Origin of the sequence: Burkholderia sp. KJ006, assembly GCF_000262695.1 — a bacterium.
In the GTDB taxonomy this organism is placed as follows: domain Bacteria; phylum Pseudomonadota; class Gammaproteobacteria; order Burkholderiales; family Burkholderiaceae; genus Burkholderia; species Burkholderia vietnamiensis.
The window spans coordinates 1,317,626-1,548,311 of the sequence record NC_017921.1 but is presented as its reverse complement, the minus strand read 5'-3'; the positions used below and the strand labels follow the sequence as shown (position 1 = coordinate 1,548,311).

The following is a 230,686-nucleotide window of genomic DNA, read 5'->3' as shown; positions in this document are numbered from 1 at the left end:
CCGGTATCGGGCGATCGCGACCAGCGTTCTGAATGCGCGTAGTGACATGGATTCGGTGACGTAGACGGCCCGCGCCGGCACGCGGATTGCTCAGGATGCCGGTCGCGTGCGGCGACAACCGCTGCGCGTTCAGCCGGCACGCTGGCCCACATCATGCCCGCGCGCCCGCGACCCGGCAATCGCGGCGGCGCGGGCCTGCGGCCTTGCTGCCGCATGATGTCTGCCCGATGCTTTCGGGGCGACGCACGGCCGTTGCGTTCGCCCCGGCTTTCTTCGGAGGTAACGACGATGCCCGACGACCCCGGTGAGGTTGCACGCGCGAGCTACCGCGCGTACGTCGACAAGGACCGCGACGCGATCGAAGCGCTGATTGCGCCGGATTTCCATTTCACCAGCCCGCTCGACAACCGGCTCGACCGCGACGCGTATCTGGCCCGTTGCTGGCCGAACAGCGCGCTGCTCGCCGGTTTCCGGTTCGTCGACGTCGCCGTGCACGGCGAGTACGTGTTCGTCGTCTATGAAGCCGACACGACGAGCGGCAAGCGCTTCCGGAACGCGGAGCGATTACGCGTGTGCGACGGCCGGATCGTGGAGGCTGAAGTGTATTTCGGCTGGTACGTGCCGCATCCTGCGCCCGACGGCGGGTTCATCGCGTCGGCAGGGTGACGGTGTGGCGGGACGGCTGCTGGATGCGGTGCGCGAGGTGAGGCGGGGCGACGTGGCGCCCAGGGCGGCGGGCCTGAAACGACCACGCCGCTTCAATCGAAGCGGCGTGACGGGCAATGCGGTTGCAGCGATCGGCCGGCTCGTCGGGCCCGCGCGCAGGCAATGCGGACGATGCGCGCGCGGCGGGCCGGGCCATGACGACGCGGCGTCATGCTCAGCTGCCGAAGTAGACGTTGCAGAAGCTGACGGGGCCCACGCAGGCGTTCGGATCTTCCTGCTTCGATTGCGTACGATCGACACGGCCTGCGGCCTCGACGGTTTCGGCGCGGTTCGCCGGTTGCTGTGCACCGTCGGCCGGGGCGGGCTGGGCGTGCGCGACGGCAGCGGTGAGCGACAGGGCAACGACGGCGAGATACAGCGGCTTCATTTGGGGCTCTCCTGGGTCAGTACCGGCGTCGCCGGCAGTGACCAAACTATAGGCTCGCGGTGCCTAAAGATTAATCACTGCGGGTGTAGAGCTTATTTCCAATCGCAACAAGGGTGAGGTTGCGTGTGCATCGATCGCCGTCGCAGCCGACACGGTTTCCGCCGCCTTCAACCGTAGTGACGATTGAACGGCGCATCCTTGTCCAGCAGCGCGCTGCGGAGGAAGTGCAGGCAGCCGATGATGCGCTGCATGCGGTGGCGCTCGTCGGGCACCGCGTACCACGCATGCAGCGTATGCTGCGCGGCGCGGATCGCCAGATTCACCGATTTCAGCGTGCGGGCGTGGTGGCTTGGCGTCGGATCGTCGAAGAAGCGCGGCAGCTCGTGCAGCACCGCGTCGACCGATGCGGTCCAGTGCAGCGTCTGCGGCGGCTTCGTTGCGCAGAACTCGTTCATCTCGTCGCGCAGGTCGATGACCGCGTGGCCGACCTCGAGCGTCGACAGCATCCAGCGCAATGCAATCCGATGCTGGCGCGTGCGCTTCACGAGCAGCGTGCGCAGCTGCGCCATCAGGTCATGCGTGCTCGACTGGAACCGCGCGGCGAGACCTTCGCGCGTGTCTTCGCAGGCGAGCGTGACCTGGCGGCGCAGATCGTGCGCGATGCGCGACGTGAGCCACGGCATGTGCGTCGGAAACACGACCGCGAACATGATCGAGCAGGCGAGCAGCGCGACGACGACCGCGACGCCGTTGTTGATCAGCAACTCGGGCGTATACGAAATCGCGTTGTCCGGCCCGGCCAGCAGACAGAAGAACACCGCAAAGCCGATCCCGTAGCCGGACAGGCCCGGTCGCATCGCGAGAAATGCGCCGAGGCCGAGCACCGGCGTGAGCGCCGCGCACAGCAGCGGAAAGCCGTCGATGTTCGGATAGACGTAGCACAGGCACACGTAGCCCACGGCCGTCGCGAACGCCGCGCCGACGCTCATCTGTGCGACGAATTTCGGCGCGCGCGGCGACGTCGAGCTCAACGCGCACGCGATGGCCGTGGAGATCACGGCCAGCGAACCGCTCGGCCACTCCGACGCGATCCAGAACGCGCTCATCGCGCCCACGGCGACGAGCGTGCGCAGGAACGCGAAGCCGACGAAGAACGAATTCGTCTTCACCGCATAGTGCGTGACCGAGCGCTCGAACGCGTGATCGTCGCGGTCGAGCGACGCGTTGGTGTCGGCATAGCCGAGATACTCGCCGATGAAGCGATACATCAGCTCGATCGCGGTATCGAAATCGAGCAGGCCGCCGGCCGCATGATCCTCGATCGCGCGGCGCGACGCGCGTGCGGCCTTCGGCAGCGCCGCGTGGAAGCGGCGCAGTTCCAGCAGCGCGCCGGTCGTCGTCGTGATGCCGCGCTGCCGCTCGTCGCGCAAGGCGGCGATCCGCTGCGCGAGGCCGTCGAGGTGCGGCGCGATCGCACCGAGCACGGCGTCCGACTGGTTCACGCGCAGGCGCTTGATGAGCTGGTGCAGCGCGTGCAGCCGCGTGCAGGCGTTCATGAACTCGCTGTTCAGCCGCGCGAGCCGGCGGCTGCGTGCGCGAATGTGCGGGTCTTCGAACGATGCGAACGCACGGTTCGCCTCGAAGCCGACGATCTCGTCGACGAAGTCGGCGAAGCGCCGTTCGAAGTCGCCGCGCGCCAGCTCGCCGGACAGCGCGCTGGCCGCGAACGAGGCGAACTTCACGCGACGCGCGGCCAGCGAGCGCATCAACGCCTTCGCGGAACTGAGCGGCAGGATCAGCGCGCTGACCGCACCCGAGCAGGCGATCCCGAGCGCGACTTCGGCGGCGCGCGTGAGCGCCGACTGGAACAGCGTCTGCGGCGTCATCACCGCGGGCAGGCCGATCAGCGCGGCCGTGTAGCCGGCGAGCACGAAGCCGTACCAGCGAAAGTGACGGTTGCGCACCGCGAGCGCGATGCAGCTGCCGATCCACAGCGTGATGCCGGCCATGTACAGCTCGGGCTGCTGCGCGAACAGGCCGCCGAGCGCCAACGCGGCCACCAGGCCGGCCGCCGTGCCGAGCACGCGGTAGAAGCTCTTCGCGAACACCATCCCCGACAACGGCTGCATCAGCACGAACACGGTGGTCATTGCGGTGCGCGGCTGCGACATCTCGAGCCGCATCGCGATGCCCATCGCGAGCAGCGCGGCGAGCACGGTCTTGGCGAGGTGCAGCCAGATCAGCCCGTCGCTCGTCGCCCAGTCGCGTGCGGCTTTGCCGAGCGGATCGAGCCAGGTGCTCCATCGTGGCGGTTCGATGGGAGGTTGCTCGATCGCAGGTTGTGGCTTCATGAAAAGGCAGGGGTCCGTGCGGTGCCGTCGTGCGGCCGAACAGGACCAGTCGACTGATGAGGCACCGATTGTAGGAGCGCCGCGCGTGTGCATTAACGCAGTTGCAGGGAAACGATAGTTGCTGGCGTGGCAACAATCTGTCGCACCCGCTGGAGGAAAATGACGGCTCTGCTACAGGTGGCTTACAGGAATGGATACGCTACAAAACATGCGCGTGTTTACGCGCGTGGTCGAGACAGGCAGTTTCACTGCCGCCGCACAATCGCTGAACTCGACGACGGGCGCGATGTCGCGCGCGGTGTCCGAGCTCGAAGCGCGGCTGCGCACTCGTCTGATGAATCGCTCGACCCGCCGCCTTGCGCTGACCTCGGCCGGCGAAAACTATTTACGGCGCTGTCGCCAGATTCTCGCCGACGTCGATCGCGCGGAGGAGGAGGCGAGCTGCGCGCACGAGCGCCCGGCGGGCGTGCTGCGCATGCACAGCTTCGCGAGCGTCGGCCATCACTACGTGATGCCCACGCTCACGCGCTATCACGCGCAGTATCCGGACGTGTCGATCGAACTGTCGCTGTCGCAGCGGATGCCCGACCTGTTCGACGGCACGAGCGACATGGCGGTCGTGACCGCGTCGTCGCTGCCCGATTCGGAACTCGTGTCGCACCTGCTCGGCTCGACCTTCAGCATCCTGTGCGCGTCGCCCGAATACGTGACGCGCCACGGCGCGCCGGAGCATCCGACCGATCTCGGCGCGCACGCGTGCCTGACGCTCTGCACGCCGGCGTTCCCGACGCACGAGTGGGTGCTCGAAGGCGCCGACGGCGTCGAGCAGATCCATGTCGCCGGGCCGGTGCAAACCAACACGGCCGAGTCGCTCGCGCTCGCGATCCGCGACGGCCTCGGCATCGGCATGCTGCCGCTGTATTCGGCGATCGACGCGTTGCAGGACGGCACGCTCGTGCGCGTGTTGCCGAGCCACATCCTGCAGAAGATGAACGTGTATGCGCTGTATCCGTCGCGCCGTTTCGTCGACGCGAAGGTGCGTACCTGGGTCGAGATGCTGCGCGCGCAGGTGCCGGGGATGATCGCGCACGACGTCGAGATGCTGCAGGCGATCGCGCGCGAGAGCGAGCCGCAGGAAGCCTGAGCGTACTGCACGAGCGGCGAACGCCTGCCCTGTGTGGGTTGCGCGGTTCGCATCGCTTGCGGGGCGTCGTGTAGAAGCCGTGCGCCGTGCCGCGCCCGCATGATGCGTATCGTGCGGGCGCGGCGTCGTTCGATGCGCGTTACAGCGAAGGCTTCGCCGCCACGCCCGATTCGGTCGCGCCGCCTTCGGCCGGGCCGTACGCGCGTTGCGCCGCATCGCGCGCGGCGAGCCGCTTGGCCGCGAGGCGCTGCTGGGCGGCCATGAGATCGTCCGGGTAGTTGCCGGCGTCGCCGAGTGCCGGGTTGTAGCCGACCGATTCGAGATCGTAGAGCTCCTGAAGCACCTGCGCGCGCGTGACGGGCGCCTTGGCCGACTGGGCAAACGACAGGGCCGGAGCGACGAGCAGCACGGCAGCAGCGGCGGTGACGACGAGCGATTTCACGAGATTCTCCTGTACACGGGGTGAGGCCGGTTCGACGATCGCGATGCATGATCGCAATGCGATTCGATCCATGGATGCCAGTCTATTCAGCGCACGCAGGCGCAAAAACCCCGATTCCAGGCAGGCAGCTTCTCAGATGGAACAACATTCTCGGATGCAGCATGAATGAACGCCGCCCGCGTCGGATGAACCGGCCGGTCAGGGCAGGTTCATCGTTGCGGGCGGCGTTCAGATCAGACGAATCGACGCTCAGAAGCGCGTGCGCATGCCGATCGTGCCGACGATCTGGTTGGCGGTGGTCGATGCGCCGCCCGACGTGTTGATGAACGCCTGGTAGCCGCGGCCCGATGCGTGCTGATACATCGCTTCCGCGTACAGGTCGGTGCGGCGCGACAGCTTGTAGACGGCCTGCAGGTCGACCTGGTGCCACTTCGGATCGGTGCCGTGCTTGCTGTCCGGATTCGACACGCTCGCGTCCGTGTAGACGTAGGCTGCGCCCAGGCTCACGGCCGGCGTCACCGCATAGCGCACGTTCAAGTCGTAGTTGTTGAACGCGACCTGGCCGGTCGAGCCGAACGAACCCGAGTTGTCATACTGCGAGCGCGTATAGACGAAGCCGACGGTCGCCGGGCCGAACACGTAGCTGAGGCCGCCGCCGTACGAACGCATGCGGTCCGCGCCGACCGACCAGCCGCCCTGGCTCAGGCTCTTCGCTTCCGCGACGTCGGTCGCGCCCGGGCTCGCGCTGGTCGAGCCCTTGGTGCCGTTCATCTGCAGGTACGCGCCGGCGACCTTCAGCGGGCCGTTCGTGTAGCTCGCCGCGAAGCTGTAGGCGCGGTTGCTGCCGAAGTTCGTCGCGTTCGAGAAGCCGTACAGCGCGCCGACCTTGAACCCGGCGATCGTGTCGCTCGTGTACTTGACCGCGTTGTTGATACGCACCGAGTGGTTCAGGTTGTCGTTGTCGAACGGATGCGCGAAGCCCGTGTCACCGAAGTCGCCGGACGTCGCCGACAGCGGCGCGACGAAGTCGACCATCGTGTCGTACTGGCGGCCGAGCGTCAGCGTGCCGTAGCCGGCTTCGCTCAGGCCCACGTATGCGTGCCGGCCGAACAGCTTGCTGTCCTGGCCGAGCGCGCCGTTGTTCACGTTGAAGCCGTTCTCGAGCACGAACAGCGCCTTCAGGCCACCGCCGAGATCTTCGGAGCCCTTCAGGCCGAAGCGGCTGCCGTTGATCGTGCCGCTCGTCATGCGCCAAAGCGATGCGCCGCCCGCGTTGTTGGTATAGGCGATGCCGGCGTCGATCAGGCCGTACAGCGTGACCGAGCTTTGTGCATGGGCGAGCGGCGCGAACAGCGCGGTCGTGCATGCGGCGGCAACGAGGGTTTTCTTCATCTGACAGCTCCTGCGTGTGGATGGATGACCAAAGTTCGGCGCAAGTTTAGGGGCGCGCGCGCCCGATTCGCGCGACGGCCGTCCGGAGACACTGTTGCGAGTTACGCAAAAGTGTGTCACACGGAGTTCACAAATCGCTGCAGCCGCGGAACCATACGCGTTTTCGTCGCCGATGCGCTCCGCAAGACGCCGGCTGGGTGTGCGGCGTGTCGCAAATCGACAACATGCAGGCTCGCCGGTGCGAGCAGTTGATCGGCGCGCGGTGCGCATGGACAATGCACAGGCCCATACCGAGATCCGGAGATTCCGATGGTCACGCCCCGCCGACCTTCCCTCAGCAGCGCGCTGTGCTATCGCGACCCGAAAGGCGCGCTGGACTGGCTGGAGCACGCGTTCGGCTTCGAGCGCGCGATCGTCGTCATGACGCCGGCCGGCGACATCGCGCACGCGGAAATGACGTTCGGCGACGGTCTCGTCATGGTCGGTGGCGCCTGGGCCGACTGCATCGCGTCGCCGGAGGACACCGGCGGCCGCAATACCCAGCACGTCCACGTGCATCTTCCGGACGACGCCGACATCGACGCGCACTGCGAGCGCGCGCGTGCGGCCGGCGCCGAGATCCTGCAGCCGCCGGCCGATCAGTTCTACGGCGACCGCACGTATCGCGCGCGCGATCCCGGCCGGCACGTATGGACCTTCGGCAAGCACGTGCGCGACGTGACGAACGACGAAATGCGCGCGGCGACCGGCCTGACGATCCACACGTTCCATTGAGCGCGACGCGGCATCTCGCTCACCCGTTCCCACCCGCGGCCCGCTGCGGCCGCTTCACGCCTGGACCCACATGAACGTCATCAATGCGCGCCTGCGCGGCCGCGACGGCCTGTTCACGATCGGCATCGACGCCGACACGATTACCCGCATCGACGCGCAGCATGCGCCGCTCGCGCCCGGCCACGCCGACGACGTCGACGCGGGCGGCCGGCTCGCGATCGCGCCGCTCGTCGAGCCGCACATTCATCTCGATGCGGTGCTCACGGCCGGCGAGCCGGCCTGGAACATGAGCGGCACGCTGTTCGAGGGGATCGAGCGCTGGTCCGAGCGCAAGGCGACCATCACGCACGACGACACCAAGGCGCGCGCGCATGCGGCGATCGGCATGTTGCGCGATCACGGCATTCAGCACGTGCGCACCCACGTCGACGTTACCGACCCGACGCTCGCCGCGCTGAAGGCGATGCTCGAAGTGAAGGAGGAGGCGCGCGGGCTGATCGATCTGCAGATCGTCGCGTTTCCGCAGGAGGGCATCGAGTCGTTCGACGGCGGCCGCGCGCTGATGGAGCAGGCGATCGACCTCGGCGCGGACGTGGTCGGCGGGATTCCCCATTTCGAGAACACGCGCGAGCAGGGCGTCAGCTCGATCCGCTTCCTGATGGAGCTGGCCGAGCGCACCGGCTGTCTCGTCGACGTCCACTGCGACGAGACCGACGATCCGCAGTCGCGCTTTCTGGAAGTGCTCGCGGAAGAGACGCGCGTGCGCGGGATGGGCGCGCGCGTGACGGCCAGCCACACCACCGCGATGGGCTCCTACGACAACGCGTACTGCTCGAAGCTGTTCCGGCTGCTCAAGCGCGCGGGGCTGAACTTCGTGTCGTGCCCGACCGAGAGCATCCATCTGCAGGGCCGCTTCGACACGTTTCCGAAGCGGCGCGGCGTCACGCGCGTCGCCGAACTCGATCGCGCCGGGCTGAACGTGTGCTTCGGACAGGATTCGATCAAGGATCCGTGGTATCCGCTCGGCAACGGCAATATCCTGCGCGTGCTCGACGCCGGCCTGCACATCTGCCACATGATGGGCTACCAGGACCTGCAGCGCTGCCTCGACTTCGTCACCGACCACGGCGCGACGACGATGCATCTCGGCGAGCGCTACGGGATCGAGGTCGGGCGGCCGGCCAGCCTCGTCGTGCTCGACGCCGACAGCGACTACGAAGCGGTGCGGCGGCAGGCGAAGGCGACGCTGTCGGTTCGCCACGGGAAAATCATCATGCGGCGGGAGCCCGAGCGCATCACGTATCCGGCGTGACGCGTTCGGCGCGGCGCACCGCGCCGCGGCTTCGTTTCCCCGATATAGTCATGAAGCGCATGAGTTGATTCGAAAAAGACGTTTGCCTCATGATCGGCCGGCCCCTACGATGCGTTCCTGACAGCGGCGCGCATGGTGCGCGCCGCGGCGTCGATCCTGACTCGCCTGCCCATGCGCCCCGATCTGCCGTCCGCCCCCACGCCTGTTTCGCCGCCCGCCAGCCCGTTCGCGCGGATCGCCATCGTCACGGTCCTGACCGGTATCGGAGCCGGCTTCGGCGGGATGCTGCTCGCGCTGCTGCTGCATGCGATCCAGCACGTCGCGTACGGCTACGACCTCGCGCATGTGATCGGCGCCGAGAGCTTTCTGACCGGCGTGACGCGCGCCGAGCCGCTGCGGCGGGCCGGCGTGCTGATCGTGTGCGGGCTCGTCGCCGGCGGCGGCTGGTGGGCGCTGTACCGTTACGGCCGGCCGCTCGTCAGCATCCGGCGCGCCGTGCGCGCGGCCGATCCGCGCATGCCGTTGGTCAGCACCACGGTTCATGCGCTGTTGCAGATCGTGACCGTCGCGCTCGGCTCGCCGCTCGGCCGCGAGGTCGCGCCGCGCGAAATCGGCGCGCTGCTCGCCGGGCGGCTCGCGCAGCGCGCGGGGCTCACGCCCGCCGACTGTCGGCTGATGGTCGCGTGCGGGGCCGGCGCCGGCCTCGCGGCCGTCTACAACGTGCCGCTCGGCGGCGCCGTGTTCGTGCTCGAAGTGCTCGTCGGCACGTTCGAGCTGCGCGCGCTGGTGGTGGCGCTCGTCACGTCGGCGCTCGCCGCGGCCGTCGCGTGGCTCGGCCTCGGCAACGAACATCAGTACACGGTGCCGCCGTTCGTGCTGAGCACGCCGCTGGTGGCGTGGTCGATCGTCTGCGGGCCGCTGTTCGGCTTCGCCGCGTACGGCTTCGTGCGGCTCACGACCCGCGCGCGCGCCGATGCGCCGAAGGGCGCGTGGCTGCCGGTGCTCGCGCTCGTCAACTTCGCGGTGATCGGCTTGCTCGCGATGCGCTTCCCGCAACTGCTCGGCAACGGCAAGGGGCCGGCGTCGCTCGGTTTCGACGGCACGCTGACGGTCGGCCTCGCGGCCACGCTGCTCGTGCTGAAGGTGCTGATCGAAGCGGGCAGCCTGCGCGCGGGCGCAGAGGGCGGGCTGCTGACGCCGGGGCTCGCGAACGGCGCGCTGCTCGGCGTCGTGCTGGGCGGGTTGTGGAGCGCCGTGTGGCCGGGCGCGTCTATCGGCGGCTGCGCGCTGGTCGGCGCGACCGCGTTTCTCGCCGCGTCGATGCAAATGCCGATCACGGCCGTCGTCCTGCTGCTCGAATTCACGCGCGCGAATCACGACAGCCTCGTGCCGATGCTGCTGGCCGTGGCCGGCTCGCTCACCGCATACCGGTTCGCGCAGCAGCTCGCGCAACGCCGGGCGAATGCGGTCGCGGCGGTGGGCGTCGGCGCGACGGCGGCTCGCTAGGGGGCGTACGCAGCGCATCGCCGCGCATGCGCCGGCCGCGCGCCGTTCAGGCAGAATCGGCATTCCGTTTCCTGCCGATGGACTCCGCATGACCGATCCGAATCAGCCGTGCGCGCGCGACGCATACGCGAGCTTCGCGCAACGCTACGCGGACATCGCGCCGACCAAGGCGCACAACGCGCTGTACGAACGCCCGGCGTCGCTGGCGCTGCTCGGCGACGTCGCCGGCCTCGCGGTGCTGGACGCCGGCTGCGGCCCCGGCATCTGCAGCGAGCACCTCGCGCGCCACGGCGCGACCGTCCACGCGTTCGACATCACGCCCGAGATGGTCGCGCTCGCGCGAGCGCGCTGCGCCGGGCTCGCGGTCGAGGTGGCGCAGGGCGATCTCGCGGCGCCGCTCGACTGGCTGCCCGAGCGCGCCTTCGACAAGATCCTGTGCTCGCTCGCCTTCGACTACGTGCGCGATCTCGCCGTGCCGCTGCGGGAATTTGTGCGCGTCGCGCGGCCGGGCGCGACGCTGGTGTTCTCGATGGCGCATCCGATGCGCGACTGGATGGACGAGCGTACGCGCGGCGACGGCACGTACTTCGAAACGAGCCGGTTCGGCTTCCACTGGTCGGGTTTCGGCGAACCGAAACCCTATGTCGAAGCGTGGCGCCGGCCGCTGGCCGAGATACTGAACCCGCTCGCCGACGCCGGCTGGCGGCTCGACCGCTTCGTCGAACCGACGCCGCTGCCGCAGATGAAGGCCGTGTCGGAACGGCTCCATGCGGAGCTGTCGCGCTCGCCCGCATTCCTCTGCATCCGCGCGCGCCGCTGACGCCGCCGACGCCACATGTGCGGCCGGCGTCGTGCGCGGGCTACTTCTGCGGCGCGTCGGTCAGCGTGCCGAGGAACGCCTCGATGTCCTTGATGTCCTGCTCGGTCATCGCGGGCCGGTCGCCGGGCTTGCGGTCGAACGGCGCATCGGTCACGTCGACGTTCGCGCGGTATTGCGGCGGAATGTCGTCGTATTCGTCGACCTTGCCGTCCGCGCCGCGCGGATAGAACTTCTGCGGCGCGATGCTGCGCTCGTTGTAGAACGCCATCACCTGATCGAGCGTGTGGAACACGCCGTTGTGGAAGAACACCTGGCGCGTCGCCGCGTTGCGCAGCGTCGGCGTGAGGAACATCCCGCAGTACTGCGTCTGGTCCTTCAGGTCGTCGCGGAACGGCCCGCACACGCCGAGATCGTGGAACGCCGGGTTGCGGTTCGCCGCGAGCGCGCGGTTGCGCGGCACGCCGAGCGCCTCGTACTGGTAGTCGGTGAACATCGGCGGCAGGCCGTCCTTGCCCGGCTGCGACAGATGGCAGCCGGCACAGTTGGCCTTGGCCGGATCGTTGAAGAGCCGCAGCCCGCGCAGCTCGGTCTGCGTGAGGCGCGCGCGGCCTTCCAGCCAGCGATCGTACTTGCTGTCGTACGGATGGAACGACCGGTCCTCGACCTGGTATCGCGCAATCGCGAACATCGCCTCCGATACGACGAGCTGCGAGCTCGCGAACACGCGCGGGCCGAACAACTGCTCGAAGCGCGCGCGATGCGGCGACTGCGCGAGCTTGCGCGCGACGTCGTCGATGCTCGCGTTGGCCATCTCGACCGGGTTCAGCAGCGGCCCGAACGCCTGCTGCTGCAGCGTGTCGGCGCGGCCGTCCCAGAACATGCCGCCTTGCGGCACGAGTTGCGGCGCGGCCGCCGTGCCGGCCACCTTCTGCGCCTTGACCACGCCGGCAGCCGACGCCGCCTGCTGCGCGACGCTCGGCGCCGCGTCGTTTTCGCCCGCATCGGGGCCGATGCTGAAATTCGGCTGCCGGTACAGATACATCAGCGACGGCGGCGGGCGGTAGCCCTGCTGCGTCATCGTGAGGCCGCCGGGCTGCACGTCGAGCGCGTTCGGCGGCCCGTAAGCGCGGTCGGGGCTGTGGCACGACGCGCACGACTGCTTGCCCGATGCCGACAGCGACGGATCGAAGAACAGCGCGCGCCCGAGCTGCGCGACCGCGGACAGCGGCTGCACGGGCGGCCGCTGCAGCACCACGGGATGCGGATTGGCGCCGGTCCAGTTCGCGACGACCTCGCCGATCGCGGCCGGCGTGCGCGCCGGAAACGCGACCGCGAAGGCGCCGTAGCCGAGCACGGCCGCGGCGAGCACGAAGGCCGCGCGGCGCAGCACGCGGGTGGGGGAGCGCGGCGCGGCGGCGCCGGGCGTGTCGGGGGACGGGTACGCGGGACGAGCTGTCATGCTGTGGGTCGAGGCGGTCGGGCGCCGCACGCGGCGGCGCTTGAAATGGAAACGGCCGGCGCGCGATGCGCCGGCCGACAGAGGCCGGTCAGGCGGTACCGGTCAGTTCGCCGGCGCCGCGCTCAGCACGGTGCCCTGGGTCGGATCGAGATACAGCGGCGCCGTGTTCGGCTTCGACGAGAAGTCGAACAGCCCGCGCAGGTCGCCTGCGACCGCATCGAACGAGCCGCCGCCGATGCGCTGGCCGCCGAGCCAGTTGTCCTCGATGAAGCGCAGGACCGATGCCTGGTCGATCAGCGTGTGGTCGACGTAGTTCTGCTTCGCGTACGGCGAGATCACGACCAGCGGGATGCGCACACCGGGGCCGCAGCGGCCGTTCACGGTGCTGCCGTTCACGCCGGTGGTGCCGCCGGAGCCGCACTTGCCGTTGCCGTTGAGCTGGTCGACCGCGTCGGACGACGCATGGGTCGGCGGCGTGTACACGTGGTCGTACCAGCCGTCCGAGTCGTCATACGTGACGATCACGGCCGTGTTCTGCCAGTCCGGCTGCTGCTGCAGGAAGTTGACCACCTTCGTCACGAACGCCTGCTCGTCGAGCGGGTCCGAGTAGCCGGCGTGCGCGTCCTGTGCAGCCGGCGCCTTCAGGAAGCTGACCGACGGGAAGTTGCCTGCCTTCACGGCCGCGAAGAAGTCGTCGCTGTCGTACTGGTGGTTCGCCGGCTCCGCCGTCTTGCCGTCCGTCTGGACGCTCGAGCCGATCGCCGCGATCGAGCTCGGCCGCGTGTGCTGCGGGTTCGACGTCGACGCGTAGTACTGGAACCAGTTGTGATGCGGGATGTAGTCGGCCGTCGCCGCGTTCACCGCCGTCGCGACCGTGCTGCGCGCGCAGCCCGTCGTGCCGTTGCCGTTGGTCGTCGACAGGTTGAAGCCGCCCATGAAGCCGCCCCAGGTGATCTTCGCGGCGTTCAGCAGGTCGCCGATGTTCTTGCCGCTCATCATCGCCTGGTCGGTCGTGCTCGAGCACACGTCGTAGCCGGGGTCGACGTCGTTGATCATCGTGAGGCCGCCCTGGCCGTCGTTGATGTAGTACGACGTGGCCGCGAGCGTCGACGGCTGCTTCGACGTCTTGACGATCTGCATCCCGTTGGTCTGGCCCGCGATCAGGTTCAGCGCGCCCGGCGTCGACGGGCCGTAGACCGTCGTGTACGCGTTGTCGCTCATCGAGAAGCGCTGCGCGTAGTTCCACAGTGCCGTGACGGTGTTGCCGTCGAAGTAGCCCATCACCTGGCCCTTCGTGCCGAACGCGCCGGCGCCGCCCGCCGACGCCTTGCCGGTGTATTTCGGGAACAGGTCGGCGAGGCCGTTGTCCGCGGCCAGCTGTTCGGCCGTGTACGCGTGGTTCTGGTCGGCCGTGGCGGCCTGCGTGCGATCGAGGCGGAACGGATTGGCCGCGTCGGTGCCGTTGGCGGTGTTCGTGAAGTTCGGGTTCGCGGTGAGCAGCGTGCCCGTCAGCCCGTTGATCGACGGCGTGCCGGCCTTCGCGGTGAACGCCGGCTCGCCGGCCGGGTTCGTCGCGTTCGGGTAAGTGCCGAAATAGTGGTCGAACGACACGTTTTCGCCGTAGATCACGACGACGTGCTTGATCGGCGTGGCGGTCTGCAGCGCATCCTGCGACGACACCGCGGGCGTCGACGAGGGACCGTCGCTGCCGCCGCAGGCGAACAGCGCCAGTGTGGCGCCGGCGCAGGCGGTGACGAGCAAGGCTTGACGAAACATCGGGAAACTCCAGGTAGGTTGTTCGACGAAGGAGCGCCGCTGCGTCACCGGGTCGGTTCGGCGCGGCGCTCGTGGTAGAGCCCCGGCATTGAAACAGCTTGGTATGAAGATATGGGGGCGGAGCGGTTTCGCGATCATTGCGTGCCGGTATCGATTCCATTACGCCGCGCGCCGATGCGAAAGACAGTGGAAAGGAACGGCGCGCGTTCAGGCGCGTGCGATGACGGCGGCGGCATGTGTCGGCATCGCCGAGGCCCGCCTCGTGCGCCTCCTGCGTCGCGCGGCCGGTCGCTCATTCGGCGAAGCCGGTCCGCAAGCCTTTTTTGACAAGCACGGGACGGATTCTTGCGATGATCGGCCTGCGGCGACCCATTCCGCGTCGCTGCCGTCAGCGAGTGTCCAACGTGCCGATTCCCGTCCTGTTCGCCGTCCTGTGTGCCGCCTTCCTGCATGCGTCGTGGAATGCGCTGGTGCGCAGCAGCGGCGACCGGCTGCGCTCGGCCACCGTCCTGCAGATCGCGATCGGGTTGTTCGCGCTGCTGTTCCTGCCGGCCGCCGCGCCGATCGCGGCCGCGAGCTGGGCGTGCGTCGTCGCGTCCGCGGCGATTCACGTGGTCTACACGCTGCTGCTGGTGCGCGCGTACGAGCACGGCGACCTGAGCGTTGCGTATCCGGTCGCGCGCGGCACCGCGCCGCTGCTCGTCACGCTCGGGGCCGCGGCGTTCGCGGGCGAGCGCCTGAGCGCCGGCGCTCAATGCGGACTCGTCCTGATCTGCGCGGGCATCATGGCGATCGGCCTCGAGCGGCGCGCGGGCGCGGCGCACCGGATGAAGCAGGTGCTGCCGATCGCGTTCGCGACCGGCGTTTCGATCGCCGCGTACAGCGTCGTCGACGGAATCGGCGTGCGGGAAAGCGGCAGCACGATCGGCTATGCGGCGTGGACGTTCGTGCTGACCGGGGCGCTGATGGCCGCGTACTACCGGCTGCGGGCGGGGCCGCTGCGGCTCGCGCAGAATCTCGCCGACACCGCGAAGGCCGCGTGCGGCGGCGTGTTCGCGGCGCTCGCCTACGCGATCGTGATCTGGGCCATGGCGCGTGCGCCGATGGGGCCGGTGTCCGCCTTGCGCGAAACGAGCGTGGTGTTCGCGGCGCTGATCGCGCGCGTGTATCTCGGCGAGCGGCTGACGCCGCGTCGCGCGGCCGGATGTGCGGTGATCGCCGGCGGCGCGCTGCTGATCAGCGCGTTCGAAGCCGTGCGCTGAGCAAGGCGGCCCGCGCTGCGCGGCAGAGCATCAGGTTTCGACCGGCATCGCGCTCGTGCATTTGATTTCATCGAGACAGACGCTCGAATGCACGCCGCTCACGCCGGGAATCCGCATCAGCGTCTCGAGCAGGAACGTCGACAAGCCTTTCAGATCGCGCGCGACCACCTTCAGCACGTAGTCGATATCGCCGGTCACCGAAAAGCATTCCTGGATCTGCGCGAGATCGGACACGAGCTTCTGGAATTTCGACAGGTCGCGGATATGCCCGCGCTCCATCGTGACGTGCACGAACGCGGTGACGCCGAAGCCGAGCGTGTCCGGGCACAGGCGGGTTTCGTAACGGCGGATCGCGCCGATCTCCTCGAGGCGCCGATGGCGCCTGAGCGTCTGCGCGGGCGACAGGCCGACCGCCTTCGCGAGATCGAGGTTCGACGCACGGCCGTTCTCCTGCAGCACCGCCAGCAAGTGGCGATCGACGCGATCGAGAACCGGTTCAGGCATTTTTGTTTCCTCATCTGTCTCCCGCGTGCAATCTTATCTCATAATGTAGGGTTTGCATGAGCGGGTTACGCAACCCGATTTCGCGGTCGCGACGCTAAACTGACGCCGGATTTTCGCGTACGGCCGCGACCATGCGGGCGATGGCGGCCCTCCGCGGCAGGTCCGGCGGGCCTGCGGACGAAGGGGCGCCGCCGCGCGAAGATCGCAGTCCCCAACCCGGCGCCTCCACGAACGGTGGCCGGCACAGTAAAACAGCGCCCGGCACACCGAGGCGCGCCGCACCGCTTCGGGCGGAGGCGGACAGAACGGAGAAGACATGGTTTCTGGAAACGAGAAGGACGGCCTGAAGCGGGGGCTGAAGAACCGGCACATCCAGCTGATCGCGCTCGGCGGCGCGCTCGGCACGGGGCTGTTCCTCGGCATCGCGCAGACGATCAAGATGGCCGGCCCGTCCGTGCTGCTCGGCTATGCGGTCGCAGGTGTCGTGGCGTTCTTCATCATGCGCCAGCTCGGCGAGATGGTCGTCGACGAGCCGGTCGCTGGTTCGTTCAGCTACTTCGCCGACAAATACGTCGGCCATTTCACCGGCTTCCTGTCCGGCTGGAACTACTGGGTGCTGTACATCCTCGTCAGCATGGCCGAGCTGTCGGCCGTCGGGATCTACGTGCAGTACTGGTGGCCGGGCGTGCCGACCTGGGTGTCGGCGCTCGTGTTCTACGTCGCGATCAACCTGCTGAATCTGGCGAGCGTGAAGTCGTACGGCGAGACGGAATTCTGGTTCTCGATCATCAAGGTCGCGGCGATCGTCGGCATGATCGGCTTCGGCGGCTGGCTGCTGGTGAGCGGCCACGCGGGGCCGGAAGCGAGCATCGCGAACCTGTGGCAGCACGGCGGCTTCTTCCCGAACGGCGTGTCGGGCCTCGTGATGTCGATGGCGGCGATCATGTTCTCGTTCGGCGGGCTGGAGCTGATCGGCATCACCGCGGCCGAGGCCGACGATCCGAAGCACAGCATTCCGCGCGCGACCAACCAGGTGATCTATCGCATCCTGATTTTCTACATCGGCGCGCTGGCCGTGCTGCTGTCGCTGTATCCGTGGGAGAAGGTCGTCACCGGCGGCAGCCCGTTCGTGCTGATCTTCCATGCGCTGAGCAGCAACCTCGTCGCCAACGTGCTGAACGTGGTCGTGCTGACGGCCGCGCTGTCGGTCTACAACAGCGGCGTGTACAGCAACAGCCGGATGCTGTTCGGGCTGGCGACGCAGGGCAACGCGCCTAAGGTGCTGTGCTCGGTGAACCGGCGCGGCATCCCGCTCGCCGCGCTCGGCGCGTCGGCGCTCGCCACCGGCGTCTGCGTGCTGGTCAACTACTTCATGCCCGGCAAGGCGTTCGAGGTGCTGATGGGGCTGGTCGTGTCGGCGCTCATCATCAACTGGGCGATGATCACGCTGATCCACCTGAAATTCCGTCAGGCCAAGCGCATCGCTGGGGAGCAGACTTCGTTCCGCAGTCTCGGCTATCCTTTCACGAATTATCTGTGCCTGGCGTTCATGGCCGGCATTCTCGTCGTGATGTACCTGACGCCGGATCTGCGCCTGTCGGTGTACCTGATCCCGGTCTGGCTCGCGGTGCTCGCGATCGGGTATCGCTTCCGCCAGAAGAATGCCCGCTATGCGCTCGGCGACGGCGCATCGGCGCGCTGACGCAGGCCCGCACCCGATCACTCCTACGAACCAGACCGACATAGCCATGTTCGAACACATCGACGCGTACCCGGGCGACCCGATCCTGACGCTCAACGAGAACTTCCAGAAGGATCCGCGCGACCAGAAGGTCAACCTGAGCATCGGCATCTATTTCGACGCCGACGGCCGGATTCCGGTAATGGCCGCCGTGCGCGAGGCCGAAACCGCGCTGCAGCGCGACGTCGGCCCGAAGCCGTATCTGCCGATGGTCGGCCTCGCCGCGTACCGCGACGCGGTGCAGGCGCTGGTGTTCGGCGCCGATCACCCGGCGCGGGCGGCCGGCCGCATCGCGACCGTGCAGACGCTCGGCGGCTCGGGCGCGCTGAAAGTCGGCGCCGATTTCCTGAAGCGCTACTTCCCGGACGCGCAGGTGTGGCTCAGCGATCCGAGCTGGGAAAACCACCGTTTCATCTTCGAGCGCGCCGGCTTCACGGTGAACACCTACCCGTACTACGACGCGGCGACGGGCGGCCTGAAGTTCGACGCGATGCTCGCGGCGATCGACGCGCTGCCGGCGCGCAGCATCGTGCTGCTGCATGCGTGCTGCCACAACCCGACCGGCGTCGATCTCGACGAAGGCCAGTGGGAGAAGCTGATCGACGTGATCGAGGCGCGCGAGCTGCTGCCGTTCGTCGACATGGCGTATCAGGGCTTCGGCGCGGGCCTCGACGCCGATGCGTTCGCGGTGCGCGAGCTGGCCCGCCGCGGCGTGCCGGCGCTCGTCGCGAATTCGTTCTCGAAGAACTTTTCGCTGTACGGCGAGCGCGTCGGCGCGCTGAGCGTCGTGTGCGAGGATGCGGACGCGGCCGAGCGCGTGCTCGGCCAGCTGGCCGGCGCGGTGCGCTCCAACTACAGCAACCCGCAGACGTATGGCGCGAAGCTCGTCGCGACCGTGCTGAACACGCCGGCGCTGCGCAAGCAGTGGGAGGAGGAGCTTGCCGCGATGTGCCGCCGGATTGCGCGGATGCGCCAGGCGATCCACGACGGCCTGCGCGACCACGTGAGCGGCGAAGCGCTGACGCGCTACGTGAAGCAGCGCGGGATGTTCACGTACACCGGGCTGACCGAGACGCAGGTCGACGCGCTGCGCGACGTGCACGGCGTCTACATTCTGCGTTCGGGCCGCATGTGCGTGGCCGGCCTGAACGATTCGAACGTCGGCATCGTCGCCGATGCGATCGGCAAGGTGCTGAAGAGCGGCGTCTGAGGGGCGTCTGAGGGGCGTCCGAGCGGCGTCCGGGCACGCCCGATCGTCCTGAGGAAACCGGCTGTCTCCCGCGCGGAGGCAGCCGGTTTTTTGTTGTGCGGCGCGGGTGCGGCAGTACGATACGGAATCGAATCCGTAGCAAAGGAGCGGCATGGCAATTCGAATCGTACGGCTCGGCACGCCGCGGGCGGCCGGCGAGGGCACACGGATCGGCACGGTGCGGCGGCCGCCGCGCGGCGTGCCGAAGGCGGAATTCGCGTCGCGCGACTACTATGACGTGTGGCTGCCGACGCTGTCGCCGAGCGCGGAGCTCGTGGCCGACGCGCAGGCCGCCGAGACCGACGCGCAGTGGCACGCATTCGCGCGCCGGTTCCGCGCCGAGATGGCGCACGGCGACGCTTCCAAGGTGCTCGACCTGCTCGCCGCGTTGTCGGCGACGAGCGCATTTTCGATCGGCTGCTACTGCGAGGACGAGCGCCGCTGCCATCGCAGCGTGCTGCGCGAACTGCTCGAGGCGCGCGGCGCGACGATCGCTTCGGACGCCGACTGAGCCCATGCGGCGGCGCGATCGGGCACGGCGGCGGCGCGCGCTGCGGCCCGGTTGACGTGGGTCAATCGGACGGTGGCGCGGGCCGTTATGCTCATGGCTTGAATCGTCCCGACGATGACAGGCGCACAAATGCAGATAGCCTTTCCACCGGAACCGCCCGAGTATCGCGGGCGTGACCTGGTCGTCGCGTTTTCGGCGCGGGTCGACGGCCACGGCGTGCCGTGCGCGATCACGGCGGAAGCACTGGAAGACCATTTCGGTGCGCGCTCGCTGCTCGAGCGCGACTTGCTGGTTGCATTCGAAGCACACCGGCCGGCGATCGAGGCGATGGCGGCCCGGATGCTCGCCGAAATCGGCGGCCGGCCGGTGTTGCTGCACAGCGGCCACTTCCGGATGGCCGACTGACACTGCAGGAGGGCGCATGACACTGCAAGGCACGATTCATGAACGCGACTGGTCCGTCGAGATCGAGACGCGGCAATGCGAATCCGGCGGATTCCGCTGCCGCGTGACGGTCGAGCACGGTGCCGGGCCGACGCACTTTCATCATACGTTCGAGCACAGTCATGCATATCCGACCGAGCACGAGGCGGCGATCGAAGGGCTGCGGGCCGGGATGACGTGGATCGAAATGAAGGCGGCGCAGACATTCAGCGTGTGAACCTCGCGCGCCGATCGTGTGTGGATCGATTGCCGGATTCGGCAACAGGCGGACTTGTAGGACAGGCAACGTGGTCGACCAGCGTGTGACCCGTCAGGAGGGAGCAACATGGGCGTGGGCATGCAGATCGTCTGCGTCGGATTCGCGGGTTCGGCCGCGCTCGAAGCTGAAGCGGGCGCGCAACTGGTGCGGCTCGAGCGCTTCCACGCGCGGGTCGACGAATGTCGCCTGGCGATCGAATCGCGCGCGACGAGTGACGACGACGCGCTGTACGACGTACGGCTCGAATTGCTGATGAACGGCCGTGCGGTGGCGCCGGTGCCCGCCTGCAGCGGCGTCGACGTGAACGAAGCGATGGGGCGTGCGTTCGCCGCGGCCGAGCGGGTGTTGTCCGCGGGGCACGCGGACGATCCGCTGTCGCCCGCATTGTCGGCGGCCGAGACGGGCACCGCCGCGCACTGACGTGCGACCCGCACCGGCACGCGCTGGAGCGCGCCGGCGCCGCACGCGCGACCGGTTACACCTGCGCGAGCGCCGGCGCGTCGATGATCCGCACGCGCTTGCCGCGCGTTTCGATGAGCGCGTCGCGATGGAAGCGCGAGAACATCCGGCTGACGGTTTCGAGCTTCATCCCGAGATAGCAGCCGATTTCCTCGCGCGTCATCCGGAGGTTGAACTCCGACGCCGAGTAGCCGCGCGCCTCGAAGCGTGCAGACAGATCGAGCAGGAAATGCGCAACGCGCTGTTCCGCCGACATCGTGCCGAGCAGCAGCATCTGGCTCGATCCGCGCACGATCTCGCTGCTCAGCATCTGGTAGATGAAATGCTGCATCGACCTCAGCTCGCGGCACGCGGCCTCGAGCGCGGCGAACGGGATCACGCACACGACGCTGTCCTCGAGCGCGATCGCGTCACAGCAATGGTGTCCATGGCCGACGCCCTCCATGCCGAGCGTTTCCCCTGCGATCTGAAAACCCGTCACGTGTTCGCGGCCGTCGCGATGCATCATCACCGTCTTGAACGAGCCTGCGCGCACCGCGTACAGACTGTGGAACGGATCGTCGGTGCGAAACAGGGTGTCGCCCTGGCGCACCTGTCGCGTCGCGCAGATGATCGCGTCGAGCCGGCTGTACTCGGCGGCGGTCAGTTGCGGCGGCAGGCACATCGAGCGCATCACGCAGGCCGAACAGCGGACTGCGCAATGCTTCGCGCCGTCGTGACGCGTGGACGCGGGAAGCGGAACGTTCGGCCGGGGCGCGATGGCGGGATCGGCGGCGCAGGCGGTGGCTTGATGCATGAGTCACTCCGGCTCGGTCAGGGCTGGTGCGCGCGAGCGTGCACCAGCGATTCGATCACGTGGCACGCGGCGTCGAATTCGACGGTCTTGTCGAAGAAGTAGTCGGCTCCGGCCGTCGCGCATGCCTTTCTGAATGCGGGCGCCGAATGATTCGTCAGCACAATCGTGACGATGCGCGGCACGGCCTTCGACAGCGCGCCGATCAGATCGAGGCCGCTGCCGTCCGCGAGGCGCAGATCGACGAGCACGACGTCCGCGTGCGTGCCGCGGATGTGCGTCAGCGCATCCTGGCCGTCCTCCGCCTCGCCGACGACCACGACGCCGCGAATCGCGCCGACGAGCAACGCGATCCGTTGCCGGACGGCATTCGCGTGGTCGACAAGAAACACCCTGAGCGCGGCGGCGGGTGGCAGGCTGGCATTCATCCGGCCAGTATCGTGTTGCGCCGCCGAAAAGGAAATCGGCCGAACTGGAAGTTTTTGTAGGGGAGTTCGGCGCGTTGTAGGGCGTTTCCTACAACGCCGTCGGGGAATCGGCAGTGCGGCGGGGCGTGCAGCTGGTCGTCCAGCTGGTCGTGCGGTCGGCGGCGCGGCGCTGCCGGGAGCGTCGCGCCGCCGTCGAATCAGCCGCGCTGGCGCGCGTCCAGCGCGTCGCGCGCCGTGCGGCACGCGGCCAGATCCCACGCGGCGCAGCCCACGGTCTTGAACAGCAGCGGCCCGCTGCGCTCGAACGCGCCGCGCAGCACGTCGGCGAGCGACGCGACGCGCTGCCAGTCGACCTGCGCGACGATCAGGTCGCCGGCCTCGTGGCGCGCGCCCGCCGGATCGTCGACCACGAGCCGGCTCGCGCGCACCGTTTCGGCGTCGATTTCGGCGGCGTCCGCGGTAAATGCGCCGACCCCCACCACGAGCCGGCCTTCGCGCGCCGCTTCGCGGTAGACGGGCGTGCGGCTCGTCGTCAGCGTGACGACGACGTCGATCGCATCGGGAATCGAGTCGCCGTCGAGCGGCGCGAGCTGCGGCGCCTGTGCGCGATGCGCGGCGCAGAACGCCGCGGCGCTGCCCGCGCGCGAACCGCGCACGTGCAGACGCGCAGCGGGGAAGATCGCCGCGAGCGCCTCGGCATGATTGGCCGCCTGCTTGCCGGTGCCGATCAGCAGGATGTCGCGCGGTGCCGCGCCGTGCAGCGCCTGGATGCCGAGCGCGGTGACGGCCGCCGTACGGCGGCCGGTGACGGTCGGGCCGTCGAGCACGAAGCGCAGCGCGCCGGTCGTCGCGTCGTACGCGCTCACCTGGCCGAGGATCGTCGGCAGCCCGCGCGCGGCGTTGCCCGGGCATACGTTCACGAGCTTGTGGCTTGCCAGATCGCGCGCGCTGGACGGCATCGACAGCATCACGCCGCCTGCCTGCAGCGGCACGACCAGGCGTTCGGGGCTGACGATTTCGCCCGCCGCGTAGTCGGCGACGGTCTGCGCGAGCGTGGCGAGCAGCGCCGGGTAGTCGAGCAGGGCGGCCGTTTCGGTGGCGTCGAACGAGGGGATCGGGCTGGCAGCGGTCATGGTGTGGGTCGGTACGGTGGTGAAGTCGGTGGGTGCATGCTGCGCGTGCTGCAGTCGGCGGCCCGTGCGGCGAGCGGCAATCGCCATTGTGGATCGAATCTATACCAATTTGGCGGCATCCGGCAAGCTGGAAGGTCGGCATTTCGCTGAATTTGGTTCTAATATCCGTCCAGATGGGGCGTTGCACCTGTCGGCGCCGATGCCGCTCCGGTATAGTGCGAACCCGTTCCAGACCACGCCCGGCCCAGGGCAGGAGCCGCAGATGATGTCCGCACGTCCCGAATCGCCCGAAGCCGGTTTCCGGCCGTTGCAGATCTACGAACAGGTCGCGGAGAAGATCCGCGACGAGATTCGCGCGGGGCGTTACGCGGCCGATTCGCGGCTGCCGTCGGAGCGCGAGCTCGCGGCGCTGTTCCAGGTCGGCCGCCCGGCCGTGCGCGAAGCGCTCGGCGCATTGCAGAACGAAGGGCTGGTCGTCACGAAGCGCAATTCGGGCACCTACGTGGTGGCGGCGCCGCTCGACGTGCTCGCGCAGCGCGGCGATGCGCGCGACGCGGCCGATGCCGACTTCAGCCCGACGTCGACGCTCGACGTGCGGCTGATCCTCGAGCCGGCGATCGCGCGTCTCGCGGCGGCCCAGGGCCGCGCCGATCCCGTCGCCGAAGGCTATCTCGCGCAAATGGAAACCATCGCGGACATCGACGACCCGCACCAGCGCGCGCTGTGGAACGACAGCGACCGGCTGTTCCACCGGCAGCTCGCGTTGATGACCGGCGACCCGTTGATCGTGAAGATCGCCGACGAAGTCGCGAAGACGATGGATCAGCCGTTGTGGAAGCGGCTGAAGGACGACGGCATCTACGATGCCGGCCGGATCCGGCTGTACGTGTCGGAACATCGGCTGATCTACGAGGCGATCGTGTCGGGCGACGCCGATGCGGCTGCGTTCTACGTCGAGCAGCACATTCGCCGCGTGCGGCGCGACATCGCGCCGAAGTAGGGCGGCGGTGGCGGTTTGGTTCTGAGCGCGACCAAAGGCGACGCACATCGGGCGAGGCTGGTCGGAGGTTGACCGGGTTTATGGTGGATTGGCTCGATACATAACCAATCGCCGGGCCACCTTATCGGCGGCCCGGCGTTTGGCCCATCCGAGCCACGGCCGTCGCGCGCGGCATCGACGCAGCAATTCGCCGTGACGGCGCCGCCGATCGGCGCGGCACGCGCGCTGAATGCGGCGAACGGGCTAAACCAGCTAAACCCGCCGAAAGCGCCGAAAGCGCCGAAAGCGCCGAAAGCGCCGAAAGCGCCGAAAGCGCCGAAAGCGCCGAATCCGCCGAATCCGCAGGCAGCACCGACCGCGCCCGCTTGCCGTCTCCCCGACGCATAGCGCAGCTTCCCACTGCGCACACCCGCCTTTTTCGACAAGAAATCACCCGCGGAACCCCGCCAAACGGGCGCCGCCCGGAATTGCGCCCGACTTTTGGTACGATGCAGCCTTTCCAGCAGATCCCCCACCCGCGTGAATCGCCGAAACGTGTCGTCAGTGCGTGAGCTCCTTGCCAAATGGGCCGCGCGCGCCCAACCCGTCGCGGCCGCTGCCGCCGTGCCCGTCAAGCGCGTACTGGCCAGCGCCTGGCGCCATCTCCGCCATCCGACGCGACGCGGCGCGTTGCGCGCCGCCGCCGCCGTGCCCGTGCTGTTCCTGCTCTACGTGCTCGCGCTGATACCGTTTACGCCGGGCATCGGCGACATCCGCAAGGCGCGCGTCGATCAGCCCGCGCAGGTGCTGTCCGCCGACGGCAAGGTGCTCGCGGAATTCAAGCCGTCGAACCGCGAATGGGTGTCGCTCAAGCAGATCTCGCCGCACATGGTCGACGCGCTGATCGCGACCGAGGACCATCGCTTCTACGAGCACCACGGCCTCGACTGGAAGCGCACCGCGTCGGCGGCGCTCCATACGTTCTCGGGCGATCGCCAGGGCGGCTCGACGATCACGCAGCAGCTCGCGCGCAACCTCTATCCGGACGAGATCGGCCGCGCGCCGACGCTCACGCGCAAGGTAAAGGAAGCGATCACCGCGCTGAAGATCGAGGCCGTGTACAGCAAGGAGCAGATCCTCGAGACCTACCTGAACACGGTGCCGTTCCTGTACAACGCGTACGGCGTCGAGATGGCCGCGCGCACCTATTTCGACAAGTCGGCCGACGAGCTCGACGTGCTCGACGCCGCGACGCTGGTCGGGATGCTCAAGGGCAACAGCTACTACAACCCGGTGCTCAATCCGGAGCGCGCGCTGCAGCGTCGCAACACGGTGCTCGCGCAGATGGTGAAGTACGGCAAGCTGTCGGCGGCGCAGTTCGCGCAGTTGCAGCGGCGGCCGTTGCGCATCGACTTCGAGCGTCAGAAGGAGCCGCCGGGGCCGGCGCCGCACTTCGCGCAGCAGCTGCGCAAATGGCTGATCGGCTGGGCCGACCGCAACGATTACAACATCTATTCGGATGGGCTGATCGTGCGCACGACGATCGATTCGCGGCTTCAGCAGATCGCGACGCAGGCGCTGACGCAGCAGGCGAACCAGCTGCAGGGCATCGCGAACAATGCGTGGAGCGGCAGCGACGGTTGCGGCACGGACAACGAGGTGTTTCGCACCTTCATGCGCGAGTCGCCCGAATACAAGGCGGCGCAGGACGCCGGCAAGAACGACGCGGCCGCGATGAAGCAGCTCGCGGCCGACCGCGGCTTCATGCGCGCGCTGTGCAAGGCCAAGACCGACGTGCAGGCCGGTTTCGTCGCCATCGATCCGCGCGACGGGCAGATTCGCGCGTGGGTCGGCAGTCGCGATTTCACGAGCGAGCCGTTCGATCACGTCGCACAGGCGCGGCGTCAGCCCGGCTCGACGTTCAAGCCGTTCGTATATGGCGCCGCGTTCGCGAGCGGGATGACGCCCGACGACACCTTCATCGACCAGCCGGTCGAGATTCCGCTGAAGGGCGGCGAGATCTGGCGGCCCAACGACGATGTGCCACCGTCGGGCAAGCCGATGACGTTGCGCGATGCGCTCGCGCTGTCGCGCAACCGGATCACCGCCCAGGTGATGGAGAAGGTCGGCCCGGCGGCCGTCGCGCGGCTCGCACGCGACATGGGCGTGCGCGAAAGCCCGCTCGAGCGCGTGCCGTCGCTTGCGCTCGGCACGAGCCCGGTGACGCTGAAAGAGATGGTCGCGTCGTACGCGACGATCGCGAACGGCGGGCTGTACACCGAGCCGCAGATGGTGACGCGCATCGAAAACCGGCAGGGCGACGTGCTGGCCGAATACGCGCCGGCGCCGCCCGAACGCGCGCTCGACGGCGAAACCGACAAGACGCTGCTCGACGTGATGCGCGACGTCGTCACGCGCGGCACCGGCAGCAGCATCCGCACGCGTTTCGGCGTGCGCGGCGACGTGGCCGGCAAGACCGGCACCACGCAGGACAACGCGGACGGCTGGTTCATCCTGATGCAGCCGGGACTGGTGGCCGGCGCCTGGGTCGGCTTCGACGACGGTCGCGTGACGCTGCGCAGCGACTATTGGGGGCAGGGCGCGCACAGCGCGCTGCCGATCGTCGGCGAGTTCTTCCAGCGGGCGCAGCGCGCGCGGATCGTCGATGCGAAGCTGAAATTCGATACCGAGCCGTCGCCGGGGTGGTTCGCGTCGGTGCGGGAGCGCGTAACCGACCTGTTCGACGGCTGGTTCGGACCCGAGCCGAAGAAGGCGCCGACGCGCATCAGGACGCAGCGTATCGAGCGGCAACCCGACGCCGACGCCGATGCGGCCGCGGCTTCGGCGGCCTCTGCAGCATCGGCGCCGGAGGCTGCGTCCGGCGGCATCGTCGAGCAATGGATTCCGGCATCCGAGGTGGCCGCATCGGCGGCTGCGATATCGGGCGGCGCGTCGCAAGCACCGGTCTTGCCGCCGCCGGCAGCCGGCAGCGCGGGGAACGCGGGCGGCGCCGGGCCGGGTGCGGCATCGGGCGTCGCGCCTGGGTCGGCGCCGGCGCCTGCGTCGCCGGAGAGCGCCAGCAGTTCGCAATGAGCTTGCGATCGGCTGTCGCGCCTGGGGCGATGCCTGGGTCGGTATCACCGGCAATCCGCAGTAACCGGACGTTCGGTTTTCGCGCTATGCTGCCGTAATCACGTTGTCACGACATTTCGCGCGGCCACGCCGCGCCTTTCCGGTGCGGCCCCATCACCGATCACGTCGCGCTCGCGCGCGACGAGGTGCCGCTTCGTTTCGATATATACGGATGCAGACGACGCTGCGTGATCCCGCGCAGCAGCAGTCCTGTTCGATCGCTTCCGGTCCGTGCGCCAGCGCGATGACGAAGCGCCCGTCGCAACCGAGCACGGCGCCATGTCGGCAGCGACGCGCACGAGGTCTGACGAACGCGCTTACCGACCGCGATTGCGCGCGAATGTGCGGGTAATCATCTGAAGATTCCGCTGAAACGCCCGAGATTGTACAGATGCCGTCAACAGTGAATTTGCGATTTAAGTATTTACCCTGATAGTCGCGCCTCCTAGACTTCCACTCATGCGCAACGACTACCGAGTCCGAAGCGCCCGACAAAACAATCTGGAGGTAACGCATCATGAAATCGCTGATCCAAGCAGTTGCATTGGCCGCGCTGGTCGCCGCACCGGTCGTGTCGTTCGCTCAATCGAACCAGCAGCCGCTGACGCGTGCGCAAGTGCGTGCGGAACTGGTCCAGCTCGAAAAGGCCGGCTACAACCCGAACGACTGGATGAACTATCCGGACAACATCCAGGCTGCGCAGGCGAAGATCGCCGCTGCTCGCGACACCGGCGCACAGGCTGACGTCAGTGGTTACGGTGCCAACCCGGTCGCGACGTCGCAGTCCGGTCGTCGCGCAGTCGTGCCGGTCGCGACCGATCGCTCGTCGGTCTACTTCGGCCACTGAGCCGTTCGTCGCCACGCGGCCGCCGGCCGCCGCGCCGGCTGCATCGACAAACCCGCACTCGCCCTGAGTGCGGGTTTTTTCATTTGCGCGGCCGCGGCGTGCGCTGACAACCGGTCGCGCGTGCGCTAGGATCGCGGTCGGTATCGACGCGGCGGTCGGCGGCGCAACGCGCTTGTCGCCGGCCGATTCGCGACGCCGCGCGCCGAGGCGCGGCGGGCACCAGCAACACGCCCGGCACCACGTTCCACGACTTCAACGAAAACAAACAGGAGCATCCATGCGTGTCCCGACCGGTCTGCTGTGCGCGCTCGCGCTGACGGCGAACCTTGCCCATGCCCAGACGAACTGCGCCGATGCGGCGGATCAGGCCGCGATGACGGCGTGTGCCGACCGCGCGTACAAGAAATCCGACGCGGAACTGAACCGCACGTATCAGGCCGTCACGGCGCGCCTGCGGGATGCCCGGCCGCTCGCCGACAAGCTCGTGAGCGCGCAACGCGCGTGGATCGCCTACCGCGACGCCGAGTGCAGCTTCTCGAGTGCGAACGCCGAAGGCGGCAGTGTGTACTCGATGGTCGTGTCGACCTGCCTAGACGATCTGACGAAGACGCGCACCGAAACGCTGAAGGGCTATCTGTCCTGCGAGGAAGGCGATCTCGCGTGCCCGGTGCCGGCGCGCTGAAAGCGCGCTCTAGACGTCGTCCGCTTCGTCGAGCAGCTTGTGCCGCATCGCGTAGCGGACCAGCGCCGCCTCGTGCGGCATCTGCATCTTTTCGAGGATCCGCGTCTTGTAGGTGCTGACCGTCTTCGCGCTCACGCATAGCGACTGTGCGATCTCGGTCAGCGTCTGGCCGGCCGCGATCCGGCGGAACACGTCGAACTCGCGATCCGACAGCCGCTGATGCGGCAGCGTCTCGGCCGGCTCGTTCAGGCTCTGCGCGAACTGCTCGGCCATCGTGAGGCTGACGTAGACGCCGCCCGTCGCGACCTTGGTCACCGCGCCGACCAGCTCGGCGCTCGCGCTTTCCTTGGTCAGATAGCCCGACGCTCCCGCACGAAACGCGCGCACCGCGTATTGCTGCTCCGCGTGCATCGTCAGCACGAGCACGCGCAGCGCGGGTTTTTCGTCCTTGATCTGCTTGATCAGCTCGACGCCGTTGCGGCCCGGCATCGACAGGTCGAGCACCAGAACCTGCGCGGGCGTCGAACGGACCAGCGCAATCGTCGACGGGCCGTCGCACGCTTCGCCGGCCACTTCGAATCCGGTGGCGTTCTGCAGAATGTGCCGCAGACCGTCGCGCACGAGCGTATGGTCGTCGGCGATGAGCACCTTGATCATGTGAGGGTGTTTTCCTGTTGAACAGCGCCGAGCGGGAACGCGACCGTGATCGAGAAGCCGCGCGCGAGCGCGGTGTCGATCGTCACGCTGCCGCCGAGCATGTGCGCGCGTTCGCGGATGCCGATCAGCCCGAACGATTTGTCGTGCGCGGGGCCGCCCGGCGGCGCGCCGCGGCCGTTGTCCGCAACGCGCAGCACGCAAAAGCCTTCTTCGATGTCGAGCCGCAGCGCCACGCGTGTCGCATCCGCATGGCGCGCGACGTTCGTCAGCGCTTCCTGCACGATCCGGAACAGCGTGGTCGCGCCCGTGCTCGTGAACGCGATGCCGCCCGTTTCGATGGTGCGCTCGACGTCGATCCCGTAGCGGTTGGTGAAATCGTTCGCGAGCCACTCGATCGCCGGCACGAGGCCGAGGTCGTCGAGCATCACGGGACGCAGGTCGGCGGCGATGCGCCGAACCGACGCGACGGTCGCGTCGATCAGCCGGCGCATCCCGTGCAGGTGCGACAGTACGCCGTCGTCGGGCTGCGTGTGGCCCTGCGCGCGCAACTGCTGCTCGACGACCGACAGATCCATCTTCAATGCGGTGAGCTGCTGGCCGAGGTCGTCGTGCAGCTCGCGCGCGATGCGCGTCTTTTCTTCTTCGCGCACGTTCTGCAGGTTCGCCGACAGTTCGCGCAGCTCCTCGCGCGATTGCTTCACCGCGTTCTCCGCGCGCAGCCGTTCGGTGATGTCGCGCAGCATCACCGTATAGAGCTTGCCCGACGCGTCGCGAATCTGCGAGATCGACGCCTCGATCGGGAATTCCTCGCCGTTGCCGCGCAGCCCGAACAGCACGCGCTGACGACCCATCTGCCGTTCCGAGACGCCCGTCACGCCGAACTGGTCGACGTGCTTCGCATGCGCGGCGCGGAACCGCTCGGGGATGAAGCGCGACAGCGGCGCGCCGATCGCCTCCATTGCCGACACGCCGAATACCTGCTCGGCCATCGGGTTGAAGATCACGATCGTCTGCTTCTCGTCGATCGTGATGATCGCTTCCATCGACGAACGGATGATGCCCATCATCCGCGCCTCGTTCAGGATGCCGCGGCTGTTCGCGCCAGCATCCGCGCCGCCCGCGCGGCCGCGCAGCAGCGCATGGACCAGCGCCGCGAACGCGATCGACGCGATCAGCCCGGCTGTGAGCACGATGCCCGCCGCGCGCTGCGCGCCGGTCGCGCTCGGACGGCCGTCCGCGGAATAGGCCAGCGTGAGCAGCGTGCCGCCGAAATTCAGCTGGTCGGTGCGCTGCATCAGGTCGGGGGACGCCATGGCCTCGTCGGTCGTCGTTTCCGCGCTCGCGATCGGATGCGGATTGTCGCCCGCGCTGATGCGCAGATCGAGCCCGCGCTCCGCGTCGAGCGCGCGCTCGACCAGCCGATTCGGGTTCAGTTCGGCGAACAGCACGCCGTCGGCGTCGGCTGGCGTGGCGGCCGTCCGGGACGCGGCCGCGGCGCGCAGAAACAAGGTGAGGGTGCGCGCATCGCGGGACGTATCGCTGTCGGCGGGATGAATGCCGAGCGCGACGTCGCCGTTGCGCAGCGCGCGGGCGAGCGGCGCCTGATCGAACGAGCCGAAATGCACGTCGGGCGCGTTGGACGCCGGGGCGCTGAGTGCGGCGACCGCGAGCGGACCGTCCGGCATCGGCGCATGGCCGGCGAGGGCGCCGAGTGCTGCCGGCGACAGCGGCGCGTAGCCGATCAGCCGGACCGGCGAGCGGCCGCTGTCGAGATCGAGCGTGTCGACGTACCGGCGCCATTGCTCGGGCGTCATCTGCGGCGCGAGCGCGAACGCGCCACGCGCGCCTTCGAGCACGGCGACGCTTGATTGCAACTCGTGACGCAGCATCGCGCTCACGTGCGAGGTGCGACGCTCGAAGCGTGTATGGACGGCGCCTTGCCACTGCTCGCGAACGAGCAGCGCGACGCCGAGCGACAGCGCCGCGCCGGCGAAGAGTGCAACGACACCGGCCGCGAGCGGCTGGCGTAAAAAGCTTGGCGAACGCGTCGGGCCTCGGGCGTCACGCGGCGGGGTTCCACTGGCGGTCATTCGATAGCCATTCAGATGTCGGGGTTGCCCGTGGCACGGGGCAATGCGGCAAATCCGGAAAAAACTCGCACCGGCCGCGGACGGCGTCTATTTTGAAGGTGAAATTGTGCGCGTTTTGCACGTATTTTGTAATAGGGGCCAGCCAAAAAACCGACGCGAGGCGTCGCGACGGGCGTCGCGGCGGCGTTTGACGCGGGTCAAGCGGAGGCTCGGGCCCACACGGCAGACTGTTCGGCAGGCGAGCCGGCATCGGGCCGGCCCGCGATGACGGGCGCGCTACGCGCGTGCCTGCTCGGAGGAAAAAACCATGTACAAACGGATTTTCGTCGGGCTCGACGGCAGCCCGAGCGCGCGTCTCGCGCTGAACGAGGCGATCCGGATCGCGGCGGCATCGGGCGGCAACGTGACGTGTGCGTACGTCGTCGAACATCGGCCGCAACTCGTCGACGTCGATGCGGGCTTCGCGGCCGAACACGACGGCGATGCGGCGGCGGCCGACGCGGCGACGCAGGTGCTCGACGACGCGAAAGCGGTACTCGCGCAGCATCGCGTGCCGGGCACCGTGCGCGCGCTCGACGCGTACGGCGACGACATCGCCGCGGTGCTGATGCGCACGGCGGCCGAAGCCGACGCCGATCTGATCGTGATGGGCACGAGCGGGCGGCATGGCCTGCGCCGGCTGTTGCTCGGCAGTGTCGCGGAATCGCTGCTGCGGGCGGCCGATCGTCCGGTGCTGCTGGTGCGGCAGCAGAGCGCCGCTCCGGGCGCCTGACGCGGCGATGCGGGCCGCGCAGGGTCGCTCGTGGAGGGCGGGCGAGCGTGTGCTGCGTTGCACGAGCGGCCCCGTGAGGCGCTGCGGTGGGCGGCGGACCGACGGCATGCTCGTCCGCGGGCCGCCTGCGCTCGTTGCCGATCAGCGGCGTTGGCGCAGCGGTTGCGTGTCCGCGGGAATTTCTGGCAGGATCGGCACGGGTTCGCCCGGGCTTCGTCGGCAGGCGGCGTCCCGCGCGCTCGCGTCGCCGTTTGCATGGCGGCGGCAGGTGGCGCGGCGGTGGCCCATTGCCATCCTGCGTTGCCAGCCCGATTCCATCCTTCATCGACTTCATCCACCATGCCGATCAGCGCCGCCGACTTGATTCGCCAGTTCAATCTGCAACCGCATCCCGAGGGCGGCTATTTCCGCGAAACCTACCGCGCCGCCGATGCGGTCACGCGTGCCCCCGACGGCGCGCCGCGCGCGGCGTCGACGGCGATCTACTACCTGCTGTGCGATGGTGCGTATTCATCGTGGCACCGGATCCGTTCGGACGAGGTCTGGCATTTCTACGCAGGCGACCCGCTCGAGGTGTGGGTGCTTGACGAGCACGACGGGCTGACGATACACCGGCTCGGCAACCCGCTCACGCATCCGGGCACCGTGTTCCAGGCCGTCGTGCCGGCCGGGCGCTGGTTCGGTGCGCGGTGCGCCGCGCCGGAGCACGTCGCGCTGGTCGGCTGCACGGTCGCGCCGGGGTTCGAGTTCTCCGAGTTCGAGCTGGCGGACGCGACCGCGCTGGCCGCCGCGTTCCCGCAGTACGCGGAACACGTCGCGGCGCTCGCGCAGCGCCGCGACGCCTGACGGCGCCCGGTACGTTCCCGGCGGCGCTCGGCAAACCCGTTTAGAATGCTCGGTGGTGCAGGATCGGCCGCGGACGTGCCGCGGCGATCGCTGCCTGCCGTATCGACGGCCGCCCCGTCGCACGGTCCGCATGTCTTCCAGGAGCGCCGCCGTGTGGCACTTTCCCGTTGCGATTCCCTCGTCACTCGGCCCGTGGGCCGTGTTTGCGAGCGTACTGATCACGCAGCTCGGCGTGCCGGTTCCGGCCGTGCCGATGCTCATCCTCGGCGGCACCATGGCGGCGATGGGGCAGGCGTCGTGGGCGAGCATGTTCGCGGCGGCGATCGGTGCAACGATGCTCGCCGATTCGCTGTGGTTCTTCATGGGCCGCACGCGCGGCCGGCGCCTGCTGAACGGGCTCGTGCGTTTCTCGCTGTCGCTCGACACGACGCTGCGGTTCGCGCGTAACGTATTCGAACGCTACGGCGCGCCGCTGCTCGTGCTGTCGAAGTTCCTGCCGGGCCTCGGGCTGGTTTCGGCGCCGCTGCTCGGCACGACGGCGATCGGCATCGGCGTGTTTCTGTTCTGGGATCTTGCCGGCGCGTCGTTGTGGGCCGCGTTCTGGCTCATCGGCGGTGCAGCGGTACACGACCAGATCGTCCAGTTCGTGCTGTGGGTGCGCGCGAGCGGCGGCACGATCCTCGATGCGTTTCTCGCGATCTTCATCACGTTCCTGCTGTACCGCTGGGTGCGGCGCGTGCAGTTCCGCCGCTACCTCGCGCAGGTGCGCATCTCGCCGCCGCAACTCGTCGAGATGATGACGTCGAACGAGCCGCCGCTGATCTTCGACGCGCGCCCGCGCGCGATTCGCGAGCGCGAGCCGTACCGGATCGCCGGCGCGGTGCCGGTCGATCTCGATTCGCCGGATCTGCTCGATCCGGAATTGCTGAAGCGGCCGATCGTCGTCTATTGCGTGTGCCCGAACGAGGCGACCGCGAAGCGGCTGATCGCGAAGATGCAGCGCAAGAAGATGATCCACAACGTCCGCGCGCTGAAGGGTGGCCTCGATGCGTGGGAAAAGCACGGCTATCCGGTCGAACCGCTACCGGCGGATGCGGATGCGTCGCGGTATTTCGTGCAGCCGGACCACCATGGCGCCGCGCTCGCCGGCGAATACACGGTGCGGGCGACGTTGTCGAAGTGAGGCGGCGGCGCTCGCTTCGTCTTTCGTCGCACGTATGTCGGTGACTTCGGGCGCGATTCTTCATATTCGGATTGCGTTTTACCCGGCAAGCAAGAACGTCGATTATTTCTTATCAGAAGTATTTCCCGGCAAGTCGCAGCGACAAACGTTGATCGCCGAAGCTGTTTGATCATCTCTGACACTGTGGTTTGCCTGCTTTCTGTTACGCTCACGCACCGTGAATAACACCATATCAATTGCGGATGCGCTGGGCCGATGAAACATTGCGACGCACGCGGAAAAACCATCAACGAAACACGATGGCGAACTCCCGAATCTGCGTAATCCCGAGACAATTCCAGAATGATCGATTCAAATCGGCACGCGCCCAGATACGGGAATCCCGCCTGGCGTCGCAACAGCGCATCGGCCGGGCGCGCATTGACAGATCGCCACTATTTCGGCGACTTGCGATTCGAGCACTCGCTCGTCCACCGCACCGTGTAGCCGCGCCTGGAGCACACGGTGACCGATCGGCCGCCCGCCGTAGCCCGATGTACCGCTACGCAGCCGGTGCGATCGATGCGAACCTCCCGGCACCGTTGATGATCGCTACACCGGCTCGTTCGCTACGCAGCGATCACGCGCGGTCGGTTTATCGGCGGCACGCGATACGAAATCGATAATGCGATCACCGAAGGCCGCCACCCGGACCGGTTTCGACCGCGTAACGATACGGCGGTGGTGCGACGTTTCAGCGGACTAAACGAAGCACAAATACCAGTCGATCAATGCGGCAGTCCGCAACCCATCTTTACCAAAAAAGTCCCGACAACTACGGGAATACATGAGGCCAATACCATGAAAACATCCATTCGTTTGCCGGCCCTGTTGGCAACTGCACTCGTCTCGGCGGCACTGTCTGCGTGTGGCGGCGACGGCGTGAATCCGATGAGCGCCGGCGTTGCCGGTGCGGCGTCGTCTCCGGCGCCCGTAGCGCCGCAACCTGTGCCACCAGCTGCCCAGGCGGCGTGTCGGCCGGCCGGCAAGTTTACGTACACGGGTTCCGCGTCGCAAATCGCGGCGAATAACGGGCAGTTCGCCGTCGTGACCGTGCCCACGCTGCCGCCCGCATATGCGAACAACCGCAACTTCACCGCGCCGAATGCGCCGGCGTCGAGTCTGGTTCAGCAGGCAAGCGGCGCGTTCACCACGCTCGCGTCGTCCGCTGCGGCGACCGACTGTCTCGGTCTCGATCACGGCGCCGTGACCGAGATCCAGAGCAGCGGCACCGACGTTGCGATCGGCCGGTGGAACCAGGCGATGGACACCGACGGCAACACCTATACCAGCACGCAAGGCGTTCATTACGCCGTCGGTACGCCGCTGGCGTTGACGGCGACGAGCGGTACGCTCGCCTGCACGCAACTGCTCGCGGATACGGTCGCGAGCGACAACGGCGGCGCGTCCGGCACGCTCGGCGCGACTACGGCTACGCTGGATCTCGGCGCACGCACGCTCGACAACCTGCGCCTGTCGCTCAACGTCGCAAACACCGCGTACACGCTGACGTACGCACAAGCACCGTTGAACGGGACGTCGAAAACGGGGCAGCTGTCGATTCAGTCGGTCGTCGTCGGCCACGATGCGACGCAGCCGCTGGTCGCCGTCGGCTACGCGGGCTCGGTGCCGAATGCCGGCGGTATCGGCGGCGTGGTCGTGCTGGCGTGCAAGTGAAGTGACGGGCGCTGCGCGCCGATAGTGCGGATTCCGGCCGCGCTCGCGATCGGCCCGGTGAGGGGCGTGCCGCTCGGCATCGCGTATGCGATGTTCTACGCGAACCGCGCGAGCGCATCCGCGCCGACGAAGCCGTAAGCGGACCGGTGCGCACCGGCGACGGCCCGCGGCCGCATTGATCACGATCATGCGTGCGCGGGCCGGACGTCATATGCTGTCGAAATCGCTTGTCCGCGCTTCGCGTGCGCAGCCGTCGATTCGTGCGACCGCGCCGGCGGTCCGGCCGACGTGCACCGCCGCCGCGCGAAGCATCCGTCGTCGCTCCCGACGACGTGCCCGCGAGGAGACCGCCGCCATGCCATCCACCCCATCCATTCCGACGCTCGCCAGAATCGCATTGGCCGTCGATCCGACGCCCGAGGCGCTGTCGGCCGCCCGCTACACGCGCACGCTGCTGCGTCCCGGCATGCAGTTGCGCATCATCTGCGCGATCGACAATCCGCGCCTCGTGCTGCCCGACATCCCGCGCGTCGACGCGCTGCTGACATCGGCGCGCGAAGAGATGACGCGTGAAGCGCAGGCGACGCTCGCGCGCATTGCCGCGTTGTTCGAAGACAGCGGCGTGGCCGTCGAGCAGGCGATCGTCGATACGTCGGTCACCGGCGGTACGGTGGCCGATGCGCTCGCGAGCGACACGTCGGCATGGCAGGCCGATGTGCTCGTGGTCGGCGCGAACCCGCACCACGGCCTGCTGAGGCTGTTCGAAGGCGCGGTGTCCGATACGCTCACGGCGCGCGCGCAGTGCGCGCTGCTGATCGTGCCGGCCGGCTATGCGCGGCCGTCGGACGGGCCGCTGCAGCGGCTGATGTTCGCGGTCGACGGCAGCGAGCCGTCGCTGCACGCGGTACGCGTCGGGCTCGGCTTCGCGGCGCCGACGACGTTGCTGTACGCAGCCTATGTCGTCGACCGCGCGATTCGTCTGACGGACATCGTGCCGGTGCGCGCGCTCGAGGACGCGTATCGCGCGGAAGGCGAGGACGCACTCGCGCGGGTCGGCCCGCTGTTGCATGCCGCGGGAAATCCGACCAAGCGCGGCATCGTCGAAACGCGCCCGACCAGCGACGACGTCGCGCACGCGCTGATGCGGGATGCCGTGCACTGGCGCGCGGAGCTGCTCGTCGTCGGTACGCATGGCCGCCGCGGCATCGCGGCGTGGCTGATCGGCAGCGTCGCGCGGCGCATTGCTCATGTCGCGCAGGTGCCGGTGTTGCTGGTGCGAGGCGCGGCGTAAAGGATTGGCCGCGCCGCGTGCAAGGGCGATGCTTTCGTCGACCTGCGGTAGAAACGACGCGTGCTTTCTGTAAGATATTCGGAATAGTTGCGCACGCGGCGTGCGTCGTGTCGTGCGCTCGTCACGCCGCGATTCGACGCGTCGGATGCGGCGCGCACGATCCGGCGAGCATCTGGGGCCGGTTCGATTCGTCCGCTTTCCGGGGTGCGGCCATGCAGCGCGTAGCGCGCGATCCCGTCAGGGACTCTCTGGCACGAGGGTAGGCAGCCTGCGGCTGCCTTGGATAACGGACGGGGTGGAGTTCACCCCGTCCGCTTTCCTGGCCGCGTGCCAACGGCTTTTCTCGCAGGTATGGTCTGGTTCGATGTCGCGGTGTGCAACGGCGGATGATGGTGCGACGTGGAGCGATGCATCTGCGGCCGCGGCTCGGTCATGCGACGCCGCCGACGTCGGCGCTCAGTCGCTCATGCGGCACGTAGCGTTCGCTGATCGCGCGCGCGGCGCGTACGCCGGCATGCACGCATGCACCGATGCATCGCATGCAGGTGCGCACGCGAGCCCGGCCGGCGATCGCGCAGATGCGGCCAGCCGGGGCGCGGCTTGCGGCGCGGCATCGTGACGATCGGCGCGGGCGCGGCGGTCCGCACGCACAGCGCCGCCGCAAAGCGCTGCAACGCGCGCACCGAACCGGCAATGCTCTGGTACTTTTCGCGGCCGATCTGCGCATCGAGCGTGACGAGCAAGCCCGCTTCACGGGCGAGCGCGAGCAGCGCGTCGAGATCCTCGTACGGACGATTCCCGGCCGACCCCGCGGGGCCGGGCAGCGCGCGCGGGCGCCGCAGTGCGTCGCGGGCCCGGATCGTGCGATATGTCATGGTTGGTCTCCTGCGCCGGACCCCGCGTGCCGGCTCGATGGCCGGCTGCGCGATGAACGGTATGAACGCTTGGTTCATGACGTCAGTATCTTCCGCCTGCACGGCGTTGCCAATCGGTGCGTGCTGAAGTCGCTGTAGGCCGATGCGCGCCGGCTATCGGAATCCACTGACAAGTGCGGCCGATGCACGGCCGCCGATACCGCTCGAACCTGCATCTCGCGGCCGTGACGGGCACGGGTCGTGCGGCCTCGTCGTGCGGCCTGTCTTGCCCGTTCGAACTGACGAATGGCGGTCTGCACGCGTTGCTTGACGCGGCATTTCGGCCCGTCTAACTTGCTCGGTGTATCGCTGTCATCGCGACGGTTCATCGTCGGCGCGATCGCACGATATCGCGTCCTCGGGGGGACGTGGTCATGCTTCCGGTTGCTCGCGGCCAGTTGCGCCGCGAATCTGCGCGCGTATCGATCCTTCGAACGGTCGGCACGGCGGCACGCAAGGTGCCGTTGACCGCGCGCAAACCCGCATCGGCGCATCGCACGCCGGGCGCGCGTCCAGTCGTTAATCTTCAGGTAGTGCCCTTGATCTTCGTTCCTCGACCCGCCAGGAGCCGTCGATGTCACCCGACAATTTGCTTGATTCGCTGAAGGCCGCCGCCGCGCAGCGCGCGATCGACGCCGACCAGCTGCGCACGATGCTCGACGACGAAGTGCGCGCGCTGTCCTCCGATGCGCGCGTGCACGATTACATCCACGTGTTCGCGATCCGCCATCTGCGCGAACGCATGCGCAGGCAGGACGAACTCGAGCGCGACGCGTCGTCCGGCACGCGACGCAACGAGTCGGACAGGAGCAGCAGCCGGCATCCGTGACGCCGATGCGCCGCCGGATGCCGGCGGCCCGCTCGCGCATGGGCGAGCGCTCGCGCGATTCGCCACACGTTTGCGAATCATCACGACAACCTCAAGTAAACCGCGCAATTGCCGTATACCAGGTGAACTGGTCCACTGCGCGTTCGCGCTTCCTTACTGAGTCGTTGCTGCCATGCTCTCGTCCATCCGCACCCGCATTCTTGCCGCGTGCGTCGCAATCGTCGTATTTGCACTCGTCGCCACCACGCTCATCAACTACTTCATCGCGCGCTCGTACAACGACGATGCGATCGATCGCAACCTGACATCCGTCGCGAGCGGCCACGTGGTCGGCATCGGCGACTGGGTCGCGACCAAAAGCCGGATGATCGCGTCGCTGCAGGATGCGGCGCTGTCGCCCGATCCGCTGCCGGTGTTCAAGCAGATGGCCGCAGCCGGCGGCTTCACTAACGTGTACGCCGGCTATGCGGACAAGGTGTACCACTTCGCCGACCCGACCGGCATTCCGTCCGACTACGATCCGACCGTGCGGCCGTGGTACAAGCAGGCCGCGCAGGCCGGCAAGCCCGTCGTCACGCCGCCTTACGTCGACGCGGGCACCGGCAAGCTGGTGGTCTCGTTCGCGGTGCCGATCCTGCGTGACGGCGTGCTGAAGGGCGTCGTCGGCGCCGACGTCGGCATGGACAGCGTGATCGCCAACGTGAAGTCGATCCACCCGACGCCCGCGAGCTTCGGGATGCTGGTCGACAGCAGCGGCCACGTCGTCGCGCATCCGGACACGAAGCTCACGCTGAAGCCGGTCGCCGACGTGTCGTCCGAACTCGGCGGCATGAGCGCCGCGTCGATCGCGACCGCCACCGCGCCGGTCGAAGTGCATGTCGGCGACGACGCGAAGCTGGTGCGCGCGCAGGCGGTGCCCGGCACCGACTGGTATGCGCTCGTGCTGCTCGACAAAGCGGAAGCGACGGCCGGCATGCGATCGCTGCTGACCGCGTCGCTGATTACGCTGGTGGTGATCGTCGGCATCGCGTCGGTGATCATCGGTGCGATCACGACGACCGCGTTTCGCCGGCTCTCGCAGGTCCGTCAGGCAATGGCCTCGATCGGTTCCGGCACCGGCGACCTGACGCAGCGCCTGCCGGCCGAAGGCCGCGACGAGGTGTCCGACATCGCGCGCTCGTTCAACAGCTTCGTCGACAAGCTCAACGACGTGATGCGACAGATCCGCGACGCGAGCGAATCGGTGCGCACGGCCGCGAACGAAATCGCTGCGGGCAATCAGGATCTGTCGTCGCGCACCGAATCCGCCGCGGCGAGCCTCGAGGAAACCGCCGCGTCGATGGAGGAAATCACCGCGACGGTCGGCCAGTCGGCGGCTGCGGCCACGCAGGCGGACGAACGCGCGGCATCGGCGTCGCGGATCGCGTCGCACGGCGGCGTCGTGGTGTCGGACGTCGTCGCGACGATGGGCAAGATCGAGGAGGCCTCGGGACGGATCGGCGACATTATCGGCGTGATCGACGGCATCGCGTTCCAGACCAACATCCTCGCGTTGAACGCGGCCGTCGAAGCCGCGCGTGCGGGCGAGCAGGGCCGCGGCTTCGCCGTGGTCGCGCAGGAAGTGCGCAGCCTCGCACAACGCAGCGCGCAGGCCGCGCGTGAAGTGAAGGTGCTGGTCGAATCGACGGTCGCGAGCGTGTCGGCCGGGTCGGGACAGGTGCGGCAGGCCGGCGACACGATGCGCGAGATCGTCGCGAACGTCGCCAACGTGACGACCATCATCTCGGAGATCACCCATGCGGCCAACGAGCAGACGCGCGGGATCCAGGAAGTGAACCGCGCGGTCACGCAGCTCGACGAAATGGTCCAGCAGAACGCGGCGCTCGTCGAGCAGTCGACCGCGGCCGCCACCGCGCTGCAGACGCAGGCGAACGCGCTCGCCACGACGGTCGGGCAGTTCAAGATCGCCTGACCTTCCTCCGGTACGCGGTGCGGCCCGCCGCGCGCGGCCGCGCTCACGCGTGGCCGTCGTCGCGCATCAGCGCCAGCCGGTTGTAGAGCGTTTTCAGGCTGATGCCGAGCGCCTTCGCGGCGCGCGGCTTGTTGCCGTCGAAGTGATGCAGCGTTGCGGCGATGAAGCGCTGCTGCGCATGGTGCAGCGTCGCACCGATCGGCAGCGCGATGCGGTCGTTCGACGTGTGCTCGGGCGGCATCGCCAGCTTCGGCAGCGCGAGATCGATCCCGTCGTCCGCGAGGATGTACGCGCGCTCGATCATGTTGTGCAGTTCGCGCACGTTGCCGGGCCACGAATACGCGCGCAGCGCCGCGATCGCCGCATCGGTCAGCTGCTTGTGCGCGCGGTTGCGCGCGTTCAGCGCCGCGACGAATTCATGCGCGATCGCCTCGGCGTCGCCGCTGCGCTGCCGCAGCGGCGGCACATACAGCGCGAAGGCGGCGAGGCGGTAGAACAGATCCTCGCGCAAGCGGCCGGTGCGCACGGCTTCCGCCGGATTGTGACGCGTCGACGACAGCACGCGCACGTTCAGTGCGATCGGCTCGCTGCCGCCGACCCGCATGATCGTGTTCGACTCGAGCGCGCGCAGCAGCTTCACCTGCAACGCCGCAGGCATTTCGGCGATTTCGTCGAGCAGCAACGTGCCGCCGCACGCCGCTTCGAAAAAGCCTTCGCGCCGCGCGACCGCGCCGGTGAAACTCCCTTTCTCGTGGCCGAACATCTGCGCGTCGGCGATGTCGGCCGGAATGGCGCCGCAGTTGACCGGCACGAACGGTCCGTCCCGGTGCGCGCTGAGCGCGTGCAGACACCGCGCGACGATATCCTTGCCGACCCCGCTTTCGCCCGCGATCATCACGCTGGCGCCGGTCGGGGCGATCCGCTCGATGCGGTCCTGCAATACGCGTACGGCAGTCGAGCGGCCGGACAGCCGCGATGCATCGCCGCGTTGCTTTGGATGGACATTGAATTCAACCATGACTGTCAGAGCGCGCGCCGTTTTGAAAATCGGCGTCGCGCATTCCGTCGGTTGCAATATCTACATCGACAACGGAATGGCCGTCGCAGTGCCGCGATATAGAAAATTTCAATGTGCGGCGTGTGGCCTCTAGAAATATCCGATCGCATTACGGCGATCGGGATCGTTGCTTTTTTACAGTCGACGAATGCAAATTCGTCAGACATTTGTAGGGCCGGAGGCCTGCGCGCACCGCGGCGGGCCATCCGACATGCGCCGCTGCGACATGCGGGGCGGTCCGCGGCCTACGCCCGAGATCCCGCGCAGGTACGCTGGTTGCTGCGCCGTCGAGGCTCGCCCGGCATGCTTTGCGGCTAGTCCTCCGCCGGGGCGGCAGCCGCGAAATGACGGTCGCCGGCGCGATGCAAGGTAAAGATGAGGACCTTAACCCGTGAGCTCTTTCGGCAGGGCGCGTGGGTGCTGCTTGCTGTCGGGGTGGCGTCCGCGCTGCAGGCGTGGGCGATTCGCGTCGTCGGCGTGCATGAGCCCTTCGCACCGCTGCCGTTCTATGCCGGCGTCGCGGCCGCCGCCTGGCTGACTTCGCTGGCCGGCGGGCTCGCTGCGACCGCCGTCAGTCTCGCCGTGATCGGCGCGCTGTGGTGGCGCCCGGCGGCGCCTTCCGAATTGCTGGCCCAGGCCGTCGCGTTCGTCGCGATCAGTTTCGTCGAGTGCGCACTGGTCGTGGCCGTCAAGCCGCTGTTTGCGAACGACCGCTTGCGCGGCGCCGACAGCGACGACGAAGCGCCCAGCCCGACGCGTCGCGAGCCCGCAGCCGCGCCGCTCGAGCATGCGCCTTCCGACGACTTGGCGTTGTTGCACAGCGTGGTCGACGCGTCGCCCGACGCCATCGTCGGCGTCGACGCGGGACGGCGGATCGTCAGCTGGAACCGGGCCGCGCGTCGGATCTTCGGCGTCGATGCGACGGCGGCAATCGGTCGCGACGTCACGACGTTGATCGCACCGCGCTGGCTCCGGCTGCAGCCGCTTCCGGCGTCGTTCGAGCACCCGCGCGCGGCCGTCGGCCCGTTCGACGTGCTGTGCGTGCGCGGCGACGGCGGCCGTTTCCGCGCGAGCTTCGCGGCCGCACCGATCGTCGATGCCGGCGGCCACTGCACGGGCCTGTCGATCACGCTGCGCGAGGCCGACCAACGGCGGCGCGACGAGCGCGGCCACCTGCGGGCGTTGCGCGGCGCACGCGTGCAGGCGGACCAGTCGAACCGGCTGAAGGACGAATTGCTGTCCACCGTATCGCACGAACTACGCACGCCGCTGAACGTGATCTACGGCTGGGTCGAGGTGTTGCGCAGCGTCGACGGTCAGGCATTCGCGCAGCAGGCGATCGATGCGATCGATCGCAGCGCGCGGTCGTTGTCGCGGATGGTCGGCGACCTGCTCGACGCATCGTCGCTCGCGACCGGGCGTACGCGGCTCGAGCGCGCGCCGGTCGATCTGGTGCGCATCGTGCGCGACGCGGTGCGCGAACTCGGCGGGAGCGCGGACGCGAACGGCATCGCGCTGTCGACCGACTGCGCATTGACGAACTGCGTCATTTCCGCGGACGGGGAGCGCTTGCGCCAGGTGCTGTCCAACTTGCTGTCGAACGCGATCAAGTTCACACCGTCGGGCGGTCGCATCACCGTGTCGCTGGCCCGCGCCGGCGCGCGCGTGCGCATGGCGGTCACCGATACGGGCCACGGCATTTCCGCCGAGCGTTTGCCGCATCTGTTCGATACGTTCAACCGGCCGGAAGGCGCCGCGGCCTCGCCGAAACGCGGGTTGGGGCTCGGCCTGTCGATCGTGCGCAATATCGTGCGGCTGCACGGCGGCGACGTGGCGGCGAGCAGCCCTGGCGCCGGCCTCGGCACGACCGTGACGGTGACGTTGCCGGTGGACTGGGACGCCGACGATCCGGCCGCTGATCCGGCGCGCCCGGCCACGGCGTTGAAGGCGGTCGCGCTCGACGGCTACCGCGTGCTGGTCGTCGACGACGACGCCACGTCGCGCGCGAGTCTCGCGGCCGCGCTCGAAACGTTCGGCGCGCAGGTCGCACTGGCGCATTCAGGGCGCGACGCGCTGAACGCGCTGTCGCGCCAGCGGCCTGGCGTCGTGCTGTCCGATCTCGCCATGCCCGACGGCGACGGCTTCTGGCTGCTCGATCACATCCGTCATCTGCCGGGCGACGACGCACGCATGCCCGTGGTTGCCGTGACCGCGCATACCGGCGCGGAAGACCGCAAGCGCGTGATGGCGGCCGGCTTCGACGCGTATCTGCCCAAGCCGGTCGATATGCCGACGCTCGCGAGCGTGATCGTCGACGTGTCGTCCGAAGGCGACGGAGCGGCGGCGGCCGGCCGGGGACAGCACTGAATTGCGGCGGCATGCACCCATCCCGAGGAGCGGACGATGAAGCGATCGAACTACACGCAACGCGACGGCACCGGCGGCCGACCGGCGCATCGCATGCGGATGCGGATGCGGATGCGGATGCGGCCGGCCGCGCAGATCATCGGCGCGTGGCTGCTGTCCTGCGCGTGCGTCGCGACGCCGCGCGCGGCAGCGGCCGACGAAAGCGTGGGGCACAAGCTCGCGAGCGAAGCATCGGCGGTGGGCGGCCAGCTGCGCGATGCGACGCTCGCATCGCGTATCCGCGCGGCGCTCGTGGCCGAGCGCGGCCTCGCGTCCGACGACATCGATGTCCAGGTCCACGGCCGCGTGGCCGAGTTGACGGGCAGCGTGCCGGACGAGCCGCAGCATGCGGCGGCGATCCGCGTCGTGCGTGACGTCAGCGGCGTGAGCGGTGTGCAGGATCGGCTGAAGGTGGGCCGGAAGTAGCGCGACGCAGCGGGGTGGTCGAGTTGACGGCGCGGCGTGGGTGCTGGAACGGCATAAAGATGCATTGGAAGTGACGCGCCCCGAGCGCGTAGGCGAGTCGACACGCAGCGGCAACGTGCGGCGGCGTTTCGCGTCGTAAATGCGACAGGCGGGCCGGCGGGGGCGCACGAGCCGCTGAACGTACGCTGGGGAGTAGCACGCTGCACCAGCGTGGTGATGCGGCAGCACGTCACGGCGCGCTTTACATCGTGCGTGACACGGAGGGCGTGTGCGACAGACGTGTCGACGGTGCGCTGAAAGTAGCACGACGGACGAGCGCGTCTGACGGTTGCAAGTGTTCGGAATGTGCGCTGCGCCGCCGCGACGCATACGCCCGCAGCCGTCGCGATTTTCGCGCGCCGATCGACCGACGAATACGGAGACGCCGATGAAGACGAGCACGAACCATCACGGCAACAGAGGCCACCGCAGGGCGTCCCCTCGCATCCCGCTGCTGCTGTCGATACCGACGGCGCTTGCACTGGCCGCCACCTCGGCGCTCCCGCAGCCGCCCCCGGCATCCTCGGTGCGCGTTGCCCCTGGCGTCGTGCGCCCGGGCGAGACGCCCGACGAGGCGGACATGACACGGCGGCCCACCGGTTTCGATGCGGAGTTCGTCGACAAGGCCGGCATCGTCGGCAAGACGGCGGTGCAGGCGAGCCAGCTCGCGCTCGAGCGCTCGTCGAATCCGCAATTGAAGGCGTTCGCGCGCAGAATCGTCGACGACTACGGCCGCATGACGGCCGAACTGCGCCGGCTCGGCGCACGTAAAGGCGTGCCCGTGCAGACGCGCATGCTGGTCGACCCGGCGCTCACTGCGCTGCGCACCGAAACGGGCGTGGCGTTCGACAAAGGCTATCTGTCGGTCGCCGGGCCGACGGCGCAGGCGGCGGCGGTGAAGCTCTACGAAGCCGAACGTCGCGACGGCCGCGACGCGCAGCTTCGCGCGTTCGCGGCCGATGCGCTGCCCACCCTCAACGAACACCTTCGCGCGGCGCGCGAGCTTGCACGGTCCGTTGCGGCGCGTTAGGCCGCCATCTCCATCTCATTGCCGCCCGGTCGTCGCGTCATTCTCCGGGCCGCCGGGCGACGCCTCGTAAGGCGGCGAATCGAGCGCCGTTTCGCCTTCCTCGATCAGCCAGTAGGGCGACGCGCCGTAGTACGCATGCAGCGCCTCGGCCCACGCCGGATCGGCCATCGCTGGCCAGCGATCCTTGTCGAAGCCCGGCGCCTCGCGCACGCGCTCGGTCGGCACCGGCAACACGAAGCAGCGACGCTCCGCATCGAGCGTCAGCACGTTCCACGGCAGCGCGAGCAGCTTGTCGCCGATGCCGAGAAAGCCGCCCGACGACACCACCGCATACGCGATCCGGCCGGCGCGCACATCGAGCATGATGTGCGTGACCTTGCCGATGTCGTCGCCGTCGATGGTCAGCACGCGATCGTCTTCCAGCGTGCCGGCGGCCATCACGTCCGGCCCCGGCCCGCCCGTCGAGCGGCCGTCATCGCCGACGATCCCTGCATGCGCGCGTGGCGCCCGGTCGGTTGTCATCGCTGTTCTCCTGGTCGAAACGATAGGGGGTGCCTGGGTAGCCGCCATCACCGCCGGCGCGGCAGCGACACGTCCTCGAGCGTGTTGGCCAGCTCGTCGCGCGCCGGGCCGCCGGCGCGCGTCGCGATGTCGCCGAGCGACACGATGCCGACCACGCGGCGCTGGCCGTCGAGGACCGGCATCCGGTGCAACTGCACGTCGGCCATGCGCTGCTGGACGTCGCCGACGCCGTCGTCCTCGATGCACCATTGCACCGGCGCCGACGCGACGGCCTTCACCGGCGTGTCGGGCGAATGGCCATGCGACAGCGCGCGTATGGCGAGGTCGCGGTCGGTCACGATCGCGACCAGTTCGCCGCCTTCGCATACGGGCAGCACGCCGATGTCGAAGCGCTGCATCAGTTCGGCCGCATGGCGGATCGTGTCGTTCGGCGCGACGCAGACGACGTCGCGCGACATGATCTCGTTGACGCGATACATGGACGCCTCCTTTTTCAGAGCAAGATGAGCGCGGAGCAGGATGCGTGCCGCGCGCGGTTCACTCGCGGCCGGCGAACGGGTCGCGCGGTGCGACAAATTTGCCAGCGCGCTTGTACATCTTCCACGGCTTCCGCCGCGGCCGGCTCGACGAGCAGTGCGTCAGTGTCCGACGCCCGTCATCACGACGATGGCGAACACCAGCGCGCTCTCGACGGCCGCGAGCGCCGCGACGCCCGCGGCGCCGCTGACCTCGTGCCATGCACGTTCCATGCGTTTCATCTGTCTGCTCCGGTCGGTCCGGCCCGGCGCAGCGTGGCCGCGCAGCCTGGGCCGGGTGCCGCCGTCAGCCGTGATCGCGGCGGCGGTGTCAGGACATCCGGCGCGCGTGGTTCGCGCGGAGCCGGAAGGGTGTCGCGGCGTCGATCGCGCTCGCACCGCCGAGGGCGGGTTGGGCGCTGTCAGGGAGCCTTGCATCGATCGGTTCGTCGATATGGACTTCCCGGCACGGCCGTCGCAACACGCTGATGCGGAGACGGAAAGGAGCGGCGGCCGCTGACACGGCATCGCGGCCGCCAGCCCGAGTGATCGAACCTCCGGGATCGAAGGGCGCAACGACCGTACCTGTATACGGCGCGCGGGATGTCGCTTATCGCGACGTCACGCATGCGGACGCGGCAATACATCGCGATCCGCCAAGGGACAAAGAAAGGAAAACGCCGACGAATAAGCCGCTGCGAGGCGACGGTACGCGGTGATTTCTGCACGTGGCGCGAGCGTTTCGACGCATGGAAGCTCGCCCCGCGCATCTATCGAGTTCAATGGAACGTACGAGCGCTGCGTGGGACGGCACCTTCTGCGCGAAGCCGCGCTGCGCGCGCTCATCGCTTGTCGCCGCGAACGCGCGCAGCGCACGGCCCACGTCGCAAGCCCTGCGCTCCGCAGCAACCCGCCGCAGCGGCTCACCACCCCATACCGCCTCGCGTCGCCCGCCGCAAAAAACCCGGCCACCCAGACCCCGCAGGCACGCTGTTTGCGCACGCTCGCCGCGCCAATCGACACGCGTGACCCGCCGCGCAGGAGCCACATGAACAGCCGATCCTTGCTGCACCGTCCGGAACCCACGCCCGACCTCGATCCCGATCCGGCGCTGCCGGAGCACGACGATCCGGTGGACCCGCCCGTGCCGGCCGGCCCGCCGCAAGGCGACCCGCCGTCGCGGCCGCCGCCGGTACGGATGCGGGCGGGGGCGGCGCACCGCAGCCGGCCGCGCGCTCACTGAGAGGAGGACCATCATGGACATTCACGTGCAATCGCCGGACAAGCGCGCGATCGCCCAGGTGCTGGGCCGCTATTTCGAGTCGCGTTCGCTGCGCTATCACATCGAGGAACTGCCGGGCGGTGTGCTGCAGATCGGCTTTCGCGCAAGCGGCCGGCCGGCTGCCGTCACGGTGTCGTTCGACGAGTCGGCTTACGACACGTATACGCACTGGGACGCCAGCCAGAAGCAGCTCGCGCTCGGCCGGCTCGCCGACGGCTTCTCGCGCATGATGTCCAAGCGCAGCACGGCCGCGCTCGCCGGCGACTATCACGTCGAGCGTTTCTGATTCAGCCATTCAGCCCCGGCTTGCGCCGGATCCCGGCAAAGCGCCCCGGCTCAACGGGCGCTTTGCGACTTTGCGCGCGTCGCGTAGGATATTTGCTGTTAAGCGCACGCTACGTTCGCACGGCCCGCTGCCGGCGGCCTTGGCCGGCAGCGCGCGACGCGCTTTGATCAGAGTTCATCTTGATTCGAGTTCGATACGCATACCCGACGGAGATTGCCCCGATGACCGTTGCCCGCCCGTTGCTGTCACCCGGCATGCGCCGGCTGGTGTTCGGCCTGTCCGCCTTCACTGCGCTGACCGCGGTCGGCGCGCGCGACGCGGCGGCCCAGACGCCTTCGCCGCTCGGCGAATGGCAATATTCGGCGGGCGTTCCGCTGCGGAAGATCTTCAGCCCCACGATCCCGACGTGGCAGGTGAGCGTCGGCGCCGCCATGACGCTGCAGCCGCGCTATGAGGGCTCCGATCGCTATCGGGTGATGGGCGGCCCGAACGTCGACATCCGCTATCGCGACCTGTTCTTCCTGTCGACGGGCGAGGGGCTCGGCGCGAACGTGCTGCGCGGGCCGAACTGGCGCGTGAGCATGTCGGTCGGTTATGACCTCGGGCGCCGCTCGGCCGACGACCTCGCCCATCTGAACGGCCTCGACAACATCAACGCGGCGCCGGTGATGAAGCTGGCCGCCGACTACGTGATCTCGAAGGACTTCCCGCTCGTGCTGCGCGCCGACGTGCGGCGCAGCATCGGCGGCTCGAACGGCTGGGTCGGCGACTTCTCCGCGTACATGCCGATGCCCGGCAGCAACGAGCACTTCTTCTGGTTTGCCGGACCGACCGTATCGTTCGCCGATTCGCGCTACATGAACAGCTGGTTCGGCGTGAACCAGGGCGCAGCCGCGCGTTCGGGGCTGCCGGCCTATTCGTCGGGCGCGGGGATGAAGTCGTTCGGCGCCGGCGTGACGATGGTCTGGTTCGTCAACAAGAACTGGTTCGTGACGATGGACGGCGCGATCGAGCAGCTGGTGGGACGCGCAAGACGCAGCCCGATCACGCAGCAGTCGACCAACGGCGTGTTCGACATGTCGGTCAACTACCAGTTCTGACTGCCTCGGCACGCCGCGGCGCGCATGTGACGCACCCGCGCGCGCCTGCGGCATCCGGCGTCACGGTGATATGATTCCGACCTGTACAAACGTACAGTGATCGATCCCCGTGACGCCTGCATCGCCGCCGCCTCCGGCGTTTTACTACCTGACCAATTTCGAACGTGCGCTCGCGTGGCTCGGCGAGCGCTACGACGACCTGCTCGACGCCGCCGAGCGCGCGTTCGTCGCCGAGTTCGCGCGGCTGCCGCAGGCATCGCGCGCATTGCTCGTGCGGATGCTGATGCGCAACGGCTCCGACTTCCGCGCGAGCAAGCTCGCGTATGACGAGATCGGCTGCCCGCTCGACGCGGCCGCGCCGCTCGCCGCGCTCGGCTGGGTCGATCCGGCGCCCGCGCTGACGCTCGACGCGCTGTTCGCGCTGTCGACGCGCGCCGATCTGCTGAAGATGTTTCCGTCGCTCGGTGCGCATGCGGGCGAGCGCAAGCCGGAATGGCTCGAACGCCTGCGCCCGGCTTACGGCGACGTCGCGCAACCGCTCGACGCATGGTGCGCCCAGGCCGACGATCGCGTGCTGCGGGTGACGGTCGGCGCGCTGTGCGAACGGCTGCGGCTGATGTTCTTCGGCAATCTTCATCAGGACTGGACCGAATTCGTGCTCGCCGATCTCGGCGTGTTCCAGTACGAAAGCGTGCCGTTCGCGCCGTCGTCGCGCGCGTTCCAGCAGCGTGCCGACGTCGATGCGTATCTCGCGCTGCACGCGTGCCGCGCGGCGCTCGACGCCTGGCCGGACGAGCTGCCGTTCGACGAGCTGCTCGACGCGATCGACGTGGTCGAATGCGCGCAGCCGTGGCTGGCGACGCGCCGCGCGAAACTGCTGTTCACGCTCGGCCAGACCTGCGAGCGCCGCGCCGACTGGGAAGCCGCGCTCGACGCGTATGCGCGCAGCGCGTGGCCGGGCAGCCGGCATCGACGCATTCGCGTGCTGGAACGCTGCGAACGCATCGCCGATGCACTCGCGCTCGCGCTCGACGCGCGCGAGCGCTTCGAAAGCGACGAGGAACGCCAGCGGGTCGAGCGGATGCTGCCGCGCTTGCAGCGCCGCCTGGGGCAGCCGGTCGAACGCGCGCGCGGCGCGCCGGCCGTGCCGCGCGAGACGCTCGTGCTGGCGCGCCCGGACGCGTCCGTCAGCGTCGAATACGCGGTGCGCGACCATCTTGCGCAGCCGGGCGCGCCGGTCCATTACGTCGAGAACACGCTGATCAATTCGCTGTTCGGACTGCTGTGCTGGGAGCCCGTGTTCGCGGCCGTGCCCGGCGCCTTCTTCCATCCGTTCCAGCGCGGCCCGGCCGACCTGCACGCGCCCGATTTCGCGGTGCGCCGTGCGGACGCGTTCGCCGCCTGTTTCGCACAGCTCGAGTCGGGCGCATACCAGGACACGATCCGTCGGCACTATGCGACCAAGACGGGGCTGCAGTCGCCGTTCGTGTTCTGGGGCGTGCTGACCGACGAACTGCTCGACGACGCGCTCGCGTGCTTGCCGCCCGAGCATTTGCGGCTGTGGTTCACGCGCCTGCTCGCGGATATCCGCAGCAATCGCTCGGGGCTGCCCGATCTGGTGCGCTTCTGGCCCGGCGAGCGGCGCTACGAGCTGATCGAGGTGAAGGGCCCCGGCGACCGGCTGCAGGACAACCAGACGCGCTGGCTCGCGTACTGCGTGGCGCACGGCATCCCGGTGCGCGTCGTCGATGTCGAATGGGCGGGCGCCGGCGTCGAACACGCCGAAGCGGCGGGGCTGTCCGCATGAGCTACGTCGTCGCGGTGCGGGCGATGTGCGAGTTCACCGCGCGGCGCGGCGATCTCGACCTGCGCTTCACGCCCGCGCCGACCGCGCTCGAAGGCATCGCCGGCCACGGCGCCGTCACGTCGGCGCGCGGCGCACGCTACGAAACCGAAATCGCGCTCGCCGGCACGTGGGGCACGCTGACCGTGCGCGGGCGTGCGGACGGCTACGACCCGGTCGCGAACCGCCTCGAGGAGATCAAGACTTACCGCGGCAGCCTCGACGCGATGCCGGCCAACCATCGCGCGCTGCACTGGGCGCAGGCGAAGGTCTATGCGCATCTGATGTGCGCGACGCGCGGCCTCGCCGAAATCGACGTCGCGCTCGTCTATTTCGACATCGTGTCCGAGCGCGAAACGGTGCTGACGGAAACGCTGAGCGCCGAGGCGCTCGCCGCATTCTTCGCCGAACAGTGCGCGTGCTTCGTCGGCTGGGCCGAGCGCGAGGCCGCGCATCGTGCGGCCCGCGATGAGGCGCTGCGCGCGCTGACGTTCCCGCACGGGCAGTTCCGCAGCGGGCAGCGCGAGCTGGCCGTGTCCGTCTATCGCGCGGCGCGCGACGAAGGCTGCCTGATCGCCCAGGCGCCGACCGGGATCGGCAAGACGCTCGGCACCGTGTTTCCGATGCTGAAGGCGTGCGGCGAAGGCAAGCTCGATCACGTGTTCTTCCTGACCGCCAAGACGCCCGGCCGCGCGCTCGCGCTCGACGCGGCCAGGACGCTCGGTGCCGGCACGCCGGCGCTGCCGCTGCGCGTGCTCGAACTCGTCGCGCGCGACAAGGCATGCGAGCATCCCGATCGCGCGTGTCACGGCGAGTCGTGCCCGCTGGCGCAGGGCTTCTACGACCGGCTGCCGGCCGCGCGCGACGCCGCGATCGGCGCGGGGCTGCTCGATCGCGAGACCGTGCGCGCCGCCGCGCTCGCGCACGACGTGTGTCCGTATTACCTCGCGCAGGAGCTGGCGCGCTGGTCCGACATGGCGATCGGCGACTACAACTACTACTACGACGGCAGCGCGATGCTGCATGCGCTCGCGCAGCAGAACCAGTGGCGCGTCGGCGTGCTCGTCGACGAGGCGCACAACCTGCTCGACCGCGCCCGGCGGATGTACAGCGCGTCGCTCGACCCGTTCGCGTTTGCCGCCGCGCGCGAAGCGGCGCCGCCGACGCTGCGCAAGGCGTTCGACCGGCTCGCGCGCGCGTGGGGCGCGCTCAATCGTGCGCAGGCCGAGCGCTATGCGGCGTACCCGGCGATTCCGGCAGGGCTCGTGTCCGCGGTGCAGAACCTCGTGGCGACGATCGGCGAGCACCTGACCGATGCGCCGCGCGCGAACGACGACGCGCTGTTGCGCTTCCATTTCGACGCGATCCAGTTCGGCGTGCTCGCCGATGCATTCGACAGCGCGTCGATCTTCGACGCGACCTTGCACGGCGAGCCGCTGCCGCGTCAGGCGGCACTCGACACGGTCGATGCGCTCGTGCCGGCTGCGCGCCGCCGTCGCATCCAGTCGACGCTGTGCGTGCGCAACGTGATACCGGCCGGTTTTCTCGCGCCGCGCTACGAGGCCGCCCGCGCCACCGTGCTGTTTTCCGGCACGTTGAGCCCGTTCCGGTTCTATCGCGACACGCTCGGCTTGCCGGCCGACACGGGCTGGCTCGACGTCGAAGGGCCGTTTCGCGCCGAGCAGCTGACGGTGCACGTGGCGAGCCACGTGTCGACGCGCTGGCGCGATCGCGACCGCTCGCTCGAGCCGATCGTCGATCTGATCGCCGCGCAATATGCGACACGTCCCGGCAACTACCTCGGCTTTCTGAGCAGCTTCGACTATCTCGCGCGCGTCGTCGCGCTGATGCAGGCGCGCCATCCCGACGTGCCCGTCTGGGCGCAGTCGCCCGGCATGGCCGAAAGCGAGCGCGACGCGTTCCTGGCGCGCTTCGACGCCGGCGGACGCGGCGTCGGCTTCGCGGTGCTGGGCGGGGCGTTCTCGGAAGGCGTCGATCTGGTGGGCGAGCGGCTGATCGGTGCGTTCATCGCGACGCTCGGCCTGCCGCAGATCAACGACGTCAATGAACAGATGCGGCGCGCGATGGACGCGCGTTTCGGCAACGGCTACGACTACATCTATCTGTATCCGGGCCTGCAGAAGGTCGTGCAGGCGGCCGGGCGCGTGATCCGCACCGAACGCGACGAAGGCGTCGTGCATCTGATCGACGATCGCTACCGGCGCCGCGAGGTGCGCGATCTGTTGCCGCGCTGGTGGCGCATCGGTTGAACGCGAGGGCTGTGCGGCGCGCCGCTACAGCACGTTGAGCATCGCGAGCGCCGTTTCCTGCAGATGCGGAAGCACGCGCCGCACCGCCGCGTCGGTCGATTCGCCGGCGATCGGCATGTTGGTGCTCAATGCGGCGACCACTTCGCCGTGACGATTCTTCAGCGGCACCGCGATGCCGCGCACGCCCACCTGCAATTGCTGCTCGATCACCGCGAAGCCCGCGTCGCGCGCGTGGTCGACCTGTTCGAGCAGGCGCGCCTTGTTCGTGATCGTGTGCGGCGTGAACGGCGCCAGTTCGGTGCCGTCGAGCCACGCGCGCACGGCCTCGCGGTCGGGATGATGGGCGAGCAGCACGACGCCCGGCGACGTCAGCGGCGCCGGCACGCGCGCGCCGAGCACGAAGCCGGTCGTCATCACGCGCGACACGCCGTTGCGGGCGATGAACACGAGTTCCCAGCCGTCGAGCACGCTCACGTACGCCGATTCGTTCAGCGACGCGCTCAGTTGCTGCAGATACGGCTGCACCATGCGCGGCAGGCGTGCCGAGTCGAAGTACGACCAGCCGACCCGCAGCACGCGCGGCGTCAGCCCGTAGAGCTTGCCGTCGGTGTACACGTAGCCGAGCGATTCGAGCGTCAGCAGGTAGCGGCGCGCGGCCGTACGCGTGAGGCCGGTGCGCGCGGCGGCCTGGGTGGGCGTCATCCGTGCATGCTGACTGTCGAACGCCTCCAGGATCATCAGGCCTTTTTCCAGGCCGGCAATCCAGTCGCGTCGGTCGAGTTCGGGCTTTTTCATCGTCGAGGGCGGAGTGGGGCGCGTGCGGTCGCCGCGCCTGGACGGGCGATCATCGTGCGAATGCGCGGCTGGGAGGCGAGGCGGTCGATGCGGTCGACGGCTTGCGATGGAGGACGCCGCAGCGACGCGGCGGGATGGGCACGAAGCATCGGATGCGGCGTGCGCCGCATCCGGGATGCCGTTACTCGCTGCTCGTCCACTCGACGTTCGCGCCGACCGAACGCAGGTTTTCGACGAAGTGCGGATGGGCACGACGGATCGGCAGCGCGTTCATGATTTCCGAACGGCCTTCGATGCTCGCGGCCACCATCAGCAGCGCGATCGCGACGCGGATGATGTACGGGCTTTCGACGCGCGCCGGCGTCAGCGCCAGCCCACCGAACGTGATGAGCCGGTGCGGGTCCGACAGCAGCACGTGCGCGCCGAACTTCGACAGCTCGCCGGACCAGCCGAGCGCGCCGTCGTAGACCTTGTTCCAGAACATCGCGCTGCCTTCGGCGCGCACGCCGAGCGCGATGAAGATCGGCAGCAGGTCGACCGGCAGGTACGGCCACGGCGCGGCTTCGACCTTCGTGAGGATGTTCTGCGTAAACGGACGCCGCACGCGCAGCGGGCCGTCGCGTTCCGCGCGCGACCAGCCGTCGCGGTGCGTGACGGTCACGCCGAACTTCGCGAAGGTGCGGTCGATCAGCGGGAAATGCTCGGGCGACGAATTGCGCACCGTGATGTCGCCGCCGGTGATCGCGCCGAGCGCGAGGAACGTCGCGATCTCGTGGAAGTCCTCGGCGAAACGGAACTCGCCGCCGCCGAGCTTGCCGCCGCCCGTCACGCACAGCCGCGAGGTGCCGAGCCCGTCGATCGCGACGCCGATCATCGCGAGGAACTGGCAGAACTCCTGCACGTGCGGCTCCGACGCCGCGTTCATCAGCGTGGAGGTGCCGCTGGCCGCCGTCGCGCACAGCGCGAAGTTTTCGGTGGTCGTCACCGATGCGTAGTCGAGCCAATGATCGTTGGCCGTCAACGGGCCGTCGGCGCGGACGATCAGCGAATCGGGCGTGCGCTCGATGTGCGCGCCGAAGCGCTCGAACACCTCGACGTGCGGGTCGATTTCGCGCACGCCGAGCGTGCAGCCCTTCACGTCGTTTTCGAGCCGCGCGACGCCGAAGCGCGCAAGCAGCGGCGGAATCAGCATGATCGACGAGCGCATCGCCTCCGGCAGCCGGTGGACGGCCGGATCGAACGTCGTGTTGCGGTGGTGCAGCTCGAGGATGCCCGTCGCGAAGTCGACCGACACGTCGCTGCCGAGCGTGCGGAAGATGTCGAGGATCTTGCGCACGTCGGTGATGTCCGGCACACCGACGAGACGCAGCGGCTGATCGGTCAACAGGGTGGCGCACAGGATCGGAAGGACGGCGTTCTTGTTCGCGGACGGCTTGATGTCCCCGCGCAGCGGGGTGCCGCCGTGGACGATGAGATTCGACATGATATGGGGGCGTATCGGTGACTGACGTAGGCCCATATGATGCCATTGGTCGGCGACCGGCGTGGAATGTTCGGCACGGAAAAGGGGCGTGCGCGTGGGGGGCTTGACCGTGTTTGACGTTGGCTGCAGGCGCGACGCGCGGCTGCAGGTCGGCCGGGCGCCGCGCCGCGCATGGCCGGGCCCATATGGCCGGCCGATGCCGGGCCGGCCATGACGCTCATGGCGTCATTGGGCGACCCGCATCCGCGCGGCGACGACCAGCGAGATCAGGCAACCCACGGCGAGATAGCCGGCCACGAGATGCCACGCGCCGCCCGCGAAGCTGACCAGCGCCACCGCGATGAACGGCGTGAAGCCGCCGCCGACGACGCTCGCGAACTGGTAGCCGACGCCCGCGCCGCTGTAGCGGTACTCGGCGCCGAACAGCTCGGTGAAGAGCGGCTGCTGGACGCTGACCACCATGTCGTGCGCGGCATTGGCGAGCAGGATCGAGAACACGACGATCCACGCGACCGAGCGCGACTCCAGCGCGACGAAGAACGGCACCGCCGATGCGAGCCCGATCAGCGCGCCGGTCAGATAGATGCGGCGCAGGCCGAAGCGATCGGCGAGCCACGCGAAGCTCGGGATCGTCACGCAGCTCACCGTGCCGACCAGCAGGCCGATGTTCAGGAACAGGTCGCGCGACATGCCGAGGTTCGACGTCGAATAGCTGAGCGCGAACGCGGTGACGATGTACATCGTGAACAGCTCGGCCAGCCGCAGCGCGACGATCAGCAGGAACGCCTTCGGATGGCGCGTCAGCGCTTCGAGCACCGGCAGACGCAGCTTGCGGTTGCCGTGCTCGACCTTCTCGACGAACTCCTGCGACTCGTCCATGCTCTTGCGCACCCACAGTCCGACCAGCACCAGCACGATGCTGAACAGGAACGGCAGCCGCCAGCCCCACGACTTGAACGCGGCGTCGCCGAGCGTGTGGCTCAGGATCGACACGATGCCCGTGGCCAGCACCAGCCCGACGCCGTAGCCGACCTGCACGCCGCTGCTGTAGAACGCCTTCTTCTGCTTCGGCGCGCTTTCGACGGCCATCAGCGCCGCGCCGCCCCATTCGCCGCCGACCGCGAAGCCCTGGATCGCGCGCATCGTCACGAGCAGCACCGGCGCCCACCAGCCGATCGTCGCGAAGCCGGGCAGCAGGCCGATCGCGACGGTCGACAGCCCCATCAGCATCACGGTGAGCACCAGCATCCGCTTGCGGCCGAGCCGGTCGCCGTAATGGCCGAACACGACGCCGCCGAGCGGGCGGAACAGGAAGCCGACGCCGAAGGTCGCGAACGCCGCGAGCGTGCCCATCGTCGGGCTGACCTTCGGGAAGAACGCGGAATTGAAGACCAGCGCGGCGACGATTCCATACAGCAGGAAGTCGTACCAGTCGACGACGGCGCCGACAAAGCTGCCGATCGCCGCCTTGCGGGCCTGGCTGCGGGCGCGCTCGCCGGCAGCGGTGTCGAGGGTGTCGAAAGTTGGGGTCACGACGGTGTCTCCTGGCATCGCGCATCGTGATTCGCGGCGGCGCCGCGTCCGATGCTGCATTGAGATGATTGGGTGAACCGAGAATAGGGCGCGCGCCGCACGACGGCAATTGGCCGATCGGGAGATTTGCGCGATTATCGTTCTTCGATGTGCGATTATCGGACGCTTTGCGGGTTTGCACTAGACGCGCCACCGGCTGGCCGAACGGCCGGGGTGTGCCGCCGTGAACGATCTGGTTAAAATCTCGACCATCGAAACCTTGCCCGACTCGGGCGGACCTCGGCCGTCGCATCGGCCGGCGGGCGCCGCGCAGGTCGGGCGTACTCACCGACCGCATGCCTCCGGAGACTGGAATGCCCGGCAATTCTCACCCACTGTCCAGCGATACGCCGCCCGTTGCCGATCCGGCCGCCAATCCGCTCGGGATGGCCGGACTCGAATTCGTCGAGTTCGCGGCGCCGGTGCCGGACGCGCTCGCGCAGCGCTTCGAGCAACTCGGGTTCAAGGCTGTCGCGCGCCATGTCAGCAAGAACGTCACACTGTACCGGCAAGGACAGATGCAGTTCCTGATCAATGCGGAGCCCGATTCATTCGCCGCTCGCTATGCGGAGGAGTACGGGATGGGCGTGTGCGCGATCGGGCTGCGCGTGGCAAGCGCCCGGCGTGCGTTCGAGCGGGCGATCGAGCTGGGGGCGTGGGCGTTCGAGGGCGAGCGGGTCGGCGTCGGCGAACTGAAGATTCCGGCGATCCAGGGCATCGGCGATTCGCACCTGTACTTCGTCGATCGCTGGCGCGGGCGCGACGGTCAGCGCGGCGGCGTGGGCGATATCTCGATCTTCGACATCGATTTCCGGCCGATCGACATCGCGACCGCGCACGCCGATCTCCACTGCGAGGGCACCGGGCTGCAACAGGTCGACCACTTCACGCAGACGGTCGGCGCGGGGCGCATGCGCGAGTGGCTCGACTTCTACCACGACCTGCTGCACTTCCGCGAAATCCACGAGATCGACGCGCACTGGCACGTGTCGGAGGAATCGCGCGTGATGGTGTCGCCCTGCGGCGCGGTGCGGATTCCGGTCTACGAGGAGGGCACGCGCCGCACCGAGCTGATGCACGCGTATCTGCCCGATCATCCCGGTGAGGGCGTGCAGCACATCGCGCTCGCGACCGACGATATCGTCGCGAGCGTCGATGCGCTGCGCGCGAACGGCGTCGAATTCGTCGAGCCGCCGGCGCGCTATTACGACGAAGTCGATGCGCGACTGCCGGGGCACGGCGTCGATCTCGACGCGTTGCGCCGCTGCGCGGTGCTGGTCGACGGCGAAATCGGCGCCGACGGCGTGCCGCGCCTGTTCTTCCAGACCTTCGTCAAACGCCGGCCCGGCGAGATCTTCTTCGAGATCGTGCAGCGTCAGGGGCATCACGGGTTCGGCGAAGGAAACCTCGCCGCGCTGGCGCGCGCCCGCGACGCCGGCTGAGCGGTACGGCGGATTGCTTAAGCGCGGCCGCCGCAAGCAGGGCGGCAGCCGCGGCGGTGCTTTCAGCGAGTGCCGGACGCGAGTACGCGGCGGCATGCCGCTTCGAGCCGTTCGCGCATTGCATTGGTCGGGCGCCGGTCGTGCGGTTGCGCAGTGGCGGCCGTGGTCCCGATCGCCGCTCGGCGGAGCGCAGGATCGAGTACGACGGGCTCCGTGCCGGGCACGCAGCTGCATGAGCACGGCGGCGACTATCGTGCGGACCACGGGTGCGGCCGCATTCTGCGCACGCTGCGTGGTGTGCAGGCGGCCTAGTCGGCCGCCTGCAGCTTGCGCGCCTGAGCGCGCATCCCGTCGAAGATCGCGTCGGCCACATCCATCGGGAAATCCGCCGGAATGTGCGACGCGACGTCGGTGATCACCGCTTCCGTGCGTGCCGCCACGTCGGCCATGGCTGCGCGCACGTCGTCCTCGGTCAGCCCGACGCGGCTGCCTTGCGCGATCCAGTGACGCGGCCGGATGTCGCCGATCACGTAATGGCGATTCTTCCCGCACACGGCCATCGCGAGCCGTGCGCGCCGCGGCGACAGCTGGTTGCGGCGCGTCCCGATGATCGGATGCGCGGACAACACGTCGTACAGCGGCGTGCTGCGATACGTGTTCCCCGGCAAGTGCGCGATGCTGAAGTTCTTCGCGTGGCCGTCGATGGCCGCGAGTACCCAGAACACCAGCTGCGTGACGAAGAAGTTCATCCGGTCCTGCGCGGCGGCGGAATTCGCGAGGATGCCCATGATCGCCGCGATGCCCGGACCGCCGTCGGATTCGTATTTCATGCCCGACGGCGTGCCGGTAGCCTGGCACATGTCCTCTTGCGGCAGCCGCAGGATCCATGTGCGGTTGCGGGACGGTCTGCGATCGAAGCGCTCGACCACCAGCGCCTTCTGATCGTCGAACCGGCCGATGTCGCAGGCGGCCACCGGCAAGCCGTAAGCGGCGACGATCTTCGAGCACAGCCATTCATTTTCGACCGACGTCCGCATGTCGGCCTGCATGTTGCCGACGCGGCCCAGCGGCAGCTTGAAGATATGAGTGGTGGGCGTGCTGCCCGACGGCAGCATCCAGCGGTTGCCGTGACGCAGCAGCGCGGTTTTTTCCTGCGCGCCGGCGATCGACAGGCGCAGTTCGTCGCCCGATTCGGCATGGCCCGGCAGCGGCGCGGCGGTCGCGTCGCGCAGCACGCCGGCCACGGCCGCTTCGTCGAGCACCGTGCCGTCGATCGATTCGAGGTCCAGCGGCGTCTCGTCGGGCGGCAGCAATTGCAGCGCGCCGACGCAGTCACGGCCGATCGACGCGAGCAGTTCGAACGGCGCCGTGGACGCCAGCCGATAACGCTGCGCGATGCGGCGGCGGATCGGCTGGCTGTCGGGCAGCAGGTTGTCGAAGTAGTCGGCGACGGTCGCGCCCTGATGCGGCTGGTTGCCCGGCGTGAATGGCAGCGACAGGGACAACGGCCGGCCCTGCGGATCGTCGATCCAGGTGGGCAGGTAGACGAGGCGTTCGACGCCGCGTCGAATTTCCCAATAACCGACCGGAATGCCGTTCATCCACAGGTCGAGACGGTCGTGGCGGGGGCGGCGAACCATCGTCACCAGTCCTCGCGGCCGGCGTCACGCGCTTTGCGCGGTGCGGCCGCGGCAGGCTGCTTGCGCGTGGCCGCACGCGTGGCTTTCGCGGCGGCCGGCGCCGGGGCGGGCTGAGCGGACCGGTTTGACGAGCCGGACGAGCTACGCCGAGACGGCGGCGATGTCTGCTCGGGCGCGGACGCGGAAGGTGCGGGCGCCGCAGCGTCGCCGGGCTCGAGCGTCACGCGCACGCCGAGCACATTCAGCACCTTGAAAAGCCGTTCCATACTGACTGCCGAGGGATTGGCCTCGAGCTGCGCGTACGACTGCTGCGTGACGCCGAGGCGGGCCGCGAGTTGCGCCTGCGTGAGCCCAGCTGCCTTTCGGAAGCCGACGAGGATCGGGCGCAATTGGGGCAAGGTCTGGACAGGGAATGCCATGGGCTCTCCGCGGAATGACAGGCGATCGCTTGTAATGGGTAAATACAGTCTATCGAATGTATTTGCAAGATACAAATCGTAGCCTGTATTCGGCGAAAACAAGCGATAGGCTGTTGGGGAGTCGCTGGGGCGGAGCGTGGAACGGGGCTGCTGCGCGCCTTATGGGCGGTGGTTGCAGTCGCGGTGCGACAGGTTGTTGGTGCCGCGCCGCGACTGAGCCGCTTCATGACATGACCTGCTGGTCCAAGTGGCACGGTTTTGTGGGCTAGGGTTGCGATCGCGCTACGCGGCACGTCGTGCATCGGCAAGATTCGCGATCAGATTGTCGACCACGACGCGCTTCAGACTGACGAGCGCCGCCGACGCGTCGAGATCGCCCGAGTGGATGCACAGCTCGACCGACGGCAGCGGCGGCAGGCCGTCCCGTTCGCCCAGCCGGCGTAGCGTCGGCGGGACGCCGGCCATCGTCCTCAGCGTGATCCCCAGCCCGCCCGCGACGCCCGCCCACAGGCTTTGCAGGCTGCCTGTCGTATAGGCAAGTCGCCACGGGATACCTGCGTTGTCCAGCGCGCTCGTGCCGGCCTTGCGGAACATGCAGGGCGACTTGTACAGCGCAAGATCGAGCGGCTTGCCGGATGGCGGACGGATGTCGAGGCCGGCCGGCCCGATCCACGCCATCGGCAGGGTGATTAGGTGCTCGGCGTCGGCACGGCTTTCGGCACCCATCGCGAGCACGACGTCAAGTTCGCCTGCGTCGAGCCGCTCGAGCAATTGTCCGTTGCGTTCGACCACGATTTCCACGCGCACCGCAGGATGTGTGCGTTTGAACTGGCCGAGCGCGGTGGGCAGCCACGATTCGGCGAAGTCTCCGGGCAGACCAAAGCGAACCGCGCCTTCGATCGCCGAGCCGCGGATCGCTTGCACGGCCTCGTCATTCAATTCCAGGATGCGGCGTGCATACGACAACATCAGATCACCCGCCTCCGTCGGGACGAGGCCGCGCCCCTGGCGACGAAATAGCGGCTGGCCGATCTGCGTTTCGAGCTTGCGCATCTGCTGGCTGACCGCGGATTGCGAGCGGCCGATCCGGTCCGCGGCGCGATTGAGGCTGCCGAGCCGGTCGGCAGCGAGCAGTGTGCGCAGCGCGTCCATGTCGAGATTAGGAACGGTCATGATGTCGTTTCTCTTATGGGTCCGTTTCGAATTATCGTATTTATCGCACATTTTCGCAGCTACCATCAACTCGACCATCTCCCCCGACGGGGATGGATGCGGATTCCGTTGCCGATATAGGCGGTGTGTCTTTCAAATCTTTCATCTAAGGAGTGACCATGAACATCGGTTCGATATTCAGACAAGGTATCCCTGGCTTGCTACTGGCCGCATCGATCATTCCGGCCGGCGCGTCCGCTGCGCCGTCGCTCGCAGGTACCTGGACACTCGTCGCCGCCGACGTTCAACATCCCGATGGGACGCGTGGCCGCGACTATGGTGCCGATCCGAAGGGCTTGCTGTTGATCGACACGAGCGGAAATTATTCGCTGCAGATCTTCAAATCGGAACGGCCGCGCTTTTCGTCGAATGACAAAAGCAAGGGCACGCCCGACGAGTATCGAGATGCAGTGCTGGGATCAAGCACGCATTACGGTTCAATCACGATCGATCCGGCAGAGGGCACGCTGACGTTTCACATCAAAAACTCGTCGTTCCCGAATTGGGTAGGACAGGAACAGAAAAGGAATTACGAATTGAAAGGGAATGAATTGAGTTATCGCGTAACGCCGCGACCGAATGGCGATGTGCCGATTTCCGTCTGGCGGCGCGTGGATTGAGCATTGTTTCCAATTAAAGCGGAAATCGGTTGTCGTGCGATTGAAACATCTTCATTCTGGATATAACCTGCTTTGGCATTAGCCTTCGAGCGAGCTGTTAAAACTGCCAGTGAATACGATTTTTAAAAAGACGTAAGATGGGCTCCGTGACTTGAAATTATGCAGGTTACTCATCAAATAAATATTCTTAATCCCATTTGAGGTTGGCTTACCGCCTCCTTGTCGAATCGCCGGAGATCGTCCTCGGTAAACGGAAAGTCCGCTGGATTAATCCCCGGCATGACGGGTCGTCGTGCCGCATCGCGGCGAAACGGCAAGTGCGCGGTGCTCAACCCCTCTTCGTGCGCGATACGAGAGGGCAATCCTTCGTCCCGCGCGCGCTGTTGAGCGGACGGATCACTTGCTTGAAGTTTGGTAGGGGATTTCAGTGCTAGATCGACAACAACTCGAAGCTTTTGCCGTCGTCGTCGAAACGAGGAGTTTCGAGCGTGCGGCGGAACGGCTGAATATTACGAGGGCCGCCATCTCGCAACGCATCAAGGCGCTGGAGGATGCATTGGCGGCGGCCCTGCTGGTCCGCAGCAAGCCGCTGGCACTGACGCCGGTGGGCGAAGTTCTGTTCAAGCACACCACGGCGGTGCGTCTGCTCGAAGCCGATACGTTCAGCCAGATCGACCGTCGCGGCAATCGGGGCGGCATGCAACTCGCGGTCGGCGTCGATGCGTATTCAATCGATGCATGGTTCGGCCGGGTCGCGCACCGGATTATCGAGCGCAACGTGCTCGAACTGGAAGTCGTTGTCGACGATGCGGACCCGGCCTTTCCGGCGCTGGCGCGTGGTGAAATCATCGGCAGCGTGTCGACGGTGTCGAGGCCAGTCCAGGGCTGCATTGCCGTACCGCTCGGCGCAATGATCTATCGATGTGTCGCGAGTTCGGCCTTCATCGAGCGCCATTTCGAGAAAGGCTTCAATCTCCACGCTGCATCGTTGGCTCCGGCGGTCGAGGTCGGCAGACGCACGGCGCTGCTCGAACGGTATTTCGAGGCGGCATTCGGCGTGAGCGTCGGCCGCTATCGAAGAAACTTGCTGCCGTCGATCGCGTCGCAGCTCAAGACGATCCAGTCCGGCCTGGGATACGGCATGCTGCCGGAGCAGACGGTGCTGCCGTTTCTCGAAGACGGCCGGCTCGTCGACGTGCGACACGACATGCCGCTTCCTGTGCCGTTGTACTGGCATCGATGGCGCGCGGCCCCCCCGGTCTGCGAGACGCTGTCCGAGGAACTGGTCAATCGCGCGCGCGAGGTTCTGGCCGCGGACGACCGCGAGCGAGTCGGGATGAGCGAGCACGTGCATGAAGCGGTAACACCGGCTCGCATGTGCGAATCCGTCGACTGCGCCGCTACGGGTTGACGGCTATCTCCGTTCGTTCGCTCGCCGCGAGAGTGCCGAGACGGGTAAGCGCCGCACGTTCGTCGAGCACGTGCATCAGCGATTCCACCGCGCCGTGCAAGCGCTGCGCGAGCGGCGCTGCGATCCGGTATTCGCCGTCGACGCGCGCGATGTCGGCTTCGGTGGCGAACACGTTGTCGAGCACGTGCCGCGCGCCGAGCGCGGTGAGCACCGGTTTGAGTGCATAGTCGAGTGCAAGCAGATGGGCGAGACTGCCGCCGGTCGCGAACGGCAGCACCGGCTTGTTTGCGAAAGCCGCCTGCGGCAGCAGGTCGAGGAAGGCCTTGAATAAACCGGAATAGGACGCTTTGTAGAGCGGCGTCGCGACGATGACGGCGGCCGCGTGCTGCACGGCCTCGAGCGCCGCCTGAATGGCGGGATCGTTCCAGTCGGCATGAAGCAGAGCACCAGCCGGCAGATGCCGGATGTCGATGCACTGCACCCGGTGGCCGCGCGCAGTCAGCCGCTCCGACGCAATGCGGAGGAGGTGCCGACTGCGCGACGGCTCGGTGGGACTGCCCGACAGCATCACGATATCGAACATGGCGATCAAGACCTCAACACTGACGAATCGTTACGTCGCCGCGCAGCCGGCACTGGCATGCAAGACGCTTGTCGCCGTGGTCGTGACCGAGCCATTCGAGAAACGTGCTTTCCTTGTCTTCGGGATGCGAAAGATTGTCCATGCCCGCCAGTACCTCGATCACGCAAATGCCGCACATTCCCGCGCGGCATCCGAAGGTCAGTCCGCCCAGTTGAAGCTCCGCCGCGTCCGACAGATACGCGTCGTGCGGCAGCGCGAACGATTCGCCGGTCGTGCTGATGATGACTGTATGCATGTCCGCTCCGTCGAAAGTGGCTCAGGCTGCCGCGCGGTGGCCGACTGTGGCCTCGAAGAGCTCGCGGAAATACAGCGCGAGAATGGTCTGGATGTCGTCGAAATAGCGCAGCACTTTGTCGACGTCCGCCTCCTCGCGAATCAGGTAGCGCAGGATGCGCCACATCTCGCCCGCGTGATCGTCTCCGACGTCCGTATTGATGTGCGCGAGTTGCCCCTTGATCTTGTCCTCACCGAGCGTCTCCTTCATCGACTTGATCTGGCGGGGCGTGAGCTTCGCGGTCGTGTATTCGACCAGGTAGCTGGACGCGACCACGCCGATCGGATGCTCGTGTTCGGCGATGAAGTAGAAAAACCCCTGCAGCAGCCTCGTCGCGAGGAATGGCTCGGTCGCGTACAACTCCTCGTCGGTTACGCCGAGTGCCTTGCAGTCTTGCCTGAACAGCGTGTCGTGATTCATTTCCTCGGCCTGGTATTCCGCATACAGCTGCGCGGCCTCGGGAGAGATCTTCGTGATCGCGTGGAGAGCCTTGGCGTGCGCGGAGCGGCTGAGACGAATGCGCCAGACGTGCTCGATGGTATGACGGCGATACCACTGGCTATCGAGCTTGCTGCCTTCGAGATGGCTCGCGTAGGGGACGGTTGCCGCCCATTCGGCCATTTTCTTGTCGAGATAGCGATCGAGTCGATTACGGACAGCTTCGCCGTCTGCGAGCGAGTAGAAGGGAATCGGATGGTCGATGCCGCAATGCTGGACGCGATTCATGATTTCTCCTGGGGTGTGGGTTCTGCATCGGTAACTGCTGAGTCGGAATAGCGAACGACGAGCTGCGCGTCGAGCATCGCCGAGAGCGCGCGCACCTGGGTCGCGATGTCGGACACGGGCACCTTCCAAAGCGCGTTCAGGATGAAGATGCCGCGTTCGGAATCGGGTAGACGGGTGTGAGGCCGGACCGGCATGTCGACGATGTCCGGCGCGGGCGTCAGCCGGTCGATCGACAGCACTTCGAGCGTGCGATTGCGTTCGCCGTATCGGCTGAAGAACACGGTGCCGTCGCTGAGCGTGCCCGCCCGCCGCCGCGTGCTTTCGCGCAGCGCGTCCAGGCGCCGGTGCCACGCGCCGGCGGCGGTTCGTTCGGTACAGAGTGCTTGCACCCAAAGCTCCAGCATCGAGATGCCGCCGGTGAACACGCCGACGCTCTGATTGATCAGGGCGCCGCCCATGCGAGCGTTGATCTCGATGATGTCCCACCGGCCGGCTCGCCCGTCGAAGCGGGTCTCGATGTGGTAGCACCCGTCGCTGAGGCGCAGTGCGGCGAGGCATTGCTCGATGAACTGCTCGCCTTCGCGCTGCTGCGCGTCGGACAGGGCGGGTGCTGGCAGCGAGTTGCCCATCTCGAGCGTCGTGCCGGTGGCGTCGTCGAGGTATTTCGCGTGTACGCCGATGACGTAGCTGCGGGCATCGGCCGCGATGACTTCGAAGCTATACTCGTCGCCGCGGATGTAATCCTCGGCGATGAAATCGAACTGCCCGTCGAAGATCGCCCGAAACGCAAGGTCGGCACGCATCTGCTCGCGCAGCGCGTCGAGGCGGGCAAGCGTCAAGCCGGCATCGAGCCGGAAGCAGGCGAACGAACCGGCGCCGCGACGTGGTTTGATGAACAATGATCGACCGCTCGCAAGCAGCGCGGGGAGCGTCTCATGGTCGAGCAGCGTGGTGCGTGCGCCGCTCAGGCCGAGCTCGTTGAGTTGCGTGCGGCACTGCAATTTGTCCATACAGACGCGCAGCGCGTCGGGATCGGCATCCGTGGCGCCCAGCAGGCGATTGGCGCGCGCCATCAGTAATCGGTAGCCTTCGAATGTGGCGAGCGTCGCGACGATCGCGAAGCCCTCGGCCCGTGCCTCCGCCATCGTCTCCTCGACGTGCACATCGTTCAGATAATCGTCGTCGACGTGCCAGAGCCGGGCGGCACCCACGGCGGAAATCTGTTCGAGGTCGCGCGAATCGCGAGCGCGCGAACTGAGGATGACGAGCGCGATGCCCAGGCGCTCCGTATATGTGCGAACCAGCGCTGCGTAAGAGCGGGCCTGATGCGCGAAAAGAAGCAGGGCGGGCGTACTCATGATCCGGAGCTCACGGTTGGGTGGTTTCGATGCGGAAGGCTTCCAGCACGTGCGCGACATCGCGCGCGACCTGCGTACCGGAGGGCGAGTCGAACAGAAAGCGGCCGGACTGGAGCGAGCAATAGCCATCCTCGTGCTCGATCAGCTGTCCGTCGTTCGGTACCAGCTGCCGATACAGACTGTCGAGCCGTCCGTCGAACCGCGTGACGGATCGCACGCGCTGCGGCAGGCAGGTCGGCCGCGGGAACATCAGCCACGCCCCCACCGACCCGGTCGGTGCATACAGCTGTGCGGGTTGGTCGAGACTCATGTTGACCCACTCGCGAAACAGGTTGATGCCGGTCGCGCGGTGAATCATCGACGGCACGTCGGCACCGCCGACGCGGGCACCGACCTCCAGAAAAACCAGCTCGTCGTCGGTGGTATGGAAGAGTTCCAGGTGAAACGGGCACGCGCGCAGTCCGATCGCCGTCACGCATTGAGTCGCAAACTTCGATACGTAGGCGTGCAGCGCGGTGCCTGGCTCCAGCATGATCGCGCCGAGCGGTGCTCCGGCCGTGAAATCGAGGCAGGTGTTGACGTAGCGAGACGGTACGACGAGCGTTACGTTACCGTTTCGATCGACGAGTCCGTCGACGTGCATCAACGTACCGGCCACGAACTCCTCAAGATCCCACTCGCCGCCGGACGGCAGGTTGGCGATCGCGGTGCGCAGTTGCACCGCATCGCAGATTTTCTGCACACCGTGGCTCGACTGGCCGTCGATCGGCTTCAGGATCAGCGGGTAGCCCGTATGTTCGGCAAACGTGAGTGCGCTGCTCACCTCCGTCGACGTCACGGACCGGTAGCGCGGCGTGCGCAGCCCGGCTTCCTGAACCTTCTGCTTCATCAATAGCTTGTCGCGTCCCAGCCGGTTCTCATCCGGCTTCTTGCCTGGAATATCGAACTCGGCGCGCAATTGCGCGGCCAGATCCTGAAGCGACTCCGAAAAGACGATGAGTCGGTCGATCGGGCCGCTCGCGCCGACGATTTCGGCGATGACCGTGCGGTAGGCGGCGATGTCGTCCAGCCGGTCGAGCTCATAGAGCCGGTAGCTGTCGGCAGAGGCGGTCACGGCGGAGCGGCCGCGACGGTTGACGAGATAGCTGACCCGATGCTGCCTGTGATCGACGAATTCGTCGTAGCGCACCAGGTCGAAATCCCACCGCCCGGTGCCCGGGAATTGCGCGAGATTGTTGATGATGAGAATGTTCATGCGAGTACTCCATTGGCGTCCGATCCGGTCCGTGCCCCGACGAGTCGACGCACGAGATCGACCAACCGGTCGATCTCGTCCGGCGTGCCGATCGCGATGCGCAGATGCGTCGGCAGTCGATAGGCAGACATCTGCCGCGTGATGAAGCCGTGCGACAGCAGCGCATCGTAGATATGCGCCGCGTGCGGACCGAAGTCGGCGAGCACGAAATTGGCGGAACTGTCGACGACCGTCGCGCCGAGCGTGCGCAGGTCAGCAGCGAGACGTGCCCGGCCTCGCGCGGTCGTCTCGACCACACGGGCCAGATGCGCTTCGTCGTCGAGCGCCGCCGTGGCGCCCGCCAACGCGACGCGGCTGACCGGAAAGGGCGGTCGGATCCGCGACAGTGCGTCGATCAGGCCCGCAGCGGCGATTGCGTATCCGATGCGCAACCCCGCGAGACCGTATGCTTTCGAGAATGTGCGCGTGACGACGACGTTCGGATGCGATAGCGGCAACTGCCCGGTATCGCGCGGCGCGTCGTCGTCCGCGAATTCCGCGTAGGCCTCGTCGAGCACGAGCAGCACGTTGGACGGGAGCTGTGCGATCAGATGCTCAAGTTGCGCGGCCGTGAGCGAGCGGCCGGATAGGTTAGTCGGACTGTCAACGATCAGCATGCGCGTGTTCGAGTCGACCTGTTCGAGTAGTCGATCGACGTCGTGACCGAAATCCGGCCCGCTTGCCGCGATGCGCAGCGCAGCGCTCTGGGTGGTGACGAACGGCGGATACGCACAGTAGCCGTACTCGGACAGCACGACGTTGCGGTCGGCCGGAACGAACGCCTGGACCAGCGATGCGATGACGTCGATCGAGCCGTTTCCGAGCGCCAGCATGTCGGCCGGAACCCGCTGGTGCCGGGCAAGCTTGTCGAGCAGCGCGCCGCTGTCCGGATAGCGGTTCGATTGATCGAGCGCGCGTTGCATCGCGGCGAGCACTCCGGGCGGCGGCGGGAACGGCGACTCGTTGCTCGAGAACTTGTGGATATCGTGCAAGCCTCGCTCTGCTCGCAGTTTTTCCTCGGTGATGCCCGGCCGGTACGGAGCAAGCCCGCGCAGCGCCGGAACCAAAAAGGCGTTCCAGTCCATCGGATCTCCCGTGTTCAGCGTCCCGAGGCTGCCGTCACTGCGTAGCCGGACGTTTTCATGGTCGTCAGTGCCTTGCGCAGGTGAGAACCTTCCTGCACCTCGTACAGGGACCCGAATTCGCGTTCGGCGAGCGGCAGCAGATGCGTGCCCTGGTCGACCCGCGCGACTTTCGAACGTTGTCCACGCAACAGTTCGACACCCGGTTCGTTGTGTGCGGCGTGCGGTCCGAAGTAAATCGGGAATGCATCGGCCGCCCGATAGGCGGGCAGGAACGTGCGGCGCGGCAGCTGCGATACGTTGCGCGCCGATGCATGGAGCGTCAGGCAGTGCAGGAACAGGACGCTGCCGGCTGGCACCTCGATGCTGACCGCCCGAGCTTCATCGACGTCGTGGACCTTGCCGCGGAAGAATCCATCGACCTCGTGTGACAGCAGGCCGCGCCGGTGCGACCCGGGTACGACGCGCAGGCAGCCGTTCGCTTCGCTTGCATCGTCGAGAAAGATCAGCGCGGTGACGAGATCGGCGTTGGTGTGCGGATAGTAGGAGAAGTCCTGGTGCCATTCGACGACACTGCCGACTTTCGGTCCCTTCATGTTGAGCTTGCTGTAGTGGAACAGCACGTTCTTGCCAATCAGCCCTTCGATGCAGTCGAGCAGGCGCGGGGCAGTCGCCATGTCCTTGAATGCGGGATGCTTTTGCGTCGGCGACCAGATCCGGCGCACGGTTGCGCCGTCCTCGGGTTCGAATTCATACGGCTTCTCGGGATTGGCGGGCGACAGCAGCGTGTCGATCGCGGCGAGCGAGCGAACAACCTCGTCGGTATCGAAGAGTTTTTCGATCACGAGATAACCATGTTCCGCATAGAACGCCAGTTGCTGGTTGGTAAGCATGACAATTCTCCGTTGGGATCAGACCGCCTGCAGTAGCGAACGCTCGTCGTCGTGCGACGCGCCGGTCCCGACTTCGCGATAGGCGGCACCGAGATGCTCGAACTGCGTGAAGAAGTCGGGGAACGAGCAGTTCACGTCGCGGTAACCCTCGAGCCGGTTCGGCTGGCGCGCACGCAGCGATGCGATGAACAGCGACATGAAGATCCGGTGGTCGCCCCAGCTCGACAGGTCGACGCCGCCCGGATACGGCTCGCCGGTGCCGCGGATCTCGAAGCCGTCGTAGACGCCGTCCTTGAAGAGGCCCTTGATGTCGACGCCCATCTTGCCCAGCTCGCTAACCATCGCCTTGATGCGAGGCGACTTGTGCAGCCGCGTGATCGAGCCGCCGACCACGCGGAACGTTCCTTTCACGTAGGCGCCGATCGCGGCGAGCGTCGGTACGATGTTCGGGAAATCGCTGGCGTCGAATTCGTAGTCGCCGGTGAGCTGGGAGTGGGAATTGACGAGCGTCAGCTCATTGCGCGTGTCGTCGAAATGGACGGAGAAGCCGAGCGCCTGTACGACATCGATGATTGCGCGCTCGCCCTGCAGGCTCTCGCTGCCGAGGTTGCCCAGCACGAAGGTGCCGGGGAACAGCGCGGCGGCGCCGATCAGGTACGACGACGATGTGTAGTCCCCGCCGATCCGGTACTCCGCGGCTTGATAGTTGCCCGGCTGGACGCGGATCAGCGAGAAGTCGTCGGTGACGTCGACCTGGATTCCCGAATGGCGCAACGTCGCGATCGTCTGGCGGATGTAGGAAATCGACAGCAATTCGCCTTCGATCGCGATTTCGACCGGCTGGTCGGCGAGCGGCGCGGCGAACAGGATTGCGGTGATGAACTGCGAACTTACGTTGCCAGGGACCGTGCAGCGTCCGCCGCGCAACCCGCCTCCCCAGTTGACGACCGGCGCCTTGCCGGCTTCGCCGATGCATTCGATACGCGCGCCGAGTTCCTCGAGTGCGTCGAACAACGGCTTCATCACCCGCGTGCGCAGAATGGCGTCGCCGGTGATGATGGCAGGCGAGTCGGCGAAACTCGTCAACGCGGTGAACGTGCGAAACACGAGCCCCGAGCCGATCGCGTCGACGACGCGCTGGCCCAGATGCAGCGCGCGGCCGACACCGCGGATCTCGAGGTATCCGTCGTGTTCGTCGATACGCGCGCCGAGTGAGCGGCATGCTTGCTTCATCGCGCTCGTCTCGACACAGCGCAGATCGTTGTGGACGATCGACGTACCGTCGGCGAGCGTCGCGGCGAGTATCGCGCGCTGGGTCTCGGGCTTGGACGAAGGGGTGACGGCGTAACCCTTGAGCGAGCGGATGGGGTCGACATGGAGCAGGCTGGACTGTTCGGTCATTTGAATCGCTTCCTGTGTTTGACGATGACGCGACGATGCAGGCGGGACGACGAAAGCCGGCGGCCGGTCAGGCCGCCAGGCGTTGAAGGGTCCGGTCGTGGACGCTCAGTGCGTCCACGAGTCGGTCAGCACCCGAGCGGATGACGTCGACGGCAGGCAGGCCCGTTTCCCATTCGATCTCCTCGATGGCGCGCGCGGCTTGCTCGGCCGGAAGCGCACCTGTATGGACGCTGACGCCGACCACCTTCGCCGGTCGCAGAAACGAGCCAAGCTGTTCATACAGCGTGACGAGTTCGGGTAGCGGACGCAGCGGCGCATGCGCCCAGCCCTTGTGATGTGCAAGGCCCGCCTCGTGGCACAGCACGAGGGCCTGCGGCATGGCACCGTGAAGCAGGCCCAGCGTGACGCCGCTGTAGGCGGGATGGGAAATCGATCCCTGTCCCTCGACGACGATCCAGTCGTGGTGACGCGCCGATTCGAGTACGAGCGATTCGGTGACACCCGCGACGAAGTCGGACGGGACGGCATCGATCGCGACACCGGCGCCGCTAATATAGATACCGCTCTGGCCGGTAGCGACGAAACCTGCGTTGATGCCTCGTCGTCGTGCAGCTTCCGCGATCTCGATGGCGGTGGTTTTCTTGCCAACCCGGCAATCGGTGCCGACGGTATGGACGATGAAGCGATCGAGCGCGTCGAGCTTGCCTTCACTGGTCGCGAGCGTATCGGGCGGCTCTTTCGTATCCCAGATCCGTGCGCCGGATTCCGACGCAAGTGCGGCGAAATCAGGATCGGTCGCAATTCGGAAATGCAGACCGCTGACGACGTCGAGCCCGCGGGCGAGTGCGAGCGCTATCTGCGCGCGCCATGCATCGGGCAATGCGTTGGAGAACAGGCCCACACCGATCAGGAAAATGTCCGGATCGAACTGCAATGCCGATTCCAGCGAGTCGAGCACCGGGATGCCGTGGCCGTATCCGAGTACCTCGCCCACGTCCTTTCCGGCACAACGGCTGTCGACGACGGCGACGCATTCGCTGTGGCGATAGCGCAGGTAAGAGGTCGCCACCTTGCTTGTCACAGGGCCGAAGCAGCCCTCGGCGAAGACGACGACGCGTTTGTTTCTCAGGTTCAACATCAGCGTGGCTCCATTTTCTTCGATGAACATTCGTGACCGTCGCCGGCCGCGTCGTGTCGCGCCGGAGGGCGGTGATGCGAGAACGGATGCAACAGCAATGACACACGGGAATGTCGGCCGGCGCATATTCGTGCGGAATCGCGATACGTCTTCGATATCGGCCTCGACGTGTTGACGAGAGTAGGCGAGCGCGACGGATCGCAGCGCATTCGTGAGAACTTATTGCGGCCGGTAAATGTCAGCGATGGATCAAAAAATTGGTGTGCCGTCAAAGTTTCTTCGTCGGCGCGGTGCGGGCTTGCTCGATTCGTTGCTCGACTCCTAAGCTGAAGGTCACTACGGCAACAGGCCGGATTCGACTATCGGGAGAGGCGACGATGCGGGTATTTCAACCCCTGAAGATTCATTGGTGCGCGCCGCGCGGAGCGGGCAATACTAAGGCGTCCGAGCGGGACCTCGCGAATGAACTCGATCTCGACGGTCTGGTGGACTTTGCGCAGGAAGCGGAGGACATGCAGATCGATACGCTGCTGATGGGAATCGGTTTTCATCTGCCGGAGCCGTTGCCGCTGATCGGCGCACTCGCGCGCGAGACGCGCAGACTGTCGTTCATGCTGGCCTATCGCCCGGGACTGCTGCCGCCGACGCTATTCGCGCAGGCAGTCAATACGCTGTCGTGGATGTCGAACAAACGGATCTCGCTGAACATCGTCGCCGGCATTTCTCCGGAGGAACAGGCGTACTACGGCGACTATCTGGCGCACGACGCGCGCTACGAGCGCACGTCCGAATATCTCGGTGTGCTGCATCGGTTCTGGCGCGGCGAGACGCCGGTGTCGCATGAAGGCACCCACTACCGGTTCGACGGCGCGCGCCTCGGCCTGCCATTCAAGGACGGCGAGCGACCGCGAATCTATCTGAGCGGCGCGTCCGCGTTGGCCAAGCGCATCACCATCGAATCGGGGGACTGCTGGCTGCGTTACGGCGACACGCCGGAGGGCATCGCGGTCGCTGCTCGTGAGCTCCTGGAGGCCGGGCGCAGCGTCGGCATCCGCATGCACGTGCTGGCTCGCGAAACGCGGGAAGAGGCACATGCAGAAGTGGCCGCCATGATGGCGAACTCGGATGAAGCCCATCGTCAGCAGGTTCAGGCATTCGTGAAGACGTGCGATTCGGAGGCGGTGAAAAAGTCGTTCGATCTTGCCGAGCAGGCGTCCGGTGGCTGGTTGTCACCGATGCTGTGGACGGGCGCCGTCGCCTATCGCGGAGGCCCGGCCCTGTGTGTGGTGGGCAGCTACGACGAGGTCGCACGGTATCTGCTCGAATACAAGCAGGCCGGTGTCAGCGAATTCATCCTGTCCGGCTGGCCGACGCGTGGAGAGATGCGGCGATTCTGTCACCACGTGCTGCCCCTGATTCGCCAGTATGAAGCGCGGACCGCCGGGAGCGAAGACAAGGCAGCGCTCGTCATCTGATGATCACACGATGTTGCGCGACTGGCGCGGCTCGGCCGCACCAGATCGGAAAGCCGGTCAGGAATCTAAAATCAAGGATATAGATAAGTGATACGAAATGATGGATCAGAGGCGAGTGAAACGTGTGGTGTTCATCGGTCAGGACGGCGGCCAGGGTTCCGTCGCGACGTGAGCGCCTCGAGCATGGAGGTGGCGATTGATCGGTGAATCGCGCTCCGCTTCGCTGCGCTGGTTCGCGTCGGGACTGATGCTTGGATTGATCGCCGAGCAGACGGTGCTGTTTGCGGTGCCGCTTCTCATTTATCAGCGGACCGGAAGCCTCGCGTATTCGGGCATTGCATATGCAGTCGAATGGGTGCCGGCGTTGATCGCTTATCCGTTCGCCGGCTTGTTCGCGGACCGACTCGGCGGCCGCCGGTTGTTCCGGTATGCAAATCGCGTCCGGATGACCTGCCTGACGATTGCCGTGGCAGCCTGCTTCGCGATGCCGTCGGCCACGATCATTGCGCTGATGGTCAACAGCGTCTTCCTGTCGCTGCTGATCGCGCCGGTGCGGATGTCGGTGGAAAAGACGGTGCCGATGCTAGCGGACGGCGGCAAGCTGTCGGATTTGCAGTCGTTGGTGCAGAACGTCGAATTGCTCGCGATGGCCCTCGGTCCAGCCCTTGCGGCGGGGCTGGCGCAATGGCTGGGTAAGCTCCCGCTCCTGCTCGTCGCGGCGGCCGGATTCGCGCTGGCCGCGTGGTGCTGGCGCGAACTTCCGGCGAGCCCGCGCGGCACCGCTCACGGTCGGGTCCGGCACGACCTGGTTCTGGGATGGCGATTGCTGATCGCGAACCGGCCGGTTGTGTTGCTTGCGTTGGTGAACTTCGCCATCAACCTCGCGTTTGCGATCGCGGCGAGCGCGAACGCATATCTCGTCACGGGCGTGTTCCGCGCATCCGACAGTGTATTCGGCTTGATGAACACTGGCGCGGGCGTGCTCGGGCTGCTGAACCTGTTGCTGATTCCGAAGCTGACCCGCAGTTGGAGCATCTATCGGCTCGGTGCAGGCGGCTTCGCGCTGATGTGCACCGGGCTCGTATGCATGGGATTGGCGCAGGGTGTCTGGGTTTATGTGATCGCGTTTCTCGGCGCGATGGCGGGGGCTGCTTGGTACAACGTGTTCAACCGGACATTGCGCGTACGTGCGATCGAGCGCGAGCACCTCGGCAAAGTGATCGGGCCGTTCTATCTGATCAACGGGCTCTCGTATCCGCTCGCGGGCGTGTTGACCGCGAGCGTGGGGCCGGTGCTAGGCATCCAGCACATCCTGTTGTTCATGGCCGTGATGCTCAGCGGTCCGGGCGCGTGGGTGCTGTGGGTGACGTCCCGATTGTTTCGCAAGCGGGTCGATGCGCCGCAGCCTGCGGACGAGGTGTGCGAGGGCGCGGAACCGCTGCCCGAGGCCGCCGATCGCGCGTGAGCGAGGTCGCGCGACGATACGATTGCCGATGTACGGAGGATGTCATGACTTCGAAAATCAGAATGGCCCGGCGGCGGCCGGATTTGCCGATCGAGACGGCGTCTCCGCACGCGGAATTCCATGAGTGCGGCGGGGTGCCTCTGCTCGACGAGACCGAACCTCGCCGGATGCGCGACGAATCCGGCGACGGTGGGGTAGTCTTCACGCCGGAGGATCAGGATACCGCCTCGAGCGTGTTGTTCTGAGCGTCGTGCCGGAAAGCTGCGAGGGAGCGATACCGTTCCGGTACGTGCGGGACGTTCGATTCGGGTGCGGGAAGCCGCGACATGCACCATCGGCGCTGCCGGCCCGTCGTCGCGAATGGTTTTATTTCCGGCCATGAGCAACGCGCTCCCGTCCGCCTGACTGCCATCAACCAGCTTCGTACATGGGCCGCGACGCGAATCGGCCCTACGTCAGCTATCTTCGCTCATCGTCAGGATGATCTTTCCTACGTTCACAGCAGACTCCATCCGTCGATGGGCGGCCGCGGCGTCTGCGAGCGGAAACACGCTGTCGACGACCGGCTCCAGACCCGCGCCTCCCGCAAAGCGGTCCAGCCAATGTTCGCGAAACCGCCGAACCATCGCGTGTTTCTCGCTCTGGTCGCGCGACTTCATCACCGTGCCGATGATTTGCAGATGACGGTACAGGATCTGTTCGAGGCTCACGCTGACGTCACCGCCGCCGCCGAGTATCCCGACCTGCACCAGCCGGCCGCCGTTTGCCAATGACGCGACGTTCCGGGAAAAATACGGTGCGCCCACGAAGTCGATGACCACATCGACACCACGTTTGCCCGTCCTGCTTGCGACGACTTCCGAAAAGTCCTGCGTCTTGTAGTCGATCGCATGGTCCACACCCAGTTGAACGATCCGTTCCAGCTTCGAGGCTTCGGCCGTTGCGAAAATCGTCGCGCCGGTTGCATAGGCCAGCTGGACCGCTGCGGAACCCACCCCGCCCGCCGCTGCGTGGATCAGCACCGCATCGCCGCGCTGCAAGCGGCCCAGATGCAACAACGCTTCGTGCGCAGTGACGAACACTTCCGGTATGGCGGCCGCATGCACATAGTCGAGCGTTGCCGGAATGGGCATCGCCATTCTCCAGTCAATGCGCGCCCGTTCTGCGTAGGCCCCGCCGCCCACGACGCCCATGACACGATCACCGACCTTGTAACCCTGCACGGAAGATCCGGTCTCGATCACCTCGCCGGCGATTTCGAGACCCATGATCGTCGAGTCGCCGAAGTTCGGCCGGCCGTATCCGCCACGCCGATGGGTCAGATCGGCGCGATTCACACCCGCGGCATGGACGCGTACCAGTAGATCGTCGGGCCGAACTTCAGGAGCCGCGACCTCGGCCAGTTGGAGCACCTCGGCATCGCCGAATTCCTTGAATGTGATGGCTTTCATTTCAAACCTTCCTGCGTCGTAGATGCATTGCCGGCGAGATCGTCGGGCTGAGGATGGGCGCCGAGCGTTGCCTGCGCCGTGGCGGATGCGGAGATTGCGGCGGGAAACCCGGCATAGAACGCGAGGTGAGTGATTGCCGCTGACAACTCTTCACGGGTTACGCCGTTCGTCAACGCGCGGCGCAGGTGCGCCGGCAACTCGTCGAGATGGCCTCCCGCGATCAGCGCGGCAACAGTCACGAGGCTGCGGTCGCGCGGCGAGAGCGTCGGATCGCTCCAGATCCGCGGATAGAGCGTGTCGTCGACGAATGCCGAAAGCGTCGGCGTGAACGCACGCGCGGCTTCGCGCGGACTATCGAAATGCGTATCGGACATGGCGATCTCCTTTCAAGCCTGGCTGATGAACTTGTGTGTGAGGTAGTACTCGATGCCCTCGGTGCCGCCTTCCGAGCCGTGGCCGCTTTCCTTCATGCCGCCGAACGGCAGTTCGGTCGAGACGATGCGGTACTGGTTGATGCCGATCATGCCGGCTTCGAGGCCGTCCGCTGCATCGATGGCCGTACGCGCACTGCTTGTGAACGCATAGGCAGAGAGCCCGTACGGCAACCGGTTCGCTTCGGCGAGGCCGTCGGCAAGGGCATCGAAGCGCATCAGCACCGCGATCGGGCCGAACGGTTCTTCGTGCATCACACGCGCGTCCTTCGGTACGTCTGCGAGGACCGTTGGCTCGAAGAAATATCCCTCGCCTTCGATGCGCTTTCCGCCGGCCAGAATCGTTGCGCCACGCTCCACCGCGTCGGCGATGAGTTCCTCCATCTTGGCAAGCTGGCGCGGGTTCGCCAGCGGCCCGACCTGCGTGCCGGCATCCATGCCGTTCCCGACCTTGAGCGCGCTCGTCGCACGTACGAAGTGACCGACGAACTCGTCGTAGACTTCGCGTTGGATCAGGAAGCGCGTCGACGAGATGCAGACCTGGCCGGTGCCGCGAAAGCGATTCGCCGCGCCTTCGACCGCAGCCTTTTCGACGTCGGCATCGTTGAATACGAGGACGGGCCCGTGGCCGCCCAGCTCAAGCGTGATGGGTTTGACGCCTTCGGCTGCGCGCGCCGACAACAGACGGCCGATCGGCACCGAGCCCGTGAACGTGACCTTCCGGATTACCGGGGAAGCGATCAGTTGCGTAGACACCTGGTCGGGCACGCCGAACACGACTTGAAGCACGCCCTTCGGCAAGCCGGCGTCGTCCAGTGCGCGTGCCAACGCGAGCGCCGTTGCGGGGCTTTCCTCGCCGGGTTTGATGATGACACTGCATCCGGCGGCGAGTGCGGCGGAGAGCTTGCGCGCCGGGGTGATCGCCGGAAAATTCCACGGCGTGAATGCGGCGACGGGCCCGATCGCCTGTTTCTTCACGAGCTGTTGCACGCCCGGACGGTTGGATGGCACCACGCGGCCGTCGATGCGACGCGCCTCTTCGGCGAACCATTCGAAATAGTCGGCGGCGCGCAGGACTTCGTCGCGGCTTTCTGCCAGCGGTTTCCCTTCCTCCAGCGTCATCACGGTAGCAATGTGCTCGGCGCGCTCGCGCATTAGTTCCGCCGCGCGCTTCAGAATGCGCGCACGTTCGGCCGGCACGGTGTTGCGCCAGACATCGAACGCCGGTACCGCAGCCTGGAGGGCGCGATCGAGGTCGGCTGCCGTCGCCAGTGGAACGCGCCCGATCTGGATTTGCGTGGCGGGATTGATCACGGGCGCCGTTTCGCGTTCGCTCGCGCCGATCCATTCGCCATCGATGAAGAGATGAAGCGCGTCGTATGTGATGTCCATGGTTTAGCCTTTATGGTTAGGATTGCGATTTGATGCGGGTTCGTCTAGAGCCGGATAGGGAGCCTGCGCTACGCCGTGTCTGGATCATCGACCATGGCGGACGGAGCTCAGGATTGAAACGTCTACGTTCCGACTGCCTGACTTCGGGACCAAGTCTAGGCGTGAAGCAGGCGGCAACTTAGATGGCCCGGCAAGAATGAATCTTGTCTCTGGAGGGAAAATCCGCCGCCGAAATGAAAGATAAGTGAAAGGATGCAAAAAAACGACACGATGCCGCTCGCTGACTGCACGAAACAGGTGCGGAACCTATGATCACAGACTCGCGCGGGCCGAAACGCAGCGATTCGACGAAAAATTCAAAGCGAGGGTGACTAATGGACAAGGTGCACACCATGTCGGTGTTTGTGAAAGTGGTCGAGATGGGCAGTTTCACGGCTGTCGCAAACCACCTCGATACGACGGTCGGCAACATTTCTCGAGCGGTATCTGTCCTCGAAGACAATCTCAACACGCGGTTGCTACAGCGCTCGACGCGACGGCTCGTCGTTACCGACGCGGGGCGACGTTTTTACGAACGCAGTGTTGCGATCCTCTCGGACATCGAACGGGCGGAAGCGGAAGCACGCGATGCGCTGCTGGAGCCGCGTGGTCTATTACGCGTGCATGCGGTGCCGGGATTGGGGCGCCAACTCGTTTCGCAAGCCGTGCTTGCCTATCGGAGCGCATATCCGGAAGTATCGGTCGATCTCATGCTGTCGCAGCGGATGCCGAATCTGCTCGAAGAGCAACTCGACGTGGCGATCGTGATCGCGCGCACGCTGCCCGACTCGGCGTACGTGAGCCAGAAGATCGGAACCAGTCATTGCATTCTCGCGGCGTCGCCCGACTATCTGGCACGGCATCCGGCTCCCGAGTGTGTGGAAGACCTCGTCGGTCACACATGTGTGCTTCTGAGCACGGTCGATTACGCGCCGGACGAATGGCATCTGCAAGGCAGAGCAGGCGAGGCGGTGTATCGTCCAACGGGATCGCACTTCAGTGTGAATGACATGGATGCGATGTCCACGGTACTGCGGGAGGGCGCGGGAATTGGATTGATCGCTGCCTTCTCGGCAATCGACGATCTGCGCAAAGGATCGCTCGTTCGCGTCCTGCCGGAATTTCACACCGCGCAGCGCAACGTATATGCGGTGTACTCGTCCCGTCAATTCGTCGACGCGAAAATCAAACGGTTCATCGATGTCCTGAAGGTGCAGGTAGGGGATCGGTTGAATGCGTATGCGGATGAGCTCGCGATCATGGTCGCATGATCCCCGTTGCGCTCGGCACGGTCGAGCGGGTATCCGATTGCTCACATCGCCTCGCTCAACCTCACGATCCTGATGACGCGCTTGGGGACGTGTATGCCCGTACGTGCATGTACATTTCTGTCGCGCCGCGGCAACGCCTGAGTGTGTGGAAGTGAATCGCACCCATCGGGTGTTTGCGTGCGCCGAACCCGTGTTCGACTGTGCATCGTCGTCATGGCACCGAACTGGCGGTCCGGTCTCTGCGGCATCGCCTCGAGCACCGCTTGGTGCTTCCCCCGCCGGATTTGTCCGTAATCGCTTGTTCCAGGATTGGGACGTGAGCAGCGACGCCGAATGCGCGTTGATGGAGCGTTCACATCGCTCCGTGAAGTAAGAGACGCCCGTACGCGCAGACAGTCGGCCAACGAGTTCTCGTAGACGCAGTCGTGCCCGGAATCAGAAAATAGATTCGGCATGCAGATCATCGTGCATATTTGATAGGCATCTTGAATGTCACTATTTTGATTTGTAGTCGATTACGAATAAGTTAATTGGATTCGTCCGAGTATTGTTTTGAAAATCCGTAGCCCCGCATAACAACGGTCGATAGGCTTCCATCCATGCAGGAGACAATGAGACGTATCCGATAACGCTTCATTAAATCCGCGTCGATTCGGTGCATCGCACTAAATTGGTGATTATTGGCCATAAGCACCGAATGAGTGCGATAACCATACAAATTAATTACAGAATCAATAAAAAATGTTTCGTGAAGCCTCCTGACTCGTTATTCGAGCAAGTCCTCCAAACTTTGTATTCGGGCATCAAAAAAAGTTTGACGGCCAGATTTTTTCCTTGCTATCGTCTGCACCCAAGACGCACGGCCACGCTGCCATCGGGGTGTAGCGACGGTCCGATCGTCATGCGCGAACGTGCCTGTGTCGACGCAGCTGACAATTGCCTGAACGCTGGTGCGGGGTGGATGCCGGATAAGGCGGCTATCCCGTGGCGGTTGAAACGATTCCTTGAAATTGAATGAATTCGGATCCGAAATCGATGCTTTCGATTCGGATTGCAAATTGCATTAAAAATTAGATTTCGCGTTGAGGCGGCGACGGAACCGACCCGGTTCCGGGGCCGGCCATCATCGTGAAACTGGGCGATTCGCTTGGGGGATGGATAGTGGGCATGAAAGTCGAAAAGCATCTGATTGCTTCGAACAGCGGGCTTGCCACGCTCGGGCGTCCGCGGGAATTCGGCAAGAAGCAGCAGAATCCGGTGCGCCGTTTCGGCGGCATCGCAGTCGTTCTCCTGTTGCACGCAGTGCTGATCTACGCATTGCTCAACGGCCTCGCGACGAAAGTCGTGCAGGTGATCCAGCATCCGATCGAAACCCGCATCATCGAGCCGGTGAAACCGCCGCCGCCCCCGCCGATGCCGGTCGTCAAGCTTCCGCCGCCGAAGTTCGCGCCCCCGCCGCCGCCGTTCGTGCCGCCGCCTGAAGTGCCGGTGCAAGCGCCGCCGCAGGCGACGATCACGCATCAGTCGGCACCAGTGCAGTCCGCGCCGGCCGTGCAAGCGCCCGTCATCGCACCGCCCGCACCTGCCAAGCCGGTCAGTCACGAAGTGGGCGTCGTCTGCCCGAATTCGGACACGATCCGCGCATCGATGCAGTACCCGAAGGAAGCGCAGGAAAACAACATCACCGGTGACGTGACGATCGAGTTCGTCGTGGATGCGGAAGGGAACATCACGAACGAACGCGTGGCCCAGTCGGCCGACCCCGTGCTCGATCGTGCCGCCTACAACACCGTGAAGCGGTTCAAATGCGTGGCGCAAGGCCAGGCAGTACGGGTGCAGGTGCCGTTCTCGTTCAACCTGAATTGATGCAGTGGGCGGTCCGGCGGGAGCCGGACCGGAGAAAACCGGCCTGAAATTTAATCATAAGTTATACGAAAGAATCGGAGTGGGTTATGACCAAGCGTTCTCTGGCCGCGCTGGCGGCAAGCCTGTTGATGTCCGTCGCCGCGATCGACGGGCTCGTTGCACCGCAATTCGCTTACGCGCAAGCGAGCGGATCCGCGGCGGCATCCGATGCGTCGACACAGGCTGCGGCGCCTGCGCAGGCGCCTGCCGCCGCCGAGCCGGCACCGCCGCCGGCGCCTGCCGCCACTGAAGCGGTCGAGAATCCGTACGGGCTCGGCGCGCTATGGAAGAACGGCGACTTCGTCGCGCGCTTCGTGCTGATCCTGCTCGTGATCATGTCGATGGGCAGCTGGTACATCATGGTCACGAAGTTCGTCGAGCAGTTGCGGGCGAACCGCCGCGCGAAGCTCGCCGACGCGCAACTCTGGAGCGCGCCGTCCCTGGCCGAGGGCGCGAAGCTGCTCGACGAGGCATCGCCGTTCCGCTTCATCGCCGAAACGGCGATCGAGGCGGGCGAGCATCACGAGGAGGCATTGCTCGAAGCCGTGGACCGCAACACGTGGATCGACGTGTCCGTCGAGCGGTCGATCACGAACGTGTCGAACCGCATGCAGGACGGGCTCGCGTTCCTGGCGACGGTCGGTTCGACCGCGCCGTTCGTCGGGCTGTTCGGGACTGTCTGGGGCATCTATCACGCGCTGACGGCGATCGGGATCGCGGGCCAGGCGTCGATCGACAAGGTCGCGGGCCCGGTGGGCGAGGCGCTGATCATGACGGCGATCGGCCTGGCAGTCGCGGTGCCTGCCGTACTCGGCTACAACTTCCTCGTCCGGCGCAACAAGTCGGTGATGGAGCGGGTCCGCAACTTCGGCGCCCAGCTGCATACCGTGCTGCTGGCCGGCGGCAAGCGTGCCGCTCGCGCACCGTCGCGTGCCGCGTCGCTCGTGAACTGACCGGCTGACGGAGGCGCGCGATGGGCATGAACGTCGGGCAGGACGAAAGCGACGAGGTGATCGCGAACATCAACACGACGCCGCTCGTCGACGTGATGCTGGTGCTGCTGATCATCTTCCTGATCACGATTCCGGTCGTCACGCACACGATCCAGCTGCAGTTGCCGAAGGAGGTCGTGCAGCCGCTGCAGACGACGCCGAAAAGCGTCGAGATCGCGGTGAACCGCGACGGCGATTTCTTCTGGGGCGAGCAACTGGTGGATGCGTCGACGTTGCTCGCGAAGCTGAAGGGGGTGTCTCAGCAGCAACCGCAGCCGAGCGTGCACGTGCGGGGCGACCAGAACACGCGCTACGAGTTCATCGGCCGGGTCGTCACGATGTGCGAGCGGGCCGGTATCGCGAAGGTGTCGTTCATTACGGAACCGCCGGCGCGGGGTGGTTAGCCTTGCGGGGGAACAGCATGCGCGCCGATTCCGATTGACGGCGACGCATGGGATCGGAGCGAGCATCGACAGGAGCAGACGATGGGAATGAACGTGCCTTCGGGCGGGGGCGGCAGCGAGCCGGACGTGATGGTCGACATCAACACCACGCCGCTGATCGACGTGATGCTGGTGCTGTTGATCATGCTGATCATCACGATCCCGATTCAGATGCATTCGGTGAAGATGGATCTGCCGGTGGGCAACCCGCCGCCGCCCGCTACGCCGCCGGAGGTCGTGCAGATCGACATCGACTTCGACGGCACGACCACGTGGAACGGCGCGCCGGTGCCGGATCGCGCGGCACTCGAGGCGAAGCTGACGACGGTCGCGCACGAGCCCGTGCAGGCGGAGATCCATCTGCGGGCGAACAAGCTGGCGCCGTACAAGGACGTGGCGGCCGTACTGGCGTCCGCGCAGCGTGTGGGCGCGACGAAGATCGGCTTGATCGGAAACGAGCAGTTCATGCAATGACGGAACAGGCCGACCGATGAACCAGCGACGATGGAAACGGATGATGGCGCTGACGGCGCTCGGGGCGGCCTGCGTGCTCGGCCGGCCGGCGTGGGCGGCCGACACGTTGCGGCCCGATGTGGCGAAGCCGCTGGCGGCGGCGCAGGACCTGTATCGCGCGCACAAGTATCGCGACGCGCTCGGCAAGATCGCGCAGGCGGCCGCCGTGCCGAATCGCACGCCGTATGAAACCTACATGGTGGAAGCGACGCGCGGCGCGGCGGCGATGGCGGCCGGCGATACCGGCGTGGCCGCGCAGGCCTACGAAACCGTCGTGAACTCGGGGCGCCTGTCGGGCGCGGATGAGCAGCGGACCACGGCGGCGCTCGCCGGGATCTACTTCCAGCAGAAGAACTATCCGCAGGCGATCCGCGTCGCGCAGCGCTACCTGAAGGCGGGCGGCACGGATCCGGACATGCGCACGCTGCTCACACAGTCGTATTACCTGTCGAACGATTGCAGCCAGGTCGTGAGCCAGTTGAAGGCGAGCACGGAGGCGCAGGCGCAGGCCGGCCATGCGCCCGACGAAGGGCAGTTGCAGATGCTGGCGACCTGTGCGCAAAAGAGCAAGGATGCCGGTGCCTATCGCAGCGCGCTCGGCATGCTGGTCGCTTATCATCCGAGTCCCGCGTACTGGGCGGACATGATCTCGGCCATTCGCGGCAGCCCCGGCTACCTGTCGTCGCTCGACCTCGACATCTACCGGTTGCGCAGGGCGACGGGCTCGCTGACGACGGCCGACGCCTACATGGAGATGACGCAGCTCGCGCTGGCGGCAGGAACGCCAGCCGAAGGCAGGCAGGTGATCGACCAGGGATTCGCGTCCGGCGTGCTCGGCAAGGATGGGCAGGCCGACCGCGAGAAACGGCTGCAGGCGCTGGCTGCCAAGCGTGCGCAGGCGGGTGCGGACCCAGCCAATCCGGTGGCGCCGCTCGATGTGGGCATGAATCTGGTGTTTGCGGGCCACGCGGCGCAGGGGCTGTCGATGATGGAGCAGGTGATCGCGAAGGGCGGGCTCGAGCACCCCGATGCGGCGCGGCTGCGGCTTGGCGAGGCGTACTACGTGGCGGGCCAGAAGGCGCATGCGGTCCAGGTGCTGCGCACGGTGAAGGGTAACGACGGTTCGGCCGATCTGGCGAAGCTGTGGATCGCGGTGGCATCCCGGTAGCGCGACGTAAGGGCACGACGGCGTGCGACACGCACGCAATCGACGAGCAGCGTAGCGCGGCAGAAGGACAAGCCGTCGAAGGTCGGACATGAAGATGGAAAGGGGCGATCTTGTTGATTAGCAAGGCGAATCAAATTTGCGAAACATCCGATGACGGGCGACGACGGCGCCACGCCGCACCACGCGCCGGCTGCCCGCGGCAGCGCGCGGCCGGGTATCACGCCGAGCCGGTCGCGTCATCGCATCGGTCAAGGATCGACGACATCAAACCAGTTTCGACTGCGAGGCCCCGCACTTCCATGACTGTGTCCGCTGATCAGTCGGTTCTGGTCGCCGTATCGCTAGGCAACAAGATCCGGGCGCTGCGCCAGCGTCTGAAGCTCACGCTCGACGAGACGGCCGGGATCGCAGGCATTTCGAAGCCGTTCCTGTCTCAGGTCGAACGCGGGCGCGCGACGCCGTCGATCACGTCGCTGGTCCGGATCGCGCAAGCGCTGGGCGTCACGATGCAGTACTTCATCGACACGCCGACAGAAGCGCGTTCGGTATGCCGTGCGCACGCGCTGCAGTATTTCCAGTTCACGAACTCGGCCAACCTGTTCGCCAAGCTGACGAACCCGGTGGATGGCCGCAAGCTCGACGCGATTCTCGTCAGGATGCCGGCGGGGCAGTCGCCGTCCGAGATAACGACCCATGCGGGCGAGGAATTCGTCTATGTGATGCGCGGGCAGGTCGCGCTGACGCTCGAGGATTGCACGTTCACGCTGAACGCGGGCGATACCGCGCATTACGAATCGACGGTGCCGCACGCGTGGCACAACACGGCCGACGAAGAGGCGGTGATCGTCTGGGTTGGCACGCCGAGGCTGTTCTAGCGGAGGCGGCAGGCGCCGCACGCCGCGACGCAGGAGAAGTATCCGATCGATGGAAGGCCGCACGCAGTACGCAGTACGGCCGGCAGACGTCTTCACTGCTCGTCGTCCATCGAATTGGAAATTGCAGGAAGTGCGCTCATTACATGTAGTAAGTATTGCGAATAAAAACACTAAGAGACGGTGATGCCGAGTGGCAGGGGTGCCCGAGGCCGATCCGTTCGAGTCGTGGCAGTCGAAAGGGTGGCTATGGCGGGGTCCGTTACACGGGCGCCCAGGACGCGCAAGGAACTCACAAAGTTCCGGCGTGCAGCAGGTGGGGTCTTACTACGAGCGAGAGGGAACAAGATGAAGCAGAAAGTTTTGGCGTTGGCCATCAAGAGGATAGTCTGGGCGGAGCTGGCGTTGACGGCCGTGCTGGTGCCGCCGGCGTTCGCCCAGAGCCAGCCGGCGCCGGGAGCCGCATCGATCGCGGATGCGGTCGCGAACGGCGCACCCGTGACCGTTTCGCAGGCGAACGGCACGGCGGGCTCTGTCGCTGCCACGGGTGCCGCGGCATCGAGCGCGGCAGCCGAGGCGACGCCTGCCGCGCCGGGCGCGAACGGACAAGGCAAGGTCGCGCAGATCAAGCGATTCGAAGTGACGGGTTCGCTGATCCGGCAGGCCGACAAGGTCGGCTTCAACCAGGTGCAGACCATCACGAGCAAGGACATCCAGAACAGCGGTCAGACCAACGTCGCTGATTACCTGCGCAGCACCTCGGCGAATTCGGCAAGCAGCTGGAGCGAAGGTTCGACGAACAGCTTCGCGCCGGGCGGCGCAGGTATCGCGCTGCGCGGCCTCAGCGAGAAATACACGCTGGTGCTGATCGACGGCATGCGGGTGTCGCCGTATGCGTTCGCCGTGAACGGCAGCGATCAGTTCTTCGACCTGAATACGCTGCCGCTCAACATCATCGACCGCATCGAAATCGTCAAGACCGGCGCGGTGTCCCAGTATGGTTCGGACGCAATCGCGGGCGTGGTGAACATCATCACGAAGAAAAACTTTCAGGGTCTTGAACTGGGCGGCAGCTACGGTGGTGCGACAAACGGTGAAGGCGGCCAGGGCACGACGCAGTTCAGCGTCCTCGGCGGCATCGGCGACCTGAACGCCGACCGCTTCAACGTGACGGCGGCGCTCAGCTACTACAAGTCGAACGGCATCTCGATCGCCGATCGCGACACGACGCAGAACCAGGACTTCTCCAATTTCCCGGGCGGCCTGTCGAACCAGAACGTGTCGTACTGGCGTAATCCGACCACCGGCGCGAAGGTGCCGCTGAGCCCGTGTCCGAACGGAGGCCAGGCCGTGCCGGGCACCTCCGTCGCGCAGGTCAACGGTCCGGGCACGGTCTGCGCAAACAACACCGCGTACGCATCGTCGCTGTCGCCGTGGACCGAACGCCTGAGCGCGAAGGTGCACGCCGACTTCAAGATCAGCGACGCGATGCAGGCGTTCGCCGATCTCTGGGAAAGCAACAATACGACGGTCACGAACAATTTCGTCGGCCGCCTCGGCAACAGCACGCAGACCTACGATCCGGCGACGGGCGGTCTCAACCCGGTTTCGAACCTCGTGCCGGGCAGCAACCCGTATAACCCGTTCGGCGTGCCGGCCAAGCTGGTCTACTCGTTCCCGGCCACGCAGTCCGTGCACACGAGCTCGAACTTCTGGCGTGCCGCGACGGGTGTGAAAGGCTCGTTCAGCACGCCGCGCGTGGGCGACTGGGATTGGACCGCGTCCTACACGCATTCGCAGAACACGGTGTCGAACAACTATTCGAACCTGATCAACGCGGCCGCATTGGAGAACATCGTCCAGAACGGCGTGTTCAACTTCGCCAATCCGTCGTCGACACCGAACGGGTTGAACGGCCTTTACGGAAGCACGTCGACGCAGGCCATCACGAAGCTCGACGCTGTCGATGCGACGCTGTCGACGCCGAACTTGTTCACGTTGCCCACGGGTAACGTCGGCCTCGGTCTCGGTACGCAATTCACGCACCAGAGCCAGTACATCGGTACAGGCGCGGACTACGCGAACGGCACGCTCGTCCAGCCGTCGCTGCAATCGGTCAACGGCGAGCGCAACGTCGCGGCGGTCTACTACCAGATCGACATTCCCATCCTGAAGAACCTGACGTTCAGCCAGTCGGGTCGCTACGACCACTACAGCGACTTCGGTGGCGCATTCTCGCCGCGCTTCGCGTTGCGCTTCCAGCCGATCCGCGAGCTGACGGTGTACGGTTCCTACAACCGCGGCTTCCGCGCACCGACGCTGATCGAAAACACTTCGTCGAGGACCTACGGCGCGCAGGGCGCGGTCGATTCGAACGATCCCAACAACCCGAACGCATACAACCTCGTCGAGGAAGTGCAGGCCGGTAACAGCAAGCTGCAACCGGAGCGCACCAAGAACTACAACATCGGCTTCCAGCTGTCGCCCACCCGCAATACCGATTTCGGCTTCGACTGGTACAAGATCCACATCGACAACGTGATCGGCACGGAAGACATCCAGACGGTGGTCGACCAGAACGATCCGTCGAAGGTGATCCGTAACCCGAACGGCTCCATCGCGTATGTGGTGCTGCCGTATATGAATCTGTCGTCGCTCGACACCGACGGCTTCGAGACGACCTTCCGCCAATCGGTGTCGACCAAGATCGGTACGTTCACGCTGTCGGGTGACTGGGCCTACGTATGGCACTTCAAGATGCCGGTGGGCGGCGAGACGACCGACTTCGCGGGCAACAACGGTTCGCTGAACGAGCCGTTCGGCGGCAGCTTCCCGCGCTGGAAGGGCAATACGAGTCTGAACTGGAACTACCACAACCAATGGAATGCGACGTTGACGTGGATGTTCACGGGACCGTACAGCCAGGCCATCCTGTCGCCGGGCCAGTATCCGAACATGCAGGACAGCGTGGCTTCGTACAGTCAGTTCAACCTGATGGTCAGCTACACCGGCTTCAAGCATTGGACGATCTACGCCGGCATCGACAACATCTTCAATCGTGCGCCGCCGTTCGATCCGGTCTTTATGAACGCGAGCTACCAGACGGGCTATGACACGTCGCTGTACACGTATGTCGGTCGATTCGCGCAGATCGGCGCGACCTACAAGTTCTGATGCTGCAATCGGTTTGAATGGCACGCGATGGGCCGCTCCGCTTCCCTTTACCGGCCGGGAGCGGCCCTTTCCGGCCTGACGCCGTTATGTGCGATCCGGCGGCGTCGAGCCGTTGCGACAACCATACTGAATCCGTGCCGGCAGCCAACCGGCGCATCCCAGGACAAGCAGAAGATGAGACTTGTAACGTTGCGTTTGCCGCACGCGCCGCAATCGGTTCGCTTTGCGCTGCGGGCCGGCCGGCAACGCGGGCGAATCGCTCGCATCGCAGCTGCCGTGTGCGTGGCGTCGACGCTGAACGCTTTCGCGCCTTCGGCCGCCGAGGCCGCCAACGCGATCTCTCAATACGATCAGCCCAAGTACTCGGCCAACTTTACGCATTTCGATTATGCGGATCCCGACGCGCCGAATGACGGCACGCTCAACTTCGAGAACTACGATACGGCCCAGAGCTACGACTCGCTGAACCCCTTCCTGACCCGCGGCTCGCCCGCGCCGGACATCAAGAACCTGATGTTCGACACGCTGATGCAGCGCAGCTGGGACGAGTTGGCGTCCGAATACGCGCTGATCGCCGACGACGTCGAAGTGGCGCCCGACGGGCTGTCGGCCACGTTTCACATCAATCCGGCCGCACGCTTCTCGAACGGCGACGCGATCACCGCGGCCGACGTCAAGTATTCGCTCGACACACTGGCGAGCCCCCAAGCGTCGCCGATCTACAACGCGCAGTTCTCGATCATCAAGCGCGCGGTGGTGGTCGACAGCCACACGATCCGCTTCGAATTCAAGCACGCGGAGCGCGACGCGGCGCTGATCGCAGGCGACCTGCCGGTGTTCTCGCCGAAGTGGGGGCAGCGCGCCGACGGTACGCGCCCACCGTTCGACCAGATCGCGAACGTGCCGCCGATCGCGAGCGGCGCGTACCTGATCGAGCAGCGCAGAAACGACAAGCAGATCGCATACGTGCGCAACCCGCACTACTGGGCCGCGAATCTGCCGTCGCGGCGCGGGATGTTCCGCTTCGCGCGCGTGTCGTTCAAGCTGTATCTCGACCAGTACACGGCGCTCGAGGCGTTCAAGGCCGGCGATGTCGACGCGCGGATGGAATACAGCTCGACGCAGTGGGCGCGCAAGTACGTCGGCAAGAACTTCCGCAACGGGCTGTTGAAGAAGGGCGAATTCCCGGACGGCCCCGCGCAGATGCAGGGCTTCATGATGAACCTGCGCAAGCCGATGTTCCGGGACGTGCGCGTGCGGCATGCGCTCGCGCTGGCATTCGACTTCGACTGGATGAGCCGGATGATGTTCTACGGGCAGTATCGCCGCACCAACAGCTTCTGGGAGGCGAGCCCGTTCGCGGCGTCCGGCATGCCGAGCGCGAAGGAGCTCGCGCTGCTCGAACCTTACCGGTCGACGCTGCCGGCGGAGGTGTTCGGCCCGATGATCAAACAGCCGTCGACGCTGCCGCCCGGCTCGCTGCGCGCGAACCTCAGGCAAGCCCGCGACCTGCTCGCGCAGGCCGGCTGGCACTATCGCGACGGCGCGCTGCGTGACGCGAACGGCACGCCGATGACGATCGAGATCATCGACGACCAGCCCGGCATGGATCGCCTGATCCTGCCGTACACGCAGGCGCTCGAGACGCTCGGCATCCATGCGTACCTGCACGAGCTCGACAGCGCGCTCTACCAGAAGCGGCTCGACAATTTCGAGTACGACATGACGACCTATATCTACTTGCCCGTGACGATCCCGGGTGCGGAGCTGACACGCCGGTTCGGCAGCGAGGCCGCATCGCAGCCCGGCTCGGAGAACTATCCGGGCGTGAAGTCGAAGGCGGTCGACGCACTGATTCGAGCGGCGCTCACGGCCAGTACGCTCGACGATCTCGAGACGGCCGTGCATGCCCTCGACCGCGTGCTGATCAACCTGTATGTGCTGGTCCCGCAGTACTACCTGCCGAACGCGCGGATCGCGTACAAGACGGCGCTCGGCCATCCGCCGGTCGTGCCGGCTTCCTATCAGTACGAGGACTGGATCATCGACTACTGGTACGTGAAGCGGCCGGCGGCCCAACCCGCTCCGGCGGCCTGACAAGGGAGCTACGATGCTGGCATACATATTGAGGCGGTTGCTGCTGATGATCCCGACGCTGATCGGGGTCGTGACGATCACGTTCGCGGTCACGCAGTTCGTGCCGGGCGGCCCGGTCGAGCAGGTGCTCGCGCAGTTGCGCCACGGCAGCGCGCGCGGCGGGGACGCGGGCGGAGGCGGCGGCGGCTACCACGGCAGCCAGGGCGTCGACCCGCAGCAGATCGAGCAGATCCGCAAGCAGTTCGGTTTCGACAAGCCGCCGCTCGAGCGCTATCTGCTGATGCTGAAAAGCTACGCGACGTTCGACCTCGGGCAGTCCTATTTCGCGCACCGCAGCGTGTGGGCCGTGATCCGCTCGAAGCTGCCGGTGTCGATCACGCTCGGCTTGTGGACGGTGATCCTCACCTACCTGATATCGGTGCCGCTCGGCATCGCGAAGGCGGTGCGCAACGGCTCGCGGTTCGACACCGTGACGAGCGTGCTGGTGCTGACCGGCTACGCCGTGCCGGGTTTCGTGCTCGGTGTGCTGCTGCTGATGCTGTTCGGCGGCGGCACGTTCTGGCAGGTGTTTCCGATGCGCGGGCTCACGTCGGACAACTTCGACGACCTGACGCTGCTCGGCAAGACCCTCGACTATCTGTGGCACATCGTGATGCCCGTCACCGCGTCGGTGGTCGGCAATTTCGCGATCGTCACGATCCTCACGAAGAACACGTTCCTCGACGAAATCGGCCGGCAATACGTGCTGACCGCCCGCGCGAAGGGCGCGCCGGAACGCGACGTGCTGTGGAAGCACGTGCTGCGCAATGCCGCGATCCCGCTGCTCACGGGGCTGCCGGCCGCGTTCGTTGGTGCCTTCCTGAACGGCAACCTGCTGATCGAGACGCTGTTCTCGCTCGACGGGATGGGGCAACTGTCGTACGACTCGGTGATCCGCCGCGACTATCCGGTCGTGCTGGGCTCGCTGTTCCTGTTCACCCTGATTGGTCTGCTGACCAAGCTTATCGCGGATATCTGCTATGTCCTCGTCGACCCCCGTATCCAGTTCAGCCGGCTGGACCACTGATCCGGCCGCCGTCGCGGACGCGGCGTCGCCGTCGCCGTCGCCGTCGCCATGGCGACGCACGTGGCTGCGGTTTCGCGCGCAGCGGCTCGGCTACTGGAGCCTCGTGATCTTCGTCACGCTGTTCGCACTCAGCCTGCTGGCCGAAGGATTGTCGAACGACCGGCCGTTGGTGGTGCGCTACGACGGCCACTATTATTTCCCGATCGTGAAGGACTATCCGGAGACACAGTTCGGCGGCGATTTTCCGGCGAAAACGAATTATCTCGATCCGTACATCCGGGCCAAGATCGAGTCGCACGGCAATTTCGCGATCTACCCGCCGAACCGCTACCGCTACGACACGATCGACTATTTCGCGTCGCGGCCATACCCGGCGCCGCCGTCCGCGAGCAACTGGCTCGGCACCGACCAGTTCGGCCGAGACGTCCTCGCGCGGCTGCTGTACGGATTTCGACTGTCGGTGCTGATGGCGTTCGCGCTGACGGTGTCGGGCGTCGCGATCGGCGTGCTGACGGGCGCGCTGCAGGGCTTCTACGGCGGGCGAACCGATCTCGTCGGGCAGCGCCTGATCGAAGTCTGGAGCGCGCTGCCCGACCTGTACCTGCTGATCATCTTCGCGTCGATCTTCGAGCCGTCGCTGTGGCTGCTGTTCATCCTGCTGTCGATGTTCGGCTGGCTCGTGCTGTCCGACTACGTGCGCGCCGAGTTCCTGCGCAACCGCGCGCTCGACTACGTGAAGGCCGCGCGCACGATGGGGCTGTCGAACCGGCAGATCATGTGGCGGCACGTGCTGCCGAACAGCCTGACGCCCGTGATCACGTTCCTGCCGTTCCGGATGAGCGCGGCGATCCTGTCGCTGACGAGCCTCGACTTCCTCGGCCTCGGCGTGCTGCCGCCGACGCCGAGCCTCGGCGAGCTGCTGCAGGAAGGCAAGAACTACCTCGACGCGTGGTGGATCTCGATCTCCGCGTTCGCGGCGCTGGTCGTCACGCTGCTGCTGCTCACGTTCATGGGCGACGCGCTGCGCAACGCGCTCGACATGCGCGCGCGCGGCTCGGCCTTCGGCGGGGAACAACGATGACCGCGCCCTTGCTGGACATTCGGCGGTTCTCCGCGCACTTCGGCGCGAAAGCCGCCGTGCAGGATCTGAGCCTCGCGGTCGGGCGCGGCGAGCGTGTCGCGCTCGTCGGCGAGTCGGGCTCGGGCAAGAGCGTGACGGCGCTGTCGATCCTGCGGCTCGCGCAGCAGGCGACGCTGTCGGGGCAGATGCTGTTCGACGGCGAGGATCTGCTCGCGAAGACCGAGCAGCAGATGCGCGGCATCCGCGGTGCCGATATCGCGATGGTGTTCCAGGAGCCGATGACGGCGCTCAACCCGCTGTATACGATCGGCAAGCAGATCGCCGAGAGCCTGCGGCTGCACGAGGGGCTGCGCTCGGGCGACGCGCGCGAACGCGGCATCGCGCTGCTGCGGCGTACCGGGATCCCGGAGCCGGAGCGGCGCATCGACAGTTTTCCGCACCAGTTGTCGGGCGGCCAGCGGCAACGCGCGATGATCGCGATGGCGCTCGCGTGCCGGCCGCGGCTGTTGCTCGCCGACGAGCCGACGACCGCGCTCGACGTGACGGTGCGCCAGCAGATCGTCGACCTGTTGATCGAACTGCAGGAGCAGGAGGCGGCCGCGCGCGGGATGGCCGTGCTGCTGATCACGCATGACCTGAACCTCGTGCGGCGCTTCGCGCAGCGCGTGGCCGTGATGGAGCAGGGCGTGCTCGTCGAGACGAACACGACCGCCGCGCTGTTCGCCGCGCCGCAACACGCATACACGCGCCGGCTGCTCGACAGCGCGCCGCAACGCGCCATCGAGCCGGTGGCGGCCGGCGCGCCGACGATCCTCGACGTGCAGCAGCTCGCCGTCGATTACCGCATCGCGACGAAGGGCTGGCGCGGGGTATTCGGCAAGACGGCGTTTCGGGCCGTACACGACGTGAAGCTGAGCCTGAAACGCGGCGAGACGCTCGGCATCGTCGGCGAATCGGGGTCGGGGAAATCGACGCTGGCGGCGGCCGTGCTCGGGCTGCAGCGGCCGGCGTCGGGCGGCATCGAAATCGACGGCATGCCGCTGGCGTCGCTGCGCACGACGCGCGGCCGGCGCACGCTGTACGGCCGCATGCAGGTCGTGTTCCAGGATCCGTTCGGCTCGCTGTCGCCGCGCATGACGGTCGAGCAGATCGTCGGCGAGGGGCTCGCCGTGCACCAACCGGCGGTGGCCGGCGCCGCGCGGCGCGCGCGGGTCGCCGCGCTGCTGCAGGAGGTCGGCCTGCCGGCCGAAGCGATGCTGCGCTATCCGCACGAATTTTCCGGCGGCCAGCGCCAGCGCATCGCGATCGCGCGCGCGTTGGCGGTGGAGCCCGAGCTGCTGGTGCTGGACGAGCCGACGAGCGCGCTCGACGTGTCGATCCAGAAGCAGGTGCTGAATCTGCTGACGCGTCTGCAAAAGAAGTACGCGCTGAGCTACCTGTTCATCACGCACGATCTCGCGGTGATGCGCGCGATGGCCCACCGGGTCATCGTGATGAAGGCCGGACGCGTGGTCGAGGAGGGCGATACGCTCGACGTGTTGCACGCGCCGTCCCATCCGTATACGCGGGCGCTGCTCGCGTCGTCGATGCTCGCACCGGAACCGGCACCTGAACCCGAGCGGAGGGAAGGGAATGCAGATGATTGACGCAAGCCGGGCGCGGGGCGCCCTTGCCGCCCGGGCGTCGCGCAGCGACGCAGCTTCGATGCGGCATGACGACGTTCCCCGCCGGTCGTTCGGCCCGGCGGCAAGCGCAGTCGCGCCGCTGGCCCTTCACTGACGCACCGCGATGCCGTCGTTCTTCATCGACCGCCCGGTATTTGCGTGGATCGTCGCGCTCGTGATCGTCGTCGCGGGCGTGCTGGCGATTCCGCAATTGCCGATCGCGCAGTATCCGCGCCTCGCGCCGCCGCGCGTCGTCATCACCGCGGCCTATCCGGGCGCATCGACCGAGACGGTCGACGGCGACGTCGGCAGCATCATCGAGGAAAGCCTCGACGGCGCCGACGGGCTGCAGTACTACGAGACGAGCAGCGACGGTCACGGCAATCTCGAGATCGACGTGACGTTCGCGCCGGGCACCGATCCGGACATCGCGCTCGTCGACGTCAACAACCGGCTGAAGCAGGTCGAGCCGCGGCTGCCGCAGCAGGTCGTGCAGCAGGGCATCGGCGTGTTCAAGGCGGCCAACACGTTCCTGATGCTCGTCACGCTGACGTCGACCGACGGCACGCGCGACTCGGCGCAGCTCGGCGACTATCTGAACCGTTACGTGCTGCGCGAGCTGAAGCGCGCGCCGGGCGTTGGCTCGGCCCAGCTGTGGGACGCCGACGAGGCGCTGCGGGTCTGGCTCGATCCGGGCAAGTTGCGCGAATACGACCTCGGCGCCGACGACGTGATCGCGGCCATCGCCGCACAGAACGCGACGGTGACGGCCGGCGCGATCGGCGATGCGCCGTCCGTGCACGGCCAGCAGCTGACGGCGACGATCGTCGTCAAGGGACAACTGACGACGCCGGAGGAGTTCGGCCGGATCGTGCTGAAGTCGAAGCAGGACGGTTCGGTGGTGCGCGTCGCCGACGTCGCCCGCGTCGAAATCGGCCGCGACGACTATTCGTTCTATTCCCGGCTGAACGGCCGTCCGGCGGCCACCGTCGGCATCCAGCTCGGCCCGCGCGGCAACGCGCTCGAAACCTCCAACGCGATTCGTGCGCGGCTTGCCGCGCTGTCGAAGACGCTGCCGCCGGGCGTCGCGATCGAGATTCCGTTCGACGGCGCGCATTTCGTGACGATCGCCATCCGGGAAGTCGTGCTCACGCTCGCCGAGGCCGTCGTGCTGGTGTTCTGCGTGATGTGGCTGTTCCTGCGCGAGCTGCGCTACACGCTCGTGCCGACCGTCGTGATTCCGGTCACGCTGATGGGTGCGTTCGTCGCGATGTGGGCGTTCGGGCTGTCGATCAACGTGTTCACGATGTTCGGCCTCGTGCTGGCGATCGGCATTCTGGTCGACGACGCGATCGTCGTGGTCGAGAGCGTGCACCGCGTGATGGAGGAGGGCGTGTCGCCGCGCGAGGCGACGCGCCGTGCGATGAAGCGGATTGGCGGGGCGATCGTCGGCGTGACGGCGGTACTGACGGCCGTGTTCGTGCCGATGGCATTCTTTCCGGGCAGCGTCGGCGGCATTTACCGGCAGTTCGCGGTGTCGATGATCGCGTCGATGCTCGTGTCGTCGTTCATGGCGCTGTCGCTCACGCCGGCGCTGTGCGCGAATCTGCTGAAACCGGTCGGCCGTCGCGAAGACGGGGGCCGCCGCGTGCCGCGACGCGGCCTCGGCACGCGGCTGGCCGACCGCTTCGGCGTCGCATTCGCGCGCGCGGAGGCCGGCTATCGGCGCATGACCGTGTCGGCGGTGCGCCGCACGGGCACGGTCGCGGGCATCTACGTCGTATTCGTGGCCGTGTGCGGACTGCTGTACTGGATGATGCCGGGCGGTTTCCTGCCGACCGAGGACCAGGGGCAACTGCAGGTGATGATCCAGTTGCCGGCCGGCGCCACGCAGGCGCGCACGGTCGCGGTCGTGCAGCGCGTCGAGGCGCTCCTGCGGGCGGAGCCGGCCGTCGCGAACGTGACGAGCGTGATCGGCTGGAGTTTTGCCGGCAGCGGGCAGAACGTCGGGATGGCGTTCGTCGAACTGAAGGACTGGGCGCAGCGCGACGTCGATGCGACGACGCTGCGCGATCGTCTCAATCGGCGTTTCGGCGAGATTCTCGACGGCGACGTAGAAGCGACGCTGCCGCCATCGGTGCCCGGCATCGGTCACGCGGACGGCTTCACGTTCCGTCTCGAGGATCGTGGCGGGGTCGGGCTCGACGTGCTGAAGGCCGCTCGCGAGCAACTGGCAGCGCGCGCGAAGGCGGACCCGGCGCTCGCGTCCGTGCATTTCGAGGACTTGCCGGATGCGCCGCGAATCGAACTAGACGTCGACCGCGCGAAGGCGTATGCGCTCGGCGTGCCGTTCGAGCGCATCGCGGGCCTGCTCGGCGGCACGTTCGGCTCGAACTACATCAACGACTTTCCGGCATCGGGCCGGATGCGCCGCGTGATCATCGAGGCGGATCCGGCCGCGCGCGCGACCGACGGGGAGCTGATGGCGCTGACGGTGCCGAACCGGACGGGAGACATGGTGCCGCTGTCGGCCATCGCCGCGCCGCACTGGACGGTCGGGCCCGTGATGCTGAATCGCTACGACGGATACCCGTCGCTCGACATCAGCGGCCGGGCGGCGGCCCACACCAGTTCGGGCGCGGCGATGGCCGAGATGGAGCGGCTTGCCGCGATGCTGCCGGCCGGGATCGGCTACGACTGGGTCGACGCGGCGCGCCAGGAGCGGATCGCCGAACGACAGACGCCGCTGCTGGTCGGGTTGTCGGTGCTCGCGGTGTTCATGGCGCTTGCCGCGCTGTATGAAAGCTGGACGATTCCGCTGTCGGTGCTGACGATCGTGCCGCTCGGGATCGTCGGCGCGGTGGCGGCCGCGCTCGCGCGCGGAATGCCGAACGACGTCTACTTCAAGGTGGGGATGATTACGGTGATCGGCTTGTCGGCGAAGAATGCGATTCTGATCGTGCAGTTTGCGCGCGAACTGGGCGGGCGCGGCGTGCCGTTGCGGCAGGCGGTGGTCGAGGCCGCCGCCGCGCGGTTTCGGCCGATCGTGATGACGTCGATGGCGTTTCTGCTCGGCGTCGTGCCGTTGGTGCTGGCGACCGGCGCGGGTGCGGAAAGCCGGCGCTCGATCGGGACCGGCGCGTTTGGAGGCGTGCTCGCGGCGACGGTGTTCGGGCTGGTGTTCGCGCCGGTGGCGTTTCGGGTCGTGGCGTCGGGTGGTCGGCGTGGCCGGCGTGTGGGGGTGACGAAGCGGGACGACCGTCAGGCCGAGGCCGTTCGCGAGTGAATTCGAGGGCAGCGAACGTCAAGTAGCCATGGCGGCCGACCGCATTTTCTGCAGCTTTTCTCGTTCGACGGAATCGTTTCTCGAGAATTTTTGTTCGTAAGAGTGAAGTTGTAATGCGGCGCGCTTCAGGTAAAGTCCCGCTGAAATCCCCGGTCCGGCCTTGCTAGACGACCGGTCTAATCGTTGCTAAGATACGCCATCATGAATGCATCTTCGGGCGCGGAAGTCCGCCAGCACATCCTGAACATCGCGAAGCCGATCATGCTCCACAAGGGGTTTTCGGCGGTCGGTCTGAACGAGATTCTCGCCGCGGCGGGCATCCCGAAGGGCTCGTTCTACCATTATTTCGGCTCGAAGGAGGCGTTCGGCGAAGCGCTGCTCGACGCGTATTTCGACGGCTATCTGGCGCATCTCGACAACCTGCTCAAGCATCACGAAGGCACCGGCGCGCAGCGCCTGATGACGTATTGGGGCAACTGGCTACACACGCAGTGCGCGGACGATCTTGAAGGCAAATGCCTGGCCGTGAAGCTCGGCGCCGAGGTGTCCGATCTGTCGGAGGCGATGCGCGCGGTCCTGCGGCGCGGCACCGGCCAGATCATCGAGCGGATCGCGGGCGGCATCGACGCAGCATTGGCCGACGGTTCGCTGCACGGCGTCGACGATCCCGCGCACACGGCCGCGACTCTCTACGAACTGTGGCTCGGCGCAACGCTGCTGGAAAAGATTCACCGCAACCGCAAGCCGCTCGAACACGCGATGCGCGAAACCCGACGGATGCTGAACCTGCCACCCGTCACGGACGAGGGGACGCAGGTGTGATGCAGGCGCGCACTGGCGCGCCTTGTTTTTGCTCCAACGCTAGACGACTGGTCTACTAAACCGAAATCTCATTGCTCGATCCCGATGGCCGCGGCTTCGCCGACGACGTCGCCGCATCGGCCACCGATCCGATCCTGCCAATCGCAACTGCCAACCCGCACTTGCCAACCTGTTGACGGAGGTTCCCATGCCGCAAAGCAACACAGCAAACCGCAGAATCGTCCTAAACGCGCGCCCGGTCGGCGCACCCACCGCGAATGACTTCCGTGTCGAAACCGCCGACGTGCCGGTGCCCGGCGCCGGCCAAGTGCTGTTGCGTACCGTCTGGTTGTCGCTCGATCCGTACATGCGCGGCCGCATGAGCGACGCGCCGTCGTATGCGCCGCCGGTGGCGCTCGGCGACGTGATGGTCGGCGGCACGGTCAGCCGCGTCGTCGCATCGAACCTGCCCGCGTATCGCGAAGGCGATCTGGTCGTCGCGGGCAGCGGCTGGCAGGACTATGCGCTGTCCGACGGCCGCGACCTCATCCCGCTCGGCCGCGACTTCGCGCATCCGTCATATGCGCTCGGCGTGCTCGGCATGCCGGGCTTCACCGCGTACACGGGGCTGCTGAGCATCGGCGAACCGAAGGCCGGCGAAACCGTGGTCGTGGCCGCGGCGAGCGGCGCGGTCGGCTCGGTGGTCGGCCAGATCGCGAAGCTGAAGGGTTGCCGGGTGGTCGGCGTCGCGGGCGGCGCGGAGAAGGTCGCGTACGTCAAGGACACGCTCGGCTTCGACGCCTGCGTCGATCACCGCGATCCGCAATTCGCCGCGCGGCTGAAGGATGCCTGTCCGGACGGCATCGACGTCTATTTCGAGAACGTCGGCGGCGCCGTGTTCGACGCGGTATGGCCGCTGCTCAACGATCACGCGCGTGTGCCCGTGTGCGGCATCATCGCGCATTACAACGACGCGGCATACGACGACACCGCCGTATCGGCCGGCCGCGATCGCGTGCCGGCGCTGATGGGGACGATCCTGCGCAAGCGCATCCGCATGCAGGGCTTCATCATTCTCGACCACTATGCGACCGGCTACGCCCCGTTCCTGAAGGAGATGAGCGAATGGGTCGCGCAAGGCAAGGTGAAGACGCTCGAGGACGTCGTCCCCGATCTCACCGAAGCGCCGCAGGCGCTGATCGGCTTGCTCGCCGGCAAGAACTTCGGCAAGGTCGTCGTGCGTGTCGGCCCAGACCAGCTCGACTGACACCGCAGCCGCCCCCCCACTGCACGCTGGCGTCGCGCAACGCCGGCTTGTGGCATGCTCGTTTCCGTTTCCAAAGGAGTGAAAGATGGCGCTACACGTGATTGCTTCATTGTTCGTGAAACCCGAACACTTCCAGGCTGCCGAGGCCGAATTGCGCAGCATGGTCGCGAAGACGCGGGTCGAGCCGGGCAACCGCCGCTACGACCTGTTCCGCGAGCAGGACGGTTCGCCGAACCTGCACCTGTACGAGGTCTACGACGACCAGGCCGCATTCGATGCGCACCTCGCCAGCCCGCACTTCACGCAGTTCCGGACGAAGTCGGCGGACTGGTTCTCGGCGCCGCCGGTCATCAAGGTGCTGGCCGGCCTCGACGTGGCCGACTGACGCCGCAGCAGCACCCGTGCGGCTCGCCTCCCGCCCCGAGCCGCACGGCAGCCGCTGCGCATCACGCAGCGGCAATGACGACAATAACGCGGCGCAGCAGATCATCCGCGCCGTCTCCCCAATAAACCGGCCCCGGAGGCTGAATGGTCACCCTCAATATCAACGGCGAAAGCCGCACGGTCGACGCGCCTGACGACATGCCCCTGCTGTGGGTGCTGCGCGACGTCGTCGGCCTCACCGGCACGAAATTCGGTTGCGGCATCGCGCAGTGCGGCGCATGCACCGTGCATCTCGACGGCGTCGCGGCGCGTTCGTGCGTGCTGCCGGTCGCAGCCGTCGCCGGCCGCAAGATCACGACGATCGAAGCCGTCGGCGCAACGCCGGCCGGCCAGAAGGTGCAGGAAGCATGGCGCGAGCTCGACGTGGTGCAGTGCGGCTATTGCCAGTCCGGGCAGGTGATGGCGGCCACCGCGCTGATCGCGTCGAACCCGCATCCGAGCGACGCCGACATCGACGCGGCGATGGCAGGCAACATCTGCCGCTGCGGCACCTACAACCGGATTCGCGCAGCGGTCAAACACGCCGCGAACGGAGGCTGAGATGTCGCGAGGACTGATCGAAGCAGGGCGGGTCGGCGCGCGCGTGTCGCGCCGTTCGTTTCTGAAGGCCGGCATGTCGCTCGGCGCGGCCGCGGGCGGTGGCCTGCTGCTCGGCTTCAGCATGCCGGCGGCGGGCGGCGAAGCGCGGCGCTCGGTGATCGGCGGCGACGCGGATGAACCCGCGCGCCCAGGCGTATTCGCGCCGAACGCGTTCGTGCAGATCGATCGCGCCGGCCAGGTCACGCTCGTGATGCCGAAGGTCGAGATGGGACAGGGCGTCTACACGGCGCTGCCGATGCTGATCGCCGAGGAACTCGAGGTGCCGCTGTCGAGCGTCACGCTCGACCATGCGCCGCCGAACGAGAAGCTGTTCTCCGATCCGCTGCTCGGCGGCCAGCTGACCGGCGGCTCGACGTCGGTGCGCTATGCATGGGAGCCGCTGCGGCGCGCCGGCGCGACCGCGCGCACGTTGCTGGTGTCTGCCGCAGCGAAGCAATGGAGCGTCGATCCGGCCGCATGCCGCGCGGAAAACGGCGAAGTGCGGCACCCGCCGAGCGGCCGGCGCGCATCGTATGGCCAGCTTGCGGACGCCGCAGCGAAGCTGCCGGTGCCGAAGGACGTCGCGCTGAAGAAGCCGACCGATTTCAAGCTGATCGGCAAGCCGGTGAAGCGGCTCGATTCGCCGGAGAAGGTCGACGGCACCGCGCAGTTCGGGCTCGACGTGAGGCTGCCCGGCATGCTGTACGCGGTGATCGTGAACAGCCCGGTGTTCGGTGGGACCGTCGCGAGCGTCGACGCTACGGCCGCCAAGAAGATTCCCGGCGTGCGCCAGGTGGTGCGCGCCGACGACGCGGTCGCGGTCGTCGGCGACCACACGTGGGCCGCCAAGCGCGGCGCGTCCGCGCTGGTCGTCAAGTGGAACGAGGGCGCCGACGCGAAGGTGTCGACGCAGGACATCGTCGCCGATCTCGCACACGCCGCCGCGAACGGCAAGGGCGCGGTCGCGCGCAAGGAGGGCGACGTCGGCAACGCGTTCGCGCACGCGAAGACGCGCATCGATGCCGTCTACGAGCAACCGTTGCTCGCGCACGCGACGATGGAGCCGGTCAACTGCACGGTGCACGTGCGCGGCGATGGCTGCGACGTGTGGGTCGGCACGCAGGTGCCGACGCGCGTGCGCGACACCGTGCACGGTCTGACGGGCCTGGCGCCCGAGCGGATCGTCGTGCACAACCATCTGCTCGGCGGCGGTTTCGGCCGTCGGCTCGAGACGGACATGGTCGCGCAGGCGGTGAAGATCGCGAAGCAGGTGAACGCGCCGGTGAAGGTCGTGTGGACGCGCGAGGAAGACATCCAGCACGACATGTATCGCCCGTACTACTACGACAAGATCTCGGCCGGCCTGGACGCGAACGGCAAGCCGGTGGCATGGCAGCACCGGATCGTCGGCTCGTCGATTCTTGCCCGCTTCGCGCCGCCGGCGTTCCGCAACGGCGTCGATCCCGATGCGGTCGAGGTGGCGGCGGATCTGCCGTACGACCTGCCGAATCAGCTCGTCGACTACGTGCGCCAGGAGCCGCGCCACGTGCCGACCGCGTTCTGGCGCGGCGTCGGCCCGACCCGCAGCACGTTCGTGGTCGAGAGCTTCATCGACGAACTCGCCGCGCAGACCAGCACCGATCCCGCGCAATACCGCCGCGCGCTGCTCGGCAAGACGCCGCGCGCGCGCAACGTGCTCGACGTCGCGACCAAGGCGGCCGGATGGGGTTCGCCGTTGCCGAAGGGGCAAGGGCGCGGCGTGTCGGTGATGCACGCGTTCGGCAGCTTCTTCTCGATCGTGATCGACGTCGCGGTGGAGGACGGCGAAGTGCAGGTCAAGCGCGCCGTGTGTGCGGTCGACTGCGGGATGGTGGTGAACCCGAGCACGATCGAGGCGCAGGTGCAGGGCGGCATCATCTTCGGGATCACCGGGGCGTTGTACGGCGAGATCACGATCAAGGACGGGCGCGTCGTGCAGAGCAACTTCAACGATTACCGGGTGCTGCGCATCAACGAGACGCCGCCGATCGAGGTTCACCTCGTCAAGAGCGCCGAGGCGCCGGGCGGCATCGGCGAACCGGGCACCGCGGCCACCGCGGCGGCCGTCGCGAACGCGATCTTCGCGGCAACCGGCAAGCGGCTGCGCAAGCTGCCGGTCGGCGCCCAGCTGAAGACGGCTTGACGGGAGAACGAACCATGCAAAATCTGTCTCTGAATCCCGTGAATCGCGCCGTGCGCATGCTCGGTGCGTCGCTGCTCGCGCTTGCCGCGCTGACGCCGTTCGCGGCGCCCGCCGCGACGGCCGCGCCCGCCGACAGCGCGCTCGTCGAGCGCGGCGCGTATCTCGCGAAAGCCGGCGACTGCATCGCGTGCCATACCGCGCCGCGCGGCGCGCCGTTCGCCGGCGGCCTGAAGATGACCACGCCGATGGGCGCGATCTACACGACCAACATCACGCCCGACCCGGACACCGGCATCGGCGGCTACACGGAGGCGCAGTTCGCGGCCGCGCTGCGCTCGGGCGTCGCGAAGGACGGCCATCGGCTGTATCCGGCGATGCCGTATCCGTCGTACGCGAAACTGCGCGACGACGACGTGAAGGCTTTGTACGCGTACTTCATGCACGGCGTCGAGCCGGTGAAGCAGGCCAATCGTGCTTCCGACATTCCGTGGCCGCTCAACATGCGCTGGCCGCTGGCGCTGTGGAACGCCGTGTTCCTCGACACGACGCCGTACACCGACAAGCCGGCCAAGGATGCGGCGTGGAATCGCGGCGCGTATCTCGTGCAGGGTCTCGGCCATTGCGGGTCGTGCCATACGCCGCGCGGCGTCGGCTTCCAGGAAAAGGCGCTGGACGAGGGCGGCAGTGCGTTCCTGTCCGGTGCGGCGCTCGACAACTGGTTCGCGTCGAACCTGACGGCGGAGCCCAATACCGGGCTCGGCCGCTGGAGCGACGCCGAGGTCGCGCAGTTCCTGAAGACCGGCGCGAACCGGCATGCGACCGCATTCGGCGCGATGGTCGGCGTGATCAACCACAGCACGCAGGCGCTGAGCGACGACGATCTGGCGGCGATCTCGCGCTACCTCAAATCGTTGCCGGCGGCGGGCGGCACGGGTGCGCCGCCTTACAGCTACGATCCCAAGGCGACGCAGGTCGCGCTGGGTCGGCCGGCGAACGATCCGGGCGCGAAGGTGTATAACGCTTACTGCCTGCATTGCCATGGCGCCGACGGTCGCGGTTATGCGCCGCTGCTCGCGCCGATCGCCGGCAACCCGAACGTGCTCGAAGCCGATGCGTCGTCGCTGATCAACGTGACGCTGAACGGAAGCGACACGCTCGTCATCGGCGGCGTGCCGTCGGCGTATCCGATGCCGGCGTTCGCGGACCAGTTGAACGACCGGCAGATCGCCGATGTGCTGACGTTCATGCGCGCAGGCTGGAACAACGGCGCGCCGGCCGTGCAGGCTGCGGAGGTCGCGAAACTCCGCAAGGCGACGGCGGCCGCGCGTTGAGCCCGGCCGGGTGCGGCGAACCACGACGGGCGCGCGTACCGCGTGCCTGTCGTCGAGCTGCCGCATGCCGCGCGCGGTAGCGCGGCTTTTTCTGTCAACCGGCGCGCGGCCGTTCGCGGCAGCGCGCGATTTATCGACGCAAAGTAGGGGTGTCTGGATGGCTAACGTGACTTATACGGATACACAACTGCTGATCGACGGCGAGTGGGTCGACGCCGCGAGCGGCAAGACGATCGACGTCGTGAACCCGGCGACCGGCAAGGCGATCGGCAAGGTGGCCCACGCGGGCATCGCCGATCTCGACCGCGCGCTTGCCGCGGCACAGCGCGGCTTCGAAGCGTGGCGCAAGGTGCCCGCGCACGAGCGCGCGGCGACGATGCGCAAGGCCGCCGCGCTGGTGCGCGAGCGCGCCGATGCGATCGCGCAACTGATGACGCAGGAGCAAGGCAAGCCGCTGACGGAAGCGCGCATCGAGGTACTGTCGGCAGCCGACATCATCGAATGGTTCGCCGACGAAGGCCGCCGCGTGTACGGCCGCATCGTGCCGCCGCGCAATCTCGGCGCGCAGCAGATGGTCGTGAAGGAGCCGGTCGGTCCGGTCGCGGCGTTCACGCCGTGGAACTTCCCGGTCAACCAGGTCGTGCGCAAGCTGTGCGCGGCGCTCGCGACCGGCTGCTCGTTCCTCGTGAAGGCGCCGGAGGAGACGCCGGCATCGCCGGCTGCGCTGTTGCGCGCGTTCGTCGACGCCGGTGTGCCTGCGGGCGTCGTCGGTCTCGTGTACGGCGATCCCGCGGAAATCTCGTCGTATCTGATTCCGCATCCGGTGATCCGCAAGGTGACGTTCACGGGTTCGACACCGGTCGGCAAGCAGCTGGCGGCGCTGGCCGGCCAGCACATGAAGCGCGCGACGATGGAGCTGGGCGGCCACGCACCGGTGATTGTCGCCGAGGATGCGGACGTCGCGCTCGCGGTGAAGGCTGCCGGTGGCGCGAAGTTCCGCAACGCGGGCCAGGTGTGCATCTCGCCGACGCGTTTCCTCGTGCACAACAGCATCCGCGACGAATTCACGCGTGCGCTGGTTGCGCATGCGCAGGGGCTCAAGATCGGCAACGGTCTCGACGAAGGCACGACGCTCGGCGCGCTGGCGAATCCGCGCCGGCTGACCGCGATGGCGTCGGTCGTCGAGAACGCGCGCAAGGTCGGCGCGAGCATCGAGACCGGCGGCGAGCGGATCGGCTCGGAAGGCAACTTCTTCGCGCCGACCGTGATCGCGAACGTGCCGCTCGAAGCCGACGTGTTCAACAACGAGCCGTTCGGCCCCGTTGCTGCGATTCGCGGCTTCGACAAGCTCGAGGATGCGATCTCGGAAGCGAACCGTCTGCCGTTCGGGCTGGCCGGCTACGCGTTCACGCGTTCGTTCGCGAACGTGCATCTGCTGACGCAGCGACTCGAAGTCGGGATGCTGTGGATCAACCAGCCGGCTACGCCGTGGCCGGAAATGCCGTTCGGTGGCGTCAAGGATTCGGGCTATGGGTCGGAAGGCGGGCCGGAAGCGCTCGAACCGTATCTCGTCACGAAGTCGGTGACGGTGATGGCGGTTTGATGGTCAGGTGATGCCGTGCGCGCGCCGCGTTTCGCGCGGCGCGCGGTTGAGCGGTGGTTGGTGGTGCTGGGTTTGAGTTGCCTATTTTAGACTTTACATAACGTGAATTATCAATCTGAGAGATGTAGTAGCTTTTTAGAAATATCGTGTTCTAGCCATTTAGAAATGTCCGCTTTCGGGCGCGTAAGCTGTCCGGCTGCCGATTTCCCGGCGCCGGCGGCTGCGATGGCTGCAACGGAGCGGATCTCGATGACGATGCGCGAACTGGACCGATTCAAGATCATTCAGGACGTAACGGCGAGCTCAAGCCGCGGCGTGCAGCCGAACGCTGGAATTGACGAGCCGGCAGATCCGGCGACGGGTCGGCCGATTGCGTGATCACGGGCCGCCACGTCACTGCCAGGCGATCGAACGAATGAAACCCGCCGCGAGCACACAATAGAACGCGCCGCAAAACAGACCGAACGGCTTGCGCGTGCGCGTGAAGAACGGCCCGGCCGAATGCGACGAGAACGCAAGCGCGTACGTCGTGAACACGATGCAGCCGAGCGTCGCGCAACCGGCGACGAGCATGAAACTCGTCCACGCCGGCGAGTTCGCCGACAAACCGAGCGTCGTCACCGTCAACCACGACAGAATCGCCTTCGGGTTGGTGAGGTGGATGCCGAGTCCCTGCAGATAAAACACCGCCGCGCCGCCGCGTCGCGTCTGCGTGGCCGCCTTCATCGGATCGCGCGACGAGAACGCCGTCCGAACCGCCTTGTGCGCGAGCCACAGCAGATAGAGCGCGCCGAGGATCTTGAGCCACATGAGCAGCGGCCGGTACGACAACAGCATCGCCGACACGCCGGCCGCCGCGGTCACGCCCCAGCACAGCGAGCCCGAGATCACGCCGGCCGCCGTCGCGAGGCCCGGCATGCGTCCGTAGTTGAGCGACGCGTTCGCGATCGACAGGTTGCCCGGCCCAGGCATCGCCGTGCCGATCAGGTAGACGGCGACCGCGACGCCGAAGCTGGAGAAGTGCGCGAGATTCATCTAAGGGTCCTTGTGCTCATCGCCACGCGCGGCCGTTCCGCTGCGCGCCGCCGTGCTCGTGTGAAACAACCGTGATCGAGTTTTCTTCCCGTCGGAAATCCACCTCCGCGGCTCACGCCGCCCTTACAGGCGCTCGTCCCGGCGTTCTCGGTCGAGACAGCGCACGGCCCGATGACAGGCCGAACCGATGCGGAGCGGCGGCGTCGCGCCCTCCTTCACGACCACGCCGTGCAGTGCCGGCACCCGCGAGACGACCAGCGGCACGCTCATCGCGACGTTGAAAACATGGGTGTTACCGAGGCGCATGGGCGTACCGCCTTTTCCATTCGGAACAGCCCGATTTCGCGCATGTGATCGCCCTAGCCGCTACGGTTCGACAGCGGCCCCACCGAACGCCTGCGGTAGCGATTATTCGACTAGAATCCGCTCACCGGAATGAACACAACCAAACAATCACTATCAAAGTGTTCGGGCATTTCGCAGAACACTTTGCCCGCCCTTCCTGACGATGGTGTCAAATGAAACTCGCGCTCGATACGACGACCGGCGTCCCGCTCAACGAGCAACTCGCTCGCCAGCTCGAACAGATGATTCGCTCGCGACATTTGCGCAGCGGCGTAAAACTGCCGTCGATCCGCAAGATGGCGGCCGACCAGCAGATCAGCCGCTTCCCCGTCATCGAGGCATACGACACGCTCGCGGCCCGCGGCCTGATCCAGCCGCGTCACGGCGCGGGCTTCTACGTGACCGACCGGTTCGACCGCAGCGCGCCGGTCGGCGGCACGGATCCGCAGATCGCCGAGGAAGAATCCGGCCACATCCTCGAGCAATTCGCGTCGACCGACGATCGCCTCAAGCTGTCGAGCGGCTTCATGCCGGCTGCGTGGCGCGACGTCGACGGCATCGCCCAGGCCATACGGCACGTCGTGCGCAGCGACGCGGCGAGCCTGGTCGACTATGCGCAGCCGCAAGGTGACCCGCTGCTGCGGCAGTACCTGAGCGGGCATCTCGCGCCACTCGGCATCCACGCGCAGCCGCAGCAGATTCTCGTCACGCACAGCGCGAGCCACGCGCTCGATCTCGTCGTGCGCCTGATGCTGAAGCCGGGCGACACGGTATTCGTCGAGGATCCCGGTTACTTCAACCTGTTCGGGCTGCTGAAGTTGCACGGCGTGAAGCTCGTCGGTGTGCCGCGCCGCGCGACGGGGCCCGACGTCGAGATCACCGAGGCGCTGCTGCGCGAACATCGTCCGAAGCTGTTCTTCGTCAATACCGCGTTCCACAACCCGACGGCGACGAACATTGCGCCGCCGGTGATGTTCCGGCTGCTGCAGCTCGCGCATCGGCACGACTTCACGTTCGTCGAGGACGACGTCTACGCGGACTTCGAAGCGGCGCCGTCGCAGCGGCTCGCGACGCTCGATCAGTTCGAACGGGTGATCTATCTGAGCGGGTTTTCGAAGGCTTTGTCGTCGTCGCTGCGGATCGGCTACCTGGCCGCGCGGCCCGAGCTGATCAAGCCGCTCGTCGAACTGAAGGCGCTCACGAGCATGGGTGGCGCGCGGCTCGCGGAAAGCATCGTCGCGTCGCTGCTCGAGCGTGGCACGCATCGCAAGCATCTGGAACGGCTGCGCCGGCGCCTCGCGCAGGCGTCGGCCAACGCGGTGGCGCGATTACGCCATGCGGGCTGGGAAGTGTTCGAACAGCCGAGCGGCGGCATGTTCGTGTGGGCGCGCGTGCCCGGCGTGGAAGATTCCGCGCTGCTGTGCGACACCGCGCGCACGTTCGGGCTCGACCTCGCGCCCGGGCGCGAATACCGGCCGAACGGCGAGGCGACGCCGTGGGTACGGCTCAACGTCGCAGCGGCGAGCGATCCGCTTGCCGAGCCGTTCATCGACGCGGCCGCCGGCCTCGCTCAAGACACGTGACGGACCGTCTTGCGCGGATGTGATGCGATGCAAACGCGGCCGGCTTCCGACGGCCGCGCCGGTCGCGGACGGCCGGTCAGCTGCGCGACAACACGTCGTCATTTGCGAGTCCGTGCGATCGACGATACGTCGCTGCCGATTTCGCCGCCGGACTTCAGAATGCATGACCCGACGCCGTCGTCGCCGTTTCGCGCAAGCCGATGTGACCAGCTCGGCCGTGTTGCCGGTAACCGGCGAGGTTCCCAACCATGCGCTAACGCCGGCGCAGCGAACGCCCCCGCTCGGACCGCTGCGTATCAGTGCGCGATGCCCCAGCGGCGCACCGTCACGCGCTCGAGCGTATCGAACACGAGATGCTCGACGAGCAGCCCGATCACGATGACGGCCGCGAGACCTGCGAATACACGGTCGGTATACAGCTCGTTGCGGTTCTGGAAGATGTACCAGCCGAGCCCGCCCTGCCCGGCGCTCGCACCGAACACGAGTTCCGCCGCGATCAGCGTGCGCCATGCGAAAGCCCAGCCGACGCGCAACCCGGACAGGATCGACGGCAGCGCGGCCGGCACGAGGATCAGCGCGATCTGCCGCAGGCCGCTGAGCCCATAGTTGCGCCCGGCCATCTTCAGCGTGGCCGGCACACCGGCGAAGCCCGTATACATACTGAGCGCGAGCGGCCACAGCACCGCGTGCACGAGCACGAACAGCAGGCTGCCGGTGCCGAGCCCGAACCACAGCAACGCAATCGGCAGCAACGCGATCGACGGCAGCGGATTGAACATCGACGTGAGCATCGACAGCACATCGCGACCGGCGCGCGTCGACACTGCGAGCGACGTCAGCACGAACGCGAACAGGACGCCGAGCGCATAGCCGCGCAACAGCACCGACATCGAGATGGCCGTCTTCACCAGCAGTTCGCCCGACGCGATGCCTTGCACGAACGCAACGAGCGTCGCGCCGAAGGTCGGTACGAGCAAATCGTTCGCGACGATGCGCGCGACGGTTTCCCATACGGCGATCAGCACCAGTGCGATCACCGCGCGGCGAAAGCCGCTCGCACCGGCGATACGGCGCAACAGGGGCGCGGGCGCCGCACGCGCGGCTTCGGGCAGCGCGTCGAGCGTGCGCACGTATTCGGCACGAACGGGCGGCAACGGCGGCAGGACAGGATCGATCGTGGTCATGATGCAGTGGCCTCCGTGGTCGATGCGGCGTGCGTTTCGCCCAACGCGTCGGCATCGAACAGCAGATGATGAATGCGGGCGACGCTCGCGCGGAAGTCGCCGCTACCGACGCTGTCGAACGAATGCTCGTCGCTGTTGAGCTCGGCGCGCACGCGTCCCGGATGCGGCGACAGCAGCAGGATCCGGTTGCCGACCACGAGCGCCTCCTCGATCGAATGCGTGACGAACAGCAGCGTGAAGCGGAATTCGTCCCAGAGGCGCAGCAGTTCTTCCTGCATCTTGCGCCGCGTGAGCGCGTCGAGCGCGGCGAACGGCTCGTCCATCAGCAGCACGCGCGGCTGCATCGCCAACGCACGCGCGATCGCGACGCGCTGCTTCATGCCGCCGGACAGCGTATGCGGATAGGCATCGGCGAACGCGGCGAGCCCGACCTTGTCGAGATAGTGCAGCGCACGCTCGCGTGCTTCGGCCCGCGACAGCTTCGCGGCAGCACGCAACGGAAACGCGACGTTCTCGACGACCGTCTTCCACGGCGGCAACTGGTCGAATTCCTGGAACACGACGATGCGATCGGGGCCCGGGCCGTGCACGGGCCGGCCGTCGAGCGCGATCGAACCCGAGATGGGCTCGATGAACCCCGCGATCGCCTTCAGCAACGTGGATTTTCCGCAGCCGGACGGGCCGAGCAGCACGAAACGGTCGCCGCCGTACACGTCGAAGCTGACTTGATGGGTCGCGCGCACGATGCGTGCGCCCGCCCGGTATTCGAGGCTCACGCGCTCGATCGCCAGCAGGCGCTCGCTGGACGCGCCGGCCGCTGCGGCCTGAGGCGCGGACGCGTCGCGCGCGTCGGTGACGGGATGGACGGCCGATGCAGCCGCACCGCGCATCGCGTACGGCGGCAAGCCGATCGACGGAGAAGTGGCGTTCACGATGGAAACTCTCGCGGGTAAATCATCAACATACGGCGGTGTGGCGCACGGCCCAACCAACGATTGCGCATATCGAAACCGCGCAGCCGCATAAGCGGCGATCGCGACGCGGCAGCGTCGGCTCGGCGTCGGATCAACTACCGCCGGCCGTCGCCGGATCGTCGAAGAAGTAATCGCGCCACGATTTCGGCTCGTTGCGGATCGCGCCGGTGCGATACATGAACTGCGCGAGCTTCAGCGTGTTCTCGGGAGCCGTCTTGAACTGCACCTGCGGATTGCGCAGGATCTTCAGCAACAACGCGCGATCGATCCTCGAACCGTTCACGCGAAGGTACGTGTCGGCCGCGCGCTCGCGGTCGGCTGCGATCTGGCGCGCGGCGTCGGCGAGCGCCGCGACGAACGCGCGATACGTCTTCGGATTGGCGTCGCGGAATTGCTCCGTTGCATACAGCACCGTCGCGGAACTCGGGCCGCCGAGCACATCGTAGGAATTGAGCACGATGTGCGCCTTCGGATTGCCGGCGAGCTCCTGATCCTGGAACGGCGGGTTGCCGAAGTGCCCGGTGATCACATTGCTGTTCGCCAGGATCGCGGCCGTTGCATCCGGGTGCGGGATCGCCTGCGTCAGCGCATCGAGACGATCGAACTGCTTGTCGCCCCACTGCTTCGCGGCCGCGTACTGCAGCACGCGCGACTGCACCGACACGCCGACGGCCGGCACCGCGATACGGTCCTTCGCGCTCAAGTCGGCGATCGTCTTCACGTTCGGATTGGTGCTGACCAGGTAGTACGGGAAATTGCCGAGCGAGGCGACGCCCTTCACGTTTTGCCGCCCGCGCGTGCGGTCCCATACGGTCAACAGCGGCCCGACGCCCGCACCGGCGATATCGACCGCGCCCGACAGCAGCGCGTCATTCACGGCCGCGCCGCCCGACAGCCGCACCCAGTCGACCTTGATGTCGACGCCGGCCTTGCGGCCCTCCTTCTCGATCAGTTGCTGGTCGCGCGCGACGTTCAGCATCAGGTAGACCACGCCGAACTGCTCGGCGATGCGGATGCGGCCTTCCGCGTGTGCGGGGCGCGGCGTGCCGGCGACCACGAACGCCAGCGCGGCGGTGAGCGTGACGGCCAAGGCGCGGCGCGCGGAACGGGTCGTGCGGCGCAGGGCCGGCGAAACAGGAAACGACATCGGAACTCCAGCAGAAACGAGGCGTCGGGACGAAACGTGGCGCTCAGAACGGCGCGTCGCCTTCGATCGTCGTGCGGTACAGCTTGCGGCGCAGATGGTCCGGCGTGCCGGCCGCGAGATGCATCAGCGAGCGGTTGTCCCAGAACACGAGATCGTGATCGCGCCACCGATGGCGATACAGGTGCTCGTCCCGCACGCTGTGCGCGAACAGTTCGTCGAGCAGTGCGCGGCTTTCGTCGGCGGGCAGGTCGACGATGCGTGTCGTGAAATGCTCGCTCACGAACAGCGCCTTGCGGCCCGTCTCCGGATGCGTGCGCACGATCGGGTGCACCACCGCTTCGACTTGCGCAAGCTGCTCGGCCGATAGGACGGGCCGCCACCGGTTGCGCGCCTGCAGCTCCGCATAGCGCGCGAGATACGTATGCTCGGCGCGCCGCCCTTCGACCGCGCGACGCAGGTGCGCCGGCAGCGTATCCCATGCGAGATGCATGTTGGCGAACAGCGTGTCGCCGCCGTCGGCCGGCAGTTCCTGCGCATGCAGCAGCGAGCCGAGGCTCGGTTTTTCCTTGTACGACAGATCGGAGTGCCAGAAATGGCCGGCGTCGCCGAGCCCGATCGGCTTGCCGTTCTCGACGATGTTCGACACGATCAGCACTTCCGGATGCCCGGCCAGCGCGAATTGGTGCAGCACGTGGATCTGCAGCGGGCCGAAGCGGCGGCTGAACGCGATGTGCTGTTCCGGCGTGATGCGCTGGTCGCGAAACACCAGCACGTGATGGTCGAGATGCGCGCGATGGATGCGTGCGAAAGCGGCCGCGTCCAGCGGTTGCGACAGGTCGATCCCGACGACTTCCGCGCCGACCGGCGCATCGAGCGGGATGATGTCGAACCGCTGCGCGGCGGCCTCGAACGACGGTGCAGGCTGATGGCCGACGCGCGCCGCTGTTGCGGCGTGGATGGCGGGAGTCGTCACGATAGCGCCCCTGATTCGATGAAAAGGCGAATCTTCGAGCCCATGCCGGACGGCGTCAACGAAGCGATTTCGATACGTTTATCTGCCGCAGCGATAAGGATCGGCGCTCGGGCGGCGGGCCTGTCGGACGAGGAAATCAGGTCATGCGGCCGACTGTCGGATGTCGGCGCGCGTCGATATGCAGCGATCGTGCGACGCACGCCTTCGGTGTGCTCTCGGTTGAAAGGACGGCCGAGGGTCGAAGCGTTTGTCGCTCCGCCGACGCGTGCGCGATGCGACATGCCACATCGCGTCGCAGCGAAAACGGACGGCCCGGCGACACAGTTACAAGATAAGCGTTGACTCAAGCATTCGCGGCGGTTAGTGTACGCACCGAAGTCCAAGAAGTCCGATTGCTGTTCATCAATGTCTCGCCCCTCAGCGGTATTCGTTGTCCTCTCTCTCCTTGACGCTTCAAACGCTCTACAACAGGGCAAATCTCCTATTTACTGCTCAAGGATTCATCATGGATACCGGTATCGTCAAATGGTTCAACGACAGCAAAGGCTTCGGCTTCATCACCCCGGACAATGGCGGTGACGACCTGTTCGCTCACTTCTCCGAAATCCGCGCCGACGGCTTCAAAACGCTCGCCGAAAATCAAAAAGTGAGCTTCGAAACGAAGCAGGGCCCGAAGGGTCTGCAAGCGGCCAACATCAAGCCGCTGTAAGTCTCAAGCGCCCGACGTCCGGGAACGGACGCGGGGCGCAGCGCCCCTCCACGACACGTCGTCTTCCTGAAGCGTACGCGCTCGGTGCCAGGCTGCGGCCGTTGATTCGGCCGCCTGCCACGCGTCGCATGCGTCGTTGCGTTTCGCGCTTTCGTCGGCCGGCGACTCTCTTTTGCGCGCTCTTATTGCGCCGGATTCAGCTAGTAACGGCCGTAAATCCGCGCCCGTTCAGCACGGCATGCGCGCGCTCGAATATTATTAAAATCAAAATGCAACACAACCAAACACAACAGTACAACGGCTATGCCATCCAGCCTTCGGCGCATCGCTTGCCCGACGGCAGTTATTCATCCAACCTGCTGCTCGAGCCGATCGACAGCCGCTGCGCCGATCGCCGCTACCAGTTCTATTCGCTCGACTACTTCCCGAGCGAACGGCAGGCGCTGCAGCATTCGGCTCGCTGGGCCCGCAACTGGGTCGATACGCGCGGCTGAACGCAACACCGCGCGGGCGTCGTTCGTTCGCGGCGGAACGCGAGACAGCAATCCTCGCTCTACGACTTCGGCCGCGCATGGCGCAGCCAAGCCGCACGCCGCGCCGGCTTGTCGCGACAACACAAGCACGTGGCCCACGCCTTGCTCACGCCGTGGATGCGCAACATTTCCAGGTTGCGACCAGGCCAGATGGCCGTGCGCAGCGCGGTACTGCCAGGCGCGAAACAGGTGGTCGTCATCGATCATGTGCCGAAGCGGCTGGAGATGGCGCGCCAGGGCGGCGCCGTCACGATCGACTTCGACGAGGAAAGCGTCGTCGAGCGCCTGAACGAACTGACCGGCGGCAAGGGGCCGGAGAAATGCATCGATGCGGTCGGGATGGAATCGCACGCGACACGTTCCATCGACGCGCTGTACGACCGCGTGAAGCAGGCCGTCATGCTGGAGACGGATCGTCCGCACGTGCTGCGCGAGATGATCTACGTATGCCGGCCGCCGGCATCCTGTCGATTTCGGGTGTGTACGGCGGCCTGCTCGACAAGATTCAGTTCGGCGCAGCGATGAACAAGGGGCCGACGTTCCGCATGGGCCAGACGCACGTGAATCGCCGGAGCGCCGACCTCCTCTCGCGGATCGAGCGCGGCCAGATCGATCCGTCGTTTGTGATCACCCATTCGGTGCCGCTCGAGCAAGGGCCGGGAATGTACGAGACGTTCCGCGACAAGCGCGACGGGTGCATCAAGGTCGTCATGAAACCTTGAGGCGGTGCGTCGCGGTCGCTGACGACGGCAGCCTGCGCGATCACTGCCGTACCGACGCGCGCAGAGCGATTCCCCCAATCGACATCGTGAAGCCTCGCGCGGCGGTCGTTGCGCGGGTATACCGCATCGAGCTCCCATTGGAGCGACCAGCGCTGCCGCCTCTCAGCGCCCCTTCGATGCGAGCACCCAGCGCGGGTGTCTGCCAGCGCTCTCCCGATGCGAGTCCCCACCGCCCGCGCCCATCCCCTTCCCGCCCACCGATTCCATCCGATTTCGCAGAAGACCTTTACTGTGCAGCGACTTAATCGACCGTTGCGCGATCTCCAATAATTGCCGCTCGATTCGTCGGCCGGGGGGGCCGACGCGGCCCGCACGGCGGTTCTGCCGCGCTAATGATAAATATTCCTATGCATTCCACGACCAAACGAAAGGCCGGCGCTCGCATCGCCGCGCTGCAATCCACCCAACGCGCGCGCCGCGCGGGCACGGCCGCGGGGACGGCCGTCGTCGCCTGCATGGCCGGCTTCCTTCCGGCCGCCGCCAACGCGCAGAGCAGCGTGACGCTGTACGGCCTGATCGACACGTCGATCACCTACGCAACCAGCCAGCGCGCCGGCGGCGCCGGCTCGCACGGCAGCGGCAGCGTCGGGCTGACGAGCGGCGCATTGAACGCATCGCGCTGGGGGCTGCGCGGCCGCGAGGATCTGGGCGGCGGGATGGCCGCGATATTCGCGCTCGAAAACGGCTTCTCCGGTACGAACGGCAAGCTGTCGCAGAAAGGCGTCGACATGTTCGGCCGCCAGGCGTGGGTCGGCCTGAGCTCGCACTCGGCCGGCGCGCTGACGTTCGGCCGCCAGTACGACCTGATCATCGACTTCGTCACGCCGCTCGGCGCATCGGGTCCGGGCTGGGGCGGCAATCTGGCCGTGCATCCGTACGACAACGACGATTCGAACCGCAACCTGCGCATCAACCATGCGGTGAAGTACGTGAGCCCGACGTATCGCGGGCTGAGGTTCGGCGCGATGTACGCGTTCTCCAACGCCGCCGGCCAGTTCTCGAACAACGCCGCGTGGAGCGCGGGCGTGTCGTACGAAAACGGGCCGTTGAAGCTCGGCGCCGGCTACCTGAAGATCAGCCGCGATCGCAATGCGCCGAACCCCGACGGTGCGCTGAGCACGATCGACGGCTCGGCGACGATCACCGGCGGCAACCAGCAGATCTGGGCACTCGCCGGACGCTATTCGTTCGGCCCGCACTCGGTCGGCGCCGCATGGTCGCACTCGGCGACCGACGGCGTGACCGGCGTGATGCAAGGCAGCGGCATCACGCCGTTGAAGGGCGAGTCGCTGGTGTTCGACAACTTCTCGGTCGACGGCCGCTATATGGCGACGTCCGCGTTGAGCCTGTCGGCCGCGTACACGTACACGATGGCGCGTTTCGACACGCGCACCGGCCAGACGCGCCCGAAATGGAATCAGGTCGTCGCGCAAGTCGACTATGCGTTCTCGAAGCGCACCGATGCGTATCTCGAAGGCGTCTATCAAAGCGTCAGCGGCGGCCACGGCAATCACGCGTTCGACGCCACCGTCTGGACGCTGACGCCGTCGGCCAACAGCAACCAGGTGGTCGTCGCGCTGGGGCTGCGCCACAAGTTCTGATGCCGTGCTGCCGCGCGTCATGCGCGGCACTGGAACCTTCCCGCGCTGCCCGTGCCGGGGCGGCCGGGAAGCTGGTCGCACCGCGACATTTTTCCTCGCTACGGGAAAGCCGCTGACGCTCGCCCACGCCGAAGCGTCGTGGGCGCAGAACCGCAGGGCCGATCTCGTCCATCGCCGATCGGCTGGACGCCGCGGCCGACGCGGCGTCTACGTCACCCGCGTTCGACGCCCGATGCGCCTACCACCATCCTCCCCGATCTCCCGCGCGACGCAATCGCCGTCGGCGCACCTGCACGCGCCACGTGCGGCTCGTCAGCCGCGAATACGAGGCGCGCGGCCGGTCATGTGGGTGAAACCGGTCAAGCGTGACGACGCGTGCGCGCCCAGGGAAAGCAATCCGCTCCTCTCCACCCAGGGACGCGCCACCCAAGAACCAGCGCTTGCCCCGATCAATCTCCGATGACCGCAGCCGTGCGCGTGATCGCGCATGCACGATCGCGCGCTGAACCCGATATGCAAAAAGCATGGAATAAGCGGCGCTCGCGATACGTGTTGCCGTTGCGTTGCGCGCGCTCGTACGAAATGGCTCGTCAAGCGATCTGCGCAGCGAAAGGAGGCTGAGATGAAACCGGCACGAGCGACCGCGGCGCTGATCGCGGTGTTGGCGCTGCTGCTGACGACCGGATGCACGTCGGCGGACGGCGGCGCTGCGCAAGGTTCCGGCATGAGCCGATACGGCGGCGCAGGCGGTACAGGCGGAGGCGGTAGCTACTGAAGCATCGTCGGCCGTTTGCGGGCGGAGCGTCGTGCGCGGGCGCCGCCGTAACGCTGCCGCATCGCGAGCGGCGCCCCGTTCAGCCCACGTCCGCATAAATGCCTTCACGTCGGTCGGTGTGGCGCCGCGGGCGCGCCGCTAGCTGCATACAGATTCCCAGACGACGAGCGAGATCACCGCCGCCGAGCACGCGCGCGACGCTCGGCATCCGCCGCGCGCTTTCCCCGCCCGCGAACCGAAGCGCGGCACGGCCCGCACCCGACATCGTTCGGATATAAGCCCTGGCGCGCCTTCCACATGAAATACTTATTGAAATCCTGATGACGGCCTCGCCGCAGGGCGCGACGACCAGTCGCGAGCCGTCGTCCGGAGCGTCCCACGCGCCATAACCGCGGCGCCGCACCGGGGAATCCGCGAGGCTCGCACGCGCGATGTTTCATGGTAATGTCGTCGCATCCGACTCACCGGTCATCCCACCCTCTGCCACGCACGGCGGCCGGTTGGAAACCGCCTCGTGTCCAGGTCAAAAACAACCATGGCAGTCAAGGCCCGTCTGCTGAACGCCGTTCTCTCCACGCCGCCCAGCGGCAATCACCACGTGACGGCTGCGCTGCGCCCGTCGATGCTCGTCACGCTGTTCGAAGACGTCCGCCCAATGGCGTTGTCCGGCATCGCGAGCGGCTTCGTCGCGGCGATCGCCCTGATCCGGCTGCAGCAACTCTGGTGTCTGATCTGGCTGTGCGTCGACGTCGGCCTGCTCGCCGCGCGGCTCGCCATTGCCCGCGCCTATGTCGTGCACGACGCCGCCGGCGAAGGCCGCCCCGAATACTGGGCGCTGCGCTATGCTCCGGTGTCGCTCGCCGCGTGCTTCGTGCTCGGCCTCGGCGTCATGGGCTGCCTCGATTCGCCCGACATCGAACTCGGCACGCTGTCCGTGATGGTCGCGGGGGGCGTGTTCGGCGGGATCGCATCGCGCAATTCGGCGCTGCCGCGGCTCGCGATGACGCAGGTCACGCTCGGCGTCGTGCCGATCGCCATCGGCGCGCTGCTGGTCGAGCGGCCCGGCGCGTGGCTGCTGCTGCCGCCGCTCGCGATCTATCTCGCCGCCATGCGCACGGTCGTGCAACGCCATTACCGCGTGCTGGTCGCGCTGATCGCGGCGCGTCAGCGCAACGCCGAGCTCGTCACGCGCTTCGACGCGGCGCTCACCTACATGCCGCACGGCCTGTGCATGATCGACGGCGACAGCCGCGTGATCGTCGCGAACCGGCGCACCGCGCAGCTGTTCGGCTCGCCGCGCGAGATCATGCTCGACACGCCGCTGCCCGACGTGATCGCGGCGCTCGGCGCGAACGCGTCGACCGATTCCGACGGCGCCGGCCTCGCGGCGCAATGCGACGTCTGGCTGAGCCACGACGAGCCGGTGCCGCTCGACATCGAGCTTGCCGACGGCCGCCAGCTCGAGCTCACGCGCCATCGTGTGCCGGACGGCAATGCGGTGATCATCGTCGAGGACGTCACCGCCCGCCGCCAGACCGAGCAGCATATCCGGCACCTCGCGCGACACGATGCGCTGACCGGTTTGCCGAACCGTCACGAACTGCATGCGGCCCTGAAGCGGATGCTCTCGCAGCGGCCGCGCTTGCCGAGTCCCGCGCTCGCGGTCATGTATCTCGACCTGGACGGCTTCAAGTCGATCAACGACCGCTGCGGCCATCAGGCCGGCGACGAAGTGCTGATGCAGGTCGCCGAGCGGCTCGCGCGCGCACTGCCGCCCGGCGCGCTGGCGGCGCGCGTGGGCGGCGACGAGTTCATCGTCGCGCTCGACGACACCACGATGCACGAAAGCTCGCTCCTCGCCACGCGGATCATCGGCCAGATCTCGGCGCCCTACACGTTGTCGATCGGCGTGACCGTCAGCCTCGGGATCAGCATCGGCATCGCGCTCGACGACGGCCACGGCAACCCGGACGAGCTGATCCGGCAGGCCGACAGCGCGCTGTACGACGCGAAGTCGGCCGGCAAGGGCATCTATCGCTTCTATTCGGCAGGCAGCCACCGCCCCATCGCCCCGGCCACCGCGAACTGAACGGTAGCCTGTCCGCGCGTTCGCGCCTATCCCGCGGTTCATTTCTGCAACGCATTGCGCGCCGCCGCGCGCGTGCGCGTGTTTCGCGGCAGCCGCCCGTGTCACGTGACGTGTTCCGTAACATCGCCGGCGCGCGCGCCGCACGTTCGCCGCAGAAGCCTGCACGATCGCGGCCGCACGCGGGTTTTCGAGCTTGGCACCCTTATTGCTCCTTGACTGGAAAACAGAACGTCAGGGAGCCCGCACATGAATACCGTCGAAGTCATCAGCCGCGCAGAAACCGTCGATCGAGTGGACGTGATCGACGGCGCCTCGCTGATTCGGCGGCTCGTTTCCGAGCGCCGCACGCCCGCCGCCCGCGAAGCCGCGTGCGTCGACAATCCGCCGCTGACGCTGTACGGCGCATTTCGCCAGGGCGTCGCCGATCACGCGGCGCGCCGCGCGAATCCGTATCGCGCGGGCAGCCGTTTCTGGGCGCTGTGGGAAGAAGGCCGTATCGAAGCTGAAACAGCCGGCCGTTGACGCGGCCGCCGGTCGAACGGCACGCGCGGCGCGGCTGCGGCCTCGTCCGACGCGCGTGGGCAGCCCGCTGCTCGTCGATCGGTGATTCACCACTGCAACACGCGGCGCGTGCAGCACGCGCACTGCCGGGCGGCGGCCGATCGAGCCGCCGCCTTGCCACGCGTTTCCCGATAAGATGGCGGATTCCGTTCATCGAACGATGCCGCCATGACCGCTTCCCCGTCCCACCGAAATCCGATCCATTGCGAAATCGACCTCGATTCGCAAGGCAAGCACGCGGGCTATCTGCGCTTGCCGCATTCCGTGCATCGCTCCGCGTATGGCTGGCTGCCGATTCCGATCGCGTCGATCCGCAACGGCGAAGGGCCGGTCGTGCTCGTGATGGCCGGCAACCACGGCGATGAATACGAAGGCCAGATCATCGTGTCGCAGCTGATCCGCGAGATCGAGCCGGAGATGGTCAGCGGGCAACTGATCCTGCTGCCGATGGCGAACTTTCCGGCGGCCGAGGCAGGCCAGCGCGTGTCGCCGCTCGACGGCGGCAACCTGAATCGCAGTTTCCCCGGCGACCCGACCGGCACGCCGACGCAGATGATCGCGGACTACATCGAGCATGCGCTGCTGTCGCGCGCGCAGTATCTCGTCGATCTGCACTCGGGCGGCAGCTCGCTGCTGTACCAGGGTGGCAACATGCTCGCCATCGATCCGCTCGATGCCGACGAGGCGGCGAAGCTCCACGGGCTGCTCGTCGCGTTCGGGCTGCCGAACGCGCTGCTGCATGCGCCGAACCCCGTGCATTCGGCGTCGGCCGCGCGCCGGCAGCGCGCGATCTCGATCGTCACCGAACTCGGCGGGGCGGGCATGGCCGATCCGGCGCTGATCCGGCTCGGCCGCCACGGGCTGCTGCACTACCTCGGCTATGTCGGGCTGCTGCACGGCGCACTCGTGCCCGATGCGCCGCCGACCGTCACGCGCTTCCTGCGCGTGGACGGCGATCGCCACTTCGTCTATGCATACGAGCGCGGGCTGTACGAACCGCTCGTCGAGCTCGGCGAGCGCGTGACGGCCGGCCAGCCGGCCGCGTGGGTGCACTTCCCCGATACGCCGCTGCGCGAACCGGTGCTGCATCGCTTCAAAGGCGACGGCGAAGTGGTCTGCAAGCGCGTGCCCGCGCAGGTGCAGCGCGGCGACTGCCTGTTTCAGCTCGCCGAAGCATCGACGCCGCCGACGGTCATCGGCTAGTTCGCCGTTCGCCGCCCCTCATATCGCCGACCGCAACGCCATGCCCAACCTTCCGGGACACGCTCATGGGTGACGCGACCACCGCGCTGATCGACACGAAGATATCGCGCGCGTCGGCGCCGAACGCGGCACGTGCGCTCTACGCACGTCTCGTCGAGGGCGGCGTCATCGTTCCCGAGCTCCGCAGCGGGTTGTCGCTGGGCGCGCCCGCCTTTCCGTTGCGCGCCGACTTCCGCGGGCTGGACGATCTCGAAGGCTGGGGTTCGCCCGAGCGGAAAGTCGATGCCTACAGTCCCGTCGTCACACGCATCACGGCGATTCAGATCGACGTGACCGGTCACGGCTGGCAGACCGGCGCAACGGGCCGGCCGGAACTGGTGGCTTCAGCGGACAATCACGGCCTGTTCATGAATTACGACGGCGGTTTCAGCGTCAATTGCCCGTCCTGCCGAACGGCGATCGAGCTCGGAGCAGACGGCAGCGACGAACTCGGTGAGGCGCTCGACGCGTGGTGCCGAGAACCGGAGTCGGCGCGGCTACGCTGCCCGTCGTGCGATTCGATCACGCCGGTGTCCGAATGGCGCTCGGTAAATTACGAATTCGCGGCCGGCCATCTCGGGATGACGCTCTGGGGCGAACACCTGCTGGGATTGGTCGAGCGTCCGTCGAGCGCAGCGGCCAAACACCTGAAGACGCTGTTTTCGGCGATCGAAGGCGCCGAGCCCGCGGTCGTGTTCTGCAATATCTGAGCGCTGCGCGCCTGATCGCCATCCTTGGTTCGATGCGCATGAGCTGCGAGACAACCGACGCGTGGGCCGCCTGCATCTGCATCACATGCAGGCCGAGCGATCACGGCCGCGCAACACGCACACCCCATGCCCGCTGCAAGCCTTTTGACTTGCGCCGCGAAATCCTTATCGAAATTGCTTCGTTCGCCTTTGCGCGCCGCACCGCTAACGTGTTCGGAACGGCGGCGGCACGCCCGATGCATCGCAGCACGCACTGAGCACTGAGGCCGCCGCCATCACGACAACCGCGTCGCGATAACGGCACTGACCGGACGGGCCGCATGCCCGGCCTTCGAACGGAACGTCCGCATCGCACGCCCCTCGCGATGCCCATGGCCACGAACGACCGCATCATCGACACGACGCCGCTCGACGTCCGCGCTCAGCCGCTGATCGACGCGCTGATCGACGAATACGCGACGCGCTACGACGCGTACCGCCCCGACAGCCGCGCGGCCGCGCGCGACGAACTCGCGCGCTACCCGGCCGATCTGTTCGCGCCGCCCGACGGCGCGTTCGTGCTGCTGCTGCGCGACGGCGAGACGATCGGCGGCGGCGCATTCAAGCGCTACGACGCGCAGACCGCCGAGCTCAAACGCATCTGGACGCGCGCGGACCTGCGCCGCCAGGGGCTCGCACGCGCGATCGTCGACGCGCTCGAACAGCGCGCCGCGCGGCAGGGCTATCGGCGCGTCTACCTCACCACCGGCTTTCGCCAACCCGAGGCGTGGGCGCTGTACGACCGCGCCGGCTATACGCGGCTGTTCGATGCGTCGATCGACCCCGAAGCGTACTTCCATCTGCGCTTCGGCAAGGACCTCGTCGATCCGTCGCGCACGTCGACGCTCGCCGACCTGTGGGCGCCGCTGCCCGAACCGGCCTTACCGCGCTGAACGCGCTGCGTCGTCGCAAGCGTTTCCGACTCCATCCCAGAAAAACCGTCAACTCCAGGATGCATTCATGCAACGAGCCGTTCCTTTCACGCCGCGCGCCGTGCGCACGCTGGCGGCCGCGCTGATCGGCGCGACCGCGATCGCCGCGGCGGCCGCGACCTTCGACCTGAGCCCCGAGCAGCACGGCCGCCCGCGCGGCACGGCCGATGCGGCCGTACAACTCGCGGTGCCGCCGACGTTCAAGTTCGCCGAGGCCGGCACGCTGACGATCGGCATCGCGCCGAGCCTGCCGCCGATCAGTACCTACGCGACCGACGCGCGCACGGTGATCGGCTTCGACGCGGACATCGGCCAGCTCGTGTCCGACAGTCTCGGCCGCAAGCTGAAGATCGTCCCGCTCGCGTGGGCCGACTGGCCGCTCGCGCTCGAATCCGGGAAAGTCGACGCGGTGATCTCGAACGTGACCGTCACCGAGGAGCGCAAGCAGAAGTTCGATTTCTCGACCTACCGCAAGGACCAGGTCGGCTTCTACGTGCGCAACGACAGCAAGATCCAGTCGATCCGCGAGCCGAAGGACGTCGCCGGGCTGCGCATCGTGACCGACGCCGGCACCAACCAGGAAAAGATCCTGCTCGCGTGGGACCGCGAGAACGTCGCGCATGGCCTGAAGCCCGTGCAGGTCCAGTACTACGACGACCAGGCGATGCGCATCGTCGCCGTACAGTCGGGCCGCGCGGATGCCGTGTTCAGCGTGAACTCCGTGCTCGCCTACCAGAGCGCGCAGCAGGGCAAGACGCGCGCGGTCGGGGCGATCAGCGGCGGCTGGCCGCGCACCGCCGACATCGCGATCGCGACGCGCCGCGGCAGCGGCCTCGCCGATCCGCTGACCGTCGCGCTCAACGGGCTGATTCGCAGCGGCAGCTACCGGCAGGTCCTCGAGCGCTGGAGCCTCGGGGCCGAAGCGATCGACCAGTCGCGCACGAATCCGCCCGGCCTGCCGAAGAGCTGAGCGGCCCCTTCCCTGACGCCCCCGCGAGAACGCCCATGTCATATTCGCTTTCCTTGCTGGACAAGAGTCCGATCGCCGACGGCGCGAGCGCGGCCGACGCACTGCGCTTCACGACGACGCTCGCGCAGCGCGCCGAACAACTCGGCTACGAGCGCTTCTGGGTCGCCGAGCATCACGGCGCGCCGGGCCTCGCGAGTTCCGCGCCCGAGATCGTCGTCGCGCATCTGCTGGCGCATACGTCGCGCATCCGCGTTGGTTCGGGCGGCGTGATGCTGCAGCACTACAGCCCGTTCAAGGTCGCCGAGACGTTCAAGCTGCTCGCCGCGCTCGGGCCGGGCCGCGTCGATCTCGGCATCGGCAAGGCGCCGGGCGGGCTGCCGCTGACGACGCGCGCGCTCCAATGGGGCCACGACCACGCGCGCAAACCCGACTTCGCGACACGGCTCGCGACGCTCGACGCATTCCTCGGCTGGGGTGTCGCCGAAGATCATCCGCTCGCCGGCGCGGTCGCGCTGCCGGTGCCGCCGCACGCGCCCGAACGCATCCTGCTCGGCGGCTCGCCCGACAGCGGCGCGCTCGCCGCCCGCCATGGCTGGCGCTTCTGCTACGCCGGCCACTTCAACGGCGACGACGCGAACCTCGAACGCTCGCTCGCCGCATACCGCGATGCGGGCGGCACGCGACCGCTCGTCGCGCTGTACGCGGTCGCCGCCGCGACCCGCGACGAAGCGGAACGACTGATCGGCGCGCTCAGGATCTTCAAGCTGCAATTCGCCGGCGGCTCGAGCTTCAACCTCGCGAGCGCACAAGCCGCCGCCGAATTCGCGCGGCAAAGCGGCGCGTCCGATTACCGGATCGACGAACTGCGCCCGACCGTGCTGGCCGATACGCCCGAGCGCATCCATCGCGCGCTCGACGCGCTCAGCCGCCGGCTCGACGTCGATGCGTTCGTGATCGACTCGCCGGTGACCGATTACGCCGCGCGGCTCGCGTCGACCGAATGGCTGGGCGGTGCGCAGTCGATCAGCCGCGCGCAACCGGCCGTCGCGGCCGAACGCGCCCCTTCCCCCGACCACAACGCGTGACACGCCCATGACGACCCGACGATCGATCCCCTTCGGCCTGATGCTGCAAGGCGCAGGCCGCCACATGAACGCGTGGCGGCATCCGAGCAATCCGCCGGACGCGAGCATCAACCTGGACTTCGCGATCGGCATCGCGCGCAAGGCGGAGGCCGCCGGCATCGCATTCGCGTTCGTCGCCGACGGCCTCTACATCAACGAGAAGTCGATCCCGCATTTCCTGAACCGCTTCGAGCCGCTGACCGTGCTGTCGGCGCTCGCGGTCGCGACGAAGAAGATCGGGCTCGCGGGCACGATCTCCACGTCGTACAGCGAGCCGTTCACGGTCGCGCGCCAGCTCGCGTCGCTCGATGCGATCAGCGGCGGCCGCGCGGGCTGGAACGTCGTGACGACGCCGCTCGAAGGCACGGCGAAGAATTTCGGCAAGGTGCATCCCGAGCATGCGTTGCGCTACGAGATCGCCGATGAATATCTCGAGGTCGTGCAGGGGCTGTGGGATAGCTGGGACGACGACGCGTTCGTGCGCGATCGCACGAGCGGCCGCTTCTTCGATCGCGACAAGCTCCACACGCTCGACCATCACGGCCGCTTCTTTCAGGTCGCCGGCCCGCTGAACATCCAGCGCTCGCCGCAGGGGCAGCCGGTGATTTTTCAGGCCGGCTCGTCCGACACCGGCATCGGGCTCGCCGGCAAGTATGCGGACGCGGTGTTCACGCATTCGCCGTCGCTCGACGAAACCGCCGCATTCACGCGCCGCGTGAAGCAAAGCGCGGTCGAGCACGGGCGCCAGCCGGGCGACGTGAAGGTGTTCCCCGGCGTGGGCCCGATCGTCGGACGCACCGCGGCCGAAGCCGAAGACAAATACCAGGCGATCCGTGCGCTGCTGACGATCGACGAGGCGCTCGCGTATCTGGGCCGCTACTTCGATCACCACGACTTTACGCAGTACGCGCTCGATGCGCCATTCCCCGAACTCGGCGAGATCGGCCGCAACAGCTTCCGCTCGACCACCGACCGCATCAAGGCCGACGCGAAGCGCAAAAACCTCACGCTGCGCGAGACGGCGCTCGCCGTCGCGACGCCGCGGCCGAACTTCATCGGCACCGCCGAGCACGTCGCCGACGAGTTGATCCGCTGGCACGACGCCGGGGCCGGCGACGGTTTCATCCTCGGCTTCCCGGTGCAGGCACAGGGCGTCGACGACTTCGTCGACCTCGTGATTCCGATCCTCGAGGCGCGCGGCCGCTACAGCCGCGACCTGCCGGGCAGCACGCTGCGCGATCACCTCGGCCTGCCGCGCAAGGCGAGCCGTTACGCGCCGCGCGACGCCGTGCAGCAGCAGAGCGACGCGGCCGAAGCGCACGCATGACGCCGCTGCGCCGCCGCGTCGAGCGCGGCGCTTACCACCGACGACCCGATCGAGGACTCTCACCGACATGAGCGACACGACCCATCTCGGCGGCGCGCTGGCGCCGCTGCCTTCCCCGGACGCGCAAGGCGCGCACGCGCGTCTTCGCATCGTGCCGGCGCGGCACCGGTCGCGCCTGGCCGGCACCATGCTCGCGCTCGTGCTGATCGCGCTGGCGCTATATTCGATCCTCGGCAATCCGCAATGGGGCTGGCCGGTGTTCGCCGAGTGGTTCCTGTCGCCGCCGGTGCTGTCGGGGCTCGCGCGCACGCTCGTGCTGACCGTGCTCGGTGCGGTGTTCGGCTTCGCGCTCGGCGCACTGGTCGCGCTCGCGCGGCTGTCACGCTCGCGCCTGCTCGCCGCGAGCGCGTGGACGTTCGTGTGGCTGTTCCGTTCGATTCCGCTGATCGTGCTGCTGCTGATCCTCAACAACCTCGGCTATCTGTACGAGCACGTGCGGCTCGGCGTGCCGTTCACCGACATCGTCTGGTTCGACACACCGACCACCGACCTGATCTCCCCGTTCTTCGCGGCCGTCCTCGGCCTCACGCTGAATCACGCGGCGTTTTCCGCCGAAGTGATCCGCGGCGGCATCCTTGCGGTCGATCAGGGCCAGCTCGAAGCGGCCGCCGCGCTCGGGCTGCCGCGCGGCCGTCAGACCACGCGGATCGTGTTGCCGCAGGCGATGCGCGCGATTCTGCCGACGGCGTTCAACGATCTGATCACGCTCGCCAAGGGCACGTCGATGGTGTACGTGCTCGCGATGCCCGAGCTGTTCTATACGGTGCAGGTGATCTATCGCCGCAACCTCGACGTGATCCCGCTGCTGATGGTCGCGACCGTCTGGTATCTGATCATCCTGACCGTGCTGTCCGCGATCCAGGTGCAGGTCGAACGCCACTATGCGCGCGGCGCGCTGCGCAATCCGCCGCCGTCGGCGTTGACCTTCGTGCTGGCGCTCGCCCGCGCGCTGTGGCGGCGTACCGCGGCACGCAACGCGACCGCGCGCGCGGTTGCCGTCGGCGACGCTGCAGCCGTTGCGCCGCCGCTCGTCGGCGGCGACGTGGCCGTGCACAACGTGTCGAAGCAGTACGGGACGCAGCGCGTGCTCGACAACGTGTCGTTCGTCGCGCCGCGCGGCAGCGTGACGGTGATCGTCGGGCCGTCCGGCTCCGGCAAGTCCACGCTGCTGCGCACGATCAATCATCTCGAACGTGTCGACGACGGCTTCATCGACATCGACGGCGAGCTGATCGGCTATCGACGTGAAGGCGACGTGCTGTACGAGCTCAACGAGCGCGACGTGCTGAAGCGCCGCACGGCGGTCGGCATGGTGTTCCAGAACTTCAATCTGTTCCCGCATCTGACCGTGCTGGAGAACCTGATCGAGGCGCCGGTCGCCGTCGGCGGCGTCGCGCACGATGCGGCCGAGCGCACCGCGCGCGCGTTGCTGGCACGCGTGGGCCTCGCCGACAAGGCCGATGCGTATCCGCGCCAGCTGTCCGGCGGTCAGCAGCAGCGCGTCGCGATCGCGCGGGCGCTCGCGCTGCGTCCGAAGGTGCTGCTGTTCGATGAGCCCACGTCGGCGCTCGATCCCGAACTCGTCAACGAAGTCCTCGACGTGATCAAGGAACTCGCGCGCTCCGGCACGACGCTCGTGATCGTCACGCACGAGATCGGCTTCGCACGCGAAGTCGCCGACAACGTGCTGTTCATGGAGCGCGGACGCATCGTCGAGTCGGGGCCGCCCGCAGTCGTCCTCGATGCGCCGGCGCATCCGCGCACGCGTGCGTTCCTGGCGCGCGTCCTGTGATGCGCGCCGCCCTTCCGCTGCGAGGCCTGCACCGATGACCGACCGACGCCTGTTCATCACCGCCGCGCTGGCCGCCGTCGCGAGCCTGCGCTCGCACGCCGTATTCGCCGAAGCCGCGACGGCCGACCTCGACCCGCGCCAGGCCGGCCGCATCCGCGCCGCGCGCGACGCCGCCGCGATCCGCGCGGCCGGCAACTATCGCTGGGTGCGCGACGGCGCATTCACCGTCGCGATCGCGCCGCACGCGCCGCCCGTGTCGACCTATGCGACCGACGCACGCACGGTGGTCGGCGCCGATCCGGATTATGCGCAGCTCGTCGCCGATGCACTGGGCCGCGCGCTGCTGCTCGTACCGATCGCATGGGCCGACTGGCCGCTCGGGCTCGCGTCCGGCAAGTACGACGCCGTGATCTCGAACGTGGGCGTGACCGAGAAGCGCAAGGAGAAGTTCGACTTCACGACCTACCGGCTCGGACTGCACGGGTTCTACGTGCGCAGCGCGAGCCCGATCGCGAGGATCGCCGAACCGAAGGACATTGCGGGCCTGCGCGTGATCACCGGCGCGGGAACGAGCCAGGAGCGCATCCTGCTCGAATGGAGCCGGCGCAATGTCGCACAAGGGCTGAAGGCGACCGAGCCGCTCTATTTCGACGACGATGCGGCAGCGCGCGTCGCGCTGCTGTCCGGTCGCGCCGACGCCGAACTGAATCCGAATGCGTCGCTCGCGTACGAGGCCGCGCGTGACGGCAAGATCCGTCGAGTGGGTGTCGTGAACGCGGGATGGCCGGTGAAGGCGGACGTCGCGATCGCGACGCGCCGCGGCAGCGGGCTGGCGCCGGCGCTGACGCTCGCGACCAACACGCTGATCGACAACGGCCGCTACGGCCAGGCGCTGGCACGCTGGGGATTGCAGAGCGAGGCGCTCGCGCGCGCGGAAACGAATCCGCCGGGGCTGCCGTCGTTTTGATTCGATACGGCGGTGGGGCTGCCGTCGCGTGCTACCGGCAGCGCGGGTAACGTGGCGCGGTTCGGGTTGCGCGTCTTCCGCGAAATTCGATCGATCGGCTCGTGCGCTTGATCGGCATACCGTCGAGCCGCGCTGCCGGCGGCTTCAGGCGCGTGCGCACTGCCACGCAGATCGCGATGCGCGGCGAATGCGCACGAACCATCACGATGAGATCGATGCGCACGCGGCGCTGCGCTGGCGCCGTTCACGGGTGATCGCCGGTCGCGGCGACATCGTCACCGCGCGGCAGCCGTCTGTTGCGCGGCGGCCGCAAACGCGCCCGCATACGAGCGGTCGAGCAGTTTCGTCGTGTCGTAGGCAACCGGGATCACGCCGGCCTTGTGCAGGAAGTCGGCGGTATTCTGCGCGTCCTTCGCGGCAGCGTCGTCGACGGGGCCCACGCGCTGGTGCGCGTTGCCGAGCCAGCGATACGCGACGTCCGGCTCGAGCTGCGCACGCTTCGCCCACAGCTGCGCGTATTCGCGCGGATGACTGTCGACCCACTGGCGCGCCGCCGCGACGCGCTTCAGGAAATCGGTGATCTCCGCGCGTTTGCCGGCTGCGGCCTCATCGTTCGCGGCGACGAAGCTGAGCGCGGGCATCAGCCCCTGCGCGGTCGTCACCGGCCGCGCGCCCTGCCGCAGCGCGAGCGTGCTGACGAACGGCTCCCATAACGACACGGCGTCAACCGAGCCGTTCGCGAGCGCATTGGTCGCGTCGATCGGCATCAGGTATGCGTACTTGACGGAATCCATCCGCAGGCCCGCGTGTTCGAGTGCGCGCAGCACCAGTTGCTGGCTCCACGCACCGCGCCACACCGCAATGGTTTTGCCCTGCAGGTCGGCCACCGTGCGCACGGGCGAATTCTTCGGTACGAGGATCGCGACGCCGTCGAGGCTCTGCCGCGACACCGCCACCACTTTCACCGGCGCGCCGCGTGCGGCCAGCGTCAGCAGCGCGGAATCGCCGAGGAAGCCGACGTCGATCGCATTGCCGCTCAGGCTTTCGGCGACCGGCGCGGCGGCCTGGAAGTGCTTCCACTCGATCGCGTAACGCACGTCCTTCAGCACGCCGGACGCTTCCATCGACGCCTGGATGTTGAAGTAATTCTGTTCACCGACGCGCAGCGTGACGGTGTCTTTCGCGATGCCCGGCTGCGCGGCGAGCGCGAGCAGCAGCGCGGTGACGATTCGGCTCGACAACGTGATTTCCTCCGGTAGTTGACTGGCGTGCGCATCGCAGCAGCGCGGGATGGCGCATCGAACGAAGCACACGGCGCACGCCATGAAACCGTCGACGATACGTCGATCGCCGGCATCGAACAAACGCAATATTCTGCTATCGAAAGGCGCAAATCTTCGATGGCAGGACGGCGCGCATGCCGATGTTGCAACGCGCCACGGGAAAGCCGTTCGAGGACATCCTCGACAGATATTTCGTACGCGAAATACGCCGAGAACTATATTTCGCATGCGAAGCACATTTCTGAACGAGGACGGACATGACATCGGAATCCATCGCGTTTTCCGCCGCCGACGGCTATGCGCTGCGCGGCACGCTCTGGTCGCCGGACGCGCCGCCGCGCGCGCTGGTGCTGATCCACCCGGCGACCGCCGTGCCCGAGCGCTTGTACGCCGGCTTCGCACGCTTTCTGACGACGCGCGGCTTCGCGGCGCTGACCTACGACTATCGCGGGATCGGCGCATCGCGGCCCGCGCGGCTCAACAAGCTGCAGGCCCGCATGCGCGACTGGATCGAACTCGACGTCGGCGCGGCCATCGCATGGGCGCGCGACACGCACCGCGCAGTGCCGCTGCTGGCGGTCGGGCACAGCGTCGGCGGCCACGCGGTCGGCCTGTCGGCCGGCACCGCGCATCTGCGCGCCGCCGTGCTGGTCGCCGCCCACGCGGGCAGCACGCGGTTGATCGAAAGTGCGGCCGAACGCCTGAAGGTGCGCCTGATCCTGCACGTGCTCGGCCCGCTCGCGTCGGCGCTGCTCGGCTACGTGCCGGGCAAACGGCTCGGGCTCGGCGAGGATCTGCCGGCCGGCGTGTTCCGCGAATGGAGCCGCTGGACCGCGCTGCCGCACTACTTCTTCGACGATCCGACGCTCGGCGCGGCCGAGCGCTTTTCGAAACAGCGGCTGCCGATTCTCGCGGTCGGCTTCGACGACGATCCGTGGGCCAATCGGCGCGCCATCGACCTGCTGGTAAGCTACCTGACCGGAGCGGCCGTCGAACGCCGGCAGATCGATCCGCACGCGGCGGGCACCGGCCCGGTCGGGCACATGGGCTTCTTCCGCAGCCGGCCGGGCGCCGTGCTGTGGCCGGGCGTCGCCAACTGGCTCGCGCAGGCGCTCGACGCGCGCCGCGACGCCGACCGCCCATCCCTTTCCATCGCAGCCGGGAACCGAACTTGAGCGAACATCGACGACTGTTTTTTCTGTTGAACATCGGCCAGCGGCGCGTACAGCGCTGGGTCGACCGCAAGGCCGAGACCGACGCGCGCGCGAGCGCCGCGCAGGCCGGCGTGCTGTTCTTTCTCGCGAAGCAGGACGGCGCGCTGATCGGCGAAGTCGGTGCGGCGCTGCAACTCGCGCCGTCCGCGATGACGGGGCTCGCCGACCGGATGGCGAAGGCCGGCCTGCTCACGCGCCACGCCGATTCGGACGATGGGCGCGCAACGCGTCTGTTCCTCACCGACGAAGGTCATGCGGCGCTCAAGCGCGCGCGCGTGTTGCTGCGCGAGCTGAACGGCAAGCTGTGCGACGGCTTCTCCGACGACGAACTCGACGTCGTCGCGCGCTGGCTGAACGCCTTGCAGCAGCGCTTTCCGGCCGAGCGTTGACTGCCGGCGCGGCGCGCCGCATCGGCTGCGTGCACCGCGTTCCGCACGTAATCGATAGCGATTCCAATTCGCGCTTCGATTCGGCTTCCGAAGTTTTTCGAAGGAAAATTTTGCGCGCCTGCGCGAGCCGTTTCGGCAACGCTTTCCGGCTACGCTCTGTTACAAAAAATTGCCCCCCGCGCCGCATACGGATCACCTACATTCCATTCCACTTCGATGCATTCGTCGTAGGCGCCGACCAAGCAACGAAAAGCAATGAAAACGAAGCGGAGTCTCACCGACGTGCTGGCGGGATCCAGCACCTGCGGCTTGCGATGACCGAAGCGGCTTCCTGATCGCCCGATCCGTCTCGTGCACGGCATCCGTTGCCGTGCGCCGGTTCGTGTCGGCTCGCCATGCCATCGCTGCCGCACCTCAACGAGGAGCAGTCCATGCGACGCCAGATCGAGTTCCACTCGCCCGTCACCCGCCTCACCCGCCTGACTCGACTCAGCCGATTTAGCCGACTCTCCGGCGCGCTGGCGATGGCCGCCGTCGCGACCGCGGCCCATGCCGACCCGGTCGTCGTGTCGGGGCCCAGCCCGTTCGCGGCCTGCACGATCGGCGGCCCGGGCACGAACTACGTGAACGCCGAGGTCGAGCCCTGGCTGTCGGTGAACCCCGCGAATCCGACCAACATGATCGCGGTATGGCAACAGGACCGCTGGTCGAACGGCGGCGCGCACGGGCTCGTCGCCGGCTACACGTTCGACGGCGGCTCGACCTGGGCGCGCACGCCGCAACCGTTCAGCGCCTGCGCGCCGGGCGGATTGAAGTACGAGCGCGCGTCCGATCCGTGGGTGTCGTTCGGGCCGGACGGCACCGCGTACTCCGTGTCGATCTCGTTCAATCAGTCGAACAACAGCAACGCGGTCGCGGCGTCCGTGTCGGCCGATGGCGGGCAAACGTGGAGCCGCCCGGCCGTGCTGATCGCGAACGACGAACCGACGACGCAGTTCTTCAACGACAAGGAATCGGTCACCGCGAACCCGGTGAAGGCCGGCACCGCGTATGCGGTGTGGGACCGCCTCGAGCTGCCCAACGGCAACCCGTATGCGAACCTGCACACGCAGGCGTACCGCGGGCCGACGTTCTTCTCGAAGACGACCGATGGCGGCAAGACCTGGAGCGCGGCGAAGGTGATCGTCGACGTGCCGTCGCGCCAGCAGACGATCGGCAACCAGATCGTCGTCGATCCGAAGACGGGCACGCTGTACGACTTCTTCGATCTGATCCAGCCGCCGTTCAACAAGGCGGCCGGCAAGGTCGCGTTCATCAAGTCGAGCGACGACGGCGCGACGTGGAGCAAGCCGCAGGTGATCGCCGCGCTGCAGACGGCCGGCGTGACCGACCCGAACACCGGCGAACCGGTGCGCACCGGCGACATCATTCCGGAGCCCGCGATCGATGCCGCGTCCGGACAGATCTACGTCGTCTGGCAGGACGGTCGATTCAACGGCGGCAACTACGACGAGATCGCGCTATCGACGTCGAAGGATGGCGGCGCGAGCTGGAGCGCGCCGCTGCAGGTGAACACGCCGACCGGGCGTGCGGCGTTCAATCCGTCGGTGCGGGTCGACAGCGCCGGGGCGGTGATGGTCACCTACTACGACTTCCGCGACCTCGCGGCCGGCAACACGACGACGCTGCCGACCGGATTCTGGCGCAAGATCTCGCACGACGGCGGTGCGACGTTCGCCGACGAGCGGCGCGTCGGCGGTCCGTTCGACATGAAGCTCGCGCCGAACGCGGAAGGCTTTTTCATCGGCGACTACCAAGGGCTCGACGTGCTGCCGTCTTCGTCGTTCCACCCGCTGTTCGTGCAGACCAACGCGGGCAACCTGACGAACCGCACCGACGTGTTCTTCGCGCCGTGATGCGCACGTAAGCGCAGCGCAGCCGCGACGTTTCGCGCGTCGCGGCTGCGCATACGACGCTGGCGCGTCACTGCATGTCGGTCAGCACGATGCGCCCGTCGATCTTCCCTTCGCGCAAACGGGTGAAGATGTCGTTGATGTTGCCGAGCCGGTCGCGATGGATATGCGCGCGCACGAGGCCGTCCGCAGCGAAATCGAGCGACTCCTGCAGATCGCGGCGCGTGCCGACGATCGAGCCGCGCACCGTGATGCCGTTCAGCACGGTCGAGAAGATCGGCAGCGGAAAATCGCCCGGCGGCAAGCCGTTGAGCGCGACCGTGCCGCCGCGCCGGACCATCCCGAGCGCCTGCGCGAACGCGCTGCGCGATACGGCCGTGACCAGCACGCCGTGCGCACCGCCGATTTCCTTCTGGATGACCTTCGCCGGATCGTCGACCGATGCGTCGATCGTCAGCTCCGCGCCCAGCTGCCGCGCGAGCTCGAGCTTCGCCGGCGACACGTCGATGGCCGCGACGTGCAGGCCCATCGCCCGCGCGTACTGCACGGCCACGTGGCCGAGGCCGCCGATGCCGGAAATCGCGAGCCACTGGCCCGGACGCGTATCGGTGACGCGAATGCCCTTGTAGACCGTCACGCCCGCGCACAGGATCGGCGCGATCTCGTCGAAGGCGACCTGCGCCGGCAGATGGCCGACGTAGTTCGGATCGGCCAGCACGTATTCCGCGTAGCTACCGTTGACCGAGTAGCCCGTGTTCTCCTGTCCGTGGCACAGCGTTTCCCAGCCCGTGTGGCAGTACTCGCAATGGCCGCACGCGGTGTACAGCCACGGCACGCCGACGCGATCGCCTTCGCGCACATGCGTGACGCCCGCGCCGACCGCCGCGACGATGCCGACCCCTTCGTGGCCGGGAATGAACGGCAGCGTCGGCTTCACGGGCCAGTCGCCGTCGGCGGCGTGCAGGTCGGTATGGCAGACGCCCGTCGCCTTGATGTTGACGAGAATCTGGCCGGGGCCGGGCGTCGGCACCGGGACTTCCTCGATACGCAACGGTTCGCCGAATGCGTGAACGACGGCCGCTTTCATGGTTTGGGTCATGCCTTGCTCCTGTCTGGTCGATGACCGGGCCAGTATCCGGGCTCGAGACCGCAACGACTTGATACGTATCAACGCTACGGGAAACGCACGCGATTGCGGCCGGTTCGCAGCGCGCCGTCGTGTGCAGCGCGGCCGTGCGCACGCTCGCCGCACCGCCTCGGGCCGTTGGCCGGCGTCGCCGATGAAGCGGTACGTCGGCGCATGGGCGGCATCGTCCCGGTTTGAATCAGAAATGATATAACGTATCATCTTCGATGCTTGTCCGTCGTCATGGTGCGTTATCGACACGGCCGGGCGCCGCCGGATCGGATCCGCAGCGGGTCGGTGCGCGTGCACGATGCAACAATATATCGTTTCGATGTGTGCTCGCCGGGCTGACATTCCGATCCGATTTCTACACAACTTCCAATGTCTTCACCGATCATGCGCGACCTTCGCCGTCTACCGCTTCGCCGGCTTCAGCCCGTCTCTCTGATGCTGTTCGCCGCCGTCACGCCCGCCCATGCGGCCGACCCGCCTGCCACGTCGCCGCCCGCGCCGCTGGCGCCGATATTCGTGACCGCGAACCCGCTCGGCGACACCGACCCGATCGCCGCCACCACGCAGTTGAGCGGCGACGCGCTCACGCGCCGCCAGGCCGATTCGCTTGGGGAAACGCTCGACGGCCTGCCCGGCGTGTCGACCACGACTTACGGGCCGATGGTCGGCCGGCCGATCATCCGCGGCTTGGACGGCGACCGGATCCGGCTGCTGCAGAACGGCGTCGCCGCCTACGATGCGTCGTCGCTGTCGTACGACCATGCGGTGCCGGAGGACCCGCTGTCGATCGAGCGCATCGAGATCGTGCGCGGGCCGGCCGCGCTGCTGTACGGCGGTAATGCGGTCGGCGGCGTGGTCAATACGATCGACAACCGCATTCCGCGCGAAGCGATCGAAGGCGTGACGGGCGCGCTCGACGCGCGCTACGGCGGCGCGAACGCAGTGCGCGCCGGCGCCGCCCAGGTCGAAGCCGGCAACGGCCACTTCGCGTTTCACGTCGACGCGTTCGATCGCGAGGCCGGCAAGCTGCGGATTCCCGGCTATGCGCGCAGCAGCGCACTGCGCTCGACGGACGACGCCGACACGCCGCAACCCTACGGAAGCGTTCCGAACAGCGACGGCCGCGTGCACGGCGGCGCGGTCGGCAGCGCGTACACGTGGGCCGACGGTTTCGCCGGCCTGTCGTACAGCGGCTACGAATCGAACTACGGTTCGGTCGCGGAGGACGGCGTCCGCCTGCGGATGCGCCAGGAGCGCGTCGCGTTCGCGTCCGAGATGCGCAATCTCGACGGCCCGTTCACGAAGCTGAAATTCGACTTCGCATACACCGACTATCGGCACAAGGAGGTCGACGACGGCGAAACCGCGACCGTGTTCCGCAACCGCGGCTACGAGGCGCGCATCGAAGCGCGGCACCGGCGCATCGGCCCGTTCGAAGGCGCACTCGGCGTGCAGTTCGGCCAGAACACGTTCTCCGCGCTCGGCGACGAAATGCTCGTGCCGTCGACGCGCACCAACAGCGTCGCGCTGTTCGGCCTCGAGGAATGGCAGGTCGACCCGGCGCTGAAGCTGAGCGTCGGCGGACGGTTCGAGCACGTGCAGGTCGATCCCGATCCGGCCGGGATCGCGAAGTTCGCCGACGCGCGAGCGCGCGACTTCAACGCCGGCAGCGTGTCGGCCGGCGCATTGCTGTCGCTGACGCCCGTGTGGTCTGTCGCGGCAAACGTCGCGTACACGGAACGCGCCCCGACCTTCTACGAGCTCTACTCGAACGGCCCGCACGATGCGACCGGGCAGTTCCTGATCGGCAACCCGAACGCGTCGAAGGAAAAGGCCGTATCGACCGACCTGTCGCTGCGTTATGCGAGCGGCCCGAACCGCGGCAGCGTCGCGGTGTTCTACAACCGCTTCTCCAACTACCTGGCCGAGTACAACACGGGCCGGATCGTCGACGACCACGGCGACCCGGTCGCGCCCGGCACCGCCGATGCGCTCGACGAGGCGATCTACCGCGGCGTGCGCGCGGAGTTCTATGGCGTCGAGCTCGACGGCAAGTGGCGCGCGTTCGCGCAGCGCGGCCACACGATCGACCTGGAACTCACCGCCGACTACACGCACGCGCGCAACGTCGACACAGGCCAGCCGCTGCCGCGCATCGCACCGCTGCGCGCGACGCTCGCCGCCGACTACGGCTACGGCCCGTTCGGCGCACGCGCACAGGTCACGCGTGCGTGGGCGCAGCATCGCGTGCCCGACAACGACTTCCCGACGGACGGCTACACGTCGCTCGGCGTGCTGCTGAGCTACAAGTTCCGCGTCGGCGCGACGCACTGGCTCGCGTTCCTGCGCGGCGATAACCTGACGAACCAGGAAATCCGCTACGCTACGTCCGTCGTGCGCGGCTTCGCGCCGCAAGGCGGCCGCAGCGTGATGGCCGGCCTGCGTACGACGTTCTGACGTTCTGACGTTCTGACGTTCTGACGTTCTGACGTTCTGACGTTCTGACGTTCTGACGTTCTGACTGCCGACCGGTCCGCGACGCAGGTCGCGGGCCGGTCGGCGGCGGGAAACTGCGCGTTCGCGCGTCTCGCGCACTGAGTGCGTGGTCACGAGGTCCGGACACACACCACCGACAGCGGGCTCGAGCTGACCGAAGTCCGACAGGCGCACTAGCATCCGCAGGATCAACTCGCCAACTGAAGGACACGATGGCGAGCGCGCCTGACACGACCGATCGCGCACGTGAACGCGTCGCCGAGATCGTGTGGAGCGCGGCCGGCTACGAATCCGTCGCGCGCGACATCGTCGAACTCGCGCACGGACCGGCAAGCAAGCCGAAGCGAGCGCCGATATCGACGACTTCTGCAAACCGTTGCTCGCGCAACTTGTTCGTGCGGACGACGCGTATGCAACCTGCACGTATGAGCGCGGGGTAGTGATCGCGCAGGGATGCGTCGACCGCTGCGCAACCGAGCGCAACGTGCCGCCGGCCATCGGCTCAATCGCGGTCGCGATTCAGCGACGCACGAACAGCGCTTGCGCGTTTTTATCGGCTCGATGCGCAATTTTTATTCCCGAAGATGCGATACGGCACACGACGCATATTGCGACCGCGCGCCATTCCGTTCAACCCGGACGCGCACTTTTAAATCAGGCGAATGACGAGTATGCTTAAAAAGCACTCCACGTTCGGACGGCGAATCGCAGCCCCTGATTCCCTGCCGATCGTACCGCGGCCCCATCGCGCCTCGCGTCGGTGGCGGCGTCCGCCTCGCGCCCTGGCCGCACGAACCTTCCCCAACCATTCGCAGGAGAGCTGGTGAGCCGACTCGTCGTCGTATCCAATCGCATTGCAGATCCCCGTAAAGCCGCCGCCGGCGGCCTTGCCGTAGCCGTGAAAGACAGCCTGCAGGAATCGGGCGGCGTCTGGTTCGGCTGGAGCGGCAGGCTGCGCAGCGAGGGCGAGCGACCCGCGCAGGGCGACGACGTGCAGATCCAGAACGTCGGCGGGATCCAGCTCGCGACGATCGATCTCGATCCGCAGGATTACGACGCGTACTATCTCGGCTACTCGAACAACGTGCTATGGCCGGTGTTCCACTACCGGCTCGATCTCGCGCAGTTCGACCGCCGCTTCGCCGACGGCTACCGACGCGTGAACCAGCTGTTCGCGCGCAAGCTCAGCACGCTGCTGCGGCCGGACGACACCATCTGGGTTCACGACTATCAACTGATTCCGCTCGCCGCCGAACTGCGCGCGATGGGCTGCACGAATCCGATCGGCTTCTTCCTGCATATTCCGATGCCGCCGCCGCCGATCATGGCCGCGATTCCGGAGCACGAATGGCTGATGCGCGCGCTGTTTGCGTACGACCTCGTCGGCTTTCAGACCGAATCCGATCTGCTGCACTTCGAGCACTACGTCGAGGCCGAGGCCGGCGCCGCGCGTCTGCCCGACGGTCGCCTGCGTGCGTTCGGCCGCACGCTGTCGGCCGGCGCGTTTCCGATCGGCATCAACGTCGACGAATTCGCGGCGCTGGCGGAGAATCGCGACGGCATCGACATGTTCGAGCGGATGCGCGATGAATATTCGCGCCGTCAATTGCTCGTCGGCGTCGATCGTCTCGATTACACGAAGGGCCTGCCGCAACGCGTGCATGCGTTCCGTCAGTTGCTCGAACAGTATCCGGAGAATCGCGACCGCGCGACGCTGATCCAGATCGCCGCGCCGAGCCGCGAGGATCTCGGCGCCTACGACGACCTGCGGCGCGAGATGGACAGTCTGTGCGGTGCGATCAACGGCGACTACGGCGAGCTCGAGTGGATGCCGATGCGCTACATTCATCGGACCGTTGCGCGCAAGCGCTTGCCCGGCCTCTATCGCGCAAGCCGTGTCGCGCTCGTTACGCCGCTGCGAGACGGGATGAACCTGGTCGCGAAGGAGTTTCTTGCCGCGCAGGACGAGGCTGATCCCGGCGTGCTCGTGCTGTCGCGCTTCGCCGGCGCAGCCGAGCAACTGAAGCCCGCGCTGCTCGTCAATCCGTACGACACGCAGGGCACCGCGCAGGCGATTCAACGCGCACTCACGATGCCGCTCGACGAGCGCCGCCAGCGCCACAACGCGCTGATGGCGATCGTGCGCAAGACCGATGTGCACTGGTGGCGCACGCGCTTTCTCGATGCGCTGACCGAAGCGGCCGAAGTTGCGGCGGCGGCTGCGTCCTGAGTTGCGGTTGCGGGCGCGTGCGTTGCGGCACTGGCGGCGCATGCGCTTTCTCAATACGCCTGCCGAAGCGGACAAAATTGCCGCGGCGGCTGCGTCCTGATTTGCGTTCGCGGGTACGCCGTTATGCGACGTGGGTAGCGCATGCGCTTTCTTGATACGCCGACCGAAGCGACCGAAGTCGATGCGGCCGCTGCGTCCTGACTGACGATCGCGGGCGAGGTGCGATTGCGCATCGCATCGTTCGCATCGTTCGCATCGTTCGCGCGCGACAGCACCGACGCCGCGAACGTTCCGCCGTGATCCGCAATTCTGCGTAGTCCGGTCCTGTCGAAGGCGTTTCTTCAGATCGTATCGATCAGTCGCATCGCGCATCCGGCCGCGCACGCGTGCGCGCCATTCGCAAAGCGCGAGCAGCCACGCAGACAAAAATGCCACCGCGCCCGCATCTCGCCACGTCGCTCAATCGGATGAATGACGCAGCGCACCACAAGCGGATGTTGCTCGCACGAACCGCCCTACCACCCCACCACCCTCGATTCCCGCCCCCCGCGCCCACCGTCGCCGCATAGCTCCGACAAATCCCTTTCATCGCCCCAGCCGACCGCGCTATAGTCGCGTGCATGACATTTTCGTGACAGCGCGAAGCACACCGCCGTGAGCCCGCACGACGCCGGCTCTCGTGCACCTGCGCGCGCGCCAGCATGCACCACCCAGCGCGCCCCACATCGAACGACCATCGCCCATTCGAGGAGACCACGACGTGACCGACACCCCCGACCGCCCCGACGATCTTCCCGTTGATGCCGAGCGCCGCCGTGTGCTCGGTGGCCTCGCCACGCTCGGTGCGGGCGTCGCGCTAGGCGGCTGCGAGATCACGTCGGGACGTGCGCCGCGCACGGCCGCCGACCTGCAGCTCGACGAAACACTGCGCCGACACGTGCGTCACATCGTCGTGATCTTTGCCGAGAACCGCAGCTTCGCGAATCTGTACGGCGATTTCCCGGGCGTGCAGTATCCGCTGAGCGCGGTGAAGCCCGAGCAGGCACAGCAACTCGACCGCGACGGTAAGACGCCGCTGCCCGTGCTCCCGAAAATCTGGGGCGGGCTCGTGCCGCAGGCGCAGGAAGTCGACGGCAAGCGTTACGTGATCGCCGAACGCGACATCGACAAGCTGCCGAACGCGCCGTTCCGGCTCGCCGATGCGCAAGGCAAGCCGCTACCCAACGGCGTGATCACGCGCGACCTGTGGCACCGCTTCTATCAGAACCAGATGCAGATCGCCGGCGGCCGCAACAACCAGTTCGCCGCATGGGCCGATTCGGGCGGCCTCGTGATGGGCCACTACCGCAACTCCGCCGACACGCTGCGCCTGTGGAACCTCGCGCGGCAGTACACGCTGTGCGACAACTTCTTCATGGCGGCATTCGGCGGATCGTGGCTCAACCACATGTTCCTGATTTCCGCGCAGCCGCCGGTCTACCCCGACGCACACAAGCATCCGCAGGCGACGAAGCTGCTGTCGAAGGTGGACGGCGACGATCCGGCCGGCACGCGCCTCGCGCTGGCCGCCAATTCGCCCGCGTCGGCGCTCGACGGCCCGCCGAAGTTCGCAGCCGACGGCGCCCTCACGCCCGACGGCTACGGCGTCAATACGATGGCCCCGCCGTACCAGCCGAGCTACGTGCCGCCGGCGGACCCCGGCAATGCCGCGTATGCGGACCCGGCAGACCATCGCGTGATGCCGCCGCAGGCTCACGCGACGATCGGCGATCGTCTGTCGGAGAAGAACGTCGACTGGGCCTGGTACAGCGGCGCGTGGCAATACGCGCTCGAGCATCGCGACACGGGGAGCGTGCCCGACTTCCAGTATCACCACCAGCCGTTCAACTACTTTGCGAACTACGCGCCGGGCACCGATGCGCGCCGCAAGCATCTGCGCGACGCGGGCGTCGGCGACGATCCTTCGACCAATCACTTCCTCGCCGCGGTCGACGCGGGCAAGCTGCCGGCCGTGACGTTCTACAAGCCGCAAGGCAACCTCAACATGCACGCCGGCTACGCGGACGTCGAATCGGGCGATCGCCACATCGCGAACGTGATCGAGCACATCCGCCGTAGCCCGCAGTGGGCGAACACGGTGATCGTGATGACGCACGACGAGAACGGCGGCTGGTGGGATCACGTTGCGCCGCCGGTGGGCGATCGCTGGGGGCCGGGCTCGCGGATTCCCGCGCTGGTGATCTCGCCGTTCGCGAAGAAGAGCCACGTCGATCACACGATGTACGACACGAACTCGATCCTGCGCTTCATCAGCCGCGTGCATGGGCTCGCGCCGCTCGACGGCGTCGCCGCGCGCGACCGCGCGTTCGCCTCGCGCGGCGCGACGCCGCCGGGCGACCTGACGAACGCGCTCGATTTCGGTTGACGGCCCGCTGAGGCTCGTCGAAACGACGACGTGCGGCTCGCGACCGGTGCAGCAGCCGCACGATGCAGTGCGATGCCGCGCGTCGACGCACGGGCAGCGCGCACCAACGAAAACGTCCCGCGCCGGCAACGCATGCCGGCGCGGCACGTCATGCAGACACCGCGCTTCAGTTGCCGATACGCTGCTCGATCTTCTTCATCGTCTCCGTCAGCTCGGCGGGCAGGCGCAACTTCAGCGTTTCGAACAGCGCGGCGTGCAGCTTCAGCTCCTCGCGCCACTCGGCTGCGTCGATCGACGTCGCCGCATCGAACTGCTCGCGCGTGAAGTCGAGCCCGTCCCAGTGCAGGTCGTCATACGCGGGCGTCACGCCGAACACGTGATCCTCGCCGCCGCCGTTGCCTTCGAGGCGCTCGATCATCCACCTCAGCACGCGCATGTTCTCGCCGAAGCCCGGCCACACGAACTTGCCGTTCGCGTCCTTGCGGAACCAGTTCACGCAGTAGATCTTCGGCAGCGTCGCGCCGCTCGCTTCGAGCTGCTTGCCGAGCTTCAGCCAGTGCGCAAAGTAATCGCTCATGTTGTAGCCGCAGAACGGCAGCATCGCGAACGGATCGCGTCGCACGACGCCTTGCTGGCCCGCCGCCGCCGCAGTCGTTTCCGAGCCCATCGTCGCGGCCATGTATACGCCTTCGATCCAGTCGCGCGCTTCGGTCACGAGCGGCACGGTCGTCGAACGGCGCCCGCCGAAGATGAACGCGTCGATCGCCACGCCGGCCGGATCTTCCCAGTCCGCGTCGATCGACGGGCATTGCGACGCAGGCGCGGTGAAGCGCGAGTTCGGGTGCGCCGCCTTGCGGCCCGTTTCCTTGCCGAGCTCGGGCGTCCACGCGTTGCCCTGCCAGTCGATCAGCTTCGCGGGCGGCGTGTCGGTCAGCCCCTCCCACCACACGTCGCCGTCCTCGGTCAGCGCGACGTTCGTGAAGATGACGTTCTCCGTGAGCGTCGAGATCGCATTCGGATTCGTCTTCACGCCGGTGCCCGGCGCGACGCCGAAGAAGCCGGCTTCCGGATTGATCGCATACAGGCGGCCGTCGCGACCCGGCTTCAGCCATGCGATGTCGTCGCCGATCGTCGTGACCTTCCAGCCATCGAAGCCCTTCGGCGGAATCAGCATCGCGAAGTTGGTCTTGCCGCACGCGGACGGGAATGCCGCCGCGACGTGATACTTCTTGCCAGCCGGCGACGTCACGCCGAGGATCAGCATGTGTTCGGCGAGCCAGCCCTGGTCGCGGCCCATCGTCGACGCGATGCGCAACGCGAAGCACTTCTTGCCGAGCAGCGCGTTGCCGCCGTAGCCGGAGCCGAAGCTCCAGATCTCGCGCGTCTCGGGAAAATGCACGATGTACTTGACCGGGTTGCACGGCCACGGCACGTCCTGCTGCCCTGCTTCGAGCGGATGACCGACGCTGTGCACGCACGGCACGAACGCGCCGTCCTCGCCGAGCACGTCGTACACGTCGCGCCCCATGCGCGTCATGATCCGCATGTTGGCCACCACGTACGGGCTGTCGGACAGCTCGACGCCGACGTGCGCGATCGGCGAGCCGAGCGGGCCCATCGAGAACGGCACCACGTACAGCGTGCGGCCGCGCATCGCGCCGCGAAACAGGCCGTTCAGCGTCTCGCGCATTTCATCCGGCGCGATCCAGTTGTTGGTCGGCCCCACGTCGTCGGGCGATTCCGTGCAGATGAAGGTGCGATCCTCGACGCGCGCAACGTCCGACGGATCGGATTGCGCGAGATACGAGTTCGGCCGCTTCGCCGGATTCAGACGCTTGAGCGTGCCCTGATCGACCATCGCCTGACACAGCGCGTCGTATTCCTGCTGCGAGCCGTCGCACCACACGACGCGCTCGGGTTCCGTGAGCGCCGCGATGCGCGACACCCAGTCGATCAGCTTGCGATGTTTGACGAATGCCGGAGGAGCGATCAGCGGGCCGTGCGTCGCTTCGGCCAATGAGTTTTGCGACATGGGGGTGTCTCCAGATTATTGGACGGGGATACAGGATGCGGGGCGAGCCCGCGAGATCGGGATTGCGGTGGGCGTGCAGACTGAAGCGACACGCAGCGCGCGACGCGCGAGCGGAGCGCGCGTCGATGCCGCGATGCGGGCGAGAGTATGTGAACTATCTGAACGATCGCGTGAGTGTACGAACGCGAGTTTCGCCATGCGAACAACCTGCCGTCCAACTCCATGCAGGCCAGCATACCATCGCCGATATTGCGCGGGCGTTGCGTTGCAACAAGAAACAACCGTGACGATGGGTCGGGCATGTCGCTTGCGGACGGGTTGTTTTACTGGTTCGCTGCATGCTCCGCGCGGACGAAACGGCCCGGCGCTTTGTAGTGCAAGGGTTGCGCGCCAGCGGCAATTTTGGGCGGCGCCTCGCGTGGCCTACGTACGCAAGCGCACGTTGCGCGGATCCGTGTTTTCGCTACTCAGGCAAACCCTGAATCAGGTTGCGCACACAAACATCTGTTGCGAGCGCGCTGCCTACGCACCGCTCAAAACCGCGCTTTCTGCAATTCGGGCGAACACGTGCGACGGCCGCTACGACGGTGAGCTGCGACTGCCTCACGACCGAGCGCGACTGAAAAAAAACGCCAACCCGTGAACAACGGGTTGGCGTCGTGTGCCGCGGCTATGACGATTACGAGAACTGGTTCATCGTGTTGTCCTTGCCCGCTGCCTTCAGCGCGGCTTCACCGCTGAAGTATTCCTTGTGATCGTCGCCGATGTCCGAACCCGACATGTTCTGGTGCTTCACGCACGCGATGCCCTGGCGGATTTCCTTGCGCTGCACGCCGGCCACGTAGCCGAGCATGCCTTGTTCGCCGAAGTATTCCTTCGCGAGGTTGTCGGTCGACAGTGCGGCCGTGTGGTACGTCGGCAGCGTGATCAGGTGATGGAAGATGCCGGCTTCACGCGACGCATCGGCCTGGAACGTGCGGATCTTGTCGTCCGCGAGCTTCGCCAGTTCGGTGTCGTCGTATTCGACACTCATCAGTTGCGCACGGTCGTATGCCGACACGTCCTTGCCTTCGGCCTTCAGCGCGTCGTACACCTGCTGACGGAAGTTCAGCGTCCAGTTGAACGACGGGCTGTTGTTGTACACCAGCTTCGCGTTCGGGATCACCTTGCGGATTTCGTTGACCATGCCGGCGATCTGCGCGATGTGCGGCTTTTCGGTCTCGATCCACAGCAGGTCGGCGCCGTTCTGCAGCGACGTGATGCAATCCAGCACGCAACGTGCTTCACCCGTGCCGGCGCGGAACTGGAACAGGTTGCTCGGCAGGCGCTTCGGACGCAGCAGCTTGCCGTCGCGCTTGATCACGACGTCGCCGTTGCCGAGCTGGTCGCCCGACAGTTCTTCGCAGTCGAGGAACGAGTTGTACTGGTCGCCCAGGTCGCCCGGCGCGTTCGTCACGGCGATCTGCTTGGTCAGGCCGGCGCCGAGCGAGTCGGTGCGCGCGACGATGATGCCGTCATCCACGCCCAGCTCCAGGAATGCGTAGCGGATCGCGCGGATCTTCGCGAGGAAGTCCTCGTGCGGCACCGTGACCTTGCCGTCCTGGTGGCCGCACTGCTTCTCGTCCGACACCTGGTTCTCGATCTGGATGCAGCATGCGCCCGCTTCGATGAACTGCTTGGCCAGCAGATAGGTCGCTTCAGCGTTGCCGAAACCGGCGTCGATGTCGGCGATGATCGGCACGACGTGCGTCACGTGGTTGTCGATCTTTTGCTGGATCGCGGCCTTCGCAGCGGCGTCCTTCGCGGCATCCAGCTCGCGGAACAGGCCGCCGAGCTCACGGGCGTCGGCCTGGCGCAGGAACGTGTACAGCTCGCGGATCAGCGCGCTGACCGACGTCTTTTCGTGCATCGACTGGTCCGGCAGCGGGCCGAACTCCGAGCGCAGCGCAGCGACCATCCAGCCCGACAGGTACAGGTAGCGGCGTTCGGTGCTGTTGAAGTGCTTCTTGATGGAAATCATCTTCTGCTGGCCGATGAAGCCGTGCCAGCAACCGAGCGACTGCGTGTACTTGGACGGATCCGCGTCGTACGCAGCCATGTCGGCGCGCATGATCTTCGCGGTGTACTTCGCGATGTCGAGGCCCGTCTTGAACTTGTTCTGGGCGCGCATGCGAGCGGCATACTCGGGATTGATGGCATTCCACGCGCTGCCGTGGTTTTCCTTCAAGCCAGCCACTGCCTTGATGTCGTCTTGATATTGGGACATGTCAATCTCCTGGGAACGAAGCGCATTTGAGTAAAGGGTTCCGCGTGTCCGCCGCGTCTGACGAAGCGAACTGCATGGACTTAATAGTACCGCTGCACGGCGCGCTTTCGGCCAACTCTTATATAAGACATAAGATATAAATTTCTGTTAATTTTCAATGAGATAGGTCCGCGTTTTTGCGATGCAAAACACTTTTTCAAGGCACGGAAAGACAGGCGGCACGAAAGCGCCGACGCCATTTCGCAACATGAAATGGCCTTTCGGTACACGGTGCGCGCGCCTTGCCTGCCGTGCGTCCAACGCCCTTTTCTGTCTGCGGCGCGACAAAACGTCTATACTTGGATGATTCATCTATTGCGACCGCGCTGCGCGCGCACTCTTACGGCCTGCCACGACATGACCGAATACCCCGTCTTCAACGGGCTGTGCGAGCTGCTGACCAGCAACGGTGAGCGGTTCCGCGTGCTCGAGCACCCCGCAGAGGGCAAATCCGACGTGATCGCCGCGATTCGCGGCACGCGTCCCGAACAGGGCGCGAAGGCGATGCTCTGCACGTTCAAGGATGGCGGCGATGCGACCGCGCTGGCAGTGATCCCCGGTCATCTGAAGATCGACTTCCGCAAGGTCGCCGACGCGCTCGGCCGTCGCAAGGCGACGCTGGCGCCGCCGGAGCGCGCGGCCGCCGTCACCGGCTGCGTGATGGGCGCCGTGCCGCCGTTCGTGTTTGACGCGAGCGTGACGCTCGTCGTCGATCCGGCGCTGGTCGAACGCAACGACGCGATCGCGTTCAACGCCGGACGCCTCGACCGCTCGATCGTGCTCGACGCGTCTGATTACGTGCGGATCGCCCGACCGCTGCTCGCCGACATCACGCGTCCCGAGACCACCGACGCACCTGCGCTCGAAGCCGCGCGATGAACCGTTCCCGCCCGACGCCGCAGCCGGAGCAGGCATCGCTGATCGAACAGGTGCTGCGCATCGCCGAAGGGCTCGGCGCGATGTTCGCGCCGTTCACCGAGGTCGTCGTGCACGACCTGCGCACGCCCGAGCACGCGATCCTCGCGATCCACAACAACCTGTCGGGCCGCGCGGTCGGCGATCCCGCGACCGAACTCGGCCTCGCGCGCATCGCGGACGACGACTTCCCGCAGGTGCTCGCGAACTACGCGAACCGCTTCGCCGACGGCCGCACCGCGAAAAGCACGTCGATCGGCATCAAGGATTCGAGCGGCCATTACGTGGCCGCGCTGTGCCTGAACGCGGACGTCACGCTGTTCCGCGGCTTCCAGGGGATGCTGAACCAGTTCTGCAGCGTCGAAGGCGCGCCGGTCGCCGACACGCTCGATCCGGCCGGCGCCGACGCGATCCGGCAGCGCATCGATGCGTTCGCGACGCGTCTCGCGTCCACGCCGCGCGAACTGAAGACCGACCAGCGGCGCGAGCTGATGCAGATGCTGAAGGCAGACGGCTTTCTCGAGGTGCGCCGCGCGATGGAAATCGTCGCGCAGCACCTCGGCGTATCGCGCGCCACCGTATACAACGATGCAAAATGACGGGCACGCCCGCCCCGATGATCGCCCTATCGACGAGAGCCACCGATGACCAACCCGACCCTTCCCACCTACGACGACGTCGCGGCCGCCGCCGCGCGCCTGCAGGGCCACGCGCACCGCACGCCCGTGATGACGTCGAGCACGCTCGACGACGCGCTCGGCGCGCAGGTGTTCTTCAAGTGCGAGAACCTGCAGCGCATGGGTGCGTTCAAGTTCCGCGGCGCATTCAACGCGCTGTCGCGCTTCGACGCCACGCAGCGCCGCAACGGCGTGGTCACCTTCTCGTCGGGTAACCACGCGCAGGCGATCGCGCTGTCGGCGCGCATGCTCGGCATCCCGGCGACGATCGTGATGCCGCAGGACGCGCCGGCCGCGAAGATGGCCGCCACGCGCGGCTACGGCGGCAACGTCGTGACCTACGACCGCTATACGGAAGACCGCGAGCAGATCGGCCGCGAGCTGGCGGAGAAGCACGGGCTCACGCTGATCCCGCCGTACGATCATGCGGACGTGATCGCCGGCCAGGGCACGGCGGCGAAGGAGCTGTTCGACGAAGTCGGGCCGCTGGACGCGGTGTTCGCGCCGCTCGGCGGCGGCGGCCTGCTGTCCGGCACCGCGCTCGCGACGCGTGCGCTGTCGCCGCAAGCGAAGCTGTACGGCGTCGAGCCCGAAGCCGGCAACGACGGCCAGCAATCGTTCCGCAGCGGCGCGATCGTGCACATCGACACGCCGCGCACGATCGCCGACGGCGCGCAGACGCAGCATCTGGGCAACCTGACGTTCCAGATCCTGCGGCGCGACGTCGACGACATCCTGACAGCGACCGACGCCGAACTGGTCGACAGCATGCGGTTCTTCGCAACCCGGATGAAGCTCATCGTCGAGCCGACCGGCTGCCTGTCGCTCGCGGCCGCACGCAAGATGAAGGACGAACTCGCGGGCAAGCGCGTCGGCATCGTGATCAGCGGCGGCAACGTCGACCTCGCGAACTTCGCCGCACTGGTTTCCAGTCCCGCCGCATGAAATCGCCGGGGGCGCGCGCCGGCGGCTGCGGCGCGCGCTCCCGGCGCAACACCCCACCGCCTCGTTCGAACGACGAGGACGCGCGCGTTCCAGCCTCATATCGCCCCGCCACGGCCAGCCGCTTTCGTCAGATGTGAAATACGCTCCGTTGCGCCCGCGACACGCCATCCGCGAGCATTCGACGCGCGGTGACGTTTTTTCGCACCCCTGCTCGATTCGACGATTGACGTGCCGGCGTGCTCGCCCTTACGCTTGCGCACCGATGGTTCCCGGAGACGGGATCAAAAGGGAACGCAGCAGAGGCCGAGCCTCCAATCTGCGGCTGCCCCCGCAACTGTAAGCGGCGAATCCGCGCCACCACGCGCCACTGGGAAACCGGGAAGGCCGGCGCGGATGACGACCCGCAAGCCAGGAGACCTGCCATCGACCCGAGGTCCAGCAGCCGCACCGGGCGGGGTGTCCCGATGCGCCGGCACCGCCGTTGGCGGTCGCCCCGTTGCATGGACGGCCCCGACCTCTGAACGCTTCGCATGTCCATTCTTACCGCCTTCGCTTCCGCGCCGGAAGCATCGCGCCGCTGCGCCGCCCGCGTGCGCGGCGCCGGCTCGCGCGCACGCCGCATCTGCAACACGACCACGCTCGCCGCATCATGAATCTTCGCCACCTTCTCGCCACGTCCGCCGCATCGGCGCTGCTCTGCCCGCTCGCGCACGCGGCCGGCGACACGACGCCTGCCGAAGCGTCGCCGCCCGCGGCCGGCACGGAGCTGCCGACCATCGCCGTGACCGACACGCGGCGCCTGCCCGAGTCGTTCGACCAGCGCTATGCGACGACGCAGGTACTCACGCGCGCCGACCTCGAGCGGCTGTCGCCCAGCGAGCCGAGCATCACGCAGGCGCTCGCAACGCTGCCCGGTGTGACGGTGTCGTCCAACGGCGGCCCCGGTTCGTCCGCGTCGGTCAGCATCCGCGGCTCGTCAGCGAGCCAGGTGGCGGTGTTCATCGACGGCATCCCGATCGGCTCGCCGACCACCGGCATCGCGCCGTGGGCTGACCTGCCGACCGAAGCGTTCGAGCGCGTCGAGGTGATCTCCGGGCCGGCCGCCGCGTCGTTCGGCGCGAACGCGATGGGCGGCGTCGTGCAATTGTTTACGCGCCGCGCCGCGGGTCAGCCGAACCAGACGAGCGTGTCGTTCGGCGGCGGCTCGAACAAGACCTTCGATACGCAGCTGCGCACGTCCGGCACCGTGCCGTCCACCGGCCCGCTCGCCGCGCTCGGCGGCCTCACCTACTCGCTCGGCCTGCACGACTACAACACCGCCGGCATCGACGCCACGCAGCCCGTGCTGCCGTACCACGAGGCCGGACGCAATCCGTATCACGCGCAGGATCTCGATGCGCGTCTCGGCTATGCACGCGGCAACTGGTCGGTCTCGACGTTCGCGCTGTATCACCGCTCCGACCTGTCCTACGACAACGCAGGCTTCGCGAATCGCCAACTCGACCATCAGCTGACGACCGGCGTCGCGTTCCATCTCGACATCACGCGCGACACGCAGTTCGCGCAGTCGTTCGGTTATGCGAGCGACCGGCAGTTCCTGTATGCGAACGATCCCACCATCCCGACCGACCAGATCGATTCGCAGCGCATCAGCGTGTCGACGTCGCTCACGCATCAGGAGCACGGCTTCCGGCTGTTCGGGCTGCCGCTGTCGGGCGAGACGAAGCTGGCCTACGACTTCACGCGCGAGCAGGCGTTCCTGCCTGCCGACCTGCCGGACGGCATACCGACGCGCAACGACTCGGCGTTTTCGCTGCATCAGTCGGCGACGCTCGGCAGCGTGACGATGTTCGTCGCGGGCCGGCACGAGATCATCATGGGCAAGGCGGTGAACACGGGTAACGTCGCGCTGTCGTGGGCGATCACGCCGGTGTATGCGGCGCGCGTCTCGTACGGCAATGCGTTCCGCCTGCCGTCGTTCAACGACCTGTACTACCCCGGTTACGGCAATCCGAACCTGAACCCCGAACGCAGCGATTCGGTCGAGGCCGCGCTCGATGCGAATACCGCGTACGGCACGTTCAGCGCCGCGATTTACGACACGCGCGTCAACAACCTGATCGCGTACAACCCGGCGACGTTCTCGCCGATGAACATCGGCCGCGCGCATATCCGCGGCATCGACCTGTCGTACAAGGGGACGATCGGCCGGTCGACGCCGGTCAGCATCGCGGTGGGCATCCTGAATCCGCAGGACTTGACCAACGAAAGCTGGCTGAGCCGCCGGCCGCGCCAGACCTTCAGCGCGAGCGTCGACCACACGTGGGACGAATTGCGCTTGCATGCGTTGAGCACCGGCGCCACGTTGAGCTACGGCGGCACGACGTTCGACGACCCGTCCAACACGACCTATCTGCCGTCGTACCTGAGCGTGAACCTGCGCGCGTCGTACAAGGTCAACGCGCATCTGACGGTGTCGGCCACGCTGTCGAACCTGTTCGACCGGCAGTACATGACCGCCTACGGCTACAACACGCTGGGCCGCACTGCGTTCGGCAAGATCAGCTATACGTTCTGATCGCGCCGGGTACGGCACTGGCCCGCGCGGGCGGTGCCGCATCGAGTCCTCGTGCATACGCGGTCGCGCTCGGTCGCGCCGCGATGCGCGTCACGCCCCTGCGACGCCACGCACGCCTGCGATCAGCTGGATCGCGCCAAATCCCGCGATCACGACCGCGGACACGCGCGAGAGTCCGTACATGAGCGCCGGCGGCATCCTGCTGCGCAGCGCGGCGCTCGTGCCGCTCAGGCACAGCCACCACGCCGCCGAACCGACGAACACGCCGCCCACCATCATCGCGACCGTCGCGCGCATTCCGCTGTCGTGCGCGCCGGCCAGCGGGCCGAGCGCCGCGAAGATTCCGACGAACGACAGGATCGTCATCGGGTTGGACAGCGTCAGCCCGAAGGTCGTGACGAAATCGCGCAGCGCGGTCGTGCGCGGCAGTTCGGCGCGCGCGGCCGGCGCAGGCGCTGCCTGCCGCGCGATGGTCCAGGCCAGCCACATGAGAAACGCGCCGCCGCCGATCTTCAGCACGACGGTCAGCATCGGAAACGCGGTGACGACGCCGGCCACGCCGAGCGCGCCGAGCAGTCCGTAGAGCGCGTCGGCGCATGCGGCGCCGAGGCCCGTCGCGAACCCCGCTTGAAAGCCTCGGCTCAGGCTGCGCTGGATGCACAGCATGCCGATCGGGCCGACCGGCAGCGCGATCGACAACCCGATCACGACGGACTTGATGAACAGCATGACCGGCTCCTGGCGATGTGTGGTGGCTGGAGAAAGCATCGTAGGGAAAATCCGATCGCCGCTGAAGCCGATTTTTAAGGAAAAATGGCGCTTTCACCTTAAAAACTCCGACGCGATGGACGAACTCGACTGGAAGCTGATCGCGCTGCTGCAAGCCAACGGCCGCATCAGCTATACGGAACTCGCGCGGCAGGTTCACCTGTCCGTGCCGGCGGTGACGGAGCGCGTGAAGCGTCTCGAGTCGACCGGCGTGATCGGCGGCTACACGGCGCGCATCGATCCGGCCGCCGCCGGCTATCCGGTCAGCGCGCTGATCGGCATCACCGTGCCGCAGCCGGCGAAGGCGAAATTCCTGAAGCTGCTGGAGACGATCCCCGAAGTGGTCGAGTGCCATCACGTGACCGGCGCCGACTCGTACGTGATGCGCTTCGTCGCGGTCAGCATGGCGCATCTCGAACAGTTGATCGAGCGCGTCAATCTGTATGGGGAAACGCGCACGTCGATCGTGATGTCGACGCCGTTGCCGGCGCGCGGGCTCGCGCGGCCGGCCGTCGCGAGCGATTTTCCGGCGAGGCGGTGAAGCGGTTTCGGCAGGCGTCGGGGAACGTGGGGGCAAGTCGCGCGATGTGAGGTGCGAGATGCTAGTGTCGTGAGTTAGAAATTCGTTGAACAAATTGCTGCCTGTAGTACCGTGTAGTGAATGCCACGGACACGAAGAGGCGGCAATGAGCGGAAGACCCAAGGCGGACCTCGTGTTGAGCGAAGCGGAACGCGAGCAGCTCACGGCTCTGACGATGCGCCGCAAGACGGCGCAAGCGTTGACGTTGCGCACGCGGATCGTGCTGACCTGCGCCGAGGGCATCGACAACAAGACGGTCGCGGCGAAACTGCGGGTCACCCAGCAAACTGTGTCGAAGTGGCGTGGGCGCTACGTGATGCATCGGCTGGACGGTCTGCTCGACGCGCCCCGTCCGGGTGCACCCCGATCGATCGACGACGCACGGGTCGATGCCGTTATCGCCAAGACGTTGGAGTCCATACCCAAAGGAGCGACGCACTGGAGTACGCGCACGATGGCACGGGAGATGAGTCTTTCGCAGACTGCGGTGTCGCGAATCTGGCGAGCCTTCGGGCTGCAGCCGCATCGGCAGGAAACCTTCAAACTCTCGAGCGATCCATTGTTCGTCGACAAGGTTCGCGACATCGTCGGCCTGTACCTCGATCCGCCACTCAAGGCGATGGTGCTGTGTGTCGACGAGAAGAGCCAGATCCAGGCGTTGGACCGTACGCAGCCCATACTGCCGTTCGCGCCTGGCATCCCCGAGCGTCGTACTCACGACTACATGCGCCACGGCACCACCACCTTGTTTGCCGCGCTGGACATTGGCACCGGTGAAGTCATCGGTGAATTGCACCGTCGCCATCGCAGTAGTGAATTCCTGCAGTTCCTGCGTACGATCGATGCCAACGTGCCCGCTGATCTGGAGGTGCATCTGGTGATGGATAACTACGGTACGCATAAGACGCCTTCGATTAAAAACTGGTTCGCTCGACATCCGCGTTTCCAGGTTCACTTCACGCCGACGTCTGCATCGTGGCTCAATCAGGTGGAACGTTGGTTTGCCACGCTGACCGAGAAGTACATTCGACGTGGCACGCATCGTTCGACACGGCAACTTGAAGAGGCAATCCGGCATTACCTCGACGTCTATAACGCGAATCCTCGGCCGTTCGCCTGGAGCAAGTCGGCCGATGAAATTCTCGCGAGCCTCGAACGGTTCTGCGCACGGGTCTGAACGATATTGGAATGGACGCCATGAACATCGACACCGCTGCGATCGACGACGCCGTCCTCGCGCTCCTCTACTTGACCTTGCATGACCACAACCGCGCCTGGAAGAGCTTCAATTGGGATGCGCTCAACCGACTCTATGAGTGCGGCCTCATCGGCGATCCGGTCAACAAGGCGAAATCCGTGATCCTCACTGACGACGGTTTGCGCGAATCCGAACGTCTCTTCAAGCAGCACTTCGTCACTGCAGGCAGCAAAACCGATTAATTAAGCGAATTTGCAACTCACGACACTAGTTTGCCTTCATGCCGAAGCCGGACGCAGCGACTGCAGCACGCAACTTGGCCATCGCGTTCGAGCATTACAACGAGAAGCATCCCCATAGCGCGCTGGAGTACCGCTCGCCTCGCGAGTTCCGGCGCTCAATGGATTCAGCAACCTTAGTGTGACGCTGTGTCCGGGATTACAGGGTCAACGCCATTGACATCAAGGAGGGCACGCTCAAGACGATGATGTCGAAGACTCGTGCCGAACGTAAGATTCAGCTCGTCAAGTGTCCGTGCTGTCAATTGACGGTTCCGGAGTCGCGGATCGTGGAGCAATCCCGCGATGCGATTTCCGTGCGCGCCGACGATGCAAACGAAATCGCCGTGTAGATTCTTTGTCAATGCTGGCGGGCTCCGCGTGTTTCCCGTTTTTCCCGGTCGGTTACTGAAAGAATCGCATACCTCAAGCCGTTGCCAGATTGGCCGCTTACTGCTGTGTCGAGGCAGCACTCACGCCTTTGGATGGCGGCGAACGGTGGGGATGTCGCTGTGGGGCGTCGCGTCCGGCGCGTTGCCGCTGTCCGTCAGCGTGTGGATTCCGCGCGGCACGGCGGATCTGCCCGAGGCCGGCTCGGCGATGTTTGTCTGCATCACTCTGGTCGCAATCGCGGTGGGGTCGGCTGTGGGCGGCGCGATTGTTGACCGCGCGGGCATTCACGCGGACTTCACGCTCGGGCTCGGCCTCGCGGGGTTGGGACTGATCGCGCTGCAACGGCTCGCCGCGATGGAGCGGCCCGCCCCGGCGCCGTTCGACGAGGCGGGCTGCGACGCTTCGCCGGACTTTAAGGGTGGAGCAGATCGCAAGCAATAGCGCCTACGCTGGGCCTCGGCGTACGGGTCCGAAGCTTGCCCGATATCTCAGCCACACAATAGCAACACCCTACAGCGGAGCGAGATAGATGTCGACTGTTTTAGATGGTCGGACTGCCCACAGAACGAAAGCGGTGCTAATCAAAGTGAACCAGCCACCGAAAATCAGAAGACGATGCGAACCAAATGTGTCGACAAGTGGGTTCGTTACAAGAAACGCAATCGGGTTCAAAATCACCGAAATTGAAACACACACAGCAATGACTCTCGAGAGCACCCGCTCAGGAACGTACCTTTGCAAGGCAACGTCAAGCAAAACACCGTACACGGCGGTGCAAAAACCGAACAGCAAACTCGCCACAATGAGGATCGGCACGGGAAATCCAAGCCCCAATGTGAGCATGGGCAAGCAGGTCCCAAGCACGAGAACCTCTGCGACAAAGAGGATGTTTTTCACGCGTACTGCCGCAGCAAACCAAGAGCCAAGCAATGCACCGGCGCCTTCCACGGACACGACGGCGCTCCAAAGTTCAATGCCGTGCAGCCGTGACGACATGAGTTGCGGTCCAATCAAAGCGAAAGGAACCGAAACAAGAGCCTGCAGGAGCGAAATCTGAACCGTCATAGCCACCAACCACTTGCGCGACGCAAATTCGCGGCATCCCGCGGCGATATCTTTGAGCGTACGCCGGTATCCCTTCGTATCACCTAACTCACGACGACTGGGGTTGTGCGTAATGAGTGCGATAAGAAGCGCATTAAGTATGAAGGTCGCTGCATCCATGATGACGACACCGCCCATCGAGATGCGGTTTGAGAGCAGTGCGGCGGCCAACGGCCCGACAATGCCGGAAAAGGAGTCTATGGCGGAAAGCTGTCCATTGGCTAGTGGAAGGTCGTTATCGTCCTCTATTAGTACACGAGTCATGCCACCGAGCGCAGGTCTCCCCAAAGCCTGTCCCAAGCCGGAAACGAACATCATTGCGGAGATCACGGGTACCGCTTGCACGCCTTTGAGCAAAATAATTCCAACCGCTCCGACGCTAAGAAAGCGAATCAAATCAGAAATAATGATTGTGTGCTTTCGGCTTATTGAGTCAGCAGACCAGCCGCCAAATATGCTAAGGAGGGCGGACGGAGCTGTTCGAGCTGCTAATACGGTTGCGAGATTCAGGAGGCCATTTGGTTGCCCAACCATCGCGAAGGTTAGCGCAACCGGCGTCATATAGTTGCCGAACGATGAGAAAAGATATCCCAATAGAAACTTCTGAAAATCCCGATTTTTGAGCATGGCTAATCCCGGAAGATAAGGCAACTATCAATACTACTTCGCGCGCGCACAGACGATCTTCTGCCATGCGCTTCGGGTCGTCTCAAAGACCTCATCATTGTTTGCCTCATCGAAGGATTTGTGGATGAAACCCATTTTCTTTACAAATTCCAGTGACGCATGGTTCCTAGTGTCGATCTCGGCTTGGATGAAAGTAAACGGATAAGTAGCGAATAACTCTGTTATGAGATGGAGGCACGCCTCACTGCCGTAGTGCTGCCGCCAGTATGGTGAACCTATCACATAGCCAATTGAGCAGTAATTATCCTGAATTGTGGCCTGAAAATACCCGATAGGCACCTTGCCATTTTTGATGAACAAAATCCAGTTTAGCCACAACTCGCTCGGATTCCTCGTGTTGCCGCGGACCAACGCTTGATATCGCTCGCGTAGCCTTTCAACCGACTCCGGCTTCTGGTCCGGGATATGCTCGTATATCCGTTGGTCCTGCAATAGAGGGAACATCAACGAGGCATGCTCCTCCTTCAACGGCTTGCAGATCAGGCGGGGCGTAACAATAGCATCGGACATATATGAGGTGGTAAGAATGTGATTGCAGAAGGTTTTTTTCAGCCCGCGACATCGAGCGACGAGGATGATTCGTTTCTTGCTTCCTCAATACCTGGGGCCATAAATTTCAAGATACCTAGATCGAAGCAGTCGCGGACACAATCTCTGTCGATGCGCGATAGTCCGTTGATTTCGCCGAGAAGGCAACAATATTTGGTCGGAGTGAATGCGGCTTCGAGAATCAGAAACACACCAACGGACACTGTCGTGCTTCGTCCTCCGCTGCCAACGATCCAGCCGCGCCCATGTCTTGCCCGTGCAACGATCAAAGATGGCGCAGTATGTACCACCGTGTTGGGATGAATCACCGATAGAGGATCGGGGTGGCGTGCAATTTCGAAACGATCTAGGAGCAAACGATCAACGTCAGGATTTTGACGAAAGAACCCAATTGCGTCGACAGCAGTTTCGATCATCGGCTCGGCCGGACCATTTAACGACGTGTTCAAAATGATGGGGAACCCCGTCACCTCTCCTAGCTCATAGATGATTTGGTACAGTTCTGGGTCGTCTTCTCGCTTCAACGTCTGGACACGTGTCGAACCGTCTGGATGTTCGAGTCCGAGCAAGGAGCGTGCTTGATCTTTCACTCGATGCACCAGGTTCATAAAGGGGCTCGGACAAACACCGTCGAAGAAGTCACCAAAACGTTCCTCAAGCACAATCGGCGCTACCGGGCGCCATGGCTGGCGTCCCTTGATGGCGTTTGTGCGTTGCTTAGATGAGGCAAACAGTGGCGAAGACAAAATGCTGCGTCCGCCAAGTGCGCGCGGACCAAACTCTGAGCGACCGCTACAGCGGGCGTAAATTTTTCCTTCGGAGATGTTTTGCGCAATGCTCTTGGCAGATTGTTGACCGCGATTAACAATGAAAGGAACTGTTTGTGAGATGGCTTTTTCAACAGCCGAATTATCAATATGCCGACCTAGACGATCGTTGGACAGTGCCATTCGATGGGTCCACACGGGCTGCTCTCGCTTGATTTGACCAATATACGCGCATCCCAAGGCTATCCCGCTATCGTTTGGTACGCTCGGGAAGTAGTTGTCAGAGAACAGTCCAGACTCGGCTATCGCAGAATTTCCGATGATGTTTAGGAATACGCCGCCAGCGAAGGTTGCCTTCTGCTCTTGAGTGAGGTGCTTGAGTCTCGTAGAGTAGGCCTGCACCGCGGCGGTGAAACAATCCTGAACGAGACGTGCAAATCCCACCGCAGCCGTTGGCGCATTGAAACGTGGAATGCACGACTGCCATCCGTTTTTATAGGTGACCCGAAATTCGTCGTCTATTTCAATCAAGTCGTCTAAAAGGCAGGAGATTGCAGCGCCCTCGTCACGCAGCGATGCAAGCGCCATCAACTGTCCGTGGGCGTCGTGACTACCAAAAACGTGACGGCTTGCATTGTCGTAGAGGCTTGCAAGGCCGCTGACGAAAACATGGCCGACCGAACTCGATTGAGCAAACTCTCTCTCGATCAGCTTGGGGCCATTTTGACCGATTGAATAGTAAGAGAGATTTTCTGTTTTTAGCTGGCCTGCTACTCCGACTCTTGTGACCTCCCGATAAAAATCATCGAAAGGGACGTAATAATCTTCTCCATCCAGCGTGGTGGATCCGCCAAGATCGCAGACCAAGCATGCCGCAGATTCGAACCCCGACGCACCAAACGCGGACATCGCGTGAGCCTGGTGATGGGAGACTGCAAAGTGGCGAGGGTCGAACGGATCGAACACATCGAACTCTGGAGTCCACATGGGATATCTCAAACCCACGCCTCCCGGGCATACAGCCTGATAACTCGTGACGATGGTGGTGACGTCCGCTATAGAGATGCCCGCTATCGCTAAAACCTCCGCAATTGGTAGCGCAGAATTCAGTGCAACGTGCCCGTCATGTTTTCGGCGCGTATGACGTTCTTGCTGTGTCGCAGCGAGTACTTTGCCATCCGCGACGACAGCACACGCCGAATCATGCCCGACATGTATACCAAGTGAGATATTCGCCATTAAAGAACAGCCTGAGGTTGAAATCCAAAAGTCAATATTGTCACTTTTTCGTTTGTATGCAGCGGCTTGCGACCATGCATAACGCCACCCGCGTAGAAAATGACAATTTCGCCCGGCTGCAAATGGACGACTGTCTTTGGTCCATCCGGGGGGAAAAGCACTAGATCAGAACGCCGTTCATGATCAAAATCGTGTTCTAACATCATCAAAATATTTAGCGCGAAAATGTCAGTATCGACGTGAGGGGGAATGCCTTGTCCCTCTTGATCGTAATAGATGAAACTAGCGACCCCCGTCGCGATCGCGGGCCCTACTGCCGCCTCAACCAATTCAACCATTTCCTTTGAGGTGGCAAGCCGGTTCGCGATCTCGCCGTTATAACCAAGTGTGTGATCACGATAGGATGTGGCAGTTGCCCGCAGGCGGCGCGCCTCATGCTGTAAGTTTGAGAGCAATTCGTCTGTCACAAAATCAGGGCGTCCCTTCCAGGCGATCCCATTTTCGGTGACCGGTTTTCCATAAGTATGTAGGCCGACTAGAACCTTGCTTACGATACTATAAGCGTCGTGTTTGTCTAGGGCGCGGTCTTCTATAAAGCCTGGCGAGAGAGTCGTGGCGGCCAGCGACATTAGCAGCTTGTAGCTCATCCTTTCACTTGCCGTCAGGTCCGACGAAAGTCTCTTGAGTTGGTTCAATAGCATGGATTCCATTCCTACCCTCTAATCATTCAATACGAAGCCCAAAGGCTAATATGGTTAATTGCTCGTTTTTTTCTAACGGAGATCGATAGTGGATAAAGCTTTCTCCGTGAAATACGATGATTTCACCCGGTTGTAGAAAATACGAGATCGGCTTGAGATGTTTGTTGAAAATGCAAAGCGCTGACTTACCATATACCCTATCGCGAGGGTATTCATGAGATAGACACAATATCGCATTAACGGGATATTCATAACTGTCGATGTGCGGTGCAATTCCAGATCCCTCCTGTTCGTAATACGCGTAGTTCGCGTATCCAGTTGGCTCGAGAAAAGCGTCATCCATTAGTGCAATAGATCGGAAATTGACGGTCAATGCGAGTTCAAGTGCTCTTGGTCCTCCTTTGATAGATAGCTGGCGTCCCACGACTTCGGCTTTTTCACGACGTCCTCTAGCTTCTTCTCGCAACTGGATCATGACGTCATGCGTGAACTCCGGCAGAAATCCTTTAAATATGACTCCAGTCTCGCTTTTTTTTGCAGCCGGAGATCGAATGGGAGCAAGCAAGTCGTTGAGCCTTAAGAAGAACGGTTCAGAAGCCTCTTTCTTGCATGATCCTGCTGAGGTGAATCGGGCCTTGCAAGCGTTCGATATCAGGATCTTCAAGCACTCTCGTTCGAGCGCAGGGAGGTTAGACAGTGCGCCCACCATCGTTCTGTTCATCGCGCTTCCCGCGGACTATAGGTGGGACCAGCGCATGCGCCATCGCCGGCCCCACGCAAAAATTAACGCAGCTTTTCGGCCAGCATGATCACCTGCTCGCAAACCGCCGGAGCACCGATAACCGACATAGGCTTCAGAAATATAAACTGAGCATCGGGCTTCGGCTCGTGCAGACCGTCGATATCGGCTGCGGCGGCTTGTGCCACTGCCGACAGCAACTCCCGGTCGTCCTCAGACAAATCTTCGCGGAGGGCCTGCAGTTTCTTCGAGAGCGAAGCCATAGCCATGGTCATTTCGGCATCCGAAGTGTTATGGAGATACACCTTGACTTGATTCACGGAAAGTCCTTTGTATAAAAATGAAGTGACTACTGCATGGCCGGCCGAACGACATCGCACTTAGAAGTCGATGTGCATACAACGTTATTCGACAGGATCAAGCTCCCCGGAGAGCTAAGGCAGGGTAATCAACCAAAATATGGTTCGTCAAACTTTTTTTGATAAGAGGAAATATTTGCAACTTGAGGGGATTGCATCGCGTTCGTCCGGCAAGTAACTGATTTTTATGAAGTTTAATTTATCGACTGGAGCATCCCCCCAAAATTATCCGAAAATGAAATATGTTTGTATTTGAAGTGTAATAATGCACATGCGTTTCGCATCATCTTTAGAGGAGTTATTCAAATCGTCTTGCCATCGCGTTCGGCACGCCCACGGGATCGTGAGACTTGGCACCCTTGTTCCGCGCGGGATTGGTCCCACAACGCCCGTTTTTGCCTCCGTATATTGATTCCGGACCGACGAATCGGCCGGTGCACGCCTGCCGGATCGCCGGTGCCGACACATCGCTTGGTCGATGCCAAAGTCGGGCATACCGATTCGGATCGGCCATCATCAGGTACACGAGCGCGGCCGGATTGCTGATGCCGGCAAGCGTGCCCGCCGGAACGAAGGCAACCGTCTTGATGCCGGTCAGCACCGTACCCTTGGCGAAGAGAGTGTGACGCTTCACAAAGCCGGCAACGCCCGAACCGACGCCGCTATTCAGGTAGTTCGCGTCGATCGCCGGGGTGCAGTTGCTGTCCGAGGTATCCGTCGCGCGGGCCTGAACGTCCGACGCGCAGGCGGCAAGCGAGGCTTGCAAGCTCGCCAGATAGTTTCGCTCGCTGGGCCGGTGCCGCGAGTGCGGCGGAGACGGTCGTTCCGGAATTGAGCTGGATGGCTGTATCGGGATTGGCGAGGCTCGTGATTTGCAGGCCGGAACCCGTCGCCGACGGCGTGACGGCGATGGAGTCGATCACCGCATCCACGCCGGTCTGGTTCGGCGTGAAGACCGTGCCGACCGGATCGGGGCTGGTGGCAATGCCGTTGGCGGAGAGGATCGGCGCGATCGCGGCATCGAGCGCGGTCTCCGCTGTGGCAATTGCCGATGGTGTGATGGCGGATGCGTTATTCGCCAGCGTTGCTGGATTACCGGACAGCGTCATCAGCGCGGAAACTGCGGTCGTCAGGGGCGTGACGTTTGCCGTGGCGGGCGCGCCATTGTTCGTACTGGCGCTGGCCACCACCGAATAGAGCATCGACGGCACACCGGACGGTTCAGTCGCGGTAATCAGGAACGGTGCGGTCAGCCCGGTCAGCGAGACATTGTAGGTACCGTTTGCGCCGGAAGTCGCTGCCGCGCTCTTGCCGGCCGAGCTGGATCCGATTTTCATTCTTCTATGGTCCTTGCTGGTTGGGTCGTGTTGCGAAGGTAGCCGTCCGGTCGCGGACGGCTTCCTAGTGTCGTGAGTTGCAAATTCGCTTCATTAATCGGTTTTGCTGCCTGCGGTGACGAAGTGCTGCTTGAAGAGACGTTCGGATTCGCGCAAACCGTCGTCAGTGAGGATCACGGATTTCGCCTTGTTGACCGGATCGCCGATGAGGCCGCACTCATAGAGTCGGTTGAGCGCATCCCAATTGAAGCTCTTCCAGGCGCGGTTGTGGTCATGCAAGGTCAAGTAGAGGAGCGCGAGGACGGCGTCGTCGATCGCAGCGGTGTCGATGTTCATGGCGTCCATTCCAATATCGTTCAGACCCGTGCGCAGAACCGTTCGAGGCTCGCGAGAATTTCATCGGCCGACTTGCTCCAGGCGAACGGCCGAGGATTCGCGTTATAGACGTCGAGGTAATGCCGGATTGCCTCTTCAAGTTGCCGTGTCGAACGATGCGTGCCACGTCGAATGTACTTCTCGGTCAGCGTGGCAAACCAACGTTCCACCTGATTGAGCCACGATGCAGACGTCGGCGTGAAGTGAACCTGGAAACGCGGATGTCGAGCGAACCAGTTTTTAATCGAAGGCGTCTTATGCGTACCGTAGTTATCCATCACCAGATGCACCTCCAGATCAGCGGGCACGTTGGCATCGATCGTACGCAGGAACTGCAGGAATTCACTACTGCGATGGCGACGGTGCAATTCACCGATGACTTCACCGGTGCCAATGTCCAGCGCGGCAAACAAGGTGGTGGTGCCGTGGCGCATGTAGTCGTGAGTACGACGCTCGGGGATGCCAGGCGCGAACGGCAGTATGGGCTGCGTACGGTCCAACGCCTGGATCTGGCTCTTCTCGTCGACACACAGCACCATCGCCTTGAGTGGCGGATCGAGGTACAGGCCGACGATGTCGCGAACCTTGTCGACGAACAATGGATCGCTCGAGAGTTTGAAGGTTTCCTGCCGATGCGGCTGCAGCCCGAAGGCTCGCCAGATTCGCGACACCGCAGTCTGCGAAAGACTCATCTCCCGTGCCATCGTGCGCGTACTCCAGTGCGTCGCTCCTTTGGGTATGGACTCCAACGTCTTGGCGATAACGGCATCGACCCGTGCGTCGTCGATCGATCGGGGTGCACCCGGACGGGGCGCGTCGAGCAGACCGTCCAGCCGATGCATCACGTAGCGCCCACGCCACTTCGACACAGTTTGCTGGGTGACCCGCAGTTTCGCCGCGACCGTCTTGTTGTCGATGCCCTCGGCGCAGGTCAGCACGATCCGCGTGCGCAACGTCAACGCTTGCGCCGTCTTGCGGCGCATCGTCAGAGCCGTGAGCTGCTCGCGTTCCGCTTCGCTCAACACGAGGTCCGCCTTGGGTCTTCCGCTCATTGCCGCCTCTTCGTGTCCGTGGCATTCACTACACGGTACTACAGGCAGCAATTTGTTCAACGAATTTCTAACTCACGACACTAGATGCGAGATGCGGAAGGCATCGCGCCCACAGCGGCCGCCCGCGCATCGGCGTTTCATCGCAACGCGCGTAGCGCGTCGCCAACGCCCGCCGCGCGCATCACACCAGCAGCGTCGCGATCGCCCACCCGATCAACACCGCCCCGAGCGCGCGGCCGGCGCGCTCGCCGCCGGGCAGCACCTTTTCGACGAGCACGACGAGCGACAGCGTGACGATCCACACGACGTTCATCACGCCGCCGACGAACAGCAGCGCCATCAACATCCAGCAACAGCCGACGCAATACGCGCCGTGACGCAGGCCGAGCACGAACACGCCCCACATCCCCGGCCGCCAGTGCGTCGCAAGAAAGCGTACGGGCGAGCGGCATTGCCGCAAGCACGCACGCTTGAGCGGCGAGAACTGATACGCGCCGGCCAGCGCCAGCACGATCGCCGAGAGCGCGGCGCTCTTCGACCACAGCATCAGGCCGGAGATCAACCCGGCCGGCTGCAACAGCATCTGCAGCGTCGCCGCTGCGACCGAGAACGCGAACCACGCGGCGAGATAGCCGGCCAACAGGCACGCGGACGACCACGCCGAGCCGTCCCGCCGCCCGCCGCTTTGCCGCAGCACGCGCCGGTACAGCAGCACGAGCGGCACGGCGCCGGGCGTCATCATCGCGATCATCATCACCCACCACATCAGGATCACGGTCGCCGCCGACGGATCCATGCGGCCGATGCCGCCGGCCAGTCGATGCGGAAACAATGCGACCGCCGTCATGTCGAGCGCCGACATGCCGGTCCCCGCGCCGGTCCACAGATAGCCCCAGCAGGCGGCGACGAGCGCGGCCATGCCGAGCAGCGTGACCACGCGCTCGCGCCCGAACAGCTCGTCGACCGGGATCATGCGCTGGCGCGATGCCGGACCACCCCGTGGTTGTTCAGATGCAGCCGCGCGAACTGCGCATAGCTGCGCTCGAGGTCCAGCGCGATGTGCCCGTGCGAGCGGCCGGTGCCCGAGCCGATTTCGGCCAGTTCGTATTCGAAGCCGTGCGGCAGATCGATCCGTGCGCGGTGCTCGGCGCCCGTCACCGGATTGCGGATCGGTTCGCCGACCACGTCGAACACGCCTTCGACACTGATGCGCCCACGGCGCGCATCGACGTCGACGTCGAAATCGATCTTCGCGAAGATCGGCTCGAACGCCTGCTCGAGCGTTGCCGCGAACACCGCGAACATCGTCGCGAACGGATCGGTATCCTGACCGGTCATGATCTTCAGCACGGCGTCGCACTGTGCGGGGCTCGCACGCGCGTCGACGATCGGCTGGCAGCGGCCGCGCCCTTCGTGAATCGGCCCCGGCCACTGAAATACGACCGCGATGCGCACGCCGTCGAGCACCACGTCGCCGTAGTAGCCGCTGTCGATCGCAATCGCACCCATCGCTTCGCAGCGGCCATGGGTCGGCAGCGAATTGAACTGGCAGGGACAACCGTATGAACAATTGCAGTTCATCAGCTCGGTTCCCCGAATCTCCCACGGCGTCATGGCTCACCTCGCGCGGTCGACGGTACGTGATGCTTCGAATCTAGTGCACCGGATAGGCGAAAGCAAAGGACGCGCGAGCCGCACCGCAGCACCGGCCCGACGACGGACGCGCAGCGCGACACATACGTGCCCGGATGCGCCTCGGATACCTGCGCACCATGTCCGACGAATGCCGACGCCCGGCTGCAACGTCGCGAATGCTGGCACCGCGCGGCGTTCCCGGTTCATACTGTCACGCTGTCGACGATCGTCCGACCGTCGCCGTCCAGGATGCCGTCATGCGCGTGCAAAGTGCGTTGCTGTTTCTCATCGGCACCCTGCTCGCCGCGGGCGGCTACGGAGCGACCTTCCTGCTGTCGATGCGGTTTCACGAGATGGGCGGCAGCGATCTCGACACCGGCGCGGCGCTCGCCGCCGCGACCGTCGGCACCTTCGCCGGCCTCGCGGTAGTCGGCTGGTGTGCGCGCCTGCTCGGCGCCGCGCGGCTCGCTGCGCTGTGCGCGCTGTGCATCGGCGCGGGCGTCGCGGGCTTCGCGCTGGTCGGGCGTGCGCCGTACACCGACCTTCCGTCCGGGTTCCTGGTCGGCTTCGGCTGGGGCGCGTTTCACCTCGCCGCACCGATGATGCTGGTCGAGCGGATCGCCAGCGCGGCCCGAACCGAATGGTTCTTTCGGTCGGCGACGTTCCAGATGACCGGCGTCGGCGCAGCGCCGGCTTTCGCGGCATATGCAATGCGCGCACTCCACTGGTCGATCGACGACACGCTCTATGCGGTGGGGGCGATGTGCGTGATCGGCGCGCTGATGCTCGAAGCATTCGGACGCCTGCATCCTCGGCCGCCCGCCGCCGTATGCGGCGGCCGTTGGGTACGCGAACTTCGTGCGATATCGCGCACGCGCGCTGCCGCGCCGATCGCGATGATCGCGCTCGGCACCTGCGTGTTCGCCGGCCTGATGACATTCCAGATGTCGCTGATGCCGGACCCGCACGCGCGCGCCGGCACATTCTTCAGCGTTTATACGATGGCGGTGTTGACCGCGCGCTGGCTGCTCGGGCGTTGGGCCCGTCACGCAAACGCCGACACCGCGACGAAGAGCCTCCTCGCGATGATGCTGCTCGGTGCGCTCGCGATGTTCGGCGCATCCGCTCACCCGTCGCTCCAGTCGCTCGCCGCGGGGCTGCTCGGCGCGGGATATGGTCTTGCGTATCCGGTGATTCAGGCGCAGGCGCTGGAAGGATGCGCGGCCGAGCAACAGCACGGCGTGCTGACGTGGTTCGTCGCCGCGTACTTCGTCGGCACGTTCGGCTTTCCGTCGATCGGCGGCTGGGTGATGGTTCACGCGGGCAAAGGCGTGTTGCTGATGCTGATCTTGAGCTGCGCGCTCGCCGCGCTGTCGCTCGCGATTCTGCACGACCGGCCGGTCTCGGCGCACCCGCAGTGAGCGGCCGGAGAACGCGCCGGTTAACCGGCTTTCCTCCGCGCGCGTGCGACGGCGAACCACGCCATCGCCGCGCCGGCGGTCCATGCGCAGGTCAGCAGCAGGTCGACGTTCATCATCCGTTCGAAGTTCGAGTCGTTCTCGAAGCTGCAACGGCGGCTGCCAAGAAATTCGATGCAACCACTGACGATCCACTGAACGTGCATGAACACGTGATAAACGGCGAAGGCCGAAGCGATGACGGCGACGCGCAGACGTAAGGTCGTTTTCATTCGGCGCCGGAGGCGGTGGCTGATCTGACGACGATCTTATGACAGCGGCGTCGCGGCTGGCAATCGATCGGAGACGAACGTCTCGATCCGCGTGCACCGCGGCCGTTCGCCATCGGCATATACCCCGAGACGATCTTCGCTCGAACGCGCGACAACTCGGCAACGGTAATGGACGCGTGGCGCGACGCCCTCTCGCAGCGTGGCCTGCAGCCGTGGAAATCGAAGTCGATGCACCGTTTCGTTGGCGCGCGATGCTGCCATGCAGCGACGTGCGGCGGGCACGGCGTTTGCCCGCGTTTGCACACCGTTTTCATGCGCTCCGCACCGGCCTGCTGACACCATGCTGGCAGCAGGCGGTCGCTACGCTCACGTGATTTCCCGTCGAGGAAGGCCCCATGCCCGATACCGGAAAACGCACCGCTGCTGCCGGCCGCGTTGCCACGCGCCGCGGCGTGACGCTCGTGACCCTGTGCATCGCCGTGCTGGTGGCGCAGGTCGATACGGCCGTCGTCAATCTCGCGACGCGCGCGATCGGCGCGTATTTCCACGCGGGCGTCGGCGCGCTGCAATGGGTCGTCGACAGCTACAACCTCACCTACGCGGTGCTGCTGTTGAGCGGCGGGCTGCTGGCCGACCTTTACGGTCGGCGGCGGATCTTCATCGCGGGCGCGGCGGTGTTTAGCGTCGCGTCGCTGTTGTGCGCGCTCGCACCGTCGGTCGCGGTGCTGATCGCCGCGCGTGCGCTGGCCGGCGTCGGCGCTGCGCTGCTGCTGCCGGCGTCGCTCGCGATCGTTCGCGTCGTGTGGCGCGATCCGGTGGAGCGCGGCCGCGCGCTGGGCGTATGGGCCGCCTGCAACGGCGTGGCGATGGCGATCGGCCCGACCCTCGGCGGCGTGCTGATCCGACATTTCGGATGGCGCAGCATCTTCTTCGTGGTCGTGCCGCTGAGCGTCGCGGCGATTCTGCTCGCGATTCGCGCCGTGCCCGAGTCGTCGGATTCGCGCGGCCGGCACTTCGACGGCGGCGCGCAAGTGACGGGTGCGCTCGCGCTGGGCTCGCTCGCGTATGCGGCGATCGTGTTTCGCGATGCGCGGATCGGCAGCACGATCGCGGGCTGTGTCGCGATCGCGTCGTTCATCGGCTTCGTCGCGATCGAACGGCGCCACCGCGACGCCGCGCTGGTGCCGCTCGACCTGTTCCGCGCCGGTGCGTTTCGCGGCGCGATCGCCGCGACCACCGGGATGACGTTCGGCATGTACGGCGTGCTGTTTCTGCTGCCGTTGATGTGGCAGAGCACCGGCCGCCTCGATTCGACCGGGGCCGGTCTCGCGCTGCTGCCGATGGCGCTGGTGTTCGTCGCCGTGTCGCCGTGCTCGGGGCGCTTGTCGGAACGCATCGGCACACGGACGACGACGGCAGGCGGCGTCGCGGTGATCGCATGCGCGCTCGCGGCGATCGGCGCGTCGGCCGCGTCGCCGCAGCTGCTCGGCGCCGAAATCGGCCTCGCGCTGACAGGGCTCGGGATGGGGATCGCGACAGGCCCGCTGATGACCGTCGCCGTGGGTGCGGTGGACGCGGCGCGCTCGGGCACCGCGAGTGCGCTCGTCAACGTCGCGCGGATGACCGGCGCGACGCTCGGGATCGCGGTGCTCGGCACGCTGTTCGCGGTGGCGCATGGCGGCATCGCGGGCTTGCGCGTGGCGATGCTGGTCGGCGCCGCGGTGCAGCTTGCGGGCGCGGCCGGGTCGGCAATTGCTGTGCGGGGTGTGGAGCGGGCGGCGTGATGCCGTGGGGCGCGTTACGGAGGGTCGCGGCGCCGATATGGCGTGCAGCGCGACCGCGCATGCCGATGAGTGTACGGGGCGACGCCCGCGCGCGGAGCAGCGCGCGACCTGCGGCCCACTACGGCCCACATACGGCCACACGCTGGCATTCGATCGGGTGCACGACGCGAATCGCGCGGCTCGTCCCGCTGCCCGCCTGCGGCCCGGCCGCTAGTCGCGACCGGACGTAATTGCGGTCGGAGCAGCGTGGCGCGCCCGACCGTTACGACTTAGCGACGCGCTTGACCGGCGCGCGGCGGACGCGGCGAATTCGCGTCCTTGTGACGGAAGTTGATGCGCCCCTTCGTCAGGTCGTACACCGACAGTTCCAGCGTGACACGGTCGCCGGCGAGAATGCGGATGTGATTCTTGCGCATGCGCCCCGACGCGTATGCGCCGACCACGACGCCGTTTTCGAGCGTCACACGGTATTTGCTGTCCGGCAGCACTTCGTCGACGATCCCGTCGAGTTCCAGCAGTTCTTCTTTTGCCAAACCAATTCCTCCAGACAAGGTGAATGACCGCGACGGCTGCGCGTTCGTCGGCGCCGTACCCGGTAACGGGACGGCAGCCGGCGGATGCCGGGATTCCAGTCGTTCGGACGGGCGACGCGCCCGTCCTGCAAGCAGAGCCCGGTGCGATGCGATGATCGGGCGGTCGATGGCGGTGATGCGAGCAGCACCGCGCGAAGTCGGGACCGCGCCGCGTGCAGCGTGGCGACGGTCTACTCGGGTTGCAGCACGGCCGCTCGCGACGCGGCGAACGCATCGCGAGGGCATTGGATCGCACGTCGTATCGACATGCGAAGGATGAAGGAAGCACACGACCGATGCATCGCGCGATTTCGCGATGCATCGGTCGTGTGCGTCGAATGCGCAGCACGCCGGCGCGAGCCGGCGTCCGTGCGCGATCCGTGGCGCGGCGGCCGCCCTGGGGGCGACCGCTGCCGACACGGCTTACTGCGGCGTGATGCTCGATGCTTGCAGACCCTTCGGGCCGCGCTTCACTTCGTAGCTGACCTTCTGGCCTTCGGCGAGGGTCTTGAAGCCCGTGCCGCGAATTTCCGAGAAATGGGCGAACAGATCGTCGCCGCCGTTATCCGGGGAGATGAAACCAAAGCCCTTGGTTTCGTTGAACCACTTGACGGTACCGGTATCCACAAATACTTCCTTAACACAAATGAAAAGACATGCGCCCGTGACGGGCACAGAAAGAATCAAAGAGGGAGAGACCAACGTGCACCGCACGACATCGCGCGGCCAATGATGAGCAATCGGACTTCTTGAAGACTTCGGCCTCAGACACTACGCGGTAGTGAGCGATACGTCAAGCTCTTTCGGTGAGACCGGCGGGCGAGACGCGTGCTTGCGCGTTGCCCGACAGGCGTCGGCCGCGTGGTGACGCGGGGTACGCGCCTCGCTTTTCGGTGGCAGCGGCGTGCGGGCCCGGGCCGAACGCGCGACGCAACCGCGGCGACTCGCGATCCCGCGCGCGCTGCGCTCGCATCGGCCGCGCGACCACATCGCATCGATTACACTCGTGCCACCCGATGCGCGCCGAATCCGAGCGGCACGCACCGGGCGTCGAGCTTCCCGGGTCTCATAACCACAACAGGAGCCACCATGCGCCGCCCGCTTCGTTCGGTCTTGCCCTGCATCGTCGCCGCCGCGACGTTCGCCGCCACGCCCGTTTCATCGCCCGCCTGCACGCGGGTCGTGTATCTGGGTGCGGACGACGACGTCATCACGGCCCGCTCGATGGACTGGAAACAGGACATCGCCACGAACCTCTACATCCTGCCGCGCGGCATCGAGCGCAGCGGCGAGGCCGGGCCGAACTCGCTGAAATGGGTGGCCCGATACGGCAGCGTCGTCGCGACGGGCTACGACGTGTCGACCACCGACGGGATGAACGAGAAGGGGCTCGCGGCCGAGTTGCTCTGGCTCGTCGAATCGAAATACCCGGCGTTCGACCGGAATTCCAAACCGGGCCTGACCATTGCGGCATGGGCGCAGTACGTGCTCGACAACTTCGCGACCGTTGCCGAAGCGGTCAGCGCGCTCGAGAAGGAGCCGTTCACGATCGTCACCGACAACGTCCCCGGCGAACAGCGGCTCGCCACCCTGCACCTGTCGATGTCGGACGCCACCGGCAACAGCGCGATCGTCGAATACATCGACGGCCGGCAGGTCATCCATCACGGCCGGCAGTATCAGGTCATGACGAACTCGCCGACGTTCGATGCGCAGCTCGCGCTGAACGCCTACTGGAAGCAGATCGGCGGCACGGTCTGGTTACCGGGGACCAATCGCGCGGCCGACCGGTTTGCGCGCGCGTCGTTTTACATCGACGCGATACCCAAGAGCGAAGATCCGGGCATCGCACTCGCGAGCGTGTTCAGCGTGATCCGCAACGTGTCGGTCCCGTACGGCATCACGACACCGGACGAGCCGAACATCTCGTCGACGCGGTGGCGCACCGTTGCCGACCACAAGCGCATGCTCTATTTCTTCGAATCGGCGCTGACGCCGAACACCTTCTGGATCGATCTCAAGAAAGTCGACTTCGCCGCCGGTGCGCCGGTCAAGCGCCTCGACCTCGGCAAAGAGCAGCGCAATACGTTCAGTGGGGAGGTTTCCGCCGCGTTCCGTCCGGCCAGGCCGTTTCCGTTTCTCGGGCTCGGCGCCGCGCAGGCGCGCTGACACCGCGTCGCACGCGGCTCGACACACGCGGCATGGTCCGCGGCTACCCGCGATGGACTCGCTCACAATACGCGCGAACGGTAACGGCCCGCGTCGGCTCCGTGCTGAGCGCAGCGCTTCGGTTGTGAAGAATCCGCTTTCCGCGCGCGTGCGCCCGCTTCCTCGAAGCGCGCCGACCCGCTGCGTGCAGCGCCATGCGCCACCCGCAGCGGGCCTCCCCGGCACGACATCCCGCAAGCAAGCTTGCTGTTTGACGGAGCGAACCTGTAGCCCGTTCATGTCGCCGATACGACGCAACCTGCGTCCGACACGAACCGCCGCGATCCTGCGGCTCGATCCGATACCCCGATATTTCGATGTCGTTTTGCGCCGCTCCCGCGATTCGTCGTTGCCATCTGTCGCGGTGTCGAGCGGCACGGGCATCATCGCAAGGCACGTGCCAGACGGCGCAGACCGTTGCGGCGCAAGCATCGCCGTTGAACGTAGGCTGTCGTTCGGCAGCGCAGCCGATGGAAATGTTGCAGGAACGCATCCGTTTCCGGCCATTCACGGGCGGCGGCGCGGTGCAGCGGCCGTGGCTCGTACTGCAACGCGCGAAGACAAGCTCGCGCGGCAGCATTCGTCGGGGAAAAGCGTTTCATCGATGTGACAACGGGCGATGGCTCGGGGCGAAGCGGAAACGAATCGCGCGGACGATGCGCACGCAACCAGTCTGCGGGAAACGAATCGGCATGCACGGGTACGCATCCGGTGCCAGGCCCGCCCGTCGGAGCGACGCAGATCCGGCATTGTCGAAGTGAGGCTGCGGGTCGGGCTTGCACGTCCGACGTCCCCTCGCGCCCGTGCACGTCGTGCGCTCTACGCCGGCCGGCCCGCAACTGCGCGGCAGCCGGTGACGATCAGATCGTCCACCACCGCGCATGCCGCGAACCGCACGGCGCGATCGACCAGCATCCACCCAGCGCTCATGTGCACCGCATGATCGCCGCGGCTTTCCGGCGCCGTCCGGAATCGGTACCATCGTGGTCTCGTCAACCGGCGCACGCGCCGACGCGCGCCCGCCGCGGCCGCGCCAACCTGCGCGTCGCCGGCCATCGCTCGCCCAATTCCTTCATGTCCCGCGAACCCTCACACGCCGCGCTGCTGTGGATCGTCGCCGCCGCGTTCTTCATGCAGTCGCTCGACACGACGATCGTCAACACCGCCCTGCCGTCGATCGCGCACAGCCTGCACGGATCGCCGCTCGCGATGCAGCCGGTCGTGGTCGCGTACACGCTGACGATGGCGATGCTCACGCCCGCGTCGGGCTGGCTCGCCGACCGGTTCGGCACGCGCCGCGTGTTCTCGGTCGCGATCCTGATGTTCTCGCTCGCATCGGTCGCCTGCGCCGCGTCGCACTCGCTCGGCCAGCTCGTGCTCGCACGCGCCGTGCAAGGCGTCGGCGGCTCGATGCTGCTGCCGATCGGGCGGCTCGCCGTGTTGCGGCGCGTGCCGGGCGAGCGGTACGTCGCGGCGATCGCGTTCGTGTCGACCGCCGCGCAGCTCGGGCCGATCGTCGGGCCGACGCTCGGCGGCTGGCTCACGCAGGCGATCTCATGGCACTGGGTGTTCATCGTCAACGTACCGGTCGGCATGCTCGGTTTCGTCATGGTGCAGCGCTTTCTGCCGCACGATCGGACGGCCCGACCGCCGCGCTTCGACTTCGCCGGCTGTGCGCTGCTGTCGGCCGCGATGATCGCGCTGTCGCTCGCGATCGATCCGCCGATGGCCGCACACCGCGCCGCGTGGGCTGCCGGCCTTGCCGCGCTCGGCGCGGCGAGCGCGCTCGCCTATCTGCCGCACGCGCGCCGCCGCGTGCAGCCGCTGTTCCGGCTCGGCCTGTTTCGCGAGCCGAATTTCGGCGCAGGGCTGCTCGGCAACCTGCTGTGCCGGATCGGCACGAGCGCGGTGCCGTTCATGCTGCCGCTGCTGATGCAGGTGCAGCTCGGCTACACGCCGCTGCAGTCAGGCACGATGATGTTGCCGGCCGCGATCGCCGGCGTGATCGCGAAGCGCTGGATCGCGCCGCTCGCGAAACGGTTCGGCTATTCGGCGTTCCTCGTCGTGAACACGGCAATCGTCGGCACGGCGATCGCCGGATTCGCGCTGGTGTGCGCGCGGCCGGCGCCGGCGCTGGAGATCGCGCTGCTGATCGTGTTCGGCGCGGCCAACTCGATGCAGTTCGCCGCGATGAACGCGGTGACGCTCAAGGGGCTGTCGCACGCCGACGCGAGCAGCGGCAACAGCCTGTTCACGATGATGCAGATGCTCGCGATGGCGCTCGGCGTGTCGATCGGCGGCGGGCTGGTGAACCTGTTCGCGCGGCAATCGGGCGCGATGGCGAGCGGTTTCATGCTGTCGTTCGTCTGCATGGGCACGGTTACGCTGCTGTCGTCGGTCGTGTTCCGCCGCATCGACGCCGGCGCGTCGCCGATGCCCACCGCATCGCGGCCGTCCGCGTGAGCGGCGGCGCGGCTGCGTCGTGCCGGCAGCTGTCAGCAGCGCAGCGGGCTTCGGCGTCGCAAGACGTCGGTTCGCACGACGATCTGACCGTCTATCGCGCGTTCCGGCTCGCCCCCGAGCCAAAGCGAGCGTAGCCGTTCATCGCACGCCAGAACGTAATGAAATGGAAGGCTCTATGAAAGGCGGTGCAGCACCGTCCATCTGCGGAAGTGACCGAATCGACCGACGCGACCGCACCGCCGTCCAACGCTGCACGCAGGAAAACTGATCGCGACACCGCCGTTGAACCTCCGGCGACCGGCACGCGCGACGCTGCCATCCGAAGCATCCCGTCCACGTGTCGAAAGTCGTCTGTCACACCGCGGCAAAACTGCGCTTCGACAATGCGTGGCACCGGATTCCCGCTCGTTTCCGGCCGCTCCTCCGGGCGTGCATGCGCACGGCCGGACGGTTCCGCCTTGCGCGTGTCATCCAACGAAAATCCGATCATGTCGAACCAGGACACCTTCACCGCCGAGTCGAACGAATCGAACGCGTCGAACGAGCCGGCCGCTTCCGTGTCGCGTCGCGGCTTCCTGAAACTGGCCGGCGTCTCCAGCCTCGCCACCGCGGCGAGCGGCCTCGGCGCTGCACGCGCGGCCGCCGCGACGCCGGACGGCACCCCCGAGCAGGTGCATCTGACGTGGGGCAACGACCCGAGCTCCGAAGTCGCGATCTCGTGGGCGTCGCTCGCGCCGGCCGTCAACCCGCGCGCACGCATCGTCGCCGACGGCGAACCGGCACGCACCGTGCACGGCGTGCAACGCATCTACACCGACGGCCTGAACGGCGAAACGGTGTTCACCTACCACGCGCGCGTGCATGGGCTCAAGCCGAACACGCGCTATCGCTACGAGCTCACCGCCGACAACGACAGCAACGCCGCGCAGCCGTTCGCCGCGACGTTCGCAACCGCTCCGCGCGGGCGCGCGCCGTTCCGCTTCACGAGCTACGGCGACCTCGCGACGCCGAACGGCGCGTGGGTGCTGTCGTCGCCGCAGAGCCGCTTCGCGGTGCAGGCCGTCGAGCAATTCCAGCCGCTGTTCCACCTGCTGAACGGCGACCTCTGCTACGCGAACCTGAACCCCGCGCACCAGCCCGAGGTATGGCGCGACTTCGGCAACAACAACCAGTCGTCGGCCGCGAACCGGCCGTGGATGCCGTGCCCCGGCAATCACGAGATCGAGTTCAACAACGGCCCGCAAGGGCTCGACTCGTATCTCGCGCGCTACCAGCTGCCCGAGAACGGCACGCGCTTTCCGGGCCGCTGGTACAGCTTCCGCGTGAGCTCGGTCCTGTTCATCTCGCTCGACGCCGACGACGTCGTCTACCAGGACGCCGCCGCGTTCGTCGCCGGCCCCGCGCCGCTGGTGCCGGCCGCGAGCACCGGGCACGCGCCGATCGAGCCGGGCACGTCGTTCTACGTGCGCGGCTACAGCAACGGCGAGCAGACGCGCTGGCTCGAGCACACGCTGCGCCACGCGGCGCACGACGACGACATCGACTGGATCGTCGTGCAGATGCATCAGGACGCACTGAGTTCGTCGAAGACGGGCAACGGCTCCGACAAGGGCATCCGCGAAGCGTGGCTGCCGCTGTTCGACCGCTACGGCGTCGATCTGGTGCTGTGCGGCCACGATCACGACTACGAGCGCAGCTACCCGGTGCGCGGCTGCAATCACCGCGCGGGGGTCGACGCCTCGACCGGCGAAGTGGTCGAAACGCTGCAGCCGCGCCCGGTCGGCCCGACCGAACCGGACCGCACCACGTTCGACACGAGCGCCGGCACGATCCATCTGATCCTCGGCGGCGGCGGCACCAGCGCGCCGCTCGACGTGTACGGAGAAAACCCGGCGACCGGCTACGCGCAGGCGAAGGTCTTCACGAAACCGAACCGGCCGGTGCCCGGCACGGCGCCGAACACGTTCGTGCGCAAGCCCGCCGACGCGCTCGAGGATGCGATCTGGTCGGCGCGACGCGATACGGGCACCGGTTACGGGATCGCGGTGTTCGACCACGATCCGGGCAAGCCCGGCGGCCACACGACGATCACGATGCGCTACTACCATGCGCCCGGTGCGGACCAGCACCCGAGCCCGCAGTACGAGCTGTTCGAGACGATCGAGTTGCGCAAGCAGCGCCGCGAGCATTGATCCGGTGGCCGCACGCCGCGCAGCGCGGCGCTGCGGCCTCGCGCCGACGCTGCGGACGGTCGCGCGGTGCGCGCGATGACTCATTGGCACGGCGTGACGATCCGCGCGATGCCGATCGTCACGCACCGTGCCGCGCGCTAGTTGCGCGATTCGACCGCGATACGCACGGCGAGGCCGGCCAGCACGGTGCCCATCAGCCAGCGTTGCGTGCGCGCCCACAGCGGCCGGCCGGCGAGGAAGCCGGCGATCGAGCCGGCCATGCAGGCAATCAGCGCGTTGATGCTGACGCTCACCGCGATCTGCACGCAGCCCAGCGCCAGCGATTGCGCGAGCACACTGCCGTATGCGGGCGAAATGAACTGCGGCAGCAGCGATAGGTACATCGCCGCGATCTTGGGGTTCGCCAGGTTCGTGACGAAGCCCATTGCGAAGAGTCGCGCGCCGCTGTCGTGCGGCAGTTGCCGGACCTCGAACGCGGAGCGACCGCCGGGCCGCAGCGCCTGCCACGCGAGATACAGCAGGTATGCGGCGCCGCAGAAACGCAGCGCGTCATACGCGTACGGCACCGTCAGCAACAGCGCGGTGATGCCGAATGCCGCGCAGAACATGTAGAACACGAAGCCCAGCGCGACGCCGCCGAGCGACACGAGCCCGGCGCGCCGGCCCTGGCAGATCGAGCGCGAGATGAGGTACAGCATGTTCGGGCCGGGCGTGAGCGCCATGCCGAGCGATACGAGTCCAAAAGCAATCAGGGTGGGCAGCGTCGGCACGGCGGGCTCCTTGCGCGATATCGGGTGACGGGTGAACGTCGAACAATGTAGTGCATGTCGGCCTGCGTCGGCATGAATAAACTGCAAGCCTCTGATGAGCAGTCTGCATCGCGCGGGCCGGCGCCCTACTTCGCCTTCTTCGCCCGCGTACGGACGGTCTTCCCGGTCCTGGCACGCTGCGCGTCGACCAGCCCCACGAATTCGTCGACGACCGCGTTGCCGGCCGCCTTCCACGCCAAGCGCACGGACCGGTGCAGCCGCGGCGACAGCTCGAGCACGCGACCGCCGAAGCGCGAGTACATGAGCGTGATGCGCGGGACGATCGAGACGCCCATCCCGGCTTCCGCCATCGACAGGATCGTACGCATCTCGACCACGTTGAACGCCGCGCGCAGCGACGCGCCGTTGCGCGCGAAGTAATCCGCGATCACCGGCCCGCAGCCGGCTTTCGAGAAGATGAAGGGCAGCGCGGCGAGCCGCTTCGGCGACACGCTGTGGCGGCCTTCGAACAGGTCGGGCGCCGTCACCGCGACGAACTCCTCGTCGAGCAGCGGCAGCGTGTTCGGGAACGTCTTCGCGCCGGCGACCACGCCGATGTCGGCCGTCCCATCGTCGATCCAGCCTTCGACCTCCGCATCGGTGCCTTCGAGCAGCACCGCGGTCACGCCCGCGTGCGCGGCTTTCAACGCCTCCAGCGCCGGCACGACGAAGGCAAGCGACACGCTCGGCAGCGACGCGACCACCAGCCGGCCTTCGAGCTTGCCGCGCGACAGCGCGAACTGCTGACGCAGCGTATGCGCGTCGCGGACGACGTTCTGCACGTACGGCCACAGGCGTTCGCCGGAAGCGGTCAGCACGACCGGCTGGCGGTCGCGCAACAACAGCTTGACGCCGGTGAGGTCCTCGAGCTCGGTCAGCGCGTGGCTGATCGCGGACTGACTGCGGCTGAGCCGCTCGGCCGCTGCCGTCAGCGAACCGAGTTCGACGACGGTAGCCAGCGCCTGCAACTGCGCAAGCGTCATCTGGTTTCCTTGTTTCGATGCGTGAACCGTCTGCATGATACGGTCGATTTACATGAACCGGACCGAAGCGGCGCTGCAGCATGTGCGCGATGCCGGCGCGGCTCGGGTAACATGCGGCGTCGCATCGGGCCGCGCGCTGCAACAGCACGGCCCGGCTCGATCCGACAACCCGACAACACGACAACCGCGTGCACGCGCGCACGCGTCGGCAATCGACATGAATCTGACTGAAGGTGTGCTGGTATCCGCCCTGCACGGGCTCTCGCTGCCCGATCTGGCCGGCATCGCGGTTGCGCTGCTGCTGGGCGGCATGGTCAAGGGCATCACGGGCATCGGCGTGCCGCTGGTGGCGATGCCGATCCTCAGCCAGTTCCTGCCGATTCGCGATGCGGTGCTGCTGCTGTCGATGCCGATCATTCTGGGCAACATCCCGCAGGCGCTGGAAGGCGGCCAACTGCTGGCCACCGCGCGCAAGATCGCCGCGCCGATCGTCGGCACGGTACTCGGCAACATCGTCGGCGTCGTCATCCTGCTGGCGATGAACGCGCGTCACGCGCAGGCCGCATCGGGCCTGCTGCTGATCGTCGCCGCCGCGCTGATGCTGAGCGCGCCGAAGCTGACGCTGCCGCCCGCATGGCAACGGCCGGTCGGCTTCGTGCTGGGTTTCGGCGCCGCGCTGATGGAGAGCATCGCGTCGGTGCCCGGCCCGCTGCTCGCCACGTACCTCATTTCGGCGGGCGCGACCGGCCGCGCGTTCACGAAGCAGATCGCGATCATCCTCGTCGTGTCGATCGTCACGCTGATCACGACGTTCAGCGGCGCCGCGCATGCGAGCGGCGCGGACCTCGCGATCTCGGCCGCGGCCAGCGTTCCCGCGATCGCCGGCATGTGGCTCGTCCGGCCGCTGCGCGACAGGATGTCGCCGCGCGTGTTTCGCACGGTCGTCCTGCTGTTCGTGCTGGCCGCCGCCGCGCAGATGATCTGGAAATCGGCCGTGCTGCGGCCTGCCGCTGCGCCGGTGGCTCATGCCGATCGCGCGCGCGTCGACGGAAAATGACGGCCGCCGCGCGCCGCGCGGTTCATTGGATCGCCGCACGCGCGGTATCCGGATTGCCGCACCGCCGCCGCTGCCGCCATCCGGCCTCGATCCGCAACACGCGTTAGACTGTCCGGCATGGAACCATGCCGTTACTGCCACCGAATCCGCGATGAATGGGATTGCCACGGCGACGAGTGTCGCCGCGCGATCGCGAAGGCACTGCGCCGGCAGCGCGCGGGCTTGCCGATGGTGCCCGATCGCATCCGCAACGAACTGCCGTCGGACGCGCCGACCCAGCAGGTGATCGCGGTCCTGTCGCGCCAGCGTCTGCGCGCGCGCCGCGGCAACGAGGAACGCCGCGAGCGCAAGGAAATCGACGACGCGGACGGCGTCTGAAACGGGCCGCTGGCCTCCGCCGCCTACCGTCGGCGCGCGGTGGACGCATGCGGGGACGAATCCCGTTTCGCCTTCGTTTCCGCCCGCGATTGTTGCCCTCACCAAAAGAATCTTTCGTCGAAACCCGCGTTTACCCTGAATCTTCCGACGCCTACGATGTAATCAATCGCTCACGACACGGTGTCGCCGGCGAACTCAATAGAACATCGGAGGTCATCATGAAGTCGCTCGTTTCCGCAGTCGTTGCCGCTGTCGCCCTGTCCGCTTCGGTCGGCGCATACGCGCAAAGCACCGTCACCCGTGCGCAGTTGCGCAACGAACTGGTTCAACTCGAACACGCAGGCTACACGCCGAGCCAGTCGAGCCCGCACTATCCTGCCGACATCCAGGCCGCGCAAGCCCGCGTACATGCGGTCGACGACAGCGGCTACGGCGCACAGCCGGCTGCGGTAGTCGAAGGCGGCGCACCGGCAGCCGTCAAGGTGCGCCCGGCACACGACTCGGTCTATTTCGGCCACTAAGCGTGCCGCCGCGCGCCTCGCGCGGCCGACGCAGCTCCGGCGAGCCCGTCGCGAGACGGGCTCGCGTCGTTTCTTGGCCCGGCATCCACTGCCCGGCCACCATGCTCAGCAGCCGTCCTCGGCCGCCGCGCGCTGCGCGCCGTCGGCCACGACACCGCTGCCCAGCAAGGTCTGATACCGCACGCATGCGCTCTGCGCCGACGCCTTCGCCGCGTACATCGCCGCGTCGGCCTTCACCAGCAGTTCCTCGGCCGATGTGCCGTCGGCCGGATACTCGCTGACGCCGATGCTCGCGCCCACCGCCAGCTGCCGGTCGCCGAACTCCATCTCCTGCGCCATCACGATCTGGATACGCGACGCGATCTCGTCGATGACCGTCGGCGAGCGCACGTCGGCGATCAGCACGATGAATTCGTCGCCGCCGAGCCGCGCCGCCATGTCGCCGGTGCGCAGCACCTGAGTCAGCCGCGTCGCGACGGCGACGAGCGCGCGGTCGCCGGCCGCGTGCCCGTGCTGGTCGTTGATCTGCTTGAAGCGGTCGAGATCGACGAACATCACCGCGAGCCCGTCGCGCGTCGCGGCCGCGTGCCCGATCGCCTCCTCGAGGCGCTCCATGAACAGCAGGCGGTTCGGCAGTCCGGTCAACGGATCGTGACCGGCCAGATGCGCGAGCTCCTGCTGCTTCGCGCGCAACATCGCAACCTGCGTGCGGATCTCGACGCGCATGCTGTCGAAGCAGCGCGCGAGCACGCCGATCTCGTCGGCGCGCGCGACGGGCAGCCGCTCGGTGGCCCGCTCGTCGAACACGTGGGTCGCCGCGCGCGCGAGCATCTGCAGCGGCCGCGTGATCGCGCGCGCGAACAGGATCGCGAGAATCACCGCGGCGACGCTCATCAGCAGCACCATCCGGACGATCCGCTCACCGAGAATCCCGGCCGGCGTCAGCACGTCGGCGAGCGGGCGCGAGGCGCCCAGCACGACGAAGCGGTTGCCTTCGGCGTTGCCGAACGGCGTGCGCACGAACGCCGCCATCTCGCCCGGCAGCGTGTCGGGCTCGGCGAGCCCGTCGAGCGTCACGTTCGTGCGCACCCCGCCGAACAGCAGCCGCGTGGCTGGAAAGCTGTCCTGCATCAGCACGCGCCGGCCGCGATCGAAGCCGAAGGTCTGCGACGGATCGGGATGCACGATGAAGTCGCCCCACTCGTTCGCCATGTACACCGCATAGTCCTGCGGCAGGTCGCGCTCCAGCCGTTCGAACATGCGCGACAGCTCGACGTCGATCACCAGCGCGCCGACGATCCGGCCGTGCAAGTCGACCACCGGCGTGCCCACCCGCAGCATCGGCAACCCTTCGGCTTCGTGCGAACCGTTCTCGTGATCGATGCCGATCGGCGACAGGTAGATGTGGCCGGGCGCCGTCGCGAGCGTGTCGAAGACGTATGAAAACTGGCCCTTCTCCTGAAACATCGTCTCCGGCAACACGACCACGCCGTGCGCGTCGCGGTCGACGCGAAGCCGCTCGAGCCCGAAATCCGCGCGCGCGATCAGCCGGATCTGCAGATATTCGGGATGGTTGCGCATGAAACTGACGTACACCTGCTCGAGCCGCGTGCGCGGCGCGCGGTCGGGGTCCGTGCCGAGCGCGACGCGCGCGGACGAAGGCAGCTGCGCGAGCACGAGCGCATCGTCGGCGACGTCGGACAGCGCGGTCGTGAAGCGCTTCCCGAGCAGGTGCGTCGACATCAGCAGGCTGTGCTGCGCCTCGAGCACGAGCATCGTCCGGTTCGCGCGATAGGCGTAGTAGCCGGTCGTGCCGGCCGCGATCACGCCGATGCACGCGAACAGCACCGACAGCTTCGACGTGAGCCCGAGCCTGATCATTTGTCGAACCGCTCCGGACGATCGCCCGACACGATGCGGCTCCACAATGCCTCGCGCCGCGCGATGTCCTCCACCGGCTGCAGCCACACCAGATGCTGGTGCCCGGCGTCGAGACCGGGCGTCGGCTGCAGCGTGTTGGCGAGCCCCTGGCGCTCGGTCAGCAGCGTGCCGACCGCCGGCTCCAGCATGTAGTTGATCCAGGCGAACGCGAGCGCGCGATGCTGCACGCCGCGCGTGACGCCCCAGCAATCGAGCCAGGCGAGCGCGCCTTCGTCCGGAATCACGTAGCCGACGTCCGCGCCCGCGCGACGCAGCTGCTCGACCTGCTGCGTCCCGTAGTTGCCGAACATCAGCGCCGCACGATGCGCGACGAACAGCGCGGTCGCTTCTTCGGGCAGCGTGTAGTAGGTCAGCAGGTTGCGCCGCAGGTCGACCAGCTTGCGTGCGACGGCAAGCGTTTGCGCGGGCGTCAGGCGAAACGGCTCGGGATAGCCGAGGGCAAGCGCGGCGAACGAAAAATTGTGCTGCGCGCTGTTGAAATCGAGCACCTTGCCGCGGTAACGCGCGTCCCACAGCGCCAGCATCGAGTGCGGCGCGACCGGCACCTGCTTGCGGTCGTAGATCAGGCCCATCGACGAATAGGTGAACGGAATCGCATAAGCGAAGCCGTTGCTGACGAGCCCGCCGATCGTGTCGAGCTGCTGGAAATTCGGCAGTTGGCGCCGGCGGTTCGGGATCTGCGAAAGCTCGATCGGCGCGAGCAGGCCGTCGCGCACGTAACGCTGGATCTCGGCGGTGTTCGCCGCCAGCACGTCGTACGGCGGCGGCGACGCGCTGTGCATGCGGCTCCACAGCGCCTCGTCCGAATCGACGAAGGTCACTTCGACGCGCGCATGGAATTGCGTCTCGAAGGCATTGACGACATCGTTGTCGGCATAGCCCGGCCACGCGAGCACACGCAGCACGTTGTCGCCGGCCGCTTCGGCCGAGGCCGCGGATGCGCGAGCGCCCGGCACGCACAGCAGCGCCGTGACGAACAGCCGGCACACGACCCGGCTCGCGTGCAGACGCACGTGCTGACCCACGCCGATTCCCCTGATCAATCGGTCCCCGCCCGCGTTCCCCGAATGCATCCGACTGTCCTTTTTAGAGTCGATGCCTATCGTGCCACAAGACCATAAAAACAATGCGTGTGCAATCGGAACAAGCCGTACGCAAGCGGTGTGCAGTCGGGCTTCGCGGGAACGACGGACGCGGCTGCTCGCGCGCGCTTTCCTTTTCCGGCCGCGCATCGGACAATGGCGCGCCGATGCCGCGCCGCGTCGGCGCACCTGCACGGCGACACCCTGCCCGCGCCCGTACCGATGAAACGCTACGAAACCCTCGCCCATACGATCGCCGACGAAATCCGCGACGGCAACCTCGCGGCCGGCACGCGCCTGCCGTCGCTGCGCCAGATCATCGCGCAGCACGGCGTGAGCCAGTCGACGGTGTTCCGCGCGTATTACCTGCTCGAGCAGTGGGGCTTGATTCGCGCGCGTGAACGTTCCGGTTATTACGTCGCGCCCGGTGCGGCCGCCGCAGCGCAGCCGCCCGCGCAAGACGGCGCGCAGCGCGCGGGCGCCACGCGCAAGGTCGATATCAGCGATCTGGTGTTCTCGGTGCTCGACGCCGCGACGCAGCCCGGCATCGTGCCGCTCGGCTCCGCGTTTCCGGCGCCGCAACTGTTCCCGCTGCCGCGCCTCGCGAAGTCGCTGGCGCAGGCCACGCGGCTCGTGAGTCCGTGGAGCACGGTCGTCGATCTGCCGCCCGGCAACGAGGCGCTGCGCCGGCAAATCGCGCGGCGCTATCTCGCGACCGGCATCGCGCAGCCCGTCGACGAGATCGTCGTCACGAACGGCGCGCTCGAGGCGCTGAACCTGTGCCTGATGGCCGTCACGCGGCCCGGCGACGTGGTGGCCGTCGAATCGCCCGGCTTCTATGCGGCGCTGCAGGCGATCGAGCGGCTCGACCTGCGCGCGGCCGAGATTCCGGTCGATCCGCGCACGGGCCTCGATCTCGACGCGCTCGCGAACGCGCTCGCCCAGCACGACATCCGCGCGTGCTGGTTCATGACCAATTTCCAGAACCCGACCGGCGTCACGCTGTCAGCAGACAAAAAGCGCGCGCTGGTCGACATGCTCGCCGCGCGCGACGTGCCGCTGATCGAAGACGACGTGTACGGCGAGCTGCATTTCGGCCCCGACTATCCGCTGCCCGCGCGTGCGTTCGACCGGCACGGCCTCGTGATGCATTGCAGCTCGTTCTCGAAGACGCTCGCGCCCGGCTACCGGATCGGCTGGGCCGCGGCCGGCCGCTTCGCGCAACGGGTGCAGCGGCTCAAGCTGATGACCACGCTGTCGGCCAGCATTCCGGCGCAGGCCGGCATCGCGAACTATCTGGAGCACGGCGGCTACGATCGTCATCTGCGCAAGCTGCGCGGCGCGCTGCACGCGCAGCTCGCGCGCATGGACGATGCACTGCGGCGCTGGCTGCCGGCCGGCGTCGAATGGACGCGGCCCGACGGCGGCTATTTTCTGTGGCTGTCGTTTCCCGACGCGATCGACGCGATGGAGCTGCATCGGCAGGCGATCGCGCGCGGCATCAGCTTCGCGCCGGGGCCGCTGTTCTCGGCCGCGCACGGCTTCGAGCGCTGCGTGCGCGTGAATTTCGGCCATCCGTGGAGCAGCGACATCGAGCGCGCGATTCGCGTGCTCGGCGAGCTCGTCGCCGAACCGTCGGTGCGCAAGGCCGGCTGAGCGTCACGCGCACGCCGTGCGGGCGGCGCATGTAGGCGGTGCGGTGCAATCCCTTCGCTCCCTCGACGCGTGAGCACGGCGGCCCCCCGCCCACCAATGAAAACGGGCGGCCCTCAGGCCGCCCGTTCCGCGCATCCTGCGTGCCGCGCCCGCCGCGACGCGGGCGCCGCCGCTCAGCGCGCCGGCACCGGCTTGCCGAACCCGCCGAGGATCTTCTTCTCGAGCGCGATGTAGTCGTGGCCGAAGTGATGATCGCCGCCGGTCTTGATCACGTCGGCGCCGGTATTGACGAGCGCCGGGCACATCGTGTCCTTCTCTTCGGCGCCGTAGAAGCACTGCACGAGCTGCGGCGGCACCTTCGCGATTTCCGGCGCGACCTTCAGCGCCTTGTCGCTCGCCGGCATCCCGAGCCAGCCCGTCACGCGGATCTGGAAATCCGCGGCCGGCGCGAAGCCGAGCAACGCCATCACCGCGACCTTCTCGCGCAGCTCGGCCGGCAGCCGGTTGTAGGCGAACGGCATCACGTCCGCGCCGAACGAGTAGCCGACCAGCGCGACGCGGCTCGCATGCCAGCGCGCCGTGTAGGTGCGCATCACGCGCGCGAGGTCGCGGCTCACCTGCGCGGGCGGCTTCTCGCTCCAGAAATAGCGCAGGCTGTCGATGCCGACCACCGACACGCCGTCGCGCTGCAGCGCCTCGGCGATCGTCTTGTCGAGATCGCGCCAGCCGCCGTCGCCCGAGATCACGATCGCGAGGCGATCGCTGCCGCCCTTGGCCGGCAGCTCGACGAGCGGCAGGTCCGAGACGTCGAGTTCGTCGCTGCTGCTGGTGTCGTGCAGATGGGCCGTGACGAGCGACACGAGCTTCGCGGTGTCGCCGGCGGCGGCCGTTTCGACGAAGCCCGGCATCGCGCGCCGCACGATCGTCGGATCGGGCGGGCACGGCTTGAAGCGCGCATCGAGCTTCGCGGCCGGCTCGACCGACACGACGCCGGCGATGGTGTTCTCCGGCGCCATCGACAGAATCTGCCGGGCGATCGCGCCGCCCTGCCCGACGCCCGCGACGATCGGCGTGTAATAGCGTGCCGATTGCGCGAGGCGCTCGAGCTGGTGGCTGACCGCCTCGGCGTCGCCGTCGAGGTGGTGACAGGTCTCCTGCTTCGCGGCGAGATTGGCCGCGTAGCGCTCCGAATCCACGCCGACCGTCATCGCGCCCGCTTGCGCGAGCGCATCGGCCGCCTGCTGGTCGGCCGCGCCCCAGCCGCGCTCGCGCGAGAACAGCACGACGAAGCCGCGCAGCGGGCCGCTCGGCTTCGTGACGGTCACCGGGCCGTAGCGGCCGCCGGAGACGGTTTCCGGCTTCGCCGCGACAGGTTGTGCGGCGCTCGCGGCGCCGGCCAGCATCATTGCCGCGCAGACGATTGCCGTCTGCGCGATACCCTTCTTCAACATCATGAACGCCGACCTCCAGCCAGCAGGGACAGATCCGCGAGCGTGACGAACACGCCGACCGAGCCCGAGGCCGCCAGATAGCGCGGCTCCCAGTGCGGCTCGAACTTGCTCTTGAACGCACGCAAGCCACGGAAGTTGTAGAAGCGGCCGCCGAAGCGCCACACCATCAGTCCGAACCGGTGCCACGGCGACGGCATCTTCGCCGCCCCCATGCCCGAGAACGGCGCGATGCCGAGGCTCAGCTTGAGGAAACCCGCTTCCTTCAGATGCAGCGCGAGCTGCGTAAACAGATACTCCATCGCATACGGCGACGCCTCCGGCAGATGGCGCATCACGCCGACGGTCGCCTCGGTGTTGAGGTCGGTCGTCATGAACGTGACGAATGCGATCGGCTTGTCGGCCTGGCGCACCAGCATCACCGACTGCGTCGCCAGATAGCCGTCGTGGAACGCGGCCACCGAGAAGCTCTTCTCGCGTGCGTCGCGGCTGTCGAGCCAGCCGTCGGAGATGTCGCGCAGCGCCGGCAGCGCGGCCGGCACGTCGTGCGGCGCGATCACCTCGACCGACAGCGCGTCCTTCTCGCCGCGGCGCAGCGCATAGCGCAGGTGCGAGCGGTTCGAGCCCTTCAGGTCGAACCGCTCGAGCGCGATGTGCGCTTCCTCGCCGAGCTTCATCAGCGTGAGGCCCGCGTCGAGATACAACGGCAGCGCGTTGGCGCGCACCTGGTAGAACGCGGCGCGGCCGCTGTGCGCGTGTGCGAGCGCGATGAACTTGCTGATCAGCGCCGGCCATTCCTCACGCGGCCCGACCGGGTCGTGCAGCGCGGCCCAGGTGCGGCCGTTCTTCGCATACATCAGGAACGCGCGGCGCGATTCGGAGAACAGGAACGACTTGTCGCCCATCAGCGCGAGGCCCGCGTCGCTGCATTCCTGCGCGCGGATGATCTGCTCGGCGTCGAGCAGGTCCTGCGCGGCCGGCTTCACGAAGCGGCCGGGCGCCGGGCGCAGCAGTTGCCACAACGCGAACATCGCGACGAACACGCCGGCCGCGAGCGTCGCCCGCAACGCGCGCGGCGCGCGCGCGTCGAACGAGAAATGCGACCACAGGTCGCGCGTGTACGGCACGTCGCGGAACGCGAAGCACAGCACCCACACGGCGAGGATCAGCACCATCGTCACCGACACGAACCAGCTCACCGTGAAGCGTTCGGCCAGCAGCGACGAATGCCGGTTGAAGCGGCGGCGGCTCACCAGCAGCAGCACGAGCAGCGTGCCGAGCACGCCGGCTTCGACGAAGGCGAGCCCCTTCGCGAGCGACAGCGCGAGGCTCGCGAGCGTCAGCGCGAAGGTCATCCACCATGCGCCGTCGAGCCGGCGCAGCAGCCCGCGCGCGACGAACAGCAACGCGACGCCCAGCACGCTGCAGATCACCTGCGAACCCTCGAGCACCCACAGCGGCACGATGTTGCGCAGGATCGCGATCCGATGCCAGAACGCCGGGGTCGCGCTCGAGATCACCAGCATCCCGCCGACCGCGAACGTCACGAGGCTCAGGAACAGCGGCGCGAGCTGCGACACGCGCGCGGCCTGCCGCGACACGAGCCGGTGGCGCAGCGCACGGCCTTCGAAACCGGCCAGCAGGCCGGCCGACAGCACGAGCGGCACGCCGAAGTAGATCGCGCGGTACGCGATCAGCGCGGCGACCATCGCATGGGCGGGCACTTCGCGGCCCAGCGTGAAGACCATCGCGGCCTCGAACACGCCGATCCCGCCCGGCGTGTGGCCGATCATGCCGAGCAGCAGCGCGGCCGCGTACACGGTGATGAAGGTCGGGAAGCCGACCGGCGCGGCCGGCAGCAGCACCCACAGCGTCAGGCCCGCGGCCACGACGTCGAGCACCGCATACACGACCTGGGCGACGAGGTCGCGCCGCGCCGGCACGTCGAACGACAGCCATTTGAAGCGCGTGACGACCGGTCGCGCGGTGCGGCCGCACATCGCCGTCATCGCAGCCAGCGCCGCGAGCAGCGCCGCGCCGCTCCACGTCAGCACGGCCGGCGCGACGTGCAGCATCGCGGCGAGCGTCTGCGGCACGCAGACCATCCCGAGTGCCGTCATCAGCACCAGCGCGAGCGCGAGCGTGCCGCTGGTGAAGACCGTCATGCGACCGATCTGCGCGGGCGTGACGCCCGACACGCCGTACACGCGCGCGCGCACCGCGCCGCCCGTCAGCGCGCCGAAGCCGGTCGCATTGCCGAGCGCGGAGCCGGCGATCGCGCCGGTCCACAGCGCCGCACGCGGCACCGCGGCGCCGACGTAGCGCAGGCCGACCGCGTCCCGCGCGACGAGCGCGAGATAGCTGAATGCCGTCGCGGCCAGCGACGCGCCCCATTCGCGGGCGGACATTTGACGCAGTTGACGGATCACCGACCGATAGTCGACGGATTGCGACAGGTGCTGGAAGACCACGATCAGCAGCAGGCCGATGCCGAGCGCGAGCAGCGGGGACAGCACGCGCTCGTTGCGCAACAGCGCCGAGACACGGGCGATCGCCGCCGCGGCACGGCCGGGCGGCCCAGGGTGGCGGGAAGACATAGGTTGTTCAGTGGTGGTGCATAGCAAGTCGCGGCGCGGGACGGCCGGGCGGCGACGAATCTGGCTGGTTGTTCTGCATGGGCGGTCCGCCTGAGACGATGGCAGGCGACGCCTGGGTCAGAAATTACGAGTATACGGAATTTACATTACAGAATGTTTCGATTTGGCGTCGGGCGGGTTGGACACGCCGCGCGCATCAAAAATCCGTAAAAAGAATGCGCGCTGCGAATCATACCGGGAAGCGGCGGGGGTTTTCATCAGGAGAATACCGGGAGGGGTGTGCGGCGGGAGATTCTTGCCGGCGGCTGGGTCCGCGAGCGGCGTCGGTGCGGCGACGCGGCCGGCGGAAAACGGGGCGCGAAGCGCTCGGCACGACGCAGCGCGTATCCCGCGCCAAGCCGGCGCACCCTTGAGCGCAGGCGGCCGACGCCGACGGTGACGTCGATGCGGCTCGCACGACCGACGGCACTCGACGCGACCGCCGCGCGTGCGATGGAGAAGCGCGAACGCCGCCCCACCCGCTCAATACACGTCCCGCACGTACCGCCGCGCCTTCGCGAGCCGCGCGACGTAGTCGTTCGCGGCTTCGTCCGACATTCCGCCGTGTTCGGCCACCACTGCCTTCAGCGCGGTATCGACGTCCTTGGCCATCCGCGCGGCGTCGCCGCACACGTAGAAATGCGCGCCGTCCTCGAGCCAGCTGTACAGCTCCGCGCCGTGTTCGCGCATCCGGTCCTGCACGTAGATCTTGTCGGCCTGGTCGCGCGAGAACGCCAGATCGAGCCGCGTGAGGAAGCCGCTGTCGCGCATCGCGCTCAGCTCGTCGCCGTAATAGAAGTCGGTCTGCGCGTGCTGCTCGCCGAAGAACAGCCAGTTGCGCCCGCGCGCGCCGCGCGCCTGCCGCTCGTGCAGGAAGCCGCGGAACGGCGCGACGCCGGTGCCGGGGCCGACCATCACGACCGGCACGTCGCCGTTGACCGGCGGCCGGAAATGCGCGGACTTCTGCACGAACACGGGCACGCGGCCGTCGTCCGCGCGATCGGCGAGGAACGTCGACGCGACGCCTTTGCGCGCGCGCCGGCCGTTGTGATAGCGCACGGCCGACACCGTCAGATGGATCTCGCCGCGATGCGCGCTCGGGCTCGACGCGATCGAATACAGCCGCGGCTGCAGGCGCTTGAGCATGCCGACCAGTTCCATGCCCGACAGCTCGACCGGAAACTCGTGCAGCACGTCGGCCAGCTGTTGCCCCCACAACCACTGCTTGAGGTCCGCCTTGCGATCGTCGCCGAGCAACGCCTTGAGCGCGCCGTTCGCGCTGCGCGACGCGATGAACGCGAGCGTGTCCGGATGCGGGCGCGTGATGTCGAAGTGGCGCGCCAGCGCATCGGCGAGGCGCACGTCGCCGACGCCCGCCACCGACACCGGCGTGTCGGCCTTCAACGCGGTGACGGCCAGCAGCTCGTCCACCAGTTCCGGGCAGTTGGTCGGCCACACGCCGAGCGCGTCGCCGGCCTCGTATTCGAGGTTCGCGCCTTCGGTCGACAGCGACACGTAGCGCGTGTCCTTCGCCGCACCCGGCCGGTTCAGCCGCAGGTTCGCGACGAGCTTCGACGGCGCCGGATGCGCCTTGCTCGGCAGCAGCCCCGACGCGCTCGCGCCGGCGCTCGGCACCGCGTGCAGCGCCGCGTCGGCCTCCTTGATCCGCGCCACCACGCGCTCGAGCCACTGGTCCGCGTCGCGCTGGAACTCGACGTCGCAATCGACGCGCGCACACAGCCGAGTCGCGCCGAGTTCTACGAGCCGCGCGTCGAGCCGGCGGCCGTGGCCGCAAAACTGGTCGTAGTTGCGATCGCCGAACGCGAGGACCGCGAACTGCATGCCTTCGACGCGCGGGGCGCCGGCCGCCTGCAGTGCGTCCCAGAACTCGCTGCCGTTGTCGGGCGCGTCGCCGTCGCCGAACGTGCTGGTCATCAGCAGCACATACTGCGCGCTCGCCAGCGACGCGACCGGGTAATCGGACATGCACGCGGTGCGGATCTCGAAGCCGGCGTTCATCAGTTGCGTCGCGTAATCCTCGGTCAACGATTCGATGTTGCCGGTCTGCGACGCCCACAGCAGCGTCACCTTCGGCCGCGTGCGCACGATCCGCACGCCGCCCGGCGCGGCCGCGTCGGCCGGTAGCGCGGGCGCCGCGCGTTCCGTCGCGGGTGCGGGCGCCGAGCGGCTGAACAGCCCCGCGAGCATCCCGTCGAGCCAGTAGCGCACCGGCGGCGTGAGCGGCGCGCCGGCCGGCAGCACCGGCACGCCGCCGTCGCGGCGGCCCGCGCTCGCCCGCAGCCCGCCGACGAGGCCGGCCACGTACAGGCGCTCCGCGTCGGAGAGCGGCGGCGGCGCGAGATCGGCCACGCCGAGCGCCGCCGCGAAAGTGTCGAGGTCTGCCATGTCGGATTCCTGTGAAGCCGCGAGCGATACCGGCGCAGCCTGAGCATCGGCTGCGGCGGCTGCGTGGGCGGCATCGGATGCGGCCGCATCGAGGCGCGCCGTGTCGTCGTCGGCGGGCGCGAACGCGTTGGTGTCCGCGCGCGTCAATGCGACCGCGCAGTATTTCAGTTCGGGTTGCTGCGATTCCGCGTCGATCGCGTCGTTCGTCACCGCGTTGATGCACAGCTCGTCGCCGTACACGTCGTTCCAGTGCATCGGCGCGAAGCAGTTGCCGCGCAGCACGCGTTCGGTCACGACGGCCGGCAGCACCGCGCGGCCGCGCGCCGAGCGGATCTCGACGCTGTCCTTCGCGGCGATGCCGAGCGCGCGCGCATCGTCCGGATGAAGTTCGACGAACGGACGCGGGTTCAGCTTGTTCAGCATCGCGACCTTGCCCGTCTTCGTCATCGTGTGCCACTGATGCTGCAGGCGGCCGGTGTTCAGCACGATTGGGAAGGTGTCGTCGGGCAGCTCGGCCGGCGCGACGTGCGGCCGCGCGAAGAAGCGCGCGCGGCCCGACGGCGTCGGGAACGCGATGCGCGGCGCGGCGCCGCCGTCGGCCGCGGGCCGCGGCGTCTGGCTCACGCCGTCGTTCAGATAGCGGATCGGATGCCGCTCGCGCGCGGCGCCCGGTGCGACGGGCCATTGCACCGGCCCGTCGCGCAGCGCCGCATGGCTCGCGCCGCGCAGGTCGTAGCCGGTCGCCGGGTTCGAGAACCGCACGATCTCGTCGAACACGTCGGCCGCCGACGCATAGTCGAACGCAGCGCCGAAGCCCATCGCGCGCGCCACTTCCGCGACGATGCGCCAGTCCGGCAGCGCGTCGCCCGGCGGCGCCACCGCCGCGCGCATCAGCGTCAGGTTGCGCTCGGAGTTGACCATCACGCCGTCGCCCTCGGCCCACAGCGCGCCGGGCAGCAGGATGTCCGCATAACGGTTGGTTTCGGTGTCGAGGAACGCGTCCTGCGCGATCACCAGCTCCGCCGCCTGCAGCCCCGCGATCACGTTCTGCCGGTTCGGCACCGTCGCGACCGGGTTCGTGCAGATGATCCAGCACGCCTTGATGTCGCCGGCCGCCATCCGCTCGAACAGGTCGACCGTGCCGCTGCCGGTCTCCTGGCGCAGCGTGCCGGCCGGCACGCGCCACAGGTTTTCGACGAAACGGCGGTCGTCGTCGGACGCCACCGAACGCTGGCCCGGCAGGCCGGCGCCCATGTAGCCCATCTCGCGGCCGCCCATCGCGTTCGGCTGGCCGGTCAGCGAGAACGGCCCGCTGCCGGGCCGGCAGATCTTGCCGGTCGCGAGATGCAGGTTGCAGATCGCATTGGTGTTCCACACGCCGTGCGTGCTCTGGTTGAGCCCCATCGTCCAGCAGCTCGTCCATTCCGGCGCATCGCCGATCCACTGCGCGGCCGTGCGCAGGTCGTCCGGCGCGAGGCCGGTGATCTCGGCGACGCGCTCCGGCGTGTAGTCGGCGAGGAACGCGGGCATCGCGTCCCAGCCCTCGGTATGCGCGTCGATGAACGCGGCGTCGGTGCGGCCGTTCGCGTGCAGCAGATGCAGCAGCCCGTTGAGCAGCGCGAGATCGGTGCCGGGCCGGATCTGCAGGAACAGGTCGGCCTTGTCGGCCGTGCCGGTGCGGCGCGGATCGACGACGATCAGCTTCGCGCCGGCCTTCACGCGATCCATCATCCGCAGGAACAGGATCGGATGGCAGTCGGCCATGTTCGCGCCGATCACGAAGAACAGGTTCGCGCGATCGAAATCCTGGTACGAACCGGGCGGACCGTCCGCGCCCAGCGACTGCTTGTAGCCGGTGCTCGCGCTCGCCATGCACAGCCGCGAGTTCGACTCGATGTTGTTGGTGCCGACGAAGCCCTTCGCGAGCTTGTTCACGAGGTACTGCGCCTCGATCGACATCTGCCCCGACACATAGAACGACAGCGCGTCCGGCCCGTGCGCGTCGAGCACCGCGCGCAGCCGGCGCGCCGTCTCGGCGATCGCGTCGCGGGCCGGCAACGGGACGAGGTCGTCCTCGCGGGCGCGCCGCACGAACGCGCGATCGAGCCGCCCGGAGCGGCGCAGCGCGACGTGCGCGGACGAGCCCTTCGTGCACAGCCGCCCGAAGTTGGTCGGATGCTCGGAGTCGCCGGACACCTTGACGACTTCGTCATCCTCGACGTGCAGCACCATGCCGCAGCCGACGCCGCAGTACGGGCACACGCTCTTGACGGGGGTGGCGCTCATGCGTGCTCCGTGACGTTCAGGCGGCGATCCACACGAAACCGTCCTCGACCCGCGACGGATAGGCGCTCACCGATTTGTCGGGTGCTTCGAGGCATTCGCCGGTCCGCAGATCGAAATGCTGCTTGTACAACGGCGACGCGACGACGATGCGCTCGCCTAGGCTGCCGATCAACCCGCGCGACATCACCGCGGCCTGCGACACCGGATCGACGTTGTCGATCGCGAACACACCGCCGGCTTCGGCGTGCGCGACGTGGAACACGGCGACCTGCTCGCCGTTGACGAGCGCGCATACGCCCGTGTTCGGCACGATGTCGTCGAGCGGACATACGCGGGTCCAGGACAGCGGAAGACGATCGTTCATGATGGGCTCCTTGAATGAGGCGCTGGCGTCGGCCAGCTCAGACGGTGGCGGGTTCCGCGACGACCGGGATCGCGACCGGCTTGCCGCCGGGGCGCTCGTCGGGCGTCGCAGGGCGGATCTGGCCGCGCGTCTCGACGAACGCGATGGTCGTGTCGGGCGCATCGCTGTTCACGAAGTGGCGGAAGCGCTTGCGCGTCTCGGGATCGGTGACGGCCTTCTTCCATTCGCATTCGTAGGTGTCGACCACGTGCTGCATGTCGGCCTCGAGCTCGGCCGCGATCCCGAGCCGGTCGTGCACGACCACATCGATCAGGTAGTCGAGCCCGCCTTCGAGGTTGTCGCGCCACACGCTGGTGCGCTGCAGCCGGTCGGCGGTGCGCACGTAGAACATCAGGAAGCGGTCGATGTAGCGGATCAGCGTGGCGCGATCGAGGTCGGACGCGAGCAGCTCGGCATGGCGCGGCTTCATCCCACCGTTGCCGCATACGTACAGGTTCCAGCCCTTCTCGGTCGCGATGATGCCGACGTCCTTGCCCTGCGCTTCCGCGCATTCGCGCGTGCAGCCCGATACGCCGAACTTGATCTTGTGCGGCGCGCGCAGGCCCTTGTAGCGGTTTTCGATGTCGATGGCGAGGCCGACCGAATCGTCGACGCCGTAGCGACACCACGTCGAGCCGACGCACGACTTCACCGTGCGCACCGCCTTGCCGTATGCGTGGCCCGATTCGAAGCCGGCCGCGATCAGTTCCTCCCAGATCGACGGCAGCTGTTCGACGCGCGCGCCGAACAGGTCGACGCGCTGGCCGCCGGTGATCTTGGTGTACAGGCCGTACTTCTTCGCGACCTGGCCAACGGCGATCAGCCCTTCCGGCGTCACCTCGCCGCCCGCCATGCGCGGCACGACCGAGTACGTGCCGTCGCGCTGGATGTTCGCGAGGTAGTAGTCGTTCGAGTCCTGCAGCCCCGCATGCTCCTTCTTCAGCACGAACTCGTTGAAGCACGATGCGAGGATGCCGGCGACGGCCGGCTTGCACACGTCGCAGCCGAGGCCGCGACCGTGCTTGTGCAGCAGTTCGTCGAACGTCGTGATGCGCTCGACGCGGATCAGATGGAACAGCTCCTGGCGCGAATGCGCGAAGTGCTCGCACAGATGATTGTTGACCGCGAGGCCCTGCTTCTTCATCTCGGCCTTCATGATCTGCGTGACGAGCGGCACGCAGCCGCCGCACGACGTGCCCGCGCCCGTGCACGACTTCAGCGCGCCGAGGCTCGTCGCGCCGTCGGCCACCGCCGCGCAGATCTGCGACTTCGACACGTTGTTGCACGAGCAGATCTGCGCGCCGTCCGGCAGCGCGTCGACGCCGAGCGCGGGCTTCGCCGCGCCGTCCGACGACGGCAGGATCAGGAACTCCGGCTGCGCCGGCAGCTCGATGCGGTTCAGCATCATCTGCAGAAGCGTGCCGTATTCGGTCGCGTCGCCCACCATCACCGCGCCGTGCAGGAACTTGCCGCAGTCGGACACCACCAGCTTCTTGTAGACCTGGCGGCGCTCGTCCGCGTACTGGTAGGTGCGGCTGCCGGCCGTCGCGCCGTGCGCGTCGCCGATGCTCGCCACGTCGACGCCCATCAGCTTCAGCTTGGTGCTCATGTCGGCGCCGGCGAATGCGGCATCGGCCGCATCGGTCATCTTGCCGCCCAGCTGCTTCGCCACCACGCGCGCCATGTCGTAGCCGGGCGCGACGAGGCCGTACACCATGCCGTTCCACGCCGCGCACTCGCCGATCGCATAGATGTCGGCGTCGCTCGTGCGGCATGCGTCGTCGATCGCGACGCCGCCGCGGGGGCCGATCTCGAGGCCGCACGCGCGCGCGAGTTCGTCGCGGGCGCGGATGCCGGCCGAGAACACGATCATGTCGGCATCGAGATGCGAGCCGTCGGCGAACGCCATCCGGTGCGCGTGCTGCTCGCCCTCGACGATCTCCAGCGTGTTCTTGCCCGTATGCACGGTCACGCCGAGCGACTCGATCTTCGCGCGCAGCATCCGGCCGCCGCCGTCGTCGACCTGGACCGCCATCAGCCGCGGCGCAAATTCGACGACGTGCGTGTCGAGCCCCATGTCGCGCAGCGCCTTCGCGCATTCGAGGCCGAGCAGCCCGCCGCCGACCACCACGCCGCGCGTCGCGTGCGCGCCGCGCGCCTGCATCGCTTCGAGATCCTCGATGGTCCGGTACACGAAGCAGCCGTCACGCTCGTGGCCGGGCACCGGCGGCACGAACGGCCGCGAGCCGGTCGCGAGCACCAGCTTGTCGTACGCGAGCGTTGCGCCGGATGCGAGCGTGACCGTATGCGCGGCGCGGTCGATCGACGCGACGCGCGCGTTCAGCCGCAGGTCGAACTGCCGATGCCGTTCGAAGAAGCCGGGCTCGACCAGCGACAGGTCGTCGGCCGACTTGCCCGCGAAGAATTCCGACAGGTGCACGCGGTCGTACGCCGGGCGCGGCTCCTCGCCGAGCACCGTGACCTGCAGCGTGCCGGCCGCGTCCGCTTGCGCGGCGAGGCATTCGAGCAGCTTGTGGCCGACCATCCCGTGGCCGATGACGATCAGTTTCATGATGACGTTTCCCTCGGTCGATCAGTTCGCGGCATTGGCGGTGGCCAGCGCGCGGTCGCGCAGCTCGGCCTCGCGTGCCTTGTGTTCTGCGCTGAAGCGCACGGCCATCGCGCACAGCGCGGTCGCGGTGACGACGAGCCCGAGCAGGCTCAGCGCGTGCTGCACGTCGCCGACGCCCTTCAGCAGGAACGCCGCGGCCACCGCGCCGACGTTGCCGCCCGCGCCGACGATCCCCGCGACGCCGCCGAGCGCGCGGCGGTCGATGAACGGCACGAGCGCATAGGTCGCGCCGCATGCCATGTGCGTGAAGAGGCCGAACGTCAGCATCGCGACGAGCGCCATGCCGATGCCTTGCGCATGCGAGAACCACAAGAGCCCGAGCCCTTCGCCGATGATCAGCGCGCACAGCAGCGTCGCGCGCACGTCGAGGCTGCGCCGCGCGGCGATCCGGTCCGACAGCCAGCCGCCGAGCGCGCGGGCGAACAGCGCGAGCAGCCCGAACAGGCCGACCGCGAAGCCGGCGTCCTTCAGCGACAGCTTGAAGTGGTCGACGTAGTACAGCGCGGCGATGTTGTGGATGAACACCTCGACGCCGAAACACGCGCCGTAGGTGACGAACAGCATCCACACGCGATAGTTGCCGCACGCGGCGAAGAAGCTCGCCCAGCCGCCCTTCTTGCCGCTGTCGACCGTCACGCCCTGCTTGCGCAGCGCGACGAAGTCGCCTTGCGGGCAGTCCTGCGTGAAGCGCCAGTACGCCCACGCCATCGCGAGCATCGCGATGCCCGGCACGACGAGCGCGACGCGCCACGACGCGTCGTCGCCGAAGCCGAGCAGCAGGCCGGCCGCGACGAGCAGCGGCATCATCGCCTGCGTCGCGCCTGCGCCCGCGTTGCCCCAGCCGGCCGTCGTCGCGTTCGCGGTGCCGACCACGTTCGACGCGAACATCACCGACGTGTGGTACTGCGTGATCACGAAGCCGGCGCCGATCGCGCCGATGCCGAGCCGGCAGATCAGGAACGACAGGTAGTCGTGCACGAACGACACCGCGAACACGGGGATCGCGCCGAGCAGCAGCAGACCGACGTACACGCGGCGCGGGCCGAAGCGGTCGCACAGCGGGCCGACCAGCAGCCGCACCGCGATGGTCGCGGCCACCGCGGCGATGTTGATGTTCGCGACCTGCGCCGCGGTGAGATGGAATTCGCGCGAGATCAGCGGCATCAACGGCGCACACGCGAACCACGCGAAGAAGCACACGAAAAACGCCATCCACGTCATGTGGAACGCACGCATCGGCGCGCTGCGGAAGCTGAAGAGATCGATACGGGTAGCTTTGTCGGTCATGTCATCCGCCAAACGAAAAACGGCGTCCTGCACATCCGATCTCGTCGAGACCCGATGTGTAGGACGCCGTTGCCCATGAAGCCCGTTGCCGGGCGCGTCAGTATTCGGTACTGCGGACGAATCGCCGTTGATTCGCCCGAGCCAGCTAACGCAAGCGGCGTGCCATGCAACGCGAAATCGCCGCGAGCGCCCTGTCGTACAAGGCTCGCCGGGTGCCGTCGGCCGCCTTGCGCGGGACCGGCCGCGATATGTCGGGAGGCATCGCGGCACAGATGTGGTGCGCTGCAGCACTATCGCCGTGCGACGTCGCGGTGCGTGCCGGTGCGTCGCGATGCACGTCGTGCGGGCATCGCATGCGCGGCGCCGCCGCATGCGAGTGCATGCGTTCGCGTGCCGCGGCGGCGTCGTGCGCCGCACGTCGCCGCGGGCGCGGGCCGCGATGCGACGCTTGGCCCGTTTATTGCTGAATCCGTTATCGACACCGGCAACGGCGCCGGTGGGCGGTCTTTCCCCATGCCGTCCCGGCCGATCCAGGCGGGGCCGGCAGAACCGACGTGGACAACGGCGTCCAGCCCGTGCTCGGCACGGCGGGACGCCGTGGTCGCCTCGACCGCCCGCCGCCGCGAGCAACAACGCGTTATCGCCGCCGCATGCGGCACAGGAACACGACATGACGACTGGAAAAGTCACGCTGCTGGGCGCCGGCCCCGGCGACCCCGATCTGCTCACCCTGAAGGCCGCGAAGGCGCTGGCCGCCGCCGACGTGCTGCTGCTCGACGATCTCGTCGCGCCGGGCATCGTCGAGCTTGCGCCGCAGGCGCGCGTGATCCGCGTCGGCAAGCGCGGCGGCTGCCGCTCCACGCCGCAGGCGTTCATCGAGAAACTGATGCGTCGCTACGCGCTGCGCGGCGCGCACGTCGTGCGCGTGAAAGGCGGCGACGCACTGCTGTTCGGCCGCGCCGGCGAGGAGCTCGCGACGCTGCGCGCCGCCGCGATCCCGGTCGAGATCGTCAACGGCATCTCGTCGGGGTTCGCGGCCGCCGCGAGCCTCGGCATCTCGCTCACGCATCGCGAACATTGCCAGGGCGTCACGTTCGTCACCGCGCACCGCCAGGATCACGGCGAGCCCGACTGGGCCGCGCTGGCGGCCACCGGCACCACGCTCGCGATCTATATGGGCATGAGCCGCGTCGACAGCATCGCGACGGGCCTGCTCGCCGCGCTGCCCGCCGCGACGCCGGCCGCCGCCGTGCAATGGGCCGGCACGCCGCACGAACGCCGCTGGACCGGCACGCTCGGCAGCCTCGCGCGCGGCATCGACGACGCGCGGCTCGGCAGCCCGGCCGTGATCCTCGTGGGCGGCGCGATCGGTGCAGCGTGCGCGCAGCGCACCGACACCGATCCCGACACCGCAGCCGCACCGATGTCGTGGGCCGCGTGATGGGCTGCGCCGCGCGGCATCGTCCGCATCACCATTGCGCTCACGGCAGGCGCGCTCGCGCCGGCTGCCGGTGCGGCTTGCCCGACGTGCTCGACGCGTCCGCTACGCCCGCTGCGGCAAGCTCCGCGCGGACGTCGGCCGATCCGTTCAACCGTTGTACCGAAGCCCGTCCGTCCCCGTTCGCGTCATGAGTTCGTCCGTTCCGCCCGCCCGCCTGCGCGTGCTGCTCGTCACCGATACCGACAAGCCGATCGGCGAGCTCGGCGACGCGCTCGCACGCCTCGGCTACGAGATGCTCAACGACGTCGCGACGCCGGCGCGCTTACCCGCCGCCGTCGAGGAGCAGCGCCCCGACGTCGTGATCATCGATACCGATTCACCGTCGCGCGACACGCTCGAGCAACTGGCCGTGATGCATGCGACCGCGCCGCGCCCCGTGCTGATGTTCAGCCACGACGCCGACCAGGCGCTGATTCATGCGGCCGTCGGCGCCGGCGTCAGCGCCTATCTGGTCGAAGGGCTGTCGGCCGAGCGCCTCGCGCCGATTCTCGAAGTCGCGCTCGCGCGCTTCTCCCACGACGATGCGCTGCGTCGCCGGCTCGCCGACGTCGAGCGCGAGCTGGCCGAACGCAAGCTGATCGATCGCGCGAAACGCCTGCTGATGGACAGGCGCAGCCTGTCCGAACACGATGCTTACGCGCAGCTGCGCAAGCGCGCGATGGATCAGGGGCTGCGCATCGTCGACGTCGCGCGGCAACTGCTCGACGCGCCTTCACAATGACCACCATGAACCCTCCGATTCCCGCCGCGCCCGAACGCGCGCATCTTCGTCTCGGTTTCGTCGCGTTGAGCGATGCGGCCCCGCTGATCGTCGCGCAGCGCCTGAATCTCGGCGCGCGCCACGGGCTGACGCTCGAGCTGCACCGCCAGCCGTCGTGGGCCGCCGTGCGCGACAAGCTGCTGAGCGGCGAACTCGACGCCGCGCACGCGCTGTACGGGCTCGTCTGCGGGCTGCAGCTCGGCATCGGCGGCCCGCAGGCCGACATGGCCGCGCTGATGGTGCTGAACCGCAACGGCCAGGCGATCACGTTCGCGCGCGGCCTCGCCGACGCCTACCGCGCCAGCGGCGACGTCCGCGCCGCGTTCGCGACGCTCGGCCGCAAGCCGCTGCTCGCGCAGACCTTCCCGACCGGCACGCACGCGATGTGGCTGAACCACTGGCTCGCGTCGCACGGCGTCGATCCGCTGCGCGACGTGCGCAGCGTCGTGATCCCGCCGCCCGAGATGGTCGCCGCGCTCGCGGGCGGCGAACTCGACGGCTTCTGCGCCGGCGAGCCGTGGCACGCGGTGGCCGAGGCCTGCGGCGCGGGCCGCACCGTCGCCGTCACCAGCGAGATCTGGCCCGATCATCCGGAGAAGGTGCTGGCGACGCGGCGCGATTTCGTCGCGCTGTATCCGGCGACCGCGCGCGCGCTGATCCGCACCGTCGTCGATGCGTGCGCGTGGCTCGACGACCCGGCGCACCGCCGCGACGCCGCCGACTGGCTCGCGTTGCCCGACGCGCTCGGCGTGCCGGCCCGCCTGATCGCGCCGCGCCTGCTCGGCGACTACGGCGCCGGCCCGTTCGCGCAGCCGCCGCTGCCGATCCGTTTCCACGATGGCGGCGGCGTGAACCGGCCGGATCCGCAGGAGGCGCGGTGGTTCCTGTCGCAATACCGGCGCTGGGGCATGCTCGAGGGCACGCAGGACGACGCGCAGATCGCCGCGGCGATCGCGCAGACGGCGTTGTATGATGCTGCCGTCGCCGACGACGGTACGGCCGGCCGCTGACTCCCTCCGCGGAGATGCGGCGGCGGCCGGCCCGCCGCCCAGCGCGATGCGCGGGCGCCCAATGCCCGTACCGCTGTACCCGTATCGACACTCCGTCCCCGTTCCCGAATCGATGCCGAAACGAACGCGCACGTCGCTCGACGTGCTGCTCACCGAAATCCGCGCGTGCCGCACATGCGAAGCCGAGCTGCCGCTCGGGCCGCGCCCGGTGCTGCGCGCCCATCGCGACGCGCGCGTGCTGATCGTCGGCCAGGCTCCCGGCGCGCGCGTCCATGCGAGCGGCATCCCGTGGGACGACGCGAGCGGCAAGCGGCTGCGCGACTGGCTCGGCGTCGATGCCGACACGTTCTACGACGCGACGCGCTTCGCGATCGTGCCGATGGGCTTCTGCTATCCCGGCCGCGGCGCGAGCGGCGACAACCCGCCGCGGCCGGAATGCGCGGCGCTGTGGCTCGACCGGCTGCTGGCCGAATTGCCGTCGATCCGGCTGACGCTGCTGATCGGCCAGTATGCGCAGCGGCATTTTCTGCGCGACGCGCGCAAGGCGACGCTGACCGACACCGTGCAAGCGTGGCGCGACTACGGGCCCGGTGTGCTGCCGCTGCCGCATCCGTCGCCGCGCAACCAGGGATGGTTCAAGCATCATCCGTGGTTCGACGCCGAGGTCGTGCCCGAGCTGCGCCGGCGCGTCGCGCCGCTGCTGGCGCGCGACGCATGAACCGGGCCGCCGGCTGCGGCGCCACCCTTTCCCGCTTGAACGCGGCACCCGACACATGCGCATGAACGACACGCCGGCCGACCTCGATTTCGCGTGCACCGGCTGCGGCGGCTGCTGCCGCGACCTGCGCATTCCGTTGACGATCGACGAAGCGATCGCGTGGCTGCGCCGCGGCGGCCACGTCGAACTGCTGTGCGACGCGATGCCGTGGCTCGAGGAGCCCGAGGCCGGCAACGCGTTCGCCGCGTACAAGCGGGCGCGCTCGACGCCCGCCTCGAGCGGCACGCTGCCGCTGCGTGTGACGGCCGTGCTCGTCGCATCGCATGCCGGGCCGTGCCCCAACCTGCGCGACGACCTCCGCTGCGGGATCTACGACGATCGGCCGCTCGTATGCCGCATCTACCCGGCCGAAGTCAACCCGTTCGTGCCGCTCGCGCCGCCCGGCAAGCAATGCCCGTCGGACGCATGGCAGCAGGCGCCGCTGCTGCGCGGCGGCACGCTCGTCGACGCGGCAACGGCCGAGCACGTCGCACGTTCGCGAACGGCCAGCGAGACCGAGACGCCGCTGCGGGCGCGGCTGTGCGAGATGCTCGGCATCGATACGGCGGCCGTCGCGAACGAGGGCTTCGCGGTTCATGCGCCGCCCGCGGATGCGCTGCTCGCCGCGCTGACGGCCGTGCGCGCGGCGCCGGCCGCCGACGACGCGCAAGCGACAGAGTGGACGCTGACGTCGAATCGCACCGCCACGATCGACGCGCTCGCGGCGGTGGGCGCGGCGAGCCGCAGCGCCGCCGCGCTTGCCGGCCCGCGCGTGCGCTATCTCGGCTTCCATCCGGACGCATAGCCGATCCGGTGCAGCGAGGCGCGAAGCGTCGAGCCGCCCCGCGGAGCCGTCGCCCGGCGCCCGCCGATTCCGGCGGCGCCCGGTTCGCTGTACCATCGCGGCTCAACCGCGTCTCGACCAGCCGAATTCTTCATGCCCTCCTCCGCCCCGCCGCGCCTGTACGGGATGCCCGAACGCAGCGACCGGCTCGATTTCTACATCCGCGACCAGGCGTCGCGCCAGGCGATCACCGAACCGCACCGGCACACCTACTTCCAGATCCAGTTCAATCTCGGCGGCGACACCGAGCAGCGGATCGGCGGCGTCACGCGGCCGTTTCCGCGCGGCGCGCTCGCGTTCGTTCTGCCGCATCGCGAACACCTGATTCCGCATCCGGAAGGCGCTCACTTCATCGTGATCAACTTCAGCCAGGCGTTCCTGCGCACCGATCTCGACGTCGATCCGCTCGATCTCGAGGACGTGCCCGCGCACCGCGTCCCCGAACTGACGCCGTTTCGCTTCCAGGAGCATCTCGACTTCATCCTGACCGGCGACGCGTTCGACGAAGCACGCCGCCTCGCGCTGTGCATGCTCGACGCCGACCGGGTCCGCACCTTCGGGTCGACCACGCTGCTGCGCGGCTATCTGCTGCAGCTGATCGGGCTCGTCTGCACGCAGTACGCCGGCGCGCTCGACAAGCTCGCGCAGCGCGGCGCCCAGCGCGCGGGCCGGCGCGACGCGCTCGCACGCGTGCTGCGCCATGTGCGCGCCAACCTCACGCGCGAAGATCTGACGCTTGCGGCCACCGCCGAGGCCGCGTTCCTGTCGCCGAACTACCTCGCGCATCTGGTGCGCAAGGAGACCGGCAGCACCTTCACCGATCTGGTGACCGAGCGCCGGATCGCGCTCGCGCAATCGCTGCTCGCGCATACGAGCCGGCGCATCGCGGACATCGCCCGTGCAGTCGGCTTCCGCGACGAAGGGTATTTCGCGCGGCGCTTTCGCGCGCGCGTCGGCGTGTCGCCGAAGGCGTACCGCGACGCGAACGCCGCGCTGCCCGATGCAGTCGGCGCGGCCGATGCGGCCGATGCAACCGACGCGGCGCCGGCCGCGGACGCGTAGATTTGTCCGGTTAAAGCGCAGTTGCGTCGCATCGCGGCGCGCGGCGCTCCGGTATCGTTGCAGGCATGCCGGGCCGCCGCCGTCGGGTGGCGGCCGGTATCCGTCTTCCATTCGAACGAGGCCATCCGATGTCCGCATACGTCATCGACGCTCCCGAGCGTCCTTCCGTCGAAGTCGATCAATCGTCCGCGCGCTTTCCGGTACGCCGCGTGTTCTGCGTGGGCCGCAACTACGCCGACCACGCGCGGGAAATGGGCGCCGATCCCGACCGCGAACCGCCGTTCTTCTTCACGAAGCCGGCCGATGCGGTCGTGCCGGCCGCCGGCACCGTCCCGTATCCGCCGCTGACGAACGACCTCCATCACGAGATCGAGCTGGTCGTCGCGATCGGCAAGGACGGCCGCTCGATCGAGCCGGCCGACGCGCTGTCGCACGTGTGGGGTTACGGCGTCGGCGTCGACCTCACGCGTCGCGACCTGCAGGCCGAAGCCAAGAAGCTGGGCCGCCCGTGGGACTGGGCGAAGGGCTTCGACGCGTCGGGGCCGATGAGCCCGCTGCGCGCCGCGAGCGCGACCGGCCACCCGGCGAGCGGGCGGATCTGGCTCGCGGTGAACGGCGACACGCGTCAGCAAGGCGATCTCGCCGACATGATCTGGGCCGTGCCCGACGTGATCGCCTACGTGTCGCGCTCGGTCGCGTTGAAGGCCGGCGACCTGATCTTCACCGGCACGCCGGCCGGCGTGGGCGCGCTGCAGCCGGGCGATCGCGTGACGGGCGGGGTGGACGGCGTCGCGACGTTCGAGTTCGTGGTCGGCGCGAAGCCGTAACGGCTGTAGTGGCAATGCGCGGGCGCCGGCGGGAACGGCTGCGCGTCGCGTCGTTTGGCTCCGGTCGGCACGGCGCGCACATTGCGCCCGATCGGCGCGCCGGCCGCGCGCGGCGGCGCACATGACTCACGCGCGGGCATCGAAGGCCCGGATGCACATTGCCGCCGCCAACGCGATGAGCGTCGACAGCGACATCGTCGCGAGCGGCGCATACGCCGCATTGCCGGTGGTCAGGACGGCGCCGGTCAACGACGCGAGCGCGGCGCCGCCGGCGATGGTCGCGGCGCCGGCCAGCCCCGATGCGCTGCCCGCCAGATCCGGCCGTACCGCCATCGCGCCCGCGTGCGCCGCCGGATTCGACAGCCCGTTTCCGACGCCGATCAAGACGCACGGGCCGAACCATGCAAGCGGATGCTTCACGCCGCCGAGCAACAATGCAAGCGCGATCGCCGGCCCCATGCAGGCGAGCGCGCGCCCGCACAGGATCGTCGTCGCAAGCGCATGCCGGTGTGCGCGTCGCGCAGCGACGAAGCTGCCGCATATGAAGCCGGCCGTGACCACACCGATGCACAAGCCGATTTGCACGGGCGGGATACCGAACACCACTTTGGCGGCGAGCGGCGCACCGGCCAGGAACGCATAGAACGCGCCGGTGGAAAACGCCATGCAAAGTGCATAGGCCCAGAACCGACGTGCGCGCAGCAGTGCCGGATACGCGCGCAGCTGTTGCGCGAGCGTCTGGACGTGGGGCGAATGCGTCTCGACGAGATCGGCCGCACACCAGCCGAGCAGCGCAATGCCGGCTGCGGCGAGCAGCCCGAAGCTCGCGCGCCAGCCGACGGTCTGATCGAGCACGCCGCCCAGCGTCGGCCCGATCATCGGCGCGAACGCCGCCGCCATCGCCGCATAGCCGATCCGCCCGGCCGCATGCTCGCCCCCGCCGGTGTCGCGAATCGTCGCCATCGACACCGGGTAGACGGACGTAATCGCGGCCTGCAGCAGACGGCAAGCGAGAAACACGCGAATGTCGGTTGCGAGCGCACAACCGAGAGAGCCGAGCGTGAACGCCCCTACGCTCAGCAGCACGATGGGCCGGCGCCCGAACCGGTCGGACAGCGGCCCCATGACGAACTCCAGCGCTGCGGCGACGGCCGCGTAGCCGGCGACGGAAAGGGCGACCAGCGCGTAGTCGGCGCGCAGTTCGCGCGCGATCGCGGGCAACGACGGCAGAAACAAGCTCAACGGCAGCACCGAGAGCACGCACAGCGCGATCAACGTCGCATATCGCGGCGCCGCGGCGGCCGAAGCATTCGACAGGTCTGGTTGCAAGTGGATGCCCTCCCGCACATGCGCCGTGCGGCCGTGCGCGATGCCAAAAAAAGCCCCCGAGCAAGTCGGGGGCGCATGGGTGCCGGCGCGATGTCGCTACCGGACCCTGCGCCTGTGTACTACTACGAAAAAGATTGCCGCGTTCATTCCGTATGGCTCCGAATGCCCGAATCGCGGGCAGCGATGTCGAACGATGTTAGTTGCTCGACCGCTTGGCGGTCAACGCACTACCGCGCCCGCACCGACACGAATCTGCGCGCGTTGTCGCGCTGGATCAGCACCGCGATCGCGTTGCCGCCGTGCGCTTCCAGCGCCGGCACGTCTTCCGGCGTTTCGAGCAACGTATCGTTGAGTTCGAGCACCACGTCGCCGGGCCGGATGCCGGCGCGCGCAGCCGGCCCGTGCACCGCATCCACCATCATTCCGACGGCGAGCCCGGTCGATCGGCGTTCCGCGTCGCTCAGCGGATGCATCGTCAGTCCGAGCCGATCGCCGCCGTCGGCCGGCCGCGCGGCGGCCACCGTCAGCGCCGTCGCACCGGCGGCGCCGACCGGCCCCGTAGCACCTGGCACGCCTGCCGACGCCGCGTCGTCGATCGCGTCGTCGGCGCCCGTGGCCGCGCCCGTGACCACCAGCGTCTTCGGCACGCGATTGCGGATCGCCCGCAGCGTCGCCTTCCCGCCCGCCGGCAACGCCGCGGCCAGATCGTTCAACTCCGCCGCGCGGCCGATCGGCCGGTCGCCGAACTTCACGATCACGTCGCCCGGCTTCACGCCGGCCAACGCGGCCGGTGAGCCGGGATCGACGGTGTTCACGAGCGCGCCCGCCGCGCGCGGCAACCCGAACGCGGCCGCGAGTCCGACGCCGACATCCTGCACGTCCACACCCAGTGCATTAGCCGATCCATTAGCCGACCCATTGCCCGCCCCATCCCCCGACGCCGCGCGCTGCGCCTGCGCATTGCTGCGCATCTGCGCCTGTACTTGCGCGCGCACCTTCACGGCGAGCGCGATCGGAATCGCGAACGTCGTGCTCGCGTAGCGATCGGCGTCCGTGTAGACCTGCATCGCGATCCCGATCACGTCGCCCGCGCGGTTGAATACCGGGCCGCCGGAGTTGTCGTGGTTCACCGCGATGTCGGTCTGGAAGAACGGAAACGCGCCGCCGTCCGGCAACAGATGCGACGTCGCGCTGACGATGCCGGCCGTGACCGTATTGCCCGCGCCGTCCGGCGCGCCGATCGTCATCACCGGTTCGCCGGCGCGCACCCGCGACGAGTCGCCGAGATGCACGACCGGCAGCTTCGTCGCGTCGACGTGCAGCACCGCGACGTCGCTCTGCGGATCGACGGCCAGCACCGTGCCCTTGAGCATCCGGCGATCGGCCAGGCGCACCGTCACGTCGGTCGCATCGGCCACCACGTGCGCGGACGTCAGGATCAGCCCGTCGGCGCTCACGATGAAACCCGACCCGCTGCCGGCGATCGCGCGCGGCAACGCATCGGAGGGCTGCGCCGGCGTCTGCGCGCGTGGCGCGGCCGGCGGCGGCGCTGCGCGGCGAAAGAATGCGGCGAGCGGATCGTCGGGATCGAGTTCCATGAACGACGGGCCGCCGGATTGCGGCTCCGCCGCGGCCGTCGAGACGGTCACGACGGCCGGCCCGTAGCGATCGACGATCGCGGGGAAATCGACCGGCATCGAATACGGCGGCGCGGCCGTCCTGACCTTCATGCCGGGCGGCGTGCGCGGCGGCGCGACGGTCCCGGCAACGAGCGGCGACGGCGCGCACGACCACGCGAATACGGCGCCGATCAACGCGCCGTGAAGCACGGCGCGAGCAAGCGTCTGGCGAACCACGGTGCACCTCCCCCGGGCGATCGCGGCGCGGAGCCGCGCGGCACGCGCGTACGCCCGACAAGCACCGGTACACGTTCCATTTATAGTCCACGCCGCGTCGCGGACCTACGCATCGAAACCCGGATGCCTACCACGCGCGCCGCGCCGCAACCGCGACAGCGTTCGTTCCGGACAAACTCGCCGGTTCGTCAATCGGCATATTCACCGCACGGTGCACGGCGTGCAGGCAGCCGCGAGTCGATGCCAATTCGGCCAACGCGCCGCGGCACGCCGGCTACCACGCCAACGCGAGAAAGTTGCGCACCACCGGCGACTGCGCGTCGCGTCGCGAGGCGATCGCGAGCCGCGCGCGCAGGCCGTCGTCGGCCACCGGCCGATAGACGACGCCCGCGACCTGCACCTGCGTGATCGCCATCGGCACGATCGACACGCCGAGTCCGGCCGCGACGAGCGTCACCGCCGACGCGATCTGCGGTGCGGGCTGCGCCATGCGCGGCTGGAAGCCGGCGGCATTGCAGGCGGCGACGATGTCGTCGAACAGCGCGCTGCCCGCTTCGCGCGGCACCTGCACGAACGCCTCGTCGGTGAGTTCGGCAAGCTCGATCCGACGGCGCCGCGCGAGCCGATGCGCGACCGGCAGCGCGACGAACATCGGCTCCTCGTCCCAGTCCGCGGCGTGCAGCGTATCGGCGATGCGGCGCTCCGGACGCACGATCCCGACGTCGAGCCGGCCAGCTTCGAGCGCGTCGAACAGCACGCCGGAGGTCGCCTCCAGCAGCGTCAGCTCGGTATCCGGAAACGCCTCGCGAAAGCGGCGGATCAGGTCGGCGACTTTCGAATTGAACGCCGCCGTCCCGGTGAAGCCGACGCGCAGCTGCCCGATTTCGCCGCGTGCCGCCCGCTTCGCCGCACGGGCAGCACGCTCGGCGTCGTCGAGCACGCGCCGCGCCTCTTCCGCGAACACCTCGCCGGCAACGGTGAGTTCGGCGCCGCGCGCGGTTCGCTTGAACAGCTCGACGCCGAGTTCGTCCTCGAGCGCCCTGATCTGCTGGCTCAGCGGCGGCTGGCCGATGCCCAGCGCCTGCGCGGCCTTCGTGAAGTTCGACGCGGCGGCGACGGCCAGAAAGTAGCGGAGATGCCTGAGTTCCATGCGCAATGCGATCGACGGTGGACGGGAAGATGCAGCCGCAACGAGCGGCCGCAGCCAGATGCAAAACATATCGCTACGGTTTATTTCATATATTGGACATATGTTTGACCATGCGCAAGAATGGCCGCCTCCCCCAGCCCATTCAGTGCATCTCATGCCTTCTTCTACGAACCCGCCGGCGGCGGCGCGCGGCGCGACCATCGCGCCCGATGTGCTGCCGGCCGGCGTGTCGCCGCGCTCGGCCGCCTACCTGCGCATCGCGCTGGCGCTCTTTCTGGCCGGCTTTGCGACGTTCTCGCTGCTCTACTGCGTGCAGCCGCTGCTGCCCGCGTTCGTGCGCGAATTCCACGTCGGCGCGGCGTCGAGTTCGCTGTCGCTGTCGCTGTCGACCGGCATGCTGGCCGTGTCGATCCTGTGCGCGGGCGCGCTGTCGGAGCGCGTCGGCCGGCGCGGGCCGATGTTCGCGTCGATGACGCTCGCCGCGCTGTTCAACCTGCTGGCCGCCGTTGCGCCGAGCTGGCACCTGCTGCTGGTGTGGCGCGCGCTCGAAGGCTTCGCGCTCGGCGGCGTGCCGGCCGTCGCGATGGCGTATCTCGCCGAGGAGATCGCGCCCGAAGGGCTCGGCCTGTCGATGGGGCTGTACGTCGGCGGCACCGCGTTCGGCGGCATGATCGGCCGGATCGGGATGAGCGCGCTCGAAGAGTACTTCTCGTGGCGCACCGCGATGCTGACGATCGGCGTCGTCGATCTCGCCGCCGCCATCGCGTTCGTCGTGCTGCTGCCGCCGTCGCGCCGCTTCGTGAAACGCACCGACCTGAAGCTGCGGCATCACCTGCAGCTATGGAGCGCGCAGCTGCGTCATCCGCGCCTGCCGTTCGTGTTCGCGATCGGCTTCCTGGTGATGGGCGCGTTCGTGACCGTGTACAACTACGTCGGCTTCCGGCTGATCGCGCCGCCGTTCAACCTGAGCGCAACCGCGTGCGGGCTGATCTTCACGGCGTACCTGTTCGGCATGGTGTCGTCGTCGAGCGCGGGCGCGCTCGCCGATCGCGTCGGGCGTGCGCCCGTTCTCGTCAGCGGCATTCTCGTCTTCGCAGCGGGCCTCGCGCTGACGCTGTCGCCGTCGCTCGTGGCGATCATCGTCGGGATCGTGCTCATCACGATCGGCTTCTTCGTCGCGCATGCGGTCGCGAGCGGCTGGGTCGGGCATCTCGCCGGGGCGTCGAAGGGGCATGCGGCGTCGCTGTACCTGCTCGCCTATTACGTCGGATCGAGCGTGCTCGGCTCGGTCGGCGGCACGTTCTGGCAACACGGCGCGTGGGGCGCGGTCGTCGCGTATGTGGCGGTTCTGCTGCTGTTGGGCCTGGCCGCCGCGCGCCGGATCGTGCGCGCGGAACCGGCGCGCTGAGTGTCGGGCGCTGTCGAAACGCACGGGTCCGCTGCAGCGTGCGCACGACATGCCGGCGCTGCGCGGCGCATCGCACGTCTTGTAGGCGGCAACGGCCGATAGCCTCGGCACCATACGCTCACCGAGCGCCGGCTCCCCGCTCATCGTCTGCATACGCAACCGGCTCGCTGCGCGGCGCTTGCGCGATACGCTGCGCGATCGTCGACAACGTCTGCAGCATCGGTGCGAACGCATCGGCCGACGTATTGCCGAAGCCGAGCACGAGCCCGTTGTCGGCCGGCGCCGTAGCGATCGAAAAACCCGACAGCGGAAACGGCCCGATCCCGTGCTCGCGCGCCGCCGCGACGATCGCGCGGTCGGGATAGCGCGCCGGCAGCCGCAGCGTCAGATGCAATCCGCACGGGCCGCCCTCGACCTCGTGCGGCACGCTGAACGCGTCGCCGAGCGCGGCGAGCAGCAGCCGGCGCCGATCGCGATACAGCCGGCGCATCCGTCCGAGATGCCGTCCGTATTCGCCGGTCTCGATGAAGTCGGCCAGCGCGAGCTGCACGTGGCGCGTGCCGCCGCGCAGCATTTCGGGCAGCACGGCGCGCACGGCTGCGAGCAACGCGTCGGGCAGCACGAGGAAGCCGATCCGCAGCGCCGGGAACATCGTCTTGCTGAACGAGCCGAGATAGACGACCGGCGAATCGGCCGCGAGCCCGTGCAACGCGCCTATCGGCTCGCCGGTATGGCGAAACTCGCTGTCGTAATCGTCCTCGATGATCCACGCGCGATGCCGGCGTGCCGCCTCGAGCAGCGCGAGGCGGCGCGAGATCGACAGTACCGCGCCGGTCGGGAACTGGTTCGACGGCGTCGTGTAGACGAGCCGCGGCGTGCGTTCGGCCCAGTCGGCATCGTCCGCGCGCAACCCCTCCGCGTCGACCGGCATCGGCACGACATCGAGATCCGCCGCCTGCATCGCGCTGCGCGCGCCGCGATAGCCGGGCTCCTCGACCCACACCGTATCGCCGGGATTCGTCAGCAGTTGCGCGCACAACGCGATCGCGCCCTGCGCGCCCTCGGTGATCACGATCTGCTCGGGAGCGCAGCGCACGCCGCGCGTCACGGCCAGGTGTCGCGCGATCGATTCGCGCAGCGTGCGCTCGCCGAGCGGATCGCCGTACGCCAGCAGCTCGTGACCGGTGCGGCGCAGCGCGCGGTCGATCGCATGCCGCCATGCGTCCACCGGAAAGTGCGACAACGCGGGCACGCCCGGCCGGAAAAATTCGGACTCGCCGCTGCCGATCAGGCTCGGGCGGATCCGGCCGAGCCGCTGCGCGACGGCCGGCGGCGCCGCGGGCCGGCGCGGCGCGGCCGGCCGCGACAGGCCGACCACCCGCGTGCCGCGCCGATCCGACTGCAGGAAGCCCTCGGCGACGAGCTGCTCGTACACGGCCGCCGTCGTGTTGCGCGACACGCCGAGCGTATCGGCCAGCGCGCGCGTGCCGGGCAGCCGCGTGCCGGCCGGCATCGCGCCGCCGAGAATCGCATCGCGCACGCGGCGCAGCAGCTGGCGCTGCAACGACGGCGCGCCGGCCGTGCGGGCGAGCGGCGCGTCGAGCGGCAACGCGGGCGCGTCGTGGGAAGGAATGTCGGTCGTCATCGAATCTCGCGGCATCGGGGTATCGCGGTGCGCACCACGCGAGGCGGCACGCGTGGCACCATAAATTTGCATGAGTCTGGCGCTTTTCATGGTACCTCGGCGCGACTACGATCGTCTGCATGCCGGCAAGCCGCCGGCCGCCAACCGCCAACCGACGCGAGATCGATCTTGTCCACGCCCACCAACGATTTGCAGCAACCCATCGGCCGTCCCGTTCCCGACTGGTCCGCGCGCCCGCGCCCGGAGCGCATCGTGCTCGAAGGCCGCTACTGCCGGCTCGAACCGCTCGATGCCGAGCGCCATGCCGCCGAGCTGTACGCCGCGTATGCACAAGCGCCCGACGCCGGCGACTGGACCTATCTCGCACACGGGCCGTACGCCGACGAGTCGAGCTTCCGCGACTACCTGCGCGGCGCGGCGGCGAGCGCCGATCCGCTGCACTACACGGTGATCGACCGCGCGACGAACCGCGCGGTCGGCACGCTCGCGCTGATGCGCATCGATCCGGCCAACGGCGTGATCGAGGTCGGCTCGGTCACGTTCTCGCCGCTGCTCAAGCGCACGCCGGTATCGACCGACGCGCAATACCTGCTGATGAAGTACGCGTTCGACACGCTCGGCTACCGCCGCTACGAATGGAAGTGCGACGCGCTCAACGCGCCGTCGCGCAAGGCCGCGGCACGGCTCGGCTTCCGCTACGAAGGCACGTTCCGGCAGGCGATCGTCTACAAGGGCCGCAATCGCGACACCACATGGTTCTCGATCGTCGACGGCGAGTGGCCCGACGTGCGCGCCGCGTTCGAAGCGTGGCTCGCGCCCGCGAACTTCGACGCCGACGGCGTGCAGCGCGAATCGCTCGTCGCGATCCGCGAGCGGCAAGCCCGTGCGCGCGACGCGGCCGAGCGCGGGAGCCGCGCGACGCACGTCACGGTGCGCCCGCTCGCCGCCGCCGACGAAGCCGCGTGGCGGCCGCTGTGGGACGGCTATCGACAGTTCTACCGGTCGCCGGCGAGCGACGCGATGACCGCGACGACGTGGGCGCGGCTGCTGGACCCGGCCGAACCGATGTTCGTCCTCGGCGCGTTCGACGCGGCGGGCAAGCTGGTCGGCATCGTGCATGCGATCTACCACCGCTCGTGCTGGACCGACGGGCCGTACTGCTATCTGCAGGATCTGTTCACGGCGGCCGACGCGCGCGGGCAAGGCGCGGGCAGCGCGCTGATCGAGGCCGTGTACGAGCGGGCCCGCGAAGCCGGCGCGAGCCGCGTGTACTGGCTCACGCACGAAACCAACACCTCGGCGCGCGCGCTGTACGACAAGCTCGCGCACGACGCGGGATTCATCCAGTACCGGAAAGATCTCGGCTGACGGTGCGGCGCAGCCGCGACGTGGATCACGCTGCGACTGTGTGATGGGGCGGCGCGTTTTGGCCGCTGGCGGCGGCGTGCGTTGAGGGCTTGTGGCGGTGGTCGCCGGCTGGCGCTTGGTATACGGCGCTCGGCTCCCCCTCGCGCCCCGGCGCAGAACGCTCGTGCCACCGCCCACGCCAACAGCAACGAGCACGTACCGCGTCTCGCATTCCGTCTCAAATGCGTGAGACGACCGTCGCGTCGTCTCATCCGCACGGTGCCGTCGCAATTGCAGCAAATCCGGCGCCGGTTTCGCGTGCCATCGGCGCCATGTCGACGCAGCGCGGCGTGCTGCATTGCACATCGACAGCCCTGCCGCATCGCCGCGCAGCCTTCCTCATCCCGCTGGCCCCATTCCTGCATATCGGACGTTCGCGCAATCGCGCGACGGACGCACCGGCACCCTGCCGCGCGCCCGACGACAATCTGACGGAGACAGCAACGTGAGTACACCGGCACCGCATACCGCCCCCAGCATGAAAGCCGCCGTCTGGCACGGCCGCAACGACATCCGCGTCGAGGAGGTTCCCGTCCCCGGACAGCCGCCGGCCGGCTGGGTCCAGATCCGCGTGCACTGGTGCGGGATCTGCGGCTCCGACCTGCACGAGTACGTCGCCGGGCCGGTGTTCATCCCCGTCGACGCGCCGCACCCGCTCACGGGCCTGAAAGGCCAGTGCATCCTCGGGCACGAATTCAGCGGCGAAATCGCGGCGCTCGGCGCGGGCGTGACCGGCTTCGCGCTCGGCGAGCGCGTGACGGCCGACGCGTGCCAGCATTGCGGCACCTGCTGGTATTGCCGGCACGGGATGTACAACATCTGCGAGAACCTCGCGTTCACCGGGCTGATGAACAACGGCGCGTTCGCCGAGTACGTGAACGTGCCGGCCGAACTGCTGTACAAGCTGCCCGACAATTTTCCGACGGAGGCCGGGGCGCTGATCGAGCCGCTCGCGGTCGGGATGCACGCGGTGAAGAAGGCCGGCAACATCGTCGGGCAGACCGTCGTCGTGGTCGGCGCCGGCACGATCGGCCTGTGCACCATCATGTGCGCGAAGGCCGCGGGCGCCGGACGCGTGATCGCGCTGGAAATGTCGGCCGCGCGCAAGCAGAAGGCGCTCGAAGTGGGCGCGACGGTCGTGATCGACCCGAAGGCGTCCGACGCGATCGCCGAGGTCAAGGCGCTGACGGGCGGCTACGGCGCCGACGTGTCGTTCGAATGCATCGGCCACACGGCCACCGCGAAGCTCGCGATCGACGTGATCCGCAAGGCCGGCAAGTCGGTGATGGTCGGCATCTTCGAGGAGCCGACGTCGTTCAACTTCTTCGACATCGTGTCGACCGAGAAGGAAGTGATCGGCTCGCTCGCGTACAACGGCGAATTCGCGGACGTGATCCGCTTCATCGCGGACGGTCGCATCGACGTGCAGCCGCTCATCACCGGACGCATCGCGCTCGGCGACATCGTCGCGCGCGGCTTCGAGGAGCTGGTCAACCACAAGGACCGCAACGTGAAAATCATCGTCCAGCCCGTGGCAGCCTGACGGACGCTCGAGGCGGTTGGGGCGCGGGGCGCGGGTGCCGCGCTCCGATGGGCGCTGGATGGCGAATGACGGGCAACGCGCAGCGAGCCGCGGGCGATGGGTGATGGGCGACCGGCCATTCGCAGTTCGCGTTGGGCGTTGGGCGTTGGGCGTTGGGCGTTCGGCGTTCGGCGTTCGGCGTTCGGCGTTCGGCGTTCGGCGTTCGGCGTTCGGCATTCGGCATTCGGCATTCGGCATTCGGCATTCGGCATTCGGCATTCGGCATTCGGCATTCGGCATTCGGCGTTCGGCAGTTCGCCGTTCGCCGTTCGCGCTACGCGTTGGGCGCTCGGCGGTAGGTCGCGGCGGGCAAGCCGCCATCGACTTAGCGGGCAGTTGGCCGCTGCGCCCTGAGCCGCCGCCGCGCCAGCCGCCCCCAATGCATCGCCCGCTGCCTTGCCTGCCTTCAGAGCCGCCCCTGCGCCCCACACCCCACGCACGGGGTCCGACTTCGATATACTCGAAACGCCTTCACAGCCGCGCGCCCGCCGCGCCCCGCTCCCGTGAAACCACGCGCCGGCCTGCTCCTCGAACTCGTCGTCAATCTGCTGCTGCCCTGGGTCGCCTACCGGGTCGCGCATCCACATTTCGGGGAAACCGGCGCTCTCTACGCGTCGGCGGTTCCGCCGATCGTCTGGTCCGTCGTCGAATTCGTCCGCTCCCGCCGCGTCGATGCGGTGGCCGCGATCGTGCTGCTCGGCATCGCGCTGTCGCTCATCGGCATGGCGCTCGGCGGCGACGCGCGCACGCTGCTGATGCGCGAATCGCTCGCGTCCGGCTCGATCGGCGTCGTGTTCCTGTTGTCGCTGTTTCGCGACCGGCCGCTGATCTTCTATCTCGCGCGTGCCACCGTCGCACGCGAAATGGCCGGCGGCGCCGAGCGCTTCGAGACGGTCTGGGCCGAGCAACCGTACCTGCGCCGCATGCTGCGGCTGATGACGTTCGTGTGGGGCACCTGCATGACGCTCGAGATGCTGCTGCGCCTATGGATGGTGATGACGTGGCCCGTCGAGCGCGTGCTGGTCGTGTCGCCGATCATGGGCTACACGGTGTTCGGCACGCTGCTGCTGTGGACGTTCTGGTATCGGCGGCGCATCCGCGAGCGCAACAGCGTCGACATCCCGACCCGCGACGGCCTCACCGAAACCGCGGGCCGCTGAGCGCTCGCGCCGCGACGCTGCGGCGCAGCATCGCGACTTCGCTGAGGTATGATGCGCGGCGTCCCGTTCGCCCGTTGCATCGCCCCATGTCCCTCTCGCTGCTCCCGCTCGCCACGATCTGGCTCGCGCTGTTCACGGCCGCCGCACTCGCCTGGCTGCGCCCGCTGCACGGCACCAGCGTCGCCGTCGCCGGGTTCGGTTATGCGCTCGCGCTCGCATTCGGCAAGCTGGCGCCGATCGCGCTCGCGCCCCTCGCGCTGCTGGCCGCCGCCGCGTGGGGTGTCGCGCCGCGCCGGCCGCTCGCCGTGCGGATCGCCGCGCACCTCGTGTTCGCGGCGCTCGCGATCGCGCTGAGCCTGCACCTGATACCGGGCTTCCACAACCCGCGCGTGATCGCGCCGACGCGCTTCACGCCGGATGCCGTGCCGTTCACGATGTACCTGAATTTCGACAAGCCGCTGGTCGGCCTGTGGCTGCTGTGGACGCTGCCGTGGGTGGCGCCCGAGGTGCCCCTCCGGCGCGCGCTGCGCGTCGGCGCGATGGCGGCCGTCGGTACGGCAGCCGCTTGCCTCGTCGGCGCGCTCGCGTTCGGGATGGTCGGCTGGGCGCCGAAATGGCCGGCCTCGGGCTGGCTCTGGCTGGTCAACAACGTGCTGCTCGTGACGCTCGCCGAAGAGGCGCTGTTCCGCGGCTACGTGCAAGGCGGGCTGACCCGCGCGCTCGGCCGCTTCCGCTGGGGGCCGTGGGCCGCGCTGGCCGTTGGCGCACTGCTGTTCGGCGCCGCGCACGCGGCGGGCGGCTGGCCGTGGATCGCGCTCGGCACGCTCGCCGGCGTCGGCTACGGGCTTGCATGGCGACGCGGCGGCCTCGTCGCCGCCGCGCTCGCGCATGCCGGGCTGAACGCGATTCACTTCGGGCTGTTCACCTACCCGATGCTCGCCGCCGCGCACTGAACGCCGAACCGCGCGGCGGCGCCGCGCCACTCCGGCTCAGGCGACGGCTCAGTTGAAGCCGGCCACCGCGTGCGGCACGTACGGACCTTCGAGCGCCGCGATCTCGTCGTCCTTCAGCTTCAGTTGCAGCGCGCCGAGCGCATCGTCGAGATGATGCGGCTTCGAGATCCCGACGATCGGCGCGGTCACGCCGCGCTTGTGCGCGACCCACGCAAGCGCGACCTGCGCCCGCGGCACGTTCCGCGCGGCCGCGATCGCCGCGACGGCTTCGACCACCGCGCGATCGGCGTCGGCCGTCGCGTCATAGAGGCGCTGGCCAACCGCGTCGCTCTGCTGCCGGCCGGACGTCTCGCTCCAATCGCGCGTCAGGCGGCCGCGCGCGAGCGGGCTCCACGGGATCACCGCGATGCCTTCGGCCTCGCACAGCGGCAGCATTTCCCGCTCCTCCTCGCGATACAGCAGGTTCAGGTGATTCTGCATGCTGACGAAGCGCGTCCAGCCATGCTGCTTCGACGTGTACAGCGCCTTCGCGAACTGCCACGCGTACATCGACGACGCGCCGATGTAGCGCGCCTTGCCCGCCTTCACGACGTCGTGCAGCGCCTCGAGTGTCTCCTCGATCGGCGTGGCGTCGTCCCAGCGATGGATCTGGTACAGGTCGACGTAGTCGGTGCCGAGCCGCTTCAGGCTCTGGTCGATGTCGGTCATGATCGCCTTGCGCGACAGGCCCGCGCCGTTCGGCCCCGGCCGCATCCGGTAGAACACCTTGGTCGCGATCACGACGTCGTCGCGCTTCGCGAAGTCGCGCAGCGCGCGGCCGACGATCTCCTCCGACGTGCCGTCCGAATACATGTTCGCGGTATCGAAGAAGTTGATGCCGGCCTCGATCGCGCGCCGGATGATCGGGCGGCTGTCCGCCTCCGGCAGCGTCCACGGATGCGTGCCGCGCGACGGCTGGCCGAACGTCATGCAGCCCAGCACCAGCTTCGACACGTCCAGCCCGGTCGATCCGAATTTCACGTATTGCATCGCACGCCTCGTCGTTGAAGTGGAATGGCGGCCGTACGCGCATCGCGCGCCGGCCGGACGCTGGATGGTATCCCGTCGCGCGCGAACGCGCCGGCGCACGGCGGCGCCGCCGCACCACGCGGGGCCGACGCCGCGCCGGCCGATGCGGCCCACGACGAAGCGGCTTACTTGATCTGGTCGGCGAGCGGCTGGAGGAACTCGGAGAAGCCGGTCAGCATGATCTGCACGCCGATGCACAGCAGCAGAAACGCCGACACGCGCTTCGCGACCTTGGTGCCTTCGGTGCCGAGATAGCGCGCGAGCAGCGCGGCGCGGCTGTAGGTCAGCCAGATCACGACCGCAACCAGCACGGACACCGTGATCGACACGATGCTCGACAGCATGAATTCAGACAGCTTGTGCGTGCGGTTCGCGTTCAGCGCGATCGCGGTGGCGATCGAACCGGGACCGACGGTCAGCGGCACGGTGAGCGGGAAGAATGCGCGCGTCATGATTGCGCTCGCATCGATCGGCTTGATCGGCGTGTCGCCGCCGCCGGCCGGGCCGTCCGGCTCGTTGAGCATCTGCCAGCCGGCGACGGCGACCGCGAAGCCGCCGCCGATGCGCAGCGCTTCCATCGAGATCCCGAAGAAATGCAGCACCGGCGTGCCGGCGAAGAACGCGACCAGCAGCACGATGAACGCGTTGAACGCCACCTTCTGCGCGAGCAGGTTGCGCTCATGTTCGGTCAGCGCCTCGGTGCGCTCGAGGAACAGGAAGGCGATGCCGATCGGATTGATGATGCCGATCAGGCCGGTGAAGCCGAACAGGATCTCGGAAACAAGACGGTTGACGATCATCGGGGAAATCAACGGACAGGGCTGGGCCGGCGGCGTGCCGGGGGTCACGCATTGTAGAGCAAGCGCCCGCGCGCGCGCCGCAAATCGTGCGGCGCCGCAGCCGGCCCGCGCCGCCTTATTCGACGCCCGGCTCCCACGCCGGCGGCCGCTTCGCAAAGAACGCGGCGAACCCCTCCTTCGCTTCGGCCGTCGCGCGCACGCGCGAGATCGTCTGCGCGGTGAATGCCGCGCGCTCGGCCGACGGCGGGTATTCGCCGATCGCATCGAAAAAGCGCTTGATCTCCATCAGCGCGTTCGGCCCGTTGCGGCTCAGCTCGGCGAGCGTGCGCTCGAGCGCCGCATCGAGCGCATCGAGCGGCACGGCCTGATGGATCAGCCCGATCGCGACGGCTTCGCTCGCGCCGAGCTGCGTCGCGGTCAGCGCGAGCCGGCGCGCCTGGCGCTGGCCGACCGCCTCGACCAGATACGGGCCGATCACCGCCGGCAGGATGCCGAAGCGCGCCTCGCTCACCGAGAAGCGCGCCTGATCGCTCGCGATCACGATGTCGCAGGCCGCGCACAGGCCCACGCCGCCGCCGAACGCGTGGCCCTGCACGCGCGCGACGGTCGGCTTCGCGCACTGCCGGATCGCACGCATCATCGCCGCGAAGCGCTCGGCGTCGCGCAGGTTCGCGGCCGCATCGTTCGCGCTCGCGCGCTGCATCCACTGCAGGTCAGCGCCCGCGCAGAACGCGCGGCCGTCCGCGCGCAGCACGATCGCGCGCACGTCGTCGCGCGCGCCGAGCGTCGTGTAGGCGTCGGTCAGCTCGGCGATCATCGTCTCGTCGAACGCGTTGAGCACATCGCCGCGCCGCAGCGCGACGGTCGCAATGCCGCGCGCGTCGACCGCGACGGCCAAAGTCTTCAATCCATCCATCGAACGGGTTTCCTTGGGGTAGAACGGGTGACGGTCGGATTCACGCCGCCTGACGGCGGTCGATCACGCGCCGCGCCTTGCCGGTCGCGGTCGTCGGAATCCCGCCCGCCGCGAGCACGGTCACGCCGGCCGATACGCCGATCATCGTCTTGATCCGGTGCTGCAGCTCGCGCGCGATCGCCGCGCGATCGCCGTCGGTCATCCCGGCCGCGGCTTCGGAGCGCAGCTCGACCGCCAGCTCGAGCCGATCCATGTGGCCGTCGCGCGACAGCGTGACCTGGAATTGTCCGGACAGCTGGGCCTGCGCGACGACGATCTCCTCGATCTGGCTCGGGAACACGTTGACGCCCCGCACGATCAGCATGTCGTCGGAGCGGCCGGTGATCTTCGCGAGCCGGCGCATCGCGCGCGCGGTGGGCGGCAGCAGCGCCGTGAGGTCGCGCGTGCGGTAGCGGATCACCGGCATCGCCTCCTTCGTCAGCGACGTGAACACGAGCTCGCCCGCGCTGCCGTCCGGCAACACTTCGCCGGTCGCCGGATCGATGATCTCCGGATAGAAATGGTCCTCCCAGATCACCGGGCCGTCCTTCGTCTCGACGCACTCGCACGCGACGCCCGGCCCCATCACTTCCGACAGCCCATAGATGTCGAGCGCGTCGATGCCTGCGCGCGTCTCGACTTCGTCGCGCAGCGCCTGCGTCCACGGCTCCGCGCCGAAGATGCCGATCTTCAGCGACGAGTCGGCCGGGTCCATCCCCTGCCGCACCATCTCGTCGATCAGGTTCAGCATGTACGACGGCGTGACGAGGATGATCTTCGGCTCGAAATCGCGGATCAGCTGCACCTGCTTCTCGGTCTGCCCGCCCGACATCGGCACGACCATGCAGCCGAGCCGCTCCGCGCCGTAGTGAATGCCGAGGCCGCCGGTGAAGAGCCCGTAGCCGAACGCGTTGTGCAGCGTGTCGCCCGGCCGGCCGCCGGCCGCGCGGATCGAGCGCGCCGTCACGTTCGCCCACGTGTCGATGTCGCGCGCGGTGTAGCCGACCACGGTCGGCTTGCCGGTCGTGCCGCTCGACGCATGCACGCGCACGACCTGCTCGCGCGGCACCGCGAACAGGCCGAACGGGTAGTTGTCGCGCAGGTCGTTCTTGGTCGTGAACGGGAACTTCGCGAGATCGGCGAGCGTGTGCAGGTCGTCCGGGTGCACGCCCGCCGCGTCGAACGTCCGGCGATAGTGTGCAACGTTGTCGTACGCGTGGCGCAGCGACCACTTGAGGCGCTCGAGCTGCAGCGCCTGGAGTTCGTCGCGGCTGGCGGTCTCGATCGGCTCGAGCGCGGCGGCGGGATGCGTCGGGTGAGTCATGGGGTGCTCCTCCAGTGGAGTGATGTCGTTGTCGTGATCGAGGGGATGCGGGCGGCGGCTAACGGAACGTGCGGCCGGCCGCGTGCAGGGCGGCGATGCGCGGCGACACGCGATAGCGGTCCTCGCCGTAGCTCGTCGCGAGATGGGACAGCACGCGATGCACGCGGCCGATGCCGATCGCATCGGCCCACGTGAGCGGGCCGCACGGGTAGTTCACGCCCTTTTCCATGGCGAGATCGAGATCGGCGGGCGAGCACACGCCCTGATTGACGGTGTCGGCCGCCTCGTTCGCGAGCATCGCGACGGTGCGCATCGCGACCATGCCGGGCACGTCGCCGACGCCCACGACGCGGAACCCCGCCTGCTGGAACAGGCCGACCGCATCGGCGTAAGCGGCGTCGCTGCACTGGAGCGCGCGCGTGAGCGCGACCAGGCCGGCCCGAGCGTAGTCGCGCGCAAGATCGACAAGCACCAGATCGGCCACGCCGGTTTGCGCGGCGCGCAGCGTCGCGGTACGGCCGTCGGTCAGCGCGATGGATGCGCGGCCGGCCACCGCGATCAGCTCGTCGGCGTGTGCGCCGTTCTGCCGCGCGTTCGGGATGCGCTCGGCAAAGCGCGCGTGGAGCGCCACAGCCGGGCCTTCCTGCTCGAACAGCACGACGTCGGCCGGTGCGACGCAAGGCGATTCGAACTCGGGCGCCGGCGGCGGCGCGTCGGGCGCGTACGAGTAGAAGCCGCGCCCCGACTTGCGGCCGAGAAAGCCGGCGTTCACGAGTTCCTGCTGAATCAACGACGGCGTGTAGCGCGGATCGTTGAAGTACGCGCGGAACACCGACTCGGTCACCGCGAAGTTCACGTCGTGACCGATCAGGTCCATCAGCTCGAACGGCCCCATCCGGAAGCCGCCGGCGTCGCGCATCACGGCGTCGATCGACGCCGGCGTGCCGCCCTGCTCGTTCAGCACGCGCAGCGCCTCCGCGTAATAAGGGCGCGCGACGCGGTTCACGATGAATCCCGGCGTCGATTTCGCCATCACCGGCCGCTTGCCCCACGCGGCGGCCGTGTCGTACAGCAGCTGTGCGACCTCCGCGGCCGTCGCGAGCCCGCTGACCACCTCGACGAGTGCCATCAACGGCGCCGGATTGAAGAAGTGCAGGCCGGCCACGCGCTGTGGCGCGCGCAGGCCGGCTGCGATCGACGTGATCGAGATCGACGACGTGTTGGTGGCGAGCACGCAGCGCTCGTCGACATGGCGTTCGAGCGTCGCGAAGATCTCGCGCTTCACGTCGAGCCGCTCGGCCGCCGCCTCGACGATCAGCGCGGCGCCGGCGAACTCGGCCAGCGCGCGCACCGCGCGGATGCGGCAGCCGGCCGCGTCCGCCTGCGCCGGCTCGAGGCGGCCTTTCTCCGCAAGCCTCACGAACTGCGCACGAATGCCGGCGAGCGCCTTGTCGCACGCGGCCTCGTCGAGGTCGTACAGCAGCACGGTATGACCGGCCGCCGCCGCGACCTGCGCGATGCCCGCACCCATCGCACCTGCGCCGATCACGCCGACGAGCGCCGATGGCGCCAGCGCGCCCGAGTTCACCGAATGTGCAGAAGAAACAGCCATCGCTTGCGATCCGTCATAAAAGTGGAAGTGCGAGCGATTATAAACCGACCGGTCGGTAGATTTATGTCAGGGCCAGCCCGAATTCGTTGGGCAATGCCGCTTTACGGAAACTGCAGGAAAGGAATCATGCGGCAACGGGACGCTTTATCGAACGAAAATTCACTAAATCTCTGGAAAATCGCGCAGTAGACCTTCAACGTGTGATAAAATCCGACAAATTGCAGCATCCTGGGGAACCGCGCGCAGCCGCCTCTCGTCGCCGTGGCGGCGTTCGGGTCGGTCGTCGGCCGGTCTGACTGTCGGCCCGTGCATCCCGTCATCGGTACCCGATCGCATCAACCCGCTTCATCCAGCGACGGGCTTCGGCCCGCCCGCACCCCTCGCCGCCCCGCTGCGGCAGACCCGACGCAGCACGGCTTCGTGTTGTCATCCGTTGAGCTTCATCGTCATCGTTCGGCGCATCACCCGGCCGGGCTTCGTCAACCCGTGACGGCGCGTGTCGCGCCGCCGCTCGCATAGGAAACCGTTCATGCCGATTTCGTCCAATCAGCTGCCGCGCTGGACCCTCTGGGCTCCGCTCGCCGCATGGCTCGTCCTCGCGCTGTCGCGCGCCGTGCCGGCCGAAGGCCTCGTCATCGCGGTGTTCGCGGCCGCGCTCGCCGGCGCCGTGTTCGCCGCGGTCCATCACGCCGAAGTCGTCGCGCACCGCGTCGGCGAACCGTTCGGCACGCTCGTGCTCGCGGTCGCCGTGACCGTCATCGAAGTCGCGCTGATCGTGTCGGTGATGCTCGGCGCCGGCCCGGAAAAGTCGGGCCTCGCGCGCGACACCGTGTTCGCCGCCGTGATGATCATCTGCAACGGCATCGTCGGGCTGTGCCTGCTGGTCGGTGCGTGGAAGCACGGCGAGCAGGATTTCCAGGGCCGCGGCGCGAGCAAGGCGCTGGCGGTGCTCGCCTCTCTGTCGGTCCTGTCGCTCGTGATGCCGAACTACCTGAACGCGGCGCCCGGCCCGCAGTTCTCGAATTCGCAGCTCGCGTTCGCGGGCGTGTCGTCGCTCGTGCTGTACGGCGTGTTCGTGTTCGTGCAGACGGTTCGCCATCGCGACTACTTTCTCGCCAGTCACGACAGTGCGAACGAATCGATCCACGCGACGCCGCCCAGCGCACGCACCGCGGCAGTCAGCATGCTGCTGCTGTTCGCGAGCCTCGTCGCCGTGGTGCTGCTCGCGAAGCTGCTGTCGCCCGCCGTCGAGCACGCGGTGATGAAGCTCGGCGCGCCGGAGGCCGCCGTGGGCATCGTGATCGCCGCGCTCGTGCTGCTGCCCGAAGGGCTCGCGGCCGTCACCGCCGCGCGGGCAAACCGGCTCCAGACCAGCATGAACCTCGCGCTCGGCTCGGCGCTCGCCAGCATCGGGCTGACGATTCCGACCGTCGCCGCCGTGTTCATCTGGGTCGGACATCCGCTCACGCTCGGCATCGGCCCGATGGAAACCGTGCTGCTGGCGCTCACGCTGCTCGTCAGCACGCTCACGCTGAGCCAGGGACGCACGACCGTCCTGCACGGCGTCGTGCATCTGTCGCTGTTCGCCGCGTACCTGTTCCTGTCGGTCACGCACTGAGCGGCGGGCCGCCCGGCGCAACGGCGGCGCAACCGCCGCGCTGCGCCGGGCCCGCGGTGCGCTCGCCGCTTCAGCCCGCCGGGCTAGACGCCGTCGGCCGCGCCTTCGGTCAGGAACTGCCCGACCATCGCGTTGAACACCGGCAGCGCCGGATTGTCGTTGTCCGCGCGCCACGCGAGATACAGCTCCGCCGCCACGTCGACGCCGGCCACCGGCCGGAACACGACCCCATCGACGTGCAGCTCGCGCGCCGACGCCGGCACGAGCGCCGCGCCGAGCCCGGCGCGCACCAGGCCGAGTATCGTGTGCGTCTGCCCGACGTAATGCAGGTAGTTCGGCAGGCGTCCGGCACCGGCGAACATCCCCGAAATCATGTCGTGGAAGTACTTCCCTTCGTTCGGCGAGTAGGCGATGAACGGCTGGCGGTCGAGTTCGTCCGGGCCGATCCGCTCATGCGCGGCCAGCGGCGAGCCCTGCGCCACCGCGACGAGCATCGGCTCGCGCTGCACGAGCCGGTATTCGAGCGGATGACGCGCGGCGCGCTGGCGCACGAAACCCGCATCGAGCATGCGCGACGCGAGCGCGTCGATCTGCACGGTCGACACCATTTCGCGCAGCTCGACATCGACGTCCGGTAGCGCGTGGGCGGCGTGTGCGAGCAGCGCCGGAATCATCCGGTATGCACTGACGGCCGTGAAGCCGAGCGTGATCCGCCCCTCACGGCCGTGCGCGACGCGCTGCGCGGCCTGTTCGGCCCGCGCGGAAAATTCGAGGATGTGGCGGGCGTCGCGCAGAAAGCGCTCGCCGGCTGCCGTGAGCCTCACCTGCCGGCTGCTGCGTTCGAGCAGCGCGATGCCCAGCGCGTGTTCGAGCAGCTGGATCTGCCGGCTGAGCGGCGGTTGCGTGATGAAGAGCCGCCGGGCCGCGCGGCCGAAATGCAGCTCCTCGGCCACCGCGACGAAGCAGCGAAGCTGGTTCAGTTCAATCATTCGCGTCCTGAATCGATCGATAGCGCATCGATGTTAGACCGATATCGATTCGATTCCCATCCGCAGCGGACGCGATGCGCGGCGTGCGGCAGCTTCGAGCGGATTGGCGTCACGCCGCTTGAAGCGCGGAAAGTGCAGGCAGCGCCGCCCGGCGTGCCCGCACGGCGGGCGTCACGCGCTCTGGCGGGCAGCCGGCATCTGCGCGAGCGTGAGCCGGTCGAGTTCGCGCAGGTCGTTCTCCAGCGCCGGCGTGAGCGTCGTGCGCAGATGGTCGAGGAACGTGCGGATCTTCGCGTCGAGATAGCGGCGTGTCGCGTACACCGCGTAGACGCTCACCGTCTGCAGCCGGTATTCCGGCAGCACGCGGATCAGCCGCCCTTCCCGGATGTCGTCGAGCACCGTGTACAGCGCCACGCAGGCGATGCCGCGCGACGCGCGCACGGCCACGCACAGCGCGTCCGGCACGTTGACCTGGAACGGCGCGGGCTGCAGCTCGTAGACCGTCTCCTCGCCGTCGCTGCGCTCGAGCCGCCACTCGCTCGCCGGCGACGCGGGCGTATCGAGGCGCAGGCAGACGTGGTTCGGCAGGTCGTCGGGCGTCTGCGGCGTGCCGTGACGCGCCAGATACTCGCGCGACGCGACCAGCACGCTGCAGCTGGTGCCGCAGGTTTGCGCGACGTAGCCGGAGTCGGGCAGCTGCGACGCCGTCACGATCGACACGTCGTAGCCTTCCTCGACGAGGTTCGGCATCCTCTGCGCGAGCGTCAGCTCGACCGACACGTCCGGGTTGTCCTCCTGATAGCGCACGATCGACGACACGACGTGACTCTGCCCGAGCCCCGTCATCGCGTGAATGCGCATCTTGCCGCTCGGCCGCAGCAGCGCGTTGCGCGCTTCGGCATTCGCATAGTCGAACTCGGCCAGGATCGACTTCGCACGCTCGAAGTAGCGCTCGCCGCTTTCGGTGAGGCCGAGATGGCGCGTCGTGCGATGCAGCAGACGCGTCTGCACGTGCGCTTCGAGGTTCGAAACCGCGCGCGACACCTGCGCGGTGGTCGCATCGATTTCTTTCGCGACCGCGGTGAAACTGCCGGCTTCGACGACGCGCACGAACAGGCGCATGTTTTCGAGCATGTCCATTGAATTGGCTTTGGGAGTGTCGGTGAGGAAACGTCGGCAGCGCTCGCGTCAGGCGGGGTTCGACTCGGGCGCGCAGACCAAGCGCACGCGATCGCCATGCCGGGGTACGGGCGGGAGAGCGGTCATCGCGTGCGTGCTTGTGGCATATCGGGGAATTCGGTGGCCTGAATTGTACGCCGCCGCACACGAATTTTGTGCAATTGCGTCGTGCGAATCTTTCATCAGATGAAATGTTTGCCGCGCACTCCGTACGTCCCGCACCCGCAACGCGTTGACGCAGCGGCACATTTTGTATCACAACGCGATATAATCTGCGGCTTCCTTGCGCTGGATCAGCGCCGCCTCTTTTTTGTATACGTCCATGTCGTCTGGCCCCACTCCGTCGCCGCGCCGCACGCTGCGCCAATGGCTGCACAGCTTCATTCCCCATCCGATGACGCTCGGTTGGCGCGAGCGCATGCGTTCGTGCACGGGCGCGCTCGTCGGCATCGCGACGGTCGGCGTGACGATGCGGCTGCTGCCCGGCGTACCGGGGCTCGTGCCGCTGCTGGTCGCGCCGATGGGCGCGTCGGCCGTGCTGCTGTTCGCCGTGCCTGCCAGCCCGCTTGCGCAGCCGTGGTCGATCGTCGGCGGCAATCTCGTCGCGGCGACGGTCGGCGTCGCCTGCGCGCAGTGGATCACCGATCCGATCACGGCGGCCGCGGTCGCCGTCGCGCTGGCGATCGGCGGCATGTTCGCGCTGCGCTGCGTGCATCCGCCGTCCGGCGCGGTCGCGCTGACGGCCGTGCTCGGCGGCCCGGCTATCCACGCGCTCGGCTTCGGCTTCGTGGTCGTGCCCATCGCGCTGCAATCGGCCATTCTGCTGTCGGCGGCGCTCGTCTATCACGCGCTCACCGGCCATCGCTACCCGCACGGCGGCGTGCGCCCCGACGCGCAATCGCAAGCCGGTGGCGCCGCGCCGCGCGGCGGCTTCACGCGCGCCGATCTCGATGCAGTGCTGAAGCGCCGCGGCGAATGGCTCGACGTCGATCCGGACGACCTCGAAACGCTGCTGCGCGAAACCGAAATGCAGGCGTATACGCGCACGTTCGGCGAGCTGCGCTGCGCGGACCTGATGACGAAGCACGCAATCGAAGTCTCGCCGTCCACGTCGGTGACCGCCGCGCTGACGCTGCTCGATCGCCATCGCGTGAAAGCGCTGCCGGTGGTCGACGGCGAGGCCCGATTGATCGGCATCGTCACGCGCGCCGACCTCACGCGCCCGTGGCGCCGCCCGCCGCCGCTGTGGCAGCGGCTGTCCGCGCGGCTGCCGCAATCGTTCGGCGGCCAGCCGGCGAGCGTCGCGTCGGTGATGACGCGCGACGTCGCATGCGTGCCGCAGACCATGCCGATCACCGCGCTGGTGCCGCTGTTCACGCATTCGGGCCATCACCACATTCCGGTCGTCGACGCGTCGCGCCGGCTGGTCGGGATCATTACGCAGACGGACCTCGTCACGGGCCTGTACCAGCAAACCCGCATGCGAGAAGCCGCGTAATCGTGTAACCGCCACCGACGATGAAAATACAGCCATTTCGCAGAAAAACGGCCTATTATATCATGTTGTGATATATTTTGCGCTATCGAAACTGCCTGCACACCGACTGCGATGACCGATACCCGACGCGCCCTGACCAAAAGCGATTTCCAGCAACTGTCCGAGTTCCGCTACCAGATGCGCCGCTTCGAACGCTTCTCCGAACGCGCCGCCCAAAGCGAAGGCGTGACGCCGCTGCAATACCTGCTGCTGCTGCACATCAAGGGCTATCCGCACCGCGAATGGGCGACCATCGGCGAACTCGCGGAGCGCCTGCAGGCGCAGCATCACGGCGTCGTCGCGCTGGTGACGCGGTGCGAGGCGCTGGGGCTCGTGCGGCGCAAGACGAGCGAAGCCGACCGCCGCCAGGTCGAGGTACACCTCGAAGGAGCGGGCGAGACGCTGCTCGCGCGCCTCGCGGCGATGCATCGTGCCGAGCTCAAATCGCTCAAGGGCACGTTCCAGGTCCCGCAGATCGATTTCTGAACCACCTATTATCACCCTTCCGACTCCGATGAACGCACCGCACAAACGCGATTTCTCGACCAACGAGCGCCTGCCCAGGATCGCGCTGCTGGCAGCCGTGATCGGCCTGCTCAGCACGCTGGCCGCATTCGTGCTGTTGAGCCTGATCCATCTGTTCACGAACCTGTTCTTCTTCCAGCAGTTTTCGTTTGCGGATCGTTCGCCGGCCGCCAACGCGCTCGGCGCGTGGGTGATCGTGGTGCCGGTGATCGGCGGGCTGATCGTCGGGTTGATGGCGCGCTTCGGCTCCGAGAAGATCCGCGGCCACGGCATTCCGGAGGCGATCGAGGCGATCCTGTTCGGCAAGAGCCGCATGTCGCCGAAGGTGGCGGTGCTCAAGCCGCTGTCGTCGGGCGTCGTGATCGGCAGCGGCGGCCCGTTCGGCGCCGAAGGCCCGATCATCATGACGGGCGGCGCGCTCGGCTCGCTGATCGCGCAATGCGTGCACGTGACGGCCGCCGAGCGCAAGACGCTGCTCGTGGCCGGCGCGGCGGCCGGCATGACCGCCGTGTTCGGCACGCCGGTCGCGGCCGTGCTGCTCGCGGTCGAGCTGCTGCTGTTCGAATGGCGCCCGCGCAGTTTCCTGCCGGTCGCGCTCGCGTGCGCCGTGGCCGGCTTCGCGCGCGCGCTGTTCTTCGGCGTCGAGCCGCTGTTTGCGCTCACCACCGCGTCGCCGACGCCCGTCGCGCTGCTGTCGTGCATCGCC

Annotated in this window: 198 protein-coding genes, 3 pseudogenes and 1 riboswitch (2 of these 202 cut by a window edge); of the genes and pseudogenes, 118 read left to right on the top strand and 83 right to left on the bottom strand. The window is 67.3% G+C overall.

Annotated features, from left to right (window positions below; translation table 11 throughout):
• Positions 1-48: pseudogene (locus MYA_RS20905) on the bottom strand (LysR substrate-binding domain-containing protein); it reaches 827 nt to the left of the window's first position.
• A 240-nt stretch (positions 49-288) separates the two neighbouring features.
• On the opposite strand from MYA_RS20905, the gene MYA_RS20900 reads away from it, so the two are divergent.
• The gene (locus tag MYA_RS20900; RefSeq protein WP_014724937.1) at positions 289-666 is read left to right on the top strand and encodes a nuclear transport factor 2 family protein; all 378 of its coding nucleotides are present in this window, start codon (positions 289-291) and stop codon (positions 664-666) included.
• 214 nt (positions 667-880) lie between these two features.
• On the opposite strand, the gene MYA_RS20895 is transcribed toward MYA_RS20900, so the two are convergent.
• Positions 881-1,093 (bottom strand): hypothetical protein, encoded by a 213-nt coding sequence (locus MYA_RS20895; protein ID WP_011882153.1) that lies wholly within the window; start codon positions 1,091-1,093, stop codon positions 881-883.
• A gap of 167 nt (positions 1,094-1,260) precedes the next feature.
• On the bottom strand, positions 1,261-3,444 hold the full coding sequence (locus tag MYA_RS20890; RefSeq protein WP_011882154.1) for an FUSC family protein: 2,184 nt from the start codon (positions 3,442-3,444) through the stop codon (positions 1,261-1,263).
• A gap of 190 nt (positions 3,445-3,634) precedes the next feature.
• Here MYA_RS20890 and MYA_RS20885 point away from each other — a divergent pair, with 190 nt between their 5' ends.
• Positions 3,635-4,588, top strand: coding sequence for a LysR family transcriptional regulator (locus tag MYA_RS20885; RefSeq protein ID WP_011882155.1), 954 nt, complete (start codon positions 3,635-3,637; stop codon positions 4,586-4,588).
• Positions 4,589-4,727: 139 nt separating this feature from the next.
• Here MYA_RS20885 and MYA_RS20880 read toward each other — a convergent pair whose 3' ends face one another.
• Positions 4,728-5,030, bottom strand: coding sequence for a DUF4148 domain-containing protein (locus tag MYA_RS20880; RefSeq protein WP_041494140.1), 303 nt, complete (start codon positions 5,028-5,030; stop codon positions 4,728-4,730).
• A gap of 249 nt (positions 5,031-5,279) precedes the next feature.
• Positions 5,280-6,422 carry a porin gene (locus MYA_RS20875; protein WP_011882157.1) on the bottom strand — a complete coding sequence of 381 codons (1,143 nt, stop codon included), beginning with the start codon at positions 6,420-6,422 and terminating at the stop codon, positions 5,280-5,282.
• A 309-nt stretch (positions 6,423-6,731) separates the two neighbouring features.
• Between MYA_RS20875 and MYA_RS20870 the strand changes: the two genes are divergently transcribed.
• The 4 genes from MYA_RS20870 (at position 6,732) to MYA_RS20855 (ending at position 10,834) form a co-directional block, all read left to right on the top strand.
• Positions 6,732-7,196 carry a VOC family protein gene (locus tag MYA_RS20870; RefSeq protein WP_014724932.1) on the top strand — a complete coding sequence of 155 codons (465 nt, stop codon included), beginning with the start codon at positions 6,732-6,734 and terminating at the stop codon, positions 7,194-7,196.
• Between the two features lie 70 nt (positions 7,197-7,266).
• The gene (gene codA, locus MYA_RS20865) at positions 7,267-8,508 is read left to right on the top strand and encodes a cytosine deaminase (protein WP_014724931.1); all 1,242 of its coding nucleotides are present in this window, start codon (positions 7,267-7,269) and stop codon (positions 8,506-8,508) included.
• Positions 8,509-8,679: 171 nt separating this feature from the next.
• Positions 8,680-10,014: a chloride channel protein gene (locus tag MYA_RS20860; protein ID WP_041494290.1), complete on the top strand. Its 1,335-nt coding sequence runs from the start codon at positions 8,680-8,682 to the stop codon at positions 10,012-10,014.
• An 88-nt stretch (positions 10,015-10,102) separates the two neighbouring features.
• The gene (locus MYA_RS20855) at positions 10,103-10,834 is read left to right on the top strand and encodes a class I SAM-dependent methyltransferase (protein ID WP_014724929.1); all 732 of its coding nucleotides are present in this window, start codon (positions 10,103-10,105) and stop codon (positions 10,832-10,834) included.
• A 40-nt stretch (positions 10,835-10,874) separates the two neighbouring features.
• Here MYA_RS20855 and MYA_RS20850 read toward each other — a convergent pair whose 3' ends face one another.
• On the bottom strand, positions 10,875-12,293 hold the full coding sequence (locus tag MYA_RS20850) for a cytochrome-c peroxidase (protein ID WP_011882162.1): 1,419 nt from the start codon (positions 12,291-12,293) through the stop codon (positions 10,875-10,877).
• Between the two features lie 102 nt (positions 12,294-12,395).
• Positions 12,396-14,069: a phospholipase C gene (locus tag MYA_RS20845; protein ID WP_011882163.1), complete on the bottom strand. Its 1,674-nt coding sequence runs from the start codon at positions 14,067-14,069 to the stop codon at positions 12,396-12,398.
• Positions 14,070-14,473: 404 nt separating this feature from the next.
• On the opposite strand from MYA_RS20845, the gene MYA_RS20840 reads away from it, so the two are divergent.
• Positions 14,474-15,331, top strand: coding sequence for an EamA family transporter (locus MYA_RS20840; protein WP_034193558.1), 858 nt, complete (start codon positions 14,474-14,476; stop codon positions 15,329-15,331).
• Between the two features lie 30 nt (positions 15,332-15,361).
• Here the strand turns inward: MYA_RS20840 and MYA_RS20835 are convergent, their stop codons facing one another.
• Entirely contained in the window at positions 15,362-15,835 is a 474-nt protein-coding gene (locus MYA_RS20835; protein WP_011882165.1) for an Lrp/AsnC family transcriptional regulator, read from the bottom strand.
• A 316-nt stretch (positions 15,836-16,151) separates the two neighbouring features.
• Here MYA_RS20835 and MYA_RS20830 point away from each other — a divergent pair, with 316 nt between their 5' ends.
• The 6 genes from MYA_RS20830 (at position 16,152) to MYA_RS20805 (ending at position 20,459) form a co-directional block, all read left to right on the top strand.
• Positions 16,152-17,537, top strand: coding sequence for an amino acid permease (locus tag MYA_RS20830; RefSeq protein ID WP_011882166.1), 1,386 nt, complete (start codon positions 16,152-16,154; stop codon positions 17,535-17,537).
• Positions 17,538-17,583: 46 nt separating this feature from the next.
• Positions 17,584-18,786, top strand: a complete 1,203-nt coding sequence (locus tag MYA_RS20825; RefSeq protein ID WP_011882167.1) for an amino acid aminotransferase — start codon at positions 17,584-17,586, stop codon at positions 18,784-18,786.
• A gap of 151 nt (positions 18,787-18,937) precedes the next feature.
• The gene (locus MYA_RS20820) at positions 18,938-19,336 is read left to right on the top strand and encodes a DUF488 domain-containing protein (RefSeq protein ID WP_014724925.1); all 399 of its coding nucleotides are present in this window, start codon (positions 18,938-18,940) and stop codon (positions 19,334-19,336) included.
• A 114-nt stretch (positions 19,337-19,450) separates the two neighbouring features.
• Positions 19,451-19,741 carry a DUF1488 domain-containing protein gene (locus MYA_RS20815; protein WP_011882169.1) on the top strand — a complete coding sequence of 97 codons (291 nt, stop codon included), beginning with the start codon at positions 19,451-19,453 and terminating at the stop codon, positions 19,739-19,741.
• A 16-nt stretch (positions 19,742-19,757) separates the two neighbouring features.
• Positions 19,758-19,997 carry a hypothetical protein gene (locus MYA_RS20810; RefSeq protein WP_011882170.1) on the top strand — a complete coding sequence of 80 codons (240 nt, stop codon included), beginning with the start codon at positions 19,758-19,760 and terminating at the stop codon, positions 19,995-19,997.
• A 108-nt stretch (positions 19,998-20,105) separates the two neighbouring features.
• Entirely contained in the window at positions 20,106-20,459 is a 354-nt protein-coding gene (locus MYA_RS20805) for a hypothetical protein (protein ID WP_014724923.1), read from the top strand.
• A gap of 55 nt (positions 20,460-20,514) precedes the next feature.
• On the opposite strand, the gene MYA_RS20800 is transcribed toward MYA_RS20805, so the two are convergent.
• From MYA_RS20800 to lhpI, 3 genes are all read right to left on the bottom strand, one after another.
• Complete coding sequence (locus MYA_RS20800) at positions 20,515-21,294, bottom strand: helix-turn-helix domain-containing protein (RefSeq protein ID WP_011882172.1); 780 nt, start codon at positions 21,292-21,294, stop codon at positions 20,515-20,517.
• A 17-nt stretch (positions 21,295-21,311) separates the two neighbouring features.
• Positions 21,312-21,719 carry a response regulator transcription factor gene (locus tag MYA_RS20795; RefSeq protein ID WP_014724922.1) on the bottom strand — a complete coding sequence of 136 codons (408 nt, stop codon included), beginning with the start codon at positions 21,717-21,719 and terminating at the stop codon, positions 21,312-21,314.
• A 197-nt stretch (positions 21,720-21,916) separates the two neighbouring features.
• Entirely contained in the window at positions 21,917-22,852 is a 936-nt protein-coding gene (gene lhpI / locus MYA_RS20790) for a bifunctional Delta(1)-pyrroline-2-carboxylate/Delta(1)-piperideine-2-carboxylate reductase (protein WP_014724921.1), read from the bottom strand.
• Positions 22,853-23,114: 262 nt separating this feature from the next.
• Here lhpI and MYA_RS20785 point away from each other — a divergent pair, with 262 nt between their 5' ends.
• The 4 genes from MYA_RS20785 (at position 23,115) to MYA_RS20765 (ending at position 28,492) form a co-directional block, all read left to right on the top strand.
• The gene (locus MYA_RS20785) at positions 23,115-23,852 is read left to right on the top strand and encodes a FadR/GntR family transcriptional regulator (protein WP_014724920.1); all 738 of its coding nucleotides are present in this window, start codon (positions 23,115-23,117) and stop codon (positions 23,850-23,852) included.
• A 534-nt stretch (positions 23,853-24,386) separates the two neighbouring features.
• Positions 24,387-26,924, top strand: coding sequence for a penicillin-binding protein 1A (locus MYA_RS20775; protein ID WP_148278586.1), 2,538 nt, complete (start codon positions 24,387-24,389; stop codon positions 26,922-26,924).
• Between the two features lie 556 nt (positions 26,925-27,480).
• Positions 27,481-27,810, top strand: coding sequence for a DUF4148 domain-containing protein (locus tag MYA_RS20770; protein WP_011882177.1), 330 nt, complete (start codon positions 27,481-27,483; stop codon positions 27,808-27,810).
• 277 nt (positions 27,811-28,087) lie between these two features.
• The gene (locus MYA_RS20765; RefSeq protein WP_011882178.1) at positions 28,088-28,492 is read left to right on the top strand and encodes a lysozyme inhibitor LprI family protein; all 405 of its coding nucleotides are present in this window, start codon (positions 28,088-28,090) and stop codon (positions 28,490-28,492) included.
• Between the two features lie 9 nt (positions 28,493-28,501).
• Here MYA_RS20765 and MYA_RS20760 read toward each other — a convergent pair whose 3' ends face one another.
• Entirely contained in the window at positions 28,502-29,149 is a 648-nt protein-coding gene (locus tag MYA_RS20760; RefSeq protein ID WP_011882179.1) for a response regulator, read from the bottom strand.
• Entirely contained in the window at positions 29,146-31,239 is a 2,094-nt protein-coding gene (locus tag MYA_RS20755) for a PAS domain-containing sensor histidine kinase (RefSeq protein WP_014724917.1), read from the bottom strand. Before MYA_RS20755 ends, MYA_RS20760 begins: the two co-directional genes overlap by 4 nt.
• A gap of 307 nt (positions 31,240-31,546) precedes the next feature.
• Here MYA_RS20755 and MYA_RS20750 point away from each other — a divergent pair, with 307 nt between their 5' ends.
• From MYA_RS20750 to MYA_RS20730, 5 genes are all read left to right on the top strand, one after another.
• Positions 31,547-32,011 carry a universal stress protein gene (locus tag MYA_RS20750; protein WP_011882181.1) on the top strand — a complete coding sequence of 155 codons (465 nt, stop codon included), beginning with the start codon at positions 31,547-31,549 and terminating at the stop codon, positions 32,009-32,011.
• A gap of 339 nt (positions 32,012-32,350) precedes the next feature.
• A complete protein-coding gene (locus MYA_RS20745) occupies positions 32,351-32,857 on the top strand; it encodes a cupin domain-containing protein (protein WP_014724916.1) in 507 nt (168 codons plus the stop codon).
• 151 nt (positions 32,858-33,008) lie between these two features.
• A complete protein-coding gene (locus tag MYA_RS20740) occupies positions 33,009-34,040 on the top strand; it encodes a DedA family protein/thiosulfate sulfurtransferase GlpE (RefSeq protein ID WP_014724915.1) in 1,032 nt (343 codons plus the stop codon).
• Between the two features lie 840 nt (positions 34,041-34,880).
• On the top strand, positions 34,881-35,756 hold the full coding sequence (locus tag MYA_RS20735) for a hypothetical protein (RefSeq protein WP_011882185.1): 876 nt from the start codon (positions 34,881-34,883) through the stop codon (positions 35,754-35,756).
• Positions 35,757-36,111: 355 nt separating this feature from the next.
• Positions 36,112-37,047: a universal stress protein gene (locus MYA_RS20730; RefSeq protein ID WP_011882186.1), complete on the top strand. Its 936-nt coding sequence runs from the start codon at positions 36,112-36,114 to the stop codon at positions 37,045-37,047.
• 464 nt (positions 37,048-37,511) lie between these two features.
• On the opposite strand, the gene MYA_RS20725 is transcribed toward MYA_RS20730, so the two are convergent.
• Complete coding sequence (locus tag MYA_RS20725; RefSeq protein WP_011882187.1) at positions 37,512-37,922, bottom strand: hypothetical protein; 411 nt, start codon at positions 37,920-37,922, stop codon at positions 37,512-37,514.
• Between the two features lie 613 nt (positions 37,923-38,535).
• On the opposite strand from MYA_RS20725, the gene MYA_RS20720 reads away from it, so the two are divergent.
• Both MYA_RS20720 and MYA_RS20715 read left to right on the top strand, forming a co-directional pair.
• Positions 38,536-38,790 carry a DUF3562 domain-containing protein gene (locus MYA_RS20720; RefSeq protein ID WP_011882189.1) on the top strand — a complete coding sequence of 85 codons (255 nt, stop codon included), beginning with the start codon at positions 38,536-38,538 and terminating at the stop codon, positions 38,788-38,790.
• A gap of 172 nt (positions 38,791-38,962) precedes the next feature.
• On the top strand, positions 38,963-40,762 hold the full coding sequence (locus MYA_RS20715) for a methyl-accepting chemotaxis protein (RefSeq protein WP_014724910.1): 1,800 nt from the start codon (positions 38,963-38,965) through the stop codon (positions 40,760-40,762).
• A 43-nt stretch (positions 40,763-40,805) separates the two neighbouring features.
• Here MYA_RS20715 and MYA_RS20710 read toward each other — a convergent pair whose 3' ends face one another.
• Positions 40,806-41,780: a sigma-54 interaction domain-containing protein gene (locus MYA_RS20710; protein WP_041494138.1), complete on the bottom strand. Its 975-nt coding sequence runs from the start codon at positions 41,778-41,780 to the stop codon at positions 40,806-40,808.
• 414 nt (positions 41,781-42,194) lie between these two features.
• Between MYA_RS20710 and MYA_RS20705 the strand changes: the two genes are divergently transcribed.
• From MYA_RS20705 to MYA_RS20695, 3 genes are all read left to right on the top strand, one after another.
• Positions 42,195-44,186: a hybrid sensor histidine kinase/response regulator gene (locus MYA_RS20705; RefSeq protein ID WP_041494137.1), complete on the top strand. Its 1,992-nt coding sequence runs from the start codon at positions 42,195-42,197 to the stop codon at positions 44,184-44,186.
• Positions 44,187-44,222: 36 nt separating this feature from the next.
• On the top strand, positions 44,223-44,651 hold the full coding sequence (locus tag MYA_RS20700; protein ID WP_014724908.1) for a BON domain-containing protein: 429 nt from the start codon (positions 44,223-44,225) through the stop codon (positions 44,649-44,651).
• Positions 44,652-45,078: 427 nt separating this feature from the next.
• Positions 45,079-45,720 carry a DUF4142 domain-containing protein gene (locus tag MYA_RS20695; protein WP_041494136.1) on the top strand — a complete coding sequence of 214 codons (642 nt, stop codon included), beginning with the start codon at positions 45,079-45,081 and terminating at the stop codon, positions 45,718-45,720.
• A 15-nt stretch (positions 45,721-45,735) separates the two neighbouring features.
• On the opposite strand, the gene MYA_RS20690 is transcribed toward MYA_RS20695, so the two are convergent.
• Positions 45,736-46,242: a PRC-barrel domain-containing protein gene (locus MYA_RS20690; protein WP_014724906.1), complete on the bottom strand. Its 507-nt coding sequence runs from the start codon at positions 46,240-46,242 to the stop codon at positions 45,736-45,738.
• Positions 46,243-46,289: 47 nt separating this feature from the next.
• Positions 46,290-46,721 carry a CBS domain-containing protein gene (locus MYA_RS20685; RefSeq protein ID WP_011882196.1) on the bottom strand — a complete coding sequence of 144 codons (432 nt, stop codon included), beginning with the start codon at positions 46,719-46,721 and terminating at the stop codon, positions 46,290-46,292.
• A 1,084-nt stretch (positions 46,722-47,805) separates the two neighbouring features.
• On the opposite strand from MYA_RS20685, the gene MYA_RS20680 reads away from it, so the two are divergent.
• The 5 genes from MYA_RS20680 to MYA_RS20660 all read left to right on the top strand — a co-directional run bounded on the left by MYA_RS20680 (position 47,806) and on the right by MYA_RS20660 (position 53,538).
• Positions 47,806-48,000, top strand: a complete 195-nt coding sequence (locus tag MYA_RS20680) for a hypothetical protein (RefSeq protein ID WP_014724904.1) — start codon at positions 47,806-47,808, stop codon at positions 47,998-48,000.
• Positions 48,001-48,013: 13 nt separating this feature from the next.
• Entirely contained in the window at positions 48,014-48,325 is a 312-nt protein-coding gene (locus MYA_RS20675) for a hypothetical protein (protein WP_014724903.1), read from the top strand.
• A 221-nt stretch (positions 48,326-48,546) separates the two neighbouring features.
• Entirely contained in the window at positions 48,547-49,425 is an 879-nt protein-coding gene (locus MYA_RS20670) for a MipA/OmpV family protein (RefSeq protein WP_014724902.1), read from the top strand.
• 109 nt (positions 49,426-49,534) lie between these two features.
• Positions 49,535-51,232, top strand: a complete 1,698-nt coding sequence (locus MYA_RS20665) for a VRR-NUC domain-containing protein (protein ID WP_014724901.1) — start codon at positions 49,535-49,537, stop codon at positions 51,230-51,232.
• Complete coding sequence (locus MYA_RS20660) at positions 51,229-53,538, top strand: ATP-dependent DNA helicase (RefSeq protein WP_014724900.1); 2,310 nt, start codon at positions 51,229-51,231, stop codon at positions 53,536-53,538. The genes MYA_RS20665 and MYA_RS20660 overlap by 4 nt, the downstream gene beginning before the upstream one ends.
• Before the next feature lie 24 nt (positions 53,539-53,562).
• Here the strand turns inward: MYA_RS20660 and MYA_RS20655 are convergent, their stop codons facing one another.
• From MYA_RS20655 to shiA, 3 genes are all read right to left on the bottom strand, one after another.
• On the bottom strand, positions 53,563-54,333 hold the full coding sequence (locus MYA_RS20655; protein ID WP_011882203.1) for an IclR family transcriptional regulator domain-containing protein: 771 nt from the start codon (positions 54,331-54,333) through the stop codon (positions 53,563-53,565).
• 181 nt (positions 54,334-54,514) lie between these two features.
• A complete protein-coding gene (locus MYA_RS20650; protein ID WP_014724898.1) occupies positions 54,515-55,816 on the bottom strand; it encodes a UDP-N-acetylglucosamine 1-carboxyvinyltransferase in 1,302 nt (433 codons plus the stop codon).
• A 225-nt stretch (positions 55,817-56,041) separates the two neighbouring features.
• Positions 56,042-57,349, bottom strand: coding sequence for a shikimate transporter (gene shiA / locus MYA_RS20645; protein ID WP_014724897.1), 1,308 nt, complete (start codon positions 57,347-57,349; stop codon positions 56,042-56,044).
• 353 nt (positions 57,350-57,702) lie between these two features.
• Here shiA and MYA_RS20640 point away from each other — a divergent pair, with 353 nt between their 5' ends.
• Positions 57,703-58,830: a 4-hydroxyphenylpyruvate dioxygenase family protein gene (locus MYA_RS20640; protein ID WP_014724896.1), complete on the top strand. Its 1,128-nt coding sequence runs from the start codon at positions 57,703-57,705 to the stop codon at positions 58,828-58,830.
• Between the two features lie 308 nt (positions 58,831-59,138).
• On the opposite strand, the gene MYA_RS20635 is transcribed toward MYA_RS20640, so the two are convergent.
• From MYA_RS20635 to MYA_RS20625, 3 genes are all read right to left on the bottom strand, one after another.
• Positions 59,139-60,470: a type II toxin-antitoxin system HipA family toxin gene (locus tag MYA_RS20635; protein ID WP_014724895.1), complete on the bottom strand. Its 1,332-nt coding sequence runs from the start codon at positions 60,468-60,470 to the stop codon at positions 59,139-59,141.
• A gap of 2 nt (positions 60,471-60,472) precedes the next feature.
• On the bottom strand, positions 60,473-60,889 hold the full coding sequence (locus MYA_RS20630) for a helix-turn-helix domain-containing protein (RefSeq protein ID WP_014724894.1): 417 nt from the start codon (positions 60,887-60,889) through the stop codon (positions 60,473-60,475).
• 282 nt (positions 60,890-61,171) lie between these two features.
• Positions 61,172-62,062 (bottom strand): LysR substrate-binding domain-containing protein, encoded by an 891-nt coding sequence (locus tag MYA_RS20625; RefSeq protein WP_014724893.1) that lies wholly within the window; start codon positions 62,060-62,062, stop codon positions 61,172-61,174.
• 158 nt (positions 62,063-62,220) lie between these two features.
• On the opposite strand from MYA_RS20625, the gene MYA_RS20620 reads away from it, so the two are divergent.
• Both MYA_RS20620 and MYA_RS20615 read left to right on the top strand, forming a co-directional pair.
• Entirely contained in the window at positions 62,221-62,721 is a 501-nt protein-coding gene (locus MYA_RS20620) for a lipocalin-like domain-containing protein (RefSeq protein WP_014724892.1), read from the top strand.
• Between the two features lie 427 nt (positions 62,722-63,148).
• Positions 63,149-64,132 carry an HTH-type transcriptional regulator ArgP gene (locus tag MYA_RS20615; RefSeq protein ID WP_014724891.1) on the top strand — a complete coding sequence of 328 codons (984 nt, stop codon included), beginning with the start codon at positions 63,149-63,151 and terminating at the stop codon, positions 64,130-64,132.
• Here MYA_RS20615 and ssuE read toward each other — a convergent pair.
• The 9 genes from ssuE to MYA_RS20570 all read right to left on the bottom strand — a co-directional run bounded on the left by ssuE (position 64,122) and on the right by MYA_RS20570 (position 72,971).
• Entirely contained in the window at positions 64,122-64,715 is a 594-nt protein-coding gene (ssuE, locus tag MYA_RS20610) for an NADPH-dependent FMN reductase (protein WP_011882212.1), read from the bottom strand. The two genes, MYA_RS20615 and ssuE, sit on opposite strands and share 11 nt — an antisense overlap.
• A 13-nt stretch (positions 64,716-64,728) precedes the next feature.
• Complete coding sequence (locus tag MYA_RS20605; protein ID WP_011882213.1) at positions 64,729-65,010, bottom strand: 2Fe-2S iron-sulfur cluster-binding protein; 282 nt, start codon at positions 65,008-65,010, stop codon at positions 64,729-64,731.
• Between the two features lie 21 nt (positions 65,011-65,031).
• Positions 65,032-65,775 carry an iron-containing redox enzyme family protein gene (locus MYA_RS20600; RefSeq protein ID WP_011882214.1) on the bottom strand — a complete coding sequence of 248 codons (744 nt, stop codon included), beginning with the start codon at positions 65,773-65,775 and terminating at the stop codon, positions 65,032-65,034.
• Positions 65,772-67,133 (bottom strand): ATP-grasp domain-containing protein, encoded by a 1,362-nt coding sequence (locus tag MYA_RS20595; protein ID WP_041494135.1) that lies wholly within the window; start codon positions 67,131-67,133, stop codon positions 65,772-65,774. Before MYA_RS20595 ends, MYA_RS20600 begins: the two co-directional genes overlap by 4 nt.
• 10 nt (positions 67,134-67,143) lie before the next feature.
• Positions 67,144-68,388, bottom strand: coding sequence for an ATP-grasp domain-containing protein (locus tag MYA_RS20590; RefSeq protein ID WP_011882216.1), 1,245 nt, complete (start codon positions 68,386-68,388; stop codon positions 67,144-67,146).
• Positions 68,385-69,512: a histidinol-phosphate transaminase gene (gene hisC, locus MYA_RS20585; RefSeq protein ID WP_014724888.1), complete on the bottom strand. Its 1,128-nt coding sequence runs from the start codon at positions 69,510-69,512 to the stop codon at positions 68,385-68,387. The genes MYA_RS20590 and hisC overlap by 4 nt, the downstream gene beginning before the upstream one ends.
• Before the next feature lie 14 nt (positions 69,513-69,526).
• Positions 69,527-70,402: a phytanoyl-CoA dioxygenase family protein gene (locus tag MYA_RS20580; protein WP_011882218.1), complete on the bottom strand. Its 876-nt coding sequence runs from the start codon at positions 70,400-70,402 to the stop codon at positions 69,527-69,529.
• Between the two features lie 18 nt (positions 70,403-70,420).
• Positions 70,421-71,803, bottom strand: coding sequence for a 3-phosphoshikimate 1-carboxyvinyltransferase (gene aroA / locus MYA_RS20575; RefSeq protein WP_014724887.1), 1,383 nt, complete (start codon positions 71,801-71,803; stop codon positions 70,421-70,423).
• 67 nt (positions 71,804-71,870) lie between these two features.
• Complete coding sequence (locus MYA_RS20570; RefSeq protein WP_014724886.1) at positions 71,871-72,971, bottom strand: DUF1611 domain-containing protein; 1,101 nt, start codon at positions 72,969-72,971, stop codon at positions 71,871-71,873.
• 347 nt (positions 72,972-73,318) lie between these two features.
• On the opposite strand from MYA_RS20570, the gene MYA_RS20565 reads away from it, so the two are divergent.
• From MYA_RS20565 to MYA_RS20555, 3 genes are all read left to right on the top strand, one after another.
• A complete protein-coding gene (locus tag MYA_RS20565; RefSeq protein WP_034193542.1) occupies positions 73,319-74,416 on the top strand; it encodes an LLM class flavin-dependent oxidoreductase in 1,098 nt (365 codons plus the stop codon).
• A 196-nt stretch (positions 74,417-74,612) separates the two neighbouring features.
• The gene (locus MYA_RS20560; RefSeq protein WP_011882223.1) at positions 74,613-75,881 is read left to right on the top strand and encodes an MFS transporter; all 1,269 of its coding nucleotides are present in this window, start codon (positions 74,613-74,615) and stop codon (positions 75,879-75,881) included.
• A 44-nt stretch (positions 75,882-75,925) separates the two neighbouring features.
• Positions 75,926-76,126, top strand: coding sequence for a hypothetical protein (locus tag MYA_RS20555; protein ID WP_014724884.1), 201 nt, complete (start codon positions 75,926-75,928; stop codon positions 76,124-76,126).
• 210 nt (positions 76,127-76,336) lie between these two features.
• Here the strand turns inward: MYA_RS20555 and MYA_RS20550 are convergent, their stop codons facing one another.
• The 3 genes from MYA_RS20550 to MYA_RS20540 are packed head-to-tail and all read right to left on the bottom strand — an operon-like array spanning position 76,337 to position 79,155.
• A complete protein-coding gene (locus MYA_RS20550; RefSeq protein ID WP_011882224.1) occupies positions 76,337-77,332 on the bottom strand; it encodes an NAD(P)H-quinone oxidoreductase in 996 nt (331 codons plus the stop codon).
• Positions 77,329-77,706 (bottom strand): carboxymuconolactone decarboxylase family protein, encoded by a 378-nt coding sequence (locus tag MYA_RS20545; RefSeq protein ID WP_011882225.1) that lies wholly within the window; start codon positions 77,704-77,706, stop codon positions 77,329-77,331. The genes MYA_RS20550 and MYA_RS20545 overlap by 4 nt, the downstream gene beginning before the upstream one ends.
• A gap of 12 nt (positions 77,707-77,718) precedes the next feature.
• A complete protein-coding gene (locus MYA_RS20540; RefSeq protein WP_014724883.1) occupies positions 77,719-79,155 on the bottom strand; it encodes an NAD-dependent succinate-semialdehyde dehydrogenase in 1,437 nt (478 codons plus the stop codon).
• Between the two features lie 374 nt (positions 79,156-79,529).
• Between MYA_RS20540 and MYA_RS20535 the strand changes: the two genes are divergently transcribed.
• From MYA_RS20535 to MYA_RS32460, 21 genes are all read left to right on the top strand, one after another.
• Positions 79,530-80,465: a LysR family transcriptional regulator gene (locus MYA_RS20535; protein WP_011882227.1), complete on the top strand. Its 936-nt coding sequence runs from the start codon at positions 79,530-79,532 to the stop codon at positions 80,463-80,465.
• Positions 80,466-81,632: 1,167 nt separating this feature from the next.
• Positions 81,633-82,331: an energy transducer TonB gene (locus MYA_RS20530; protein WP_011882230.1), complete on the top strand. Its 699-nt coding sequence runs from the start codon at positions 81,633-81,635 to the stop codon at positions 82,329-82,331.
• Between the two features lie 86 nt (positions 82,332-82,417).
• On the top strand, positions 82,418-83,323 hold the full coding sequence (locus tag MYA_RS20525) for a MotA/TolQ/ExbB proton channel family protein (RefSeq protein ID WP_011882231.1): 906 nt from the start codon (positions 82,418-82,420) through the stop codon (positions 83,321-83,323).
• Between the two features lie 20 nt (positions 83,324-83,343).
• Positions 83,344-83,766 (top strand): ExbD/TolR family protein, encoded by a 423-nt coding sequence (locus MYA_RS20520; protein ID WP_011882232.1) that lies wholly within the window; start codon positions 83,344-83,346, stop codon positions 83,764-83,766.
• Between the two features lie 81 nt (positions 83,767-83,847).
• Positions 83,848-84,279, top strand: a complete 432-nt coding sequence (locus tag MYA_RS20515; protein ID WP_011882233.1) for an ExbD/TolR family protein — start codon at positions 83,848-83,850, stop codon at positions 84,277-84,279.
• 16 nt (positions 84,280-84,295) lie between these two features.
• Entirely contained in the window at positions 84,296-85,486 is a 1,191-nt protein-coding gene (locus MYA_RS20510) for a tetratricopeptide repeat protein (protein WP_011882234.1), read from the top strand.
• Positions 85,487-85,785: 299 nt separating this feature from the next.
• Positions 85,786-86,361 (top strand): helix-turn-helix domain-containing protein, encoded by a 576-nt coding sequence (locus tag MYA_RS20505; protein ID WP_011882235.1) that lies wholly within the window; start codon positions 85,786-85,788, stop codon positions 86,359-86,361.
• 345 nt (positions 86,362-86,706) lie between these two features.
• Positions 86,707-89,532: a TonB-dependent receptor gene (locus MYA_RS20500; protein ID WP_014724881.1), complete on the top strand. Its 2,826-nt coding sequence runs from the start codon at positions 86,707-86,709 to the stop codon at positions 89,530-89,532.
• Positions 89,533-89,706: 174 nt separating this feature from the next.
• Positions 89,707-91,629 (top strand): extracellular solute-binding protein, encoded by a 1,923-nt coding sequence (locus tag MYA_RS20495; protein WP_014724879.1) that lies wholly within the window; start codon positions 89,707-89,709, stop codon positions 91,627-91,629.
• Positions 91,630-91,642: 13 nt separating this feature from the next.
• Positions 91,643-92,695, top strand: coding sequence for a microcin C ABC transporter permease YejB (locus MYA_RS20490; protein ID WP_011882238.1), 1,053 nt, complete (start codon positions 91,643-91,645; stop codon positions 92,693-92,695).
• On the top strand, positions 92,649-93,776 hold the full coding sequence (locus tag MYA_RS20485; RefSeq protein ID WP_014724877.1) for an ABC transporter permease: 1,128 nt from the start codon (positions 92,649-92,651) through the stop codon (positions 93,774-93,776). Before MYA_RS20490 ends, MYA_RS20485 begins: the two co-directional genes overlap by 47 nt.
• Entirely contained in the window at positions 93,773-95,422 is a 1,650-nt protein-coding gene (locus MYA_RS20480; protein ID WP_014724876.1) for an ABC transporter ATP-binding protein, read from the top strand. The genes MYA_RS20485 and MYA_RS20480 overlap by 4 nt, the downstream gene beginning before the upstream one ends.
• Positions 95,423-95,564: 142 nt before the next feature.
• Entirely contained in the window at positions 95,565-98,726 is a 3,162-nt protein-coding gene (locus MYA_RS20475) for a multidrug efflux RND transporter permease subunit (protein WP_011882241.1), read from the top strand.
• Between the two features lie 201 nt (positions 98,727-98,927).
• Positions 98,928-99,548 carry a TetR/AcrR family transcriptional regulator gene (locus MYA_RS20470; protein ID WP_014724875.1) on the top strand — a complete coding sequence of 207 codons (621 nt, stop codon included), beginning with the start codon at positions 98,928-98,930 and terminating at the stop codon, positions 99,546-99,548.
• A 187-nt stretch (positions 99,549-99,735) separates the two neighbouring features.
• The gene (locus MYA_RS20465) at positions 99,736-100,794 is read left to right on the top strand and encodes an NADP-dependent oxidoreductase (protein WP_014724874.1); all 1,059 of its coding nucleotides are present in this window, start codon (positions 99,736-99,738) and stop codon (positions 100,792-100,794) included.
• A gap of 85 nt (positions 100,795-100,879) precedes the next feature.
• Positions 100,880-101,179: a putative quinol monooxygenase gene (locus MYA_RS20460; RefSeq protein ID WP_011882244.1), complete on the top strand. Its 300-nt coding sequence runs from the start codon at positions 100,880-100,882 to the stop codon at positions 101,177-101,179.
• A gap of 143 nt (positions 101,180-101,322) precedes the next feature.
• Entirely contained in the window at positions 101,323-101,778 is a 456-nt protein-coding gene (locus MYA_RS20455; protein ID WP_011882245.1) for a (2Fe-2S)-binding protein, read from the top strand.
• A 1-nt stretch (position 101,779) separates the two neighbouring features.
• Positions 101,780-103,999, top strand: coding sequence for a xanthine dehydrogenase family protein molybdopterin-binding subunit (locus MYA_RS20450; protein ID WP_014724873.1), 2,220 nt, complete (start codon positions 101,780-101,782; stop codon positions 103,997-103,999).
• Positions 104,000-104,013: 14 nt separating this feature from the next.
• A complete protein-coding gene (locus MYA_RS20445; protein ID WP_014724872.1) occupies positions 104,014-105,330 on the top strand; it encodes a c-type cytochrome in 1,317 nt (438 codons plus the stop codon).
• A 157-nt stretch (positions 105,331-105,487) separates the two neighbouring features.
• A complete protein-coding gene (locus MYA_RS20440) occupies positions 105,488-106,933 on the top strand; it encodes an NAD-dependent succinate-semialdehyde dehydrogenase (RefSeq protein ID WP_011882248.1) in 1,446 nt (481 codons plus the stop codon).
• A gap of 249 nt (positions 106,934-107,182) precedes the next feature.
• Positions 107,183-107,311 carry a hypothetical protein gene (locus MYA_RS32460; RefSeq protein ID WP_014724870.1) on the top strand — a complete coding sequence of 43 codons (129 nt, stop codon included), beginning with the start codon at positions 107,183-107,185 and terminating at the stop codon, positions 107,309-107,311.
• Positions 107,312-107,326: 15 nt separating this feature from the next.
• On the opposite strand, the gene MYA_RS20430 is transcribed toward MYA_RS32460, so the two are convergent.
• Both MYA_RS20430 and MYA_RS31370 read right to left on the bottom strand, forming a co-directional pair.
• Positions 107,327-107,968 carry a LysE family translocator gene (locus tag MYA_RS20430; RefSeq protein ID WP_011882249.1) on the bottom strand — a complete coding sequence of 214 codons (642 nt, stop codon included), beginning with the start codon at positions 107,966-107,968 and terminating at the stop codon, positions 107,327-107,329.
• Positions 107,969-108,091: 123 nt separating this feature from the next.
• Positions 108,092-108,274, bottom strand: coding sequence for a hypothetical protein (locus tag MYA_RS31370; RefSeq protein WP_014724869.1), 183 nt, complete (start codon positions 108,272-108,274; stop codon positions 108,092-108,094).
• Between the two features lie 212 nt (positions 108,275-108,486).
• Here MYA_RS31370 and MYA_RS20425 point away from each other — a divergent pair, with 212 nt between their 5' ends.
• Positions 108,487-109,896 carry an aminotransferase-like domain-containing protein gene (locus MYA_RS20425; protein ID WP_011882250.1) on the top strand — a complete coding sequence of 470 codons (1,410 nt, stop codon included), beginning with the start codon at positions 108,487-108,489 and terminating at the stop codon, positions 109,894-109,896.
• 296 nt (positions 109,897-110,192) lie between these two features.
• On the opposite strand, the gene MYA_RS20420 is transcribed toward MYA_RS20425, so the two are convergent.
• The 4 genes from MYA_RS20420 to MYA_RS20405 form a co-directional block, all read right to left on the bottom strand.
• A complete protein-coding gene (locus MYA_RS20420; RefSeq protein ID WP_014724868.1) occupies positions 110,193-111,080 on the bottom strand; it encodes an ABC transporter permease in 888 nt (295 codons plus the stop codon).
• On the bottom strand, positions 111,077-112,072 hold the full coding sequence (locus MYA_RS20415; RefSeq protein ID WP_041494132.1) for an ABC transporter ATP-binding protein: 996 nt from the start codon (positions 112,070-112,072) through the stop codon (positions 111,077-111,079). The genes MYA_RS20420 and MYA_RS20415 overlap by 4 nt, the downstream gene beginning before the upstream one ends.
• A 73-nt stretch (positions 112,073-112,145) precedes the next feature.
• A complete protein-coding gene (locus tag MYA_RS20410; RefSeq protein WP_014724866.1) occupies positions 112,146-113,201 on the bottom strand; it encodes an ABC transporter substrate-binding protein in 1,056 nt (351 codons plus the stop codon).
• Positions 113,202-113,244: 43 nt separating this feature from the next.
• The gene (locus tag MYA_RS20405; protein ID WP_011882254.1) at positions 113,245-114,174 is read right to left on the bottom strand and encodes a TauD/TfdA dioxygenase family protein; all 930 of its coding nucleotides are present in this window, start codon (positions 114,172-114,174) and stop codon (positions 113,245-113,247) included.
• 505 nt (positions 114,175-114,679) lie between these two features.
• Between MYA_RS20405 and MYA_RS20400 the strand changes: the two genes are divergently transcribed.
• The 15 genes and pseudogenes from MYA_RS20400 to MYA_RS20325 all read left to right on the top strand — a co-directional run bounded on the left by MYA_RS20400 (position 114,680) and on the right by MYA_RS20325 (position 130,387).
• Positions 114,680-114,883: a cold-shock protein gene (locus tag MYA_RS20400; protein WP_006485974.1), complete on the top strand. Its 204-nt coding sequence runs from the start codon at positions 114,680-114,682 to the stop codon at positions 114,881-114,883.
• 269 nt (positions 114,884-115,152) lie between these two features.
• A complete protein-coding gene (locus MYA_RS20395) occupies positions 115,153-115,377 on the top strand; it encodes a hypothetical protein (protein ID WP_011882255.1) in 225 nt (74 codons plus the stop codon).
• A gap of 183 nt (positions 115,378-115,560) precedes the next feature.
• Positions 115,561-116,138, top strand: a pseudogene (locus tag MYA_RS20390) (zinc-binding dehydrogenase); the annotation flags it as partial.
• A gap of 515 nt (positions 116,139-116,653) precedes the next feature.
• Entirely contained in the window at positions 116,654-117,799 is a 1,146-nt protein-coding gene (locus MYA_RS20385) for a porin (RefSeq protein WP_226102887.1), read from the top strand.
• 622 nt (positions 117,800-118,421) lie between these two features.
• The gene (locus tag MYA_RS31970) at positions 118,422-118,574 is read left to right on the top strand and encodes a hypothetical protein (protein ID WP_014724861.1); all 153 of its coding nucleotides are present in this window, start codon (positions 118,422-118,424) and stop codon (positions 118,572-118,574) included.
• Positions 118,575-119,109: 535 nt separating this feature from the next.
• The gene (locus MYA_RS20375; RefSeq protein ID WP_011882260.1) at positions 119,110-120,663 is read left to right on the top strand and encodes a sensor domain-containing diguanylate cyclase; all 1,554 of its coding nucleotides are present in this window, start codon (positions 119,110-119,112) and stop codon (positions 120,661-120,663) included.
• A 246-nt stretch (positions 120,664-120,909) separates the two neighbouring features.
• Positions 120,910-121,185, top strand: coding sequence for a hypothetical protein (locus MYA_RS20370; protein ID WP_011882261.1), 276 nt, complete (start codon positions 120,910-120,912; stop codon positions 121,183-121,185).
• A gap of 207 nt (positions 121,186-121,392) precedes the next feature.
• A complete protein-coding gene (locus MYA_RS20365; protein ID WP_011882262.1) occupies positions 121,393-122,427 on the top strand; it encodes a succinylglutamate desuccinylase/aspartoacylase family protein in 1,035 nt (344 codons plus the stop codon).
• A 191-nt stretch (positions 122,428-122,618) separates the two neighbouring features.
• Entirely contained in the window at positions 122,619-123,176 is a 558-nt protein-coding gene (locus MYA_RS20360) for a hypothetical protein (protein WP_230946391.1), read from the top strand.
• A 371-nt stretch (positions 123,177-123,547) separates the two neighbouring features.
• Positions 123,548-124,108 (top strand): GNAT family N-acetyltransferase, encoded by a 561-nt coding sequence (locus MYA_RS20355; RefSeq protein ID WP_014724858.1) that lies wholly within the window; start codon positions 123,548-123,550, stop codon positions 124,106-124,108.
• Positions 124,109-124,175: 67 nt separating this feature from the next.
• On the top strand, positions 124,176-125,117 hold the full coding sequence (locus MYA_RS20350) for an ABC transporter substrate-binding protein (protein WP_014724857.1): 942 nt from the start codon (positions 124,176-124,178) through the stop codon (positions 125,115-125,117).
• 35 nt (positions 125,118-125,152) lie between these two features.
• Positions 125,153-126,202, top strand: coding sequence for an LLM class flavin-dependent oxidoreductase (locus MYA_RS20345; RefSeq protein WP_011882266.1), 1,050 nt, complete (start codon positions 125,153-125,155; stop codon positions 126,200-126,202).
• Positions 126,203-126,209: 7 nt separating this feature from the next.
• Positions 126,210-127,568, top strand: coding sequence for an LLM class flavin-dependent oxidoreductase (locus MYA_RS20340; protein WP_014724856.1), 1,359 nt, complete (start codon positions 126,210-126,212; stop codon positions 127,566-127,568).
• A 67-nt stretch (positions 127,569-127,635) separates the two neighbouring features.
• Entirely contained in the window at positions 127,636-129,420 is a 1,785-nt protein-coding gene (locus MYA_RS32455; protein WP_014724855.1) for an amino acid ABC transporter permease/ATP-binding protein, read from the top strand.
• A gap of 34 nt (positions 129,421-129,454) precedes the next feature.
• Positions 129,455-130,387 carry an ABC transporter substrate-binding protein gene (locus MYA_RS20325; protein WP_011882269.1) on the top strand — a complete coding sequence of 311 codons (933 nt, stop codon included), beginning with the start codon at positions 129,455-129,457 and terminating at the stop codon, positions 130,385-130,387.
• A 275-nt stretch (positions 130,388-130,662) separates the two neighbouring features.
• Here the strand turns inward: MYA_RS20325 and MYA_RS20315 are convergent, their stop codons facing one another.
• Entirely contained in the window at positions 130,663-131,628 is a 966-nt protein-coding gene (locus tag MYA_RS20315) for an ABC transporter substrate-binding protein (RefSeq protein ID WP_041494286.1), read from the bottom strand.
• A 299-nt stretch (positions 131,629-131,927) separates the two neighbouring features.
• On the opposite strand from MYA_RS20315, the gene MYA_RS20310 reads away from it, so the two are divergent.
• From MYA_RS20310 to MYA_RS20300, 4 genes are all read left to right on the top strand, one after another.
• Positions 131,928-132,845, top strand: coding sequence for an alpha/beta hydrolase family protein (locus tag MYA_RS20310; RefSeq protein ID WP_014724852.1), 918 nt, complete (start codon positions 131,928-131,930; stop codon positions 132,843-132,845).
• Complete coding sequence (locus MYA_RS20305; protein WP_011882272.1) at positions 132,842-133,273, top strand: MarR family winged helix-turn-helix transcriptional regulator; 432 nt, start codon at positions 132,842-132,844, stop codon at positions 133,271-133,273. Before MYA_RS20310 ends, MYA_RS20305 begins: the two co-directional genes overlap by 4 nt.
• Entirely contained in the window at positions 133,270-133,608 is a 339-nt protein-coding gene (locus tag MYA_RS31365) for a hypothetical protein (protein WP_126220858.1), read from the top strand. Before MYA_RS20305 ends, MYA_RS31365 begins: the two co-directional genes overlap by 4 nt.
• 96 nt (positions 133,609-133,704) lie before the next feature.
• The gene (locus tag MYA_RS20300) at positions 133,705-135,189 is read left to right on the top strand and encodes a sialidase family protein (RefSeq protein ID WP_081058940.1); all 1,485 of its coding nucleotides are present in this window, start codon (positions 133,705-133,707) and stop codon (positions 135,187-135,189) included.
• Between the two features lie 67 nt (positions 135,190-135,256).
• Here the strand turns inward: MYA_RS20300 and adhP are convergent, their stop codons facing one another.
• Positions 135,257-136,285, bottom strand: coding sequence for an alcohol dehydrogenase AdhP (gene adhP / locus MYA_RS20295; RefSeq protein WP_014724850.1), 1,029 nt, complete (start codon positions 136,283-136,285; stop codon positions 135,257-135,259).
• A 474-nt stretch (positions 136,286-136,759) separates the two neighbouring features.
• Between adhP and MYA_RS20290 the strand changes: the two genes are divergently transcribed.
• The 3 genes from MYA_RS20290 (at position 136,760) to MYA_RS20275 (ending at position 143,475) form a co-directional block, all read left to right on the top strand.
• Positions 136,760-138,781: a TonB-dependent receptor gene (locus tag MYA_RS20290; RefSeq protein WP_014724849.1), complete on the top strand. Its 2,022-nt coding sequence runs from the start codon at positions 136,760-136,762 to the stop codon at positions 138,779-138,781.
• A gap of 862 nt (positions 138,782-139,643) precedes the next feature.
• Positions 139,644-141,050: an alpha,alpha-trehalose-phosphate synthase (UDP-forming) gene (otsA, locus tag MYA_RS20280; protein WP_014724847.1), complete on the top strand. Its 1,407-nt coding sequence runs from the start codon at positions 139,644-139,646 to the stop codon at positions 141,048-141,050.
• Positions 141,051-141,810: 760 nt separating this feature from the next.
• Positions 141,811-143,475 (top strand): acid phosphatase, encoded by a 1,665-nt coding sequence (locus MYA_RS20275; RefSeq protein WP_014724845.1) that lies wholly within the window; start codon positions 141,811-141,813, stop codon positions 143,473-143,475.
• Between the two features lie 166 nt (positions 143,476-143,641).
• On the opposite strand, the gene MYA_RS20270 is transcribed toward MYA_RS20275, so the two are convergent.
• A complete protein-coding gene (locus MYA_RS20270) occupies positions 143,642-145,507 on the bottom strand; it encodes a phosphoenolpyruvate carboxykinase (GTP) (RefSeq protein ID WP_014724844.1) in 1,866 nt (621 codons plus the stop codon).
• 679 nt (positions 145,508-146,186) lie between these two features.
• Positions 146,187-147,773, bottom strand: a complete 1,587-nt coding sequence (locus tag MYA_RS20265; protein WP_011882280.1) for an isocitrate lyase — start codon at positions 147,771-147,773, stop codon at positions 146,187-146,189.
• Between the two features lie 396 nt (positions 147,774-148,169).
• Between MYA_RS20265 and MYA_RS20260 the strand changes: the two genes are divergently transcribed.
• The 4 genes from MYA_RS20260 (at position 148,170) to MYA_RS20245 (ending at position 152,927) form a co-directional block, all read left to right on the top strand.
• On the top strand, positions 148,170-148,691 hold the full coding sequence (locus MYA_RS20260; protein WP_014724843.1) for a YbaK/prolyl-tRNA synthetase associated domain-containing protein: 522 nt from the start codon (positions 148,170-148,172) through the stop codon (positions 148,689-148,691).
• Positions 148,688-149,326 carry a helix-turn-helix transcriptional regulator gene (locus MYA_RS20255; protein ID WP_014724842.1) on the top strand — a complete coding sequence of 213 codons (639 nt, stop codon included), beginning with the start codon at positions 148,688-148,690 and terminating at the stop codon, positions 149,324-149,326. The genes MYA_RS20260 and MYA_RS20255 overlap by 4 nt, the downstream gene beginning before the upstream one ends.
• A gap of 45 nt (positions 149,327-149,371) precedes the next feature.
• On the top strand, positions 149,372-150,349 hold the full coding sequence (locus tag MYA_RS20250) for a threo-3-hydroxy-L-aspartate ammonia-lyase (protein WP_011882283.1): 978 nt from the start codon (positions 149,372-149,374) through the stop codon (positions 150,347-150,349).
• Positions 150,350-150,595: 246 nt separating this feature from the next.
• A riboswitch (cobalamin riboswitch) is annotated at positions 150,596-150,788 on the top strand.
• A gap of 210 nt (positions 150,789-150,998) precedes the next feature.
• Positions 150,999-152,927, top strand: a complete 1,929-nt coding sequence (locus MYA_RS20245; RefSeq protein ID WP_014724841.1) for a TonB-dependent receptor domain-containing protein — start codon at positions 150,999-151,001, stop codon at positions 152,925-152,927.
• A 90-nt stretch (positions 152,928-153,017) separates the two neighbouring features.
• On the opposite strand, the gene MYA_RS20240 is transcribed toward MYA_RS20245, so the two are convergent.
• Positions 153,018-153,656, bottom strand: coding sequence for a LysE family translocator (locus tag MYA_RS20240; RefSeq protein ID WP_014724840.1), 639 nt, complete (start codon positions 153,654-153,656; stop codon positions 153,018-153,020).
• 115 nt (positions 153,657-153,771) lie between these two features.
• Here MYA_RS20240 and MYA_RS20235 point away from each other — a divergent pair, with 115 nt between their 5' ends.
• From MYA_RS20235 to MYA_RS20220, 5 genes and pseudogenes are all read left to right on the top strand, one after another.
• Positions 153,772-154,236, top strand: a complete 465-nt coding sequence (locus MYA_RS20235) for an Lrp/AsnC family transcriptional regulator (RefSeq protein WP_034195093.1) — start codon at positions 153,772-153,774, stop codon at positions 154,234-154,236.
• A gap of 145 nt (positions 154,237-154,381) precedes the next feature.
• Entirely contained in the window at positions 154,382-155,452 is a 1,071-nt protein-coding gene (locus MYA_RS20230; RefSeq protein WP_011882297.1) for an IS630 family transposase, read from the top strand.
• Positions 155,453-155,472: 20 nt separating this feature from the next.
• Positions 155,473-155,715 (top strand): DUF6429 family protein, encoded by a 243-nt coding sequence (locus tag MYA_RS20225; RefSeq protein ID WP_011882296.1) that lies wholly within the window; start codon positions 155,473-155,475, stop codon positions 155,713-155,715.
• Between the two features lie 32 nt (positions 155,716-155,747).
• Positions 155,748-155,897, top strand: a pseudogene (locus tag MYA_RS30125) (integrase core domain-containing protein); the annotation flags it as partial.
• A gap of 358 nt (positions 155,898-156,255) precedes the next feature.
• Positions 156,256-156,585 carry an MFS transporter gene (locus MYA_RS20220; protein ID WP_041494131.1) on the top strand — a complete coding sequence of 110 codons (330 nt, stop codon included), beginning with the start codon at positions 156,256-156,258 and terminating at the stop codon, positions 156,583-156,585.
• Positions 156,586-156,654: 69 nt separating this feature from the next.
• On the opposite strand, the gene MYA_RS20215 is transcribed toward MYA_RS20220, so the two are convergent.
• From MYA_RS20215 to MYA_RS20180, 12 genes are all read right to left on the bottom strand, one after another.
• Entirely contained in the window at positions 156,655-157,875 is a 1,221-nt protein-coding gene (locus MYA_RS20215) for an MFS transporter (RefSeq protein ID WP_081064113.1), read from the bottom strand.
• Between the two features lie 33 nt (positions 157,876-157,908).
• A complete protein-coding gene (locus MYA_RS20210; protein WP_011882294.1) occupies positions 157,909-158,445 on the bottom strand; it encodes a GNAT family N-acetyltransferase in 537 nt (178 codons plus the stop codon).
• Positions 158,446-158,483: 38 nt separating this feature from the next.
• Positions 158,484-160,490 carry a carbamoyltransferase C-terminal domain-containing protein gene (locus tag MYA_RS30120; RefSeq protein ID WP_014724835.1) on the bottom strand — a complete coding sequence of 669 codons (2,007 nt, stop codon included), beginning with the start codon at positions 160,488-160,490 and terminating at the stop codon, positions 158,484-158,486.
• Positions 160,490-161,137, bottom strand: coding sequence for a DUF386 domain-containing protein (locus MYA_RS30115; protein ID WP_148278585.1), 648 nt, complete (start codon positions 161,135-161,137; stop codon positions 160,490-160,492). Before MYA_RS30115 ends, MYA_RS30120 begins: the two co-directional genes overlap by 1 nt.
• A gap of 76 nt (positions 161,138-161,213) precedes the next feature.
• Positions 161,214-161,912, bottom strand: coding sequence for a hypothetical protein (locus MYA_RS31360; protein WP_011882291.1), 699 nt, complete (start codon positions 161,910-161,912; stop codon positions 161,214-161,216).
• Between the two features lie 62 nt (positions 161,913-161,974).
• Complete coding sequence (locus MYA_RS20205; RefSeq protein WP_146125945.1) at positions 161,975-162,250, bottom strand: hypothetical protein; 276 nt, start codon at positions 162,248-162,250, stop codon at positions 161,975-161,977.
• Positions 162,251-162,587: 337 nt separating this feature from the next.
• The gene (locus MYA_RS32220; protein WP_226103202.1) at positions 162,588-162,890 is read right to left on the bottom strand and encodes a hypothetical protein; all 303 of its coding nucleotides are present in this window, start codon (positions 162,888-162,890) and stop codon (positions 162,588-162,590) included.
• 61 nt (positions 162,891-162,951) lie between these two features.
• Complete coding sequence (locus MYA_RS30110) at positions 162,952-163,626, bottom strand: hypothetical protein (RefSeq protein WP_014724833.1); 675 nt, start codon at positions 163,624-163,626, stop codon at positions 162,952-162,954.
• A 93-nt stretch (positions 163,627-163,719) separates the two neighbouring features.
• A complete protein-coding gene (locus MYA_RS20195; RefSeq protein ID WP_011882296.1) occupies positions 163,720-163,962 on the bottom strand; it encodes a DUF6429 family protein in 243 nt (80 codons plus the stop codon).
• A 20-nt stretch (positions 163,963-163,982) separates the two neighbouring features.
• Positions 163,983-165,053, bottom strand: coding sequence for an IS630 family transposase (locus MYA_RS20190; protein WP_011882297.1), 1,071 nt, complete (start codon positions 165,051-165,053; stop codon positions 163,983-163,985).
• 181 nt (positions 165,054-165,234) lie between these two features.
• Positions 165,235-166,026, bottom strand: a complete 792-nt coding sequence (locus tag MYA_RS20185; RefSeq protein ID WP_011882298.1) for a DUF2182 domain-containing protein — start codon at positions 166,024-166,026, stop codon at positions 165,235-165,237.
• The gene (locus MYA_RS20180; protein ID WP_011882299.1) at positions 166,023-166,667 is read right to left on the bottom strand and encodes a DUF1326 domain-containing protein; all 645 of its coding nucleotides are present in this window, start codon (positions 166,665-166,667) and stop codon (positions 166,023-166,025) included. The genes MYA_RS20185 and MYA_RS20180 overlap by 4 nt, the downstream gene beginning before the upstream one ends.
• A gap of 278 nt (positions 166,668-166,945) precedes the next feature.
• On the opposite strand from MYA_RS20180, the gene MYA_RS20175 reads away from it, so the two are divergent.
• Positions 166,946-168,109: an MFS transporter gene (locus MYA_RS20175; RefSeq protein WP_014724832.1), complete on the top strand. Its 1,164-nt coding sequence runs from the start codon at positions 166,946-166,948 to the stop codon at positions 168,107-168,109.
• A gap of 20 nt (positions 168,110-168,129) precedes the next feature.
• Here the strand turns inward: MYA_RS20175 and MYA_RS20170 are convergent, their stop codons facing one another.
• Positions 168,130-168,378, bottom strand: a complete 249-nt coding sequence (locus tag MYA_RS20170) for a hypothetical protein (RefSeq protein ID WP_014724831.1) — start codon at positions 168,376-168,378, stop codon at positions 168,130-168,132.
• 395 nt (positions 168,379-168,773) lie between these two features.
• On the opposite strand from MYA_RS20170, the gene MYA_RS20165 reads away from it, so the two are divergent.
• The gene (locus MYA_RS20165; protein WP_014724829.1) at positions 168,774-170,162 is read left to right on the top strand and encodes an MFS transporter; all 1,389 of its coding nucleotides are present in this window, start codon (positions 168,774-168,776) and stop codon (positions 170,160-170,162) included.
• 269 nt (positions 170,163-170,431) lie between these two features.
• On the opposite strand, the gene infA is transcribed toward MYA_RS20165, so the two are convergent.
• Entirely contained in the window at positions 170,432-170,695 is a 264-nt protein-coding gene (infA, locus tag MYA_RS20160) for a translation initiation factor IF-1 (RefSeq protein WP_011882303.1), read from the bottom strand.
• Positions 170,696-171,157: 462 nt separating this feature from the next.
• On the bottom strand, positions 171,158-171,361 hold the full coding sequence (locus MYA_RS20155; protein WP_011882304.1) for a cold-shock protein: 204 nt from the start codon (positions 171,359-171,361) through the stop codon (positions 171,158-171,160).
• A 462-nt stretch (positions 171,362-171,823) separates the two neighbouring features.
• On the opposite strand from MYA_RS20155, the gene MYA_RS20150 reads away from it, so the two are divergent.
• The 4 genes from MYA_RS20150 (at position 171,824) to MYA_RS20135 (ending at position 177,597) form a co-directional block, all read left to right on the top strand.
• Complete coding sequence (locus tag MYA_RS20150; RefSeq protein WP_041494127.1) at positions 171,824-172,903, top strand: linear amide C-N hydrolase; 1,080 nt, start codon at positions 171,824-171,826, stop codon at positions 172,901-172,903.
• A 277-nt stretch (positions 172,904-173,180) separates the two neighbouring features.
• Entirely contained in the window at positions 173,181-173,552 is a 372-nt protein-coding gene (locus MYA_RS31355; RefSeq protein WP_131929060.1) for a hypothetical protein, read from the top strand.
• Between the two features lie 464 nt (positions 173,553-174,016).
• Positions 174,017-175,405 (top strand): DHA2 family efflux MFS transporter permease subunit, encoded by a 1,389-nt coding sequence (locus MYA_RS20140; RefSeq protein WP_041494126.1) that lies wholly within the window; start codon positions 174,017-174,019, stop codon positions 175,403-175,405.
• Positions 175,406-175,893: 488 nt separating this feature from the next.
• Positions 175,894-177,597: a purple acid phosphatase family protein gene (locus MYA_RS20135; protein ID WP_014724824.1), complete on the top strand. Its 1,704-nt coding sequence runs from the start codon at positions 175,894-175,896 to the stop codon at positions 177,595-177,597.
• A 137-nt stretch (positions 177,598-177,734) separates the two neighbouring features.
• Here MYA_RS20135 and MYA_RS20130 read toward each other — a convergent pair whose 3' ends face one another.
• Both MYA_RS20130 and MYA_RS20125 read right to left on the bottom strand, forming a co-directional pair.
• Complete coding sequence (locus tag MYA_RS20130; RefSeq protein ID WP_014724823.1) at positions 177,735-178,367, bottom strand: LysE family translocator; 633 nt, start codon at positions 178,365-178,367, stop codon at positions 177,735-177,737.
• A 125-nt stretch (positions 178,368-178,492) separates the two neighbouring features.
• Positions 178,493-179,389 carry a LysR family transcriptional regulator gene (locus tag MYA_RS20125; RefSeq protein WP_041494125.1) on the bottom strand — a complete coding sequence of 299 codons (897 nt, stop codon included), beginning with the start codon at positions 179,387-179,389 and terminating at the stop codon, positions 178,493-178,495.
• 217 nt (positions 179,390-179,606) lie between these two features.
• Here MYA_RS20125 and MYA_RS20120 point away from each other — a divergent pair, with 217 nt between their 5' ends.
• From MYA_RS20120 to MYA_RS20110, 3 genes are all read left to right on the top strand, one after another.
• The gene (locus tag MYA_RS20120) at positions 179,607-180,446 is read left to right on the top strand and encodes a sulfite exporter TauE/SafE family protein (protein ID WP_041494124.1); all 840 of its coding nucleotides are present in this window, start codon (positions 179,607-179,609) and stop codon (positions 180,444-180,446) included.
• A gap of 117 nt (positions 180,447-180,563) precedes the next feature.
• Positions 180,564-180,824: a hypothetical protein gene (locus MYA_RS20115; RefSeq protein WP_011882312.1), complete on the top strand. Its 261-nt coding sequence runs from the start codon at positions 180,564-180,566 to the stop codon at positions 180,822-180,824.
• Positions 180,825-181,042: 218 nt separating this feature from the next.
• Positions 181,043-181,345 (top strand): DUF4148 domain-containing protein, encoded by a 303-nt coding sequence (locus MYA_RS20110; protein ID WP_011882313.1) that lies wholly within the window; start codon positions 181,043-181,045, stop codon positions 181,343-181,345.
• Positions 181,346-181,450: 105 nt separating this feature from the next.
• On the opposite strand, the gene MYA_RS20105 is transcribed toward MYA_RS20110, so the two are convergent.
• Together MYA_RS20105 and MYA_RS20100 are read right to left on the bottom strand one after the other, a co-directional pair.
• The gene (locus MYA_RS20105; RefSeq protein WP_014724820.1) at positions 181,451-183,226 is read right to left on the bottom strand and encodes a diguanylate cyclase domain-containing protein; all 1,776 of its coding nucleotides are present in this window, start codon (positions 183,224-183,226) and stop codon (positions 181,451-181,453) included.
• Complete coding sequence (locus MYA_RS20100; protein ID WP_011882315.1) at positions 183,223-184,359, bottom strand: extracellular solute-binding protein; 1,137 nt, start codon at positions 184,357-184,359, stop codon at positions 183,223-183,225. The genes MYA_RS20105 and MYA_RS20100 overlap by 4 nt, the downstream gene beginning before the upstream one ends.
• Before the next feature lie 231 nt (positions 184,360-184,590).
• On the opposite strand from MYA_RS20100, the gene MYA_RS20095 reads away from it, so the two are divergent.
• Positions 184,591-186,024 (top strand): aminotransferase-like domain-containing protein, encoded by a 1,434-nt coding sequence (locus MYA_RS20095; RefSeq protein WP_041494283.1) that lies wholly within the window; start codon positions 184,591-184,593, stop codon positions 186,022-186,024.
• Between the two features lie 173 nt (positions 186,025-186,197).
• Here MYA_RS20095 and MYA_RS20090 read toward each other — a convergent pair whose 3' ends face one another.
• The 6 genes from MYA_RS20090 to MYA_RS20065 all read right to left on the bottom strand — a co-directional run bounded on the left by MYA_RS20090 (position 186,198) and on the right by MYA_RS20065 (position 199,122).
• Positions 186,198-187,478 (bottom strand): virulence factor family protein, encoded by a 1,281-nt coding sequence (locus MYA_RS20090; protein WP_014724816.1) that lies wholly within the window; start codon positions 187,476-187,478, stop codon positions 186,198-186,200.
• Complete coding sequence (mprF, locus tag MYA_RS20085; RefSeq protein WP_041494123.1) at positions 187,475-190,069, bottom strand: bifunctional lysylphosphatidylglycerol flippase/synthetase MprF; 2,595 nt, start codon at positions 190,067-190,069, stop codon at positions 187,475-187,477. The genes MYA_RS20090 and mprF overlap by 4 nt, the downstream gene beginning before the upstream one ends.
• Positions 190,070-190,591: 522 nt before the next feature.
• Positions 190,592-194,800 (bottom strand): bifunctional nitrate reductase/sulfite reductase flavoprotein subunit alpha, encoded by a 4,209-nt coding sequence (locus tag MYA_RS20080; protein ID WP_014724813.1) that lies wholly within the window; start codon positions 194,798-194,800, stop codon positions 190,592-190,594.
• 16 nt (positions 194,801-194,816) lie between these two features.
• On the bottom strand, positions 194,817-195,164 hold the full coding sequence (gene nirD, locus MYA_RS20075; protein ID WP_014724812.1) for a nitrite reductase small subunit NirD: 348 nt from the start codon (positions 195,162-195,164) through the stop codon (positions 194,817-194,819).
• A 37-nt stretch (positions 195,165-195,201) separates the two neighbouring features.
• On the bottom strand, positions 195,202-197,775 hold the full coding sequence (gene nirB, locus MYA_RS20070; protein ID WP_014724811.1) for a nitrite reductase large subunit NirB: 2,574 nt from the start codon (positions 197,773-197,775) through the stop codon (positions 195,202-195,204).
• 21 nt (positions 197,776-197,796) lie between these two features.
• A complete protein-coding gene (locus tag MYA_RS20065; RefSeq protein ID WP_041494122.1) occupies positions 197,797-199,122 on the bottom strand; it encodes an MFS transporter in 1,326 nt (441 codons plus the stop codon).
• A gap of 670 nt (positions 199,123-199,792) precedes the next feature.
• Between MYA_RS20065 and cobA the strand changes: the two genes are divergently transcribed.
• The 7 genes from cobA (at position 199,793) to MYA_RS20025 (ending at position 205,883) form a co-directional block, all read left to right on the top strand.
• Positions 199,793-200,563, top strand: coding sequence for a uroporphyrinogen-III C-methyltransferase (gene cobA, locus MYA_RS20055; RefSeq protein ID WP_014724809.1), 771 nt, complete (start codon positions 199,793-199,795; stop codon positions 200,561-200,563).
• A gap of 187 nt (positions 200,564-200,750) precedes the next feature.
• Positions 200,751-201,344 carry an ANTAR domain-containing response regulator gene (locus tag MYA_RS20050; RefSeq protein WP_011882325.1) on the top strand — a complete coding sequence of 198 codons (594 nt, stop codon included), beginning with the start codon at positions 200,751-200,753 and terminating at the stop codon, positions 201,342-201,344.
• A 5-nt stretch (positions 201,345-201,349) separates the two neighbouring features.
• Complete coding sequence (locus tag MYA_RS20045) at positions 201,350-202,393, top strand: CmpA/NrtA family ABC transporter substrate-binding protein (RefSeq protein ID WP_041494282.1); 1,044 nt, start codon at positions 201,350-201,352, stop codon at positions 202,391-202,393.
• 112 nt (positions 202,394-202,505) lie between these two features.
• Positions 202,506-203,111, top strand: a complete 606-nt coding sequence (locus MYA_RS20040; protein WP_041494120.1) for a uracil-DNA glycosylase family protein — start codon at positions 202,506-202,508, stop codon at positions 203,109-203,111.
• 61 nt (positions 203,112-203,172) lie between these two features.
• Positions 203,173-203,955: a YkgJ family cysteine cluster protein gene (locus tag MYA_RS20035; RefSeq protein WP_041494281.1), complete on the top strand. Its 783-nt coding sequence runs from the start codon at positions 203,173-203,175 to the stop codon at positions 203,953-203,955.
• Between the two features lie 132 nt (positions 203,956-204,087).
• Positions 204,088-205,056 (top strand): helix-turn-helix transcriptional regulator, encoded by a 969-nt coding sequence (locus tag MYA_RS20030; protein ID WP_014724805.1) that lies wholly within the window; start codon positions 204,088-204,090, stop codon positions 205,054-205,056.
• Positions 205,057-205,184: 128 nt separating this feature from the next.
• On the top strand, positions 205,185-205,883 hold the full coding sequence (locus MYA_RS20025; RefSeq protein WP_011882330.1) for a fumarylacetoacetate hydrolase family protein: 699 nt from the start codon (positions 205,185-205,187) through the stop codon (positions 205,881-205,883).
• Positions 205,884-206,009: 126 nt separating this feature from the next.
• On the opposite strand, the gene MYA_RS20020 is transcribed toward MYA_RS20025, so the two are convergent.
• The 3 genes from MYA_RS20020 to MYA_RS20010 all read right to left on the bottom strand — a co-directional run bounded on the left by MYA_RS20020 (position 206,010) and on the right by MYA_RS20010 (position 210,218).
• Positions 206,010-207,212: an MFS transporter gene (locus MYA_RS20020; protein ID WP_014724804.1), complete on the bottom strand. Its 1,203-nt coding sequence runs from the start codon at positions 207,210-207,212 to the stop codon at positions 206,010-206,012.
• Between the two features lie 227 nt (positions 207,213-207,439).
• On the bottom strand, positions 207,440-209,068 hold the full coding sequence (locus MYA_RS20015) for a trypsin-like peptidase domain-containing protein (protein ID WP_014724803.1): 1,629 nt from the start codon (positions 209,066-209,068) through the stop codon (positions 207,440-207,442).
• A gap of 274 nt (positions 209,069-209,342) precedes the next feature.
• Entirely contained in the window at positions 209,343-210,218 is an 876-nt protein-coding gene (locus tag MYA_RS20010; RefSeq protein WP_041494119.1) for a LysR family transcriptional regulator, read from the bottom strand.
• Positions 210,219-210,372: 154 nt separating this feature from the next.
• Here MYA_RS20010 and MYA_RS20005 point away from each other — a divergent pair, with 154 nt between their 5' ends.
• Positions 210,373-211,626 (top strand): MFS transporter, encoded by a 1,254-nt coding sequence (locus tag MYA_RS20005; protein WP_014724801.1) that lies wholly within the window; start codon positions 210,373-210,375, stop codon positions 211,624-211,626.
• Between the two features lie 118 nt (positions 211,627-211,744).
• Here MYA_RS20005 and pdxR read toward each other — a convergent pair whose 3' ends face one another.
• Positions 211,745-213,271, bottom strand: coding sequence for a MocR-like pyridoxine biosynthesis transcription factor PdxR (gene pdxR / locus MYA_RS20000; RefSeq protein ID WP_041494280.1), 1,527 nt, complete (start codon positions 213,269-213,271; stop codon positions 211,745-211,747).
• Between the two features lie 168 nt (positions 213,272-213,439).
• Here pdxR and MYA_RS19995 point away from each other — a divergent pair, with 168 nt between their 5' ends.
• From MYA_RS19995 to MYA_RS19975, 5 genes are all read left to right on the top strand, one after another.
• Entirely contained in the window at positions 213,440-214,639 is a 1,200-nt protein-coding gene (locus MYA_RS19995; protein WP_041494118.1) for a GNAT family N-acetyltransferase, read from the top strand.
• A gap of 221 nt (positions 214,640-214,860) precedes the next feature.
• Positions 214,861-215,127 carry a hypothetical protein gene (locus tag MYA_RS31740; RefSeq protein ID WP_155624686.1) on the top strand — a complete coding sequence of 89 codons (267 nt, stop codon included), beginning with the start codon at positions 214,861-214,863 and terminating at the stop codon, positions 215,125-215,127.
• Between the two features lie 29 nt (positions 215,128-215,156).
• Positions 215,157-216,221: a 2,3-butanediol dehydrogenase gene (locus tag MYA_RS19990; protein WP_041494117.1), complete on the top strand. Its 1,065-nt coding sequence runs from the start codon at positions 215,157-215,159 to the stop codon at positions 216,219-216,221.
• 542 nt (positions 216,222-216,763) lie between these two features.
• The gene (locus MYA_RS19980) at positions 216,764-217,420 is read left to right on the top strand and encodes a VC0807 family protein (RefSeq protein WP_011882339.1); all 657 of its coding nucleotides are present in this window, start codon (positions 216,764-216,766) and stop codon (positions 217,418-217,420) included.
• Positions 217,421-217,506: 86 nt separating this feature from the next.
• On the top strand, positions 217,507-218,373 hold the full coding sequence (locus tag MYA_RS19975; RefSeq protein WP_014724797.1) for a CPBP family intramembrane glutamic endopeptidase: 867 nt from the start codon (positions 217,507-217,509) through the stop codon (positions 218,371-218,373).
• A gap of 48 nt (positions 218,374-218,421) precedes the next feature.
• On the opposite strand, the gene MYA_RS19970 is transcribed toward MYA_RS19975, so the two are convergent.
• From MYA_RS19970 to MYA_RS19950, 5 genes are all read right to left on the bottom strand, one after another.
• Entirely contained in the window at positions 218,422-219,402 is a 981-nt protein-coding gene (locus MYA_RS19970) for an aldo/keto reductase (RefSeq protein WP_041494116.1), read from the bottom strand.
• Positions 219,403-219,566: 164 nt separating this feature from the next.
• Positions 219,567-220,241 (bottom strand): MarC family protein, encoded by a 675-nt coding sequence (locus MYA_RS19965; RefSeq protein ID WP_011882342.1) that lies wholly within the window; start codon positions 220,239-220,241, stop codon positions 219,567-219,569.
• Positions 220,242-220,356: 115 nt separating this feature from the next.
• Positions 220,357-221,157 (bottom strand): enoyl-CoA hydratase-related protein, encoded by an 801-nt coding sequence (locus MYA_RS19960; protein ID WP_014724795.1) that lies wholly within the window; start codon positions 221,155-221,157, stop codon positions 220,357-220,359.
• Between the two features lie 40 nt (positions 221,158-221,197).
• Positions 221,198-222,520 carry a phenylacetate--CoA ligase PaaK gene (gene paaK, locus MYA_RS19955; protein ID WP_011882344.1) on the bottom strand — a complete coding sequence of 441 codons (1,323 nt, stop codon included), beginning with the start codon at positions 222,518-222,520 and terminating at the stop codon, positions 221,198-221,200.
• Between the two features lie 58 nt (positions 222,521-222,578).
• On the bottom strand, positions 222,579-224,132 hold the full coding sequence (locus tag MYA_RS19950) for a 3-hydroxyacyl-CoA dehydrogenase (RefSeq protein ID WP_014724794.1): 1,554 nt from the start codon (positions 224,130-224,132) through the stop codon (positions 222,579-222,581).
• Between the two features lie 529 nt (positions 224,133-224,661).
• Here MYA_RS19950 and MYA_RS19945 point away from each other — a divergent pair.
• On the top strand, positions 224,662-225,750 hold the full coding sequence (locus MYA_RS19945) for a calcium:proton antiporter (protein ID WP_011882346.1): 1,089 nt from the start codon (positions 224,662-224,664) through the stop codon (positions 225,748-225,750).
• Between the two features lie 83 nt (positions 225,751-225,833).
• Here MYA_RS19945 and MYA_RS19940 read toward each other — a convergent pair whose 3' ends face one another.
• The 3 genes from MYA_RS19940 to MYA_RS32450 all read right to left on the bottom strand — a co-directional run bounded on the left by MYA_RS19940 (position 225,834) and on the right by MYA_RS32450 (position 228,302).
• Positions 225,834-226,739: a LysR substrate-binding domain-containing protein gene (locus tag MYA_RS19940; protein ID WP_014724790.1), complete on the bottom strand. Its 906-nt coding sequence runs from the start codon at positions 226,737-226,739 to the stop codon at positions 225,834-225,836.
• Between the two features lie 171 nt (positions 226,740-226,910).
• Entirely contained in the window at positions 226,911-227,879 is a 969-nt protein-coding gene (locus MYA_RS19935; RefSeq protein WP_011882348.1) for a LysR family transcriptional regulator, read from the bottom strand.
• Between the two features lie 294 nt (positions 227,880-228,173).
• Positions 228,174-228,302: a hypothetical protein gene (locus MYA_RS32450; RefSeq protein ID WP_014724788.1), complete on the bottom strand. Its 129-nt coding sequence runs from the start codon at positions 228,300-228,302 to the stop codon at positions 228,174-228,176.
• Here MYA_RS32450 and MYA_RS19930 point away from each other — a divergent pair.
• The 3 genes from MYA_RS19930 to MYA_RS19920 all read left to right on the top strand — a co-directional run.
• A complete protein-coding gene (locus MYA_RS19930; protein WP_041494115.1) occupies positions 228,241-229,416 on the top strand; it encodes an HPP family protein in 1,176 nt (391 codons plus the stop codon). The two genes, MYA_RS32450 and MYA_RS19930, sit on opposite strands and share 62 nt — an antisense overlap.
• 111 nt (positions 229,417-229,527) lie before the next feature.
• A complete protein-coding gene (locus tag MYA_RS19925; protein WP_041494114.1) occupies positions 229,528-229,941 on the top strand; it encodes a MarR family winged helix-turn-helix transcriptional regulator in 414 nt (137 codons plus the stop codon).
• A gap of 28 nt (positions 229,942-229,969) precedes the next feature.
• Positions 229,970-230,686, top strand: the beginning of a protein-coding gene (locus MYA_RS19920) for a chloride channel protein (protein ID WP_011882351.1). It continues 1,071 nt past the right edge of the window; the window shows 717 of its 1,788 coding nt (coding positions 1-717); the start codon lies at positions 229,970-229,972; the stop codon falls past the right edge of the window.

Bases quoted from the DNA above. Each gene is read 5' to 3' on its own strand.
- MYA_RS19960 (WP_014724795.1), bottom strand. From the start codon at position 221,157: ATGGATGGATTGAAGACTTTGGCCGTCGCGGTCGACGCGCGCGGCATT.
- MYA_RS20810 (WP_011882170.1), top strand. From the start codon at position 19,758: ATGACACTGCAAGGCACGATTCATGAACGCGACTGGTCCGTCGAGATC.
- MYA_RS20090 (WP_014724816.1), bottom strand. From the start codon at position 187,478: ATGATGTTGAAGAAGGGTATCGCGCAGACGGCAATCGTCTGCGCGGCA.
- MYA_RS20065 (WP_041494122.1), bottom strand. From the start codon at position 199,122: ATGACCGACAAAGCTACCCGTATCGATCTCTTCAGCTTCCGCAGCGCG.
- MYA_RS20265 (WP_011882280.1), bottom strand. From the start codon at position 147,773: ATGTCCCAATATCAAGACGACATCAAGGCAGTGGCTGGCTTGAAGGAA.
- MYA_RS20800 (WP_011882172.1), bottom strand. From the start codon at position 21,294: ATGCATCAAGCCACCGCCTGCGCCGCCGATCCCGCCATCGCGCCCCGG.
- MYA_RS20140 (WP_041494126.1), top strand. From the start codon at position 174,017: ATGTCCCGCGAACCCTCACACGCCGCGCTGCTGTGGATCGTCGCCGCC.
- MYA_RS20110 (WP_011882313.1), top strand. From the start codon at position 181,043: ATGAAGTCGCTCGTTTCCGCAGTCGTTGCCGCTGTCGCCCTGTCCGCT.
- MYA_RS19950 (WP_014724794.1), bottom strand. From the start codon at position 224,132: ATGGCTGTTTCTTCTGCACATTCGGTGAACTCGGGCGCGCTGGCGCCA.
- MYA_RS32455 (WP_014724855.1), top strand. From the start codon at position 127,636: ATGAGCGACACGACCCATCTCGGCGGCGCGCTGGCGCCGCTGCCTTCC.
- nirD (WP_014724812.1), bottom strand. From the start codon at position 195,164: ATGAACGATCGTCTTCCGCTGTCCTGGACCCGCGTATGTCCGCTCGAC.
- MYA_RS20445 (WP_014724872.1), top strand. From the start codon at position 104,014: ATGCAAAATCTGTCTCTGAATCCCGTGAATCGCGCCGTGCGCATGCTC.
- MYA_RS20770 (WP_011882177.1), top strand. From the start codon at position 27,481: ATGAAATCGCTGATCCAAGCAGTTGCATTGGCCGCGCTGGTCGCCGCA.
- MYA_RS20620 (WP_014724892.1), top strand. From the start codon at position 62,221: ATGAACATCGGTTCGATATTCAGACAAGGTATCCCTGGCTTGCTACTG.
- MYA_RS19940 (WP_014724790.1), bottom strand. From the start codon at position 226,739: ATGATTGAACTGAACCAGCTTCGCTGCTTCGTCGCGGTGGCCGAGGAG.
- MYA_RS20540 (WP_014724883.1), bottom strand. From the start codon at position 79,155: ATGGACATCACATACGACGCGCTTCATCTCTTCATCGATGGCGAATGG.
- pdxR (WP_041494280.1), bottom strand. From the start codon at position 213,271: ATGACGACCGACATTCCTTCCCACGACGCGCCCGCGTTGCCGCTCGAC.
- codA (WP_014724931.1), top strand. From the start codon at position 7,267: ATGAACGTCATCAATGCGCGCCTGCGCGGCCGCGACGGCCTGTTCACG.
- MYA_RS20550 (WP_011882224.1), bottom strand. From the start codon at position 77,332: ATGAAAGCCATCACATTCAAGGAATTCGGCGATGCCGAGGTGCTCCAA.
- MYA_RS20165 (WP_014724829.1), top strand. From the start codon at position 168,774: ATGCCCGATACCGGAAAACGCACCGCTGCTGCCGGCCGCGTTGCCACG.
- MYA_RS20190 (WP_011882297.1), bottom strand. From the start codon at position 165,053: ATGAGCGGAAGACCCAAGGCGGACCTCGTGTTGAGCGAAGCGGAACGC.
- MYA_RS20170 (WP_014724831.1), bottom strand. From the start codon at position 168,378: ATGAAAACGACCTTACGTCTGCGCGTCGCCGTCATCGCTTCGGCCTTC.
- MYA_RS31740 (WP_155624686.1), top strand. From the start codon at position 214,861: ATGCGTGAGACGACCGTCGCGTCGTCTCATCCGCACGGTGCCGTCGCA.
- MYA_RS20600 (WP_011882214.1), bottom strand. From the start codon at position 65,775: ATGAATCGCGTCCAGCATTGCGGCATCGACCATCCGATTCCCTTCTAC.
- MYA_RS31970 (WP_014724861.1), top strand. From the start codon at position 118,422: ATGAAACCGGCACGAGCGACCGCGGCGCTGATCGCGGTGTTGGCGCTG.
- MYA_RS20755 (WP_014724917.1), bottom strand. From the start codon at position 31,239: ATGACCGCCAGTGGAACCCCGCCGCGTGACGCCCGAGGCCCGACGCGT.
- MYA_RS20530 (WP_011882230.1), top strand. From the start codon at position 81,633: ATGAAAGTCGAAAAGCATCTGATTGCTTCGAACAGCGGGCTTGCCACG.
- paaK (WP_011882344.1), bottom strand. From the start codon at position 222,520: ATGACTCACCCGACGCATCCCGCCGCCGCGCTCGAGCCGATCGAGACC.
- MYA_RS20235 (WP_034195093.1), top strand. From the start codon at position 153,772: ATGGACGAACTCGACTGGAAGCTGATCGCGCTGCTGCAAGCCAACGGC.
- MYA_RS20485 (WP_014724877.1), top strand. From the start codon at position 92,649: ATGTCCTCGTCGACCCCCGTATCCAGTTCAGCCGGCTGGACCACTGAT.
- MYA_RS20030 (WP_014724805.1), top strand. From the start codon at position 204,088: ATGCCCTCCTCCGCCCCGCCGCGCCTGTACGGGATGCCCGAACGCAGC.
- MYA_RS20695 (WP_041494136.1), top strand. From the start codon at position 45,079: ATGAAGACGAGCACGAACCATCACGGCAACAGAGGCCACCGCAGGGCG.
- MYA_RS20660 (WP_014724900.1), top strand. From the start codon at position 51,229: ATGAGCTACGTCGTCGCGGTGCGGGCGATGTGCGAGTTCACCGCGCGG.
- MYA_RS20900 (WP_014724937.1), top strand. From the start codon at position 289: ATGCCCGACGACCCCGGTGAGGTTGCACGCGCGAGCTACCGCGCGTAC.
- MYA_RS20495 (WP_014724879.1), top strand. From the start codon at position 89,707: ATGAGACTTGTAACGTTGCGTTTGCCGCACGCGCCGCAATCGGTTCGC.
- MYA_RS20850 (WP_011882162.1), bottom strand. From the start codon at position 12,293: ATGACAGCTCGTCCCGCGTACCCGTCCCCCGACACGCCCGGCGCCGCC.
- MYA_RS20105 (WP_014724820.1), bottom strand. From the start codon at position 183,226: ATGATCAGGCTCGGGCTCACGTCGAAGCTGTCGGTGCTGTTCGCGTGC.
- MYA_RS32460 (WP_014724870.1), top strand. From the start codon at position 107,183: ATGACGATGCGCGAACTGGACCGATTCAAGATCATTCAGGACGTAACG.
- MYA_RS20595 (WP_041494135.1), bottom strand. From the start codon at position 67,133: ATGAGTACGCCCGCCCTGCTTCTTTTCGCGCATCAGGCCCGCTCTTAC.
- MYA_RS20185 (WP_011882298.1), bottom strand. From the start codon at position 166,026: ATGATCCCGGTCGACGAGCTGTTCGGGCGCGAGCGCGTGGTCACGCTG.
- MYA_RS20555 (WP_014724884.1), top strand. From the start codon at position 75,926: ATGACTTCGAAAATCAGAATGGCCCGGCGGCGGCCGGATTTGCCGATC.
- MYA_RS20460 (WP_011882244.1), top strand. From the start codon at position 100,880: ATGGCGCTACACGTGATTGCTTCATTGTTCGTGAAACCCGAACACTTC.
- MYA_RS20655 (WP_011882203.1), bottom strand. From the start codon at position 54,333: ATGAAAAAGCCCGAACTCGACCGACGCGACTGGATTGCCGGCCTGGAA.
- MYA_RS20590 (WP_011882216.1), bottom strand. From the start codon at position 68,388: ATGAACATTCTCATCATCAACAATCTCGCGCAATTCCCGGGCACCGGG.
- MYA_RS20260 (WP_014724843.1), top strand. From the start codon at position 148,170: ATGACCGAATACCCCGTCTTCAACGGGCTGTGCGAGCTGCTGACCAGC.
- MYA_RS20300 (WP_081058940.1), top strand. From the start codon at position 133,705: ATGCGACGCCAGATCGAGTTCCACTCGCCCGTCACCCGCCTCACCCGC.
- MYA_RS20875 (WP_011882157.1), bottom strand. From the start codon at position 6,422: ATGAAGAAAACCCTCGTTGCCGCCGCATGCACGACCGCGCTGTTCGCG.
- MYA_RS19925 (WP_041494114.1), top strand. From the start codon at position 229,528: ATGACCGATACCCGACGCGCCCTGACCAAAAGCGATTTCCAGCAACTG.
- MYA_RS20845 (WP_011882163.1), bottom strand. From the start codon at position 14,069: ATGTTTCGTCAAGCCTTGCTCGTCACCGCCTGCGCCGGCGCCACACTG.
- MYA_RS20210 (WP_011882294.1), bottom strand. From the start codon at position 158,445: ATGTCCGATGCTATTGTTACGCCCCGCCTGATCTGCAAGCCGTTGAAG.
- MYA_RS20895 (WP_011882153.1), bottom strand. From the start codon at position 1,093: ATGAAGCCGCTGTATCTCGCCGTCGTTGCCCTGTCGCTCACCGCTGCC.
- lhpI (WP_014724921.1), bottom strand. From the start codon at position 22,852: ATGACCGCTGCCAGCCCGATCCCCTCGTTCGACGCCACCGAAACGGCC.
- MYA_RS20135 (WP_014724824.1), top strand. From the start codon at position 175,894: ATGTCGAACCAGGACACCTTCACCGCCGAGTCGAACGAATCGAACGCG.
- MYA_RS20625 (WP_014724893.1), bottom strand. From the start codon at position 62,062: ATGACCGTTCCTAATCTCGACATGGACGCGCTGCGCACACTGCTCGCT.
- MYA_RS20480 (WP_014724876.1), top strand. From the start codon at position 93,773: ATGACCGCGCCCTTGCTGGACATTCGGCGGTTCTCCGCGCACTTCGGC.
- MYA_RS20215 (WP_081064113.1), bottom strand. From the start codon at position 157,875: ATGCTCAAAAATCGGGATTTTCAGAAGTTTCTATTGGGATATCTTTTC.
- MYA_RS20080 (WP_014724813.1), bottom strand. From the start codon at position 194,800: ATGAGCGCCACCCCCGTCAAGAGCGTGTGCCCGTACTGCGGCGTCGGC.
- MYA_RS19930 (WP_041494115.1), top strand. From the start codon at position 228,241: ATGTCGTCTGGCCCCACTCCGTCGCCGCGCCGCACGCTGCGCCAATGG.
- MYA_RS20750 (WP_011882181.1), top strand. From the start codon at position 31,547: ATGTACAAACGGATTTTCGTCGGGCTCGACGGCAGCCCGAGCGCGCGT.
- MYA_RS20745 (WP_014724916.1), top strand. From the start codon at position 32,351: ATGCCGATCAGCGCCGCCGACTTGATTCGCCAGTTCAATCTGCAACCG.
- MYA_RS20125 (WP_041494125.1), bottom strand. From the start codon at position 179,389: ATGACGCTTGCGCAGTTGCAGGCGCTGGCTACCGTCGTCGAACTCGGT.
- MYA_RS20870 (WP_014724932.1), top strand. From the start codon at position 6,732: ATGGTCACGCCCCGCCGACCTTCCCTCAGCAGCGCGCTGTGCTATCGC.
- MYA_RS20250 (WP_011882283.1), top strand. From the start codon at position 149,372: ATGACCAACCCGACCCTTCCCACCTACGACGACGTCGCGGCCGCCGCC.
- MYA_RS20195 (WP_011882296.1), bottom strand. From the start codon at position 163,962: ATGAACATCGACACCGCTGCGATCGACGACGCCGTCCTCGCGCTCCTC.
- MYA_RS20010 (WP_041494119.1), bottom strand. From the start codon at position 210,218: ATGGAACTCAGGCATCTCCGCTACTTTCTGGCCGTCGCCGCCGCGTCG.
- MYA_RS20525 (WP_011882231.1), top strand. From the start codon at position 82,418: ATGACCAAGCGTTCTCTGGCCGCGCTGGCGGCAAGCCTGTTGATGTCC.
- MYA_RS20230 (WP_011882297.1), top strand. From the start codon at position 154,382: ATGAGCGGAAGACCCAAGGCGGACCTCGTGTTGAGCGAAGCGGAACGC.
- MYA_RS20545 (WP_011882225.1), bottom strand. From the start codon at position 77,706: ATGTCCGATACGCATTTCGATAGTCCGCGCGAAGCCGCGCGTGCGTTC.
- MYA_RS20605 (WP_011882213.1), bottom strand. From the start codon at position 65,010: ATGCATACAGTCATCATCAGCACGACCGGCGAATCGTTCGCGCTGCCG.
- MYA_RS20410 (WP_014724866.1), bottom strand. From the start codon at position 113,201: ATGTCGTTTCCTGTTTCGCCGGCCCTGCGCCGCACGACCCGTTCCGCG.
- MYA_RS20725 (WP_011882187.1), bottom strand. From the start codon at position 37,922: ATGACATATCGCACGATCCGGGCCCGCGACGCACTGCGGCGCCCGCGC.
- MYA_RS19935 (WP_011882348.1), bottom strand. From the start codon at position 227,879: ATGGACATGCTCGAAAACATGCGCCTGTTCGTGCGCGTCGTCGAAGCC.
- MYA_RS20765 (WP_011882178.1), top strand. From the start codon at position 28,088: ATGCGTGTCCCGACCGGTCTGCTGTGCGCGCTCGCGCTGACGGCGAAC.
- MYA_RS20630 (WP_014724894.1), bottom strand. From the start codon at position 60,889: ATGGCATTCCCTGTCCAGACCTTGCCCCAATTGCGCCCGATCCTCGTC.
- MYA_RS19945 (WP_011882346.1), top strand. From the start codon at position 224,662: ATGCCGATTTCGTCCAATCAGCTGCCGCGCTGGACCCTCTGGGCTCCG.
- MYA_RS20370 (WP_011882261.1), top strand. From the start codon at position 120,910: ATGAATACCGTCGAAGTCATCAGCCGCGCAGAAACCGTCGATCGAGTG.
- MYA_RS19965 (WP_011882342.1), bottom strand. From the start codon at position 220,241: ATGATCGTCAACCGTCTTGTTTCCGAGATCCTGTTCGGCTTCACCGGC.
- MYA_RS20515 (WP_011882233.1), top strand. From the start codon at position 83,848: ATGGGAATGAACGTGCCTTCGGGCGGGGGCGGCAGCGAGCCGGACGTG.
- MYA_RS20400 (WP_006485974.1), top strand. From the start codon at position 114,680: ATGGATACCGGTATCGTCAAATGGTTCAACGACAGCAAAGGCTTCGGC.
- ssuE (WP_011882212.1), bottom strand. From the start codon at position 64,715: ATGTTCGATATCGTGATGCTGTCGGGCAGTCCCACCGAGCCGTCGCGC.
- MYA_RS20715 (WP_014724910.1), top strand. From the start codon at position 38,963: ATGCTCTCGTCCATCCGCACCCGCATTCTTGCCGCGTGCGTCGCAATC.
- MYA_RS20430 (WP_011882249.1), bottom strand. From the start codon at position 107,968: ATGAATCTCGCGCACTTCTCCAGCTTCGGCGTCGCGGTCGCCGTCTAC.
- MYA_RS31360 (WP_011882291.1), bottom strand. From the start codon at position 161,912: ATGAACAGAACGATGGTGGGCGCACTGTCTAACCTCCCTGCGCTCGAA.
- aroA (WP_014724887.1), bottom strand. From the start codon at position 71,803: ATGACCGAACAGTCCAGCCTGCTCCATGTCGACCCCATCCGCTCGCTC.
- MYA_RS20815 (WP_011882169.1), top strand. From the start codon at position 19,451: ATGACAGGCGCACAAATGCAGATAGCCTTTCCACCGGAACCGCCCGAG.
- MYA_RS20465 (WP_014724874.1), top strand. From the start codon at position 99,736: ATGCCGCAAAGCAACACAGCAAACCGCAGAATCGTCCTAAACGCGCGC.
- MYA_RS30110 (WP_014724833.1), bottom strand. From the start codon at position 163,626: ATGAAAATCGGATCCAGCTCGGCCGGCAAGAGCGCGGCAGCGACTTCC.
- MYA_RS20805 (WP_014724923.1), top strand. From the start codon at position 20,106: ATGGGCGTGGGCATGCAGATCGTCTGCGTCGGATTCGCGGGTTCGGCC.
- MYA_RS20255 (WP_014724842.1), top strand. From the start codon at position 148,688: ATGAACCGTTCCCGCCCGACGCCGCAGCCGGAGCAGGCATCGCTGATC.
- MYA_RS20735 (WP_011882185.1), top strand. From the start codon at position 34,881: ATGAAAACATCCATTCGTTTGCCGGCCCTGTTGGCAACTGCACTCGTC.
- MYA_RS20050 (WP_011882325.1), top strand. From the start codon at position 200,751: ATGAGTTCGTCCGTTCCGCCCGCCCGCCTGCGCGTGCTGCTCGTCACC.
- MYA_RS20175 (WP_014724832.1), top strand. From the start codon at position 166,946: ATGCGCGTGCAAAGTGCGTTGCTGTTTCTCATCGGCACCCTGCTCGCC.
- MYA_RS20685 (WP_011882196.1), bottom strand. From the start codon at position 46,721: ATGTATCGCGTCAACGAGATCATGTCGCGCGACGTCGTCTGCGTCGCG.
- MYA_RS20795 (WP_014724922.1), bottom strand. From the start codon at position 21,719: ATGAATGCCAGCCTGCCACCCGCCGCCGCGCTCAGGGTGTTTCTTGTC.
- MYA_RS20825 (WP_011882167.1), top strand. From the start codon at position 17,584: ATGTTCGAACACATCGACGCGTACCCGGGCGACCCGATCCTGACGCTC.
- MYA_RS19970 (WP_041494116.1), bottom strand. From the start codon at position 219,402: ATGCAATACGTGAAATTCGGATCGACCGGGCTGGACGTGTCGAAGCTG.
- MYA_RS20345 (WP_011882266.1), top strand. From the start codon at position 125,153: ATGTCATATTCGCTTTCCTTGCTGGACAAGAGTCCGATCGCCGACGGC.
- MYA_RS20640 (WP_014724896.1), top strand. From the start codon at position 57,703: ATGCCCGGCAATTCTCACCCACTGTCCAGCGATACGCCGCCCGTTGCC.
- MYA_RS20005 (WP_014724801.1), top strand. From the start codon at position 210,373: ATGCCTTCTTCTACGAACCCGCCGGCGGCGGCGCGCGGCGCGACCATC.
- MYA_RS20270 (WP_014724844.1), bottom strand. From the start codon at position 145,507: ATGTCGCAAAACTCATTGGCCGAAGCGACGCACGGCCCGCTGATCGCT.
- MYA_RS20705 (WP_041494137.1), top strand. From the start codon at position 42,195: ATGAGGACCTTAACCCGTGAGCTCTTTCGGCAGGGCGCGTGGGTGCTG.
- MYA_RS20375 (WP_011882260.1), top strand. From the start codon at position 119,110: ATGGCAGTCAAGGCCCGTCTGCTGAACGCCGTTCTCTCCACGCCGCCC.
- MYA_RS20570 (WP_014724886.1), bottom strand. From the start codon at position 72,971: ATGTTCATCGAAGAAAATGGAGCCACGCTGATGTTGAACCTGAGAAAC.
- MYA_RS20340 (WP_014724856.1), top strand. From the start codon at position 126,210: ATGACGACCCGACGATCGATCCCCTTCGGCCTGATGCTGCAAGGCGCA.
- MYA_RS20395 (WP_011882255.1), top strand. From the start codon at position 115,153: ATGCAACACAACCAAACACAACAGTACAACGGCTATGCCATCCAGCCT.
- MYA_RS20350 (WP_014724857.1), top strand. From the start codon at position 124,176: ATGCAACGAGCCGTTCCTTTCACGCCGCGCGCCGTGCGCACGCTGGCG.
- MYA_RS20580 (WP_011882218.1), bottom strand. From the start codon at position 70,402: ATGCTTACCAACCAGCAACTGGCGTTCTATGCGGAACATGGTTATCTC.
- MYA_RS20365 (WP_011882262.1), top strand. From the start codon at position 121,393: ATGACCGCTTCCCCGTCCCACCGAAATCCGATCCATTGCGAAATCGAC.
- MYA_RS20835 (WP_011882165.1), bottom strand. From the start codon at position 15,835: ATGCCTGAACCGGTTCTCGATCGCGTCGATCGCCACTTGCTGGCGGTG.
- MYA_RS20385 (WP_226102887.1), top strand. From the start codon at position 116,654: ATGGCCGGCTTCCTTCCGGCCGCCGCCAACGCGCAGAGCAGCGTGACG.
- MYA_RS20325 (WP_011882269.1), top strand. From the start codon at position 129,455: ATGACCGACCGACGCCTGTTCATCACCGCCGCGCTGGCCGCCGTCGCG.
- MYA_RS19975 (WP_014724797.1), top strand. From the start codon at position 217,507: ATGTCCCTCTCGCTGCTCCCGCTCGCCACGATCTGGCTCGCGCTGTTC.
- MYA_RS20455 (WP_011882245.1), top strand. From the start codon at position 101,323: ATGGTCACCCTCAATATCAACGGCGAAAGCCGCACGGTCGACGCGCCT.
- MYA_RS32450 (WP_014724788.1), bottom strand. From the start codon at position 228,302: ATGAAGCTGTGCAGCCATTGGCGCAGCGTGCGGCGCGGCGACGGAGTG.
- MYA_RS20355 (WP_014724858.1), top strand. From the start codon at position 123,548: ATGGCCACGAACGACCGCATCATCGACACGACGCCGCTCGACGTCCGC.
- MYA_RS20100 (WP_011882315.1), bottom strand. From the start codon at position 184,359: ATGCATTCGGGGAACGCGGGCGGGGACCGATTGATCAGGGGAATCGGC.
- MYA_RS20860 (WP_041494290.1), top strand. From the start codon at position 8,680: ATGCGCCCCGATCTGCCGTCCGCCCCCACGCCTGTTTCGCCGCCCGCC.
- MYA_RS20675 (WP_014724903.1), top strand. From the start codon at position 48,014: ATGGACATTCACGTGCAATCGCCGGACAAGCGCGCGATCGCCCAGGTG.
- MYA_RS20505 (WP_011882235.1), top strand. From the start codon at position 85,786: ATGACTGTGTCCGCTGATCAGTCGGTTCTGGTCGCCGTATCGCTAGGC.
- MYA_RS20225 (WP_011882296.1), top strand. From the start codon at position 155,473: ATGAACATCGACACCGCTGCGATCGACGACGCCGTCCTCGCGCTCCTC.
- MYA_RS31355 (WP_131929060.1), top strand. From the start codon at position 173,181: ATGTCGCCGATACGACGCAACCTGCGTCCGACACGAACCGCCGCGATC.
- MYA_RS20680 (WP_014724904.1), top strand. From the start codon at position 47,806: ATGAACAGCCGATCCTTGCTGCACCGTCCGGAACCCACGCCCGACCTC.
- MYA_RS20710 (WP_041494138.1), bottom strand. From the start codon at position 41,780: ATGGTTGAATTCAATGTCCATCCAAAGCAACGCGGCGATGCATCGCGG.
- MYA_RS20730 (WP_011882186.1), top strand. From the start codon at position 36,112: ATGCCATCCACCCCATCCATTCCGACGCTCGCCAGAATCGCATTGGCC.
- MYA_RS20025 (WP_011882330.1), top strand. From the start codon at position 205,185: ATGTCCGCATACGTCATCGACGCTCCCGAGCGTCCTTCCGTCGAAGTC.
- MYA_RS20720 (WP_011882189.1), top strand. From the start codon at position 38,536: ATGTCACCCGACAATTTGCTTGATTCGCTGAAGGCCGCCGCCGCGCAG.
- MYA_RS20520 (WP_011882232.1), top strand. From the start codon at position 83,344: ATGGGCATGAACGTCGGGCAGGACGAAAGCGACGAGGTGATCGCGAAC.
- nirB (WP_014724811.1), bottom strand. From the start codon at position 197,775: ATGAAACTGATCGTCATCGGCCACGGGATGGTCGGCCACAAGCTGCTC.
- MYA_RS20820 (WP_014724925.1), top strand. From the start codon at position 18,938: ATGGCAATTCGAATCGTACGGCTCGGCACGCCGCGGGCGGCCGGCGAG.
- MYA_RS20180 (WP_011882299.1), bottom strand. From the start codon at position 166,667: ATGACGCCGTGGGAGATTCGGGGAACCGAGCTGATGAACTGCAATTGT.
- MYA_RS30115 (WP_148278585.1), bottom strand. From the start codon at position 161,137: ATGAGCTACAAGCTGCTAATGTCGCTGGCCGCCACGACTCTCTCGCCA.
- cobA (WP_014724809.1), top strand. From the start codon at position 199,793: ATGACGACTGGAAAAGTCACGCTGCTGGGCGCCGGCCCCGGCGACCCC.
- MYA_RS20890 (WP_011882154.1), bottom strand. From the start codon at position 3,444: ATGAAGCCACAACCTGCGATCGAGCAACCTCCCATCGAACCGCCACGA.
- MYA_RS19990 (WP_041494117.1), top strand. From the start codon at position 215,157: ATGAAAGCCGCCGTCTGGCACGGCCGCAACGACATCCGCGTCGAGGAG.
- MYA_RS20500 (WP_014724881.1), top strand. From the start codon at position 86,707: ATGAAGCAGAAAGTTTTGGCGTTGGCCATCAAGAGGATAGTCTGGGCG.
- MYA_RS20040 (WP_041494120.1), top strand. From the start codon at position 202,506: ATGCCGAAACGAACGCGCACGTCGCTCGACGTGCTGCTCACCGAAATC.
- MYA_RS20120 (WP_041494124.1), top strand. From the start codon at position 179,607: ATGAATCTGACTGAAGGTGTGCTGGTATCCGCCCTGCACGGGCTCTCG.
- MYA_RS20635 (WP_014724895.1), bottom strand. From the start codon at position 60,470: ATGGTTCGCCGCCCCCGCCACGACCGTCTCGACCTGTGGATGAACGGC.
- hisC (WP_014724888.1), bottom strand. From the start codon at position 69,512: ATGGACTGGAACGCCTTTTTGGTTCCGGCGCTGCGCGGGCTTGCTCCG.
- MYA_RS20670 (WP_014724902.1), top strand. From the start codon at position 48,547: ATGACCGTTGCCCGCCCGTTGCTGTCACCCGGCATGCGCCGGCTGGTG.
- MYA_RS20830 (WP_011882166.1), top strand. From the start codon at position 16,152: ATGGTTTCTGGAAACGAGAAGGACGGCCTGAAGCGGGGGCTGAAGAAC.
- MYA_RS20475 (WP_011882241.1), top strand. From the start codon at position 95,565: ATGCCGTCGTTCTTCATCGACCGCCCGGTATTTGCGTGGATCGTCGCG.
- MYA_RS20510 (WP_011882234.1), top strand. From the start codon at position 84,296: ATGAACCAGCGACGATGGAAACGGATGATGGCGCTGACGGCGCTCGGG.
- mprF (WP_041494123.1), bottom strand. From the start codon at position 190,069: ATGTCTTCCCGCCACCCTGGGCCGCCCGGCCGTGCCGCGGCGGCGATC.
- MYA_RS20450 (WP_014724873.1), top strand. From the start codon at position 101,780: ATGTCGCGAGGACTGATCGAAGCAGGGCGGGTCGGCGCGCGCGTGTCG.
- MYA_RS20035 (WP_041494281.1), top strand. From the start codon at position 203,173: ATGAACGACACGCCGGCCGACCTCGATTTCGCGTGCACCGGCTGCGGC.
- MYA_RS20310 (WP_014724852.1), top strand. From the start codon at position 131,928: ATGACATCGGAATCCATCGCGTTTTCCGCCGCCGACGGCTATGCGCTG.
- MYA_RS20855 (WP_014724929.1), top strand. From the start codon at position 10,103: ATGACCGATCCGAATCAGCCGTGCGCGCGCGACGCATACGCGAGCTTC.
- MYA_RS20045 (WP_041494282.1), top strand. From the start codon at position 201,350: ATGAACCCTCCGATTCCCGCCGCGCCCGAACGCGCGCATCTTCGTCTC.
- MYA_RS20240 (WP_014724840.1), bottom strand. From the start codon at position 153,656: ATGCTGTTCATCAAGTCCGTCGTGATCGGGTTGTCGATCGCGCTGCCG.
- MYA_RS31370 (WP_014724869.1), bottom strand. From the start codon at position 108,274: ATGCGCCTCGGTAACACCCATGTTTTCAACGTCGCGATGAGCGTGCCG.
- MYA_RS20150 (WP_041494127.1), top strand. From the start codon at position 171,824: ATGCGCCGCCCGCTTCGTTCGGTCTTGCCCTGCATCGTCGCCGCCGCG.
- adhP (WP_014724850.1), bottom strand. From the start codon at position 136,285: ATGACCCAAACCATGAAAGCGGCCGTCGTTCACGCATTCGGCGAACCG.
- MYA_RS20290 (WP_014724849.1), top strand. From the start codon at position 136,760: ATGCTGTTCGCCGCCGTCACGCCCGCCCATGCGGCCGACCCGCCTGCC.
- MYA_RS20690 (WP_014724906.1), bottom strand. From the start codon at position 46,242: ATGACAACCGACCGGGCGCCACGCGCGCATGCAGGGATCGTCGGCGAT.
- MYA_RS20885 (WP_011882155.1), top strand. From the start codon at position 3,635: ATGGATACGCTACAAAACATGCGCGTGTTTACGCGCGTGGTCGAGACA.
- MYA_RS20700 (WP_014724908.1), top strand. From the start codon at position 44,223: ATGAAGCGATCGAACTACACGCAACGCGACGGCACCGGCGGCCGACCG.
- MYA_RS20650 (WP_014724898.1), bottom strand. From the start codon at position 55,816: ATGTCGAATCTCATCGTCCACGGCGGCACCCCGCTGCGCGGGGACATC.
- MYA_RS30120 (WP_014724835.1), bottom strand. From the start codon at position 160,490: ATGGCGAATATCTCACTTGGTATACATGTCGGGCATGATTCGGCGTGT.
- MYA_RS20245 (WP_014724841.1), top strand. From the start codon at position 150,999: ATGAATCTTCGCCACCTTCTCGCCACGTCCGCCGCATCGGCGCTGCTC.
- MYA_RS20440 (WP_011882248.1), top strand. From the start codon at position 105,488: ATGGCTAACGTGACTTATACGGATACACAACTGCTGATCGACGGCGAG.
- MYA_RS20785 (WP_014724920.1), top strand. From the start codon at position 23,115: ATGATGTCCGCACGTCCCGAATCGCCCGAAGCCGGTTTCCGGCCGTTG.
- MYA_RS20470 (WP_014724875.1), top strand. From the start codon at position 98,928: ATGAATGCATCTTCGGGCGCGGAAGTCCGCCAGCACATCCTGAACATC.
- MYA_RS20490 (WP_011882238.1), top strand. From the start codon at position 91,643: ATGCTGGCATACATATTGAGGCGGTTGCTGCTGATGATCCCGACGCTG.
- MYA_RS20425 (WP_011882250.1), top strand. From the start codon at position 108,487: ATGAAACTCGCGCTCGATACGACGACCGGCGTCCCGCTCAACGAGCAA.
- MYA_RS20760 (WP_011882179.1), bottom strand. From the start codon at position 29,149: ATGATCAAGGTGCTCATCGCCGACGACCATACGCTCGTGCGCGACGGT.
- MYA_RS20535 (WP_011882227.1), top strand. From the start codon at position 79,530: ATGGACAAGGTGCACACCATGTCGGTGTTTGTGAAAGTGGTCGAGATG.
- MYA_RS20095 (WP_041494283.1), top strand. From the start codon at position 184,591: ATGAAACGCTACGAAACCCTCGCCCATACGATCGCCGACGAAATCCGC.
- MYA_RS20115 (WP_011882312.1), top strand. From the start codon at position 180,564: ATGGAACCATGCCGTTACTGCCACCGAATCCGCGATGAATGGGATTGC.
- MYA_RS20220 (WP_041494131.1), top strand. From the start codon at position 156,256: ATGTCGCTGTGGGGCGTCGCGTCCGGCGCGTTGCCGCTGTCCGTCAGC.
- MYA_RS20420 (WP_014724868.1), bottom strand. From the start codon at position 111,080: ATGACCACGATCGATCCTGTCCTGCCGCCGTTGCCGCCCGTTCGTGCC.
- MYA_RS20565 (WP_034193542.1), top strand. From the start codon at position 73,319: ATGCGGGTATTTCAACCCCTGAAGATTCATTGGTGCGCGCCGCGCGGA.